This is a genomic window from Burkholderia sp. CpTa8-5 (assembly GCF_017815045.1).
Lineage (GTDB): Bacteria > Pseudomonadota > Gammaproteobacteria > Burkholderiales > Burkholderiaceae > Burkholderia > Burkholderia sola.
The window spans coordinates 306046-536731 of sequence record NZ_JAGIQD010000002.1 but is presented as its reverse complement, the minus strand read 5'-3'; the positions used below and the strand labels follow the sequence as shown (position 1 = coordinate 536731).

Here is a 230686-nt window from a genome sequence, read left to right as displayed (position 1 = left end):
CGGTCGTGCTGTGCGTGCCGCCCGTCACGTTCGTGCTGCATCGGCTGTGGACCTATCGGTGAGCCGCGCCGCACGCATCGCGCGCGCCGCTCATCCGACCCGCTGATGCCCCGCGTCGTCCGACGGCGCGCCGTCGTGCCCGCCGCTGTCGCCATTCCCGCCGTTGCCGCCGGTGTTGTCGTGATCGTTCAGCCCGTGCTCGATCATCATCCGGTAGAGCGTCACGCGTGAAATGCCGAGTTCGGCGGCGGCCTTGTTGATCCGGTGGTCGTTGCGCAGCAGCGCGTTCTCGATCGCGGTGCGCTCGGCCAGCGACCGCGCCTGTTCGAGCGTCACCGGTTCGGTTTCCCCGGGCGTCTCGAGCCCGAGATCGTGCGGCGTCAGCAGCCGGCTCTCGGCCATCACGATCGCGCGCCGCACGCGGTTGATCAGTTCGCGCACGTTGCCGGGCCATTCGTAGCGCCGCATCGCGTCGAGCGCGGCCGACGTGAAGCCGCTGATCTTGCGGCCGCTGTCGGCCTTGAATTTCTGCAGCACGTAGTGCGCGAGGATGTCGATGTCCTTGCCGCGCGCGCGCAGCGGCGGCTCGTGGATGCGCAGCACGCACAGCCGGTGATAGAGATCCGCGCGGAAGCGCCCGGCCTCGACCGCGCCGTCGAGATCGACGTGCGTGGCCGAGATGATCCGCACGTCGACCGCGATCGATTCCTGCCCGCCGAGCCGCTCGATCTTGCCTTCCTGCAGGAAGCGCAGCAGGCTCGCCTGGCTTTCGACCGGCATGTCGCCGATCTCGTCGAGAAACAGCGTGCCGCCGTTCGCCGATTCGATCCGGCCCGCGCGCCGCTGGTTCGCGCCGGTGAACGCGCCGCGTTCATAGCCGAACAGCTCCGACTGCAGCAGGTGATGCGGAATCGCGCCGCAATTGATCGCGACGAACGGCCCCTTGCCGCGGCCGGAGCGCTCGTGAATCGCGAGCGCCGTCAGTTCCTTGCCGGTGCCCGACTCGCCCGAGATGAACACGCTCGCGTCGGTCTTCGCGACCTTGCGGATCGTGCTGAACAACTGCTGCATCGCCTCGCAATTGCCGATCATCCCGTGTTCGCCGATCGACGCCGCATAGGCGGCGCCGTCGACGCGATCGAGCGCGGCCATCCCGCGCGCATGGCCGAGCACGTGCGAAATCCATTCGTACGGCAGCGGCAGCGTCACGTAGTCGAAACAATAGCTGCGGATCAGTTCGCGCACGGCGGGGCCGATCGTGATGCCAGCCTGCGCGATGGAAATCCAGCCGATTGCCGGCTGGCTCAGGCACATCTTCAGCGCGGGATAGTCGCGCGACGTGAACCCGGTGAAATCGACCAGCCCGGCGGCCACGCTCACGCCGGAGGTCATGTTCTGCGCGGCGCCGGCCGTCTTCGCGACCGCGATCTCCCAGCCGAGCCCGCGCAGTTGTGCGAGCAACGGCTCGTCGGGCGTGCGCATGATCACGAACAGCTTGCGTCCGGCCTCGGGAGCGGTGACGGACACGTCCGTCATCTCGGGCGCCGCCTGCCCGTTTGCGTCGGGTGACCTTGCAACCATCGTTGTTCCCCGCTTGGCGTTGGTATCGCGCGCCGGCTCACCGCCGCGTACGACGGACACGATCGAACCGACATATTGGCCGTATTTCCGTCCGAATAAAATCCCCCTGCGCATGAATCGCGCCCGAGGTCGACGTTGCCATGAACGGTATATCGATGCGGCCGGCCTGCGGCTGGATGGGTGTTATCCCGGAGGCGGGCACGGCGCGCGAGTGGAAAGGGCCGGCGCCGTGCGCGCACAGCCGCGCCGGCGCTGGCGCGCGGCGATTGCGCGCGACGCGGCGCACGTCTGATCGGCGTGCCGGCGCATGCGTGCGCAACCGCTCGGCCAGGCAGGCGGGCGCCCGGGCAACCGGTTCCGGTTGATTTGCGTCAATCGTCGGAAGCAGTCAGATGATGCACGCACGCAACATGCGCGGCGCCCCGCCGTGCGGCGGGTGGCCCGGTCAGCGGCCCGACGCGAGCGGCGCCGGCGCGTTCGCGCGGCCGCGGCCGGCCGGCGTGCCGCCGTGTTGGCCGTAGCGGGCGGCCAGCGCGTCGACCCGCGCGAGATGGTGGCGATTGTCGTGATCCCACGGGTGGAAGCCCGGCCGGAAAAAGCTCAGCCATTCGCCGGCGATGCGCGGGAACAGCCCGCGGCGCGGCCCGTACAGGAACGCGAGCACCCGCAGCAGGCCGCGCACGTGATGGCCGGCGCCGCGATCGCGCCACAGCAGCGTGACATGGATCAGGAACACGGTCGGCCAGAACGTCAGCGTCGTCAGCAGATACACGCCGATGCGGATCAGGTAACGGCGCAGCCCCGGCTTCATCGCGGCATTCCACACGTCGAACGACACGGCCTTGTGCTCGGTTTCCTCCAGCGCGTGCCACAGCCACATCTGCCGGTAGCCTTCGACCGAACCGGCCAGGCGCGTCGGGTCGCTCAGCAGCCAGTCGGCGAGCATCGCCGTATAGTGCTCGGCCGCCACCGTGTGCGCGAGCTGCATCGAATGCGGCAGCTTGCGCTTCAGGTAGCCGAGCACCGTCCACACGCGCTTGTCGAGCTTGCGCGCGGGCAGCCGGTTCGCCTGCATCAGCTCGTTGTATTCGACGTGCTCGCGCGTGTGCATCGCCTCCTGGCCGATGAAGCCGAGCACCTGCTGCCTCAGCACCGGATCGTCGATCCGGTCGCGATAGTGGCGCACCGAATCCATGAAGAAACGCTCGCCGGCCGGAAACAGCAGCGATAGCGCGTTGAAGAAATGGGTCACGTGGGACCCGAGGCCATGCCAGTCCTTCGCGCGGTCGACCGGCAGGTCGAAGCGCAGGTCGCGACGCACCGGCATGATGCCGGCTGCGGTGGCGGAAGCGGCTGACTTCATGTTCATCGTTCTCCTGTTGCGGAGCGGCCCGGCGCATCGTCCGACGCAGCCGGCGCAAGCCCGGGCGGCACATCGCGCGCCGCCAAATCCTGACATCGACAGATGTAAAGATAGGCCGCGCGCGCCGGCGCACGCAAGCCGCGCGGTAGATGCGCGCTTCCAAACAGGGCACGGTCGGAACGGCGTAAAAAACGGCGCGCGAGCGGCGCCCGGACAGGTCGCGATTCGAACGCGCGGGTTGGCGTACGGGTGACGCGCCGGAACCGGTTCGGCGCCGCGCCGCCCGCCCGCAAGCCTCGTGTGGCGGGCGTGCCGTGGAATCCGGCAACGGTCGTGCAGCCTGCGGCAACGCGTGCCGGTCGCATCGATTCATACACTCGGCGCCCTCGCGTGGTGCAACCTCGGCGCCGCGACGCGCGAAAAATTCAAACGCGCGTTCCAATGGCGTGTCGGGCGATCCCGCGCGCGGCGCTCCGCCACGCTGGGCGACACGCTTGCCGACACGCGTACGGCGGCGCGAAATCCGCACGCGCCGGCCCGCTGCGCGCTCGCCTACAATAGCGGTTTTACGTCACGCTCTTTCAGGAGAAATCATGTCCGTCATCACGACCGAATCGGGCCTCAAGTACGAAGACCTGACCGAAGGCACCGGCGCGGAAGCGCAAGCCGGCAAGACCGTCAGCGTCCACTACACGGGCTGGCTGACCGATGGTCAGAAATTCGATTCGAGCAAGGATCGTAACGACCCGTTCGCGTTCGTGCTGGGCGGCGGCATGGTCATCAAGGGCTGGGACGAAGGCGTGCAAGGGATGAAGGTCGGCGGCGTGCGTCGCCTGACGATTCCGCCGCAACTCGGCTACGGCCCGCGCGGCGCAGGCGGCGTGATTCCGCCGAACGCGACGCTCGTGTTCGAAGTCGAACTGCTCGACGTCTGACCCCGCATCCGGCCGCTTCCTTCGGATGGAACGCATCGCCTCCCCCGCCATCGCGCTGCGCCGCTACGCCACGTGCGAAGCGTCGGACGTGCACGACTTCCACCAGGTCGTGCTCGGCGTCGATGGCGCGATGGTGATGGCGGTGGACGGGGTCGGCCGGCGCATCGACCGGCACGCGGCCTGGCTGATTCCGGCCGGCGCGCGCCACGACTACGCGGGCCTCGGCGAAAATCGCCAGCTCGTGATCGACCTGCCCGCCGCATCGCTCGCGGTGCCGCAGCGGCTGTTCGACCATGCGCGCGCCGTGTCGATCGCCCCGGCGCTCACGTCGCTCGTCGCGCAGGTCGCGGCCGTCGCCGTGCAGCACGATGCGCCGGCCGGCGACGCACGGCAGGCGGCCGCGCACCGTTTCCAGTGGCAGGCCGCCGCACGCCTGTGCGATGCGCTGCTCGACGATGCCGGCATTGCCGCGCCCGCGTCGGGCCTCGATTTCGCGCGCATCGACCGCTGGCTGCGCGCGCGGCTCGCCGATCCGCTGCGCATCGCCGATCTCGCCGCGCACTGCGGCTACGGGATGCGCCGGTTTCATCAACTGTTCGTCGACGCGTTCGGTGAGACGCCGCATCGCTACCTGCAGCGGCTGCGGCTCGACGCAGCGGTCGTGCTGCTCGCCGACGGCCGGCATTCGCTCGTCGACATCGCGGGCAGCGTCGGTTTCGCCGATCAAAGCACGTTCACGCATGCGTTCACGAAGCGCTTCGGCGTCGCGCCGGGACGCTGGCGTGGCGGACGGCACTGAACGGCCCAGCGACGCCGGTTTTCCCGCGATAGCGGATGCGGCGCTCGCTCGCGCCGTGGCATTACGGCCGAATGAGCTTCGACCGCCGCTGTCCGTTCCGTGCGAGGCCGTACCGCGCATAAACGCGCCGCGCGTCCAGCCGATGGTCGCCGCGCACCGCGCTCACCGACGCGTCGTGCCCGCTTCGTCACCGATCTTCTTCACGATAGTCTCGGCCGCCTTCACCGGCCGGCCGTCGTCGTGCCGCAGCGCGAGCTTGCGGATCGCGCGCCCGGTGCCGCGGTCGACCAGCACCGAATGCGGCTCGCCGCGCGCGAACAGGTTGGCCTCGCCCCACTGCCGCAGCATCACGATGACCGGAAACAGCCCCTCGCCCTTTTTGGTCAGCACGTACTCCTGATACGCGGTGCCGTCGGACGCCGGCACGACGTCGAACACGCCGGCGTCCACCAGCCGCTTCAGCCGGTCGGACAGGATGTTGCTCGCGACGCCGAGGCTCGCGCGGAAATCGCCGAAGCGGCGCACGCCGTCGAACGCATCGCGCACGATCAGCAACGCCCAGCGATCGCCGACGATATCGGTCGCGCGCGCCACCGGGCACGCCGAATCCGCAAGACTTTTCTGCCTGGCCATGTTCCTCTCCACAATTGCGCCGGCGCCTTCGCAGGCATGCCGACCATCCGTGCGCGGGCCTTTGGCCCGTCACCCAACAAGTTGCATTTTAAAACCACTTTCCCTACACTCCAAACAAGTTTCAAATTGCAACTCCATTGCGTGAGGCAACCATGGAGTCATCCTGCCGTTCCGGCACCGTTGCATCGAACGCGCGAACCGACGCGGTCCATCCGGCCGACGGCGGCCGCCTGTCGTCGGCGCGCGTCGCGCTGCTGGCCGTCTGCTGCGCGGCGAGCGTCGCGAACGTCTACTACGCGCAGCCGCTGCTCGATTCGATCGCGCGGGATTTCGGCGTGTCGCAGGCCGCCGTCGGCGGCGTCGTCACCGCGACGCAGCTCGGCTGCGCGCTCGCGCTGCTGTTCGTCGTGCCGCTCGGCGACTTGCTGAACCGCAAGCGCCTGATCGCCGTGCAGCTTCTGCTGCTGACCGCGGCCTGCATCGGCGTGGCTGCCGCGTCGACACGCGTCGCGCTGCTGGCCGGGATGGTCGCGGTCGGATTGCTCGGCACCGCGATGACGCAAGGGCTGATCGCGTGCGCGGCCGCGCTCGCCGGCGCAGGCGAACGCGGCCGCGTAGTGGGTGCCGCGCAGGGCGGCGTCGTGGTCGGGCTGCTGGCCGCGCGCTCGGTGGCGGGCGTCGTCACCGACATCGCCGGGTGGCGGGCCGTCTATCTCGTATCGGGCGTGCTCGCGATCGCGATGCTCGTCGTGCTGTCGCGGCTGTTGCCGGATCGGCACGCACCGCGCGAACGCATCGGTTACGCGGCGCTGCTGCGCTCGATGGTGTCGCTGCTGCGCGAAGAACGCGTGCTGCGCGTGCGCGGCACGATCGCGCTGCTGATGTTCGCGGCGTTCAGCATCTTCTGGAGCGCGCTCGTGCTGCCGCTGAGCGCGCCGCCGCACGCGATGTCGCACACGCAGATCGGCGCGTTCGGCCTCGTCGGCGCGCTGGGTGCGGCGGCCGCCGCGCGCGCGGGCCGGCTCGCGGATCGCGGGCGCGGCGAAGCGACGACCGGCGCCGCACTCGCGCTGCTCGCGTGCGCGTGGCTGCCGCTCGCATTCGGCACTACGTCGATTGCGCTGCTGATCGTCGGCATCGTGCTGCTCGACGTCGGCGGACAGGCCGTGCACGTCGTCAACCAGAGCATGATTCTCGGCGCGCGGCCGGACGCGCATGCGCGTCTCGTCGGCTGCTACATGCTGTTTTATTCGGCCGGCAGCGGGCTCGGTGCGATCGCGGCGACGATGATGTATGCGCGCGCCGGATGGACAGGCGTGTGCGTGCTCGGCGCGGGGGTGAGCGTGGCCGCGCTCGGCGTATGGGCCGCGACGCTGCGGCGCGCATGATGCGCACCGGTCGTGCGGATGGAATGGGAAAAGCCGGCCCGCCCCAGACGGGCGGCCGGCATGCGAACCGGCCGCGCACGCGCGCCGGTCCGGCTTTCGGTCGCGCTGCGGCTCCGCTGCGCGCCGCGAGCGTTCAGCCTGCCGCCTGAATCGCCTCTTCGTACACGCCAGCCACGCGTCGCGCGATCACCGCGTTGTCGAAATGATCGCGCGCATAGCGCTTGCACGCGACCTCGTCGGGCAACGTGATCGCCCCTGACAGCGCACCGCCGAGCCCTTCGGCGATCGCATCGGCGCCCGTCGACGGCAGCACGAGATCGTTCGACAACCCGGCGACCGCCTCCGGCAGCCCGCCGACCGGCGTCACCAGCACCGGCGTGCCGGATGCCAGCGATTCGACGGTGATCAACCCGAAGCCCTCGAGCGCGACCGTCGGCACGACGCTGACCGTCGCCGCGCGGTACAGCGCCGCGAGATGATGATCGGGCACGAAGCCGAGCAGCTTCACGTTGTCCTGCAGCCCCGCTTCGTCGATGCGCTGCTGCAGTTCCTCGCCGATCTTGCCCTTGCCGGCGATGAGCAGCAGCACGTCCGGGTGACGGCGCTTGACGATGCCGATCGCGTCGATCAGGTCCTCCAGCCCCATGCGCCGCACGAGCCGGCGCACGGCGAGCACGATCGGCCGGTCCTGCGGCAGTTGCAGCTTGTGCCGCGCCTCGGCCGGCGTGAGCGGCGTGTCGAACTGCGCGGTATCGACGCAGCCGGGAATCACGCGCACCCGCGACGGATCGATCCCGTAGCGGTGCGTCAGGATCTGGCCGAACGCCTGCGACAGCACGATCAACCGCGACGAGCGCGTATAGACGGCCTGTTCGAGATAGCGCTTCGCGCGCTGCCCGAGCGACGCGGCGCCCTCGACCTGGCTTTCGTCGGCCCACGGCCCCTGGAAGTGCGACACCTGCGGAATCCCGCGCGTCACGTCGAGGCCCGGGAACGTGTACAGCGCGAAGTGCGACGAAATCACGTCCGGCCGTTCGCTGCGGATCTCGTCGCGCAGCGCACGCCGCGCGGCGAGCATCCGGCGCGCGAGCGGCTGCGACGCGGGCCCGAAGCCCTGGATCGCGCCGCCCGTGTCGTCGGCGACCTTCGGCGAGCCGGCGACGAGCCCGCGCACCTCGACGCCCGCGCCGGGCAGCGCGCCGACGAGCGAGTAGTACATCCGGTCGAGGCCGCCCGCGCGTTCGGGGAACCAGTGCATGCCGATCTGCAACGATTTGATCGGCCGGGAAGAGTGGGACATCACGGTTGCTCCTGCGTGATTGCATGCTCGACCCGCTCGAACGCGGACGGCTGCGTGGGTTGGCCGATGCGCCGGTAAAGCGCGACGTACTGGGCGCCCATGTGCGCCCAGCCGAAACGGGTCATCAGTTCGCGGGCCGCGTCGCCCATCGCGCGACAGGTGTCGCGCGATGCCGCGAGCGCGCCGATCGCCTGCGCGAGCGCGGCCGGATCGTCCGGATCCTCCAGCACGATCCCGCATTCGCGCGTGATGATTTCCGCGCCGCCCGCCGTGCGCGCGGTGACGACCGGCAGACCGGCCGCCATCGCCTCCAGCAGCGACAGGCTCATCGCTTCGTAGCGCGACGGAAAAACGTACGCGTCGACCGAGCGCATCAGCGTCGGCATGTTCTTCACGAGCCCGAGGAAATGCACGCGCGAATCGATGCCGAGCGCGCGCGCTTCTTCCGGATACGGGCTGCCGGGCAGATAGCCTGCCACCGCCAGATGCACGTTCGCCGGCAGCTTCGTCAGCGCCTTCAGCACGGTGCCGAGGTTCTTGCGCGGCGTGCGCAGGTCGCCGACGAACAGCAGCAGGAACGCGTCGGCCGGCAGCTTGAACGCCGCGCGATCGGCCTGCGCGCCCGCGAACGCGCTGCCGTCGACGCCGTTGTAGATCACGCTGATCTTGCCGCTGTCGATGCCGAGCCCGGCGATCTCGTCGGCCACCTTCTGCGACACCGCCGTGATCGCGCGCGAACGCTTGTACGCCCAGCGCTCGAGCACGGTATTCACACGCGTATAGACGTACTGGTAGGCCGACCACAGCCCCTTGGTGGGTCCGAACGGATAGTACGCACTCTTGAACCAGCCGCCGTGCACGAAGTGCGCGGTATTCACGTCGGCCTTGATCCACGAGATGAAGCCGTTCACGTGCAGCACGTCGTATTCGCCACGGTGCGCGCGCAGCCACGCCGCGCTTTTCAGCGCGAACACCTGCTGCTTGACGAGATTCGACGGCCAGAAGCCGCCGACCTTCACCGGCACCCAGCGCACGCGCGGATCGGCCAGCAACTCGGGCGCGACATGCGACGCGACCAGCGTGACCTCGTAGTGTTCGGCCAGCGCCGCGCGCGCGATTTCGTAATTGACGCGGCCCTGCCCGTCGTTATGTCGCACGACGTGCGTGACGATCGCGATTCTCAATGGTCGCCTCCCCGTGAACGCGCGGCGGCCAGCAGGCGTTGCGCCTTCTGCCAGTGCGCCGCGGCAAGTATCGAAAAAATGGCTGTGAACATCAGCAGGCCGCCGGTGCCGATCAGCGAGTTCGTGAATACGAGCATCGCGAAGGTCGACAGGCACAGGCTCAGGCACGCGCCGACGAACTTGTCCTGGCGCAGCTTGAACGCCGCGCGCAGCGTGCGGCCGAACAGCATCACGACGCCGGCGAGATACAGCAGCGTGCCGGGCCAGCCGAGCACGAACGGCACGTTCATCACGCCGCTGTCGAAGCTGCCGTACTTGCCGAGCTCGCCGCTGTCGCTCGACAGCTTCGTGGACGCGCCGGTCGCGCCCATCCCTTCGCCGGCGACGTCGGTGAACGCCGTCTGCGCGAAGGTCGCGTAGAACTTGTTGCGGTCGTCGTAGCTGCGGTCGTCCTTCAGGTTCGTGATCGACTGCAGGCGCGCGCCGAGCCGGTCGGCCACCGGGCCGACGGTCAAGAGCGGCACGCACAGCCCGACCAGCACGACGCCGCTGATCAGGATCCGCATCCGCACGCGGTTGCTCGATTGCACGAGCTGGATCGCGAGCGCGATCACCCAGCCGCCCCAGGTCGAGCGCACGAGACACAGCGCGAACGACACGAAACCGGCCGCGCCCGCGAACCAGCGGATCTTCTGCGGCGCGACCAGCACGAACACCAGCGCACCCATCATCGCGAACGCGAACGGCCCGGACGAATTCATCGTGCTGAACACGCGCACGCCGTACGGCACCGGCTCACCCTGCGAGCCCATCTGCGAGCCGACCATCCACAGCACGTCCCACTGCGGCATCACGAAGTACTGCACGACGCCGTACACGCCCATCACGAGCATGCCCCACATGAAGGAGGACAGCAGCACGTCGCGATACTCCGGATAGTTGCGCGCGTTCACCATGATGTGAAAGCCGATCAGGATCGGGTACAGCCAGTTCGCGAGGTCGTAGGTTGCGGCCATCACGCCGCTCGACACGATCCCGACCAGGTACGCATACACGAGCCCGAACAGGATCAGCAGCACCGGAATCCCGCGTCGCTGCGCGAGCACGCGGTAATGCCGGATGAGCCCCAGGCCGGCGATCATCGTCACCGCGAGCGGCGCGACCTGGATCAGGCTCGTCGGCGTGAACGCGCCCTTGGACCAGTCGGCCAGACGCCGCACTTCCGGGCTCAGGAACCACACCCACCACATGAAGCCGACATAGCGCGCCGGGCTCTTGAAATACAGCCAGATGCCGACCCCGATGGCCAGCACCGGGAACGCGAGCGTCAGCACCTTGCCCTGGTGGATCGCGATCAGCGCGGCGGTCAACGTCCACAGCCCGGCCTGCCCGGCCCAGTGCTTCGGTTCGGCGAACCAGCTGCGGGTGCGCGACGGCGCGCGTTCGGCGGCAATCGTACTCATCGATCCGCGCTCACTGCGACGAAGGGTGCGAATCGGCGAGCGGCATCGCGACGCCGGCCGCCGCGGGCGTGCGGCGCCGGCGCAGCATGTCGCGCGTGATCCGCACGTGCTGCTCGGCGAACGCCTGCGTGGTCAGGTCGCGCTCGCGCAGGCAGGCGGCGGCGGCCCGCGCGCAGTCGAGCGCCGCCGCCGGATCGGCGACGAAGCGGTCGGCGGCCTGGCGCATCGCCTGCGCGTCGAACGCCGGCACATAGGCGGCCGTATCGTGCGGGAAGTAGTCGCTCAGGCCGCCCACGTCGGACACGATCATCGGCTTGCCGACGGCCGCCGCCTCGAGCATCACGGTGATGCCGGACGCATGGAAATTCGGCCGCAGCGGCACGACGATCACGTCGGCCCACGCGTACAGTTCGTGCTGCTTCGCGAGCCCCGACGCCGGGCCGATCTTCACGTTCGGCGCATGCCATTCGCGCGGCACGCGGCGGCGCGTCGCGAGCCGCACGTCGTAGCGTTCGTCGCCGCCGAACGCGGCGAGGAACGTGCGCCAGTCGCGATCGCGGTCGTTGCCGATCGCGGCGATCCGCAGCGGCCGGTTCGGCTGCCATTGCCGCGGCTCGACCGGCGGGAAATCCTGCGTGTTCAGCCCGTAATAAACGAACTCGGCTTCGCGCCCGAGGATGCGGCGGCACAGGTCGGCGTTGTCGCGGGCGAGCGTGGTCAGCGCGTCGGCGCGCGCGAGCAGCTTGCGGTACAGCCAGCGGCGCGGGCCGCCGAAGCTGCCCCACTTGTCGAACAGCCACACGCTCTGCGCGAGCAGCAGCGGGCGCTTGCCCTGCGCGCCGGCGAGCTTGAGGATCAGCGCGGCGGCCAGATGCTCCTGCTCGGTATGCGTCCAGATCACGTCGGTCGCGAGCAACGTCGCGCGGTTGCGCCACGCATGCACGATATCGAAGCCGAGCGCCGCCTTCAGCGCGCGGCGCGCGAGGCTCACGACGCGGTTCTCGCGGCCGTCCTGCGAATAGGTCAGCCGGAATTCGTCGGATTCGGCGTGGTGATAGCCGTACAGGCAGCCGATGTCGTCGCCTTTCCGGTAGGTACGCGGATCGGCGCCGTAGAACAGATGGACGTGAACGTTCGTTGCAGCCTTCGTGGTCATGCGAGCCCTCCGGGCATGGCCGCGCGCGAGGCGCGCAGGCCGTTCAAGACGTCACCGGCGGCATCGCCGCACGATGGGGGGCAAGATCGGTGCGACGCGCATCGCGCGCGCCGCGGCGCACCGCGCGCCAGTGCGCGAGCACGCGGGCACGCCGCGCGGTCGGCAGCGCCAGCAGCACGTGCGCAAAGCCCGGATAGACGCGTGTGCCGACCAGCGTCCACCACCACCACGCGATCTCGCGCCGTACCGGCGGCAGATGCTCCCGCAGCGTCAGTTGCAGGTTGTACGCGCCGTTGCTGATCGCGTTCAGCGACGCCGCATCGCGCCGGTCGTCGTCGAAGCGCTCGGCCGGGAAATGGTCGACCGCGATCGCCGGGTCGTACAGCAGCGTCCAGCCCGCGCGCTGCACCTCCATGCTGAACGCCATGTCGTTGTGCACCTGCGCGCCGGCGCCGCGCAGCCGCGTGTCGAAGCGCAGCCGTTCGATCGCCGCGCGGCGGTAGCTCATGTTCGCGCCTTTGAGCATGTCGACGGCGCGCGCACCGCCGACGCCAAGGTGATGATTGCCGATGATCTTGCCCGACAGCGTGAGCTGGCCAACGAGCTCGCGCGATTCGTCGAGCAAGCGGCCCTTCTCGTGCACCCAGTCGCGCCCGCCGACCGCACCCACGCGCGGGTCGGACAGGAACGCGGCTTCGATGCGCGCGAGCCAGTCCGCGTGCGGCGCCGCATCGTCGTCGGTGATCGCGACGATGTCGCCGTTCACCGAGTCGAGCCCCTTGTTCAGCGCGGCGACCTGGCCGGCCACCTCGACCGGCACGATGCGTAGCGGCAGCGCGCCGCCGACCGCCGGATCGGCGAGCCGTTCGTGCGTGGCGTCGTCCTCCGGGCGCGCGACGACGATCACCTCGTCGGGCAGCCGCTGCTGCCGCTGCAGCGCCAGCAGGCAGCGCGCGAGGTCGGCGGGACGCCGATAGGTCGGAACGAGCACGGAAATTTTCATCAAGGATTCTCCAGTCGGCCGGGCAGGCACCGCTCGCGCCGGCCCGGTGTCGTGAAATGCGATCAAGCGCTCAGGTATTCGTGCACGGCCGCATAGCCGCGGCCGTAGCCGCGCGCCTTCGGCGGCACGCCGTTGAAGATCCCGCCTTCCAGGTCGACCCCCGCGGTGCGCAGGCGCTTGATCGCATCGGCGATCTCGCCTTCGGTATGCATGCCCGAGCGCAGCACGAGGAACGTCGAGCCGGCCATGCGGCCGATGATGGTTGCGTCGGTCACCGCCAGCACCGGCGGCGAATCGATCAGCACGACGTCGTAGCGCTTGCCGAGCCCTTCGAGGTATTGCGGCAGGCGCGTCGACATCAGCAGCTCCGACGGATTCGGCGGGCGCGTGCCGGCCGCGATGAACGACAGGCCCTGCACCGGCGTCTCGCGGATCGCTTCCTCGAGCGGCGACTGATCGCTCAGCAGCTCGGACAGGCCCGGCTGCACGGTCAGGCCGAAGTAGCGGTCGAGCATCCCGCGGCGCATGTCGGCGTCGATCAGCAGCACGCGCTTGCCCGAATGCGCGAGCAGCACCGCGAGGTTGACCGTCAGGAAGCTCTTGCCGATGCCCGGCGTCGGGCCGGTCAGCACGATCACGCGGTTCTTCGCGTCCATCATCGCGAACTGCATCGCGGTGCGCAGGCTGCGCATGCTTTCGACGCTCAGGTCCTTCGGACGCAGGCTCGCGAGGATCGGCCGCGCACGGCTGCCGCCCTTCTCCGCGGCCGCGTCGAGCTTCACCTGCTCGGCGCTTTGCGGCACCAGCCCGTACAGCGGCAGGTTGAACGTGCGCTCGATGCGGTCGGGATCCTCGATGCCCTGGAACAGGTTGCGACGCAGGAACACGACGCCCGTGCCGAGGATCAGCCCGAGGAACACGGCGGCCGACAGGATCAGCACCTTCTTCGGCTTGACCGGCGCGCCCGGACGCAGCGCCGAGTCGATCAGGTGGATGTTGCCGCCCGTGCCTGCCTTCTGCACCGACAGCTCCTGCACGCGGTTCAGCAGCAGCACGTAGATGTCCTCGGCGACCTTCGCGTCGCGCTGCAGCTGGACGGCCTTCACCTCGGTCGCCGGCAGGCTGCGGAAGCGGTTGCTGAACTTGTCCTTCTCGCCCTGCAGCTCCGCGAGCTGCTGCTTCGCGGCGATCACCATCGGGTGCGAATCGGTGAAGCGCTGCGCGAGCGACGCGAGCTGCAGGCGCTGCGCGGCGATCTGCTGTTCGTATTGCACGCTGCCCTGGAGGTAGACCTTCGCCTCGTCGCTCGCGTTGATCGAACCCGACGTGCGCTGGTATTGCGTGAGCGCGGCTTCCGCGCGTTCGAGGTCGGCCTTCAGGCGCGGCTCCTCGCCCTTCAGGAAGTCGAGCATCTTGGTCGCTTCCGCCTGCTTCGCGACCACGTGCTGGTTCAGGTACGACTGCGCGAGCGCGTTCGCGATCGCGGCGGTCTGGTCCGGATCCTTGCCTTCCAGCGAAATCTGCACGACGCCCGTCTGCTTGCCCTGCTCGCTCACCTGGATGCCGGCCTGGAAGCCGCTGATCGCGTCGAGATCGTTGTAGCGCACCACCGTGAATTGCGTGCCGGGGCGCGCGACGAGCTTCTGCACGAGCAGCGTCACGCCGCCGCCCTGCGCCGCTTCGCCGACGCGGCCGGCCAGCAGCCGCGTGCCGTTCTCGTCGACCAGCGAATAGGTGCCGTTCGGGCCGGCCGTCAGCGTCAGCTTCTTGCCTTCGAGCGCCGGCACGACGCTGATCGAGTCGACGTCGGCGAGCTCGCCGCCCCACGCGTACGATTTCAGGCCGAGCCACGGCCGCGACGGCTCGCCCGGCGTCGCGAGGCGCGCGGCGAGGCTGCCGAGCACCGGCAGCGTCTTCGGCGCGATCGAAAAGTTCAGCTTGAACTGCTCGACGACCGGCGTGACCACGCCGCGGCTCTTGATGATCTCGATTTCCGCGTCGGTCGGCGCCTGCTGCGGGCCGCTGTTGATCGACGCGCCCGTCTGCGTCTGCGTGAGCGCCTGCGACGTGTTGTCGTTGCCCTCGACCCGCACGTGCACGTCCGCCTGGTAGACCGGCTTCGCGATGAAGCAGTAGAGGCCGGCGAGCGCGATGACCGTCACCGCGATGCCGATCAGCAGCCAGATGTCGTCCATGATCACCTGGAGCAACTGGCCGAGAACGAAGTCCTCTTCCTCGGTCTTCGCGGTCAGGTCCGCGTAGGAGTGTTTCGCTTGCGTGTTCACCATTCGTTCCCGCTTGAGTGGTGCCGGGGGGGCGGACGCCGCCCCGGCGGGCTATCAGCGCGTGATTTGCCGCATGTAGAAGATCGTCTGGATCGTCGGCAGCACCTGCTGCAGCACACGGTTGAACTGCACCGAGCCGGCCGTGCTGACGTAGACGACGTCGAGCGGCTGAAGCGGGAAGCGGCTCGACAGCATCAGCGCATCGGGCTGCGTCATGTCGAGGCGGAACACTTCGGGCTTCGTCGGGTTGTCGCGCATGCCGCGCATCACGTAGATCTTGCGCGGGTTCGCATCGGTGTCGAGGATCCCGCCGCCCGCGGTCAGCGCGTCGGCGATGGTCAGCCTGCCCTTGAGCATCGGCACCGTGACCGGCGTCTTGACCTCGCCCATGATGAACACGCGGCTGTCGCTGCGATCCGGCACGTTGACGATGTCGCCCGGCTGCAGCATCACGTTCTGCTTCACCTCGCCGCGATCGAGCACGCCGTTCGCGTCGAGCGTGTACAGCTTGCCGTCGCGCGTCAGGCGCACGCGCTGCAGGTCGGCTTCGGCGGTCGAGCCGCCGGAGCGCGAGATCGCGTCGACGAGCGTGAGCGGCACGTCGCTCACCGCGAGCGGGCCCGGCTGCTTCACCTCGCCCGTCACCTGCACCTTCTGGCTGCGGAACGACAGCACGCGCACGTCGAGCTGCGGATTCTTCACGTAGCGCGACAGGCTGGACGCCATCTCGTCGCGGATCTGCGCGACCGTCTTGCCCGCCACGCGAATGCGGCCGACGAACGGGAAGAAGATCGTGCCGTCGGCGGCAACCGTCTGGCCGTACGGATCGGCCTGGCCCGGCAGCGCGGTCGTATACGGCTGCTGCAACGCGCCCGCGACCGATTGCGTCGTGTTGCCGCCGCTCGAGAACGACTGGCCCTGCGGCGTCGTCAGCTCCGGGTGGTCCCACACGGTGACGCCGAGGATGTCCTGCGGGCCGACGCGATACGTGTACTGCGACGGATCGGTATAGCGCCCGGGCGGCAGCGGATGATCGACCTGTGCTTTCTGCAGCTGGTCCATCACCACTTTGGCGTCGATGTAATGAACCGGATAGGTTTCGGCCGCTTCCTGCCGGCCTTCGTCCTTCAGGTTCGACGAGTCGAGGTAGTTGCCGGGCGCGGTTGCACAGGCTGACAGGAAAGTCGTCAGCGCGACGGCAAGCGCCACCGGGCGCATCGGGCGTTTCAGCATAGTTTCTGTAGCCATCCTTGAACCAGACGTTCGATCAGTGAGTAGCTCTCGCGGTAGTCGGCCTCGGGGCCGCCGTGCGGGTCCGCGATCTCGGCCCCTTCCCACTTGCCGAGCAGGTGGACCTTGCCGCGTGCGAACGGATCGACCGCTTCGACGGCCGCGATCTGTCGGCGCTCGCTGACGAGAATCAGGTCGGCGTCGCGCACGATCCGGCGCGACAGCCGCCGCGAGCGATGGGTCGTCGCATCGACGCCCCGCTCGGCCAGCAGTTGCCGCATCACCGGATCGATGCCGTCGCCGTCGTTCGCGTGGACGCCGGCCGAATGAAACGTCGGACGCGGGCCGCCGCGCGACGCGGCGTGCGACTTGAACAGCATTTCCGCCGCCGGGCTGCGGCAGACGTTCGCGTGGCAGACGATCAGGATGTTCCGGAACATGGCGTCTCGTAACGAGTGACGAAAAACGGGTTACGCGCTCGCGCGCGCGGCGCCCGGCACGCGCGCGGCGACGGCCTGGCGCGAGCCCGGCCGGCCGATCGGGTGGTACTCGATGCCCTGCTCGCTCATCGTCTCCGGCTCGTACAGGTTGCGGCCGTCGAAGATCACGGGCGCCTTCCACAGGCGGCCGAGCGCGACGAAGTCGGGGCTCTTGAACGCCTTCCATTCGGTGACGATCACGAGCGCGTCGGCGTCGCGCGCAGCCTGCGCCTCGTCGTCGACGAACGACAGGCGCTCGAGCCAGCTCGGGTGATCGGCGAGATCGAGCGCGAGCACGCGGCGCGCTTCCTGCTGCGCGACCGGGTCGTACGCGGCGACGCGCGCGCCGCGCGACAGCAGCTCGGCGATCAGCTCGCGGCTCGGCGCCTCGCGCATGTCGTCGGTGTTCGGCTTGAAGGCCAGGCCCCACAGCGCGAACGTGCGGCCGCTCAGGTCCTCGCCGAAACGCGCGACGATCTTGTCGGCGAGCACGCGCTTTTGCGTCGCGTTGACCGACGACACGGCCTTCAGGATCTGCAGCGACTGGCCGTGCTCGTCGGCCGTGCGGATCAGCGCCTCGACGTCCTTCGGGAAGCACGAGCCGCCGTAGCCGCAGCCGGCGTACAGGAAGTGGTAGCCGATGCGCGGATCGGAGCCGATCCCGCGGCGCACGGCCTCGATGTCCGCGCCGAAGCGGTCGGCGAGGTTCGCCAGCTCGTTCATGAACGAGATGCGCGTCGCGAGCATCGCGTTCGCCGCGTATTTCGTGAACTCGGCCGAGCGCACGTCCATGTACAGCGTGCGCTCGTGATTGCGGTTGAACGGCGCGTAGAGCTTCTTCATCAGCTCGCGCGCGCGCTCGCCCGGCACGTCGTCGTCGCAGCCGATCACGATGCGGTCCGGCCGCGTGAAATCGTCGACAGCCGCGCCTTCCTTCAGGAATTCCGGATTCGACACGACCGAGAACATCTGGTCGCCGCCGCGCTTCGCGAGCTCCTCGGCAACCGCCGCGCGCACGCGCTCGGCCGTGCCGACCGGCACCGTCGACTTGTCGACGATCACCTTGAAGCCGGTCATGTAGCGGCCGATGTTGCGCGCCGCCGCGAGCACGTATTGCAGGTCGGCCGAGCCGTCCTCGTCGGGCGGCGTGCCGACCGCGATGAACTGCACGTCGCCGTGCGCGACCGCGGCCTCGATGTCGGTCGAGAAGCGCAGGCGGCCGGCCGAGCGGTTGCGCGCGATCACTTCCTTCAGGCCCGGCTCGTGGATCGGCACGCCGCCGTTGTTCAGGATGTCGATCTTTGCCTGGTCGACGTCGAGACAGAACACGTCGTGCCCGATGTCGGCGAGACAGGCGCCGGTGACAAGCCCTACGTAACCGCTGCCGATGATAGTCAGATTCATGATGTGTCGGACCCCTTGACCAATGATTCGAAATTCGGAAAACCCGAATGCCTGTGCGACGCAGCGCGTCGGTGTCAGTACGCGTTGCTGCCGGTGAAGCCTTTCCACAGCGTCAGCACGACGATCTTGATGTCGAGCCAGAACGACCAGTTCTGCATGTAGTACAGGTCGAGCTTCACGCGGCCCATCATCTTCTCGATCTGGTCGGTCTCGCCGCGATAGCCGTTGATCTGCGCCCACCCGGTGATGCCGGGCTTGATCCGGTAGCGGAACATGTAGCCCTTGACCAGATCCTTGTAGATGTCGTCGTGCGCGAGCGCATGCGGGCGCGGGCCGACCACCGACATCTCGCCCTTCAGCACGTTGATGAACTGCGGCAGCTCGTCGAGGCTCGTGCGCCGCAGGAACCGGCCGACCGGCGTCACGCGCGAGTCGTTCTTGGTCGCCTGCGTGACCTGCCCGGCCACTTCCTGGTGCACCTTCATCGAGCGAAACTTGTAGATCTCGAACTCGTGCCCGTCGATGCCCTTGCGCTTCTGCCGAAAGAACACCGGCCCGCGCGAGGTCAGCTTGATCAGCGCCGCGATCAGCACCATCACCGGCGCGAGCGCGGCGAGCGCCGCCAGCGCGAACAGCCGGTCGAACACGAACTTCGGCAGGATCCGCACGTCGGTGATCGGCGACGCCGCGAGGTTGATCGCCGGCACGCCGAGCACCTCGACCACTTCCTGGTTGAAGAACGACAGCGTGCGCACGTCCGGGATGAAGCGGATGTTCACGAAGTCGTGGCGGAACACCGTCACGATCTGGTGAATCCGGCGCTCCTCCGTGATCGGCAGCGTGAGCCACAGCTCGCTGATCGCGCGGCTGCGCACCAGCCACACCAGCGATTCGAACTGCCGCTCGATGCGCACGTCGTCGAGCGCGACTTCGCCCGGCGCCTCGCTTTCGTCGTACACGCACACAGGGTTGAAGCCGGCTTCCGGCCGCGCCCGCATCTGCGCGATCAGCCGCCGCGCCGCCGGCGTGCCGCCGACGATCGCGACCGCCTTCAGGTTGTAGCCGCCGCGGCGCAACTGCCGCAGCACGACGTGCACGCAGGTCTTCGAGCCGGCGAGCAGCGCCATCGTCACGAGCGCCCAGTAGCCGAGCCACAGCCGCGACAGGTCGCCCGACTGGTGAAAACTGAAACTCATCAGGATGCCCGCGAGCTCGACCGCGAGCCACGCGAACGCCACGCGCACCACCAGCCCGACGAGACGCTTGCCGCGCCACGACTGGTAGATGCCGATGGCCGGAAAGAACACGACGACCAGCAGGCAGTCGAACAGCACCGTCGTGCGCTGCAGGTCGCTGAGCCCGATGCTGCCGTCGTGCAACGCAGCCGCGATCAGCGCGCCCGTCACGACCATCGCGATATCGATGACTCTCGCCAGCACGCTCAACATGTCTGTTTCCTCTTCTTTGAACAGGCGTTTGCCGAACAGCGCCTTGCGCGACCCGTGCCGCACATTCGATTCAAACGTTGCATGACGCTATTGAAGCGACAAGAAAATTCATCCTCAAGCGCACAAGTATTTCGAAAAATAATCGGAAATTCTTGCCGCGATCTTTTTTAATTAAATCGGCAGGATTTCCCGAATCGGGCTCGATCGGGGATTTTTTCTGAATCTTTACGCTTTCCGCTCGCCCTTTGCGGGCGGGCGCGGCAGGCTGGCGCCGGGAATTATTTTTTATTTTTTTATTTGCGGCCGGTGCTACCGCGGAAAGTTCTTCCAGATGACGGCGCGGCGGATATCCGGCATTGGGTCTGGTTTTATTGTCGATTTACTTCATGCTACAACGACAGGCACTGACTTCAACCGTGGAGAGTGTCATCATGAATGCTCCGGCAGTGGTCGCCGAAACGCGCCATTCTTCTTCCGCCGCCCCCATCGTCGGCACGCCCGCCGTCGGTACCCGCCTCGCCGTGCAGCCCGTGATTCTCGCCGGCGGTTCCGGCACGCGCCTGTGGCCAATGTCGCGCGAGCGCTTTCCGAAACAGCTGATCGGCCTGCTCGGCGATCATTCGCTGCTGCAGTCCACCGCACTGCGCCTCGACGGCTTGATCGCCGATCACCCGCTGAACGACGACGTGCTGATCGTGTGCGGCGAGGATCACCGCTTCACGACCGCCGAACAGCTGCGCCTGACGGCCAAGCACGCGACCATCATGCTCGAGCCGCTCGGCCGCGACACCGCGCCCGCGCTGACGCTCGCCGCGTTGCGGCTCGTCGCCGGCGGCAACGACGCGGTGATGACCGTGATGCCCGCCGACCATGCGGTCGCGGACGTGCCGCGCTTTCACGCGGCCGTCGCGGCCGGCGTGCACTGCGCGGCGCAAGGCAAGATCGCGACGATGGGCATCGTGCCGAAGCACGCGGAAACCGGCTACGGCTATATCCGCGTCGGCGCGCCGCTCGGCGACGCCGGCACGGGCGGCCTCGACGTACGCCGCCTCGACCGTTTCGTCGAGAAGCCGCATCTCGAACTCGCGCAGCAGTACGTCGCGTCGGGCGAATACTGGTGGAACAGCGGGATCTTCATCGTGCGCGCGTCGGTCTGGCTCAAGGCGATCCGGCAGCTCGAACCCGAGATCTACGCGGCCTGCGAACAGGCGGTCGCACAGGGCAAGGAAGACGGCGATTTCTTCCGCGTCGATCGCGATGCGTTCGCCGCGTCGCCGTCGAACTCGATCGACTACGCGGTGATGGAACCGCTCGCGAGCCTGCCGCAACTGTGCGAAAGCGTCGTCGTGCCGCTCGACGCGGGCTGGTCGGACGTCGGCTCGTGGGACGCGATCTGGCAGATCTCGCCGAAGGACGACGCCGGGAACGTCGGCCGCGGGCACGTGTTGTTCGAAGGCGCCGACTCGACGTTCGCGCATTCGGAAAGCCGGCTCGTCGCGTGCGTCGGCACGCAAAACCTGGTCGTCGTCGAAACGCCCGACGCCGTGCTCGTCGCGGATAAATCGCGCGTGCAGGACGTGAAGAAGATCGTCGGGCACATCAAGGCGCGACAAGGCACCGAAGCGACCGATCACCGCAAGGTGCATCGTCCGTGGGGCCACTACGACTCGGTCGACACGGGCGAGCGCTTCCAGGTGAAACGCATCGTCGTGAAGCCGGGCGCGCAACTGTCGCTGCAGATGCACCACCACCGCGCCGAACACTGGATCGTCGTGCGCGGCACCGCGCGCATCACGCGCGGCGACGAAACGTTCCTGCTGTCCGAAAACGAATCGACGTACATTCCGCTCGGCGTGTCGCACCGCCTGGAAAACCCGGGCAAGATGCCGCTCGAGCTGATCGAGGTGCAATCAGGGGCGTATCTCGGCGAGGACGACATCGTCCGCTTCGACGATACCTACGGCCGGCAGTAACGCGTCATGCAACACAGGGCGCCGCTTCGCGCGGCGCCCTAAGCAGACATGGAGACACGGGACTTCCGCGCGGGCGTCGTGGCACACGACGGGCCGCGCGTGACACGGCAACGGCGATCAGCCCACGCGGTACGCGTACTCGCGACGCTCCGCCTGCACGGGATCGTTGCGGCTTTCCGACAACGCGCCCGCGCGACGCTCGGCGATGAAGCGCTTGATGTCCGATTCCGCGCGCGCCAGCGCCGACAAGCCGGCCAGCACTTCGCCCTGCGGCTCGCGCGCCGGTGCGTCGCTCGCACCGTGGCGATCGATCCACTGGCGCGCCCAGTCGAGCGCGTACTGCTCGGCCGCCTCGGCGTCGGTGAAGCGCGGGCCGATCAGGCCCGAGCGTTCGACCCGACGGTCGTCCTGCGAGATCTCGGCCCACGCGCGATACATCAGGTTCTGCACGGGCTGCGCGATGCCGCTGATCGTATAGCCGCGATACTCGTCGACCTGCGGCTCGGCCGCGGCGAAGCTCGCGGCCGACGCCCGCGCATGCCGCAACTCCGCGGCCGGCGCACCGGGCACGGTAAACGACACGTCGGCGCGGCCGTCCATCGGGTCGTCCGCCATCGCGCTCAGCGACGCACCCTCGCCCTGCCAAACGTTTGCCTGCGCGCCTGGCAATTGCCACGACTCGGGGTTCTGCCAGAACACGCCGCGCAGACGGTCGTTGTCGGGCGCGGGCTCCGCGCGGCGGGCCGGCACGACGGCCTCCGGCGGCGGCGGAATATACGCGAACGTGCGCCCGCTGAACTGGGTCAGCACGTCGATCATCTTCAGCAGCGTGCCGTTCGCGAGCCACTCCTCGTAGCGACGGCGGCACGTCGGCCCGGACGGATAGCGGCCGGGCAGCTTGGACCAGGCTTCGCCGGTCGTCAGGATCCAGAGCACCGCGTTCGCGACGACGCGCGGTTCGGCACGTGGACGCCCACGACGGTTCAGCCTGATGGGTTCATCGGCGATCAGCGCTGAAAGGCGAAACCACTCTTCATCGTTAAGCTCATCGAAGAACATAGTCAATCTCTCCACGCAGCCAGGCCGGGGCTGCGATTGGCGGCGCCGTCACGACACATCGCGTCGCGGGGCGGCCAGGTTGCACATTATGGTTATCCGGCGTTGTGCATACCGGGCGACACCGCACTTTCACGGTGCCGCGATTCCCGGCAATGGCGCACAAATCGCGGTCTCACTCCAATGTGGGAATTTTTGTGCACGAAGCATACCATCCTCAGGGTTTATCTCAATATGACAATGACTTAATGTTACGCACTGAAACAACCTGCCATCGGCGAGCAATCCATTTACGCTTGAATTTTTTGCGGGATCTTTATGCCGATGGCTGCAAAGGCCCGTCTGGCGGGGCTCCGCAGCGTCTGAAGAATGCGCTGAAACGGCAGTTTCCGCCTGCTCCGACCCTAGCCGGCAAGCTCTTCCGGAAGGGTTACGGGGAATCGGTAAATCAGGGAAAAATTCGTAACAAGTTATTCACGAATCGGTAAATCATTCAATTTGACCTGAATCAAATTATCTCGATGCACAATCTTTTTATTGTTTCGCTGCGAGGAATGAAAATACGCTGACGCGGCGCGCCCACTCTGTCCCCGCATGCAAATCCGTCACGCTTGTTACATTTTCGCCGCAACCGGCAAGCGGCCGCGCCGCAGGGCTGCGACGCGGCTGTTTCGGGTCCGAACGGAAAGGGGGAAGCCGGCTTGCGCGGCTCGCGACGACGGCGGCGCTAGCGCAGATCGCCTGCCAGCGACGCGGTCACGTCCGCGTCGATGCGCTGCGCGGGCATCGTGTAGGCCGGATGATCGCAGCCGATCGACAGCGCCGCCCCGCCCTTGAGCGCCGCGCGCATCGGCGCATCGAACTCGAAGCGGACGAAGTGCACGGCCGACGTCTTCTCCGCGTTGTCGCGCTCGAGATCCTCGTCGGCGATCGCGTAGACGCTCGCGTGCCCGTCGACCCGCAGGTACACGCGATCCTCGACACCGATCAGCCGCGCGAGCGCCGCGCGCCGTTCGATCTCGTGCTCGTACTCGATCTGCATCGTCGCCTTCAGGTTGGTGCCGTCGGGCACCAGCGGCAGATACGCTTCCAGTTCCCCTTCGATGCCGGCTTCGTCGAAGATCTTCTCGATATGCAGCATCTCGTGGATCTGATAACGGATCGTCGTCTCGTCCTCGAACAGAAAACGCAGGTGGTTGCCGAGCGCCACCGCGCGGCGGCGCTTGTACGCGACGAGTCGCGCGTGTTCGGCCTTGCGGATCTTCGCGTACGCTTCGAGCGTCAGCAGGGAGTCGCGGGTCAGCGTCATGGAAGTCCTCGTGATGGCCGGCCGCCGCTCAGATGCCGTACGCGCGCCGCAGCAGCGTCAGCGGATGCGCGAGCGGCGCCGGCGGCAGCCCGTTCTCGTCGATGCCCTGCACGATGTGATGGCCGGCGAGCGCGCAGTCGGACGACACGACGTCCGGCCGCGGCTCGGCCATCGCCTTGAACACCGGCGTGCCGATCCGCATCGCGTCCGCATGAAATTCCTTCTTCACGCCGAACGTGCCCGCGTGGCCCGAGCAACGCTCGACGACGGTCACGCGCGTATCGGGCACGAGCGACAGCGCATCGGCCGTCTTGCGACCGATGTTCTGCACGCGCGCATGGCACGGCACGTGATACGACACACTGCCGAGGCCGGTCTTGAAATCGGTCTTCAGCAGCCCGTCGCGATGGCGCGCGATCACGTATTCGAACGGGTCCCAGAACGCGTCGGCCACCGCGCGCACGGCCGGGTCGGCGGGAAACATCAGCGGCAGCTCGCTCTTGTACATCAGCACGCAGCTCGGGATCGCGCCGATCAGCGCATAGCCTTCACGTGCGTAGCGTTCGAGCACCGGGATGTTCACCGCCTGCTTCGCGGCGACGCCGGCGAGGTTGCCTTGCTCCAGCAGCGGCATCCCGCAGCACGCTTCGCGCGTGACGAGTTCGTACGGGATCTCGTTGTGCGCGAGGATCGCGAGCAGGTCGTGGCCGATCCCCGGCTCGTTGAAATTCACGTAGCACGTCGCGTAGATCGCGACCTTGCCGGGCGTGCGTTCGCCGTCGCGCACGGGCGGGTTCGCCGAGCGCTCGGCTGCGCGCCGGAACGTGCGCGGCGCGAACTCCGGCAGCCACGCATGGCGATCGACGCCGAGCGCCGCTTCGAGCGCGTGGCGCGCGGGCGGCGTGCGGTTCACCGCGTTGATCGTCTGCGTGACGACCGGAATGCCGGCGAAATGGCCGAGCGCATCGGTATTCGACAGCACCTTGTCGCGCAGCGTCGCTTCGCCGCGCTTGTAACGCGCGGCCTTGCCGCGCAACATCAGGTGCGGGAAGTCGACGTTCCATGCATGCGGCGGCACGTACGGGCATTTCGTCATGTAGCAGAGGTCGCACAGATAGCACTGGTCGACGACCTTGCCGAACGCTTCCTTCGGCACATCTTCGACGTCGCCCATCGGCGTGTCGTCGACCAGGTCGAACAGCGCCGGAAACGCGCCGCACAGCGACACGCAGCGCCGGCAGCCGGCGCAGATGTCGAATACGCGGGTCATTTCCGCATCGATCTCGGCCTGGTCGTAGAACGCTTCGGACTGCCAGTCGAGCGGATGCCGGGTCGGCGCTTCGAGACTGCCTTCCTTGTGGGGCATGGGGCGCTCCCGCATGACGCGCATGTGCGCAAGCGCACCGCCCGCACGATGCGGGCGGCGATGAACGAACAGCCGGCCGCGTGCCGGTCGCACCGCGATGCCGTACGGCCCGCGGCGGCCCGTCAGTCGACGAGACTGTCGAGCGCCTTCGTGTAGCGGTTCGCGTGGCTGCGTTCGGCCTTCGCGAGCGTCTCGAACCAGTTCGCGATTTCGTCGAACCCCTCGTCGCGCGCGGTTTTCGCCATGCCCGGATACATGTCGGTGTATTCGTGCGTTTCGCCGGCGATCGCCGATTCGAGATTCAGCCGCGACGAACCGAACGGCAGGCCCGTGGCCGGATCGCCGACGGTTTCCAGGTATTCGAGATGGCCGTGCGCATGGCCGGTTTCGCCTTCGGCGGTCGAGCGGAACAGCGCGGCGACGTCGTTCTGCCCCTCGACGTCGGCCTTCGACGCGAAATACAGATAGCGCCGATTCGCCTGCGATTCGCCCGCGAATGCGGCCTTCAGGTTCTCTTCGGTCTTGCTGCCCTTGAGTTGAGCCATTTGCGCCTCCGTTCGAGTCGGCGCGGCCGCGTGCGACGCCGGGCCGATCAGATATGTGGGGAACGATGCGTGCGCCGGGCGCGCGTCGTGCTCTTCAATCTAGGCGCTCGCGTTCGCATCCCCCAATAGGCTTTTTCAATGCGGGCGATAGTGTCGGGGGGCGGTGTGCGGCGGATGGCGGGAAGACGGGCGCCATGCGGTGCGCGGGAGCGGACGGGACGGCGGGTATCGTGCGGTGCGCGGCGGCGCCGCGCGCGTCACGCGTCACGCATCCATCGCGCGCTTCAGCAGCAATTCGCGCTCACGCTCGTTGCGCGTCAGTTCCGCCGCGCGGCGGAATTCCAGCTTCGCCTCGTCGGCGCGGCCGAGCTTCGCGAGCAGATCGCCGCGCACGCTCGGCAGCCAGTGATAGCGCGCGAGCGCCGGATCGTCGCGCAGCACGTCGACGAGTTCGAGCGCGGCGGCCGGCCCGAACGCCATCCCCACCGCGACCGCGCGATTCAGCTCGACGACCGGCGACGGCGCGACTTCGGCGAGCGCGTCATACAGCGCGACGATCTGCGCCCAATCCGTGTCCGCCGCGTGCCGCGCCCGCGCGTGGCACGCGGCAAGCGCGGCCTGCAGCGCATACGGCCCGCGCACGCCGCCGAGCTTCGTCGCCCGCTCCAGCGCCGCGAGGCCGCGCCGGATCAGCAACGGATCCCAGCGGCTGCGGTCCTGGTCGAGCAGCAGCACGGGCCGGCCCTGCGCGTCGACGCGGGCATGCATGCGCGACGCCTGCAACTCCATCAGCGCGACGAGCCCGAGCACTTCGCTTTCGTCCGGCGCGAGGCCGGCCAGCACGCGGCCGAGCCGCAACGCCTCGTCGCACAGCGCCGGGCGCATCCAGTCGTCGCCCGCCGTCGCCGCATGGCCTTCGTTGAACACGAGATAGATCACTTCGAGCACCGACGCGAGCCGCGCGGGCCGCGCATCGGCGGCCGGCACCTCGAACGGCACGTGCGCGGCCGCGAGCGTGCGCTTCGCGCGCACGATCCGCTGCGCGATCGTCGGCTCCGGCGTCAGGAATGCGCGCGCGATCTCGCCCGTCGTCAGCCCGCCGAGCAGCCGCAGCGTCAGCGCGACGCGCGCGTCGGTCGACAGCACCGGGTGGCACGACGTGAAGATCAGCCGCAGCAGATCGTCGCCGATGTCGTCGTCGCGCGCGTCGGCGAGCGCATCGGCGATGTCGGGGACGACGTGCGCTTCGAGCGCGTCCATCTCGTGGCCAAGCTGGTCGCGCTTGGCCGAATGAAGCGACTCCTGCCGGACCCGGTCGAGCGCGCGACGCTTCACGGCCGTCATCAGCCAGGCGGCCGGGTTGTCGGGCACGCCGTCGATGGGCCAGTGCTCGAGCGCCGCGACGAGCGTGTCCTGCGCCAGTTCCTCGGCCACGCCGACGTCGCGCACCACGCGCGCGGCGCGCGCGATGATCTTCGGCGCCTCGATTCGCCAGACCGCTTCGATCGCACGATGCGTCGCCTCATGCGTCACGACGCCTGCCCCTGGGCGGACGCCTCCAGCGGCATGGCCATCAGTTCCCACGTGTGGCCGTCCGGATCGGTGAACCCGTGGCCGTACATGTTCGGGTACTCGCGCGGCGCCTGCGGCGCGGCCCCGCCGGCCGCCAGCGCCTTCGCGACGAGCGTGTCGACTTCGGCGCGGCTATCGCACGACAGGCACGACAGCACCTGGATGTGCGTCGCCGGATCGATGATGGTCTTGTCGGTGAAGGTCTGGAAAAACGGCCGCACGAGCAGCATCGCGAAGATCGCATCGCTGATCTTGATGCAGGCGGCCTGCTCGTTGGTATAGGCCGGCACGACCTCGAAGCCGAGCGCCTGGTAGAACGTCTTCGCGCGCGGCAGGTCGGCTACCGGCAGGTTGATGAAAACCATCTTGTGCATGACGGGTGCTCCCGGTGAGATTGGATTCAGGCGTGGCTGCGGCCGACGTGGAGATCGCGGAACCGCTCGACCGCGTCGCTCGGCGTCAGGTCGTCGAGCTCGAACAGCGGCCGCACCTCGATCTCGCAATCGAGCTCGGCGCCGAACGGCGCGGGGAACCGGCGCGTCCATTCGAGCGCCTCGTCGCGCGAGCGCACCTGAATCAGCGTGTAGCCGGCGATCAGTTCCTTCGTTTCGGCGAACGGGCCGTCGATCACCGTGCCCTTGCCGCCCGTGTAGCGCACGCGCCAGCCGTGGGCGCTCGGCCTCAGGCCGTTGGCGTCGAGCAGCACGCCGGCCTTCGCCAGTTCCTCGTGATAGACCGTCATCGCCTCGACCAGCCGGTTGTCCGGCAACGCGTCGGATTCGCTGACGGCATTCGCCCGGATCATGATCATGAATCGCATCGTTCACTCCTTGTCGTCGGTGGAAAGCGGCGCCCGTTCCGTGGCGCCTTACCCGGACGACGGGCGGAAGACGGCCGGATCGACACGCGCCACGACAAATCAGGGTAAATACCGAGTCGCGACGCTCACAGAAAGCACGGGCCGACCGCGCGCACCTCGACCGTGCACCATTGCGCGGCCGGGCACTGGCGCGCGATTTCGATCGCTTCCTCGCGCGTGTCGACGTCGACGAGGAAGAAGCCGCCGACCATCTCCTTCGCCTCCGCGAACGGCCCGTCGAGCAGACGCGTCTCGCCGTCGCGCACCTGCACGCGCGTGCCGCGCTCGGACCGTTCCAGCGACTCGACGCCGCGCAGCACGCCGCGCGCCTTCAGCGACTCGGCGAAATCGACCATCCGCGCATAGAGCGCCTGGCCTTCGTCGAGCGTGCGCTCGGCGCGCTGCTCGGTCGGTTCGACAATCAACAGCATGTAAGACATGGATTTCTCCTGTGGGAACGGGGTGCGGCGACATGCAGCGGCCGAGCGGCACACGACGCCCGGTGCGAAAGCGTAACAGCCGCGGGGCGGCTTGCCGCATCGTTGGCCAACCGGCAATGGCCGAACGGCCATTTCGGCCGCAGCCTGACATTTTGCCTTCAAGATGCGGTCCCGAACTGTCGGATTTTCATCCTGTGGACCGTCCCATGTCACGCCCGCTCCCCCTGCTTGCCGTCGCGCTGTTCCTCGTGTTGTCCGCCGTGCTGTCCGTGGCCTTCTGCGCGCGGTCGACCCCCGCCGCGCTGCCGGTCGGCAGCGGTTGCGGCGGCCCCGCCACGGCGATCGCCGAGATCCGCCGCACCGGCGGTCCGTCGCGGCTCGCCGGGCAAACGACGTCGATCGAAGCGGTCGTCACCGCGGCGTTCGGCGGCGCCGACGGCCTCGGCGGCTTCTTCGTCCAGCAGGCCGACGCGCAACGGCAACACCGGCCGGGCGTTCCGGAAGGCCTGTTCGTCTACGCACCGAATGCGCGCGCAGAACCCGGCGATCTCGTGCGTCTGACCGGCAAGGTCGACGAGAAATACGGCCGGACGCAGCTCACGCTGTCGGGCCGCGTGACCGTCTGCGCACGCGGGCAGACGGTCACGCCGGCCGCGCTCGCGCTGCCGGTTGCGTCGCCCGCCGTCCTCGCCGCGCACGAAGCCATGCGCGTACGCCTGCCGCAAACGCTGACGGTCAGCGATACCTACGAACTCGGCCGCTACGGCAGCATCGTGCTGAGCAACGGCCGGCTGCGCGTGCCGACCCAGGTCGCGCCGCCGGCCGACGCTGCCGCGCAGGCAGCGGCCAACGCATTGAATCGCCTCGTGCTCGACGACGGTTCGAACCGCCGCGACCCGGCGACCGTCCGCTATCCGCCGCCCGCGCTGAACGCCGCCAACACGCTGCGCGCGGGCTACACGGTACGCGGCGTCGAAGGCGTGCTCGAGTTGCGCTACGGTACATGGCGGCTGCAACCGGTGGCCGGCGCGGCGCCCGTATTCAATGCCGCCGCGAACCCGCGCACCGCGGCGCCGGCCCGGCATCCCGATGCCGACGTGCGCATCGTGTCGTTCAACGTCTTCAACTATTTCAACGGCGACGGCCGTGGCGGCGGATTCGACGCGCCGGCCAACCGCGGCGCGAAAACGCCCGCCGCGTTCGCGCGGCAGGAAGCGAAGATCGTCGCGGCGTTGCGCGCGCTGCGCGCCGACGTGATCGGGCTGATGGAAATCGCGAACAACGGCCACGGCGACGCGAGCGCCATCCGTCGGCTCGCCGCGCAACTCGGCGACGGCTGGCGCGCGGTCGATCCCGGCACCGCGCGCCTGGGCCGCGACGCGATCGCGGTCGCGCTGCTGTACGACAGCCGCACGATCGAGCCGGTCGGGCGCGCCGCCACCGTCTCGCTCGGCGGCCGGCACCGCCCGCCGCTCGCGCAGACATTCCGGCGCATCGGCGGCACGCGTGCGTTCACGGTCGCGGTCAATCACCTGAAGTCGAAGAACTGCCCGCACGCGAGCGGCGCCGATCTCGACCAGTCGGACGGCCAGGGCTGCTGGAATGCGGCGCGCACGCGGGCGGCCGCACGCGTCGCCGACTGGCTCGCCACGTCGCCGACGGGCGTCGCGGCCGACGGCGTGCTGCTGATCGGCGATCTGAACAGTTATGCAAAGGAAGACCCGGTCCGCACGCTCGAAGCGCGCGGCTACGCGAACCTGGTTGCGCACTTCGTCGGCGATGCTGCGTACAGCTACGTATTTCGCGGCGAAGCCGGCAATCTCGACCACGCGCTCGCCACGCCGCCGCTCGCCGCGCGCGTGAAGGCCGTGCGGTTCTGGCACATCAATGCGGACGAACCGGTCGCGCTGCAATCCGTGCCCGATTACAAAACGCGCACGCGACGGTCGGCTTATTACGCACCGGACGCCTACCGCTCGTCGGACCACGATCCCGTCGTCATCGACGTCGCACTGAACGATACCGGCCCGCAGCCGGCATCAGGCACGAATCGTGCGCCTCGACCGGGCGTCGAGTAGTGCATTTGCATCAGCGCTCAACCTGCAACGGCACTATTTACCTGATGCCGGTGGCGGCGCCATATTTACCGCACCTTCACTGCGATCCGCTGCTCGACACGCTGTATCGCCCCGACGCGCGAAATTTTTTCAACCGCAGCGCCGCCCCGCGCGACGGGGTTCCCCGGCGATCCTGCCGACGAATTGAAAATTTGTCTCGAAACTCAATCGGATCAAGTGAATCACATCAGTTGCAGCGATTCGTCTTATCTTCAAATTGCCTGGAATCAAAGGAGGATAAACACCATGGCGCTTACCGACTCGATCGAACACAAGCTGGACCGCGGGCTGTCCGATATCCGTCGCACCGGCCGACGCGTGGGCCGCACGACGCGCGCGGCTGCCCGCGATCTGCATGCCGACGTGACCGACGATCTGCGCGGGCTAGTCGACGAACTGGAAGATCTGCTGAAAAACGATGGCGATGGCGATATCGCCGCACTGCGCAAGCGCGTGCAATCCCGCCTCGATGAAGCACGCGGCGCGCTCGACTATGCGTCGGGCAGCGCGGCCGCCCGGCTGCGCGATTCGGCCGAACGCGTGTCGCAAGTCGTGCACGAGAACCCGTGGCAAACCGCCGGCGTCGTCGCGGGCCTTGCGTTCGTTGCGGGCCTGCTCCTTTCCCGCCGTTGAACGGGGCGGCGTGTACCGCCGCCCGCCTCGCCCGTCACCCATCAGACAACGAAGGAGAAACGCCATGCAGAAATCCCTCGCCATGAAAGCCGCCGCCGCCGTGATGCTCGGCAGCCTCGCCCTCGCCGGTTGCACGACCACGTCCGGCAAACCCGATAGCGCCGCGGCCAGCGCGTCGAAGCGCGAGTCGATCGACGCCAGCGTGAATGCGACGCTGTCGCGCCTGTATTCGACGGTGCCCGGCTCGCGCGACCTGGTCTCGAAAGCACGCGGCGTCCTCGTGTTCCCGAATGTGCTGCAAGCCGGCTTCATCGTCGGCGCCCAGTCCGGCAACGGCGCGCTGCGCGTCGGCGGCAGCACCGTCGGCTACTACAACACGTCGTCGCTGTCGGTCGGCCTGCAGGCCGGCGCGCAATCGAAGGCGGTCGTGTTCCTGTTCATGACGCAGGATGCGCTCGACTCGTTCCGCAAGTCGGACGGCTGGTCGGCCGGCGCCGACGCGTCGGTCGCGGTCGTGAAGGTCGGCGCGAACGGCACGGTCGACTCCAACACGGCTACCGCACCGGTGGAAGTGCTGGTCCTGACCAACGCGGGCCTGATGGGCGACCTGTCGGTGAACGGCACGAAGGTCACCAAGCTCAACATCTGACGATCCGGCACGCGGCCTCGCGCCGCGTTCGCTTCCCGGCAGCGCCGCGGCCCCGGCCGCGGCGTTTTCGCATGTGTCTCACGCAGCGGCTATGATGGCGGCACCTTTGCGGGCATACTCCGCATGGGCCGCCCGGCCGCGCATTGCGCCGCGAACCTGACGTTCGCGAACCGATCGCGCGCGGGGCAACGAGATTCAATCAAACCACGCATCAATCTGCGCGAATGTACCCATGGATAGCGGACACGATCACCAAAAATTCTTCTACTTCCTGCTGTTCGCGGTCACCGTCGGACTCTGCTGGATCCTCGCGCCATTCTCCGGCGCCGTCTTCTGGGGCACCATTCTCGCGATCCTGTTCCAGCCCGTGCAGCGCTGGCTCGCCGCACGCTTCGGCAAGCGGCGCAATCTGGCCGCGCTCGTCACGATGTCGCTGATCATCCTGATCGTGATCCTGCCGCTCGTGTTCGTCACGGCGACGCTCGTACAGGAAATCGCGTACGTGTACCAGGAACTCAAGGATGCGCAGCCGAATTATTCGCAGTACTTCCATGACATCATCCACGCGCTGCCGACGTCGATCCAGAACCTGCTGCAGAAATACGGGCTGACCAACATCCCGGGCATCCAGAAGAAGCTGACCGACGGCGCCGCGCAGATCAGCCAGTTCGCGGCCACCCAGGCGCTCAGCATCGGCCAGAACACGTTCCAGTTCGTCGTGAGCTTCGGCGTGATGCTGTACATGGTGTTCTTCCTGCTGCGCGACGGCGGCGAGATCGGCCGCCGCGTGCGCCGCGCGCTGCCGCTCGACGAAGAGCACAAGAACCTGCTGCTCGCGAAATTCACGACGGTCGTGCGCGCGACCGTGAAGGGCAACATCGCGGTCGCGCTCGTCCAGGGCGCGCTCGGCGGGCTGATCTTCTGGATCCTCGGGATCGAGGGCGTCGTGCTGTGGGGCGCGCTGATGGCGTTCCTGTCGCTGTTGCCCGCGATCGGCGCGAGCCTCGTGTGGGTGCCGGCCGCGCTCTACTTCCTGATGATCGGCGCGGTATGGAAGTGCGTGATCCTCGTCGCGTTCTGCGTCGGCGTGATCGGCCTCGTCGACAACCTGCTGCGCCCGATCCTCGTCGGCAAGGACACGAAGATGCCCGACTGGGTCGTGCTGATCTCGACGCTCGGCGGGATGGCGCTGTTCGGCATCAACGGCTTCGTGATCGGGCCGCTCGTCGCCGCGCTGTTCATGGCGAGCTGGGACATCTACGCGCGCGCCGAACAGGGCGAATGACGCGCGGCCGGCCGGCGATCCGCATGCGTGCGGACCTCGCCGGTCAAGGATGACGGATAGGGATCACGACGGGCGCCACGGCGCCCGTTGCTTCATCCGCCGCATCCGTCATCACGCCGCCATACGGGCCGACGCGATGCGCGCGGCCCGGCGTCAGCCATGTGCAACTGCGGCCGGATTGATCGAACTCGGCTCGCTCGATACGCGCCCGCGGCCCGATCCGACAGGCGGGACACGCCCGTCACGCGTCCGGATCGACGCGCAGCACCAGCTTGCCGCGATGGTCGCCGTCGAACAGGCGATTCAGCACGTCGGGCGCGTTTTCGAGACCGTCGGCCACGGTTTCCTCGGCCTTGAGCCGGCCGTCGCGCAGCCAGCCCGCGAGCGTCTGCACGGCTTCGCGGCTCTTGCGGTAGTCGAGGATCAGGAAGCCGCGCATCGTCAGCCGCTTCGAGATCAGCACGCCGACGTCGTCGGCCGCGCGGCCGCTGTTGTAGTTCGAGATCACGCCGCACAGCGCGACGCGCCCGCCGATCACCATCCGCGACAACACCGCGCGCATCACCTCGCCGCCGACGTTCTCGAAGTTCACGTGCACGCCGTCCGGCGTCGCCGCCTTCAGTTGCTGGCGGAAATCGTCGGCCTTGTAGTCGACGGCCGCGTCGAAGCCGAGCGTCTCGGTCAGGTAGCGGCACTTGTCCGCGCCGCCCGCGATGCCGACCACCCGTGCGCCGTGGATCTTGCCGATCTGCCCGGCGATCGAGCCGACCGAGCCGGCCGCCGCCGACACGACCAGCGTTTCGCCCGGCTGCACCGGCGCGATGTCGGTCAGCCCGTAGTACGCGGTCAACCCGCTCATCCCGCACGCGCCGAGCAGCGTCGGCAGCGGCAGGCCCGACTGCGCGGGCAGCTTCACGAGCTGCGCGGCCTGCTCGGCCGGCACGACCGCGTAGTCCTGCCAGCCGACGAGCCCCTGCACGAGGTCACCCTCCGCGAACCCCGCGTTACGCGACGCGATCACGCGGCCGATCCCGAGCGCGCGCATCACCTCGCCGATCGCGACGGGCGGCAGGTACTGCGGCACGTCGCTCATCCATACGCGGTTGGTCGGGTCCATCGACAGATACAGCACGCGCACGAGCACCTCGCCGTCGGCGAGCGCCGGCACCGGCGTCTCGACGAGCGAAAAATGTTCGCGGCCGACCCGCCCTTCCGGGCGCGTCTTCAATAGCAGCTGGCGGTTCACGGGTGTCGACATGCTGTTCTCCTCCAATCGTTGTGGTTCGGGATGCGCGTCAGACCGCGCACATGCCGCCGTCGATCACGAGTTCGGCGGCCGTCACGAAGCGGCTCTCGTCGGACGCGAGATACACGGCCGCATGCGCGACGTCGTCCGGCTCGCCGAGCCGGCGCAGCGGAATGCCGCGCGCGAGCTTGCGCGTCGCGTCGCGTTCGCCGAGCGACTGGAACAGCGGCTCGACGATCCCCGTGCGGATGAACGCCGGGTGAATCGAATTGCAGCGCACGTCGATCTCGCGGCGCGCGCAATCGATCGCGACCGACTTCGTCAGCGACGCGACCGCCGCCTTCGATGCGTTGTACGCGGTGAAATCCGGTTCGACCTTGAACGCGGCGACCGACGAAATGTTGATGATCGATGCGGGATGGCTCTCGGCCAGATACGACAGCGCATGCTTGCAGCCGAGCACGATGCTCTCGACGTTGATCGCCATCACGCGGCGCCATTCGTCCAGCTCGATTTGCGCGGGCGAGCCGATCGAGCCGACGCCCGCATTGTTGACGAGCACCGACAGGCCGCCCATCGCATCGGTCGCCTGCACGAGCAGCGCCTGCCAGCGCGCTTCGTCGCGCACGTCCTGGGTCGCGGCGAACGCGACCGGCGTCGCGTGGCCCGCGTTGAGCTCCTGCGCGAACGCGTCGAGCACCGCCGCTTCCGCGATATCGGTCACGAACACGCGCGCGCCCTGCTCGACCATCCGGCGCGCGATCGCCCGGCCGAGGCCGCCCGCGGCGCCCGTGATGTATGCGCACTTGCCGGCGAGGCGCGGAGAAACGATTGTCATGTGTCTGCTCCTGTCTTGAATCGTCGTCGCGGAACGCTGCTGCGACGGGGTGTGCGTGCTTTCCGCGCCTTCAGTGCCGCTGCCGGCCGACGTGCGCCGATGGCCGGTGCGCCGACATGACGACGCGCCACACGGTTTCCGCGAGTATATCGAGACGAACGCGACGCACGCGTGCCCGGCCGGGCAGGCTGTCCGCGGTTGAACGACGGCCAGCGTACGCGAATGCACCCGATCGATGAGCCGGACGAACCCCAGCGGCAGAAAGGCGGCGCCGGCGCACCCGCCATCGGCACCGGTCAGAACCGGTCGCCCGACGGCGCGCGCACGAACGCGCAGAGCTGCGGCGAATGCGTGTCGATCATCTGCTGGAACGGCGCGCGGTGCCCGTACGCGATGCCCGACACCAGCAGCAGGCAGGCCGCCGCGACGCGCGGCGAGAACGCGCGCTGCCGCGCGCCGTCGTAGCCGCGCAGGAACACCAGCGCGACCAGCGCGCCGAGCATCCAGCCGGCGACGACTTCCGGCACGGTGTGCGAATGATCGAACACGCGCGCCACGGCCGTGATCGCGCCGACGGCCAGCCCGGCCGCGATGCCGGGCGCCCTGCCCGGCCGGAACGCCTGCCACAGCATCGACAGCGCGACCGTCCACACGGACGTCGACAGCATCGTATGGCCGCTGATCACGCGGAAATCGAATTGCGGAAGCTCGATCCCGCATCCGGCATAGAGAATCTTCGTCGCGCCGACGACGCCCATGCCGGCGGCCAGCAGCACGCCCCAGCGAACGGCGAGGCGCCAGTCGGTCAGCACGAGCCATGCCGCGCAGGTCAGCGCGATCGGCAAGGTCAGCGCGGCATCGCCGATATTGCTGATTTCACTCCACATAACGGACTTCGGGGTCGATCGAAAGGCCGCAGTTTACCGCATGCTCGCCGCACGCCTGTGTCAGCCTGTGACAGGCTGTATCAGCCCGCGACACCGGTAATCAGCAGCAGGTTCGTGCCGGTGATTACGGCGAACAGCGCCCATGCGGCCGCCTGCATCCCGCGGCCGATCGCGTGGTCGCCCATCGTGTTGCGGTCGCTGACCGAGCGGATCAGCGGCCACATCGCGAACGGCAACTGCAGGCTCAGCAGCACCTGGCTCCAGACGAGCAGTTGCCCGACCGAGCCGTCGCCGAGCCACAGCACGCCGATCAGCGCCGGCACGAGCGCGAGCCCGCGCGTGATCAGCCGGCGCTGGTAGCACGGGATCTTCGTATGCAGGAAGCCGTCCATGATGACCTGACCGGCGATCGTGCCGGTCAGCGTCGAGCTCTGCCCCGATGCGAGCAGCGCGATGCCGAACAACAGCGCGGCCGCGCCGCCGGCGATCGGCGTGATCAGCCGGTACGCCTGTTCGATGTCGGTCACGTTGTGCTGGCCCGTCGCATGAAACGCGGCGCCCGCGACGACGAGGATCGCCGCGTTGACCAGCATCGCGACGAACAGCGACACGCAGGTATCGATGCGCACGAGGCCCAGCGTGTCGCGGATCACGCCGCGCGCGCCGCCGACCACATGCCGCGTCTGCACGACCGACGAATGCAGATACAGGTTGTGCGGCATGATCGTCGCGCCGACGATGCCGAGCGCGAGCACGATCGCGTCCTTGCGATCGCGGCCCGGGTCGCCCGGCACGAGCCCGCCGATCACCGCGTGCCAGTCGGGCGGCGTGATCGCCACCTGCGCGACGAAGCAGAACGCCATCGTCGCGATCAGCCCGAGCACGATCGCCTCGATCTGCCGGAACCCCTTGCCCTGCAGGCCGAGCACGATCACCGTGTCGAGCGCGGTGAGCACGACGCCCCACGCGAGCGGCACGCCGAGCAGCAGCTTGAACGCGAGCGCGCAGCCGAGCACTTCCGCGATGTCGCACGCGATGATCGACACTTCGGCGGTGATCCACTGCACGACGCGGCCGACCCGGCCGTAGCGCTCGTAGCTGGCCTGCGCGAGATCCTTGCCCGCGACGAGGCCGAGCCGCGCCGCGAGCATCTGCAGGAAGATCGCCGCGAGGCTCGAGAACGCGACGACCCACAGCAGCGAATAGCCGAACTGCGAGCCCGCCTGGATATCGGTCGCCCAGTTGCCGGGATCCATGTAGCCGATCGCGACCAGCAGGCCGGGGCCGAAGAAACGCTTGAGCTTCTGCCAGCGCGGCGCGGCCGCGTCGATCGTGATGCTGCCCTTTACTTCCGACGGGCAGAAAGGGGCGGTGGCGGTAGAGGGGAGGAAGGGCATGGAAACCGGGAATCGAGGTCGCGACACGACGATTCTACGGGTATCCGTCCCGTTTTCCCGCGCGCGGTCGCGCACGCGTCGCATTCCGCCCCCTCGCCGACGCAGCACGCAGCGGCCGGCCCGTCATCCGGGTCGGGCGACGCCGCGTCGTGCGCGAGGATTTTTTCCCGCTCGGCGACGCGAAATTCGGTCGGCGACATCAGCAGGCGCTGGCGAAACAGCTTCGCGAGCCGCTCGCCGCTGCCGAACCCGGTGCGCCGCGCGACCTTGTCGGCCGGCAGCGTCGTATGGATCAGCATGTGGCACGCCCGTTCGAGCCGCACGTGCTGGACGAACTCGGTCGGCGTCACGCCGATTTCCTTCTTGAAGCGCCGCAGGAAATTGCGCTCGCTCATCGCGGCCGCCTGCGCGGCGTTCGCGATCGAGATGCGGTTCACGCTCTGCGCGCGCAGCCGCTGCGCGGACATCCGGATCGACGGGCTCGCGCTCAGTTCGCGGAACGCCCACATCGACTGAACATAGCGCTGCTCGACCGGCCGCGCCATGTTGCTGGCGATCTCCCGCGCGGCGCCATCGCCGAGGTCCGCACGGAACATGTCGAGCGCGGCGGCAAACACGTCGGTCTCGCCGGCCCGCGATTCGATGGTCGTGGCGGCGCGGCGCCGGGCGCTGCCCGGCCGCGCGTCGATCGACGACGGCCGCTGCGTGGCGGCGAGCGCGGGCAGGTCCATCGCGTCGACGATCCAGCGCGCATGCTGGCGAATGTCGGCCAGGCGCCGTTGCAATGCGTCGTCCCAGTTGACGGCCGCGCGGTCGCCATGAAGATGAAAGAACGCGAGCGCGCGGCGGCTGTGTTCGTCGCCGAGCGGATCGGCCGCGATTCTCACGCCGGACGACGACTGCAACAGTCCTCCGCTTTCGGATACGTACTTGAGCTGGTAATCCACGCCGTACCCATGCAGGCGATTCGCCAGGTTGAAGGCCTCGCCGAGACGCGCGGCCTGGGCCAACGAAAACCCCGTACTCAAATAGATAATGACCCACCGCTGATCTGCTGCATTCACTGGCCAAGCCCCCGACTTGTTCGACTTCTTCTAATACCGTCGAACTGTCAGGCTTATATTTGGTTTGAATGCGTGCGACAGGACGGCTATCCCGAAATATGAAGCGACGGCATCTTAGCCGAACGGGTCGTGCCTTTGGCGCGAAATGGCCGACGGGGACAGCATGATGGCGGATTACTACAGGCTGCCGCATGCCGCTGGTATGCCGATACAGAATCGCGTATGCGATGCGGCCGATTATTGCAGCCGTCATGCTTAATGACGTGCGTGTTTGATTGCGTTACATCGACAAAGCGAACGCTCGCGTATCGGCGCGAACGGCATCGACGTGCATCGAACGCGTGCGAACGCATCGCCGCGCGCGTGCGCAGCAGCGCCGGCATCGCCGACGCGTAGCGCGTAGCGCGCGCCCGCGCGGCCGGAACGGTATGCTGACGGCTGCACGCCGCCACGCGGCGCCCGCTTTCCTTTATTTGCTTCCCGGAGCCCTGCCATGTCCCTGATCCACGCCGCCGCCGTCCTCGATGCCGACGCGCCCGACTACGTCGTCCAGTTGCAGGCCGGCACGCATGCGCTGACCGGCGACGAAGCGCCGCGCGAAGGCGGCCAGGATCGCGGGCCGGCGCCGTACGAATTCGTGCTGGCCGGGCTCGCGCAATGCACGGCCGCGACGCTGCGTATGTACATGCAGCGCAAGACGTGGCCGGCCGCGCGCATCGTGGTGCGCACCGAGCTGCATGCCGATCGCGAAGGCGTGCAATACGTGCGCCGCGTCGTGACGCTCGACGGCCCGCTCGACGACGCGCAACGCCAGCGTCTCGCGGAAATCTGCGAGAAAACCCCGGTGACGCAGTTCATCAAGCGCGGCACGCGGATCGACACGACGCTGAACTGACGCACGCGGCAGTCCGCACGCACTGCCGCTTGAAAGCTTGAAAAACGAAACGGGCGGGCCGCGCATTCCGGCGCGACCCGCCCGTTCGTCGATCCCGCCCGGCGCTTACAGTCCGAGCGCGGCGAGGTCCAGCTTGCCGTCCTTCATAGGCGGGCACCAGAAATACGCGCCCGTCAGCGGCCGCGTGAAGCGGAACAGGCCGTCGACGATCCCGTCTTCCTCGCCGCTCATCCGGCGCATCTGCACGTCGAATGCGCGGAACGAGCAGCCGAACGCGACGAAGTACAGGCCCGCCCGGCGCGCGTCCGACCACGGCGACGAACGGCGCAGCATGAACGCCTCGGGCGCGAAGCTTTCCTGCGCGGTGCGCTTCACGTGCGCGAATTCGGGCGCGTCGTCGAGTTCCTCGTTGTCCGAACGGCGACGCCCGATGATGTGGTCCATGTCGCCCGACGGAATGCGCTCCATCTGGTCGAAGTCGTGCACCCACTGCTGCACCGCGACGAAACTCGAGCCGTCGAGCCCCGCGCCCTGCCCCGTGACGATCGCCGCGGCCACCGCGTCGTCGCCTTCCGGGTTCTCGGTGCCGTCCTCGTAGCCGGACAGGTCGCGATCGTTCGAATAACGGAAGCCGTCGACGGCCTCCTGCAGCGCGAACGCCGGCGCGAGCGCGCGTTCGATCGCCCGCGCGCGCAGCACGATTTCGCCGCGGTCGTCCGAGCGCAGCCAGACCCACACGTCGGCCGGCGTCATCGGCAGCGTACGGTCGTTCACCGAGAACGCCGGATAGTCGGTCAGGCCCGGCACCGGGTGCCCGAGCCAGGCGGCCAGCGCGTGGCCGAAACCGACCACCGTGTCGCGTCCGTCGACGATCTCGCGCAGCGCGGCCAGCGCCGCGGCGATATTGCCGTCGTTCGACATCGTGAAAGTGAGGTATCGGGCTACCGTATCGATCGGAGCCAGGATGCCTTGCTGAACGTCGCTCATCGTATCCTCGGGAATGGTTCGGAGTGAATCCGGGCGGCCGCGCGTCGTCGCGCGCCGCGGACGCGGAAGTGTAATCGATGCGCGCGCCGGCTCCGCACCCGCCATCGCGCAACGTACGCGAAAAGGGGCCAAAACCCGGAATACTCACCGTATCGACGCAGCAACGCCGCATTCGTCAGACGTTGCGGCGCGCGCGACTGTCCTGATAAAATCCGTGCACGTCTTTTCGGCGTCCTTTCATTCAACCGTTCACTTCAGGGAGGTGCAGATGTTCCGAATGCCAGCAACCTTCCCGAACGTGGTCTCGCGGCGCAGCTGATCCAGCCCGCCGTCCGCGCCGGCTCCCGAGTTTTCCGCTAACCCGTCAGCCGCGCTTTTCCCGACAGCCCGTTTCGTTCCGCCCCGCGTGTGTCGCGCGGCCCGGCTGTTGCGTTTTCGACGTTCTCCGAACCGGAAAGTCCCGTCGCGCGATGCGCCGGGCAACAATACATGACCAGAAAAAGCTCCCATCTGGGCGGCCACGCATTCCAGGCCGTCTTCGGCTTCACCATCCGTTACTGGCGCAAGCAGCCGGCGCGCATCGCCACGGTCGCGAGCCTCGCGCTGCTCGCCGCGCTCGCCGACGTCCTCACGCCGCTGTTCGCCGGCCGCCTCGTCGACGCGCTGTCGACCGGCCTCACCGACCGCGCCGCGGCGTGGCATTCGGCCCTCGTCGCGTTCGGCACGCTCGCCGCGCTCGGCATCGGCGCGACGGTGCTGCGCCAGGGCGTCTACCTGAACATCATCACGCTCACGCTGAAGATGATGAGCGAGATCGCCGCCGCGTCGTTCCACCGCGTGCAGCGCTTCTCGACCGACTGGCACGCGAACAGCTTCGCGGGCTCGACCGTGCGCAAGATCACGCGCGGGATCTGGGCGCTCGACCTGCTCAACGACACCGTGCTGATCGCGCTGCTGCCGTCGGTCGCGATGCTGGTCGGCGCGACCGTGCTGCTCGGCACGCACTGGCCGGTGATGGGGCTCGTCGTCGGCGCGGGTTCGCTGCTGTACATCGCGGTGACGGTCGCGGTGTCGCTCGGCATCGTCGCGCCGGCCGCCCGGCTCGGCAACCTGTGGGACACGCGCATGGGCGGCGCGCTGGCCGACGCCGTGAGTTGCAACGCGGTCGTCAAGGCGTTCGGCGCGGAAACGCGCGAGGAAGCGCGGCTCGCGCGCGTGATCGGCAAATGGCGGCAGCGCACGCGCCGCACGTGGGTGCGCGGCACGTTCAACGGCGGGCTGCAAGGCGCGATGCTCGTCGCGATGCAGGCCGCGATGATCGGCGTCGCGTTGCGGCTGTGGATGAACGACGAGGCGAGCGTCGGCGACATCGCGTTCGCGCTGACGATGTTCTTCATGCTGCAGGGTTACCTGCGCGACGTCGGCATGCACATCCGCAACCTGCAGCGCTCGGTGAACGACATGGAAGAGCTCGTCGCGCTCGAACGGCAGCCGCTTGGCATCGACGATCGCCCCGGCGCGCCGGCGATCCGGATCGGGCAAGGCGAGATCCGCTTCGAGCACGTGACGTTCCGCTACGGCAACCATCCGGTGCCGCTGTACGACGATTTCTCGATGCGGATCGCGCCCGGCGAACGCGTGGGCCTCGTCGGTCATTCGGGGTCGGGCAAGACGACGTTCATCAAGCTGATCCAGCGCCTGTACGACGTGTCGGGCGGCCGCATCACGATCGACGGCCAGGACATCGCGCAGGTGCGGCAGGATTCGCTGCGCAGCCAGATCGCGATCGTCCAGCAGGAGCCCGTGCTGTTCCACCGCACGCTCGCGGAGAACATCGCGTATGCGCGCCCCGATGCGAGCCGCGCCGACATCGAGCGCGCCGCGCGTCTGGCGAGTGCGCACGACTTCATCGCCGCGCTGCCGGACGGCTATGACACGCTCGTCGGCGAACGCGGGATCAAGCTGTCGGGCGGCGAGCGCCAGCGCGTCGCGATCGCGCGCGCGTTCCTCGCCGATGCGCCGATCCTGATCCTCGACGAAGCGACGTCGAGCCTCGACAGCGAAAGCGAGCTGCTGATCCAGCAGGCGATGGAGCGGCTGATGGTCGGCCGCACGACGCTCGTCGTCGCGCACCGGCTGTCGACCGTGCGCGCGCTCGACCGGCTGCTGGTGCTCGATCGCGGCAAGGTGATCGAGGAAGGCAACCACGACGCGCTGATCCGCATCGACGGCGGCATCTATCGCCGGCTGTTCGAACGGCAAGCGCTGGAGCTCGCGAAGGGGCTCGCCGATTCGCCTCGGCGCGTGGCGGATCGCGATGCCGGGGCGCTGGGGGAGCCGGCTGAGGTTTGATGCAAGCACGGCGCGATGCAGCCTGGCGGCGCGGTCATCGCCGCCGGGCCGTGTCGGCGAGCCAGCGGATCCGGATCGAGGCCGTGCCACGTGCACGGCCTTTTTTGTATCTGCGGCACGGGCTCGCCGGCGCCGGCCCGCGCGCCGCGGCATGTCCGGCAGCGGGATCACTTATCATGTCGGCCAGGAAATTTGCGACGAGGGATCGATCATGTTTACAGGCATTGTTCAGGGTGTTGCCGTCATCAACGCCATCAAGGATCACGGCGAACTGAGGACGTTCAGCATCGAGTTCCCCGAACGGTTCACCGACGAGATCGAGATCGGTGCGAGCGTGTCGGTCGACGGCGTGTGCCTGACGGTGACGACCATCCATTCGCCGGCGCTGATCGACTTCGACGTGATGCTGCCGAGCCTGCGGATCACGACGCTCGCCGACCTCGCGACCGGCGCGCGCGTCAACGTCGAGCGGGCCGCGAAGGACGGCGCGGAGATCGGCGGTCATCCGCTGTCCGGTCATGTCGATTTCACGGGGACCATCGCGCACATCGCGTCGTCCGAGCACAACCGGATGATCCGCATCGGCGTGCCGGCCGCGTTCAAGCGCTATGTGTTCGCGAAGGGCTACATCGCGATCAACGGCTGCAGCCTCACCGTGTCGGACGTCAATCGCGACGAAGGCTGGTTCGACGTCTGGCTGATTCCCGAAACGCGCCGCGCGACCACGTTCGACGCGAAGGGCGTCAACGACAAGGTCAACATCGAGATCGAGCGCAGCACGCAGGTGGTCGTCGATACGATCCGGGAAGCGGTCAAGGAAACGCTCGGCGAACTGAACGGCGTCGTCACCGCGTTGCTGGCGGAAAAAGGCATCGATATCGAGGAACTGCTGGCGCGGAACGTCGCGCGGCTGCCGAAGCAGTAAAGGCTGATTAAGCGCGTGCTAGGTGATCCGCTGGATCACCGAGTAACGGCTGCCGTCCGAAAACACCTCGACCCACGGTTCCGATTCCTCGAACGTCCAGAGGACGAGTTCGAGGTCGATCAGTTCATTCCAGTCGTCGTCGGGCCATGGCATGTGCCATCCGCCCGCGACGGCCACCACGCCGCCCGTGTAGAGCGGGCATCGCGCCATCCACTCGCGCTCGTAGTCGTGCGCGGCCGCGCCCTTGAAGTTGCCGTTGAATCCCCAGTCGCGCTGCCATCCGTGTGCGTCGAGGTACGCGCCGATCGCGGCGGAACCGAAGCGGAACACCGCGTCGACCGGCGGAAGCGACAGCGCGTCGGATCGGCACAGCGGGCGGGCGGAACGGACAGGTTGCGTGGAAGTCTCCACGCGGCCTGACGTGCCGCTATCGTCGAGATGGACGTTCAGCCAGACGCCGTCGCGTTCGGTGGAAATGCACAACTCGCCGGCATCGACCCCATGCCAGTAGCCGGTGACGGGTTCGCCGTCAGCCGCGAAGCGGTACTGACGGCACGGCCTCGCAAGCCGCCTGGCTTCGGTCAGGAAATCGTCCGACGTCATTGGATGCCTCTCTTTTTAGCGTCCCGGGTATCGCATCGCGCCGCCGCGATCGAACGACATCGACCGCGCCCCCCCACCTCACTCCGCCTCCACCCGCGCCCCCTTCCCCACCGCCACGCGCTGCGCGCGATAAATCCCCGCGTGCCCGGAAAACAGATACGCGACGACACAGGCGACGATCGCATACACGCCGATATCCGCGCCGAACAGTTCGATCGCCATGATCGTCGACGCGATCGGCGTGTTCGCCGCGCCCGCGAACACCGCGACGAAGCCGAGCCCCGCGAGCACGGGCACCGGCAGCGCCAGGACCTGGCCGAGCGCATTGCCGAGCGTCGCGCCGATGTAGAACAGCGGCGTCACTTCGCCGCCCTTGAACCCCGACGCGAGCGTGACGACGGTGAACGCGAACTTGCCCGCGAAATCGTAAAGCGGCAGCGGGCCGTGAAACGCGGCCTCGATCGTCGGGATGCCGAGGCCGAGATACTGCGGCACGTTCAGCACGGTCGCGGCCACCGCAACCAGCAGGCCGCCGAGCACCGGCTGCAGCGGCGCATAGCGGATCACGCGGCGAAACCACGCGGTCAGCGCATGCGTCGCGAACGCGAACAGCCGCCCGACCACGCCGAACGCGATGCCCGCGACGACCGTCACGGCCAGCCCGGTCGCCGATACGGCCGGCACGAACGGAATCGCATAGGCCGTGTGATGGACGCCCCACGCGCGGCACACGACGTCCGCGACGATCGCCGACGCGACGCAGGTCAGCAGCGCGTCGTACCGCACGCGCCCGATCGCGAGCACCTCGAGCCCGAACACGGCGCCCGCGAGCGGCGTGCCGAACACCGACGCGAAGCCGGCCGCGATGCCGCCCATCAGCAGCACGCGGCGGTGCTCGCGATCAAGCCGAAACAGGTGCGTGACGCGATCGGCGAGCGCGCCGCCCATCTGCACGGCCGTGCCCTCGCGGCCGGCCGACCCGCCGAACAGGTGCGTGACGACGGTCGCGACGAGCACGAGCGGCGCCATCCGCTTCGGCACGAGCGCCTTCGGGTCGTGAATCTCGTCGATCAGCAGGTTGTTGCCGCGCGCGACCGACTGGCCGAAGCGATGGTAGACCCAGCCGGTCGCGAAACCGGCGGCCGGCAGCCCCCACAGCAGCCACGGATGCGCAACGCGCGTACCGGTCGCCCAGTCGAGCGCGATCAGGAACAGCGCGGAAGCCGTGCCGGCGAGCGCGCCGAGCAGCGCGGAAAGCGCGAGCCAGCGCCACACGTAGCGCACGGTCGCGAAAAGATCGGCAGAAGTGGTGAAGAACATGATTTCCAGATTCGACGGAACATCAAAACCTGGGCGGCAGAATACCGGATGGACGGCCTGCGACCTCCTGACGACCCAGGAACACGCAGGCATCATCAGCCGGGCAAACCGGCGGTTGAGGGCCGCACCGCGCGCCACGCGCCGGGAACGACCGCAGGGAGGCATGCCATCTCCGCAGGCCGCAATTGTACGCGACGCCGCGCCACGCATGCAATGCAGCGCCGGCGCGCCACGCAACGACGGCGCCTGCCCGATGCGCGGTCAGTCGCGCGGCGCGAGCGCGATCCGCGCGATCAACTGCGGCGCGATCTGTTCGAGCGGCAGGATCGCCGACGCCGCGCCGACCGCCGCGGCCGCCTTCGGCATCCCGTACACGGCGCTGGTCGCCTCGTCCTGCGCGATCGTGTAGCAGCCCTTCGCCCGCATCGCCTTCAGGCCGAGCGCGCCGTCGCGTCCCATGCCCGTCAGCAGCACGCCGAGCGCGTCACCCTGCCAGCCGTCCGCGACGCTGTTGAAGAACACGTCGATCGACGGCCGGTACGGCGTTTCGACCGGATGCCGCGTATAGCCGAGCACGCCGCGCGGCGACAGCATCAGATGGTCGTTGGTCGCCGCGAGCAGCACCGTGCCGGCTTCCGGCATGCTGCCCTGCCGCGCGACGCGCACCGGCAGCCGCGTATAGCCGTCGAGCCATTCGGCCATCCCGTACGCGAAGGCCTGGTCGACGTGCTGGACGATCACGATCGCGGCCGGAAAATCCGCCGGCAGCGCGCGCAGCAGCGCAGTGAGCGCGGTCGGCCCGCCCGCCGACGCGCCGATCGCGACGAGCGTCGGCTGTCCGCGCGCGGGCGTCGGCCCCGGCGGCACGAGTGCCGCGCTGCGGCTTTCGAGCAGCCGGCCGATCTGGTCGATCTTCGCGAGCAGCGCCTGCGGCGACGCGTCGGTCGACAGCCCGAGCGCGAGCGTCGGCGTATCGACCGCGTCGAGCGCGCCGGCGCCCATCGCCTCGTACACCGACGACGTGTTCGCGCTGACGCTCGCCGTCACGATCAGGATCGCGCACGGCGCGCGCGCCATGATCCGGCGCGTCGCGGCGACGCCGTCGACCTTCGGCATCACGAGATCCATCAGCACGACGTCGGGCGGATGCGCGACGCAGAAATCCACCGCCTCGTCGCCGTCGGTCGCGACCCACAGCACGCGATGGTCCGCGCGCAGCGCGATCACGCGGCGCAGCGCCTCGACGGCCAGCGGCAGGTCGTTGACGATGCCGATGTTCATGCGCGTGCGTCCCCGATCAGGTCGTGCACGGCATCGAGCAGCGCTTCGTCGTGGAAGCTGCTCTTCGCGAGGTAGTAGTCGGCGCCGGCATCGAGCCCGCGGCGGCGATCCTCGTCGCGATCCTTGTACGACACGATCATCACCGGCACGCGCTTGAGCATCGGGTCGCCCTTGATCAGCGTGACGAGTTCGATCCCGTCCATGCGCGGCATGTCGACGTCGGTCACGACGAGATCGAACGCATCGCTGCGCACCGCGTTCCATCCTTCCATCCCGTCGACCGCGACCGTCACGTCGTAGCCGCGCTTTTCCAGCAGCTTGCGTTCGAGCTCGCGCACCGTCAGCGAATCGTCGACGACGAGCACGCGGCGGCGCCGGTCGGCCAGCGCGAGCTGCGGATCGCGCGTGACCCGCGCGAGCTGGCCGCCGCGCACGAGCTTGTCGACCGAGCGGATCAGGTCCTCGACGTCGACGATCAGCACCGGGTCGCCGTTCTCGAGCAACGCGCCGGCCGCGATGTTCTGGATCTTGTGCAGGCGGCTGTCGAGCGGCTGCACGACGAGCATCCGTTCGCCGAGGAAGCGGTCGACCGCGACGCCGTACAGCTCGGGTTCGGCGCCGACGACCACGACCGCCGTGCTGGCACGGGTCACGTCGGGTTCGCCCGCGTCGAGCAGCTGGTGCGCGGCGACGAGGCCCGCGCGCCGGCCGTCGAACGGAAAATGCGGCTGCCCTTCGAGCACGTCGATGTCGTCGTGCGAAAGCTCGAGCGTGCGGCGCACGTGGGCGAGCGGGAACGCATACGGCTCGCCGCCGACCTCGACGAGCAGGCTGCGGATCACCGACAGCGTGAGCGGCAACTGCAGCACGAAGCGCATGCCGGCGCCCGGCTCGTTGAAGATCCGCACCGCGCCGCGCACGCCGCGCACCATCTCCTGCACCGCGTCGAGGCCGACGCCGCGCCCCGATACGTCGGTCACCGCATCGCGCATCGAGAAGCCCGGCAGCAGCAGGAATTCGAGCAGTTCGGGGTCGGACAGCCGCGCGGCCGTCTCGTCGTCGGTCAGGCGCTGGCGCACGACGGCCGCGCGCAGCGCGTCCATGTCGACGCCCGGCCCGTCGTCGATCACGCTGACGAGCAGCGAGCCGGCGCTGTGGCGCGCCTCGAGCGTGACGCTCGCCTCGGCCGGCTTGCCGCGCGCGCGCCGCGCGTCGGGCGAATCGACGCCATGGTCGATCGCGTTGCGCAGCAGGTGGCCGAGCGGCGCGTCGAGCAGGTCGAGGATGTCGCGATCGACCTGCGTGCCTTCGCCGACGATCGAGAAACGCACCTGCTTGCCGAGCGAGCGCGCGAGATCGCGGACGATACGCGGATACGCGCGCGTCGCGTCGCCGAACGGCCGCATCCGGCACTGCAGCGCCTCGTCGTACAGCTGCTCGGCGATATGCGTGCTGCGCCGCTCGAAGCGGTCGAATTCGTCCATGCGCTCGGCGAGCGAGCGCTGCAGGTCGTTGAGCATGTGCCGCACTTCGTTCATCGACGCGAGCATGCCGGCGTCGAGCTCGTCGGCGAACTGCTCGACCATCAGGTCGAGCGAACGGGCCGCGTCGCGCTGCGCGCGCTTCACGCGCAGCATCGATTCGGCGAACGGCTTGAGCCAGCGCGATTCGACCAGCGATTCGCCGGACAGGCTCAGCAGCCGGTTCAGCGTATCGGCGCGCACGCGGCGCATCGCGCCGGCGCCCGCCACGCGGCCCGCCTGGACCGGATCGGGCACCGGGCTGGACACGGCGAGCGGCGGCACCGCGGCGCTCGCGCCGACCGGCTCGTTCGCGGCGCCGTCGTGATCGCGATACGGCACGAACGACGGCGGCATCGGCACCGGCGGCGGCACGGCGGCCGGCGCCTGCATCGTCTGCGCGCCGTCGGCGCCCGTCAGCGCCGCCGCGAACACGTCGATCTCGGCCTGCGACACGGGTTGCCCCTGCGGATCGCCGACGCGCACCAGCAAATCGACGCCGGCCAGCAGTACGTCGACGTGCGTGGCCGTCAGCGCGATCGTGCCGGCCTGCGCGGCGACGAAGCATTCCTCCATCCGCCCGGCGATCTCGACGCCGAGCGGCACGCCGACGATGCGCGCGGCGCCCTTCAGCGAATGCGCGGCGCGCATGCACGCCTCGAGCGCGACGGAATCGGGCTCGCCCGATTCGAGCGCGAGCAGCCGCTCCGACAACGCCTGGGTCTGCGTGCGCGTCTCCTCGCGATACAGCTCGAGCAGCGACAGGTGGCTCAGGTCGTCATCGCCGCTCATCGCATGCTCCGTGTCACGGCATCGAACAGACGATCGTCGTCGAGCAGCCCCACCGACTTGCCGCGCCACGACAGCACGCCGCGCGACAGGCCGGCGCTCGCGCGCCCGACCGTCGCAGGCACCGGCACCCAGTCGGACGCGCCGAAGCGCAGCACGCCCTCGACTTCGTCGACCGGAAACACGACCGGTTCGCCCTGATGCGCGGCCACCAGCAGCCGCGTGAAACGGCCGTCGCCTCCGCCCCCGCCGTTGCCGGCCTTGCCGGCATCGAGGCCGAGCAGCGCGCCGATCGAGATCGCAATGCGCAGCGTGCCGCGGATGTTGACCACGCCGCGCACGGCCGAATGGCGGCGATACGGCAGCGAGTGGATCGGGCGCGTGCCGGCGATCTCGCGCAGCACGCCGATCGGCAGCGCGAGCCATTCGTCGGCCACCCGGAACGCGAGCGCCGCATGGCGCGTATCGCCGTCGTCGTCGCCCGCGCGCGCCGTGCCGAGCGCACTCATCCGGCGCGTGACGTCCGCCATCTCGGCCACGTCGAGCGGACGCTCGAGCAGCTTCGCCGCGTGCGACGCGTAGACCGGGCAGTTCAGGCAGCGCAGGCAGTCGTTCAGCCGCTCGCACGAGCGGTCGCCGCGCGTGCCGATCCGGTTCCAGCAATCGTCGACGTCGAGCGTCGCGTCGTCAGTGGCAGCGGCGCGGTTCATGCGTTCCTCTGGTCATCGCGGTGTCGGTCCCATTTCCCGTCGTCGTGTCAGCCGGCCGAACGCCGGGCGCGTTCGAGCAGCCATTGCGCGCCCGCGCGATCGCCGCCGACGTCGAGCAGCGTCGCGAGATGCGTCAGCGCCTCGTGATGCGTGGGGCGCAGGTACAGCGCCTTCCGGTAGAAGTCGCTCGCTTCCGCGGCGCGGCCGCGCGCATCCGCGATCAGTCCGTTCAGGTAGAACGCATCGGCATGCGGGCCGACGCGCGCCGAGAACTGCGCGAGCACGCGCTCGGCCTCGTCGAACGCGCCCGCGTTCGCCAGGGCCTGCGCATCCTCCAGCGTCGGCGCATCGTCGATCGTCGGCGCGATCCCGTCGTAGGCCGGGGCGGCCGCCATGGCGGTCGCCGCCGCCAGAGAGGCCCGCGCGTCGACTGCGGCGGCCTGTAAGGCCGGCGCCGCCGCGAACGGCTGGCGCACGTCGCCGAGCCAGCCCGGCGGCGCGACGGCCACCACCGGGCGCGGCGCGGCGAGCGGTGCGACCGTGAAGCGCTCCGCGCGCCGGTCCGGCGCCGCCGCGGACAGCGGCGCAACCGGCCGGGCCGCGCCTGCATCGGCCGCCGCACCGGCCGGCTCGCGATGAAACGCGAACGCGAGCGGCACGCGCGCCGAGCGCATCCCGTGCCGCATCGCGACGCCCGTCTCCGCCGGCCCGACGAACAGCATGCCGTCGTCGGCAAGACGCGCGTCGAGCGAGCGGATCGCGCGATCCTGCGCATCGCGGTCGAAATAGATCAGCACGTTGCGGCAGAACACGAAGTCGTAGCGAATGCCGTTGTCGGCCACCGGTTCGACGAGGTTCGCGTGACTGAACTGCACGCACGCGCGCACGCGCTCGTCGAGCAGCCAGCCGTCGCGGGTCGGCGTGAAATACCGCGTACGGAACTCCGTCGCCGTCCCGCGGAACGCATTGCGCCCGTAACAGCCGAGCCGCGCCTGTTCGATCGCGCGTGCGCTGAGGTCGATCGCGTCGATCGCGAAGTTCGCCGGCTCGAGCCCCGCATCCAGCAACGCCATCGCCGCCGAATACGGCTCCTCGCCCGTCGAGCACGGCGCGCTCAGCACGCGGATCACGCGGCCGGGCATCGCGGCGACCCGTTCGGCGGCCTGCCGCGCGAGCGTCGCGAACGCTTCGCGGTCGCGGAAGAACCACGTTTCCGGGACGACGAACAGCTCGATCAGCGCGCGCCGTTCGTCGGCCGACGCGTTGAGCTGCTGCCAGTACGCGTCGAGCGCTTCCGGCGTGACGGGCGGGCGCGCGGCCGACGGCACGCGCTCGCCGTCCGCCTGCAACGCATGCACGCGATCCGTCAGCGCCCGCATCAGGAAATCGTTGCCGAGCGAATCGGCGTCGATGCCGGTCTCGCGCAGCAACCAGCCGCGAAAGCGCGATTCGGACGCGTTCATGCGAATTCCTCTCCGTGGCCCGACGGGCCGTCGAACAGATACAGGCGCGCCACGTCGTCGATCAGGTCGGACACCGACAGCTGCTGCACGACGCCGTCGGGCGTGTTCGCGACCCGCCCGAGCCAGCGCGTGCGCGCGGTCGAGACGCCGCTGGCGCGGAATGCCGCGCGGTCGATCCGCATCGTCTGCGTCGCACGCTCGACGATCAGGCCGATCGTGCGCTCGCCATCGGCGTGACCGGAGCGATGACGGACCATCACGAGCCGCGTCGAGCGCAGCGCCTGCGCGCGCCGCCCGAGCGCCAGCATCGGCACGTCGATCACCGGCACCGGCTGGCCGCCGCGCATCAGCAGCCCGGCGATCCAGTCGGGCGCACCGGGCACCGCCTTCATGATGGCGAGCGGCAGCACCTCGTCGATGCCGGCCGCGTCGAGCGCATAACGCTCGCCGTCGAGCTCGAACATCAGGAACAGCGCGTGCGCGCCGTTCTGCGGATCGGCGCGCGTCACGCGTCGACCTTGAAGCGCGACACGCTGGTGCGCAACTGGTTCGCGACGAGCGTCAGGTCGTCGATCGCCTGCGACGACTGGCGCAGCGACTCGGCCGTCTGCTGCGCGGCTTCCGACAGTTGCGACAGCGCCTGCGTGATCTGCTCGGCGCCGTTCGCCTGCGTCTGCATCCCTTCGTTGACCATCTGGAAGCGCGGCGCGAGCGTCTGCACCTCGGCGATGATCTGCGACAGCTGGCCGCCCACCTGCTGCACGTCGAGCATCCCGCGGCGCACTTCCTCGGAGAACTTGTCCATCCCCATCACACCCGCCGACACGGCCGACTGGATTTCCTTCACCGTCTGCTCGATGTCGTAGGTCGCCACCGCCGTCTGGTCCGCCAGGCGGCGGATCTCGGTCGCGACGACCGCGAAGCCGCGGCCGTACTCGCCGGCCTTCTCGGCCTCGATCGCCGCGTTCAGCGACAGCAGGTTGGTCTGGTCGGCCACCTTGGTGATGGTCGCGACCACCTGGTTGATGTTCAGCGCCTTCTCGTTGAGGATCGCGAGCTTCGCGTTCACCGAGCCGGCCGCGTCCATCACGCTGCGCATCGTCTCGCCCATCCGCGTGAGCCCGCTCTGGCTCACGCCCGCGAGCGTCGCCGACTGCTCGGCCACGCCGGCCACCTCGTTCATCGTGCGCAGCAGGTCGCGCGACGTCGCGAAGATCTCGCGCGAGGTCGCGCCGATCTCGGTCGTCGTCGCCGCGGTCTCGTTCGCGGTCGCCTGCTGCTCGCGCGACGTCGCGGCAATCTCGGCCACCGACGTCGTCACCTGCAGCGACGACTGCTGCGCGCGCGACACCAGCTCGGTCAGCTCGTCGGCCATCCGGTTGAAGCCGGTCTCGAGCGTGCCGAATTCGTCGCGGCGGCGCAGATCGAGGCGATGGGTCAGGTTGCCGGTGCGCATCACGTCGTGCACCTCGACGAGCCGCGCCATCGGCACCGTCACCGAGCGGTACAGCATGTAGCCGAGCCCGAGCGCGGACAGCAGCATGAACGCCAGCGCGGTCGCGAGCACGATCTCGGTGTCCTGCACGGATTCGCGGATCAGCTTCGCGGACTGCTCCGCGAACTTGCGGTTCTCCTGCACCAGCACGTTCGCGTTGCGCACGACCTCGGTCCATGCAGGCAACGCTTTCGCGTACGCGGCGACCGCCTCGGCGTGCGATGCGCGGCTGTTCTGCACTGCTTCGTTCAGCAACGGCACGTAGTGATCGTAGGCGCCGCGGAACGCCATGAAGCGCTGCCGGTCGTCGTCGCGGAACGTCGTGTTCTGGTAGTCCACCGACATCGACTCGATTTCCTTCAGCGCGTCGGCGATCTTCGCGAGATCGCGCTGCGCGGCGTCGGGCTCGGTGTCGACGAAGATGCCGCGCTGCAGCAGCGTGAACGACTCGTTGACCGCGCCGCGCAGCGACGATGCAAGGTAGACGCCGGGCAGCGAGTCGCGCTCGATGCTGACGGCTTCGGCGTTGATCGCGCGCAGTCGCTCGTACGACACGCCGGCGGTCACCAGCATCAGCACGAACAGCACGCCGAAGCTGAGCAGGATGCGATTGCCGAGCGTCAGCCGGGCGGCGCCGATCGTCGGATGCAGGCTTTCATTGGTCGCGCGGGGCGTCAAGGTGGCCATGTTCGTTATGGGCTTTCTAAATTCAGCGTTGAAAAATCCGCGCCCGCCTGGCGCGCCGGTCGGCGCGCCACGAGCGCATCGGGGTCCCGCGGGCGGCGCGGCGCCGGCAGGCCGCGCCGCGACATCATCGCTCCGCTTGCGCCGGCAGCCGAAGCGCGACCATGAAGCCGCGCGCCGTATTGCGCATCAGGATCTGGCCGCGATGCCGCGCCGCCGTCGCGCGGACGAATGCGAGACCGAGGCCGAAACCGCTGCGCGCCGCGCCGTGCGCGGATTCGAGCTGCACGAACGACTCGGTCGCGGCCGTGCGCTGCTCCGGCGCGATGCCGGCGCCGGCATCCTCGACGCCGATCAGCCAGACGCCGTCCTCGCCGCTCAGCGTGCAATGTACGTCCATCCCGGCCGGCCCATACTTCAGCCCGTTGTCGATCAGGTTCGCGACCGCGCGCGTCAGCATCATGCGGTCGCCCATCGTCACGCATTCGGTATCGGGCACGCACGCGCTCACCCGGCAGCCGAGCCCGGCCGCCTTCTCCCACAGCTGGTCGACGGCGTCGAGCACGATCTCGTTGAGACTCACGACCTCGTGCGCGCGGCGCTCGGACTGCGCGCGGGTCAGGTGGATGAAGCCGTCGGCGAGCGCGAGCGCGCGCCGTGCATGGCCGGCGATGCGCTCCATGATCGCCGGCATGTCGCCGTGCTCGGCCCGGTAGACGTCGAGCAGCGCAAGGATCGACGTCTGCGGCGAACGCATGTCGTGCGACAGGAAATCGAGCGCCTCGTCGCGCTGCCGCGACATCAGGTACGAATTCGAGTGATAGCGGATGCGCGCGGTCAGCTCCATCGCGTCGGGGAGCTTCACCAGATAGTCGTTCGCGCCGGCGATGAACGCCTCGCGCTTGACGATCGGCTCCTCCTTCGCGGACAGCACGATGATCGGCACGCGCGCGGTGCGGGGGTCCGCGCGCCACGCGCGCACGAGATCGAGGCCGTCGATCTCCGGCATCACGAGATCCTGCAGGATGACCGTCGGTTTCACGTCGCGCGCGACCGCCATCGCCCGGTGCGCGTCGGTGCACACGTGCAGATCGATGTCGTGCTCGCTGCGCAGCGCGCGGCGGATCACCTCGCCGACGAACGGCTGGTCGTCGACCAGGAGGACCGATAAGCCCGATTCGAGGCAATCCGAGGCATTATCACTGCTCGATTCTTTCATAAATACAGTTTCAAACGCCGAATCTCCAATCGATTCTTTCACAGGAGTTGTTTATCCGACTTGGACGCTATCTTATATTGGCAGTTGGAAAAACCCGCCTGATTCCGCCGATTTGGCCTGTCGGCACTTCCTTGCGGGGCCTTGGACGCCGCCTGTTTCCCCGTCGACGGCCCGCATTACCTCCGCATTCTTTCTCTCAATAAACATAACCGGCTGATTCTAAATGAAATTAGAACACAGCATCTATCTCCTTCCGGTTTAGTTTTGCCAAATATGCAGAAAGAGACGGAATCAGATAAATCAGATCATTTCCGGATTCGAAAGACGATAACGTTTGCGAGACCGGCGCCATGAGGTTTGCATGCGCTGCAAGGCTGGTGGCGGGCCGTATCAGGGTGTGTATTGGGGCCGGATTAAAAGAGTCGCAAACGGCAGGCGGAAGAAGAAAAAATCGCGCGACGCGCGCGCTCGACCCCGCCGTTTGAGGGCCGACAGGACGCCGGCCCGTGCGCCCGCCTACCCGCGCGCGTGCTGCGCGGACACTTCCTGCAGGTCGAGGTCGCGTTCGAGCGTGTGCAGCATCTCGTCGTGGATGCGCCCCGACCGATGCAGGCGCAACAGTTCGGCGCGCCCGGCCCGGATCGCGGCCAGCACCACGTCGTAGTGCGCGGTGCGCACTTCCGCCGGATACGCGGGCTCGTTCTTCGACCGTTCGGTCAGCTCGGCGCGATACGTGTACTGCTCGAGCAGACGCGGATGGATCACGACGCCGTGCGCGTCGCGCACGAGCGGCTGGATCGCCGCGAGCTGCGCGGCCTCGACGTACGCCCACGTCTGCGGCTCGGTCAGGTGGTGCGCGGCGCGCTCGTCGCGCGGCGGCAGGCGCAGCAGCCGGATCAGCGGCCCGATCGTCGTGCCCTGCAGCAGCACGGTCACGAGGATCACCGCGAACGATGCGACCAGGATCACGTCGCGGCCGGGTAGCGCCTCGGGCAGCGACAGCGCGATCGCCAGCGTCACCACGCCGCGCATCCCGGCCCAGCTCATGATCGTCGCGGCCTTCCAGTCGGGCGCGTCGCCGCGCCGCACGAGGCCACGCACCGGCCACTTCAGCGCCTCGACCGCGTAGATCCACACGAAGCGCGACAGGATCACCGCCGCCAGCACCGCGAGCACGGGCGGCACCATCGTCGCGAGCACCTGCTCGAAGCCGCCGAGCCGGTGGATCGCGCCGCGCAGCGACAGCCCGATCAGCACGAACACCATCGCCTCGAGCAGGAACACGATGACCTGCCAGAACGCGGTGCCGCGCGTACGCACGGCCGCCGAGAACACCTCGTGCTGATGCCAGCCGACGATCATGCCGGCCGTGACGGTCGAGATCACGCCCGACACCTCGACCATTTCGCCCGCGATGTACGCGATCCAGCCGGCGATCACCGCGACAGTGATCACGAGATAGTCGTCGTCGAGCAGCTTCAGGAACCAAACCACAAGCTTGCCGACCACGAAGCCGACCACCACGCCGCCGAGCCCGAGTTCCGCGAAACGCACGACCGCATGCTCGAGGCTGAACGCGCCGGTGAGCGCGGCCGCGACCGCGAAGCGGAACAGCACGAGGCCGGCCGCGTCGTTCAGCAGGCTCTCGCCTTCGAGCAGGACCATCAGCCGGCGCGGCAGCGCGACCCGTTCGAGCACGGCCTTCGCGGCGACCGCATCGGGCGGCGACACGATCGCGCCGAGCGCGAAGCACGCGGCCCACGGCAGCGCCGGCACCACCCAGTGCACGGCGAAGCCGACCGCGAACGTCGTGAACACGACCGCGCCGATCGCCAGCATCAGGATGCCGCCGACGTTGCGCTTGAACTCTTCCCACACGGAGAAGTACGCGCCGTCCATCAGCAGCGGCGGCAGGAACACCAGCAACACCAGCTCGGGATCGAGGTTGATCGGCGGCAGGCCGGGGATGAACGCGATGCCGATGCCGCCGATCAGCAGCGCGGCGGCGGGCGGCAGCCTCAACCGCTTGGCGATGCATTCGAGCGCGACGATCGCGAGGAATGACAATAGAACCAGCTTGAATGCCGAGACGGGGGACATGAATCGACCTCGTGAAGAATGAATTTGCGCGTTCCGGCGTCGTACCCCGGTCGGCAGTTTCGCGCGATTACATCACGAGGGAAGGCCCGTAGTCGAGCCTGTTGCGAGCGGCCGCCGCGCGGGACACGCGCGGCGCCGTGCCGCTGCGCGCGCCGCCATGAAAACGGCACGCGGGCGGCCCGATCGCCCGCCCGCCCGCGTGCCGCCGCGGCGCCGCGCTGCCTGCCGCGCGTTACCGGCGCCGCACGACCATCAGCCGCGGCTCGGTCATGTCCTCGATCGCATAGCGAATGCCTTCGCGGCCGAGACCGGAATCCTTCACGCCGCCGTACGGCATGTTGTCGACGCGGAACGACGGCACGTCGTTGATCACGACACCGCCGACCTCCAGCTCGTCCCATGCGCGGTGCGCATGCGTGAGCGAATCGGTGAACACGCCGGCCTGCAGCCCGAAGTCGCTGTCGTTCACGCGCGCGAGCGCGTCGTCGAAGCGGTCGAACTTCTCGAGGATCGCGACCGGGCCGAACGCCTCCTTCCGGTACAGGTCCTGCTCGCGCCCGACGTTTTCCAGCAGCGTCGCCTCGAACATCGCGCCGTCGACCTTGCCGCCCGCGACGATCTTCGCGCCCGCCGCGACGGCCGCGTCCATCCAGCCCGACAGCCGGTGCGATTCGGATTCGGAGATCATCGGGCCGACGAACGTCGACGGATCCTTCGGATCGCCCATCTTCAGCGAACGCGTCTTCGCGATCAGCTTCTCGCGCAGCGCGTCGTACAGGTCGGCATGCACGAGAATCCGCTGCACGCCGATGCAGCTCTGGCCCGACTGGTAGTACGCGCCGAACGCGAGCCGCTCGACCACGTAGTCGAGCCGGTCGCGCTGGTCCGCATCGACGATCGCCGCCGCGTTGCCGCCCAGTTCCAGCACGACTTTCTTCTTGCCGGCCTTCTCCTTCAGCGCCCAGCCGACGGCCGGCGAACCGGTGAACGACAGCAGCTTGAAGCGCTCGTCGGTCGTAAACAGGTCGGCGCCGTCGCGATGCGCGGGCAGCACCGAGAACGCGCCCTTCGGCAGGTCGGTTTCCGCGAGCACCTCGCCGATGATCAGCGCGCCGATCGGCGTGCGGCTCGCGGGCTTCAGCACGAACGGGCAGCCGGCCGCGAGCGCGGGCGCGACCTTGTGCGCGGCGAGGTTCAGCGGGAAGTTGAACGGCGAGATGAACGAGCACGGGCCGACCGGCACGCGCTTCGTGTAGCCCGTATAGCCCTGCGCACGCGCGGAGATCTCGAGGTTGACGATCTCGCCGTCGATGCGCACCGATTCCTCGGACGCGACGCGAAACGTATCGATCAGCCGCGTGACTTCGCCCTTCGAATCGTTGATCGGCTTGCCGGCCTCGATGCACAGCGCCTCGGCCAGCTCGTCGAAACGTTCGCGAAAGCGCGCGACGCAATGATCGAGCACGGCCTGCCGCTTGTAGGCCGGCATCTCGCGCATCGGCTTCGTCGCGTCGACGGCCGCGGCGATCGCAGCATCGATCGCCTTCGCGTCGGCCAGCGCGACGCGCGTGGCGACCTTGCCGCTGAACTTGTCGGTCACCTCCAGATCGGTGTTCGCGTAGACGGCTTCGTTGGCGAGGTAGTACGGATAGGTTTCCTTCAACATGGAACGACTCCTTCCTGTGAACGGGAATTCAAAGTTGCGCCGACAGACGCTTGATCTCGCGGTTCAACACGCGCTCGTTGTCCGAATAGTCGATCGGCACGTCGATCACGTGCACGCCCGGCGACGAGAAGCACTCGCGCAGCAGCGGCTCGAGATCGTCGGCCGACTCGACGCGGTGCCCGTGCGCGCCGTAGCTTTGCGCGTACGACACGAAATCGGGGTTTTGCAGCGTCATCGCGAAATCGGGGAAATTCATGTTCTCCTGCTTCCAGCGGATCATCCCGAACGCGTCGTCGCGCAGGATCATCACGACGATGTCGAGCTTCAGCCGCACGGCCGTTTCGAGCTCCTGCGAATTCATCATGAAGCCGCCGTCGCCGCACACGGCGATCACCTTGCGCTGCGGATGCACGATCTTCGTCGCGATCGCCGACGGCAGGCCGGCGCCCATCGACGCGAGCGCGTTGTCGAGCAGCAGCGAGTTAGGCTCGTGCGCACGCCAGTAGCGCGCGAACCAGATCTTGTACATCCCGTTGTCGAGGCAGACGATGCCGTCCACCGGCAACGCGTTGTACAGGTCGTTGACGATCCGCACCGGATACATCGGAAAGCGCGGGTCGTGCTGCCCTTTCTGCAGATGCGCGTCGAAATGCGCCTTGATCATCCTGAAGCGCTCGAAATCCCAGTGCGATTGCGGCGTCACCGCTTCCTTCATCTGCCACACCGCGTTCGCGATGTCGCCGACCACCTCGATCTGCGGAAAATAGACGGGATCGACCTGCGCGCCGAGGAAGTTCACGTGGATCACGGTCTTGTCGTCGGTGCGCATGAAGAACGGCGGCTTCTCGATCACGTCGTGGCCGACGTTGATGATGCAATCCGCGTGCTCGATCGCGCGGTGCACGAAGTCGCCGTCGGACAGCGTCGCGTTGCCGAGCCACAGCGGGTGCGTCTCGTCGATCACGCCCTTGCCCATCTGCGTCGTGAAGAACGGGATGCCCGTCCTGTCGACGAATTCGAGCAGCATCTTGCAGGTGGTCTTGCGGTTGCCGCCCGCGCCGATCATCAACAGCGGATGACGCGCGGCCTGGATCGCGTCGACCGCATGCGCGACCGCCTTCTCCTCAGCCACCGGCCGCCGGCTGTAGCTGCGCGGGATCGGCTTGCCGTCGCCCTCCTCGTGCGCGATGTCTTCCGGCAGTTCGAGGTGCGCGGCGCCCGGGCGCTCTTCCTCTGCGCGGCGGAACGCCTCGCGCACGGCCGACGGGATGTTGCCGATCGACACGATCTGCCGCGTGAACTTCGTGAGCGGCTGCATCATGTCGACCACGTCGACGATCTGGAAGTGGCCCTGCTTGCTGGACTTGATCGGCTTCTGCCCGGTGATCATCAGCATCGGCATCCCGCCGAGCTGCGCATACGCGGCGGCCGTCACGAAGTTCGTCGCGCCCGGGCCGAGTGTGGCAAGACACACGCCGGTGCGGCCCGTGAGGCGGCCGTAGGTGGCGGCCATGAACCCGGCCGCCTGCTCGTGCCGGGTCAGCACGAGCTTGATCTTCGATCGCCGCAGCGATTCGAGCAGATCGAGGTTTTCCTCGCCGGGAATGCCGAACACGTACTCGACGCCTTCGGCTTCCAGCGCCTTCACGAACAGATCCGATGCTTTCATGGGACTCTCGGTTATGCCGCCTGCCCGGCCTACGGACACGCGGCGTTCAGGACGCGCGCCGGCCTACGGCACGCGGACGCCTTACCTACTGGACACAGACCACGGCACTGCTCGCCGCGCAACACACGATGCTCGATGGTCGATGCGTGACGCGCGGCGGCGCCTCCGGATGCCGGAGGACGAACGGACTCGCCCGCACGCGGCGGGCGCGCACGGGCGGCAAAGACGCTTTTGATTGTAGACGGATTCGCGGAATTCCGGCTTCGGCCGGATGGCCGGCTGCGGCCTCGCGACGGGATCGGCCTGACGGCCAATTCGACCTCAAACGACGCGCGCGGCGCTACGGTAGGCGCAACCGATTCCATTCATCGAACATGTGAACCATGGTTGACATCCTGCAATCCGTGCCCTACAGTGCGCCTACGTACAGCATCCGGACCACCGACGTCTTCGACGCCTGGTTTGCCGGACTGCCCGATCGCCTTGCCCGGCGCCGCATCCAGGCGCGCATCGACCGCCTGTCGATGGGCAATCCGGGCGACTGGAAATCCGCGGGCTCCCCCGTCGTCGAAATGCGTATCGACCACGGCCCCGGCTATCGCATCTATTACGCGAGGCGCGGAACGATATGGGTGATCCTGCTCTGCGGCGGCGATAAATCGACGCAACGGGCCGACATACGCGCCGCGCACGCAATGCTCGCGCACCTCGACATGGAGTGAACGATGGACAAGATCAACACGCGGCCGTGGGATTCGGCCGAACACCTGAAAACCGAAGACGACATGGCCGAGTACTTCGACGCATGCCTGCAGGAGGGCGGCGACGATCCGGCCTTCATCGCGCATGCGCTCGGCGTGATCGCCCGCGCACGCGGCATGTCGCAAGTCGCGCGCGATGCGGGCCTGTCGCGCGAAGGGCTGTACAAGGCGCTGTCGCACGACGGCAATCCGAGCTTCGGCACGATCCTGAAAGTCATCAAGGCGCTCGGCCTGCAATTGCACGGCGCGAAGGCGGCCGCGTAACCCGGCCACGCACCGCAGCGCATCGCGGCGCGGGCGCAACGCGCGTGCCCGCGTCAGTGCAGCCACCCGGCCGCCCAGCGCGGCGCGAGCGACACCAGGTACAACCCGAGCCCGATCAGCCCGCCGACCAGCGTGCCGTTGATGCGGATGTATTGCAGATCCTTGCCGATGTTCAGCTCGATCTGTCGTGACATCTCGCGCGCATCCCAGTTGCGCACCGTGTCGCGAATGTGACGCATCAGGAAATCGGCGAAATCGGGCGCCATCTCGTGCACGGCCTTCTCGACGTGCTCGTTCAGCGACGCGCGCAGCGCCGGGCTCTCGGCGAGCCGTGCGCCGAGCCAGCCGCCGAGCGTCGCGGCCTGCCGGTGCAGCGCCGAATCGGGGCGCGCGAGATCGGCCTTCAGCCACGCGCGCAACTGGTCCCACAAATCGCGCACGTAGTCGTTGAACGCATCGCCGTCGCGAATATAGCGCTTGATCTCCTCACCCTTCTCGATGAACGCGGGGTCGTGCTTCAGCCGCTCGGTCAGCCGCACGACCGTCCGGTCGAAGCGTTGCCGCAGCTCGTGCTCGGGGTCGGCCGCGACGCCCTCGAGCACGCGGCTCACCGCGCTCGCGAGCATCCGCGCGCCGTTTTCGCCGAACCACTGCGTCGGCATGATCTTCTCGACCTTCGGATATTGCGTCTTCAGCCATTCGACGATGAAACCCGCGATCACCTCGCGGTTTTCTTCCTTGTCGAGCACGTCGACCACCTGTTCGATCGCGTCGTCGAGCAGCGCCTGGTGGCGGCCGTCCTTCGTCAGCGTGTCGAGGATCGCGCCGGCCGATTGCGACAGGTCGACCCGGTCGATCACCGCGCGGAACGCATCGTGGACGAACGACTGGATCCGCGCGTCGTCGGTCATGTCGAGCGCGAAGCTCATCAGCTTCGTCACGTAGCCGCCGAGCGCGTCGGTGTTCGCCGGCTCGCCGAGCCATGCACCGAGCTTCTGCGCGGGATCGTGCTGGCGGATCTGCGCGGCGAGCGCGTCGGGGCCGAGGAATTTCTCGCGCACGAACACCGCGAGGTTGTCGGCGATCTTGTCCTTGTTCTTCGGGATGATCTCGGTATGGCGCGACACGAACGGGATCGGCACGCGGCGGAACAGCGCGACGACCGCGAACCAGTCGGCGAGCGCGCCGACCATCGCGGCTTCGGCGACCGCCTTGAAGCCGTCGACCCACGGGCCGCGCGGCAGCAGGATGGTCGTGACGAACACCGCGACGGCGGCCAGCAGCAGCCATAGCGCGCGGCGCTTGCTGCGTTTCAGTTCGAGGGCTTTGTCTGGCGTCATGGAGGACGGGCGGATCGGCGATGCCGTTAATATCCCCGATTTCGACGCCACCGACAAACCCGTAGCCGGCGCGGGCGTGCACGATGCATGCGTGCCGCCCGCGCCGCGCGGCTACATGAACGTCTTCAGATTGACCGCCGGGTCGGCCAGCTTCACCGGATCGGGCACCGCGCCTGCGGCGATCAGCCGTCGCGACGCGCCGATGTCGCGCCCGAGGTTCGCCGCGGCCGCCGCGACGATCTTCCCGTCGTCGCCGAGCCCGAACACCGTGAACGGCCCGCTCGCCGGATCGCCGCGCACGACGATCGTGCGTTCGTTGCCGAACAGCCCGAGCATCTGCAGGTTGCAGTCGTACTGATCGGACCACAGCCACGGCAGCTCGGCATAGCGCTCGTCGGCGCCGAGCAGGTTCGCGGCCGCGACGGCCGGCTGGTTTTCGGCCACCTGCCACGATTCGATCCGCACATGCCGCCCGAGCAGCGGATTGAAGTGCATCGTCACCTCGCCCGCCGCAAAGATCGCGGGATCGGCCGTGCGGCAGCCCGCGTCGACGCGAATCCCGTTATCGACGTCGAGCCCGGCCGCCTGCGCGAGCTCGACGTTGGGCACCACGCCGATGCCGACCACGACGATGTCGGCCGGCACGTCGCCGCGATCGGTCTCGACGATCGCGCCACCGCCCGGCGCGCGACGAATTGCACGCGGCAGCGTCGCCATCTGAAAGTTCACGCCACGCGCGTCATGCAACCGACGCGCATAAGCACCGACCACTTCCGGCAACGCGCGCTGCAGCAAGCGCGCGGCCGGGTCGATCACCGTCACGTCGCAGCCGAGCTGACGCGCCGCCGCCGCGACTTCGAGGCCGATGAAGCCGCCGCCGAGCACCGCCATGCGACGCCCGGGCGCCAGTTGCGCACGCAACGCACGCGCATCGTCGACCGTGCGGACGTAGTGCACGGCGACACCTTCGTCGATCGCCCCGCCGAACGTGCGCACGCGCGAACCCGTCGCGAGCACGAGCTTGCCGTACGGTAACGACGCACCGTCGTCGAGCCGCACGCGCCGTGCATCGCGCTCGATCGCATCGACGCGCGTGCCGAGCCGCAACTCGATGCGCTGCGCGTCGTACCACGCGGCATCGCGGATGAACGCGCGCTGTTCGCCGCCGTCCGTCAGCAGCGCATCCTTCGACAACGCCGGCCGGTCGTACGGCAGCTCGCGCTCCGCGCCGATCATCACGATACGCGCCGCCGCATCGCGTTCGCGCAGCGCTTCGGCCGTACGCCGCGCCGCGTGGCCGGCGCCGACGATCACGAACGGGTCAGCCGACATTGACTTCCACCTGCCCGTCGACGATCCGGATCGGATAGGTCCGCACCGGTTCGGTGATCGGCGCGCATTTCGGCGCGCCGGTGCGAATGTCGATCAGCCCCTGGTGCAGCGGGCATTCGACGCAGCCGTCCTCCACGTAGCCCTCGGACAAGCGCGCGTGACCATGCGAACACAGGTCGTGCATCGCGAACAGTTCGTCGCCGATCCGGAACACGGCGATCGGCTTCTGGCCGGCGACGCGCGCCGCCGGTTCGTCTTCGGAGAATTCGTCGAAAGCGCCGAGCGGATGCCACTCGGCCAGCGTTGCTTCAATCATGTCGATTCCTTGCTTCGTCAGATCGGCGTCGCGAGCAGCGTCTGCACGCGCGACGTGTCGTAGATCACGCGCTTGGTCTTGTAGCGCAGCCCGTCCGGCGTACGCACGACCGTGTCGTAGTACTTGCCGGCCTGGTACACGTTCGATTCGCCGTTGCTGCGCGTCTGCACGACCACGTAGTTGCTCTCGGTATCGAACTCGCCGTCGCGTTCGGCGACGATCGTCAGGCCCGACGTCATGTGCCGGTACGTGTGCTCTTCATAGATGTTCGCGTGCCGCAGCGACACCACGCGGTCGCGCAGCATCCGCTGGTTCGTGCAATGGACGATCCCGACCGGCAGCCCGAGATCGGCGTTCTCCTTCGGCACGATTTCGTACGTACAGTCCTCGGTGAACATCTCCGGCCAGTGTTCGAGCCGATCGTTGTCGAGGTGCCCGATATAGCGGTTCTGGAGCATATAAATCTCGAACCACGTCTTCATGTCTTCCGTCATTTTTTGCTCCCGCGTCAATAGCCCATCAGCTTCTGGTAGCCGACCCAGAACTTGCGGATCAGGCTCTCGGTGATCACCGTGTCCTGCTGGTCCGGATTGCCGCGCGACATCTCGATCACCGACGTCGCATCGGCGTCGCGCACCGTGCCGCGCTGCACGAGCTCGGTCGCTTCGGTGTCCTCCATCGAGATGTAGCCGGCCGGCCCGACGAGATTCGCCTGCTTGATGCGCAGCGCGCGCAGCTCGGGCGTGTCGTCCGCATAACCGAAGAAATGGAAGATCAGCTCGAAGTTGTCCGGCCCCTTCGGCAAAATCTGCCGCGCGACCAGCGTGTTGTGGATCTGCTGGATCACGAGCTGCGGGAAGATCGGCTGGATATGGTTCGTGCAGTCCTCGTCGTATTCCGACACGAGATCGAGGATCGATTCGTCCTCCAGATGAAAGCCCTCGTCGAACGAACGGATGTTCTGCTGCTTGTACGCGGCCGACGTATCGTCGCCCGTCTTCGTCACCGTGATGATGCTGTGCAGCCCGTGGGTCGCATCCGGAATCGAGCGCGCCTTCATCCCGACGCGGAAGATGTTGAAGGTCGTATGGAACAGATGCAGCATGCTCGCGTGATACGGGTCCTTCACGTTCTCCATGTACAGCTTCCAGTTCGATTTCGAATACTGGCGCGTGCAGCCGAGATACTCGATCGGCTTGTGGAAGATCCGGTCGATCCACGGGCGCATCTGCTCGCCGAGATACTCGGGCAGCGGCGCGACTTCATCGCTGAAAGTCGCGAACACGAGCCCGCGATAGCTGTCGACGCGCAGCTTGCGCAGCCCGTGCTGCTTCGGATCGAAATCGGCCGGCATCCCGGTCATTCCCTTCTGGCCGCGCCGGAACGGCACGCCGAGCAGGTTGCCCTGGTTGTCGAAGCTCCACTGGTGATACACGCACGTGTGCGAGCTCGCGTTGCCGCGCGACTTGCGGCACACCTGCGCGCCGCGGTGCGCGCAGCGGTTCACCCACGCGGACAGCGCGCCGTCCTCGGTGCGCGTGACGACCACCGGCGTGTCGCCGACGAACGTGCTCTTGAAGTCGCCGGCGTTCGGGATTTCGGCTTCGAGCGCGACGAAATTCCACGTCGGCCCGCGGAAGATGCGTTCCTGCTCGCGATCGTAGACGGCCCGCGAGCTGAACACCTTGTACGGCACGCGCGAGCCGTCGTCGTGCGGGAAGCTCACGTCGGATGCGTCGCCGCGTGAGGCGAAAACGACGGGCGATTCTGTCTGCTCCATGTCGGACTCCTTGTCGATCCGTTGCGTTGAATGCATGGAGCCGATTTTTGAAAAGCTAATATTCGGCGTCTATCCGGAAAGTGCGATTGCGGCGGCGCAATATCCACTTTCGGCGGATTTCTGCGCTAGCATGACGGCACACGCGACCCGGCGCACGATCGCGACCCATTCGTCGGATCGAAGCGCGCGTCGTCCATACCAAGGCTGAGGCCCATGTCCCCAACGTCGTTCGAGCCGCTCGCGCTGCGCGCGCACCGGCTGTTCGAATCCCGCGATCTCGACGAGACGCGCGAGCGGATCTCGCGCGTGATGCAGCCGCACGCGCTGCTGCCGAGCGGCCGCGTACGGGGCGCGTCGCACATGGATTTCGTCCGGCTGGGCGGGCTCGGGATCGGCACGATCGCGTTCGGCGACGCGATGCGCGTGCAGGTCGACGCCGTCGACGGCTATTACCTGCTGATGTTCTGCCTGTCCGGCCAGGCCGAAGTGCGCGCGATGGGGCGGCAGCTCGGCGTCGACGGGCAGACCGGCGTGCTGTGCGCGCCCGGCGAACGCTTCGACGCGGTGCTGTCGGCCGATTGCGAGCAGTTCGTGCTGCGCATCGACGCGGCGACCGTCGGCGCGCTGACCGGCGACCCGCGCACGACGCTCGACCCGGTGCTGCACGTCAGCGACGCCGCGCTCGCCGCGTGGCGCCAGCAGTTGATGCTCGTCGCGCGGTCGCCCGAGCTGCTCGAACGCGCGAACGCGAACCCGCGTGTCGCGACGCAGCTCGAGCATCTGCTGATCGACCTGCTGATCGAAGGCCATCCGCCGTCCGTGCTGCAGGCGTCGCACCGCGACCCGGCGCCGGGCTTCGTGCGGCGCGCGCAGGAATTCGTCGATGCGCACTATGCGCAGCCGCTGCAGCTTGCCGATATCGTCCAGGCCGCCAACGTGCCCGAACGGACGCTGCGCGACGCGTTCCTGCAATTCCGCGGGATGAGCCCGATGCAATACCTGCGTGCGACGCGGCTCGCGCACGCGCGCGAACTGCTGCGCGGCGCGGCAGCCGACCGGCGGATCGCCGATATCGCGCTCGATTGCGGGTTTACCCATCTCGGGCGGTTCGCGATCGCATATCGGGAAAGGTTCGGCGAATCGCCGTCGGAAACGCTCGACGCGCAGCGTCAGGCGTGACGGTCGTCCCGCTGCGCTTGCGCACCACCCTCACCACGCGGCGGCTTACTCGCCGGCTTTGACCGTGCCGGAACGGCTCTCGTCGCACCGCCCTGTCGGAATTCGGCTGCGCGTCCGGGATCGACCGTTAGTTGCAGTTCATGACGTCACGCCGCCGGCACGATCATCTCCCGCGCGATCGCGCAGAACGCGGCCGTCGCCGCGCTTTCGCCATGCAGCCGGCGGCTCATGATGATCGGCGACGTCGCGCCCGGCTCCGGCAAGCGCCGATAGACGACGCCCTTCACGCGCACGCCCTCCACGCTCTCCGGTACCAGCGACACGCCCACCTGCGCGGCGACGAGCCCGAGCGCCGTCTGCAGCTCGCGCACCTCGTGCACGGCCGCCGGCACGACCGCGCCGTCGCGCAACGCCGACAACTGCTGATCGGCGAAGCTCGGCCGCGGCGTGCTCGGGTAGACGATCATCGTCTCGTTCGCGAGATCCGCGAGCGTCAGCGGCCGGGCCGGATCGGCGAGCCGGTGCCCGACCGGCAGCGCCGCGATCAGCTTTTCCTCGATCAGCGCCTCGCGCACCAGTTGGTCGTCGTCGAAGCGCAGGCGGCCGAACCCCACGTCGATCCGCCCGCCCTTCAGCGCGCCGAGCTGTTCGAGCGTGAACATCTCGATCAGCGACAGCTCGACGTCCGGCTGCGCCTCGCGAAACGCACGGATCACGTCCGGCAGCGCGCCGTACAGCGCCGACGGCACGAAGCCGATCACGATCCGCTCCGACGACTGCGCGAGCCGCCGTGTCAGCGGCCCCAGTTCGTCGGCCTGGTCGACCAGACGTTTCGCCTGCGCATAGAACACACGCCCGGCATCGGTCAGTTTCAGCGGCCGCGCGCCGCGCTCGAACAGCGGCAATCCGATCTCTTCCTCGATCGCCTGGAGCTGGCGGCTCAGCGGCGGCTGCGTCATGTGCAGGCGCTCCGCGGCCCGCGTGATGTTCATTTCCTCGGCGACGGCGATGAAGTAACGGAGCTGGCGCAATTCCATTTCATGCCTCGAAGGTATGGAAGTAGTCGGAAAGAGTGTTGGACGACGCGGGGCGGGAATTCCTACCATGTGCACCAACAGGAGGAATCGCATGATAGCAACTGCCGCCACCATCGAACGCATCGAGACGTTGCTCGTCGACGTGCCGACGATCCGGCCCCACAAATTGTCGGTCGCGACGATGAATTGCCAGACGCTCGTACTGATCCGAATTCGATGCACGGACGGTATCGAAGGCGTCGGCGAGGCGACGACCATCGGCGGCCTCGCGTACGGCGAGGAGAGCCCCGAAAGCATCAAGGTCAATATCGATACCTACTTCGCGCCGCTGCTGCAAGGCATGGACGCGACGCGTCCGGGCGCCGCGATGGCACGGGCACGCAAGCTGTTCCAGGGCAACCGCTTCGCGAAGTGCGCGATCGAGACCGCGCTGTTCGACGCGCACGCGCAGCGTCTCGGCGTGCCGCTGTCCGAACTGTTCGGCGGACGCCGGACCGACGCGGTCGATGTCGCATGGACGCTCGCGAGCGGCGACACGCAGCGCGACATCGCGGAAGCCGAAGCGATGCTCGATGCCCGCCGCCATCGCGCGTTCAAGCTGAAGATCGGCTCGAACGCGGTCGCCGACGACGTCGCGCATGTGGTCGCGATCAAGCGCGCGCTCGGCGAGCGCGGCGACGTGCGGGTCGACGTGAATCAGGCCTGGAGCGAGACCGATGCGATCTGGGCCTGCGCGCGGTTGGCGGAAGCCGGCGTGAGCCTGGTCGAGCAGCCGATCGCCGCGACCAACCGCGCGGGGCTCAAACGCCTCACGCGACTCGCACAGGTGCCGATCATGGCCGACGAGGCGCTGCACGGCCCCGTCGATGCATTCGCGCTCGCGCAGGATCGCGCGGCCGACGTGTTCGCGGTGAAGATCGCGCAATCGGGCGGCCTGCAGGGCGCGGCGAGCGTCGCGTCGATCGCGGCGGCGGCCGGCATCGACCTGTACGGCGGCACGATGCTCGAAGGCGCGGCCGGCACGATGGCGTCCGCGCAACTGTTCAGCACGTTCGACTCGCTGAAATGGGGCACCGAACTGTTCGGCCCGCTGCTGCTCACCGAGGAGATCCTCGTCGAGCCGCTGCGCTACCAGGATTTCAAGCTGCATCTGCCGGCGACGCCCGGCCTCGGCATCACCTTCGACTGGGCCCGCATCGAACGGATGCGACGCGACGCCCACTGATCCCCACACGACAACCGAAACCGGAGACACAGATGAACAAGCAAGCCATCGACGCCCTGCTGAAGACCTTCGACGACGCCGCCGAGAAGCCCGGCAACCCGCGCGTGCGCGCGATCGTCAACCGGATCGTGAAGGACCTCTGCTACACGATCGAGGACTTCGACGTGCAGCCGAGCGAGTTCTGGACCGCGCTCAACTTCCTGAACGAAGCCGGCCGCGAATTCGGGTTGATCGCCGCGGGCCTCGGCCTCGAGCGCTTCCTCGACGTGCGGATGGACGAAGCCGAGGCGAAGGCCGGCATCCAGGGCGGCACGCCGCGTACGATCGAAGGGCCGCTGTATGTCGCCGGTGCGCCGGAATCGGTCGGCCACGCGCGTCTCGACGACGGCACCGATCCGGGCCAGACGCTGATCATGCGCGGCCGGGTGCTCGGCCAGGACGGCGCGCCGCTCGCGAACGCGCTGGTCGAGGTGTGGCATGCAAACCATCTGGGCAATTACTCGTACTTCGACGCGTCGCAGCCCGCGTTCAACCTGCGCCGCTCGATCCGCACCGATGCCGAAGGCCGCTACAGCTTCCGCAGCGTGCTGCCGGTCGGCTACAGCGTGCCGCCGGGCAGCAAGACCGAGCAGTTGCTCGACCAGCTCGGCCGCCACGGCCATCGTCCGGCGCACGTCCACTTCTTCGTTTCCGCGGACGGTTATCGTAAGCTGACGACGCAGATCAACATCGATGGCGATCCGCATCTGTGGGACGACTTCGCGTTCGCGACGCGCGACGGGCTGATCCCGCCGGTCAAGCAGGCTGAGGGCGCGGAAGGCAAGCCGTACGGCGTCGACGGGCAGTTCGCGCTGATCGACTTCGACTTCTCGCTGCTCAAGGACAAGCAGGACGTGCCGGGCAGCGAAGTCGAGCGGGCCCGCGCGCAGGCGTGAGCGCCCTTCCCGTTCGACGAATCGACAACGCAAGGAGTGCAGGATGCTGTTTCATGTGGAAATGACCGTTCGCCTGCCGGCGGACATGGATCCGGTCAAGGCGGCCACGCTGAAGGCGGAAGAGAAGGCGATGTGCCAGCGGCTGATGAACGAAGGGACGTGGCGTCATCTGTGGCGAATCGCCGGGCAGTATGCGAACGTCAGTATTTTCGACGTCGAGAGCGTGCAGCAACTGCATGACCTGCTGAGCCAGCTGCCGCTGTTCCCGTATATGGAGATGGAAGTGCGGGCGCTGTGCCGGCATCCTTCTTCGGTGCGGGAAGATGACCGGTGATCCCAGTGCAGCCCATGCCGCCGGTTGTCCGGCGCATGGGTCGGAGAACATGGCGTCGTGATGACGCCATGCACGCCAGCATCGACGACTATTCGATGCTCGGCAGCGACCGGGAAAACTCGAAGCCGTCGCCAATCTGCTCCAGTGTCCAGCGACGCTGCGTATGCAGCTTTACCCAGCGTGTACGTTCGCGGTCGTCGGACACATTTCCGATCGATATCTTGGCCTTGCCTGTCGAGTAGTTCACACTGAGGTTTCGTACGACGCCCGTATTGCGCATCGTCGAGAAGTTGTCATAGCCGATCAGCATGAAATTTCGGTCCTGCCACCGGAACGTATGGGTGGTGGATCCCATTTCCCAACTCCCAGCACTGGCAAAGCGACTCAGCGTGACCCGCAACGCGCCCCGGTCGACAATCACGTTCCCCTCTTCCAGAGCATCCGCGAGACAGGGAGATTCCCGGACCGGTATGAGCGTATCGTTTCGCAACGCGACAGCGTACCGGCCATCCGGCTGCGCAAAGGCAACGACAAGAATGCGCGGATTCGCGTCGAACGGGTTCTCGCACATGCCGTCATGCGATATCACGTTCGCAGGATCATTGTCACGTAAGACCAGCACAAGATCGTCGCGGCCATCGCCGTTCAGGTCGCCCTTCGTCTGAAATTCCAGCTTCCAGCCTTTGGGAACGAAGCCGTCCGGCTTTCCAGCGAGCGGCGCAATGGATGGAGACGGCACATCACGAGCCACCGCGTGAGCGGACACGATCACGCCAAGCAAAACTGCCAGCCTGAGTCGTTTAGACAGCGTGAATGGGTTGTTCCCGCTCCGAATGGGTTGCACGACTTTCATTTCGACCTATCCCCCGTCATTTGCAATCCATTCGACGTCAAGCCGAGACGTAGAGGCTTATCCGGATCAAGCTTCTTTTTCTCGATGACCCGCTTCCAGTCTGCCGCAGCTCCGGGGACGCGGTACAACGCGACGAACGCCACATACTCCGTCTCGCGTTGCATCGGTTGAGACAAGCTCGACGAGGCGCCGGGGTTCACAACAGCCGACATATCCGCTTGCAGATCCTGAGCCAGCACAGTCCGATCGTTCTTCAGCAGATCGTCATACGACGCCCCATCGAACGCCTTGCGATCCTTCAGTTGATAGACGCGCACGGCAACCGACGTGGGCCGTCCTACGTCGTCCGGATTCAATGCGGCACGCGCAGTCAGATCGACATCAAGCACCTTCACCTGCTTGAAAAACACTGCGCGGTAGGCATTCGACGACGCGTCCGATACCGACTGCCACGCACCACAGCCCGACAGAAGCAATACGGCGGCAGCCGTAGCCGCACTCATTCGATAGAACATGAAGACTCCGGAATCAGATCGTGCACGGCACGAGATGCGGGTTGGGTTGCGGCGCGGGCAATGCCTCGTAGGCGCCCAGCGCAATATCGATCAGCCGTTCGTCGGCAGATGGCAACACCGTCGTCCAGCCGAGACGCGGCGCCGGGCCGGTACGCTCGATCCCGACGGACGGATGCGGAACGAACCGTGACGACACCTCCATCCGCAAGTACACATCGGCCTTGATGCCCACATATAGCTGGATGAATGCCATCACCTCTCGATGCAGCCATGCGCCCGGCAGCAGATCCTGAGCCTGCCGCGCATCGGCTGGCCGCAACGTCACGCGCACTGCCCGGCTGCGATACGCGAGACGCCTGCCGAGCACGTAACCGCCACCGAGCCCGTTGCGCTTGCCGTCCGACAGCCCGCCCGCAGCCGGCTTCGTCGACGTCAACGGCTTCGGCCGACCGGTACTCGTCGTCACCGCCCAGAACTCGTCGACGCGAACCTCCGCCCCCGCCGCGGCCAGCGCCACCACGCCGGCCAGCCCTTCCGACGTCCGCGTGCGCTGAATCAGCAGCCCCGACAACGCGAGCAGCCGCGAATCCGGCAGGCCCGCCCGCAAAGGCTTGTCGCCCCATCCGAACCCCAGCAGACACAACAGGCTCTGCGAATAATCGTCGACACCACCGGCCCGAAAACGCTCAGGATACCGATACTTCTTCCATGCGCGATACAGCAACGTCGCGATGCGGTGATTGAACGGATCGAGAAAGGCCTCGACCGCCTCATGCCCCTCTTCGCGCAACGCGATCTCGTCGATCGTATGCGACGGCATCGCGGCATCGACGCCGTAAAGCCCCATGAAGGTAGTACGTACAGTCGGCGGCGCAGCGGGATGCTCATCGTCGAATTCGACCGCGGCCATCTCGCCTGCGGGAAAGCCCAACCGAGGGCGCGGCCGGAACCTCACCGGCTCGTGCTCCGGCGTGTCGCGTGTGCCGAATCCGGGACGTTCGGGCGCACATGCCTCCAAAAGACGACAGAACTGCATGAAAGTCATCTTCGGCGCCCGTTCGAACAGCCTGGCCGCCACGGCCGACAGGCCCTTCGATTCAGCGGCTTCGGCACTCATCCGGTCGATCGATGCACTCATAGCGGTGCCCGCCCCGCCTTGCTGCGCGGCCATTCCGTCCGCGACCGCAATGGCAGGCTGACGATCGCCAGCCTCGTGAACAGATTGATCTCCGCGTAGGCTCCGAAGAACCGGTGCAGCAACTCGCCGAACAGCATCACGTCGCCTTCGCCCGAGAACGCATGCGCATCGAGCGTGACCTCGATCAGCACGCCGCGCTCGACCGCCCCGCCCGACACCTCCTCGATCATTTCCTGCGACACATGCAGGATGCCGGCGAGCCGCCGCCGGTTCAGTTCGTCGTTCGTCCAGTCGTACAGCGCCAAAGCGCCGCGCAACACCTCCGCGTTCATCATCGACAGGAAGTTGGGCGCGAGATGCGACAGCACACGCCACTGGAAACGATCTCCGGTCGGCGGATGGAGTGGCAACGTCGGCGACACGAGATTGCGCACGCTCGCGACGTTCGGCGTGCTGGCCGCGAGCTCGTCGAGACTGGCTTCCCGCAGCCCCTTGCGCGGCAGCAGCCCGTTCGTGCCCGTTACGCGCAGCGACAGACTTTCCTCCGGCAGCGTATCCATCGTTTCCCACGCATGCCCGCCGAGAATCACCCACATTTCGTGCAGCCCCGATACGCCGGAACGCACGCGTGTATGGAAATAGCGCTCCGGCGCCTCATGCCGCAGCATGCCGCCGCGATGCCGGAACGTCGTGAACGGCACGTATTCGTATCGCTCGGCCGTATCGTGATCGAACGTCGCGATCGCATCGACCGAATACGTTTCGACATGCTCGCCCTGATGACCGGCCGGCACGACGCGATACTCGGTTTCGTGATGGTCGATCTCGATCGGCTCGGCATCCAGTTCGAACAGGTTGATCACCGGTGAACAGAACAATCGCACGTTGTCCGCGCTGAATCGCTGATCCGACGGATAGGCTTCCTTCAGAACGATCTCCAGTTCACAGCGGGTCGATTTTTCAGGCAGCTTCGTGATGTCGAGTCCGCACAGATCGACGAACAGGAATTTCTCGCGAAACGTGAAGTATTCAAGCAGCAACTGATATCCGGAGAACGCCGCGTCGGCCTTGGGCCACAGCCGTTCCTCCGTCGAAAATCCCGCCGGCTCGATCGTGACGCCCGGCAGCGGCACGGATTCGCCATCGCGTATTTCCGGAACGCGCCAGTGAATCGCGTCGACCTGACGCGTCAGCGCAAGATGCATTGCGAATGCAGTCGGCAAATCGGCGTTCAAATGCAACCGCAGCCGCGACAGATCCGTCTCCTTGCGCAGCGCCGACGCTTGCAACGCGAAGCCGAAGCGGATCACCGATCGCCCGTCGTGTCGCACGGCCGGGCCGGCATGCGTGAGCGACACCGGCTGCAGCGCGACATCCTGCGTGGTCCGGTACAGACATCGCACGGTCGGCGGCGCCGCGCCCTCCGCGCGGCCCGCGGCCGGCACGTTGATCGGCGCGGAACGCACCGGCACGCCGGCCGGCACGACTACCGTTTTCTGCAGTTTCTCCGCGAACGGCGTCAGCTCGACGATCGACAGCGAAGGAATCATCCGCAGATAGTGCGGCCACAACAAACTGACGAGCCCTTCGGTCAGTTCGGGCAGTTCGTCGTCGAGTTTTTGCTGGAGCCGGCCCGTCAGAAACGCAAAACCTTCGAACAGGCGTTCGACATACGGATCGCGATCGCCGACGCGGTCGAGATTGAGCAGGCGCGCACGGTCGGGATGCGCCTTCGCGAATTCCTTGCCGGATTCGCGCAAATAGCGCATTTCCGCTTCGTAGTAGCGCAGGATGGGATCGTTGTTGTCCATGGGAATCCGTTACGAAAGGGTCAACGCGCGGGCGGGATCGAGTACCGTGAGTTCCGCCTGCAGCTCGCCGATGCGGCGTGCGAACGCCTGCTTGTCGGCGTCCTTGCGGCTGCTCATCGCTTTCAGTGCTTTGACCAGTTGCTGCTTGACCTCGAACGTCAGCGCCGGCTCCCAGCGCATCAACGGCAGCGAACGGGACATTCCGTCGAGTTCTGCAAGGAGTGCGAGCGCCGCATCGTGACGGCCGGCATGGTCGGCCAGGCGGGCCATCACGAGCCGCTGCAAATAGCGATGTCGATCGGTTTTCATGCCGGGCAGCGCTTCGAGCCACGCAAAGGCCGTTTCGATGCCGTCACGGGCAGCGAGCTCGCGAGCCTGGGTTTCGATCTCCGGCCAGTCGCCCGCCGCGTCGCTCGCGCTATCCGCGGAAACTGGCAGCGGCGCAACCGTCTCGCCGGCCTCCAGATCACGTACGACCGCATGCCGGGCAATCCATTCGAGTGTGGTGTCGTCGGCGAACGGTGTGCCGTCGCTGAATGCCAGCCGTTCGATGCCGGGCAGTCGTTCGAGAAACAGCGCGAAGTCGGTGCGCAGCAATTCACCCCATGCGCTGTACGGTGTGCCGACGTGGTCGAGCCCGACGTGCTGGAAATACTGCAGGTCGAACCACAGGTGATTCACGCCTTCCATGAACGCACCCTCGACACGCTCCAGCAACTCGTGCCAGTGCTTTTGCAGAACGAGGCGTTTCATCTGCTGTCGCAACTCGGCGCGTGGCGCCACCAGACGCGTATGCGACGCGGCATCCGACGGCGGCACGTCGTGCACGGTGTCCCAGCGAATGCTTCGCACGAGCCGCACCGACGGCAAATAGCCGTTTTCCTGATCCCTGAGCCACGCCGAAATCGCCCGCGCCTGATCGAGCAGATCGCGAGCTGACGCGATCAGTCCGGCTGAAGTCTTTCCCGTGGCCGTCACACGCGGCATCGTGACGCCGGCATCGACACCGCGTGCCGGCCCTTCCTTTTTCTCGAAGCGGGAAACGAGTGACTGCAGGTTCGGGCGAGCCGCCTCGGGCCACGCCGCCGTATGCGTGACGAGCACATCGAGCGCGGCCAACGCGCGTTCGAGATCGACCGGCGCAAAGTCGCCACGACTATCCAGCGTCTCGATCACGCGCGCAGTCGCGAGCATTTCGAGCGCTGCCTTCTTCGCTTCGTGACGGGCAGGCAAAAGAGCTTCGCCAAACCGGTCGACAAGCGCGGCAGCCAGTTCGAGCCCGTCGGCGAATCCGGCCGGGCCGTCCTGCCGCAGGCGTGCGAACGCGTAGTAGCCGGCGACGCGCAAATCCTTGCCGGTCTCCTTGAGCAGGTGTTCGCACACGCGGACGATCATGCCGTCATCGATACCCGACAGCTTGCCGGCTTCATCCTTCAGTTCGAAGAACGCGTCTTCGTAGCCGGGGTCGCGCCCGCATGCGTGCTCGCCCGGTATCGGCGCGACCCATGCGGCCCAGGTATCCGTCCGTGCCCGCTGGAGCGAATCGATACGGGGACCGCCGACGAGTGTCTTCACAAAATTGGCAAGCGTCATGGCAGACCTCAAAAAACGAATGCGTCGCCGAGCAGCCTGAGGGCATGCCCGAACGGACCGGAGGGGGAATCGGCAAGTCCCGACGTGGTCGCCAATGGCGAAATCGCAGCCTTCGGCGCGGCCGTCTGTTTCGCCGACCCAGGTTCAGCGGTTCGCGTTTTCGCCTGAGCAAGTTCGAGCGTGGCGCGTTGACCGGATGCCTGCGCTGTCGTCGCCGGCATGACCTCGTCCGGAAAGGTGCGCCCGCCCGGAAGCCCCGGCGGCAACGGCACAGCCGCATGCTTCGCGGCCGCGATCGCCGATGCAGGCAATGGCGGCGGGCTGATCGCCGAAACCCGCGGCCCCGTGTTCTGCGATCCCGTCACGAAGACGCGTGTCGGCAACGTGAAATTCCGCAACTGGAGAACATCGAGCGGACCGCCGCCGGCCTCGCTGCGCAATTGCACCTTGAGCGGAATGCCCTGGCTCGTGTCGGGCGTCCAGGTCAGCAGATAGCGGGCGTTGTCCTGCTGGGTGATCTTCGCGCGCTCCAGCAATCGAACGAGGCCGAACCGCCCCTGCGAATCGAGCGCGGTACGCAAGCCGCCCTGTTCCGTTTGCCATTCGATATGCGACAGGTTCTCGAGCGACTGCCCCGGCCATTCGAACGGCGTCCATTCCTGCTTCTGGTTGAAGTAATGCAGTTCGCGGCCGGACAGCACGAATCTCATGTCGGTGACACCCGGCGTCGGCTCGGCCCGCAGTTCGTAACGCACGCGTGCGTCACCGGACGGGAACAGGACCGTCGACGTGCGCGTGAGCTTGTTCAACCCGTTGAGAAACGCCGGATCGATCGTCAACGCGCCGGAATCACTTCCCTGCGAAGCGACCCATCGGTCGCCCTGCCGTTCGACGACACCGGCCAGTTGCGATGTCACGAACTGCGCGATCACGCCGCTGTCCGGACGCATGAAGCGCGCCATCTCGGGCAGCGACGCGTCGTTGTCGGAATCCGCGAACGGATAGCGGCCGCCGAAGGTCTTGTTCCAGTCGGCCACGATCGCGGTGCGCCACATCTCGTTCAGACTCGATGCTGCCGGCTGCACGATGACCTGCCACGACTGATCGAACGGCGCGCGGAACAATGCGCCGAATCCGGACCACTGCTCACCGAGGCTCGCGGCGACACGGCTCGCGTAATCGCGGCTGTCGGCGATATCGGAAGTCTTGCCTTGCAGCACGGCTTGCGCGGCCAGACGTGCGATCGCGTCCGGATCCGGGCTGGAAACGATCTGCGATGTCTTCAGGCGCATCGCCGTGACCCGCTCCAGATAGCGGGCCAGGCTCAGGTCGCCGGTCGCTGCCATTTGCGTGGTGGCCACCTTGCCGTTCGTCGGCATTCCCGACGCGAGGTCGCTGCCGGTCAGGCGCAGGATCGGGCCGAACGCGGCCGCCAGCGGTGCGAGTTGCGGCTTGGCCTGCTTGGACGGATCCTTCTCGTCCGCGCCGACCAGTTGCTGTGCCTTGCTGATCAGCGTGTCGGACAGCGATTGGGCGTTGGCGCCCGTTCCCGCCTGATACACGATCGCATTCATCAACGCGACGAGCGGCGAGCGTTGAGGATCGCCCAGTAGCGTGAGTTGGTCGGCCGTGGCTGATAGCGTTGGTGCGGGTTGCCAACGCAGACTGTTGAGGAATAGCGCCCATGCCCGCGCGTAATCGTCGAAATAGCGCTGACGCAGTTCGACTTTCAGCGTTGAAGACGCCTGCTTGCCGGCTTTCGCGTCGGAAAGCACCCAATCGCCCGCCACGCTGTGCTGCCCGCTTGCGTCATCGATCGCCTTGGAGATGCGGTCATCCCACGCCGCGCGCGTAAAGACACCCGGAATCGTAGCTGCCGTATTGAACACGCCTCGACCGCTCGTATCGCCCAACAGCGTAGCGAGGGACACCGGTGGATATTTCGGCGTCGCGTCGTCGAGGATTTGTTGATAAACCGCGTCCGACGAACTCTGGATACCCCGTACACCGACGATCGTCTGGCGCGTCGACGCAACGAGCCCGAGATCAGGAGCAATTGCCAGCGGCCTTTCCTGGGTCAAGTGGTTTGCGAAGAATGCAATCGTACGCCGACGAAGGTCTTCCCAGGCGCCCGCTGAAAATGACGAGTCGGTCGGGCGCGCGGGTACGGCCGTTGCCACCAGCTGAGGCGCCAGGAAGGTCGCCACCGCGCGTTCAGGCCTCGCAAGCATCATGTACGCCCTGAGCGTATCGTAGGCGGCCTGTACCTGTGCATCTCCACCACTGGCGATTTCCGCGTCCGACAGCGATGCGAGCTGATGCAGGCGGCGTTCAAGTCTTTCCCGGATCGGCGTAACGAGGATGCGACTCGCGGCCTGCGCGTAGCTCGGCCAAAGCGCATCAAGCAGCGCGGCGTCGCGATTCAGACCGAAACGTGTCCTCAACGGTGCGCCATCGCGTTGACGGAATTCGAGAGTATCGATCTGCTTGCCGAAGCCATCCAGCGAAATCATGGCCTGGGTGCGGTCCTGCACGCTCGCCAATTTCGCGACTGTATCCGCGGCAGTCTGAATCACGACACGATTCGAAAAGCCCGACACCATCGTGCCGATGATCCACGAGCCGATCAGAATGCCGGTCAGCCATGCAGCCGCCGCCGAAAACGACAGGCCCACACGACGTCCGCGAATATTGCGGCTGTGCGCCGCGACCGTCTGCCAGACAGATCGATACCGCGGCTCCGGCAGGAATTGCTCGTCGCCCGGCTCGCCCGGAGCCGACGGTACCAGTTCCTGCTCCGTGAAGAGTGGTGCGAACAGCAGGCCATGAACCGCATGCCGCCAGACACTCGATTGGGTCGTTTGCAGCACCAGTTCCGACAGTGCACTGCGCACATGCGCAAGATGCTGCGAAAGCTCAGCCGGATACCGGTCCCGAACGTTCTCGTTGAGCGCCACGACGCCCGCGTCCGCGAGGTTGTGCGACAGCATCCTCAAGCGCCCGTCGATTTCAGCCGCGTTGATCCGCGCATTTGACCATGTCAAGCCGATGGTCCCGTCCGGTGCAGACGACTCGCTACCGAAATCGGTGACGTTGGCCAGATACACCGGCGCGGCCCAGCGCAGCGCCCGCGCCTGGCGCGCCAGTCGTTGAGAAAGCTCGTCGGCGTCGAACGGTCTGCGGGACGACGCACGGTTGCGCGTCAATGCAACGACGGCGTCGACGGGCCGAGATCTGCGCATGCGCCGGATCTGGTCGAGCCATCCGGTATCGAGCGCGTTGCCGGCTTGCCGGGCATAAATCAGAATCGTGTCGCCACAAACCACATACCCGGCATCCGCGAGCCCCGGAGCCAATCGATTGACGATCGGCTCGTCCCCTGTCACGAGCACCCAGTGATTACGATAGCGCCACCGCCATCCGTGTCGGGAGCGCAACGTTTCTCGAAGGCCCCGGGCGCGATACGAACCGAGATCCACCTGCGCTTCGGCACGCGTGCCGATCCGGGCGGACGGATCGCGATCGTACTGGCTCGCCGATCGAGCGGAAGCATGTCGTGCAGCCCATCGCCATGCGCCAACCAATAGAGGGTGGAACGCCAGAACAGCCAGACCGGCCATGATGACGACCCCGACGCGAAACGCCGGCGACGGATGAAGGTCGGCCCCCATGAAGTACGCCAGCAGCGCTACAACCGCGGTGACCGCCGGTACTAGAACCCAATACCCCAGGATCGTGCGAATGAACATGCAATAGGTACCGTTGCTTTTATGCGCGTGGTGTACGAGCGACCGCGAATCGCAGCGACCCTTCGTGCCATGCCATGAGTTGAGGGGCGCCGGTTTGCGCCGCGTGCTCGATTCCGAGCGCGATACTTAGCCAACCCGCGCAGACGCCGGGATGGCCGATTGCCAGATCGACGTCGTGGACGCCCGACAGTCCGGCAGTTTGCGAAACACCCAGCTTCGTATCCGAGGCGGCCTGAAGCAATGCGCGCTTGTCCTGCCCGGCCATGCCAGCCTGCCAGAGATCGCTGATTTCGGCCGCGGTCGCATCACCCCACAGCAGTACCCTGGACAGTGCCGTATCCAGCCCAGGCCCACCGGCGTCCACCGGTCGATGAAGCAGCGCCCGCGTCGTCAAACCATGCCGCTCGGCGAGCGGCGCCCACGCGAGCAGCACACCGACGGCCGCTTCGGCACTCGACTGCGGAGGGTGGTCGTACAGTTGCGCGGAAACGAACAATGTGGCCCGTTCAAGGGCGGGACCGCCCCGAATGTCCAGCCACTCATCGAGCGCCATCACGCCCTGATCGACTGAAAGCTGTTTCGTCTTTGCAGATCGAAGGTTTTTTGCGCTCCAGCACGACTCCCATGTCTTGAGGGGATCGTCCTGATCAACATCAGCTGGCGCGAGCAAACGGATATCGAGCGGGACCTTGGCTGGGACAGTCATCACGGCATCGGAAATTTGCTCCAGCAATGCGTTGAAACACGCCCGGTAACGCGCGGGCATTTCCTTGCTCTCGTTCAGTCTCAGTGCGGTGTGACGAATCGCGTCAATGCCCGCACCCGATGTCTGCGCACTCAACGCATGCTCACCCCTCGCCAGCTTGACCGCGGCGCCCGTGCTGCCCAATGCGGTCAAATACGTGTAGCCCAGGACGGCGAGCGGTTCACGCGCGAACTGCAGCGCCTTCTCCCGATCTTCAGCACGCACGCCGCGTTCGGCCTGAAGTCGCTGCATCTGCTCATCGTAGTAGTGCCGGCGCAGGCCGAACATCACGCACCACGTCAACGCAGGAAAAGCAAGCAGGCGCACCCAGAACCATGCGGTATCGGTCGCTTCGTCTTTGGACCGTGTCAACAGTGCCACCGACACGCCGGCGACCATGACGACGACGAACAGCACCGTCCACACGATTGCACGCGGCGGCCTCGGCGCGGCGCCGGGCAGGTCGAGCTGAGGAAGTTCTACCGGCATGATCGGTCGTTCACACCAGACTGGAAATCAGACGGCACCCGCACATGGCGCGATAGCCATGCCGTGCAATCGGTACGCCGTCGTCCAACATGGTTTCATCGCCTTCGATGATGAGATTGGGTCGGATATCGTGCTTCGGGCAAGTCACTTCATCGCCTTTTCGGGCGACGCGTTTGCCTTCGAAGTTCATCGAGTTCGACGCGGTGATGACTGTTCCGCCGTGATCCGTCGCGTCGCCGAGGCGAATGAGATCGATCATTGTTATAGCTCTCCATCTTAATAGGAATGCAAATTAGTTAAGCATGAGTTTCGTTGATGCTGTGTCTCGACGTCTCACGCGCGCGAAACCGCTAAGTCAGTACGATCGGCTCGTGTAAGTCGTGTATGGGCGGCACGTCGCGCTTGCTGAATTTCCGTGTCGTCTCGGCTTGCAAGCCCCGGCGGATCCGCGCACACCGCATACCGCCTTCGGGATGGCGCGCTCCAGTTCTCGCCGCCGTGCCGAGCGGCAGTCGTGCGACTACATCAGCCGGAGATGCCGTCTGCGACGGCTGCGCATCAGGCGAAAGAGGCAAACCAGTCGCCGGGTCCAGGTTCTTTTCCTTCGCCAGTCGGTTGATCAGTTCATCCGACGGCTTGGGTGGTACTTGGGCTCGCTGCTTTTCCCATTCGAACGTGCCGTCCCACCGCGGGAGCTTCGCAGGCGGCAGCGGAACGATCTTGTCAATGTCCGGCACCTTTCGCCAGTTTGTTATCCCGCAGGAATCGGCCGATTAGCTGATAGCGCCGCGAGCGTTCGGGGTCTTCAGGTAAATCAAGATAGAATCCTCTGTCAGTCGATGGGGGCCCTAAAAATGATTTCTCGAGAACCATAGCCGACATGCCATTTCCTGAAATCACACTTTTTTGGAAGGCTATAGTAGCACCGGGAAAATATTGATTGTATTTAAGATAAATTCCCAGATCAAAAGCCGAACGCCCATGCCCCTGATTAGTCGCACATTTCAGCATTTTCAATGAAATATCCGGAGATTTGTCGTGAGGGGCGAGCAATTCAGAAACATGGTATTGAGCATCGGCATTACCAAGATCGGCCGCCCTCCGAATGTATCTCAGTGCGAGTTCCTTGTTCTGCTTTAAGCCATACCCTGAGTTCAGGTAGTAGCCAATATCGTAGTAGCCCATCGGAATACCCTGATTGACCAACCGGCTCGCCCATTCCACTGCCTCGTGCGCCGCATTCGGAGAGCTTGCCATACCCTGTGACACCAGTTGCTGAACGTTGTGGTTGGCCTTGTAATGGCCATGCGCGGCAGCGATCCGGTAGTAGCGCGCCACCTCGTCGAAGTCCTTCGGACCATCACGCGTTTGCAGATACCGGCCGTAGCGGAACAACGTGTCCGCGTCCAGATCGATGGTAGGGAGTCGATCCGCTTCGTGGACGCAGGTGAACGCCAGATTGGCGCGAACGCTGGCAAGATCAGACGATCCAGGCAAGTCATTTGCCTTCAAACACGCACTCACGCTAGCGAGCACGAGAAACCCGACTAGCGTCTTTACCAGAACGTATCCAAATCGCATCTGCGTCATCACGCCTTGACCTCATAGGCGACAAGCTTCCACATGACTTCTGTAGTAAGCCGCCGCTCGCCCAACACGCGGTCGAGCAACGCCAACGAACGCGGTTCGTAGTAGTCCAGCATCGGCAGCACCTCGCCCTTCTTGAACGCCCGTGTCGTATCGGCCCGAAGGCCCGGACGAAGCTGTGCGCACCAGACACCGCTTTCAGGACAGCGTGTCCCGGTTCTTGCCACCGTGCCGAGCGGGACTCGCGCGACTACATCGGCCGGGGATGCCGTCTGCGACGACTGCGCATCAGGCGAAAGAGGCAAACCAGTCGCCGGGTCCAGGTTCTTTTCCTTCGCCAGTCGGTTGATCAGTTCATCCGACGGCTTGGGTGGTACTTGGGCTCGCTGCTTTTCCCATTCGAACGTACCGTCCCACGGCGGGAGCTTTGCCGGCGGCAACGGAACGATTTTGTCAATGTCCGGAACCTTCGGGTTGGCCAGTTCGTTGTCATCGAGAAATTTACCAATCAACTGATAGCGCCGAGAGCGTTCGGGGTCTTTTGGAAAATCAAGATAGAATCCCCTATCGGTCGACGGGGGGGCTGAAAATGATCTCTCAAGAACCAAAGCGGACATGCTATTTCCGGCGACCACACTTTTTTGGAAAGCTACAGCAGAACCGCGAAAATCTTGATTGTATTTAAGATCAATTCCTAGCTCAAAAGCCGCACGTCCGTGCCCCTGATTGGCCGCACATTGAAGCATTTTCGATGCGACATCCGGCGATTTGTCGTGGGGGGCGAGCAATTCAGAAACATGGTATTGAGCATCGGCATTTCCAAGGTCAGCCGCCTTGCGAATGTACTTCAGTGCCAGTTCCCTGTTCTGCTTCAAGCCATACCCTGAATTCAGGTAGTAGCCGATATCGTAGTAGCCCATCGGAATGCCCTGATTGACCAACCGACTCGCCCATTCCACCGCCTCGTGCGCTGCATTCGGGGAACTGGCCATACCCTGCGATACCAATTGCTGCACGTTGTGATTGGCTTTGTAATGACCATGCGCCGCTGCGATCCGATAGTGGCGAGCCACCTCGTCGAAGTTTTTCGGGCCGTCGCGCGTCTGTAGATACCGACCATAGCGGAACAACGTTTCCGCGTCTGGGTCCAGGGCTGGAAGACGATCTGCTTCGTGCGTACAGGTGAACGCCAAATTGACGCGTATGCTGGCAAGATCAGACGATCCGGGCAAGTTGTTCTCCTTCGAGCAGGCTGATAAACTGGCAATCGCCACGCAAATTGGAATGATGATGCGCATAGGTTAATCCAGATAGGAACGGTTTGGATTATCTCTATAAAATTCAACCAGCGATGCATACGGTCTGTCACCCGAAGAGTTTTTCCTTCTCTTATTTTCAGACAAAATAATTCCCCAAGCCTTGAATGCACTTCTCGCATCCAATCTTCCATTCTTATCTTTCACCCCCACCCCATCTTCACCGGCATGAATTCTCCACAATTTCTCGCGCAGCGGCTGAGTAACACGCATGGACTCGTGAAAAATATTCAATTCGCTATCCACCTCCATACTCCGCAAATTGACGTTCGCCGAACCATGCGTGACGAACACGTCATCGATGATCATCAGCTTGGAGTGGATATACACCTCGTCCCATGGCCGCCCTTTCGGCGTGTCCGGCGGCACAAGGGTACAGATATGGACCTTGAGCCCCGGGATATTGAGCTTCTGCGGGTTCTCCGTCTTGGCCTTTTCCAGTTGGACTTTCAAGTCGTTCGCCCGCTGGGCCGCCTCGATAGCATCCAGGTGCGCCGCAGCGAGATTGTTCACGGCATACTGCGCCGAACTCGAGAATGGATTGACAGGAACGTGCTGTGCACGTTCATATGCCTGGTCGGCCTCTTTCTTCGCCTTGAGTGCTTCCTTGTATTGCTTCTCCAATTCGTCGGCACGCTCCAATTTCGACACGCCAGGCAAAACGTCCGCGCGCCCGAGTGCATTGAGCATGTGATAGGTACTCACCGTCCCAAGCCCGATCCCGTCGTCACTCGAGTTGGTCACGACGAACAAATAGAACGGCGTCTTGCGTCCGCCAGCCTGATACGCTTTTACCAGTTCCGTCAGTTTTTCGGCAAATGGCGGAAACCGAAAATATTGATTTTCGATATAAATGAAATTGGTCGTATTGTTAACGGCCTGCAGGTACAGTCGCTCGATGTCTTTAACGCCATCTTTCCCGACTTGCGGCTGGGTGCGCAGGATCTGTGCCCTCACGGCGATGTCATCTTTGCTGCAACGGAGCAGGGGCTCTTTTGCTGACTCTCGCTGCTTTTCCAGTTGCTGTCCCGTCGTTGCATCCCATGCCTGACAGAAGTTTTTATTCAAATCGGTCAGAATCGGCCCCGTGACGCGGGCGGAGATATCCTGTCGCGGCGAAAATCCGTTGCGCCCCATTTGTGGATGCATGCGCACGTGGCCATGGCTACTGATATCCCAGTACTCGTCAAGCGTGTTATGCCCCATCACAAAGCCAGTCGCGATCTCCGGATGCGCGTAGTCGACCAGCACCATTTTTTGATGATGCGAGGGTGCCAGGCCCATTGCTGCGGCATTCTGAATTTTCGCATTTTTGGTGCGATCGCCGTACTTGCTGTCCGTCGCGGTACGCCACGCTATCTCGGCACGTTCGATCATGCCGAAATCACGCGTAGCAAAATCGATATTCCGGAATGCCGGATCACGCTTGCTGCGTAAAATACGTCGAACGGCTTTATGCGTCAGCACGGGGATGGGTGCGATACTGACGCCTGTCCATTCGGTGCCCGCTTGATTCTTCTTGTCCATCTTCACCATCTCGTACCACCAAGCATCGAACTCCCGTTGAGCCGAGTTTCGATTATCTGGCAGGTGCGAGAAACGACCACCGGGCATCATATTTTCCAAAAACTGCGCAACATGGAATTTATCGCCCCACACCAGCAATCGGACCTTCACATTGTGTTTCGCCCTTTCGAGCAATAATTCCCCGATCGACAGCGAACCCTGTCCCGACGATCCGCGCTTGAAATACATCGAAGGCTGAAACCCCCAGCAGACGATATCGACGCTGTGCTGCGCGCTGGCAATCGCATCGTATACAGCGCCGAACGCCTCCTCGCCATTCACCAGCGGGCAGTGCGTCGCATTCCTTGGCTTGTATTCCGCCCCTTGTACAAAGTGCGGCAACGTCAACGTCGCCGTATTGCCGCATGATTGCGCAATCGGTACCGTGATGGCTGCGGGTTGACTCATGACTGCGCCTCCGTGTTCTGGGTGTCGGTATCGGGATTCAGCAGGCGGTAGTAGTGCTGGCGATGGGCGGCACGATCTTCCCCGTCGCCATCGGCACCTTGCTCGTAGAAATGAAACCCCTGGTTGGCCAATTGGCCGTTGGCCGGGTCACCGCGAAATTCCTCGCTGACCGGAATCTCGTAGGAAACGCCATTGGCTAGTTCAAGCCGATACGATTTCGTGCCGTGGCGATGGTCGACAGCGATTCGCCCCGTCGAATCGGTTACCCCTTGCGTGACCAATGCACCCTGCGCATACAACTTGTACGGAACGTCCTGCGGGATCGCCGCCATGGCCGAAGGAGACGCTGCCAGGCTCAACATCAGGCGCTCCGCCGGCAAGCTATTCGGCAGCGCAGTATTGATCTGCGCCGAAGCGGGCCCAGGTTTGTTCCACGATGCGCACTTCTCGAGGATGTCTCCCGGCGTACCGTTTTCGATGCGATTGGCGTCGATCCTGATATACGAGCCGCCGGCACCAATCCACACCTCCTTGGCCGCCGAAAGCACGAGCTTGCCGTCGGAGCTCGTGATAGTGACGTCCTTCAATGCCGCCAACGTCAACTCGTCGGTTTGCGCCTGAATGGCGACCTTGCCTTTCGCGGCGAACAGCTTGATGCCGAGTTTCGCCGCGAACATCGATACGGTTTCGCCAGCCGCTACCGTAAATCGCTTGACAACACCGATGTCGGCGCTCCCCCCCGCAGTTGCAATCAGGTTTTTGCGCGCCGTAAGCTGCAAATGATCCCCCGACGCCACGCCGATACCGGCCGGCGCACTGATCAGGACACCGGCCTTTTTCAGTTCGGCCAGCGTTTCCTCCAGCAGGACCTTCTGATTGGCGCAATCCGCGGCAACGGCTTCCGCTGCTTTCGCCGCATCGGCAAGGGATTGCATCTGCTGCAAGCCAAGCTCGAGCAGTTCCCGCGCCGGTCGCATTTCGAGCTGCCGGCCATTGGATGCCGATTGCATGTCGGCCGAGATGAAAACACCTTTCCCTCCCCGTACCGCCACGTGTTCGTCCGTGCGAAGCTCTGCACCTTGGCCACGCTCTTTGCGACTTTCGTCGACCATGTGTCCGAGATTGAGTTCGCTGGTCTGGTACGGCGTGGTCAAATGAATATGCTCACTCCCCTCCTTATCCTCCATCCGCAGCTCATTGCGCGCAGCCGTCCGAATAAGGTTCCGCGTATGGTTCAGGTTGTTCACCAGATCCGGATGCACGCTGTCATGCATCGCCCCGATGATCACCGGCCGGTTCGGATCGCCGTCCGTATGGACGATCGCCACCTCCGCCCCATCGATCAACGGAAAGTGATGCCCATAGTTGTCGCCGCTGTATGGCTTCGCAAACCGCACCGGCCGGCTCGTCCCACCCGGGCTCCATTCGTCCAGATCGAACGGCAGCTTGATCACGTACCAGCCCTGCTCGGTCAGATACGCATACTTGTAGTTGCCCGGCGATGTAATCCGCGCCGGCAGGATCCCCTCCACCACCGGCCGGGAAACCGAAGCAACCGGCGTGCGCCACACGCGATCCGACGGAATGCCCTCGAACGCCACCCAGAACGACTCATTCCGCCCGCCGTGCGACTCGACCGACGTAACGAACACCCCGTGCTTCGCGTCCGCCGGTTTCGGCTCGACCCGCATCACCTCGCCGGCTTCGAGCCAGAACGGATTGCCCGTCCCCTTGAACGTGATCTGCGTCGCCAGATAGGCCTCGTGCCGCAACCGCGCAACCCGCTTGCCCTCTTCCGGCGTCTCGTAATGCTCGCCCCAGCGATAATCGACCGCATTCGTCGTCTTGTCGTCGCGCGCCGCGTTTTCCTCGACCAGCAGCGATACCTCGGCTTGTCGATGGTTGTAGTCGTGCAGCCGCACCGCCTCCGGCACACGCTTCATCTCGCGCCCGAGCGACTTGATCGCGTCCGCACCGACGCTCTCCAGTCCCGAGTCACGCCGATACGGCACCGTGCGCTGCTTGCGCGCATAGGCATCCAGATCGTCGCCGAATACAACAACTGCGCGATCCTTCTTTTGCTCCCAGCGAAACCAGATCCCTTCTTCCGCGCAAAGGCGCTGAATGAAGGAAAACGTCGTCTCGTGATACTGCGTCACGTACTCGCGACGCTTGTACTGTCCACGCAGCTGAAACTGGAAATCGACACCCGCGCGGTAACCGTAATGCCGCAGCGTATCGGTCACGATCTCCTCGACCGACTGCTTCTGAAACAATCGGCTTGTCACGCCACGATCGAGATCGGCCAGTGTCGGCTCCAGTACGACCCGGTAGCGCGTTTCGTCCGCCGACGTCTCCAACTCGTCGAACTGCGTAATCACGCCATGAACCATGTACGCCGCCGGCTTTGCGCTGAACTGCGCGGCGTTCTCCCCGAACATCTTCCGCAGGTAATCCATGTCCGGATCGACCGGATCCGCGCTGAACTTGGCCGGTCGCCCCAGCACCTGATCCATCGGAATCCCCGCCACCGGGCTCGTGAATTCGATCTCGTATCGATAGAGCTGGCTCACGCGGTCCAGCCCGCTGAACTTCAGGATCGAGAACGGCGCCGGATGCGGCGCGAGCTTCAATTCATAAGCCTGCGAAGGCAGAATCATCGACATGGAATCTCTCGGTTGCGCGACTGCACGGCACGCCGGGGTGCCCCTGTCCACCCCGGCGCCACTGCGACTAACGTCAGATCAGTTCTTGGACTTCGGCATCTGCGACACGAGCGACAGCCCGATATCCATCCCTTCGACCTGGAAGTGCGGGACGATGAACAGCTTGATCCGGAAGAAGCCCGGGTTATCCTCGATGTCCTCGACCGTGACCTGCGCCTCGCGCAGCGGATGCGACGCCTGCAGCTCGTCACCCGGATCCTTCATCTCGGTCACGAGCCCCTTGATCCAGTTGTTCAGCTCGAGCTCGAGCAGACGACGATCCTTGGTCGTGCCGATGTTCTCCCGCTGGATCAGCTTCAGGTAGTGCGCGATGCGCGACAGCAGGAAGATGTACGGCAGCCGTGCGTTGATGCGGCTGTTCGCGGTCGCTTCCCGGGTCTCGTACAGCGCGGGCTTCTGCGCCGAGTTCGCGGAGAAGAAGCACGCGAAGTCGTGGTTCTTGTAGAACGACAGCGGGATGAAGCCGAGATTCGCGAACTCGAATTCGCGCGTTTCGGGGATCAGCACCTCGGTCGGGATCTTCGGCTGGTGACCGGTGCCGAGGTCGTACAGGTGAACCGGCAGATCCTCGACCTTGCCGCCCGCCTGCGGCCCGCGGATCTGCACGCACCAGCCGTTGCTCACGAAGCTGCGCACCATGTTCGCCGCGAACGCGAACGACGCATTCATCCACAGGTACTTGTCGTGGTCGGGGCCCTTGACGGCCTCCTCGTAGTTGAACGCGCGCACCGGCGCCGTATCCTTGCCGTATGGCAAGCGGCCGAGCACGCGCGGCATCGTCAGGCCGACGTAACGCGCATCGTCGGTATCGCGGAAGCTCTTCCACTTGATGTACTCGGCGCGATCGAAATAGTTGCCGATATCCTGGATCGCGGCGACTTCCTCCATCGACTGCTTGCCGAAGAACGCCGGCCCGACCGAGCCGATGAACGGCATGTGCGCGGCGGCCGCCACCTTCGAGATGTTGCGCAGCAGTGCGACGTCCATCGGCGAATTCGCGAACTCGAAGTCGCTGATCATCGCGCTGATCGGTTGACCGCCCGGCGTGTCGTATTCCTCGATGTACGTGAGGCGGTACAGGCCGCTCTGGATCAGTTCCGGCGTATCCTCGAAGTCGCGCTGCAGCGCGTCCTTCGACACGTCGAGCACTTCGATGCGGGCGTTCTTGCGGAAATCGGTGCGGCTCACGAGCATCTTCAGGCCGCGCCAGCGTGCCTCGAGCGCCTGGAATTCCTGCGTATGCATCACGGCGTCGAGCTGGCGGCTGATCTGCCGGTCGATCTGGCCGATATGGAAATCGAGCAGCGACTTGTCGAGGCGGTCCACCGGCTGGCTCGCGTTCGCGACGAGTTCGAGGAATGCGCCCATCCCGCGCGCGATGCGCTCGTCGGCCGACGCCTCGGACAGCATGTCGTTGTCGCGGAACGCCTCGAGCGGGCGCGCTTCGCTGACGGGCTTCAGGTTGATCTTGCTGCACAGCGACGCATAGACGCTGTCGATATCCCCGTGCGGGGCGTCCAGCACGACGGTCTCGCTCGCGCCGGCGTGCTGCGTTTCAGTGGATTTCATGGCGTGTCCTGTCTGCGATCGAATCGCTACGATGTTGCGGAATGCGCTGAACGCGCGTTTTGCCCAGCGGCGTTCACGCATGCCCTTCCGGCTGCGTCGCGGCGGTCGCGATCTGCGCGAGTTCGCCGCGCAGCTTCGCGGACAGGCGATCGTCCTTCAGCACCTTCTCGAACTCGCGACGGAACGTGCCGTTGTCGAGCAGGTTGGATTTCAGGTCGCGCAGCAGATTGCGCATCGCGAGGAGCGCCTGCAGCTCGGGAATCTGGCGCGCGACCTGCTCGGGCGCGAAATCCTTGATCGAGCGGAACGACAGGTTGACGGGCAGTTCCGAACCGTCGCCGGCCAGTGTGTTGTCCGCGGCGATCCTGAGATCCGGCGCATAGTCGGCCAGCACGGCATCAAAGTTGTTCTTGTCGATGTTCACCTTCTTGCGCTCGGCAAGCGGCGCCTGCTCACGGCCGGCACTGAAGTCGCCGGCGACCAGCAGCTTCAGTGGCAACTCGACCTTCTTCTGCGCTCCACCCGTATGCAGGTCGAGCGTGATCGACACCCGGCTCTTCGGGATCTCTCGCTGAAAGCTATCCAATTCGTTCTCCTTATCTCAGGAAGCTTGAAAACTCCGCGATACGCACCCGCAAGTCATGGGTGCATCGCCGTCCGTACCGCCCATGCCAACCCCGCAACGTGCATCGACGAACGGCCTATCCGGATATTCGCGGCCCGATATCCGACTCAGGCGGCAGAAAATATCACGCTCTTTGTCAGCGAGTAAACCCGAAACACGGAAAATTGAAAATTAACGACATGAGGTCTTTTACAAATAAGACTAGTCCGATTCTCTGACGCATTCCGCACACATTGTCCGAATTTCACACTCCGCCCACAAATGGCTATCAAACAAATTCACAACAATCTCACAACAACTTGATTTTCATGAAATTTCCACAAAAAACAAGGAGCACAAAATCTCAATAAAAACTCCACTCGACACCGCCGACACCGAAGAAACACCCCATGCCCAATAAATCTCAAAATAAACACCCCACTTATCTCAATTTATTCGAGACACTTCACAACAAATTCGAATAAAACGGGGTATACGAAATCAGAAAACGATGTATAGAATCGGCGCCTCATAATTCCTACATCGGTATTGACCACACCATGCGGATCGACAAACCGCTCTGGCATGAAGGGCTGATTCTTACGCAGCAGCATTTCCAGCAGCAGGAGCGCTGGAACGCGTTCGCGCTGCAACAACTGGCGTCGGCCGTCGCCGTATCGCCATGGGGAACGCTGAACGTCGACATCGACGAGGAGGCCCTGTCCTCCGGCCGCCTGAAGCTCGCACGGCTGCAACTGCGATTCCCTGACGGCACGCCGGTCGATACGACCGTCGCCGACGCGTTGCCGCCGGCGCGCGACCTCGTCGGCGAAATTCCCGCCGATACGCAGACCGTCGACGTACTCGCCGCGCTCGCGCTACCCGACGCGAACGGCAGCAACTGCCGTTTCGACGAAACGGCGCTGGCCCGCCCGCGTCGCGCGTATCGCGAGTTCGTCAAGGTGACGGACCTGAACGGCTCGGCCGAAACCGAAATTGCCGCCGAGCGTCACGCCGTCCGGTTGCTGTTCGGCTTCGAATCGCATGCCGACGACACGGCATGCGCGATCGCACGCCTGACGCGCACGACGAGCGGACAGTTCCAGGTCGATCGCCGATACGTGCCGCCCTGTCTGGCGCTATCCGGTCACACGCTGCATATCGAGCGCATTCGGCGGATCGCCGACATCCTCGCCGCCAAAAGCGCGCTCCTCGGTGCGCGCCGCAGCGAGCGCATCGAGCAGGTGGCCGAGTACGGTGTCGCGGACGTCCAGCTGTTCTGGCTCCTGCATTGCATTCACCAGGCGTGGCCGCAACTGCGCTTCCTCGCGTCGCATCCGGCGCAGCCGACCGATCGCCTGTACCAGGTGCTCGCCCAGCTGGCCGGCTCGCTGATCACGTTCTCGACGCACGTGTCGCTGACCGACATTCCGCCCTACGACCACGCGAGCGCCCATGACGTGTTCGCGGCGCTCGAATCGCTGATCCGCGATCTGCTCGACGCGATCATTCCGTCACGCGTCGTCTCGATCGGGCTTTCGCATACGACGCCGACGACCTGGGTCGGTCAGTTCCGCGACGAACGCATCGTCGAAGACGCCGCGGACTGGTATCTGTCCGTCAATGCCGCGTTGCCGGCGTTCGAGCTGGTCGAACAGTTTCCGCGCCTCTGCAAGATCGGCGCTCCGGACGACGTCGAGCACATCGTCAATTCCGCGGTGGCAGGCATTCCGCTCAAGGCCGTGCAGCGCGTGCCGGGCGCGATTCCGGTCCGGCTGGACAACCACTATTTCGCGCTCGACGCGCACGACGCCGCGCATGCGCGGATGCTCGCCGCGCGCGCTTGCCAGATCTATCTGCCCGCGTCGATTCCCGACGCGTCGCTCGAACTTTATGCGGTGCTGCGCTGATGAATGCCGTCGCCTCCATGCGTCACGAAACCGCGCTGCTTGCGCGCGATCCGTCATCCGGTCATGCACATCGAGCCTCGATGCGCGCGCTGTTGCGCGATACCGCATTGCTCGTCACTCAACTGTCGAACGGCGGTCAGGTCGACAATGCCGCAAGCCTGCGTGAGCAGTGCCGCCTGCTGGTCGCGCAGTTCGCGGCCGCACTCGATGCGCAAGGCATCGCCGCGGACGTACGGGACGACGCGATCGTCGCCCAGTGCGGGCTGATCGACGAAGCCGCACTGCGGCACCTGCCGGCTTCGGCCAAGGCGAAGTGGGAATCCACGCCGCTGCAGGTCGAGCGCTTCGGCACGCACGATGCAGGCACGCGCATCTACGAGCGACTCGACTACCGGATGCGCGAACCCGCGCCGAACGTCGACCTGCTCGAGTGCTATGCGGCCGTTCTCGGCCTGGGATTCCGTGGCCGGTATGCCGCTCGCTCGGGGCCGTCCGCGGGCGCCCATGACGGGGAGGCGAAACGTCGGGCACTGATCGCCGCGCTGGTGGCGCAGATCGATCAATTGCGGCCGGCGGTCCGCCCGGGATTCGTCACCGATCGCTCCAACACGCGACTGCTCGACCGGCTCAGGCATGTGTCGCCTTGGGTGGTCGCGGGCGCGGCATGCGTCATCGCGGTACTCGTCTGGTTCGCGTGGGATCGGATCCTCGATGCCGAACTGGCCCAACTCGTCCAGCAAGCGAAACGGCCGTGAGTTCGGGCACCACGCTCCCCACGGCGGCAACCCGCGCCGATTCCAATGCGGCACGCGCGGCGTTGTCGGGCCTGGGCTATCCGCTCCGCACGATCGTGACGCTGTCCGCGGCACTGGCACTGGCCGTCGTCGGGTGGGTTGTACCTGTCGAGCGCGGCGTCATGTGGGGATGCGTAGTGATCGTCGTCGCGCTTTCCGCGCTGGTTGTCTGGCTGCATTCGCGCGGATTGACACGCGCCCGCGAACAAAACGTTCAGGTGATTGCACAACTGGGCGCGGCGACCGCCGACCTGCCCGTCACGCTGCGCACGAGAATGCCGCTCGCGCTCGTCACCGGCGACGGTCTGTCCGCCATGTTCGATCGCGATACGGCCATGTCGCGTTTCGTGCATGTCGGCGACGGCGCGATCTGGTTGCGAGCCGACCGCCCTCAGGATCTTCCACGGCTTGCGGTCGCGGTCCGCCAGTGGCGGGACGGTCATGCGCCGGATTGTGTCGTGCTGGCGGTCGCGCCGGGCCTTCATGCGAACGCCGACACGCTGTCGCAGTCGCTGCGCGTGATCCGGCAAGCCGTGGCCGATGCGTCCCGCATGCTCGGCACGTCGCTGCCGGGCTATGTCGCCGTCTATCAGCGGCTCTCGAACGCAAATCCCGCGACGACGTTGCCCGCCGTCGAATCGGCTGCCCGGTGGTATGGCATGTCGACCGGATCGGCAATCGTCGACACGCATCGCTTCGACGCCGCGATCGACGCAGCCGAGTCGGATGCGCTCCATGCCGACGGAAGTCCGGCGGTCGCGGCGCGCGCCGCCGGCGTCGCATCGATGATCGGATGGACCCGACGCGTCGTGTTCGACACGCTGACCGATCGACGCCAGCCCGCATCGCCCTGGCCGTTGTTCGGCGCTGGCTGGATCGACCATGGCCCCGCGAGCGGCCCCGGCAAACCGTGGGAACGTGAAGTCCGCAGCCTGACAGGTATCGCCCCGGCCGCACTGCCTGCGTCACCGACGCCGTGGCCATTGCCGCAACCGTTGATCGACGCGATGCCGCGCCACACGTGGCGGTCGCCGCGCATCACCGCCGCCGCGCACGTCATCGCGATCGTCGCCTGCGCCGCAATCGCCGCCATCTGCGCAGCCGCAAAGAACAACGATGCGTTGATGACCCGCATCGGCGATCACCTTCAACACTACAACCGAATCCCCGCCACGCACGACGCGGCCAAACGCGACGCGCTCGGTGTCCTTGCGTCGGATCGCGATCAGCTCGACCGGTACGCACGGGTCGGCGTGCCGCTCCGGCTGTCGTTCGGCACCTATCACGCTGCACCGCTGCTGCCCGTCCTCAACGACGCAATCGCGTCGTACGAACCGCCCCCACCGCCGCCCGCCGTCGTCACGCTGGACAGCATGTCGCTGTTCGACAGCGGCAAGGCAACGCTCCGAACGGGCACCACGCGCGCGATGGTCGATGCGCTCGAACTGATCAAGGCCCATCCGGGCAAACGCGTGCTCGTCGCCGGCTACGCGGACGATCAGGGTCGGCCCGATCGCAATCTGAAGCTGTCGATCGATCGCGCGTCGGCCGTGCGCGACTGGCTCGTCGAAGCATCGGGCATCCCGCCGACACGGTTCGCGATCCAGGGCTACGGCGATACGCGGCCGGTCGCGGACAACGCCACGCCGGAAGGGCGGGCGAAGAATCGTCGGGTCGAGATCACGCTCGTGCCCGATACACCGGTGCCTGCCGTCCCGACCGGCGCCGCGAGGTAACACGCGTTTGGGTTCCCGGGGCAGTCGCCCCGGGGTTATCAGCGCCGGAATCCGGTTCCGGCGATTCGCAGTACGAAGAAAAAGGAGTGAACAAATGGCAATTCCGGCCTACATGTGGCTCAAGGACGACGGTGGCGCGGACATCAAGGGTTCGGTAACCGTCCAGGATCGCGAGGGTAGCGTCGAACTGGTCGCGTTCGATCATGGCGTGCACATCCCGACCGACGGCAATACGGGCAAGCTGACCGGCACGCGCGTGCACAAGCCGATCACGCTGACGAAGGAGACCGACGCGTCGACGCCGTACCTGTACAAGGCCGTGACGAGCGGCCAGACGCTGAAGTCGGTCGAGATCAAGTGGTATCGAATCGACGACGCGGGCAAGGAAAAGGAATACTTCAACACCAAGCTCGACAACGTGAAGATCGTCGCGGTGAAGCCGAAGATGCTCGACATCAAGAACCCCGACTACGAGAAGCACAACCATCTCGAAGATGTGGAACTGCGTTACGAGACGATCACGTGGTCGTACAAGGACGGCAACATCATCCACAAGGACACCTGGAACGAACGTTCCTGATGGACTGACCGGCTGGCGGAATCCGTCGCGCTTGCGCGGCGGGATTCCGCTCCTCAGGGCGCCCGCCCTCTTCCCTTCCTGATCAGATACCGACATGACGCCGCCGCTCCGGGACGCTTCCCATCTCATTCGCCGCCTCAATCCTCACTGCACGCGCGCACTCGAAGCCGCGGCGAATCTGTGCCAGACCCGGCTCGCGGACGAAATCGCGGTCGAGCACTGGGTGCTGAAGCTGATCGAAGCCGACGACGGCGACATTCCCGCGCTGCTGCGCCACTACGACCTCGACATCGACGCCGTGTGGGATGCGATGATCGACGTGATCGAGCGCATGCCACGCACGTTGCGCGGCATGCCGGCGCTGTCGCGGCAACTCGCCACAGTGCTGGAGGATGCGTGGGCGCATGCGACCGCCGACGATCCCGACGATTCGATTCGTTCCGGGCATCTGCTGCAAGCGATCGTCGACGCCCCTCATGTGCTGCGCACCCAGCGTGCGTGGCCGCTGCTGTCCGTCTCCAGCGCGCAGATTCGTCGCGTGCTGCCCCGGCTCGGGCGGCGCTCGTGCGAAAACGCGGTTGACGAACCCGTATCGGTACCCGAAGCCGACTCGTCCGGCGACCTGCGCGCAACCGGAATGCCGACGTCGGCGTCCGCGGCGCAACGCGCCCCCACGCGCGCGATCGAGCACGACGCACTCGCGCGCTTCACCCTCGACATCACCGAAAAGGCGCGTCGCGGCGAGATCGACCCCGTGTTCGGACGCGACCGCGAAATCCGGCAGATGATCGACGTGCTCGCGCGCCGCCGCAAGAACAATCCGATCCTGGTTGGCGAGCCGGGCGTCGGCAAGACCGCGCTTGTCGAAGGGCTCGCCTTGCGCGTGATCGACGGCGGCGTGCCGGAAACGATCCGCGGCACGCGCATCCTGACGTTCGATCTCGGCTTGCTGCAGGCCGGCGCCGGTGTAAAGGGCGAATTCGAACAACGGCTGAAGAACGTGATCGACGAGGTGCGCGCTTCGACGACACCGATCCTGCTGTTCATCGACGAGGCGCACACGTTGATCGGTGCCGGTAACGCGGCAGGCGGCGCCGATGCCGCCAACCTGCTCAAGCCGGCGCTCGCACGCGGCGAGTTGCGCACGATCGCGGCCACCACGTGGGCCGAATACAAGCAATACTTCGAACGCGATGCGGCGCTCGAACGGCGCTTCCAGGTCGTCAAGGTCGACGAGCCGGACGACGAAGCCGCGTGCCTGATGCTGCGCGGGCTCGCCGGCCGCTATGCGGCCCATCACGAGGTTCACATCCGCGACGAGGCGATCGTCGCGGCCGTCCGCCTGTCGCGCCGCTACATTCCGGCGCGCCAGTTGCCGGACAAGGCCGTGGATCTGATCGATACGGCAGCCGCGCGCGTGCGGATGGCACTCGACGTACCGCCGCCGGAACTGCAACACGCGCATGCCGCGCTGGCGGCGCTCGAGCTGGAACGCGCGGCGCTCGATGCGGACGCCCGCGCGGGCATCGCCGGCATCACGGAGCGACGTGCCGCGATCGATACGGAGCACGACGCGATGCGCGACACCGCCGACACGCTGCTCGGTCAGTACGCACGCGAGCGCGAACTCGCCGATGCAGTGCGCACGCTTCGTGGTGCGGCCGACCCCGCGCCTGATCCTGCTGACGTGATCAAGGCGATCGACGCGCTGGCGAACGCTCAAGGAAAGTCGCCGATGATCTCCCCCGACGTCGATGCGCAATCGATCGCGCGCGTCGTCGCCGAATGGACGGGCGTGCCGGTCGGCAATCTCGTCGAGGACGAACTGCGAAGCCTGCTGGCGCTCGAGTCGACGCTCGCGACGCGCGTGGTCGGACAGGACGATGCGATCGGCGCATTGGCTGAGAGCCTGCGCACCGCCAAGGCCGGCCTGAAAAGCGAGCACGCGCCGCTCGGCGTATTCCTGCTCGCCGGGCCGTCCGGTGTCGGCAAGACCGAGACGGCGCTCGCGCTCGCCGACGTGCTCTTCGGTGGCACCGCGGCGCTGACGACGATCAATCTGTCGGAGTACCAGGAAGCGCACACGGTATCGCAGCTCAAGGGTTCGCCACCCGGCTATGTCGGTTACGGACGCGGCGGCGTGCTGACCGAAGCCGTGCGCCAGCGTCCGTACAGCGTCGTGCTGCTGGACGAAGTGGAGAAGGCGCATCGCGACGTGCTCGATATTTTCTATCAGGTGTTCGACCGCGGCACGATGCGCGACGGCGAAGGGCGCGAGATCGATTTCCGCAACTGCGTGATCGTGATGACGTCCAATCTCGGCAGTACGCAGATCGATGACGCGACGGCCGAAAACGCGTCGATCACGCAGGTCGCTTTGCGCGAAGCCATTCATCCGCAGCTGGTCGCGCATTTTCAGCCGGCGCTGCTCGCACGCTTCCAGACGCTCGTCTATCGGCCGCTCGATGCCGCGGCGCTTGCATCGATCGTGCGGATCAAACTGGACAAGATTGCCGAACGCCTGCATCGGCAACACGCCGTCACGCTCACATGCGACGACGATCTGATCGAATCGATCGCGCAGCACTGCGTGTCGCGGGAATCCGGCGCACGCGGCGTCGATGCGTTCCTGAACCAGCGCGTGCTGCCCGTCGTGTCCCGCGAACTGCTTGCCCGGATGGCAACGGGTGTCACGCCGCGACACATCGTGCTGTCGACCGGCGTTGAAGGTGCGTTGACGATCGATTTCGTCGATGCGCCGGCCACGATCGATGCGCGCATCGAGCAACCGAAGCCGAACCCCCGATGACCGCCGGCCCCTCCCTCTACGACATGCTGCTCGGTCAGATCGGCGGCGAGCCGATCGGCGCCTACGACGACCGGACGCTCGAATGCCTGAGCGTGCAGCAGAACGTGCGCCGCATCCTCAATACGCGGGCCGGCGCGCTCAAGCACCTGCCCGACTACGGGTTGCCCGACCTCACGAACATCTACAAGGCATTGCCCGCGTCGGCGCACTTGCTCAAGCAGCAAATGGAGGCGACGCTGTTGAAGTACGAGCCGCGCATTCGCGCGATCGACGTTGCGATCATCGACAACCGCGATCCCGGCATCCTCGTCAGCTTCGAAATGACCTGCCACCTGAAGAATGCCGGGCTCGTGCGCTTCGGCACCTACTTCGAGCCGCCGGGCCGCCTGCACGTCGAGCGCCGCGTCGAGCGACCGTGAGCGCACACGATCAACCCTCGTGCGCGAGATGCGCGCCGAACCCCACCTTCCCCGGCGCGATCTCATCCTTCAACGTCAGCGCCGGAATCTCGTAATCGCCCGCGTTCTGCCGGCGGAACGGAATAGGCGGCGTGGTCCACAGATCGTCGAGACGCTGGCCCAGTGCTGAACACGTTTCGTCGAAGCGCGCGCCGTTCATCTTGCCCGTCCGGTAGATCACGAACGGCGGCAGCACGTCGAACCCCGGGTAATACAGCACCCCGTGCTGAATCGGAAACAGCAAGTCGTCGATCGGCCCGTTGATGCCGCGCGGGCTGTAGTGCGGCTCCCACCCGCCCGTCGTGACGACGATCATCGCCCGCTTGCCGGCCAACATCCCTTCGCCGTAGCGGTCGCCCCAGTGCGTATCGGAATGCTCGCCGACACCGTACGCAAAGCCGTATGCATACACGCGCTCGAACCAGCCCTTCATGATCGCCGGCATCGAGAACCACCACAGCGGAAACTGCAGGATCACCGCATCGGCCCACTTCAGCTTGTCCTGTTCGCGCGCGATGTCGTCGCGCTGCGTGCCCGCCTCGAACGCGCGCTTCGAATCGAGCGCCGGATCGAAGCGATCGTCGGGCGCGCGATCGGTCATGTCGTTCTCATCCAGCACCGCCTTCCAGTTCATCGCATACAGGTCGCTCACCTGCACCGCATGGCCGGCCGCTTCGAGATGCGCGACCGCGAAGTCGCGCAGCGCGCCGTTCAGCGAACGCGGTTCCGGATGGGCATACACGATCAGCACATTCATGTTCGTCACTCCGTGGATTGAATGACTGCAGGATGCCGCCTTCGACGGTATATTTGAAATGAATTCCTGATATTCCAGCTATAGCCATGAATAATCTCAGAAGGCTCGATCTGAACCTGCTCGTCACGCTGGATGTGCTGCTCGCCGAGCACAACGTCACGCGCGCGGCCGAGAAGCTGAACATGTCGCAGCCGTCGGTCAGCGTTCAGTTGCAGAAACTGCGCGACGTATTCGGCGATCCGCTGCTGCTGCCGGGGCCGCGCGGGATGCGTCCGACCGCGCGCGCGGAAGCGCTGCGCGAGCCGTTGCGCGAAGCGCTCGAAGCCGTCGAGCGCGCGGTGATCCCGGCCACGCCGTTCGATCCCGCGACCGCGACGAACACGTGGCGCGTGGCCGCGACCGACTACGGCGAATCGACGATCGTGCTGCCCGCGCTGCGCACGCTGCGTTCGACCGCGCCCGGCACGCGGCTGGCCGTCCTCGAGCTCGTGCCGCCGCGTATCGAGCAGGATACCGAACGAAATGGCATCGACCTGGCCTTCCACATGACCGAAGCGTCGCCGCCCGGCATGCGGCGCCTGCCGCTGTTCGTCGAGCGTTACGTGCTGATCGGCCGCGCCGACCACCCGAAGCTGAAGCGGCGCCCCACGCTCGCGCAATTCGGCACGCTCGAGCACGTGATCGTGTCGCCCGACGGCGGCGGCTTCTTCGGCGTGACGGACGAAGTACTCGCGAAGATGGGGGCCACGCGGCGCGTCGTGCTGTCGGTGCCGCACTTCCTGTTCGTGATGTCGGCCGTCGCGAGCACCGATCTCGTCGCGATGCTGCCCGAGCGGCTGGTGCGCGACGTGCCCGCGCTGCGCGTGGTGGATGCGCCGGTCGAGGTGCCCGGCTATGAAATGTCGATGCTATGGCACGAGCGCGTGCATCGCGATCCGGCGCATCGATGGCTGCGGGAGACGATCGCGGCGGCGGTCTGACACGCCGGTCGCGACACGGCTGACATTTACTGTCATCGGGGGCTTGAAAGTCCACCAATCACTGTATATATTTACAGTGTTTCTGCGTCATTTGACCCGAATTCCGTCATCCCGAGACGGTCTTTAGTGAGGCGACCATGTTCCAGTCATCCGCATTCGATCCCGAGCAACCCGGCTTCAATCCCGTCCACTTCGAGCGCGCCGCGCAGCGTGCGGTCGTCGATCTGCAGCGTGTCGTCGGCGGCCCCGCGCAGCGAGCGCTCGGCCTGCGCCGCCGCACGCATCCGGCGGCAGTCCGCACGATGAGCTGGCAGGCGCTGCTGAACGTCGAAGAGCTGGCGTTCTCGAATCCCGGGTTCCTGAACCGCAACGATCCGACCGTCGTCGACGCGTTCATCCGGCTGCGCGACAGCCGGCTGGTCGCCGCGGACGTCGAGGAGCCGGTCGACTGGCGCCGCGACGACGACGACCTGCCGGCCGTCTACCTGATCGTCAAGGCGATGCTCGAAGCGGAAGAGGAAGAACGGGCCGAGGCAGCCTAACGCTCGCTGGCCGATCGCCGCGGGCACGGCCTGCGGGGCTCGCGTCGCCACGTTGGGTGGTGGCGCGGTCGGCCCTGCGGCTCGTCATGATTTTGCGCCGCGGATCGGCGCATCCTGCGGCAAGCCGCGAACCGTCGCTTCAGCCGATCATCGCGACGCGACGACCGTCCGAACGACCATCGCAGCGCCCGCCGGTTACAACCGCGCCGCGAGCCGCGCGCCCTGAGCGATCGCGCGCTTCGCATCGAGTTCGGCGGCCAGTTCCGCGCCGCCGATCAGGTGCACCGAGCGCCCGGCGGCCTGCAGCGGCGCGAGCAACGCGCGCTGCGGCTCCTGCCCCGTGCAGAGCACGATCGTATCGACTTCGATCAGTTCGTGATCGGTGCGCTGCTCGCCGTACGACACATGCAGCCCGCGCGCATCGATCCGCTCGTAGTTCACGCCGCCGACCATCTTCACCTGCTTCATCTTCAGCGTCGCACGGTGAATCCAGCCGGTCGTCTTGCCGAGCCCCTTGCCGAGCGGCGCGGCCTTGCGCTGCAACAGCGTCACTTCCCGCGCCGGCGCCGACACCTGCGCACGCGTCACGCCGCCGCGCGTCGCGGCAGGGTCGGTCACACCCCACTCGGCCTTCCATTCGTCCAGGTCGAGCGCCGGCGATTCACCGTCCTGCACCAGATACTCGGCGACATCGAAGCCGATCCCGCCCGCGCCCACCACCGCGACCCGCCGCCCGACCGGCTGTTTGCCCGCGAGCACGTCGATATAGCTGAGTACGTTCGGCCCGTCCTGCCCCGGAATCTTCGGGTCGCGCGGCGCGACGCCGGTTGCGAGCACGATCTCGTCGTAGCCGCCCGCGATCAGGTCGCTCGCGTCGACGCGACGGTTCAGGTGCAGCTTCACGCCGGTCAACTCGACCTGCCGGCCGAAGTAGCTCAACGCTTCGTGAAACTCCTCCTTGCCCGGAATCCGCTTCGCCATGTTGAACTGGCCGCCGATCTCGGCCGCGCCGTCGAACAGGTCGACCTGATGGCCGCGCTGCGCGAGCACCGTCGAGCATGCGAGGCCGGCCGGCCCCGCGCCGACCACCGCGATCCGCTTCGGCTGCGGCGCGGGCGTGTATTTCAGCTCCGTCTCGTGGCACGCACGCGGATTCAGCAGGCACGACGCAATCTTGTTCTTGAACGCGTGATCGAGGCACGCCTGGTTGCAGCCGATGCAGGTGTTGATCTCGTCGGCCCGCCCCTGCGCGGCCTTGACGACGAACTCGGCATCCGCGAGCAGCGGGCGCGCCATCGACACCATGTCCGCGCAACCGTCCGCGAGAATCTGCTCGGCCACTTCGGGCCGGTTGATCCGGTTGGTCGTCACGAGCGGGATGTCGACCTCGCCCTTCATCTTCTTCGTCACCCACGCGAACGCGCCGCGCGGCACCGACGTCGCGATCGTCGGCACGCGCGCCTCGTGCCAGCCGATCCCCGTGTTGATGATCGTCGCGCCCGCGCGCTCGACCGCCTTCGCGAGCTGCACGGTTTCGCTCCAGTCGCTGCCGTCCGGAATCAGGTCGAGCATCGACAGCCGGTAGATCAGGATGAAGTCGCGGCCGACCGCTTCGCGCGTGCGCTCGATGATCTCGATCGGCAAGCGGATGCGGTTCTCGTACGCCCCGCCCCACTGGTCGCTGCGCTTGTTCGTATGCATCGAGATGAACTGGTTGATCAGGTAGCCCTCGGAGCCCATGATCTCGACGCCGTCGTAACCGGCTTCGCGGGCGAGCGTCGCGCAGCGCACGAACGCACGGATCTGTCGCTCCACGCCGCGCGCGCTCAGCTCATGCGGCGCGAACGGCGAAATCGGCGACTTGATCTTCGACGGCGCGACCGCGAACGGGTGGTAACCGTAGCGGCCCGTATGCAGGATCTGCAGCGCGATCTTGCCGTCCTCCGCATGCACGGCGCCGGTGATCTCGCGATGCCGGCGCGCGGCGGCCGACGTCATCAGCGTGCCGCCGAACGGCTTGGTCCAGCCGGCCACGTTCGGCGCGAAGCCGCCCGTCACGATCAGGCCGACCCCGCCGCGCGCGCGCTCGGCGAAATATTCGGCGAGGCGCGGCAGCGTCTTGCGGCTGTCCTCGAGGCCGGTGTGCATCGAGCCCATCAGCACACGATTCCTCAGCGTCGTGAAACCGAGATCGAGCGGTGCGAGCAGGTGGGGAAAGGGTGTCGTCATGATGATTCGGGCAAGAAGCGATGCCTGCCATCGTAGGCGTGCGCCGCCTTGAACGTGAGGGGGCAAACAGCCATAATGCTTGTCATTTCTGGCCAAATCGACATGACTTCCCCGTCTCGCAAGGATCGCCTCGGGCTGCGCCGGCCAACGATTCCGGTCGCCTATACGCGCCTGCTGCTGCAGGCGCTGGCCGCTCGCGGCGTCGATCTCGCCGCCGTGCGCGCCGGCACCGGCCTGCGCGACGCGGTGCTGGCCGAACCGGACGCGCGCGTCGCGCCGTCGCAATGGGGGCGGCTCGTGCTCAACGCGATCGAAATCGGCGGCGATCCGGGCATCGGGCTCGCGTTCGGGCTGCTGCTGAAACCGACCGTGCACGGCTTTCTCGGCTACGCGACGCTGACCGCGCGGGACATCCGCGACGCGCTGTTCGTCACGCAGCGCTACTTCCGGATGCGCAATCGCCAGTACCGGCTGACCTATGCGGAAGACGAGCGTGGCGCGACGCTCGAACTGCACGGCGTGCAGGCAAACCCCGTGCTGCAGCATCACGTGATGTTCGAATTCGTGCTGACGGGGCTCGCGCAGAACATCTCGCAATGGTCCGGGCGCACGTCACCGCCGATCAGGCTGCAATTCGCGTGGCCGGAGCCCGCGTATTTCGCGCGCTATCGCGATACGTTGCCACCGGTCGAATTCGGCTGTGCGGCCAATGCGCTATGGATCGCGCACGACGTGCTCGACTGGCCGCTGCCGCTCGCCGACGAAGTCGCGCACCGGCAGGCGCTCGTGCAGGTCGAGCGCGAATATGCACAGGTGCGGCAGGAGGAAGGCGATCTGGTCGAGCGCGTTCGCGCGGAACTGGCGCGCGCCGCCGGCGATTATCCGGGGCCGGATACGCTCGCCGATGCGCTGCTCGTGTCGACGCGCACGCTGCGGCGCCGGCTGGAGGAAGCCGGGTCGAGCTATCGGCAGTTACTCGATGAAGCGCGGTTTCGCGATGCAAAGCAGTTGCTTACCGCGTCCGATCTCGACCTGAAAACGATCGCCGAGCGGCTGCAATTCACCGACCCGGCGAATTTCACGCGCGCGTTCCGGCGCTGGGCCGGGCAGACGCCGAGCGCGTTTCGGGAAGCGGCTGCGGGGGCGGGACGCGAATGACGTGCGCGACGTATCAGCGCCCGATATAAACCCGCGCGCCGCCGTCCCCCTCGCCCGCCTCGATCCGCACGTCGCCCGTTGCGGCGGCGATCGCGTCGTACACGTCATCGCTCACGCACACCACCGGCACCGCGATCGCATACAGCTCCGCTGCCACGATCGCGCCGATCGAGATGATCAGGTCGCGCTCCTTCAGCACGATCCCGACCGGCCCGGTGCCGTTGCGCACCGCTTCCGCGAGCACGCTGCTGCTCGAACTCGATCCCTTCGCGTGCGGCATCACCATCACCTTGCCGGCGAGGCTCGCGCCGGCCTGCGGATGCCCGCGATCGACGATCCTGCCCGCGCCCGAGTCGTAGCCGCCCCAGAAGCTGAGCGGCTTCTCGAGCACGAAAGGTCGCGCACACGCGCTGCCCGGCACGAGCGTGTCGCCCGTCAAGAATGTGCCCGTCGTTTCAGTCATCGAATCGCACCTTGCCTTCGTACGCGGAGCGCACGCATTCGCGCATGCTGCCGTACGCGACCGTCACGCCGATGTTCGCGGGCGCATACGACGCCCATTTCCCCGAGTTGGTCATCACCAGCCCCGACAACCGCTTCATCACCGGCGTGATGTACGTGCAGGTATCGACGACGATCTGCACGCCGCGCGCGGCGAATTTCTCCGCGAGGCCGGCTTGCTCCAGCTCCCACAGATTGAAGCGGCTCGTGTTCACGTAGAAATCGCAGGCCGGCTTGCCGTCGAACGCGTCGAGCAACGTGTCGAGCGTGCGGAATTCGGCCAGCGAGAAATGCGGTGTGCCGAGCGCGACCGCGACCAGCGCGTCGCCGGCCACGCCGTGATTCAGCGTGCGGCGAATCTCGTCGAGATCGGCCATCGTGATGTCGATCGTGCGAAGCGCTGCGCGCCCGTGCAACGCGGCGTCGAGCGTCGGCGCCTCGGGCGTCACGCCGACCGCATGGAACAGCGCGACGGCCCCGCTCGACGCGGCGGCCGCGCCGAGCGCCTTGAGTTCGTCCTCGGTGGTGTCGGCCGGCAGCCCGACGATCGCCGGCACGACCGCGCCCGCGATCTTGCCGACCGCCAGACCGAGCGCGGCGAAATAGATGTCGCGCGACGGCAGGCCGGTGAAATCCGGCGCGTTGAACACGATTCGCGCGGCGCGGTTCGCATCGACATGCAGCCCCGCATACGGCGCGCGCCCGGTGATCGCGGCGGCCAGGTCGAGAAAATCGCCGTAGCGGCTCGTGCGCGCGCCCAACACCGAATTCGCGAACACGATCGCATTCGATTCGGCCCACGCGATCTGCTCGCCCAGCGCGGGACGATGCTTCAGTTGATACGGCGCGCACGTGAAGCTCGATTCGCAGCCGAGCAGCAAGTGCGCGTCCATCAGGCGCTGCGCATCGCGCTGGATCGTGCGGTCGCCGTGGTACAGCTCGGGATGGATCAGGTCGAGCGAGCCGACGTTCAACGTGGTCGGCACCGCGACCTTCGCGCCCGTGTCGACGAAATAGTCGACGAAGTCGAGGCTCGTCTGGCCGTGATACAGACAGCCGTCGATATGGGCAGACGTAATGTCGATCAGGTGCGGCGCGGACATCACTTGCGCGGTGCGCGCGACGATCCGCATCGCGCGGGCGACGCCGTGCCCGAAATCCCCGCGCAACATTGCGTCGTCGCGGTCACTCAACTGCAGCATCGGTTGCTCCTCGTGACGCGTGCCAGCGGCCGCCGCCGGCTCTTGAATTCCGTCAGAGGACTCTACAACTGGAAACAAAAACTGTCCAGATTGGGACAAAACCGGGCATCATAAAAACCAATTTTCACAACAGGAAGCTTCGGCGGCGGCCAATGGCTTGCGTTCCGCACCAGTTGACCGCCACACCGACCCGCCCGCCCCTCGCCTAACGTTCCGCCGTCAGGCTGAACAGCTCCGCGCGCAACGCCTTCGCGCGGTCGCGGCCGAACTGGGTGTCGAATTCGTCCTGCGCGGCCTGCCACGCGACCAACGCCCGCGCGAACGTGCGCTCGCCGAGCTTCGTGAGATGGAGCGCATGCGCACGCGCATCGTGCTCGGATGCCGCCGTCGCGACGAAACCGTCGCGCTGCAACGGCTTCAGCGCACGCAGCAAGGTCGTGCGATCCATCACGAGCGCATCGGCGAGTTCGCTCATCAGCAGGCCGGGCCGGCGTTTGAGGTTCACCATGATCGAGAACTGGGCGGGCGTGACGCCAACCGGGGCCAGATGGCGCTCGTACAGTTGCGTGACGAAGCGCGCCGCCTGACGCAGCGCGAGGCAGTTGCACGCCTCGGAAATCGGAATGTCGTTCATGTCGTCGAATCTATATGTGCATATGCATAAAGTCAATGTACACTCCGCCGTAACATGGCCGGGGCCGGCCATCGCGTCAAGGAGACGGACATGGACTACATCGACAAGCTGCGCATCTTCCGGTCGGTGGTGGAGATGCGCAGCTTCACGCGCGCCGCCGACATGCACGGCCTCGCGCGGCCGGTCGTCTCGCGCGCGGTCGCGGATCTGGAGGCGCGTTTCGGCAGCCGGCTGCTGCACCGGACCACGCGCCAGGTGTCGCTGACCGAAACGGCCGAGCGCATCTATGAGCGGTGCGCGGCCGTGCTCGACGAACTCGACGCGCTCGAAGTGGAAGCGCAGACGCACACGCGCGAGCCCGAGGGCCTGCTGCGCCTCGTCGCGCATACGACGGCCGCGCTGAACCGGCTCGTGCCGCTGATCGCCGGCTTCAAGCGCGCGCATCCGAACGTGCGCCTCGACGTCACGCTGACCGAGCGCCCGGTCGATCTGGTCGGCGAAGGCTACGACATCGGCATCGTCGTGCCGTACATGCTGACGAGCGAATCGACCGTCGTGCGGCTGGTCGAGCGCATTCCGGTCGTGATCGTCGCGACGCCTGCATATCTGCAAGCGCATGCGCGCCCCGAGACGCCGGCCGACCTCGCCAATCATCCGTTCGTGCCGATCTCGCCGTCGCTGCGCCGGCCGGCGCTGTCGTTCCGTGTCGACGGCAACATGCTCACCGTGCCGTTCCGCTTCGACATCTCGTCGAACAGCCCCGTCTTCAACCGCGAAATGGTGATGCACGACTTCGGCATCGGCGTCGTCCCGAAAACGCTCGTCGAGGCCCAACTCGCGTCGGGCGCGCTCGTGCAGCTGCTGGAAGACGCCGATCTCGTCGATGCGTTCGTCGAAATCAAGCTCGCGTACGCGAACCGCGCGCTGCTGCCCGCGAAGGTGAAGGCGTTCATCGACTACACGGCCGCGTACTGCGACCGCGAAGGCTGGATCGTTCCCGCGGCGGCGTGACCGGGCGCGAGCGCGCCGTTCCGACGCCGATTGGTACAGCCACGACACCAATCTGATCCTGTCCCGCCGCTCGCTTCACGCCGTCCCGCCCCCTAACATGTGCACATGCACAAGACCACGCTCACCGATGACGATTGCTTCGCGGTCCGGCAAGCCGCCCGGCGGATCTCGCAGTTCTACGAGCGTTACCTGTCGCGAGCGGGCGTGACGCCGTCGCAATACAGCATCCTCGCGCTGCTGCGCGAGCGGCCCGGCCTGACGATGGCGACGCTGTCGAACGTGCTGGTGATCGAACGCACCGCGCTGCTGCGCGCGCTCAAGCCGCTCGTCGGCGCGGCGCTGGTGACGGGGCGGATCGAGCCGCCATGTCGCGGTCAGACGTTTGCACTGACCGCACACGGCGAAACGAAGGTCGCCGACGCGCACGTGCACTGGCTCGCCGCACAGGAAGCGTTCGAGCGGTGCTTCGGGTCGACGCAGGCGGCCCGCCTCAGAGACGAATTGTTCCGGATCACGCACAACCTGCCGGAACGCTAACCCTTTTCCCGATCGGCACGACGTCGTCGATCGCTTTGATTAGTGCATATACATAGGTGAATCGATGGATACGACCCAAGCCGCTGCCTCGTCACGCGAAGCAGCCACAACCGAGCGGCCCGCGAAGCAACGACGCCGCGTGCCGTGGATGCGCATCGCGGTGGGCGCCGTCGTCGTCGTGGTCGCGGCCGCCGCGCTCGACTGGCTGTTCGTGCTGCGCTTTCAGGAAAGCACCGACGACGCGTATGTCGGCGGCGACGTGACGGTGCTCGCGCCGAAGGTCAACGGCTTCGTCGACAAGATTCTCGTGACCGACAACCAGCGCGTGAAGGCCGGCGACGTGCTCGTGCAGCTCGATGCGCGCGACTACGACGCGAAGCTCGCGCAGGCCAGCGCCGAAGTCGACAGCGCGCGCTCCGCCGTGACCGAACTCGAAGCGAAGCAGCAACTGCAATTCGCGGTGATCGGCCAGCACGCGGCGGACAAGAACGCGTCGTCCGCCGAACTGACGCGCGCCGCATCGGACCGCGTGCGCTACCGCGAGCTCGTGAAGTCGGACGCCGTATCGAACCAGATCGTCGAGCGCGCGGACGCCGATTATTCGAAGGCCGGCGCGGCCGTCGAACGCAGCGACGCCGCGCTGCTCGCGTCGAAGCGCCAGCTCGACGTGCTCGGCGCGCAGCTCGCCGATGCGCGGGCCCGCGTGAACACCGCGCTCGCCGCGCAGCGCGTCGCGGCGCTCAACGTCGAATACACGACGATCCGCTCGCCGGTCGACGGCTACGTCGGCAACCGCACGGGCCGCGTCGGGATGCTCGCGAACGTCGGCGTGCCGCTGCTGACCGTCGTGCCGGCCTCCGGCCTGTGGATCGACGCGAACTTCAAGGAAGACCAGCTTCGCAAGATGCGCGCGGGCGACCGCGTCGACGTCGCGCTCGATGCGTCGAGCACGCGCCTGCATGGCCGCGTCGACAGCCTCGCCCCCGCGACCGGCGCGACCTTCAGCGTGCTGCCGCCCGAGAACGCGACCGGCAACTTCACGAAGATCGTCCAGCGCGTGCCCGTGCGCGTGCATCTCGATCCGCAGCCGGGCATCGAGCACGTGCTGCGCCCCGGGCTCTCCGCGGTCGTGACCGTGCATACCGACCACCAGCACTGAACGGGAGCCGACGATGACCACCGCGTTTTCCGGCGACCCCGCGTCGCAACCGACCAGGCAGCGCGTGTTCGCGTTCGCGCTGATGTGCGTCGGCTTCTTCATGGCGACGCTCGACATCCAGATTGTCGCGTCGTCGCTGCGCGACATCGGCGGCGGGCTGTCCGCGAGCCAGGACGAATTGTCGTGGGTGCAGACCGCGTACCTGATCGCCGAGATCATCGTGATCCCGATGTCGGGCTGGCTGTCGAAGGTGATGTCGACGCGCTGGCTGTTCGTCGCATCCGCCGTCGGTTTCACGATCACCAGCATGCTGTGCGGGCTCGCGTGGGACATCAACTCGATGATCCTGTTTCGCGGCCTGCAGGGCGCGCTCGGCGCCGCGATGATCCCGACCGTGTTCACCACCGCGTTCGTGCTGTTCCCCGGCAAGCAGCGGCTGATCGCGTCGACGACCATCGGCGCGCTCGCGTCGCTCGCACCGGCGATCGGCCCCGTGATCGGCGGCTGGATCACCGACCAATGGTCGTGGCACTGGCTGTTCTACCTGAACCTCGTGCCGGGCATCGCGGTGGCTGCGCTCGTGCCGCGCTACGTGCACATCGACGCGCCCGATCTCAGCCTCATCAAACGCGGCGACTATCTCGGCATCGTGCTGATGTCGGGCTTCCTCGGCTGCCTCGAATACGTGCTGGAAGAAGGCCCGCGCAAGAACTGGTTCGGCGACGATGCGATCGTGATCTGCGCGTGGATCTCCGGCATCTGCGGCTTCCTGTTCATCGTGCACGCGCTGACCGCGAAAGATCCGATCGTCGACCTGCGCGCGCTCGCCGTGCGCAATTTCGGGATCGGCAGCCTGCTGTCGTTCGTGACCGGCATCGGGATTTTCGTGACCGTGTTCCTCACGCCGCTGTTTCTCGCGCAGGTGCGGGCGTTCAGCTCGCTGCAGATCGGCATCGCGCTGCTGTCGGTCGGTGCGTTCCAGTTGATCGCGCTGTGCGCGTATGCGTTCGCCGCGCGCTACGTCAGCATGCGTGCGCTGCTCGTGTTCGGGCTGATCTGCTTCGGCCTCGGCTGCTACCTGTACACGCCGATCACGCACGACTGGGGCTGGCAGGAACTGCTGCTGCCGCAGGCGCTGCGCGGTATCGGCCAGCAGTTCAGCGTGCCGCCGATCGTGACGATGGCGCTCGGCTCGCTGCCGCAGTCGCGGCTGAAATCGGCGAGCGGGCTGTTCAACCTGATGCGCAACCTCGGCGGGGCGATCGGTATCGCGGTAAGCGCGACGATGCTCAACGACCGGCTGAATTTTCATTACCTGCGGCTGAACGAGCACGTGAGCGCCGGCGAACCGCAGGTCGCGTCGCTGCTCGATCGCCAGGCCGCGTACTGGGGCTCGGTGGCCGGCAATACGCTGAATACCGCGCAGGCCGGGCTCGCGAACCTGCATCGTCTGATCTATCGCGAAGCGCTGACGCTGACCTATGCGGATGCGTACTACGCGCTGTCGCTGTGCTTCGTCGTCGCGTTGCTTGCCGTCGTGTTTTCCAAACCCATTACGTTGAACGCGCCGCCGCCGGACGCGCACTGAGGCCCACGGATCATCATCTTGACGTCCTCCTCCGCCTAAGCGCGGAGGATTCCCACATCTGGCGATGCACGTCCGCATCGGAGAATGTTCAGCGCAGCGTTGGTATCTCGATCATGCTCGACACCACAGTCACTGCAGGCCCACTCTCTTATTCGCAGTCCCGCGATACCTTTCGGCCGCGTCGTGCTGTCTTTCGACCCGCACGCCGAACAGGACTGGGTCGAACCGCTTTCGTCCACTTCCTCGAACGTGGCCCCGTGCGCGATCGCTTTGTAGCGGAGCTTGTTTCGGAAGGACGACCAGGATGCGTCGTAGACGCTCTTCGCCATCCTGGTTCTGGCGAGTTTTGCGGCCGACACGTTGCCAACCGCGATGTAATCGAAACGCCGCACCAGATCGAGCGCGAGCTTGTGTTGGAAATCGGCACGGGCGTTCGCCACCTTGGCGTGCAGCTTCGCGATATGCCGCTTGTGCTTTCGCGCTCGCTGCGCTTTCGCCAGCTTTTCCGCCGCTCGTCGACCGAACCGGTCATTGGGCAGCTTCTCGCCGGTCGAAAGTGTGGCGAAGTCTTTCAGGCCGAGATCGATGCCCACACCGGAACGGATCGGGCGAGCCTGAACATCCGGCATCTCGATCGCTATGTTCAAGAACCAGTTGCCGCGTGCATCCTGCGCAAAGTTGGTCCCGTCCTTGATCTTGCCTTCGGGAAGCGGTCGACTGTTGAACACCCGAAAAGTATTTCCGGCAAAGCGAAACGCGCCGCCCTCGCGCTTCAGGTCACGCCCCTTCAGCGGCACCCAGCCCAGCGATTTCCTGCCGCGATAGCGCAGGTAGGGCCGACGGCGCTGGCTGCGCGACTTCGCGTATTGCTCGCACGTCGCGTTGACCGTACCGGAGTGAATACCGAGTTCCTTGCTGCTCCCCGTCGTCAGCACGTTCAGATCGAATCCAGTCGGCCACTTCTTGCCCCACTTGAGCGCGTGCTTCTGTGTGTCGTTGCAGAAATTCCAGACGTAGTTCACCGCACGGCTCTGCTTGTTGAGCAGTCCGTTGAGCGACTTCACGCGGTAGCGGTAGACAAGGATCATGCCGGTGATCCTAACCCGTGGAAGAAGCAGCCTGTCAACAGCAATTCTTTCCTTCCCGCCATCAATGGCGGGGTTTCTCGGAGCAAATTCTGATGAAGAAGCTACTCGTCGCGCTGGCCGTCAGCGCATTCGCCGCCGGGTGTGCGGTGCAGCCCGCGCGGCATCCGGCGCTGAACGAATCCGTTCAGACGCTTGCGCCCACCGCGTGGGATACCGACGTGCCGCGCGCGGACATCGACGCCGCCGCCTGGTGGGCGCAATTCCACGACCCCGTGCTCGACCGGCTGATCGCGACCGTGCTCGACGGCAACCTCGACCTGCAGGCTGCCGCCGAACGCGTGAAGCAGGCGCAGGCGCTGACCGTGCAGAAGCGCGCGGTGCTGCTGCCCGAACTCGACGCGACCGCGCATGCGGCCGACGCGCGGCAGAACACGCCGCCGCCGCTCGGTTATGTGCGGCAGGCGGGTGCGGGGCTCGCGCTGAGCTGGTCGCCCGATGTGTTCGGCGGCGAACGGCTCGATTTGCTGGCCGCTCAAGCGGAGTTGGTCGGGCAGAAGCATGCAGAGGATGCGATGCGCCTCGCGCTCGCGGCCGATGCGGCATCCGCGTATGTCGATCTGCGCTGGGCGCAGCAGGAATTGAAGATCCTGCAGGACAACGCGAAGATCCGGCAGCGTGCGCTCGAACTCACGCGCAAGCGGCAGGCGTTCGGGCTGTCGACGGAACTCGACGTGACCCGCGCGCAGAACCAGCTCGATGCGCTCGAAGCCAGGATTCCGCCGACGCAGGCGCAGATTTCGCATCAGTTGAATCTGATCGCCGTGTATTCGGGGCGGACACCGGAATCGGTCGATCGACTCGTGTTGGCGCAAGCCGGCGAGATTCCGGCACCGCCGGTCGGCGCGCCGGGGACGTTGCCTTCGCAAGCATTGTTGCGGCGGCCCGATGTGCTGACTGCCTACGCTCAAGTCGAGCGGCGTGCGGCGCAAGTCGGCGTAGCGAAGGCCGAGCGGTATCCAAAGTTTTCGTTGAACCTGACGGACGGAATTCTGGCGGCCTCGTATCTCGGGTTGCCGACGTTGACCGACAACCTGTTCAGCGCGGCGCTGAGTGCGACGAGCCCGATCTTCAATGCGGGGCGGATTACCGCCGATATCTCGCAGAGCGAAAGCCGGATGCACGAGTCGGAACTCGGGTTGCGGCAGACGATGCTGCAAGCGCTGCGGGAAGTCGAGGATGCGCGCGCGAATCTCGTCAGCTCCGATGAGGCGACGCGGCGGCTCGATAGTGCATTGGCGGCTTCAGGTAAAGCGCTCGGGCTGGCGAATCAGCTTTATAAGGGCGGCGCGACCGACTTTCTGGACGTGCTGTCGGCGCAGGAGGTGTATCTGCGCGATTCGGATTCGCTCAATCAGGTCAAGCGCGAGCATGCGCTGGCAGCAGTGGCGTTGTATCGGTCGCTCGGGGGTGGGTGGAGCCGGAACGACGCGGCCGGCGGGCCGCCGACGGAAACCGAGGCCGTGGCGAAAAACTAGGCGCCGCACGCGATGCGAAGTCAGCCGCCCGGACACGCACACCACTGCGGCTCCTCCGACACGCATCCAGCCGCAGCCCCGTCAGTACTGGATCGGCCCGCCGCGCGGCCCGCTCCGGCGCAGCAAGCCGCCCCGACGGGGGACTGGGACAACTTCTAGGCGGCCGCCCGTGCCGCGAGTAAACTGACAGGTGGAGCAAACCGCGAGGGTCGGCGCCGACCCGGAAGGGCCGCGCGCATCTTCGTGAACGTTGAAGAAGCCGGCGAGGGCGTCAGTCATCGGCACAACGAACTCCCCGGATGCGACGGATGCCCGCCTGGCATCCGCGAGACCTCAACTCAAAGGGAACGTTCAAGATTGAATACGAGCGCACCGTCGCCCCGCCCCGCCGACGATCAACCGGAGTCGGGCGGCAGAGCCGCCGCACCGGAATACGTCTACCTCGGGCGGCAACCGATTCTGGACCGCAGCGGAGCGTTGATCGCATTCGAACTATTGTTCCGCTCGGGGACAGCCAATCGCGCCCACATCACGGATGACGCTGCCGCCACCGCGCAGGTCATCGGAAGACTCATCGGGGATATCGGCCTCACCGCCGCACTGGGCGATCGCACGGGCTATGTGAACATCGATCGAACGGTGCTGATGTCCGACATCGTCTGGTTGTTGCCACATGAACGCTTCATACTCGAAATCCTCGAAACGGTGACGTTCGACGACGCGCTCTGCAAGCGCTGTAGCGAACTGCGGCGCGCGGGCTACCGGCTCGCGCTGGACGATGTTTCCGAGGTTTCCCCCCGCCTGTTCGAATTTCTCCCTTACGTCGATATCGTCAAGATCGATTTTCTCGAATGTCCGCGCGAGCACCTTGCCGAACTGATCGGCACCGTCAAGCAGCACGGGAAGATGTCGGTCGCCGAGAAAATCGAAACGCCGGAGGACCATGGCGCCGCGATGCAAGCGGGCTTCGAACTGTTTCAAGGCTACTACTTCGCGAAACCGCAGGTGCTGACATCGCGGCGCGTCACGCCATCGCGCGACGCGCTGCTGCGCCTGCTCGTGCTTCTGGGCGGCGAACCGGAGATCGTTGAACTCGAAGCCGAACTCAAACGCATTCCGAACCTCGTCATTCCCCTTCTGATGCTGCTCAATTCAAGCGCGGTGGGGCTCAGCCAGCCCGTTTCGTCACTGCGCGAGGCGATCATGCTGGTCGGCACGCGGCAAATTACGCGCTGGACCCAGTTGCTCCTGTTTGCCGATGAGCGCCTGGACGCGTTGCGCTCCGATCCGCTGGCGCAGCTATGCGGCGCGCGGGCGCGATTCATGGAACTGGCCGCGGGCCGGCTGCGGCCCGACGATGACCGGTTCGCCGCTACCGCGTTCATTGCGGGCGTGTTCTCACTCGTTCATGTGCTGTTCGGCAGCACGATCGAGGACGTCGTCACGACGACGCCGATTCACGCCGATATCCGGCGGGCACTGCTCGAACGGCATGGCGAGCTGGGTTGGCTCTTGAACGCCAGCGAGGCAGCGGAATCGGGGGACTTCGACGTCATCCGCGCAGCGTGCGATACATTGCCGATCTTCACCCCGAACGACCTGACCACGCTCTGGCTCGCTGCCGCCACGTGGTACGACGATCAGGTGCGCGGGCTACCCGCATACCGCCCTCAGTAAGCCTTGCAATGGGCGGCGCGACGGCCGCGCCGTCAATCTCGCCCAGCCCGCAGCCGCTCGACTTGCCGACGTACGGCCCGAATGGGGTCATCGCACTCAACTCTTGCCCGAATCTGCCGTTAACTCATGGCGGCGGCCCGTGCGAGGGCGATGCGCCGGCGTGCGGTTTCGCCGGACAACCGGGCATCGATTCCGCGTGAGCGAGTTCGATGCGTGCGCAACCCGTCGAGGCGAGCAAGATCATGCCTTGCCGGCCGGCGCGGGCGCGCCCGAAGGTTGCCGGATCGAAGCGCGCCGGCAAGGATTTTTCGTCTTGGTCAGAGAATGTACCCGAACAGCTACGATGTTCCGATCGCGCGCCTCGTCGCGCGCCAGATTCTGTCCTGCGCGCCCGCCACGCCGGTGCGGGAGGCCGCGCGACGCATGTTCGCCGAACGGTGCAGCTCGATCGTCGTGATGAAGGAGGAACAGGTCGTCGGGATCTGGACCGAGCATGATGCGCTGTCGGCCGGCGACAATCCGGGCGAGCTCGATCGGCCGGTCAGCGAGGTGATGAGCCATCCGGTGCTGACGCTCGAGGCCGACACGCCGCTCGGTGAAGCCGCGATGAAGTTCAAGCAGTCGGGCGTGCGGCACTTCGTGGTGGTGCGGGATGGCGCCGCGATCGGCGTGCTGACGCAAACCGACGTCGTCGTGAACCAGGGCCCGGAATTTTTCCTGCACCTGAAGCCGATCGAGTCGATCCGCGTCCATCCGCCCGTCGTGGTGCCCGAGCAGGCCGGACTGCACGACGTCATCGCACAGATGCGCGCGCAACGGCTCGATGCGATTCTCGTCGGCTACGACGACGGCGAGCACGGCATCCTGACCGAACGCGACATCGTCCGGCTGCTGGCCGACGGCGGCGCCCAAGGCGCGGTCGGCGACCATGCAAGCAAGCCGCTGCAGATGCTGACCGCCAGGCAAAGCCTGTATGCGGCGCAGCGCTTCATGACCGAACACAACATGCGGCATGTCGGCATCCGGGACGACGATGGCAGGCTGACCGGCCTGCTCTGCTTCGCGGACGTGCTGCAGAGCATCGAGCACGAATACGCGAACGAGCTGCGCAGCGCGCTGCGCGAGCGCGACGAAGCGCTGGGGCTCGCGCGCTTCAACCTGCGCATGGCGGATCGCGTGTTCGAATCGGCGCTCGAAGGCATCATGGTGACCGACCGGCGTGCGCGGATCGAGCGCGTCAACCAGGCGTTCACGCGCCTGACCGGGTACAGCGAGGATGAAGTGATCGGGCGCAACCCGGGCTTGCTGAGTTCCGGGCGCCAGACGCCCGATTTCTACAAGCAGTTGTGGCATTCGCTCACGACCGATGGTCACTGGCAAGGCGAAATCTGGAATCGCCGCAAGACCGGCGAATTGTTTCTCGAATACCTGACGATCACCAGCATTCGCGACAGCGCAGGCGAGATCTCTCACTACGCGGCGATCTTTTCCGACATCACGCAGCGGCGCCAGGCAGAGGAGCGGCTGGGCTATCTCGCCACGCACGACGTGCTCACCAATCTCGCGAACCGGATGTTGTTCGAGGAGCGGCTCGCGCACGCGATCAGCCATGCGAAGCGATTCGGCCGCAAGGTCGCGGTGATGTACCTCGATCTCGACCGCTTCAAGCTGATCAACGATACGCTCGGCCACAACGCCGGCGACGAGGTGCTGAAGATGGTCGCCGAGCGCATCGTCGCCAATGTGCGCGCGAACGACACGGTGGCGCGCATGGGCGGCGACGAATTCGCGCTCGTGCTCGAGGAGATCGACGACGTCCGCGACGTGGGACGCGTCGCGCGCAAGCTGCTGGACGAAGTGGGACGGGCGATCGATATCGGCGATCGCGAGATCTTCGTGACGCCCAGCATCGGCATCAGCATCTATCCGGACGACGGCACTGCGGCGGAGGACTTGATCCTGCTCGCGGACCAGGCCATGTACGGCGCGAAGAGCCGCGGCAGGAACGTGTTCCAGTTCTTCGAAAGCAAGATGACGTCGTCGGCGATCGAGCAACTGGAGACGCTCGGCGAATTGCATCGCGCGCTCGAGCAGAACGAATTCCGCCTGTTCTACCAGCCGCAATACGATCTGGCGAGCGGCCGGATCGTCGGCGTGGAAGCGCTGCTGCGCTGGCTGCATCCGCACCGCGGCCTGGTGCCGCCGGGCGACTTCATCGGGCTGGCGGAGCGATCCGCGCTGATCGTCCCGATCGGCAAATGGGTGCTGCACGAAGCCTGCCGACAGGCGCGCCGCTGGCTCGACGAGGGCTTCGAGTTCGGACGGGTGTCGGTGAACGTATCGGCACGGCAGTGCTTTACCGACCACTTCCTCAGCGACCTGACGACCATTCTCAGCGAAACCGCGTTGCCGGCCGAATACCTGCAGCTCGAGTTGCTTGAAAGCATGGCGATGAACACCCGCGAGGAAATCGGCATCCTGCTGCGCGAACTGGCGACGCGGGGAATCAGCCTGGCGATCGACGATTTCGGCACGGGCTATTCGTCGCTGGTGTATCTGAAGGATCTGCCCGTCGATACGCTGAAGATCGATCGGTCGTTCCTCGCGGACTGCGGCTCGGGCAGCACGGACGACGCGATCGTGCGCGCGATCGTGGCGATGGGGCGCGCGCTGGGGCTCGATGTCGTGATGGAGGGCGTCGAGACGGCCAAGCAGTTGGCCTTCCTGCAGGAGATCGGCTGCCACCAGGGGCAGGGTTTCCTGTTCGCGCGGCCGCAGCCCGCCGAGCAGTTGGTCGGCATCTCGTCGCGCCGCGGCGCTGAACTGCTGACGGAGTGAGGTGGTCGCGGGGCGCTGTGTGCCGCTTTGCGCGTGCCGTCGCACGCTCACTCGGTGGACGGCCAGCGGTATCCGATCACTTCGTTCAACGGATACGCGAGTTCGCGCACTTCTTCCAGTTGATTACCGCCGAACAGGTGAACGTGTTCGGCATCGTGACGCAGGTAGAACCCGACGTGCCCTTTCCAGCTCGTCGGATCGTCGCGCGTCAGGATCGCGATGCAGCCGTAGACCGGACGCTCCAGCGGTTTGCCCCATTCGAGCCACGAGCGTGCGAGCGCGGAGCCGGTGCCGCGGAATCCGGCGTGCGCCATGCACCAGTTCACGAACGACGAGCACCAGGAAATCTTGTCGTCGTAGCCGATCAGGTTCGTCTGGTTGTTGTATTCGACGATGCGCGGGTTGATGCTGCCCGGCGGGTGGCGGCGGATGCCGAGTTCGGCCAGCGCGACGGGCATCCAGGGTGGGTGGACGGCTTTCACTTTGCTCTCAGGGTTTGATAGGGTCACGTCGTTCTCGGGTACGTGTCGGTGTTGTTTCGCTCAATCTTCGCACGATTGAATATGGCGAATCCACAGCGCCCTTCACGAATCGGGATTTTCGTCGGGCCCACCCGTATCATGGAGGCAGCGCCCCCGACTCCCTGCCCGCCATGCGCATCACGCCCCTGCCGCCTCTTCAGTGCCTCATCGCGTTCGAAGCCGCCGTGCGGCATGCGAGTTTCACGAAAGCCGCCGCCGAACTGCATCTGACCCAAAGCGCGATCAGCCGCCAGATCCAGCAGCTCGAGGAATTCCTCGGCCGCTCGCTGTTCGTGCGCGAACACCGTTCGCTGCGGCTGACGATCGCCGGCGAGCAATACGCGGCCCAAGTCCACCATCTGCTCACGCAATGCGCGCAAGCCACGCACGACGTGATGAAACCGTACGGCGATCTCGAACTGACGATCGCGTGCTCGTCCGGCGTCGCGCTGCTGTGGCTCACGCCGCGGCTGCCGAACTTTCGCGCTGCGTATCCGAACATCAAGCTGCGCCTGATCGTGCGCGACGGCCTGGCATCGATGTCGCCCGCGGAATTCGACGTCGGCGTCTACTACGTGCGCCAGCAGGCGCCGGCCGAATACACCGCACGCCGCCTGTTCGACGAAGAAGTGTTCCCCGTCTGCGCGCCAGGCTATCTGGCCGGCCGCACGCTCGATGCGGCCGATCTCGCGAACGAAACGCTGCTGCGCCTCGAAGACGGCCAGCGCCAATGGATGTCGTGGTCCGAATGGTTCGACATGAACGACGTCGACCGGCAGAAGGCGCAGCCGCAGGACATCACGATCAACTCGTATCCGCAGATCGTGCAGATGACGATTCTCGGCCAGGGCGTGTCGCTCGGCTGGCGCTACATGATCGACGCATGCCTCGAAGCCGGCCTGCTCGTGCGCGTGACGGAAGCGTCCGCGAGCCACGGCGGCGGCTATTACGTGATCTCGCCGAACGACCGCGCGCAGAACCAGGCCGCCCGCCTGTTCACGCGCTGGCTGTTCGACCAGGCGGAGCAGCAGACCGCGCCCTGAATGCCGCGGGCGCGACGCATGCGTGCAGCGCATGCAGGCATGCGAATCTTTCGTTTCAGAAAAAAATGCGGCTCTCCTTAGCATGGGATTCATGCGGGGCAGCCGTCCCGTCTTCTGACCAAGGAAGAGACCATGCAAGGAACGCTTTCCCCGCGCGCCGCGCCTTCCGTCGATGCGGCAGTGCAACAGCGCCGCCGCGCCATCGTCGCGACCGTGATCGGCAACGGTCTCGAATGGTTCGACTTCACCGTCTACAGCTTCTTCGCGGTGATCATCGCGAAGCTGTTCTTCCCGACCGGCAACGAATTGACGTCCGTGCTGCTCACCGTCGCGACGTTCGGCGTGGGCTTCTTCATGCGGCCGGTGGGCGGCATCGTGCTCGGCGTCTATGCCGACAAGGTCGGACGCAAGGCCGCGCTGTCGCTCACGATCCTGCTGATGGCGGCCGGCACCGCGCTGATCGGCATCGCGCCGACCTACGAACAGGCCGGCATCGCCGCGCCGCTCCTGATCGTCGTCGCGCGGCTGCTACAGGGCTTCTCGGCCGGCGGCGAGATGGGCGGCGCCACCGCGTTCCTCACCGAATACGCGCCGCCGGAGAAGCGCGCGTATTACTCGAGCTGGATCCAGTCGAGCATCGGCTTCGCGGTGCTGCTCGGTGCGGCGACCGGCACGTTCGTCACGACGTCGCTCGACACGCAGGCGCTGCATAGCTGGGGCTGGCGGCTGCCGTTCCTGCTCGGGATCATCGTCGGGCCGGTCGGCTACTTCATTCGCAGCCATATCGACGAGACGCCCGCGTTCAGCGCCGTCGAATCGCAGGCGAAGGAAAGCTCGCCGCTGAAGGAAGTGCTGCACACGTATCCGCGCGAGACGTTCGCGAGTTTCTCGATGGTCATCCTGTGGACCGTCTGCACCTACGTGCTGCTGTTCTACATGCCGACCTATTCCGTGCGCACGCTGCATCTGCCGCAATCGACCGGCTTCACGGCCGGCATGGTCGGCGGGCTGATGATCATGTGCTGCTCGCCGATCGTCGGGCGACTCGCCGACGCGTGGGGACGACGCGTGTTCCTGTCCGGCTCGGCGCTTGGGATCCTCGTGCTCGCGTGGCCGATGTTCTCGTGGATCAACCATGCGCCCGGGTTCGCGTCGCTGATCGTGTTCCAGGCCGTGTTCGGCGTGCTGATCGCCACTTACACCGGGCCGATCCTCGCGGCGTTCGCGGAGCTGTTTCCGACCAAGGTGCTGTCGACCGGGTTATCCGTTGCGTACAACTTCGCGGTGACGATCTTCGGCGGGTTCGCGCCGTTCCTGATTACATGGCTCATCGCCCGCACCGGCAGCAACATGGCGCCCGCGTTCTACGTGATGCTCGCGGCGGCCGTCAGTTTCGTCGGCACGCGCTTCGTGAAGGATGCGAAGCGTGCGGCCGCAACGACTCGATAAGGATTTTTCTCTCATGACCATTACCGTGCTTCAAGGCGGCAACGTGCTCGACCTCGAAAGAGGCGTGTTGCTCGAACATCATCATGTCGTGATCGAAGGCGAGCGGATCGTCGAGGTTACCGATCGGCCGGTGGATTTGCCGAATGCGCAGGTGATCGACGTGCGCGGCAAGACCGTGATGCCGGGGTTCATCGATTGCCATGTGCATGTGCTGGCGTCGAATGCAAACCTGGGCGCGAATGCGACGCAGCCGAATATTCTCGCGGCGATTCGGTCGCTGCCGATTCTCGATGCGATGTTGGCGCGGGGGTTTACCAGTGTGCGGGATGCGGGGGGCGCGGATTGGAGTTTGATGCAGGCCGTTGAGACAGGGCTGATTCCGGGGCCGCGGATTTTTCCGTCGGGGAAGGCGCTGTCGCAGACTGGTGGGCATGGGGATTTCCGGCCGCGCGGTGATGTGCTGGAGCCCTGCTCCTGCTGTTTTAGGACGGGGGCGATTGCGCGAGTGGTCGATGGCGTCGAAGGCGTGCGGCTCGCCGTGCGTGAGGAGATTCAGAAAGGCGCGACGCAGATCAAGATCATGGCGTCAGGCGGCGTGGCTTCGCCGACCGATCCGATTGCGAACACGCAGTATTCGGAGGACGAGATTCGGGCGATTGTTGACGAGGCCGAGGCTGCGAATACTTATGTGATGGCGCACGCGTATACGGGGCGCGCGATTGCGCGGGCTGTGAGGTGCGGCGTGCGGACGATCGAGCATGGGAATCTTGTGGATGAAGCGGCTGCGGTGCTGATGCATGAGCGGGGGGCGTTCGTGGTGCCGACGCTGGTGACTTATGACGCGTTGGCTAAACATGGGGCGGAGTTTGGGATGCCGGCCGACTCCATCGCGAAGGTTGCTTCCGTGCAGCAGAAAGGACGCGAGTCGCTTGAGATTTATGCGAAGGCCGGCGTGAAGATGGGGTTCGGGTCGGACCTGCTCGGCGAGATGCACGCGTTTCAGTCCGGGGAGTTTCGGATTCGGGCGGAGGTGCTTGGGAATTTGGAAGCGCTTAGGTCGGCGACGACGGTGGCGGCGGAGATTGTGAATATGACGGGGGAGCTTGGGGTCGTTGCGGTGGGGGCGATCGCCGATCTCGTCGTGCTGGATGGGAATCCGCTTGAGGATATCGGGGTCGTGGCCGATGAAGGCGCGAAAGTCGAGTATGTGCTGCAGCGGGGGGCGGTTGTGAAGCGGTGGGCCGGCGGGCGGTGATTTGACGCCGTCTGGCTATTTTTGCAGGCGCGATGCGGCCTCACGGGCCTTGCGGTCGTGACAGTTGTTGAAGGTCGCTAGAGGTGTGAATCACGGCGTTCGCGGCCATGGCCGGGGCGGTGTCGCCCCGGCGGCCAGTCGTGTTCATGCAACGCCTGCGTTCCACTCGCTAGAGCCGCATCAAGCGGCCCTTGCAGGTGTTAGAGCGGCGACGGTCCCCGGTCAGGATCGTGGTACGGCTGCTCTCGCAGCGCCAATTGGCTGTAGTCCGGCGTGATCGTGATCGATCGGTCGACGTCGCTGACCCTCAGGTACACGCGGTCGCCCGGCTTGAAACCGAAGATCTTGAAATTGATATCGATCGCCTTCATCCACGGCAGGTACGGCCAGCCTCGCTTGGGTAGGTCCGGGTAGTTGCGAAGGACCAGCTCAAACGTCTTCTGCATGTTGACGGGTTTGTTCTTTCTACGACGTGGCTTAGTATTGGCGTCAGCCATTTCCGACTCCTGTGATGAGTTGGTGGTGGTCAGCGGGTCGTATGGGTTGCCGCCCATGCGGCCCGCGCTTCTTTGTTGCCTCGGGTTTCCCCTTCTTTCTCCCCTCTTCGCTGGGTCTTGTTGGGCAAGACGGCTTTATTTCGACCATCGGGACGGAGGGGACTGCGGTCAACTTCCGATGGTGAGAAGCGAAGCTTCATGACCAGTGTAGTCGGGTTGGCATCTCAGAAATGGGGAAATGAGGGGAATTGGCCGTTAGGTATAGGGTTACGCCGGTCGCAGGCTTGGATCTACGAGCAATCATTTGGCATTTCTTTGCGAGCGAATCACATAAGCTCTGCTGCATCTTGGTCTCAGCCCCACTTACCACCCATGTACATCTTCATGGCGTTCTTCGAACAATCAAGTTTTCTACTACTCTCCCTCACATATCCTCATTGACGACCCCTCGTGTTTAGATGCATCGTTGTCTCCTCGGCGGGCTCGGGGAAACAGGTATCGCCGCGCTAACAAGTAGTAAACTTGTGGGGCTAACGATGAAATCACATCAGCGCAAAGAGCGACTCAGCATCTATCTAATAAAAGATGCAAAGCTACGCGACGAACAATTAATCAAAATCGAGCACGCAAAGGCACCGGTGAAAATCTCGATCAATTCAAACGAGGCCACACTGTACGTCAAGGATTCGAGGCCCAAAATCCCTGATTGGGTAAGCTTCCTATTTCCAGATCAAGACGTGCCGGATAATTATTTCCTCGGGAATCGCTCCGAAGGAGCCGTTTTAATTATTCGAACAGCCAACGCAGCCTTTGCCCTTGCGTTTGGCATGGGATATCACCTAATCGATCTTGAGCTCGTCGAACGGGATTTCGGACTACGAGTAACGCTCAATTCCGTCGATCCGGAAAAACTCCGAAGTCTCGACAAAGCGAGTTATGAAGCGAATCCATTGAACACACGTAGCCAAAGCCCAAAAGACGCCGACATTTTCGATCTGCGTATCGATACTGAAAATGATATGGTTTACGCACTCACTGGGGCGTCTAGCGAACCGCTTTTTGGTGACCACGTAACGGGGCGTGACGCGTTAACTATCATGTCGGAGGCAATACTTACCGATCTACCAAAAATCTTGACGGAAGCACTTAATCGCTACAACCAAAAATCTCCTGAGCGTTTTGCGTGGGTAGACGACGTTAACCGTGTACGTGACACAAACGACATAGAACTCTTGGACCTGCTGTTGAATGATCTGCTTGCGGCGAATTCACCTGGTACCAATATTTGGCTCGGTGAGCCCGAAATTGTAGATTGGGAGGCGCAAACCGGCTACTCGTTTGATAGACGCGAGAGAACATCTATCCATCCAACCCTGCAGCTTGAGCAACTGCTTGACTACATGGTTCGAAAAAACATTACGCCCACGAGCGAATCTTTTCATGCTCAACATATTTACGTAAATGACACTAACTACCATCCCATCAAACAGTGGTCAGCCTATCGATGCCTCTATGCAGAGATCTCGGACAAAGGGAAAATATATATCCTTCGAAATGGTGTCTGGCACGTAGTTCGCGACGATTTCGTCGATCGGGTAAACAGAGAACTCAAGGACGTCGAAATCGATACTATCGCGATGCCAACCTATGCGCATGATGACGAGGGGCAATACAACATTAGCTGTGCGCGACCGAACAGCGGATATGAATTACTGGACCGTCAGAATATTTTCGTCGGAGGACCCTACGACAAGATTGAGTTCTGCGATCTTATTCGCAACGACCATGATTTAATTCATGTGAAAGTCTATCGAAGCTCTGCGACCCTAAGCCATTTATTCTCCCAAGGAAGCGTATCGGCAGAAACCTTTATTAAGCATCGAGATTTTAGAATTAAACTCAATAGCACGCTACCCATATCAATAAAATTACGCGACCCATCGGAAATCCCAAACGCAAACAACTATCGCGTCATATATGCAATCGCAACAACCAAGAATCTCCCCACCGACCTTCCATTTTTTTCAAAAGTTTCGTTGAAAAATGCAATTTTAAACCTTCGCGCACTGGGATTTCGCGTAGCCCTCTCGAAAATCACGATCGATTCCGATTTTCTTAAAACCAAAAAACAAAAACCTATGGGAAAGGCCGCCGCGACGCGTAAGCAAGCGGCCCAATCCGTTGCCCGCGCAACACCAACCTCTCGGGCACCACTAGCACTAGGCGCAAGTGAAAGCTCTTCTGCGTAACAATACGACGAGCAGGGTATCTATGTGCATCAGGCTAAACTAGAGCAAGCAGATAGCGTCAGCTCATCGCGCTCGATTCGGCGAGTATGAGCATTCACTTGATCTGTCCGCAATCAGTCGAGCCATCGGCCGTATTCAACTGCAGACACTCATGCCGCCTTAGCACACGATCGCGGAGGGCATTGACTCCATAGTGGGTTATATGGAATTCCCATCGAATTATCCGGGATTCGCACACCTCGCTTTAGTAATCAAAAACCCTCCCAAATAGCGCGCCAAACAATGGGTTGCTTGACAGAGAGTGGCGTGGCGACATCTGGCAGATGTCGCCACGCCAATTGAAATCGCGCTAGATAATTACAAGTAGGCGCCGAAGTGCCTGAAGTGAACGAGCCGCAGCGATCGGATCACGAGTATTCAACCATTTCTCCGCCGCTTCGCGCAGAGTCGCGTCATCTACAATTACTGCCTCCCACCCAAACTTGCGCAACTTTCTGTTCAAGTTACAAGCCCCGATCGTGAATACACCCTTGTCGCTAAGATCCAAATAGAGGGCACCGAACTTAATAAGATGAAGATCCCAATCGTCGAAATGCGGATGAACGATCAGAAATGCACCCGATGACCGAGGGTATTGTTTTACATGTTTGCCGCGCGACAGCGGGTCTGGCTCTGTCGCCTCCGTTTCTTTTGAACGCTTGATTTCGTTGCAATCAGCACAGATCGCGCAAAAATTTTTTGGTTCAAAAATGAACTCGCGTCTCAGAGATTTTGGCACAATATGCTCAACGTGACAATTGAGAGCAGATTGCGAAGACAAGGGCCCCTTGCAAAAAGCGCACGTGTCAACTTGCACGGTTCGATAGTAATCGCGGACAAGCTTCCGAAAGTCAGCCAAATCGTCGTCGCCCCAGTTCGTGTGGTTGAACGTAGGGTCCGCTAATTTTGCGTCCACCATCTTTCTGATCTCAGGCGAATACGCTATGGGATTTTTAATGTCTGCCATAGGCGCCCCGCATTTCTCTCAATGATTCAATCAGCTCCCTCAATGGGTCGTCCGACCGGAGGTGTTCGTGCATAGCGTTGAGTAGCCGTAGATTAACTTCGCTTTCCTCGTCGAATGCCCGAAGCTTGCCGATCTTAGCGAAGGTGTTTATGGCTATACGGCTTAAATATTCATTCTTAAAGCCCGGCGCTTTAAAAACCAGCGCAAGCTGATAATCCACGGAGCGACTCGTAAAATCACCCGCTGGATGCGCAACCCCGTCCTCCATCTGCATGACAAAACAATTTTTATCAGGAAGCTGCGCAATAATCTGCGGCGAATGCGTTGCAACTATAAAATGACACTCTCGAAAACTGGAGAATATGCGACTCAACAACTGGATGTAACGCTCCTGCCATTCCGGGTGCAGGCATATTTCCGGCTCGTCTATGCAAATGAGTGCGCCGTCTTCGATCTGACTACCAATTCCCAGTAGCCCCATAATTACCGACTGTTCGCCCGAACTCAACTCTGATATCCTAAACGGTTGCTCGGATTCCTTCTTGTGCAAAACAACTTCACGTAGCTTAAGAAGTCCATATCGCCCGAGCAACGCGATATCTTGTGGATCGATCTCGCCGGGGTGATTCACCGCGGCACCAAAATCGCCGAGGTGAACCTCAATTTTTGAGCGCCTCCCACCTCCTGAAAGACGAATCGCAGATTTCACGACTTGCCGAAACTCGGCCGTACTTACTGACAAGAGCGTGGTTAACTGCGTTTGCAGATCGGGATTGAATGTGGTGGCGCTCCCCCCTATATATTCCTCGATGATATGGCGCGCCTTGATTGGATTGTCAATCTGCTCTAACAACCTAAGCGATGTCACAGAAAATGTTACGCGAATGGCGCCTTCATAGCCTAAATAATCGAGTACATCAGTAATGGCTGCTGCCTGACCAGCGTTCTTGAATGCTGCCTCAATTAGTGTGTAGATAATTCTCGACATGTACGCTGGCCCCAAATTCATACTTGGTAGTCCACGTAAACCGAGGTAGCTATAGTACGGAATACTACTTCGTCGACGAAGATAAGGAAATTTGTCAAACGGGCTCGTCGAGACACAGATAATCTTCGTTGGAGGACGCGTTATTTTGACTGTGCCTATTGGCTCACTGCGAGTAGGTTGCGAATTGTCTTTGTCGAAATTTGACGGTTCAACATGTTCGCGCAAAATGCTTGTGACCACCGAACGTAACATTCGGCTTTTTCCCGTGCCATTTTTTCCAACGATTATCGTAAACAGATTTGATCGAACACCATTTTTCCCTCCTTTTTTTTGGAAGTTATAAGTCCGGCCATTCCATTCAAATTGATTAATCATTTTTCCCCGCGCGCAAGCTGAAATTTTTAGAGTTAATGGCGGTATTATTCTACCGATAAATGAGTAGATAAGGGACAGCACAAGGCCAGATGCTCGCCGTCGAAACTGTGCGTATTGGGAGTGGCGCATTTGCTCCGTAACCGGACATTTATGCAGGATCCTATAAAGGCCGCGTTGGGTCAATCACGCCCTTGCCCGGATGGTATCGAAGCAATCTCAGATCTGATTCGACGCCGGCTGAGGGATCTGGACTAGACGTAAGCGCCTTATAAGTTCGTCGGCGAGGCAACCACAACCTTCGCCCACGCCGCCGCAATGACGGCGACGAGTATCGCCGTGCCCGCTGCACTCTTCTATTTCGAGATGCGTTTCATTTCCGTAAACTTCCTCGAATCCCGCGCCAACAAGCAAAAACGGCCACCGTAAACCCACGGTAGCCGCAATCAGAAGCACCTCCACCTCCCCCCAATCAACCCTCACTCATCCACCTTAAAAGCCGAAACCAACTTCGTCAATTCCGCCGCCTGCTGCTTCAAGCTCTCCGCCGCAGCCGCGCTTTCCTCGACCAAAGCCGCATTCTGCTGCGTCATCTGATCGAGCGACTGCACCGCATCGCCAATCTGATCGATCCCGGCACTCTGCTCCAGACTAGCCTCCGCAATCTCGCTCATCATCGCGCTAACGCCCTGAACCTGCGACACCACATCACTCATCACCTTCCCCGCCTCACTCACCAGCCGCGACCCGGCACCCACCGTCCCCGCGCTGTGCTCGATCAGCGATTTAATCTCCTTCGCCGCCTGCGCACTACGCTGCGCCAGATTCCGCACCTCCGAAGCAACAACAGCAAACCCGCGCCCCTGCTCCCCCGCCCTTGCCGCCTCCACCGCAGCATTCAACGCCAGGATATTCGTCTGAAACGAGATACTGTCGATCATCACGATGATCTCGGAGATCCGTTGCGAAGCGTCACTGATCTGCTCCATCGTCGTCACGACCTCGCCCACCACCTGCCCGCCCCGCGCCGCCGTATCCGCCGCACCATTGATCAATTTCGCCGCGGTCGTCGCCGTCTCGGTGTTGTTGCGCACCACAGCCGTGATCTCTTCCATCGACGAAGCCGTCCGCTCCAGGTTGCTCGACTGCCCTTCGGTGCGTTCGCTGAGATCCGCATTCCCCGAAGCAATCTGCGCCGACCCGGTCGCGATCGAAGCCGAAGCCGCACGAATCCGATGAACGAGCGTCGACAGCGACGACACGAATCGATTGAACGCATCCGACAACTGCCCGATCTCGTCCTCGCTCTCCACCGTCATCCGGCGCGTCAAATCGCCCTGACCGCTGGCGATCTCCGACAGCAGCGTAGCCGCCCGACGAATCGGCGCGGCAATCGCGCGCCCCACCAGCCAGATCACGAGCAGCGCAACCCCAAGCCCCACCACCGCCGCCACCAGCGCCGCGCTACGAATCGCACGCGTCACCGGCCCGAGCAGTTCGGCCTGCGGCACCTGGACGACCACATACGCATTCAGCTCCGGAATGAACGACGTCGCGATAAACCGCGCGCCGCCATCCCCCTCATAGCTCAGGTACGCATACGGCTTGCCCGCAAGCAGCGTCGACGACGCCTCGCCCGGCAGCCCCGGTTCATCCTTCAGAAAATGCTTGCCATCGATCAGCGACGTATCGCGATGCATCATGATCGCGCCGTCGGGGCGCACGAGATACGCAAACCCGGTGTCGCCGATCCGGTAAGCCGAGATGCCCTTCGCGAGCGCATCGACAGACAGGCTCATGCTCGCCGCGCCGATCGGCACGCCGTCGAGTTCCACGCGGCTGTTGATGAACATCATGTAGCCGCCGACGGTCACCTCGCGATCCATGTTCACGTCGTACGCCTTGCCCGACGACAGGAAGCTGGTCAGCCACTGATCCTTGTCGGTCACCTTCCGCTGCAAGCCCGCTTCGTTGTAGTAGTTGCCGCTCTTCACCGACACCCACTGCACGGACGCGGCCTTCTGCTCGTCCTTCACGTTCTTCGCGAGCTGAATCCAGTTGCGTGTGCCGGCGTCGGGTTCGCCGTCGGCTTCCCATTGCAGCAGGAACGCATCGCGCGCCAGAATCCTCGACGCGGCGATCGGGCCGGCCATCTGGCGCTGCACGTCGGCGCGAATACCGTTCACGGCGGTCGGCAGTTCTTCGCGGACGACGCGATCGCGCACCGCGTTGCCGATCAGACGAACGCTGAGCCCGCTCGAAATCGCGACGAACACGAGCAGGCAACTCGTCATGCTGAGAATCAGCTTGTTCTGAATGGAAAGCTTGCGCCAGAAATGCATGGGGAACCCTCGATAACCGCTCGGTCTGAGCCAGATTGGGTTATCGGCAGGCGGGCGCAGAATCGCATCGCTGATTTCAGATAGCGATCATTCGAGATTCGTTATGTTGTTAAAGAGCGGGCATATGCGGCCACCTATATGCACGAGAAGCAACGCAAATACGAGGCGCTGATCAGTAAGCAACGAAGATCGTGACGCGCCGGTTCCTCGCCCTTGAACCAGCATCGTCCCCCGCAACAAGCGGCTGCGTATCCGCCCGCCCGATCGCCGCCAGCCGATGCGGCGCGACACCGCGCTCGGTCAGGTAGCGCACCACACTCCCCGCGCGCGCCGACGAAAGCTCCCAGTTCGATTCGTATTTCGCGTTCGCGATCGGCACGCTGTCCGTGTGGCCTTCGACGAGGATGTCGCCGGTCGCATGCTCGCTCAATGCCTGCGCAATCTGGTTCAGCACCGGCGACGAATCGGGCAGCAAACGCGCATCGCCGACGTTGAACAGGATCTTCGCGTCGATGCCGATCTCGACGCCGTGCGGCGCCTTCACCAACGAAATGCGTCCATTCGACTTCAACGAATCGAGCAACGCGAGCCATGGCGGCGCTGGCTCGGACTTGGCAGCATCGACGGAAGCAGTCGCAGCATCCCCAGCCTGCCGCGCCAGCGTCTGATATCGCGCATCGAGCGCGTTGTATTTCGCGAGCTGCAGCACATACAGCGCGAGAAACAGCACCATCAACGTCGTGATCAGATCCGCGTACGAAATCAGCCAGCGCCCGGAGTGCGCGCCTTCGAGTTCGTGATCGTCGCGATCGGCAGCGGATGCGCCATCAGTTCGAGCAGTCATGCTGTCGGGAATCCGGGTTCGTCAAACGGTACAGATACAGGCCCAGGCGTAAGCACAAAGCACACGAACATCACGCCAGCGTTTCCACCGCCCGCCCGCGCACGTCGCCGGTCAACCGCGTCTCGATCGTATGCGGCGATTCCTTGCGCGAGATCGCAAGCAAACCGTCGAGATACAGCTTGCGAAACCGCATCTCGCTGTCGATCTGCGCGCGCAGCTTGCCGTACAGCGGCAGGAACACGAGGTTCGCGAACGCGAGCCCGTACAGCGTCGCGACGAACGCCATCGCGATGCCCGGCCCGAGTTGCGCCGGCTCCAGAATATGGCTCGTCACCTGCACGAGCCCGAGCACCGAGCCGAGAATGCCGAAGGTCGGCGCATAGCCGCCGGCCTGCTGCCACACGCGCACGGCGGCGAGTCGGCTGCGCTCGTACGCATCGAGTTCGCGCTGCAACGCATCTTCGAGCACCGCGGTCGACACGCCGTTCGCCAGCAGTTCGAGCCCGCGTCGCGCGAACGGATGAATGCCGCTCACGTCCATCGACTCAAACGCGAGCAGCCCGTCGAGCTTCGCGCGGTCGCCCCATTCGAGCAGGTCGGACAGGTTCTTGCGATCGACTTCGCGTGCCCGCACGAACGCGAGCCGCAACTGCTTCACCGCGTCGAAGAAGCGCGCCCACGTGTTCTGGATCATCACCGCGCCGAGCGTGCCGCCGAGCACGATCACGAGCGCCTCGAACTGAAACAGCATCGAGAAATGCCCGCCTTCCAGCGCGAACCCAAACACGATCGCCGCGCCGCCCAGCACCACACCGACCAGGGTCAACAGATCCATATGCGCCTCCGTATCACGCGTCAGACGACAATGTCGACGCGACGGACATCGCACCCGCCGCAGGCGCCTTCGCCGCGCGTACGGCCTCCAGCACGCGCTGCTCGATGTCCTCGATCTCGACCGGATCGAGCTTGAGTTCGCGGCGCATCACCCACGACACCTCGTTGCGCCGCGCCTCGGTCATCACGGAAAACAGTTTGTCGGCCACCGCGCGATCGTCGAGATTCGCGATCAGTTTCGCGAGGTCGTACGTATCGAACGCGCTGATCACGTCGAACAGCGTGCGCTGGTCGATCCACACGAGATCCTCGAGCGCGCGCACGTCGCCGCCGCGGCGCCCGTTGCGGCGGGAGAAGTACGCAACGCCTTTCTGTTCGACGTAGTTGAGCACCTTCGATTTGCGAAACGCGAACACTTCTTCCGCGATCTCGCCATTCGACAGCTTGTTGAGCAGCAGCGTCTTGTCGACGCCGATCAGCGATTCGAGATCGGCCAGTTCGATGAGTTCGAGTTCGCTGTTGATCGACACGTCGAGATCGTGATCGGCGACCTGCTGCGCGCGGTCGATCACGCGTGCGGCGTCGAAGGTGACGACCTGGCGCGCATCCGACGACGTCGCGTGATCAGTCGCGCCACCAGCGTCGCCCTGCGCCGCTTCGATCGTGACGAGGTTGAGCTTCTCCATGCGTCGCAGCATCGCGAGCACATGCGGCCGCGAGTGGCCGGCAATCGCGCGGCATTTGCGGATCACTTCGGCGAGCGGCACGGAGGTTTCGGCCGCATGCGCCTGCATCGGCCGGCGCGCCCATGTGTCGCCCGATTCGCGCGCATCGGCGCCGGCCATCAGTGACAACACGTGCGCATACGACAGCACGCCCGGCATGAAGTCGGCATGCGTATAGGTCGCGAGTTGGTCATCCTTGCGTTTCACGCGGCGGATCATCGTTCGCACGATATGACGCAGCAGTGCGGACACGCGCTCGATTTCTTCATCGAGGATGCCGGCCGGCACGACCGTGAGCTGACAGAACGACAGCGCCTTCGCGGTATGCGCTCGCGGTTCGGCGGCGAGCAGCGCCGATTCGCCGAAGAACTCGCCGCGGCCGAGCGTCGCGACGATCACGCGCTTGTCGTCGCAGCGCGTGGACAGCTCGACCTTGCCGTCGGTAATGAGGAAGATGACGGGCTCGCCCGCGAAGCCCTCCGAGTAAATGATTTCCCCGGGCGCGGCGGTACGCGTCCACGATTGCTGACGATTCACGAGTCGATCCCCCTGCTGCGCTGGTTATTGCGGACTGCGCGTCGCACGTCTGAAGCATGCGATCGCGAGTCATCCCCGTGACTTGTTTACGTCATCGGGCGCAACGCCCTTTAGGACATTCGTGCTCGTTTTGAACCGAAATCAAGGTGAAACGTTTGCGAGTTGCGCACGTCCATCGATCGTTCGTTTCGTCGCTTGCGCCTGTAGTGAAATTGAAAGCGCGCCGCGATCGCGCGCGTCAGAACTCCATGTCGAGTTCGTCGATGTCTTCGTGCTCGGCCTTCGCCGCGTCGATCCACTCGCCAACGAACGGATGCGCAAGCACGCGCATGCAGTACTCGGCGACATCCGGTTCGAGCTTCACGTCGTAGGTCAAAAAGCGCGTGACGACCGGCGCGTACATCGCATCGGCGATGCCGATCTCCGCGCCGAACAGCCAGGGGCCGCCGTACTCGGCCAGACACTCGCGCCAGATCGTCACGATCCGCTCGATGTCGTGCTGCGCGCGCGACCAGATCCGGAAGCCGGGGAAATGCCCGCGCAGGTTCATCGGCAGCGCGGATCGCAATGCGCTGAAGCCGGAATGCATCTCGCCGCAGATCGACCGGCAATGCGCGCGTGCGTGGCGCTCGTCGGGCAGCAGCCGCGCCTGCGGGCGGATCTCGTTCAGGTATTCGGCAATCGCGAGCGTGTCCCACACCGCGTTGCCGTCGTGCGTCAGGCACGGCACGAGAATCGATGGCGACAGCAGCAGCAGCTCGGCGCGCGACGTGGCATCGATCGGCACGCTGATCGTCTCGAACGCGAGGCCGCTCAGCTTCGCGAGCAACCAGCCGCGCATCGACCACGACGAGTAATTGCGACTGCTGATGGTCAGCGTCGTTCGTGCGTTGGATTCCATATCACTCCCCTGCAGAATGTCGTTCGTGCCCCTGCACCGTAAACGGACGCGCCGTCGGACCGCGCACCACGCCTGTGCGGTCCGTACGCCGAACTGGCGCAACGTCGCACGGCATCGCCGCACGTGTCGCGCGCCCGACCAGCAAGGCAACGCATCGCCTTCGCCCTGCTCACTACGTACCGCGCGCATCGCCACGCTCCCGAACCGCTGCAACGCGCGTGCCAGCCGCATGCTGGCATACGGCTTGCCTCGTTCATTGCAATGCGGCGTCACGAGCGAAGGTCATGAATCTGCTTGCCTATCCGTTTTATCAATGGTCTGCGGAATGTCTGCGTCCGGCGCGTGCATGGGCGGCCGCGACGCGCGCAACGATGTCGCTGTGGCCACCGGCGACATCGACGCCGACAGGCCGCATGGTCGATGCGCTGTGCGAACTGCTCGAATGCTGCGCGTTCTCGCACCGGCGGCCGCCGTTCGGGATCGCGTCGGTCGTCGTCGACGGCGAAGCGGTGCCGATCGTCGAGGAAGCGGCCACGGCCACGCCGTTCGCGACGCTACTGCATTTCCGCAAGGCGCGGCCGGTCCCGCGCCAGCCGCGCGTGCTGATCGTCGCGCCGATGTCCGGGCACTTCGCGACGCTGCTGCGCGGCACGGTGCGCACGATGCTGGCTGATCACGACGTGTACATCACCGACTGGCACAACCCGCGCGACATCCCGCTGACGGCCGGACGTTTCGGTTTCGACGAATACGTCACGCACGTGATCGACTTCATTCGCCACATCGGCCCGGACGCGCACGTGCTCGCGATCTGCCAGCCGACCGTCGCGTCGCTCGCGGCAGTCTCGCTGATGGCGGCCGGCGGCGATCCCGCTCAGCCGGCGAGCCTCACGCTGATGGCCGGCCCGATCGACTGCCGCGTGAATCCGACGAAGGTCAACGAACTCGCAACGAGCCAGCCGATCGAGTGGTTCGCGCACAACCTGATCAGCGTGGTGCCGACGGGCTTCGTCGGCGCGCAGCGGTGCGTGTATCCGGGCTTCGTGCAGGTGGGCGCGTTCATGTCGATGAACCCGGACCGGCATGCGGCGTCGTTCGCCGATTTGTACTACGAACGCGCGAAAGGCGACCCCGCGAAAGCCGATACGTTGCGGCATTTCTACGACGAATATTTCGCAACGGCCGATCTCACCGCGGAGTTCTATCTGGAAACGGTCGAGAAGGTGTTCCAGCAGTACGCGCTCGCGCGCGGCGAGCTGACGGTGGGCGACAGGCTCGTCGAACCGGCGGCGATTCATCGCACCGCGCTGTTGACGGTCGAAGGCGAGAAGGACGATATCTGCGCGGTGGGCCAGACTGTGGCCGCGCAGGAACTGTGTTCGGGATTACCGTCGTACCTGAAGACGCACCATGTCCAGACGGGCGTGGGGCACTACGGCGTGTTCAACGGCAGCCGCTGGGAAACGCAGATCTATCCGATCGTGCGGGCGACGATCCACGACAACGAGCCGTACGATCGCACCGCGGATGCGGAAGGTGACACGAGCGGCACCCATTACGTCACGCTGCGCGCGCTGCTCGATGCGCGCACGGCCGGGATCGTTGCGGCGACCGAAGCGCAATCGGATCATGCGCACTGAACGCGGGTAGCGACACAGTGAATCGCCACGCCGGAGAGGCGCGGCGACGTTTGCCGCAACATCCGGACGACGCGTGAGCGAACCACTCGCGCGCCGGGCCGGCTAGGCGGAAGCGGAAGGCAAGTCGCGGATGTCGGCGCACCAATAAAAAACCGCCTGAATGCAGGCGGTTCGTCGAAAGCGCACACCCAACTGGCACGCTACGCACCGACCTCGCCCCACGGCGTCGGCTCCGGCACTGCACACGGGCCGTCGACGTCGATCGATTTGAAGTCGGCTGGCCCGACGATCTCCAGATACTCCATGTCCGGCGAGTAGTCGAACAGGTAGTGGACGATCCCCGGCGCCTGGTGCACGCAGTCACCGGCCGCCACCAGCGTTTCCTGTTCGCCGTACATGAAGCGCGCCCAGCCCTTCAGCATGATCACGATATGGAATTCGGCCTCGTGACGGTGCCAGCCGGTGCCCGCCGCCGGTGCATGATTGGCCCTGACGAGTTGCGCGACGACCTTGCCGTTCGTCGCGGCGGCGATACCGAGATCGCGGTACAGGAAGAAGTCGCGCAGGCCCTCGCCTTGATAGGCGGTGTCCTGCGGCTTCACGTGGGAAAAAGCGGTGGTGGTCGGCGTGCTCATCGCGATGCTCCTTCATCGAAAGGATCACGCGAGACAAGCATTAAGCGTTCCAGTTTGCGACGGCGCGAAACCGTGCGCTTACTTACTTCAACCGCCCCGACAGAAACTGCCCGAGCCGCTCGCTCTTCGGATTCACGAGAATCTGCTGCGGATCGCCCTCTTCCTCGATCTTCCCCTGATGGAGGAAGATCACGTGGTTCGACACGTTGCGCGCGAAGCCCATCTCGTGCGTGACGACGACCATCGTCCGGCCTTCTTCGGCGAGCTTCTGCATCACCTTCAGCACTTCGCCCACCAGTTCCGGGTCGAGCGCCGACGTCGGCTCGTCGAACAGCATCACTTCCGGCTCCATCGCCAGCGCGCGCGCGATCGCGACGCGCTGCTGCTGGCCGCCCGACAGGTGTGACGGATACATGCCCTCGACGCGCGGCGCGAGCCCGACCTTCTCCAGATACTGGCGCGCCCGCGCGATCGCCTCGTCCTTGCCGACGCCGAGCACGGCCATCGGCGCCTCGATCACGTTCTCGAGCACCGTCATGTGCGCCCACAGGTTGAAGTGCTGGAACACCATCGACAGCTTCGTGCGCATGCGCTGCAGCTGCTTCTGGTCGGCCACGCGCAGCGAGCCGTTGCGATCGCGCAGGATCTGGATCGGCTCGCTGCCGATCGTGATCTGCCCCGAGCACGGCTGTTCGAGGAAGTTGATGCAGCGCAGGAACGTGCTCTTGCCGGAGCCGCTCGAGCCGATGATGCTGATCACGTCGCCGGCCTTCGCCTTCATCGACACGCCCTTCAACACCTCGTTGTCGCCGAATTTCTTGTGCAGGTTGTCAACGGTAAGCTTGTACATGCGGGGTCCTTCGTTGCGGATCTTGCGAATGCGTTAATGGCCGCGCGGCGCGAGGTATGCGAGCCAGCGCGTCTCCAGCTTGCGGAACGCCCAGATGAGCGCGAACACGACGACCGCGTACAACACGGCCGCGATGCCGTAGGCCTGGAACGACATGTACGTCGCCGAATTGACGTCGCGCGTGACCTTCAGGATGTCGGGCACGGTCGCGGTGAACGCGAGCGTCGTCGCGTGCAGCATCAGGATCACTTCGTTGCTGTAGCTCGGCAGCGAGCGGCGCAGCGCGGACGGCAGGATGATGCGCGTATAGAGCTTGAAGCGCGACATTCCGTACGCCATCCCGGCCTCGATCTCGCCGGCCGACGTCGCCTTGATCGCGCCCGCGAAGATCTCGGTCGCATACGCGCATTCGTTCAGCACGAACGCGAGCAGCGTGCAGTTCATCGCGTTGCGGAAGAATGTGTCGAGCAGCACGTGGTCATGCACGACCTGCAGGCTGTAGATGCCCGTGTAGCACATCAGCAGTTGCACGTAGAGCGGCGTGCCGCGGAACACGTACGTATAGAGCCACACGGGGCCGGAGATCCAGCGGTTCGACGACGCACGCGCGATCGCGAGCGGCACGGCGAGCGCGAAACCGAGCGCGATCGACACGACCAGCAGCCACAGCGTGATCGCGAGGCCGCTGAAGCGGTAGCCGTCGGAATAGAGATAGCTTTGCCAGTACTGGCCGACGAGTTCGATCACAGTGCAAGCCTCCGGACACCGACGGAATAACGCTTCTCGAGGTGGTGCAGCGCGACGTTGGACACCGTCGTGATCGCGAGGTAGATCGCGCCTGCCGCGAGCGTGAAAAAGAAGAAATCGAGCGTGCTCTTGCCCGCGTCCTGCGACGCCTTCACGACGTCGGCGAGGCCGATGATCGACACGAGCGCGGTGGCTTTCACGAGCACCTGCCAGTTGTTGCCGATGCCCGGCAGCGCGAAGCGCATCATCTGCGGGAACAGGATGCGGTAAAACACGCGCCAGCCGCTCATCCCGTACGCGAAGCCCGCTTCGAGCTGGCCGCGCGGCACCGCGAGGAACGCACCGCGGAACGTCTCGGTGAAGTACGCGCCGTAGATGAAGCCGAGCGTCACGACGCCGGCCACGAACGGGTCGATGTCGATCTGGTCCCAGCCGAGCACGTCGGTCACGTCGTTCAGCAGGATCTGGATCCCGTAGAACAGCAGCAGCATCAGCACGAGGTCGGGCACCGCGCGGATCAGCGTCGTGTAGAACGTGCCGACCGACTTGAGCGCGCGGTTGGCCGACAGTTTCGCGGCCGCGCCGGCGAGGCCCAGTATCAGCGACGCGGCGAGCGACAGCACCGCGAGCTTCACGGTCTCGACCGTGCCGGCCCACAGCAGCGGGCCAAATCCTTGGAAGATCATATTAGGGATCCAGAACGATGTGGCTGGATTGTCAATAGCCATTAAGCGCGTATCAAACGAGTTCTGCGCACGACGTGATGCGGCCTGCTCATCAAGCCGGACGCGTCACGCGAAGGGCGTGGCGAGGGCAATACCGAGCGCGAGTTTCTTCATGGCGTTCCTATCAGAGGCGAACTGGTGCGGGTTCCGGTCAAGCTGAGCGCCGTGAACCCTTCCAACCGGGGAAATCGCGCGTTCCGGCGACGCCCCAAGTTGTACAGACAACTTTGCCGTTTCAGGGCGGGGCCAGCAATCCGTGTTTATCTCTAATTGTCGGCTGATTAGGAGCACTAGGCCGTATTTTCCTTAATTTTCAATTGATTATGGATTACACGAAGCGGAATGATGGCGCTCTCGCGGCGTACGGGCGGGCCGCGGCAGCTGTCTAGACTTTCGTCGGCTGAACCGCTCATCCAACGATAACTCGGCCAGCGCGCGCTCATCATGCCTTGGGCCGTTGGCCGGCGCGGCACGGCGCGTTTACGCATCCTTTGCACGCGCGCGGCGAGTCTATACACCGTCTCGCCACGGCGATTTCTAGAATGGGGGCCATGTCCATCACGAGATCTCCGCGATGCGGAGCCCGCTGTGACCGGGGATGAGCCCATGAAACCGACCACAACCGATTCCGCTGCTTCACGCCCTCTGCCGCCCGATCGTTCGCGGCGTCGCTCTCCCACGGACGCACTCGTGCTGCTGTCAGTTCGCGTCGAATCGGACAACCTCGCGATCGTGCGGCGCCAGTTGCATCAGGCCGTCGGCGCCGCGCTCAACTCCTACACGGCCACGATCGACAGCCGCACCGGGCGCGCGTGCATCGAACTCGAAGTCGCGCGGTCGCAGGCGTCGCCCGCGATCCTGTCGATCCTGCGCGCGCTGCCGGCCGCCGAGTTCGGCACGATCCGCCTGCTGCACTAGCCGGCGTTCGCCGCCGCCGCGCGTGAACACGCGTCACGCGCTCCCCTTTCATCGATTCGCACACGCGTGTCCGCACGGGCACGCGTGACGGATCGCCGTTCCCGTCGCAACGGGCCTTTCCAGGAACTACATGCAATGAAAAAAGCAGTCGTCGGTACCCTGTCGTTCGCATTCATCGGCGCCGCCGCGCATGCGCAAAGCAGCGTCACGCTCTACGGGATGCTGGATGCCGGTATCGCCTATACGAACAACCAGTCGGGCAAAAGCGCGTGGCAGCAAGGCAGCGGGCTGCTGTCGAACACGGTCTTCGGGCTGAGCGGCAACGAGGATCTCGGCGGCGGCCTGCATGCGCTGTTTCGACTCGAAAGCGGCTTCAACCTGAATAACGGCACGCAGTCCTATCGAAATACGATATTCGGCCGCCGTGCGTACGTCGGCCTGCAGAGCGACCGGTACGGCACGCTGACGCTCGGTCGCCAGTACGACGCCGTGGTCGACTATCTCGGCCCGCTCGCGATGGCGAACAACGGCGACGGCAACAACCTCGCATCGCATCCGTTCGACAACGACAACCTCGACGATTCGTTCTACATCGACAACGCGGTGAAATACACGAGCCCGACGCTCGCCGGCTGGCAGTTCGGCGGCCTGTACGGGTTCGGCAACGCGGCCGGCGGCTTCGCGAACAACCGCGCGTACAGCGCGGGCGTGGCGTATGCGAACGGGCCCGTTAACCTCGGCGCCGCGTACCTGCAACTCAACCGCGGCGGCCTGACGGCCGGCGGCGCACTGTCGACGAACGACGCGCCGAACTTCCCGGCCGTCCGGCAGCGCGTGATGGGCGCCGGCGGCAGCTACGCGTTCGACCGGCTGACGATCGGCGCGTTGTGGACGCATACGATGTTCGACGAGACGGCCGCGTCATCGCTGCCCGGCGCGCTGAATGCGCTGCGCTTCGACAACTACGAACTCAACGCGCGCTATGCGCTGACGCCGGCCGTCTCGTTCGCGGGCGCCTATACGTTCACCGACGGCCGCTACGACGACGCCACCGGCAGCCACCAGCCGAAGTGGCACCAGGTGACGCTGATGGCCGACTACGCGCTGAGCAAGCGCACCGACGTGTATGCGGAAACCGTGTACCAGCACCAGTTCGGCGTGCCGTCGGACGCGACGCTCGGGTTCGCGAACGTCACGGGGGTCGCGGCTTCGTCGACCCGCACGCAGGTAGTCGCAACGATCGGCATCCGGCATCGGTTCTGACCGCGCGCGGGCCGTCGACTGGTCGGCCGCTCTGTGCAATCCCGCATGGACGCGCGCCGGCCGAACAGGGATCATTCGGGGAATCCGGGCCGGCGCGCTCGCGAAACCGGTACACTCGGCGCCGGGCGCGCGCCGGACCGGCATTCGGCGGCGGCCCGCCGCCGACTCTGAATCGTGATCCCATGACCACACCGATCTATCAGGAAATCAAGGACTTCATCCTCGCGCGCATTCATGCCGGCGAATGGGCGGAAGGCGACCAGGTGCCGTCGGAGAACGAGCTCGCGCGCGAATTCAACGTCGCTCGGATGACCGTCAACCGCGCGCTGCGCGAGCTGACCGCCGAACAGGTGCTCACGCGCACGCGCGGCTCCGGCACGTACGTCGCGTCGCCGAAATACGAATCGACGCTCGTCGCGATCCGCAGCATTTCCGACGAAGTCGCCGCGCGCGGCCACGGCTATCGCGCGCAGGTGCTGCTGGTCGGCGCGGCCGTCGCCGATGCGAAGCTCGCCGACGAACTGCAACTCGACACCGGCAGCCCGATCTTCCATTCGCGCGTGCTGCACTTCGAGAACGACACGCCCGTGCAACTCGAGGAACGCTGGGTCAATCCGGCCTGCGCACCCGAATACGCGTTGCAGGACTTCACGGCGACGACGCCGAACCAGTACCTGACGCGCGTCGCGCCGCTGCAGCGCGTCGAATACCGGATCGAGGCCGCGATGCCCGATGCCGACACGCGCCGCCACCTGACGATGGACGATCGCGAGCCGTGCCTGCTGCTGCATCGGCGCACGTGGTCGCAGGGGCTGGTCGCGTCGGTCGCCAATCTGTGGCACCCGGGCAGCCGCTATCGGTTCACCGGGCATTTCTGATGCCGACGCGCGGGCTTACCGCGCGCGCGGTTGCGCCCATCGTTCGATCGCACTGACCGCCCGCTTCAAGCCGTCTTCTTGCGCGACGAGCGTACCGAGTTCCGTCGCACGCGCCTTCGTCTCATCCCGTTCGGCAAACACGATGGCCCGCGCCAGCGCCGCAGCCTCCATGCGCCGGCCCGGCACCGGCGCATCCGCGACGCCGAGCCGTTGCAGCCGATTCGCCCAGAAGAACTGATCGCCCGCGAACGGCACGACCACCGACGGAATACCGGCCCGTGCGGCCGAATGCGTGGTGCCCGAGCCGCCGTGATGGATCGCCATCGCGACGCGCGGGAACAGCCAGTCGTGCGGCGTGTCGCCGATCACGCGAACGTGCGCCGGCAGCAGCGACGCATCGATGCCGCTCCAGCCCGGATAAAGCAGCGCGCGCCGGCCGGCCAGCGCATGCGTCAGCGCCGCGGCCAGCGCCGCGCGATCGAAGCCGGCCATGCTGCCGAAACCGACGTACACGGGCGGCTCGCCCGCGTCGAGAAACGCCGCGAGTTCGGGCGGCGGCGCCCACGCACGCGCATCGATTCGCCACTGGCCACAGGCTTGCACGTTCGCCGGCCAGTCGGCCGGACCGGACAGCAGCGCGGGCGACACGCCATACAGCATCGGATGATCGGTCCACACGCGCTTGCGCGGCGGCAATCCGCCTACGCTGGCGCGCGCGGCGTTGGTCGACTTCCTGAACGCCTGCCACAGCAGCGCATTCACGAACCGATGGGTCGCGCGATTCAGCCCGCGCGGCAACTTGCCCGGCGGCAGGAACGGCGACGCGAATTCGGCGGTCGGCGTGATCGGGATCATGCCCGTGCCGATCGCCGGGATGCGGCGATATTCGGCGACCGACAACCCGACGAACGACGCGAGCCCCGACACGAGCAGCGCGTCGCAGCCGGCCGATGCGTCCGCCACTTCGCGCATCCACGCGGCCGTGTTCGCATTCGCGATCGCCGCGAGCGCCTTGGACGTATCGGCGAAGCCGCCGCGCCCGCGCACCGCACCGGCCAACGCGCCTTCCGGCGCGATCGCGCGACGGATGTCGCCGGACAGCGGCGCCGACGGCACGCCGAGCGCGGCGGCCGACCCGAGCGTCGCCGCGTCGGCGAGCAACCGGACGTCATGGCCGGCATCCATCAATGCGCGACCGAGCGCCGCGAGCGGGCGCGTGTCGCCTTCGGTGCCGTAGGTGGCGATGACGAGTTTCATGCGGGGCTCCCCGTGCATGGCGGAAAAGGTTGGATTCACAAAATGCACGTCGTATACTAATGCAATCCGTACACTTTCAGTCAACCCCTGCCATGACGATTCCGACCGACGATCCGGGCCGCCGCGCGCGCAAACGCATCCAGATGCTCGCGCATCTCGCCGCGACCGGCGCGCGCCTGTTCGACGCGCACGGCTACGATGCCGTCACGATGGAGCAGATCGCCGCGCAGGCCGATGTCGCGAAGCGCACGCTGTACAACCACTTTCCGACGAAGGAAGCCGTGCTCGCGCACTGGCTCGAAGGCGAACTCGCGCGCGATCTCGCGCATTTGCAACACGACGTCGCGCGGCGCAAGACCTTTGCGTCACGCATCGGCTGCGTGCTCGACGCGTCGGCCGCGTGGTGCGAACAACATCCGGTGTATCTGCTCGCGTACCTGCGGCACCGCTTCCTGAGTATCGGCGCAGCCGAACCGGAGCGCGCGGGAGAGAACGGCAGCGACATCGCACTGGTGTGGCAGCAACTGATCGCAGCCGGCCAGCAGGCCGGCGAACTGAACCGCACGGTGCAGGCAGATCAGCTCGCGACCTGGTTCCATCATCTGTATCTCGCGGCGATGCTGCGCTGGCTGACCGTGCCGGGGCTGTCGCTGAAACGGGAGTTTCAGTCGGTCGCGAAGCTGTTTATCGAAGGCGCGGAAGCGAAGCGGTGACGCACGCACAAACGCCCGGAAGGACGTCGCGGCGCCATGCAACGCAGCGCAACGGCCAGCGGGAGGCCGCCAACGCGTCGCGCATCGCGCACACATTGTTACAACGAACGCACACTTCGCATGCCAAATTTCCCGCGCAGCAGTATGCTGATGCGGTACGGCTGCGCACTGTGCATCGGGCAATCCCCTAGTTTGCACGCGACACGCGCCGCCGTCGCGACCGCAATCATGCGTTGCAAGGAGGGTTGTGATGGCCACCACGCATCAGCACTTCCACCTCGAACTACGGCACGCCACCGCGCCGACCTACTTCATCAGTTACCTGTTCCCCGCGTTGCTGTTCGTCTACGAACTGCTGCGCGTCGGCCAGTGGATCCGCGATCACGGGATGCAGTTCGTCGCGTTCAAGCAGATGGGCTACGAGTATCTGCTGATGCTGCTGTTCGTCGGGCTGCAGATCGTCGTCGAGGCGATCTTCCTGCTCGGCGCGGCGATGCGCAAGGATCATCGCGATTTCGAGCACCGCTTGCCGAACGTGATTCTCGGCATCGGCCTGTCGATCGTGCTGCTGGCGATCGATCTCGGGATCCAGCTTTCGTTCTGACGGCCAGCGGGCGGACGCCCGCTGGCGATGGCGAGCGCGCTCAGGGGCCCGCGTCGCGCAGCAACGTCGCGACGGCGGCCAGCACGTCGTCCGTCCGCTCGCGGTGCGGCATGTGTCCGCAGCGGGCGAGCAACAGGAACGACGACGGCCCCGCGACGCGCGCGGCGATCCGCTTCGGATGCACGTCGGACCCGTATTCGTCGTCCTCGCCGTGAATCGCGAGCGTCGCGCACTGCACGCGCGGCAGGTCGTCGTCGAGAGTCCAGTCGCGAAACGCCGGCGACAGCCACGTGTCGACCCACGCGCGCAGCACCCATTCGGCCTTGTCGCCGTGATAGCGCGCGAGCCGGTCGAGCTGCCCCGGCTCGTCGAACTGCCGCCCGGCGTCGCGAATGCCGGCCAGCGTGCGATCCTCGACGAACGCCTGCGCGGCGACCGTCACGAGCGCGCGGCAACGCGCCGGCTGCGCGGCAGCACAGCCGACCGCCATCCCGCCGCCGACGCTGTGTCCGAACGCGACGAACGTATCGACGCCGAGTTGATCCAGCACCGCGACGAACGCATGATCGGCCTCGTCGCGCACGAACGTCGTGGCGAGTACCCCGGGATGACGGTCCGAACGGCCGAAACCAAGACGGTCGTATGCGATCACGTCGCGTTGCGTCGCGCTGGCGAGTTGCGCGGGGAAATCGCGCCACAGATCGACGCAGCCGAGCGAATCGTGCAGCAGCACGATCGGTGCGGCCTGCAAAGGTGCGGCCGGCCCAGGCGCGGCCGCGTGCCGCGCCGGCCCCGCACCCCAGCGTTTCGCAAAGAGACGCCCTTGCGGCGTCTCGACGGTCATCTCCTCGGTCACGATATCGGTCATGTGTCGGTCGTCTGCATGAAAGCGGCCGCCCGTCGGCGGCCGCATCGAATCCGGACATGGTGGCCCGTCGGCGCGCGCAGCGTCAAGCAAGCCCCTATCGGCCACGCGTTCATTCGGGCTGCGGCGGCAGATACTCCATCTGCGCTTCGTCGTACAGCCGGTAGATCAGCGCCTGCATCGCGCGAATGTCCTCCGACTCGTCCAGCATCCGCATGCTCATGATGATCGGCGACACGAGGTTCGGATCGTCGAGCGGCTTGTAGCTGATGTCGTCGCGCTTGAGCCCGTACACGCTGTGCGGCACGACCGACACGCCCTCGCCCATCGCGACGAGGCCGAGCGCGATCTGCAGTTCACGCGTCTCGTAGATCCTGCGCGGTTGCAGCGCGCGATCGTGGAAGGCCGCGAGCACCTGGTCCGCGTAGCTCGGGCGCGGCGCCTTCGGAAAGATGATCAGCGTGTCGTTGACGAGATCGTGCAGCGACAGCACGGGCTTCGCGCTGTCGAGCACGTGGCCGACCGGCAGCGCGACGATCATCCGCTCCTCGCGCAGCACGACGCGCCGCACGCTCGGATCCTCGTGGCGGATGCGCCCGAACCCGACGTCGATGCGCCCTTCCTTCAGCGCCTTGATCTGGTCCATCGTCGACATCTCGTGCAGGCTCAATTCGACGGCCGGATATTCGCTGCGAAAGCGCCGGATGATCTTCGGCAGCATCCCGTACAGCGTCGAGCCGACGAAACCGACCGACATGCTGCGCTCGATCTTGCCGACCCGCTTCGTCATCGATTCGAGTTCGGTGGTCTGCGCGAGCAACTGCACCGCGTGCGAATAGAAGAAGCGTCCGGCATCGGTCAGCTTCAGCGGCCGCGCGGTGCGCTCGAACAGCGGCACGCCGAGCGCTTCCTCGAGCTGCTGGATCTGCCGGCTCAGCGGCGGCTGCGCGATATGCAGCCGTTCCGCCGCCCGCGTGAAATTCCGCTCTTCGGCCACCGCGACGAAGTAGCGGAGGTGTCTCAACTCCATGTTCGAATCCTCCCGGGACAGGCGACGGACGCTCATCCGGCACCGCGCGGGCAGCGCCCGCACCGCTCACCCTTGCCGGCTATCCGTACCGGCCTCCTCGATCGCCTGCTAGCCGATCCCGTCACGATACCTCAGCCGGCGCCGATCCCGGCTCGAGCAGCGTCGTGCTGGCGGCGACGTCCGGGGCCGCGCAAAGCAAAACGGGAAGCCGCGAGGCTTCCCGTTCGTTCACCGACGCCGCGCCGCGGCATCGTGCGCACCGCATCACACCTCGGTCGCATACAGCGCGTCGCGCTGCTCGTTACTCAGCGTGTCGAGCGGCACGTCGGGCAACTGATAGCAGATCATCGTGCCGTACAGCTCGGCCAGGCAGTTGCTGCCGGCGTCGAGCGCGTAGCCGTCCTCGCCGTCCGGCGCCGGCGGATACACTTCGCGCCACGCGTTGATCGCGGCTTCGATTCGCACGATGGAAACGGGTCCGGCCTTCCGCTCGGCGGGTGATGCGCTCATGAATTCCTCTGGGTTGCGCGCTCCGCGGGCCATGCCGGCCCGGCTGGAGCGATGAAAACGCCGGGCATCTCGCCGGCCGCCGCGCGCCGCGCGCGCCGGATGCCGATCCGCGCCGCGCCTGTCGCGCCGGCCGGGCCGCGGCCCGGTAGGGTCGGGCAATATAACCGGCTTTGACCCCGCGCAGGCAAAAGCCGGGCAAAAAAAACGGGAAGGCGCGCGGCTTCCCGTTTCGTCGCCATCGCGCGGCTGCCTGCCGCGCCGGCGTCAGCCCGCGGTTTCGCGGTTCGCCACCGGCTGCCGCTGCGCGCCGCGATTCGCGGCGATCCACGGCGCGATCTCCATGTCCTCGTAGCGCACGAACCGGCTCTTCTTCAGGAGCCGGAAGCCGAGCCACACGACCACGAACAGCGGAATGCCGACATAGGTCGCGGTCACGCCAGCCCAGTCGATCCGGTTCGCGAGGAACGCCTGGTAATCCTGGCCGAGCGCGATCACGAGGCACAGCACGAATGCGAACAGCGGGCCGAACGGGAACCACTTCGACTGGTACGGCAACTGGTCGAGCGAATAACCCTGCTTCACGTACCCCTTGCGGAACCGGTAGTGGCTGACCGCGATGCCGAGCCACGCGATGAAGCCCGTCATCCCCGACGTGTTCAGCAGCCACAGGTACACGGTCTTGTCACCGTACAGCGACGTGAAGAAGCACAGCGCGCCGACGGCGGTGGTCGCGTACAGTGCGTTGCGCGGCACGCCGCCCGGCGACAGCTTCGCGAACACCTTCGGTGCGCGGCCTTCGGTGGCGAGGTTGTAGAGCATCCGCGTGGACGCGTACATGCCCGAGTTCCCGGCCGACAGCACGGCCGTCAGGATCACCGCGTTCATCACGCCGGCCGCGAACGCGAGGCCGGCGTGGCGGAACACGAGCGTGAACGGGCTCACGCCGATGTCGGTTACGTCCGTCTTCAGCAGGTTCGGGTCGGTATACGGAATCAGCACGCCGATCACGAAGATCGCGAACACGTAGAACAGCAGGATCCGCCAGAACACCTGGCGCACCGCGCGCGGAATCGTCGTGCGCGGGTGCTCCGATTCGCCGGCCGCGACGCCGATCAGCTCGGTGCCCTGGAACGAGAAGCCCGCGATCATCGCGACGCCCATCAGCGCCGGCAGGCCGCCCGCGAACGGCGCGTCGCCGATCGTCAGGTTGCCCCAGCCGTTCGCCGGCGCGCCCTTCAGAATGCCGAAGATCATCAGCAGGCCAACACCGATGAACGCGACCACGGTGACGACCTTGATCAGCGCGAACCAGTATTCGGCCTCGCCGAAGCCGCGCACGGTGAGCGCATTGAGCAGGAACATCACGGCGAGGAACGCCGCGCTCCACCACACGCCCGGCACGTCCGGAAACCAGTAGTGCATCACGAGCTGCGCGGCGACGAGCTCCACCGCGATCGTCACCGCCCAGTTGTACCAGTAGTTCCAGCCGAGCGCGAAGCCGAAGCCTTCGTCGACGTATTTCGCGCCGTAGGTCGCGAACGAACCCGACACCGGCATGAACGCGGCCATCTCGCCGAGGCTCGTCATCAGGAAGTAGACCATCAGGCCGATCAGCATGTACGCGACCATCGCGCCGCCGGGGCCGGCCTGGGAGATCGATGCGCCGGACGCGACGAACAGGCCCGTGCCGATCGAGCCGCCGATGGCGATCATCGTCAGGTGGCGCGCCTTCAGCGCGCGATGAAGCTTGGGTGGGTTCGCGGACGAACCGGGTGGGTCGGAATTCGGAATGGCGGACATAAACGAGACGAACGTTGAGCGGGCCGGCATCCGTAGCCGGCGCATGCGGAATCGGAGCGCGGTGCGCGTCCTGCGATGCATTCGATGCGGCCCCGATACGCGTTGCGCGGCGGGCGCCTGCGGCGAAGCGCGGATTCTACCTGATTCGATAGGGGGACAGCTGAGGTCGCGCCGCCCACCGCCATGCCGGAGACTTTGCGGAATCAACGGGTTGGCCGCGCCGGCCGTCGCCCTTTCGCCACACGTCGAAAAAACCACGGCTGCGATCGGGTCATTCGATTTTCGATTTTTCGGAGACCCTGTAATCCTGTCCCGATCCGCCAAATGCCGCGGCAATAGGCAAAATCGACTGATGATTATGCGATTAATCAGACAAAAAGGCCGACACTGCCAATTGATTCAAATCAAGTCGCCCGCACGCCATGAGGTAATGATGCGTAACCGTTTCGAATCGCCGTCGCCGCATGCATGTTTTGCATGTGCGGGCGAAATGCACGAATTCGCGGGATAATGACGCTTAATTCGAAATAATCCGCGCGCGGAACCGCCAACGACGCGAGTAGCCGCCGCCCGTGCCCCCCGAGGATGAAGTCATTCCCGCTGCCCGCCACGCTGCGCCGCCATACCGCGTCGATCGTGGCACGCATTCTGTCGCCCCGCGGCGTACTCGTGGCGGGCATCGTCCTGCTGATGTTCAGTTGGGGACTTTCCACGTCGCTATTAATCGAGGCACGGCGCGACGCGTATGGCCATGCGGTCGAAAATGCGCGCAACCTGATGCTGCTGATCGAACGCGATATCGCGCGCAATATCGAACTCTACGATTTGTCGCTGCAAAACGTCGTCGACGGCCTGGCCGATCCGGAACTGATGACCTTGCCGCCGCGCCAGCGCCACCGGCTGCTGTTCGACCGCGCGGCCACCGGCGCCTATCTCGGCTCGATTTTCGTGATGGATGCGCATGGCAATATCGCGATCGATTCGAGCGTGTCGCCCGCGCGGCAAGGCAATTTCGCCGACCGCGACTATTTCGCCGTGCATCGCGACCGGCTCGCCCCCGGCCTCTACATCAGCCGGCCGTACGCGTCGCGGCTGCGCGGCGGCGCGCTGACGATCGCGCTGAGCCGCCGGATCAACCGGCCCGACGGCACGTTCGGCGGGATCGTCGTCGGCACGCTCAGCATCGACTACTTCCGCGCGCTGCTCGACGGTCTCGCGGTCGGCCGGCACGGCAGCGCGGCGATCGTCGAGGACAACGGCACGCTCGTGTCGCGCCTGCCCTACGACACGCGGGTGGTCGGCCTCGACCTGCACGATTCGCCGCTGTTCATCGACGCGCAGCGCGGCCGCGCCGGCGAGCTGACCGGTGTCGGCGCCATCGACGGCGTGCGGCGCATCTATGTTTACAAGCATCTCGCCGGGCTGCCGCTGATCGTCGACGTCGCGCCCGCCGAGATCGACGTCTACGCGGCGTGGCGCCATCGCGCGATCTGGACCGTCGTGCTGATGAGCCTGTTCACGGCGTTCATCGCGTGGGGCTCGCTCGCGCTGTCGCGCGAGCTGAAGCGCCGGCAGGACGCCGAATCGAAGCTGTACCGGCTCGCGCACACCGATTCGCTGACGGGCCTCGACAACCGCGGCACGTTCGACACGGTGCTCGCGAAAGAGGCCCAGCGCGCGTCGCGCAACGGCCGCCCGTTGTCCGTGCTGTTCGTCGACGTCGACCACTTCAAGGCGTTCAACGACTACTACGGCCACCCGGCCGGCGACGACGTGCTGCGCCAGGTCGCGCAATCGCTGACGCGCAGCCTGCGCCGCGACAGCGACCACGTCGCGCGCTACGGCGGCGAGGAGTTCGTCGTCACGCTGCCCGACACCGACGCGCCGGGCGCGGCGACCGTCGCCGAGGGCATCCGGCGCGCGATCGCGGGGCTCGACATCGAACACGTAAAGAGCCCGTACGGGCGCGTCACGGCCAGCATCGGCACCGCAACCGCCGCCGACGGCCGGACGAACGCCGCGGCGCTGCTGCGGCGCGCCGACGAAGCGCTGTACCGCGCGAAATCCGGCGGCCGCAACCGCGTGCTGGACGCGCAATCGAGCGCGGCCGACGCTTGACGCGATGTGATCCGGCGGGCCGCGTGACACGAAGCGGCCGCCTGCCGCCCAGCCACGGCCCGACGGCCTCGCCGTGGACAGCCCGCGCGCGTTCGGCTAGCGTTACGTCAGCTGCGCATGCGGCGCGGCGCCGGCCCGCGCACGCCGCCGTGCGCGTTCCCGCCACTCCCGCTCCGTCATGACCGCCCCGCTCCCGACCCGACTGCCGCCGCTCGTGCGCCACGCGCTCCGCCCGCTGCTCGACCCGTACCGCCGCTACCGGCACGCCAAGCTGATCCATGCGGCGCGCGTCGCGCTCGCGATTCTCGTGTCGATCGCGCTGTCCACGGGGCTGAACGTGCCGCATGGCGAATGGTCGACGATCACCGTGCTGATCGTCGTCGGCGGGCTGCAGCATCACGGCAACATCCGCAAGAAGGCGGCCGAGCGCGCGCTCGGCACGTCGATCGGCGCGCTGGCGGGGCTCGGGCTGATCCTCCTCTACTCGTTCCTGCACGCGCCGTTCGCGATCTACCTGCTGATGGCCGTCGGGTGCGGTATCTGCGCGTATCACGCGATCGGCAAGGCCGGCTACATCGCGCTGCTGTCGGCGATCACGATGGTGATCGTCGCCGGGCACGGCGACAACGAGATCGTCGACGGCCTGTGGCGCGCTGTGAACGTGCTGGTCGGCATCGTGATCGCGCTGGCGTTCTCGTTCGCGTTGCCGCTGTACGCGACCTATTCGTGGCGCTACAAGCTCGCCGACGCGCTGCGTGCGTGCGCGGCCGTGCATGCGCGGCTCGCGGGCGACCGCCACGTGAGCGACGATGCGCACCTGAAGGAAATGGCCGCGCTGAGCGCACTGCTCGTGCAGTTGCGTTCGCTGATGCCGTCGGTGTCGAAGGAATGCGATATCCCGGTCATGCAGCTCGAGGCGATCCAGCGCAGCCTGCGCCTGTGCATCGGTTATCTGGAGATCCTGTCGAGCGCGCTGCCGGCCGCCGACGACGCGGCGGCCCGCGAATACGTGCGCGTCGAGATGAAGGGCGTGAACCGGCGCATCCGCGACACGCTGGTCGGCGCGAGCCGCGCGCTGAAGTTCGGCACGCCGAGCCGGCTCGCCCCGCGCCGCCGGCCGGTCGACCCGCCGCACGACGCGCCGCCGCCGCAGTTGTCCGGCTATGTATCGATCACGGCCAAGCTGGCCGGCGAAGTCGACCAGTTGCGCGAGCGGCTGCTCGATACCGCGCAGGCGTGGAATATCTGAGGTTCCGGTTTCGTGCGCCAGTCTTTCATATGCCTTTCTGTGTGGAGGGGTGCGCACTGACGACGGCGCCCCCTGCCTGACCGCCGATCCGGCCCTGAAATTCGGCCGCAGCCCGACCCTTCAGCACGCGTTTCGGCAGCGATGCAACGCCGTCCAGCCTTGCGTTCTCCAGCCGGTTAACCGCCCGTCAGGCCCGCCGCGACAGGCGCGACGACGGTTCCGCAGCAAAATCAGCCCTTGCCCCAACTTCCCGGACAGCCGATACTCGCATATTCCGCGAAATACGATCCCACCGGCTTCAATCCACGGTAATTCCTATGAGCACGATTCTCGAAAGCCTCCCGACCGGCCAGAAGGTCGGTATCGCCTTCTCCGGCGGCCTGGACACCAGCGCCGCGCTGCACTGGATGAAACTGAAGGGCGCCGTCCCGTACGCATACACGGCGAACCTCGGCCAGCCCGACGAAGACGATTACGACGCGATCCCGAAACGCGCGATCGAATACGGCGCAGCCGGCGCCCGCCTGATCGACTGCCGCGCGCAGCTCGTCGCCGAAGGCATCGCGGCGCTGCAAAGCGGCGCGTTCCACATCACGACCGCCGGCGTCACGTACTTCAACACCACGCCGATCGGCCGCGCCGTGACGGGCACGATGCTCGTCGCCGCGATGAAGGAAGACGGCGTCAACATCTGGGGCGACGGCAGCACGTACAAGGGCAACGACATCGAGCGCTTCTACCGCTACGGCCTGCTCGTGAACCCGGATCTGAAGATCTACAAGCCGTGGCTCGACCAGACGTTCATCGACGAGCTCGGCGGCCGCGCCGAAATGTCCGAATTCATGAACCAGGCCGGCTTCGCGTACAAGATGTCGGCCGAGAAGGCGTATTCGACCGACTCGAACCTGCTCGGCGCGACGCACGAAGCGAAGGATCTGGAAAGCCTCGAAAGCGGCATCAAGATCGTGAACCCGATCATGGGCGTCGCGTTCTGGCGCGACGACGTGAAGATCGCCGCCGAAGAAGTGACGGTGCGCTTCGAAGCCGGCCAGCCGGTCGCGCTGAACGGCGTTGAGTTCAAGGATCAGGTCGAGCTGCTGCTGGAAGCGAACCGCATCGGCGGCCGCCACGGCCTGGGCATGAGCGACCAGATCGAGAACCGCATCATCGAGGCGAAGAGCCGCGGCATCTACGAAGCCCCGGGCCTCGCGCTGCTGTACATCGCGTACGAGCGTCTCGTCACCGGCATCCACAACGAAGACACGATCGAGCAGTACCGCGAGAACGGTCGCCGCCTCGGCCGCCTGCTGTATCAGGGCCGCTGGTTCGACCCGCAGGCGATCATGCTGCGCGAAACGGCACAACGCTGGGTCGCACGCGCGATCACCGGCGAAGTGAAGATCGAACTGCGCCGCGGCAACGACTACTCGATCCTGAGCACGAAGTCGCCGAACCTCACGTATCAGCCGGAACGCCTGTCGATGGAGAAGGTGGCGTCGACGTTCTCGCCGCGCGATCGTATCGGCCAACTGACGATGCGCAATCTCGACATCACCGATACGCGCGACAAGCTGCGCGTGTATTCGCAAGTCGGGCTGCTGACGCCGGGTGAAGCGTCGGCGCTGCCGCAGATCAAGGGCGATAGCGACAAGTAAGCCCGTCGCTTTCGCGAGCGGCCGGGCGGTGTGACAACCGCCCGGCTGCATGCAGTCCTTCCCTTCCCGCTTTTTCTTCAAGCACTGCCGGATTCGCCACGCGTATCGCGACGGTCCTGCAGGCGCGTCAACGTTATTTCGATGCCGTGGCCGTCGCGGTGGCCGCAGTCGTCGTCAATGCCGTCGAAGCAGCAGCAGTGGCCGGCGCCGGCGTACGTGCCAGATCCCGACCGATCAGGTCCGCGACCAACTTCTCGCACGACTTGATCCCTTCCACCGACTTGTCGAAATTCTTCTCGAGATCGCTGAAGCTGCCGTACTTGTAGGCAAAATCGCTGTCGACGTGGACGCTGTTCGCCTTGATGTCGTAGCCGCACGCGAACGTCTTGTAATAGAGGTCCTGCTTCGTCTTCGCGTCGAGAATGCGCGCGCGGATGACGACCCACGGGACGTAGTCGAGCTGGTTGGGCGGCGAGATATAACCGAACGACGTGAACCACACGTTCATGATCGCGTCCGCGTCGGTCTGGATCGCCGAGTAGTCGTCCGACTTGCCGTCATCGGCGAGCTTCATCTTCTGACCGTCCAGCTTCACGACCTGATAGCCGTTGCCGGTGAGGCGGCCCGCCACGCCTTCTGCAATGTCCGGCGCGAACACGATCTTGCCGGCCGCGACGTGATCCGTATAGGTGCTCGTATGGCTTGCGTTGACGGCGCCTTGCGCGAGCGCGCCGATCAGCCCGAACCCGCCCGCCGCGCCGCCGAAATTGACGACCGCGACACGCTTCGGCTCGATGACGTCGAGCATCGCGATCGAATGCAGGTTCTGACGCGCTTCGGGTTTCATGTCGGTATTCGGCACCGTGGCGCAGCCGGACAGCAGCGTCACGAGTAGGCCGCAACCGAACAAGGTGGCTTTGGATGAGTTCTTCATTGGATCAGTGGCTTTCGTTGTTGACGGAACGTATTGATCGGGCCGTCGCACGCGGCGCGTCGACACGCCGCGTGCGGTTCGGCCGTGCGTTTATTGTTTGATCACCTGACCGTATGCGATGAAGCTGTAATCAGCCGCGCGCAGCACGTAGAGGATCGAGCGCTTGAAGCCGTTGGTTCCCGTGATCGGCACGAACATGATCGCGGCGCTGCCCGACAGCGGAACGCCGGCCGGCAGCTTGCAGCCCGTCGATGCGGAGGCCGTCACCGTCATGTCGTACATGTTCTGGCTCGAGCCGGGCGTGGAAAGCAGCAGCGTGCCGCTCAGGTTGCAACCGCTCAGCGTGCCGGTCAGCGTACCGCCCGATGCAATCGCGAACGACGCGTTGGTCGTCGCCCAGGTGCCCACCACGCTGTCCTGCGTGACGGCAAGTGCGTTCGCGGCGTTGTAGGTCCACGTGAAATTCGACGCCGTACCGTTGCGGGTGATCGTGCCGGACAACGTCTGCTGCGGGCTGTATGCGCCGGAGCCCGAATCGATCTTCGTGACGATGCCGCTCGTTCCTGCGAAGTTGATACCCGGCGCGAGCGACCACGTCGAACCGTTGACGGTCAGGGTCGAGAAATCGTCGGACATCACGAACGATCCGAGCAGGTTGAGCGTGCTCAGGTTGTTGTGCGGGTCGACCAGGGCGATCGTCGAGTAGCCGAGGTTGCCGGACGCCGACCAGATCCCGACCGGGCCGGTTGCCGTTGCGGCCGTCGAACCGGTTTGCGGGGTCGTCAGACTGGGCAGTGCCTCGCCGACCGTCACCGGCTGCGACGATGCGACGGGGGCGCTTGCGGGGGGAGCTGCGAGCGGTGTGGACGCGACGGACGGTGCGCTGGCTGCGTTATTGGCGCCGCCGGTGTTCGCGGGTGTGCCGCTGCTTGCGTTCGACGAGCCGTCGCCGCCGCCGCAACCGGCGACGACGAATACCGAGATTGCGGCTGCAGTCAGCAGGCAAAGGGAATGCTTGTTCAATTCAATCCTCGATTTTTTTGATGCGTTTTTTTTAGTGGTCTAGATTCGAATCGCGTTACTTTTCAGGTGGGTTGTATGGGCCTCCTCGAGCGATGTTGGATGCTTGGGGTGATGTGTTGGGGAAGCGCGATGAGGGGGCGTCGGTTGCCGAATATTCGGTGCGACGGGTACGAGCGTGGAGGTGTGGTCGTGCGGGAACGCGCACGCAGCGGTGAGAACCGCGTGCAGCAGCAGGCATGCCGCGGCAAGGCAAAGGCGCAGCGCACGCCAGCCCCCCGGTGCCTGCGCGCCCAATCGAATCGGTGCATCCCATCTTCTATACTGCGCACGGCTTCGCCGGCCGCGCGCCCCCTCGGTTATCTGGTCGTGTGGTTTGGTTCTACGGCTCTAGTAATACTTTTTTGAGCTACCGAGGAAGGTAACGGCGGTGGTGGGGATTTCTTTAGGGCGCTTTGTCGAGGGAATTTTCTAGGGGCTTTGTTCCTGGGCCTGTCAGGAACTTCAAAGCCTATCCGAACCTTTGCGTGTGAGGCATAAAATGCTCTCAAAGAGAGCTTATGCTTCGCAAATCGAAAGCCAATCCAGTGGACCTGCCAGCGATTCCGGCCGAACTGCTTGAGCAGTTTGGAAACGGTCCGATGACCGCCGAAGCCAGTAATGCCGAGACGCTGGCGCTCAAGAAAGCGCTGATCGAGTGAGCGCTGGGCGGCGAGAAGAGTCATCATCTCGGCTACGCCACTGTGCAGCCAAGCCGGCCAATGCCACGAATCAGCGCAACGGGCGGGACGCCGAGATCAATTTCTCGCGCGATCTAATCACGTCCGAAGTTCTTCGCCACCAGTGCCGCGCAGACCATGCAGACATTGCATCACTGAACCAACCGTGAATACCATGGATGGCTCGTCATCTCTGCAGGTTCCAAATATCGTAGAAACGTATGCTGATTTCGTGTTGCCAATGATGCATCGCTTGATTCAATAGGACTGCTCCATTCTGACTCGCAGTCTTCGCAAACCACGAAGAGCGAGTGACCATCTTTCTCGACCGCAACCAAAATTCGCCCCTGGCCACACACGGGGCAGGATTCGTTTACGACAGCGTAGTGCACGTATTTCATTGTCATGGAGCCTTCGGTAAGGGTAAGCCATTCCCAGGATACGCGGTTATAACTTGATTAGTTCCATGCACGGTAATAATTGTCACTGAATTCAAATTTTGTCGCTGGCCCGAGTATCGGGCCTGTCAGGAATTTCGTGTTTAAGGCATAACATGCTCTCAAGGAGAGTGTATGCCTCGCAAATCGAAAGCCCAGCCGGTGGACCTGCCGGCGATTCCGGTCGAACTGCTTGAGCAGTTTGGCAACGGTCCGATGACCGCCGAAGCCATCAATGCCGCGACGCTGGCGCTCAAGAAGGCGCTGATCGAGCGAGCGCTGAGCGGCGAGATGAGTCATCATCTCGGCTACCCTGCCGGTGCGGCCAAGCCGGCCAACGCCACAAATCAGCGCAACGGCCGAGGTGCCAAGACTGTCCTGACCGAAGACAGCCCGATTCGCATCGAGGTGCCTCGCGACCGCGACGGCAGCTTCGAACCCATCCTGATACCCAAGCACGAACGGCGCTTCACCGGCTTCGACGACAAGATCGTTGCCATGTATGCCCGGGGCATGACCGTGCGCGAGATTCAGGGCTTCCTGCTGGAGCAATACGGCACGGAGGTCTCGCCCGACTTCATCAGTTCCGTGACCGACGAGGTCATGGCCGAAGTGACTGCCTGGCAGGGCCGACCGCTTGAGCCGATGTATCCGGTCGTGTTCTTCGACGCCCTTCGGGTCAAGATTCGCGAAGACGCCGTCGTGCGCAACAAGGCGGTGTACCTGGCGCTGGGCGTGCTGCCCGACGGCACCCGTGACATTCTGGGCCTCTGGATCGAGAACACCGAGGGGGCCAAGTTCTGGATGAAGGTGTTCAATGACCTGAAGACGCGCGGCGTTCACGACATCCTGATCGCTGTCACTGACGGTCTCAAGGGTATGCCCGAGGCCTTGGCGGTGGTGTTTCCGGCGACCACACTGCAAACTTGTATCGTCCATCTGATCCGCAACAGCCTCGATTACGCCAGTTGGAAAGACCGCCGAGGGTTGGCCGCCGCGATCAAACCGATCTACGCCGCGCCCAGCGCGGAAGCGGCCCAGGCCGAACTCGATGCGTTTGCCGATGGTCCGTGGGGTCAGAAATTCCCAACCGTCAGTAGCGCGTGGCGCAACGCCTGGGATCGCGTGATCCCGTTCTTTGCCTTTCCGCCGGGCGTGCGCAAGATCATCTACACGACGGATGAAATACACAAGCCCCCACGCCGTACTTCGCTCGTTCGCTATGTCCGCGCTTCCGGCCATCGTATCGGCGCGCTGTCTGGTTTGGGGCGCGACTGCTTCCACCGGTTAAACAGTCTTTGATAGGTTCGCTCAGACTGCTCAGCCACGGCTCGCTCTTGCTGACGGACACTCTTCAGACTGTAGGCGGCAGCCGAACCTTTGCGCGAGCCATGCTGCGCCGGCATTCCCGCCTGCAGTTCCAGCGCACGTAACTTGTGTGCGGTCAACGCGGGACGATCCCACGCGAACGGCTCGTCGCGTGTCAGCACATACCATACGATTACTGCGAGTTTGCGAGCGGTCGCGACGACAGCAATTTGCTGGCCGCGGCGATCGCGCACGCGCAGGAAGAAGGCGCGCAGCGGCCCAGGCGCCTGCGTGGCGCCCCAGGCAGCCTCGACCAGCATTGCCCGTGCGTAAGAGCGCCCGCACTTGGTGATGTGGCCGTGCCTGGCCGGTGTCGGGCCGGACTGATAGACCGACGGATTGAGCCCGAAGTAGCTCACCAGCTTCTCAGGATTCGGAAACCGCTCGATGTCGCCAATGGCAGATAGCAGCCCGATCGCCACCGTGGTGTTGACGCCGGTGATCGTCAGCATCACGCGCAATCGCGCGTCGTCGATGGTCGCTTGCGCGAGTGCTTGCTCCACCTCGCGCAGATCCTCGCCGAGGCGGTCCAGTTCGCGCAGCCGCTGCTCAACACCGAGTCGCTCGTCCAACGGAAGCGGTTGAACGCCGAGCCAGGCACGCCCCTTCTTGCCAAACAGATCGGTGGCGGGGCATCGCTCGATCAGATGCGCGGTCAGAACCGCATGAATCTCGTTCTTCAGCCGCGTGCGCTGCCGCACTAGCTGAGAACGACGCGAGATCTGTCGACGCAACGCCAGCGTGCGCTCGTCCGGCATCCATACTTCCGGCAGAAAGCCGCTTGCATACAGCTGCGCCAGCACGGCTGCATCGATCTTGTCCGTCTTGACGCGAGCCTCCGCGATCAGCCGAACTTGCAGCGGATTGGCAATCGCCACGCGCGCGACGTGCCGACGAAGCACGTTGACGATGGCGGCAGTGTTGCCGGTTGCTTCGAGCACCACATGATCGGTGGCGCGCAGCTTCTCGGCAAAACGCTCCAGTTCGTCGCGTCGCAACCCGGTGCGACCACCTGCATGCAGCGTGCCATCCTCCAGGTACGCGATCTCGGCCACAGAGCGCGAGACATCAAACCCCACGATTCGCATAACCGTCTCCCGTATCAGATCATTGCTGGGAGCCGGTGGGACAGCACGACAACTACGGATTCGCGCTCACAGCGCAACCGGGCGGGTCGCAGGGGCGGCCAACTACAAACACGAGCTCGCGGCTCATCGTGTAACAACGGCCTGCCCACCCGAAGTGCTCCCCAGTGCCCCTGTCCCGGATGGTCACACCATACGCTCAATCCACTCGGCGCGGGAACGCGAGGCACCGGCTATATCATGCCGGTTACGAACGCGATTGAAAATATCAACTCGCAGTTGCGCAAGATCATCAAGACCCGTGGTCACTTCCCGACCGACGAAGCCGCCACCAAGCTCATCTGGCTGGCCTTGCGCAACATCACCGCGAATTGGGAAGTGCCGCGCATGACTGGAAGACGGCCATGAACCAATTCGCTATCCTTTATGCAGATCGGTTCGTTCGACCTTCCGTGTAATTGTTCCACCCGCCTTGAACACGGAAATTCTGACACCCCCACTTATGCCGATTCTCCGTGACACCCGAGGGACATGATGATCGAACATCGTGGCGAGGCACGATGAGCCGCCTATTCGGCGCTATCGCCTCGTTCCGAGTTCTTCACTAGCCCGTGACAAAATCCGGTCGCTTTACGTTCGGCATGTCATCGTATGCCTTCAGGATCGTTTGCAACGGTGTCAGCGATGGGGTGGGATCGCGGTCGACGATGAACCGGACGAAACCGAACAACGTTCACCGACGCAATCAAGCACAAACCCGGCACGTGGCCGGGTTCGTTTCACTACTGTTTCGGTAGAAACACTAGCATACCAAGCATGAACGCGATTCGAACAGGCACGAACCAAGTTATTTGATAACCGGAGGAAACCGTTTCAACGGTGAGAAATCAACCTTCCAAATATCAAGTTCATATAGCTCGCCGTGATCATCCAAGTTAACTGCGACCATGACCGGTACGCCATCGATATCGACAAATTCTTTTTCGACCAATTTCTTCCCTAGACGACGCGGCCTGTCGTCTGGTCGATAGAAGAGCAGACCACCCATCCCTCCGTCCTCCATCTCTTCAACGATTGCATCCCCCAGGGAAGCAAGAAGATCGTTTGCTTTGGGCTCGCCAGCAATCAACGCAACCAACAACCCTCGCTCATCCTGTTTCAATCTTCTTAACATACCCATGGTCACCTCGGAGGCGTAATGCGCCCAACGTTAATCGTCCCGTCGGGGAGCTTGAAGGCAGCGTAGTTGAAGGTTGTTCCGTTCACAACGACGGTGCCATTGTATAGCCCCTGGGGTAACGACGGTCCAATGCTGTTAAGGTTGCCGGTTACCGCATTTTGCACTGCTGTCGCATCATAGCCACCACTGATAACGTGGCGGAACGTGTGATAACTCTGGTTGTCATTAGCTCCAAACTGAATGCCGGGAGTATTTTTTGCTCCGCCAAACGCCATCGGATTCGGGCTAAGGACGCTGACGCCGTCCCCTTCATCGACGATCGAACTTTCGCCGAGTTGGGCTTTCTCCTTACTCTGTTGCTTATGTAGTTCATCTTGCTCGCGCTGGGCCTCACTCTTGTTTTGGCCCCAGTGGTCCGCGCTATTGTTCAGCGCCTCGTTGTGCGCAGCCGTCGCACCCGCCATTGCATTCTGACCAGCAAGGCCGGCAAGACCACCACCTGCAAACGTCGCAGCTGCTGCGAGCAACGCCACTTGTCCTTGATCGAGCGGTGCGTGCGCCGGGTCGATCGCACCGAGCACCAGCGGCGACAGCACGGCACTGGTCGCCCCGCCAATCGCCCCGCCTGCACACCCCGTTCCTTTGGCCGCCGACAATGCACATCCCAATCCGGCATGGGCCAATACGTACCCAGGACTCCCGACTGCGAGCATTGACGTGTTGTCGGAAGCGACACCGATCGCACCTGCGCCGACCATACCGAGATCGCTGATCATACTGTTCGCAAGCGCACTGCCGAAGCTGCCTCCGGATACGGCCGTATTGATTGCGGCCGACACGACGCCCCGCTCAACAATCTTCTCCAACACCTGGCCGAGTTGCCCCATCGAGACCGCTCCACCGGTTCCGATTGTTCGACCGAGATCCTGCAAACCCTGAAGATTGGCAAGACCCGTCCCGGCCATGACACCGGCAGTCAATGCACCAAGCGCGCCCGCCTGCAGGATCTTTCCGAAATTCAGCCCGTTCCCTGAGAATGCTTGGCTGGTAATGCTTCCAACCATGCCGCCAAGTGCGCCGATCATTACCGAACCGACCGACAGCTCCGTCATCACAACGCCCGCGGCGGCAGCGGCGGCACCCGCCGTCACGATCGACGCTGCAATCGCGATGGCCGCGATGGCAAACGTCGGCAGCCCGCCGCCCTCCTGCACGAAGTCCGAATGCAGGTGATCACTGACTGACGTCTGCGTAAAGTTCACGCCGAGTTGCTGCTGCAGGTTTGCGAGTGCCTGCTGCGTACCAGCCTGATCGACCGTGCCGTCTGCATTCAACTTCTGCAGCGCCCCACCAATCTGATCGAGGGTCTGCACGTTCAGGTCCATGTTCGCCGCACTCATGAACCCACCGGGCTGCACCACCGTCCCGGTCGTCTTCAGATAGCCGCCATCAACCTTCTGCCAGATCTCGCCGACGTTGACCTGATTCGCCTGGTTCGTCAGCGTGTGCGTGTCGACGCTCAGCGTCCCCGACGCGGTGATGCTCCCCGTATTGAGGATGCTGCCGTTACCGTCCTGATTAAACTTGAGCGTGACATCCTGACCGGAGATGTTGCCGCCCGCCGACAGCGCCTGCGTGTCCTGCGGCAGATACACCTGCGGCATCAGCGCGGCAATCGTCGGGCACGACGCCGCTCCCGTCGCATGACACGTCGGGTCCGGCACCGTCTGCTCGACGTACCACAGCATCGGCTTGTCGAGCGTGTTGATCTGCTCCTGCGTCAGCGCGGCGCCCAGTTGCAGGTCGTGCGCCTTCGAGTAATCGATTGCGTTCTGGTACAGGTACATCTTTTCCTGCGCCGTCACCGACAGGTTTTTCTCGTTGTCGTACGTCAGCCCGTCGACGAAGCTCGACTTGCCGGTCTGCTTCAGCGCCGCCTGCTGCAACAGCAGGTCCTCTTCCTGCGGGTTGTAATAGAACAGCGTCGACGACGGCTGCAACGCCGACGGCAGATTGTTCAGCAAGTCCTGCGGCCCGAGCGAGCCGAGCACGGAACCGCCGAGCGACGCGTCGACGTACGACGCCGCGCCCGCGACCGGTGTCGGCAGCTTGCCGGTACCGACGGCACGAGGCACCGACAGGTTCAGCCCCGGCAAGTCCACCGGGCTCAGCGAAATGACCTGCGACGGCGCATTGACACGCGGCGTGTAGGTGTTCGCGGTCGTGATCCCGTTGATGAGCTTCTGGCCCGTCAACGACACATACGTGCCGATCACGTTGCCCACGTTCTGGATCTGCCCGCTCGACGAGATCGACAAGTTCGGCGCCTGGATCGTCGCGGCGATGTTGCCGACCGGCGTCGGCGGATCGATGGTGCCGCCCGTGCTCGTGTATGCGCTCCCGTACAACGCCTTGCATTGCTCCGGCGTGCCGCACGCCCAGATGTCGTGACGCTTGTCGCTGCTGAACATGCCGGTTTCTTGCACCCAATGCGAGTGCCAGTAGGCGTTCAGCACCTGCGCCTCGTTCACGACGGGGCCTGCGACGGCGATCGTCGCGTTGTTGCCGGCCGCGATCAGGCTGCCGATGTTCGTCAGGCTGCCCGCGTTGATCTGCAGGTTGTTGCCCGCGCTGATCACCGACGAGCTGCCCGACTGCTGGTCGACATAGCCCTCGCAGTAGCTTTCCTTGTAGCCGCCGGCTGTCATGCAGCCCGAGTATTGCTCGTGCTTGCCGTAGTTCTCGTGTACCGGCACGGGCGGCGGCAGATTGTTGGTGATCGCGCCCGATACGTTGAGCTTGATGTCGTTGCCCGCGACGATGTTGCCGGACGTGTTGTTCAGGCTCTGTGCGGGCGTGGTCGAGCTCGCGGTCGTGCCGACACCGCCGATGACGATGTCGTGGCCCGCGAGCAGGTTGCCGTACGTATTGTTGATCTGGCCGGCTGCGATCACGAGATCGTGGCCCGCATAGATCGTCGCGTCGTTCTGGCTGTAACCGAACGTCGTCGTGGTCGGGTTGTTGCCGCGCGGTTGGCCTGCGTTGCCGCAAGCGGAGTTCGGCACGCCGGATGCGCAGCCGACCTGGCTCGCGTAGTTCTGCTGGTTGCCACCCTGATTGGTCAGCGAGCCGGACGTGATGGCGACGTTGTTGCCGGCATACAGCAGCCCCTCGTTGGTCAGATCGCCGCCGCCGACCGTCAGGTTGCTGCCCGCCGCGATCATGCCGGTCGGCGTCGTGAAGGTCACCGTGCCGGTAGTGGCAGGCGCAGCCGCGCCCTTGTCGATCTGGAACGCGGTCGGCAGATAAGACGGACCCACCTGGCAATAGTTGCCCCCGTCGCAATTGAACGCGCCGGTCGGGTTGCCCGTGCCCTGGACCCCGATCGTTCCGAGCGCCGCCAGCTGCGCCAGAAAATTCGCGTACTGGGCCTGATCGACATAGGTGGAGCTGTTGACCGTCATGGTCGGCGCAACCGCGCCGTTGCTCAGCGACTGGACGTTGAGCGCGATGTTGCCTTGCGCCGCGATCTGCCCGCCTTTATTCGACAAGGTGCCGGCTGTCAGCGAGATTGAGCCGCCGGCGGAAATCACACCCGATGTTCCGGCTTGCTGGTTCGTCGCCGTCTGATAGACCGTCGGCAATGTGAACGTCGCCGATTTGAGTGCGCCGGCCTCGGGCCCCGTTCCGACGAACCAGTAGTTCGAATACTGCGAAACGCCGTGGTCGTTGATCCCGGTCAGGACGCTGTACTGATTGAACGTCACCGTGCCGGATGTCGCGACCGGGTTGGACGCCGACAACAACCCGCTGTTCGTGGTCGAGCCAGTCGGCGCCAGCAGGCCACCCAGCGTCGCGGGCGACGTCTCGTAAGCTGCGGATACCGTGTGCTCATGGCCAGAGGTCTTTTCGTAGCCGGCCGTCACCCAGCCCACCGCCCCTGACATCAGCAGCGCCGGATCGCTGACCTGCGTGGTCGTCGTGACGGCCCCCTGCGGAGCAGTCTGATCGTTGATCACCTGCGCGGCGGAGATGCCAATGTTCCGGCCGGCGAATATCGAGCCACCCGTATTGAGCAGCGAACCGCCGAGATTGAAATTCGCATCCCCCTTCGACTGCGTCGTCGCACCCTGGTTGTCGTAATTCCCCCCGTTCACGGTCAGCACACTGCCGGCCTCAACCGTCCCGCGGTTCGTCGTATCGCCGTTCAGCGTCAACGCGTTATCCGCATGCACCACGGCCCCGGCCGCATTATTCAGCGTGCCGTTGAACGTCACATCCGATCCGGTAACCTGCCCGTGATTCTCGAAACTGCCGCCGGCAGTCAGCGTCAACGGCGACGTCCCGGTGATCGTGCCGTCGTTCGCGATCCCGTTCAGCCCCGTCAGCGAAACGCTCTGCCCGCCGTAATTCCACGTGCCGCCGACATTCACGTACCCGGCCGTGATCGACAGGTTGCCGCCCTGGCTGATCGTCCCCTGCGACGGATCGAACGCCATGTTGACCGCGCTGATCCCCATGTCCCGTTGCGCAAGCAACTGTCCGCCCGCGTTGTAGAACGCGCCATTGCCGCCATTGATCGTCAGCGACACGTCGCCGGTCGCACCGGTCGCGGCCTTCGGGTTGCCGGCAAAAACGATCCCGTTCTGGTTGTTCAGCGTACCGGTATTGACGTTCAGCGCGTTCACCGCCATCAGCGAACCACCAACGTTCGTCAGCGCGCCCCCGACGGTGACGTTGGTCGTCGTCCCGTTCACCAGCCCGGCGTTCGCGAAGCTCGACGCATTGACCGTCGTCGTGCCGATCGATGCGAGCGACGCACCGGCCGCATTCGTCAGGTTCGGCGCCGAGACGCTGAGCGATCCGGCCAGCACGTTCGCGGCGTTGTACAGCCCGTTCTGCGAAGCCAGCGTCGCGTTGCCGACGACGTTCACCGCCTTGCCGCCCGCCAGCGTGAGCTGGTTCGACGCCTGCGCGGTGAGCGCGCCGCCGACCGTCGCATTGCCGAGCGTCACGTTCGAGCCGTTCACCTGCAGGTTCTGCGATGCGACGAGCGATGCATTGCCGGCATCGACTGTTCCCTGCGCGGAAACGGTCACGTTCTTCGATCCGACGGCCGAACCGCTCAGCGTGACGTTGCCGCCCGACACACCCAGTTGCCCGGCCACGATGCTGTTGCCGGTCAACGCGACGGTTTGCCCCGCATGCAGCGTCGCGTCGCCGTTCGCCGACACGCCCGCGACCGACACGTTGCCGCCGATACCGTTGACGTCGACGGTCCCCATCGAACCCACGCCGCCCGCGAGCGACACGTTGTTCGCGGCCTGAACCGCGACATTGCCGCCCGACTGCAACAAGCCGCCGAACGACACGCTGCCGGCTGTCGACTTCGCCGACACGTCGCCGACCGCGGTGGTCGCACCGAGCGACATGTCGCCGCCGGACACCGCCGTCAGCTTGCCGGCACCCTGAATCGCGCCGAGCGTGATGCTGTTTCCGGCATTGACGGCGATGTCCTTGCCGTACGTCAGTGCCGCGCCGCCGCCGAGCGCACCGCCCGCGTTGATACTGGCGGCCCCGAGACCGAACAGCGCGCCGCCGAGCGTCATCGCACCACCCGACGTCAACGTCGTATCGCCGTTCACGAGCCCGCCGGAAAGCAGCGCGAGTCCGCCGCCAGCATTGGCCCGCAAACTCCCGGTCGACACGACCGCGCCGCCGACGCCGAGATTGCCCGCCGTCGCAGTCAGCGTCGCGTCGCCGGTCGCATTGATCGCGCCCGCGACACCGAGGCTGCGTCCGGCCGTCACGTTCAGCGCACCGCCGCTGGACGCCGCACCGATACCCGCATCGCGCGCGGCCGCGATCGTCGTCGCGTTGCCCGACGTCACCACGCCGTTCACCATCACGTCGCCGACGCCGTTGTGGCCCTGCGCCCGCAATCCGATCGCGCCGCCCGCCTGCACCGAGCCGGCCGACAAATCGTTGCCGGCGGTCATCGCGAGATCGCCGTTGGTCGCGACGTTGCCTGTCACCGCGATATTGCCGCCCGCGGTGACGCTCGCCTGGTGCGCGAACGCGATCGCGTCGGCCGTCACCGAGCCACCCGCCGTCAACGTGCCGTTTTGCTGTGCGCCGACGCCTGCGAGCGTCATGTCGCGGCCCGCGTTCAGCGAAGCATTGCCGCCCGCGACACTCTGCCCCGTCACGGCGATGTCCTGTGCGGCGCCGACGTTCAGGTTGCCCTGCGTCGTCAGGCTCGTCGCACTTGCGTTGCCGCCCGAAGCGGTTACGGCGAGATCGCCCGCCGAATTGACCGCCGACAGCGCGACACTGCGCGCCGCATTGATCGTCGTCGTGCCGCCGGTATTGATTGCGCCCGCAACGGAAACGTCTCGTGCGGCTTGCAGTTGCATCGCGCCGAATGCGGTGGCCGCTCCGCCGAGCGTCACATCGCCGCCGCCGGCACCGCCCTTCGCCGTGACGTCGAGATTGCCGTTGACGGCCTGAACCGTGCCGAGCCCCGCATTGTTGCCGCCCGTCACGTTGACGGCCGCAGCTTGCAGCGCACCCGTCAGCGCGACGTCGTGCGCGGCATCGAGCGTCGCCGCCTGAGCGAATGCCGCGGAGCCCGCACCGTTGATGTCGCGGCCCGCGCTCAGCGTGCCGTCGCGTTGACCCGCCAGTGTCCCCGTCAACGCGATATCGCGGCCGGCCTGCACGTTCGTCGACTTCGCCACCGCAATCTGGCCGCCGAGTTGCGTATCGAGCCCGGACAGGCTGCTGAACGCACCCGCGGTCGTGGTCGCCCCCGTGAGCATGACGCTACCGTTCGTGGCGGTTGCCTTCAGATCGCCGTTCGACTCCACGCCGCCGTTGACCGTCACGTTACGTTGCGCGGTCAATGCGAGCGCATCGCCGCTGCCGAGTGTGCCGCCGATCGACACATCCCGCGCCCCCGTCACGTTCGCCGCCCCCTGTGCGGACGCCGCACCCGTGATGCCCGCATCGCCTTCGCCGGCGTTGCCGTTCGCCGTCAGCGTCAACGTGGTCGACGACGACGCATCGTGCAACGTCGCGTTGTTCCCGCCCGTCACCGCGATCGCGGCCGCCTGCATGCCGCCGGTCAGCGCGACGTCATGCTGCGCCGCATAGTTCGCGGTCGCGGCAAACGCCTGCTTGCCGCCGCCGTTGATGTCGTGTGCGGCCGTGACCGTGCCGTTCGCCTGTCCGACCATCGTGCCGTTCAGCGTGGCATCGCGGCCGGCCGTCAGCGTCGCGTCGCCGATCGCGCTGGTGCTCGCGCCGAGCGACAGGTCGAGGCCGGTCGCGATAGCGAGCTTGCCGCCGCTGTTGATGCCGCCGGTCGCGTTGAGGCTGCCTTGCCGCGCAGCCAGCGCCGTGTCGCCGACCGACTCGATCGCGCCGCTCACGGCGATGTCCCGCTGCGCGGTCACGCCGACCGTCGAACCGCTCGCAACCTTGCCGCCGATCGCAACGTCGTTCTGCGCGAACGCCGTGATCGCGCCCGCGGCGGCGACCGAACCGTCGATGCGCAGATCGCCCGCACCCGTTGCGGTGTTCGTACCGTTCGCGCGCAGCGCGATCGTGCCGGTCGACTCGACGTTGTTCACGGCCGCATTGCCGGCCGCCGTCACGCTGACCGACTGTCCCTGGATCAGCCCTCGCTGCGCGACGTCGCGCCCGGCTTCGAGCGTCGCCTGCTGACCGAACGTCAACGTGCCTGCGCCGACGATGTCGCGCGCCGCATTGACGATGCCTTGTCCCTGCCCGGCCAGCGACCCGCTCACGTTGACGTCGCGTCCGGCCGCGAGCGTCGTGTCGTGCGACACGGTCGTGTTGCCGCCAAGATTGATGTCGCTGCCTGCCTGCGCGTCGAACGCACCATTGCTCGCGATCGCACCGGTCGATCCGATACTGCCGGTCGCCCGCAGCGACGTGTTGCCGGCCGACTGCAACGAACCGCTGATGCCGATATCGCGCGCGGCGGCCAGCACTACGTCCGCGCCGCCCGTCACCGCACCGGTCACGCTCAGGTCGTTCGCCGCGCCGAGCGCGAGCGTCGACGCAGCCTGCACGTCGTGCAGCGTGGCCGATCCGCCGGCCGTCGTCCGCACGCTGCCGCCGCGCAGCGAGCCGGTGAGATTCGTATCGCCGCCGGAACCGAGGTTCGCCGCAAGCCCGAACGCAACGGCGGCCGCACCGTCGATCGCGCCGCCGGCGTTCAGCGTGCCGTTGCCCTGCGCGACGACGGAGCCGTTCATCGTCAGATCGCGTCCCGCGTTCACGGTCAGGTCACCGAGCGACGACGTCGAGTGCGTGCCCAGATCCACGGACTGCGCGGCGTTCACCGACAGGTTGCCGCCCGACTGAATATTGCCGGTGCTCGTCAGCGAGCCGGCCGCATTCGTCAGCGCGACGTCGCCGTTCGACTGGACCGTCCCGCCGATCGACGTATTGCGGCCGCCGCCGACGATCAGGCTGCTTGCCGTGCGCAGCGTGCCGTTGACGATCACGTCGCGCGCCGCGTCGATCGTCCCGTTCGTCAGCGAGTTCACGTTGCCGCCGATCGAAACGTCGCCCGTGCGCGTCGCAAGCCGAAGCCCCGCGTTGGCCTGCACGTCGTTCAGCGCGATCGAACCGGCTGCCGTCATCGACACGGCGCGCCCCTGGAACGCACCCGTCACGCCGATATCGCGCCCCGCGCTCAACGTCGTGTCCTGCGCGAAGCCGCTGGTGCCGCCGGCGACGATGTCGCGCGCGGCCGTGAGCGTCGCGACGCCCTGCCCGGCCAACGCACCGCCGATCACGAGATCCCGGCCAGCCGTGGCGGTCACGTCGCCCGTTACGGTCGTCGCGCCGGTCAGCGCGACATCCTGCGCACCTTGCACCGTCAGCGCACCCGCGCCGTTCAACGTGCCGGCCGACGCGACGCTGCCGCTGGCCGCCGTCATCGCCAGATCGCCGACGGCCTGCACGGTGCCGCTGCCGCCGACGATCACGTTGCGCTGCGCGGCAAGCGCGACCTGCGCGCCACCGGCCAGCGTGCCGTTCACGACGACGTCGCGTGACGCGCGCACGTCGGCGGCGCCGAGTGCCGCCGCGTTGCCGTTGAATACGACGTCGCCGCCGCCGGCGTTACCGTTTGCCGTCACACCGAATGCGCCGCCCGCCTGGACCGTCGCGAGATTCGCGCTGTTGCCGGCGTCGACCTGCAGACCATTGGCGAGCAGCTTGCCGGTCAGCGCGACGTCATGCGCGGCATTCAACGCGCCGTTCTGGCCGAACGCGATCGAACCGCTTCCCGTGATGTCGTTGCGTGCGCTCAGTACCCCGTTGCGCTGGACGATCACGACACCGGACGTATCGACGTTGCGCCCCGCGTCCACACGCGCGTCGGTCCCGACCATCAGCGAGCCGCCGACCGACGCGTCGCGCGCGATATCGGCGGCGAACGTCGTTCCGCTCGCAAGCGACCCGCTCACGCTCAGGTCGCGCCCCGCCTGCACGCTGACCGCGTTCTGCGCGGTCGCCTGCGACGCGACGACGGTGTCCTGTCCGGACGTCAGCGCGAGATCGCCGCCGCTCTTCACCGTCGCGTGCGTGACGACGTTGCCCTGCGTCGCCGTCAACGCCAGCGCGCCGGAGGTCTGCAGCGCCGCGTTGACCGTCGCATCGCGTTGCGCGGTCGCGCGCAGCGTGTCGCTGTTGGTCTGCCCGTTCACGTTGACGTCGCGGGCCGCCTGCACGGTCGTCGCGCCGGTCACGACCGACGTACCGTTCAGGTTCACGTCGCCCGTGCCGTCGGCGCCGCGCGCGGTAACCGACAACGCACCGCCGCCCTGTACGTCGCCGAGCGTGACGTTCGTGCCGCCCGCGACCGTCATGTCGCCGTGCGCCTGTGCATTCGCGACGTTCACGTTACCGCCTGCCGCCACGGCGAGCTTACCGCCGGACTGGATCGAGCCGGTCGACGTCACGTCGCCATTCGCGTCGATCGCGTAACCGCCGACCCCGATGTGCGTACCGGTCATCGACACGTTGCCGGCGCTATGAACCGTCGCCTGCTGCTGCGCGGCCGAGCCCGCGACCGATACGTCGCCGTTCGCCGACAGCAGCAAGTCGCCTGCGTTCGCGGCAAGCTGCGCGTCGGATCGCACCCCCATCCCCGCGGCGGTGCTGACCACCTGGATCTGGCCGGCCGTCATCGCGCCGAACGCGGTCGCGTCGATCGCGAGCGAACGATTCGCGCCGCCGTTCGCGGCATTGATCGCCGCGGCGGAGTTGTCCGAGCCGTTCGACGCGGTGCCGTACGTGGTGCCGTAGGTATCGACGGCGGCCGGCGTCACGAACTGACGCCCGGCGATCACGTTGATGCGTGTGCCGGCATAGAGCGGCGCGTTGATGCCGATCGTCTCGCCGATCAGGTCGATCGTGCCGACGGTCCCCTCGATCCCCGCGCCGGGCCCGTTGACGCCGGCATTGCCTTCGATCTGCAGGTGACCGCCGGTCACGTTGTAGCCGAGCGCCTTCGCGTTCGCGAAGTCGGTCGCGCTACCGCCCACGCCACTGAGGAACTGCGGCGCGCCGGTCGACAACGTCACGCCGATCGTGTTGGTGAAGCCGGTGCCGCGTGTCGTGATCCCGTTCGGATTCGCGATCACGACGGCCGCGGGTGCGCCGAATACTTCGAGCGGACCGTTCAGCAAGCTCGCGTAGGCATTGCCGGTCGACGTGACCTGGTTGACGATCACGCTCGCCGTACGGCCGTTCAGGTTCGGGTTGGCCTGCACGTTGCCGCCCGTCAGCGACGTGCCCGACATCAGGCTGTTGTTCAGAATCAGCCCGACCGGATCGATGTTGAATTGCTGATACTGGTTCAGCGAAATACCGGCCGCGTTCGGCGCGGTGATATTGACGACCGGCACGCCGCCGCCTGCGCCGGTCGACTGCGTGATGGCAGGCTGAAACGAGATCGGCGCCGTGGGATCGACGATGGGCGCGGCAGCCGCGAGCTGCATCGAGAATCGGACGCGCAGCGACGCGAGATCGAGCAGCCGCTGCCATGCGTCGTCGTCGATTCGACGATTGCCCGCGCCGAGCACGCCGGCTGCATCGCGGCCCTGCTCGACGGTGACCGTGATCGGTCCGATGAACATCGCCAGCGCGAGAAGCGCGCTCGTCGCACGCTGCCACCAGCGATACGATCCCGCGACCTGCTCGACCGCGAAGAACCGCGGCGCACTTGCCGCCGACCGCGCACGTGCACCGATTCGCGCCGCACCGGCGGCGGCAAGCTGCTGCAAGGTCTTACGCTTGGACGTGTTCATCTTCTGTTGTTCGCTTCGTTTCATGGCCCCGCGCCGTACGCCATCGGCCGGCGGACCGTGGCGCCGAGCGATGCCGGGTTTCCCCGCCCGGCATCGCCTGCGTGTTCGCCGGGCGGCTGCCCGACGCTGCTACTGGCGGCTTGCTGCTTGCCGCTTACTGCTGGATCCGCGCGTTGCGGATCAGATCCGCCACGACCTGCGCGGTCGCCTTCTCTATCGCGACCTGCTCGAGTTGTTGCCGCAGCGTGTCTTTCGCCTGGTCGAACGGCGGCACCTGCGTCGGGCGCTTGTCGTCGGCACGCACGATCCAGTACGTATCGCCGACCTGCACGGGCTCGCGCGTCAGTCCGCCCTGCGGAAGCTTCACGAGCGCTTCGGCGAGCGGTTGCGGCCAGTTCTGCGTGTGGCCTGCTTCGATCGGCGTCTTGAACGAGATCCAGTTCAGCGCGCCGCCTTGCGCCGCGGCCGGCCCCTTGCTGAACTGCCGCGCGAGCCCGCCGAAGTCCTCGCCTTTCTTGAGCCGCGAAAGGATCTGCTTGGCGGTGTCCGCGTCGTTGACCGCGATCACGCTCGGCTTGTATTCGTTCTCGCCGAGCGTTGCGACAACCGCGTCGTAGCGCGCCTTGACGTCCGCATCCGTGACGGGCGCCGGCTTGACCTGATCACGCAGGTACGCCTGCGTCATCGCGAGCGCCTTCGCCTGCTCGGCGGCGGCAACGACCTGCGGCTTCGTGTCGTAGTGCTGCTTGAGCGCCGCCTGTCGAAACAGCTCGCGCGCGATCAGCTGGTTCTTCAGCGCCGCGCGCAGCGCCGGCGTATCGGGCGCCTTCGACGCGCGCACGGCTTCGTCGACCTGCGCTTGCAGGATCGGCACGCCGTTCACGCTCGCGATCGCATCGGCCGGCATCGCGGCGGTTGCATCGGCCGGTTTCTTCGCCGCCTTGGGAACCGCGTACGCGTGCGGGACGACAGCGCCGCACAGCATCGCCGCGACGAGCGCGACGCCGATCTTGCGAATCCGCGCCGACAGGTTGGGTTGCATCGCGATCTCGCGACCGTTCGACAGGCGATCCATGAAGTTCTCCATCAGTCCGTCCAGTTGAGTGTTGCCAGCAACACGCTGGCCTTCTTGCCGAGTGCGGCCGGTTGCACGAGCGCCTGCCCGACCAGCACTTCGGTCGACAGCGTCCCGCCTTTCAAACGCCATTGCGCACGCGTGCCGACACCCGTGCCGACGAGCGACGGCCAGCCGCCCTGCGCGTTCAGGTGCGTCTTGCCGCCGTCCAGAAACACGTACGGTTCGATGCGCGCGTCGTGCCACGCCGGCACGTTCTGCCAGGCCAGCTCGTTGCGCACGAATGCGCCGCTGTCGCCCGCGATCCCGCCTTCGGTAAACCCGCGGACCGAACCCATGCCGCCCAGAAAGATCTGCTCGTTGCCGAACAGCGCGACGCGGCTGTACTGCGCGCGAAGCGTGCCGCGATACGCCCAGATGGAACCGGCGAAATCGCCGAGCGTGAACTGCAGCGTGCCGGTGGCATCGAGCTTCGTGAACTGGCTGTGTGCGTCGTCGATACCGATGTCCGACGCATCGTGGTTGGCTGCCAGCCAGGGCAAACCCTGCGACACGCCGACATCCCAGGTCGCGGCTGCGCCCTGATCGCGCATGACGAAGCGGGACAGCCCGTTCAGCGCGACACGCAACACCGTCAGGTTCTGCGGCGACAACGGAATACCGTTGAGATCGCGCTCGGTGCGCAGCTTGTTGAGCGTCACGTCGACGCTCATGCGCCCGCGCGGCGAACGCATCAGCACGTCGTTCCAGCCGAGCATCTGGCTGAACGTGCGCCCCGCGAGCAGCGCGACGTCGCCAATCGCCTGCTGGTACTCGGACATCGACGCCGTGTAGCTGAAAGTCTGATAGCCGTACGGCACCGCCGCCGACAACACGACCGCGTTCGTGTCGGTCGTCCCGACGTAGCTGAACGACAGCGATTCCTGCAGTCCGATCACGTTGTCGGCTTCGACACCGGCGCGATAGCGCGTCTTGCCGGTCTGCGAGCTGCCGTAGTTGTCGATGCCGAAATCGTAATGAAGACGGTCGCCGTAGCGGTTCGAGATCGCGACGATCGAATCGCCCGGCGCTTCGCCGGGGAGAATGCGGATTTCGGCCTGATTGCGCCGCAACCGGTTGATCTGATCGACGCCCTGCTCCAGATCGGGCAGACGCAGCACGTCGCCCGGCGTGCTCGCGAACGCCCATGCGGTGCCGGCTTCGGTCAGCAACCCGCCGCCGCGCACTTCGTACCACTTCTCGTCGGGATCGCGCGGTCTCAGCGGCTTGCCGTTCAGCGTCAACGCGGCCACGCGGCCGGGAACGAGATTGATCTTCAGCGTGCCGGACGCGAGATTCTGCGGCCCGAGGTACGCACGCGTCGTGATGTAGCCGCGCGAGATGAACGCTTCCGTCAGCCGGCGCAGCAGCAGGTTGATCCGGTTGCGCCCGAGTTGCTTGCCGATGAACGGCGCCGCGATACGGTCCAGTTCGCGCTGCCCGAGGATCGCGTCGCCGGTGAATTCGATCCGCTCGATCAGGAACGTCGGCGCGACGTCCGGCAGCGTGTCGACGTCGGCGCCCGGCGGCAGGTCCGGCATCGCCGGCTGCTCGGGCACCGCGATCTGCGCCGGCGGTTGCGCGATCTCGTCGCGGCGCTGCCGGTCGCGCTGCTCCTGCAGCAGACGCTGCGCGGGATCCTGTTCCGCACGCGGCACCGCGAGCCCGGCCGGCAGCGCGCCGAGGCCCGGCAGCGCGCCGAGGCCCGGAAGCGCGCCGGCCGGCGGCGCGCCCGCGAGCTGTGCATGCGCGCACGGCGACATTGCGCCGATCGTCAATGCGAGCGCGGCGGCGATGCGGTGATCCTTGTGCGACATCACAGGCCGAACCACGACACGAGACCCATGTGATTGCGGTTGCCGATCGTCACGAGATCGCGATGAGGCGGCCGGATCGTCACGACGCCGCCCGCAGCGAGCACACCTTCGGGCGCGCTGTACGCGCCGCCTTCGATGTCGGCCTCGCCGGTCAGGCGCACCTTGCCGGTTCCGCCGGTAAACACGCCACCGGTATCGGCCGCATAGATCGCCGCCCAACGATTGCCGAACCACGCTTTCAGGTCGTGGTCGCGGTTGATCACCGTGTAGCCCGGCACGCCCTGCGCGAGCGTCTTCGGCGCGTCGAGCGTCAATGCGCCGAGCGCGAGCACGGTTCCGCCCGTGTTCGTGATCTGCGTACCGGCTTTCAGCTGGATGTCGGCGTTGGCCTCGATCACGCCGCCGAACGCCTGCACGTTCGACGACGCGCTCGCGCGGCAGAACACGAAACACGAGCGCCGATACGCTGCCTGCCCGGTGAAAACGGCCTGCGTGAGGATGTTTTCGCGCGCGGCGATGTCGATCGCGCCGCCATTCGACAGGATCGATCCGCCGATATTCGTCACGTTCGCGGCGCGCACGGTCACGTTGCCCGCATCGGCCGTGATGTACGCGAGTTTCGATGCGTCGGCCAGCGCGCCATAGTCGACGGTGAAGCCGTCGCTACGATGCTTGAAGAACAGGAAGCGGCCGCCCTGCTCGGAGAAGCCGACCACCGCACCGTTCTGCACGCCGGTGCTGTGGTCGACGATGTTCTGCAGATCTCCGCCCGCGTCGATCGACACGCTCCGGTTCGACAGGATCCGTGCATTCCGGTTGACGATATCGGCGCCCGCGGTCAGCGACACATCGCCCTTCACGCCGAACAGGATGCCGATTCCCGTTTGCGGCAGCGACTGGTTCAGGATGCGGCCCGCCGCGTTCAGCGTTACCGCGCCCGCCGAATCCGGATCCGCGTCGATCGCGGTCTGCCCTTGCACCAGTGAGCCGACGTTCACGATGTCCGCCGCGCTCTTGAGCACCACGCCGCTTTGCGACGATGCCACGGTGGCGCCCTTCATCGCGTCGTCGGGATTCAGCGCGATGCCCGCGCCGTTCAGCTTGACGCTGCCCGACGCCATCAGGCTGCTGCCCGTCAACGCGATCGCATCGGCTGCCGACACGTTCGCGTGGCCGCCGCGCGACTTCAGGTCGGTGTCGGTCAGCGTCATGCCGCCCTGAACGGTGACGTCGAGGTCTCGCGCGACGTCGATCTTCGCGTTGGACATCTCGACGTTGCCGTTCGACGTCAACGTGAAATCCCCCAGCGACGCATTCATCGCGCCGGCGCTGCGCACGCCGGGGCCGCGGTCCGTGACGATCAACTGCACGCGCCCGCTCGTCACGCTGCCTGCGGCCGTGATGTCGATCGCGTAGGACGATGCGGTGTCCGGCTGGGTCGTCGCGGTACGCGAGAGCCAGTCGTTGGCGTTGTCGTTCGGCGACAGCCCCGTGTTCAGCTCGACACGGCTGCGTCCGGCCAGCAGGCGCACGCCGGCCGTCGCCGACGAAAACGTGTTGTCGATCGCGCCGTCGACGACGATGTTCTTCGCGATCAGATCCAGCCCGATCAACGCGCCGGCCAGGCCGCCCGGACCGACGACGATCGTGCCGGTCGACGTATCGAGCACGATGTTGCGCTGGATCACGCCGGGGGCGATCTGCAGGTCGTTGAAGCTCACGTTGCCGGTCGACAGCGCGACGTGCCCGGTATTGACGAACGATCCGCCGTTGACGGTGATGCCATTCGGGTTCGCAAGCACGACGTTCGCGCGCGGCCCCGCCACGGCGATCTCGCCTTCGATCAGGCTGCGGTTCGTGCTCGTCACCTGGTTGACGATCGTGCGCGCGTTGATGCCGACGTTGTTCAGCGTCGCGCCGGCGGTCGTCACGTTGAACGACGAATACGTGTTGCTCGATACGCCGGCGACCGCTGGCGCAAGATTGACGAGCTGCCGGCCATTCGGCCCGACCGACACGCTGGTGGGCGTGCCGCCGTCCGCGACGATCCCCGCGGCGGCGGCGCAATGCGGCAGCAATCCCGTTACGGCAAGGCAAAGGCACAGCGCGCGCCAGCCCCCGGTGCCTGCGCGCCCCATTGAATCGGTGCATCCCATTCTGATCCCGCGCACGGCTTCGCCGGCCGTGCGCCCTCGGTTTTTTGGTCGTGTGGTCGTACTGCTTTCGTCATACTTTTTTGAGATACCGAGGAAGAGTAACGGCGGGGGCACGCCTTTCTTTAGGGTGCTTTATCGAATAATTTCTCTAATCGCTTCGGAGTCGACATTACAAATCGATTTCACGTCGAGGCACAATGAAGGTGTCCGATTCATCCCGCTCCTCATGTCCTCTACATCGACGAACACACCGCTCACCGTCATCCATCTGAACGGACCGATCAACAGCGGCAAGACGACGATCGGCCGCGCACTCGCACGCGTGCTGCCTGATGCGCACTTCATCGACGGCGACGATCACGACGCGCCTGAAGATGCGCCGTTCGACGTGCAATGGGCCATAGCGCTGGAGCGACTGGTCACGCAGATCGCGCAAGCGCGCGAACGCCACGTCGTAATCGCTTATCCAATCGGCGGGGCGGAATTCGAGCGGCTGCGCGCGGCGTGCGATGTACGCGATGCACGATTGTTCGTCGTCACGCTGGCACCGCCCGAAGCGGTCGCGGCATCGAATCGCGGCACACGTGCACTGACGGACTGGGAGCGGCAACGGATCGCGCAGATGTATCGCGAAGGATATGCATCGCGCGCGTTCAGCGATTGCGTGATCGATACGTCGAACGCGTCGGCCGACGCGTGCGCGACGGAGATCGCTCGCCGCGTGGCACTTCCCGTGCGTTGACGCGGCTGCTTCGGCCGTGCGCCATCGTCAGCGCACCGTATGCACGTCCGGATGCATGCCCGCGGACGCGCACCGCTCTCAACGATGCTGATGTACACCCGACACGACCTGCTCCCGCGCCCCCTTCCGGCTCAACATCAACGTCACCACCGCCGACACCGCGAGCGTCCCCGCGACCACATACAACCCCGCCGCATACCCGCCCGTCACGTGCTTCAACCAGCCGATCGCGAACGGCCCGACGAACCCGCCGAGATTGCCGATCGAATTGATCATCGCGATCCCCGCCGCCGCCCCGGCGCCTGACAGGAACGCGCTCGGCATCGCCCACAGCGGCGCCTTCGCGGCACTGATCCCGATGTTGACGACGACCAGCGCCAGCACGGTCAGCAACGCCGTGCTCGCCTGCCCCGCGAACACGAAGCCGACGCAGGCCAGCACGCACGGAATCACGACGTGCCACGTGCGCTCGGCGGTGCGATCCGAATGCCGCGCCCACCCGATCATCGCGACCACGGCGGCGATGCTCGGAATGCCGGTCAGCAGGCCCGTCTGCAACGCGGTGAAGCCGAACTGCTTGACCATCAGCGGCGCCCACAGGCCGAGCGTATAGAGCCCCGCCGACGTGCCGAAGTAGATCAGCGCGAGCGCCAGCACGCGCGGGTCGCGCAGCGCCTGCCACGCGCCGGCCGTATGCCCGGCATGCGTGTGGCGCGCATCCGCTTCCGCCTTCAGCTTCGCGATCAGCCAGTCGCGTTCGTCGGCGCGCAGCCACGCGGCCTGCGACGGCGCATCGGTCAGGCGCTTCAGCACGACGAAGCCGAGCACGACCGCCGGCAGCGCTTCGACGATGTACAGCATCTGCCAGTCGGCCAGCCCGAACATCGGCGGCATCTGCATGATCGCGCCCGACAGCGGCGAACCGATCGCGGTCGAGATCGGCGCGGCCGCCATGAACCACGCGGCGGCCACCGCACGCTGCTTCGCGGGAAACCACAGGCTCAGGTACAGGATGATGCCGGGGAAGAAGCCGGCTTCCGCGATGCCGAGCAGAAAGCGCAGCACGTAGAAGCTCGTCGGTCCGGCCGCGAACGCGGACACCGCCGACACGATTCCCCACGTGATCATCACGCGTGCGATCCAGATGCGCGCGCCGACGCGATGGAGAATCAGGTTGCTTGGCACTTCGAACAGAAAGTAGCCGATGAAGAACAGGCCGCCGCCGAACCCGAATGCGGTCGGCGACAGGCCGATCGCCTTGTTCATCGTCATCGCCGCGAAGCCGACGTTGACGCGATCGAGAAAGCTGACGAAGTAAAGCAGCATCACGAACGGAATGATGCGCCACATCAGTTTCCGCGCGACGCGGGTTTCCAGATCCGCTTGCATGTGTCTCCTCCTTCGAGGTCGGGCCGTGCGCCGTCGGTCGATGGACCTCGAGCGCCGGCCGGCGCCCGGCTCGCGTCGCATGCGCGAGTCGCGGGCTGAAAATGCGTGAGTGGAGCGAGCGGGCGGCGCTCGGCTGCGCGCACGCGCGGCCGTCACCGCGTCGCTGCCGTCAGGCCGCGACCGCCGCGTTCGCGACGCGCTCGCAGACGGCCGCCGTTACCTGCGCGGTCGTCGCGCTGCCGCCGAGGTCGCGCGTGTGCAGCGACGGGTCGGCCGTCACGGCCTCGATCGCGTGCATCACGCGCGCGGCGGCATCCGCCTCGCCGAGATGTTCGAGCAGCATCACGACCGACCAGAACGTGCCGACCGGATTCGCGAGCCCCTTGCCCATGATGTCGAACGCGGAGCCGTGGATCGGCTCGAACATCGACGGATAGCGGCGCTCGGGATCGATGTTGCCGGTGGGCGCGATGCCGAGGCTGCCCGCGAGCGCGGCGGCGAGATCGCTGAGGATGTCCGCGTGCAGGTTGGTCGCGACGATCGTGTCGAGCGACGCCGGGCGGTTGACCATGCGCGCGGTCGCCGCGTCGACGAGTTCCTTGTCCCACGTCACGTCGGGGAATTCCTGTGCGATCTGCTTCGCGATCTCGTCCCACATCACCATCGCATGCCGCTGCGCGTTGCTCTTCGTGATCACGGTCAGCAGCTTGCGCGGCCGCGACTGCGCGAGCCGGAACGCGAAACGCATGATGCGTTCGACGCCGGCGCGCGTGAGGATCGACACGTCGGTCGCGGCCTCGATCGGATGGCCCTGGTGCACGCGGCCGCCAACGCCCGCGTATTCGCCTTCGGAGTTCTCGCGGACGATCACCCAGTTCAGGTCGTCCGGCCCGCAGCGTTTCAGCGGCGCGTCGATGCCCGGCAGGATGCGCGTCGGGCGCACGTTCGCGTACTGGTCGAAGCCCTGGCAGATCTTCAGGCGCAGGCCCCACAACGTCACGTGGTCGGGCACGTCCGGGTCGCCCGCGGAGCCGAACAGGATCGCGTCCTTGCCGCGCAGCGCGTCGAGGCCGTCGGCCGGCATCATCGCGCCGTGCCGGCGGTAGTAGTCGGCGCCCCAGTCGAAATCCTCGAACGCGAACGCAAAGCGGTCGCTGCCGCGGGCCAGCGCTTCCAGCAACTGCTTGCCGGCAGGCACCACTTCCTTGCCGATGCCGTCGCCGGGAATCGTTGCGATACGGTAGGTCTTCACGCGGACATCCTCCATTGATCGTGAGCGTGAACGCACTTTATCGAACTGGAAGTACGGAAAACGTGGCTATACTCAAAGCATCTTTAACTTCAATTCACGAATCCCGTCATGGCGGATACCGTCCAGCCGGCCGATCTCGGCTTCTTTTCGACGCTGGCTGCGTCGGGCAGCCTGAGCGCGGCCGCGCGCGAACTCGGGCTGACCGCGGCGGCCGTCAGCAAGCGGCTCACGCAGATGGAGCGGCGCGCGGGCGTGACGCTCGTCAATCGCACGACGCGGCGGATGATGCTGACGCCGGAAGGCGACGTGTACCTCGACTATGCGCGCCGGATCCTCGATCAGATGGACGAGCTCGGCGAACTGCTCGGCAGCGCGAAGCAGCGGCCGAAAGGCCTGCTGCGCGTGAACGCGACGCTGGGTTTCGGGCGCAGCCACGTCGGCCCGGCGATCTCGCGCTTCGTCGCGCGCTATCCGGAGGTATCGGTGCAGTTGCAGTTGTCGGTGATGCCGCCGCCGCTCACGGACGACGCGTTCGACGTGTGCATCCGCTTCGGCGAACCGCCCGATACGCGCGTCGTCGCGCGGCGGCTCGCGCCGAACCGCCGGCTGCTGTGCGCGGCGCCCGCGTATCTCGCGCGGCACGGGACGCCCGGCACGCCGCACGACCTGACGCGGCACAACTGCATCGGCATCCGGCAGGGCGACGAGGGCTACGGCGTGTGGCGCCTGACGAGCGGACGCGGCGCGGCCCGCCACACGGAAGCCGTGCGGATCAACGGCAACCTGACGACGAACGACGGCGAGATCGCGGTGAAATGGGCGCTCGACGGGCACGGAATCCTGATGCGCGCGGAATGGGATCTGCGCGACTATCTCGCCGACGGCAGGCTGGTCGTCGTGCTGCCCGAGCACGAAACGCCGAGCGCCGACATCTACGCGGTGTATGCGCAGCGTCACCAGATGTCCACGCGGATTCGCGCGTTCGTCGATTTCGTGGCGGAGGATTTGGGGCGGTTTAGGGCGGTGTAAGGCGGGTATTCCGCACCCCATGCGGGTCGACTGTCGGTGCTGCGGGCATGCGCGCGCCTGCGCCTCTCCATATGCCGCTGCACTGCTGGCCCCGCAGCATACGATGTAAATATTCCGGCGAATTTCGTGCTAAATCGCCAAAATATTTACATCCTCCGATACGGATCAAAGGCCAGCGCCTGCCACCTCGCAACCGCTTGAGGACCTTCCGTCCGCATACCGCCGTCAAGCCACCGCTACGAGCCCGCTGTAGCGATCGCCGGCAGCGACTGCACCCGGCAGCGCCGGCCGCCACCCCACCGCCCCCGCCGCCGCCAGTCCCGCCTGCTCATACCCGGCCTGCACGAAGCGTTCCGCGATCCAGTCGACGAACGCCCGCACGCCGGGCGACACATGCGGGCGCTTCACATAGACGGCCGACACCGCGAGCGCATCGGGTTGCCAGCGCGGCAGCACTTCCCGCAACCGCCCCGCGTCGATCAGCGGCTGCGCGGCGACGCGCGTCGGCTGGATCAGCCCGAGGCCGTGCACGCCGCAGGCGAGATACGCCTGCTCGTCGTCCACGCTGACGATGCCGTCGAGTTGCACCTTGCGCACCGCGTCGTCCATCACGAATTCGAGCTCGACCGGACGCTGGCCGAACACGTGCGACCCGGCTACCGCGCGATGCGCGTCCAGATCGTCGGGCGTGCGCGGCACGCCGAAGCGCTCGAGATACGCGGGGCTCGCGCACGTCACGCGCTCGAGCGAGCCGAGCCGGCGTGCAACGAGCGACGAATCGGGCAGCGCACCGAGCCGGACGCTGCAGTCGATCGCGTCGCCGATGCGATCGCCCGCGCGCCCGGCCATGGCGAGCATCAGTTCGAGATCGGGATGTCGTGCATGAAATTCGCCGAGCGCGGCCAATACGATCGCGCCCGCCACCGACGCCGGCAATTCGACGCGCAACGGCCCGCTCGGATGCAGCGCGGCGCCGCGGATGCTCGCTTCGAGCTCGTCGACGTCCGCGGTGATGCTGACGCAGCGCCGGTAATACGCATCACCTTCGGGCGTCGCCCGCAACGCGCGCGTCGTGCGCACCAGCAGCGGCATGCCGAGCGCCGCTTCGAGTTCCTGCACGGTGCGCGTCGCGGTGGCGCGCGAAATGCCGAGCGCCTGCGCCGCGCGCGTGAAGCTGTTCATTTCGACGATGCGCGTGAAGATGCGCATCGCGCGGATCGGATTGTCCACCCAACACCTCTGCGTGGTTGCGATATGCCGCGGCGCGCGTTCGCGCACCGTGCGTGCGTGTCAATATCGACGTCGATGTCGACGCAAGCCGCGCGACCCGCGCGGCCGTCGGGTCAGGCGTTCGCCGCCGCGACGCCGGGCGCCGGTTCGGCGAGCAGCCGTTGCGCGAGCGCCAGTGCGTCGTCGCGGCTCGCCGCCGCGTTCAGCGGATAGCCCCAGACCTTCTCGAAGGCGCCCGAAAAGGCGTTGAGCGCCACGCGCCGCGCCGCGTTGGGCTCGATCGCGATCATCCCGGGGATCCGTTCGCGCGACAGCGCACGGTTGGCCTTGCTCCACTTCGCGAGCTGTTTGCGCATCTCGTGATCGTTGTCCGCGCGATCGTCGCCGGACGGGGCATCGTCGGTCAGCAAGACGAAGCGTTCGCGCCGCGCGAGCAGCGCGTCGAGTTCGGCAATCAGGCGGGCGGGATCGGTGTGGGTCGAGCCGCTGTAACGCAGCCAGACAAACGGGAATTCAGTCGTGACGATTTGCATGTCGACCTCCAGATGAGAACGATTCTCATCTTATGGATCGAGACCCGATGCGTCATTTCTCATCCCGGCCAACTGCTTTTTCAATCCGGCCAAACGTGTGCGAGCGCGCAGCGTAGGCGTTCAGCGTTGCCGGTCGGTCAGGTATTGCGTCGGCGACTTGCCGGTCGCCTTGCGGAACATCGTGACGAAACTGCTCGCGCTCTCGTAGCCGAGATCGATTGCGATCTGATGCACGCGGCGGCCGGTCGTCAGCATCCGCAGCGACAGCGCGACGTGCAGCCGACGGCGCCAGTCGCCCAGGCTCATGCCGAGTTCCTTCGTCGCGAGCCGCGTGAGGCTGCGCTCGCTGATGCCCGCGCGCCGCGCGAGTTCGGCCAGCGGCGACTTGTCGGCCGGATCGTCGAGCAGATGGTCGATCAGCTTGCGCAGCCGGCGGTCGGCCGGCATCGGCAGGTACAGATCCTCGACCGGCGCCGCGACGAGTTCGTCGAGCAGCGTCGCCACCAGCCGCCCCTGCGGCCCGTCGACGTCGTACAGGTTCGGGAAGCTGGCCGCCTTCAGCAGCAGTTCGCGCAACAGCGGCGACATGGCCAGCGTGCAGCAGCGCGTGGGCAGCTCGAGCGCCGCGTCGGGTTCGACCAGTACCGCGTAGAAAGTCGCGCCGGCCGAGCCGCGCGCCGCATGCGGGACATCGCCCGGAATCCAGACCGTGCATTGCGGCGGCGCAGTCCACACGCCGCCGTCGATCTCGCAATAGACGACGCCGCTCAACGTGTAGAGCAGTTGCGCCTGACGATGGCTGTGCCGCTCGAGCCGCCATTCGGGCTCGACGACCGAGCCGCCGAACACGACGAGCGGACGCGGCACGTGATAGACGTCGGCGTCCGCGGCGGGATCGGTGATCGGTGGAAGGTCGCGCATGGAACGACGGGCTGTAAAGAAGGCCGGACGCCGGCGCGCCCTGTCGTGCTTATACCAGAAAGGCGCCGGCGCGGCCGCGCCGTTTGAAAACGGCCGTCTGCGGCCGCGCGCCGAACCGAATACAATGCGCCGATCCCCTGCCGCTGCGCCAACCTGCCGGAGCCGCCATGTTCGACCTGACCACGCTGACCACCTTCACGGCCGTCGTTCTGGGCCTGTTCCTGATTCCCGGCCCCGCCGTGCTGCTCGTGCTGAGCCGCACCGTGCAGGGCGGCCGCAAGACCGGCATCCTGACCGGCCTCGGCGTCGCGAGCGGCGACTTCGTGCATACGCTGTTCGCGGCCGTGGGGCTGTCCGCGCTGCTGATGACATCGGCACTCGCGTTCAACGTCGTGAAGCTGGCCGGCGCCGCGTACCTGATCTATCTCGGCGTGCGCGCGCTGCTCGAGAAGGCGGCCGACCCGTCGCTGCCGCAGGTGTCGCCCGTCACGCCGCTCAGGGCGTACTTGCAGGCGATTCCCGCCGAAGTGCTGAATCCGAAAACCGCGCTGTTCTTTCTCGCGTTCATGCCGCAGTTCGTGCATCCGGAGCGCGGTTCGACGTTCGTGCAGTTCGCGGTGCTCGGGCTGATCTTCGTCGTGCTCAGCTCGCTCTACACGACACTGATCGCGTGCTCGATCCGCCCGCTCGGCCGCATCGTGACGCGGCTCACGTGGCTCACGCGCTGGCAGGGCAAGATCATCGGCTCGATCTTCATCGCGCTCGGGCTGCGCGTGGCCGTGCAGCAGCGCTGATGTGCGCGGCCGCATGACGCGCGCCGACGCCGACCTGCTCTACACCGACCCGCGCCTCGTCGCGGTGTACGACGTGTTCAACGCGGGCGATCGGGACTTCGCGTTCTACGCGGCCGCGATCGGCGCCGCCGGGCAACGCATCCTCGATCTCGGCTGCGGCACCGGCACGTTCGCGCGACGGCTCGCGGCAGCCGGGCATGACGTCGTCGCGATCGATCCCGCACCGGCGATGATCGATTACGCGCGGCGCCAGCCGGGTGCCGACGCGGTACGCTGGCTCGCGTGCGCACTCGACGGCCTGCCGCCCGGCGCGCCGTTCGATGCGGTCGCGATGACCGGGCACGCGTTCCAGTGCCTGCTGACCGACGACGACATCGATGCGACGCTGCGCGGCGTGCGACGCGTGCTCGCCGACGGCGGCCGCTTCCTGTTCGACACCCGCAACCCGCGTATCGAACCGTGGCGAACATGGACACCCGCGCAGTCGGCACGCAGCGTCGAGTCGCACGCATTCGGCATCGTCGAGCTCCATCACGCGGTGCGGGCGATCGACGGCGCGATCGTGACGTTCGACACGCACTACCGCTTCCGTCGCGACGATACAGTGCTGACGAATACGAGCCGGCTGCGTTTCATCGCTCGATCCGAATTGCAGGCCCGCGTGACGGCGGCCGGCTTCGCGTCGGCCGACTGGTGCGGCGATTGGGACCGTGCCCCGTTCGACGAGGCGACCAGCGCGGAGATCATCGCGATCTGCCGCGCGTAACGGGCGCAGCGCAGACATCACGCGCCCCTCTCGTCATCACACGCCGTCGAGCGCGCGCCGCACCCCGTCCCAATCGAGCCCGAACCGCGCGAGATACTTGCGCAATCGGTCCGCATCGTTCGGCTGCTTCTTGCTCTGCCGCGACACCGCGAACAGCGTGCGCCCGGCTTCCGACAGGCTCGCGGACGTGCGGCACACGTCGAGCACGCGTTCGAGCTGCGCGCGGTCGAACAGGTCGAGCTCCGCCGCCCGCGCACCGAATACCGCGTCGACGCATGCATCGGACGCCCCCGCACCACCCGGCGACGACCACGTGCGCGTCAGCCGCTCGACTTCCTGCTCGGCGAGCGCCTCGGTAATCCGCCCCGCATCGGCCAGCGTCGCCATCCGCGTGACCGAGGCCGACAGCTCGCGGAAGTTGCCGGCCCACGTCGCGCGCGGCGACGCCGCGAACGCGAGATAGCGCCGCTTCGCCTCCACGTTGAACCGCACCTGCTCGCCTTGCTCGCGGCCGAAACGGTCGAGCTCGAATTCGAGGTTCGGCTCGATGTCCTCGCGGCGCTCGGCGAGTCCCGGCAGTTCGTAGGTCCACAGATTGATCCGCGCATACAGATCCTCGCGGAACGTACCGGCAGCCACCATCTGCCGCAGGTCGCGATGCGTGCCCGCGATCAGCTCGAAATCGCTGCTCGCCTCGACGTCCGCGCCCACCGGCAGGAAGCGCTTTTCCTCGATCGCCTTCAGCAGCATCGCCTGTTCGTCGAGCCCGAGTTCGCCGATTTCGTCGAGAAACAGCAGCCCGCCGTCCGCTGCGCGCAGCAGCCCCGCGCGCGCCGACTGCGCGCCCGTGAACGCGCCTTTCACGTGACCGAACAGCGTCGACATCGCCGCGTCGCCGCGCAGCGTCGCGCAGTTGACCTCGATGAACGGCCCCGCGAGCCGGTGCCGTCCACGCTTCAGTTCGTACACGCGCTTCGCGAGAAACGACTTGCCGGCACCCGTCGGCCCGACCAGCAGCATCGGCGCGCGCGACCGCACGGCCACGCGCTCCAGTTGCTCGATCAGCGCGTTGAAACGCGCGTTGCGCGTCGCGATGCCGGCCTTCAGGAACGACACCGTTTCGTCGCGCTCGCGCGTGAAGCGCTGCGCGATCCGGTTGTAGCGCGACAGGTCGAGATCGATCACCGAGATCGTGCCCGGCCCGCTCGGCCCTTCGTCCGTCCGCTGCGGCGGCCCCGTCTGCACGAGACGCGCGGGCAGGTAGCGCGCTTCCGCCAGCAGGAACCAGCAGATCTGCGCGACGTGCGTGCCGGTCGTGATGTGGATCAGGTAATCCTCGTGCTCGAGGTCGAACGGATACGCGCGTGCGTAATCGTGCAGCGTCGCATAGACCTCCTCGAAATCCCACGGATCGTGGATCGTGACCGGCGTGAGCCGCACGTCGGTGTGCGGCGACACGCGCGCGAGATCGTCCCGCACCTGGTTGGCGAGACGCGTGTAGTCCAGCGAATGCAGCAGTTCGAGCCGGTCGATCGGCAGGCCGGGCTGCTCGCACAGCGAAATCGTCGGCCGCCATTTGCGGTAACGGCGCGGCGCGCGGCCGCCCTGGTCGAGCACGGTGCCGAGAAAACCGATCGCGACGGTTTTGCGCATGTTTATCTCATGGGATAAGAGGCGATCCGATTGTATCGGATATTCATGGCGGCGCGGTGCAACGAGCGTTGCCACCAGGCCGCGCCAAATAAAAAATTCCCTTTATTTTCAATCGCCTGGGAAATTTCACGAAAGCCCACGCCCGCACTGGCACGCTCCTCGCTAAATAGAAGACGCCGGATGTCCCGCTGGCCCACGAGCCAGGGTTCAACAAGCCCTGCTGGTGCGCTGCCGCCGAACCTCGTTCGTCGCGGCAGCGCATGCCGCCATGGACAGACGAAGGCAAAGGGGCGCGCGCCAGGATGCTTCGCCCGGGTTCGAATCCCGGGGCGCCCCATTTGTTCGGAAGCTCAGTCAGGTGGAGCAGCCGGCGAAAGCCGGCCGGTGGCGGGTTCGAATCCCGCTCGAACGCTGTCCGCAAGGACGGTCTCGTATGAAAAGTAGTACCCGCCGGTGCGGGCCGAGAGGCCCGCCGCGCGTCGGACCGGTTGCGGTTCCGCGCGATCGGCCGGGCGGCCGCACGGCCCGCGCGAATGCGCACGACGACGCGATGCAGGACGCGTCGCCATGCGCTTCGACGCCGGCCAGCGTGCCGCCCGCCCGATTGCGTCGCACCGCGATCCGCCCGATGCGCGTCACCCGGCGGCCATTGAAGAAAAGGACAAGAATATGTGGATGCGACATGTCGTAAAAAAGAACGAACGCGCGCTGCTGATGAGCGAAGGCGATTTCGTGAAGGTGCTCGAACCGGGTGTGTTCAAGGCCTTCGATCCGTTCAAGCGCCTGTCGGTGCAGACCGCGCGTCTCGATGCGCCGCTCGCCGACGAAGCGCTGGCCGATTACCTGCGTCACGACGCACAGGATGTGCTCGCGCAGCATTTCGTCGCGATGGATCTCGCCGACGACGAAGCCGGCCTGCGCTACGAAGACGACGTGCTCGTCGAGATCCTGGCGCCCGGCACGCGCCGGCTGTACTGGCGTGGCCTGACCGCGCATCGGCTGGAGCGCATCGATCTCGCGCAGGACAGCATGCTGCCCGCCGCGCTCGTGAAGCGCATCGCGCAACCGTCGCTGCGTGCGCGCGGCGTGGCGGGGCTCACGGGCGTGCTGCTGGCTCAGGTGCCGGCGTACCACGTCGGTGTACTGAAGATCGACGGCAAGATCGAGCGGGTGCTGGACGCAGGTACGTCGGCGTTCTGGCGCTTCAACCGCGACGTCGCGGTCGAACTCGTCGATCTGCGCTTGCAGGCGATCGAAGTCGGCGGGCAGGAAATCCTGACGCGCGACAAGGTCGCGCTGCGGCTGAACCTGTCGGCGACGTGGTGCTATGCGGACGTGCTGCACGCGTTCGGCCAGTTGCAGAAGCCGGTCGAACACCTGTATCGCGAACTGCAGTTCGCGCTACGTTCGGCGGTCGGCACGCGCTCGCTCGACGCGCTACTGGAGGACAAGCAGTCGCTCGACGACGTCGTGATTGCGCAAGTACGCGCCCGTCTCGACGATTCAGGCGTGGACGTGCGCAGCGTCGGCGTGAAGGATATCGTGCTGCCGGGCGACATGAAGACGATCCTCGCGCAGGTGGTCGAAGCGGAGAAGTCCGCGCAGGCGAACGTGATTCGCCGCCGCGAGGAAACGGCGGCCACGCGTTCGCTGCTGAACACCGCGAAGGTGATGGAAGAGAACCCGACCGCGCTGCGACTCAAGGAGCTGGAAACGCTCGAGCGCGTCGCGGAACGGATCGACCGCATCTCGGTGTTCGGCGGTCTCGACCAGGTGCTGAACGGACTCGTCAGCATCAAGGGCGCGTAATGCAGGACCGACGCCGCGCGGATGTGCGCCGTCGGATCCGAAATGAATCAGGTGAAGCAATTGACGTCCTCGTCCACCTAAAGGCGGAGGATTCCCACACCTGGCGATGCACGTCCGCATCGGAGAATGTTCAGCGCAGCGTTGATATCACGATCATGCACGAGACCACAGTCACTGCAGGCCCATTCTCTTATTCTCAGTCCCGCGATACCTTTCGGCCGCGTCGTGCTGTCTTTCGATCCGCACGACGAACAGGACTGGGTCGAACCGCTTTCGTCCACTTCCTCGAACGTGGCCCCGTGCGCGATCGCTTTGTAGCGGAGCTTGTTTCGGAAGGACGACCAGGATGCGTCGTAGACGCTCTTCGCCATCCTGGTTCTGGCGAGTTTTGCGGCCGACACGTTGCCGACCGCGATGTAATCAAAACGCCGCACCAGATCGAGCGCGAGCTTATGCTGGAAATCGGCGCGGGCATTCGCGACCTTGGCGTGCAGCTTCGCGATATGCCGCTTGTGCTTTCGCGCCCGTTGCGCTTTCGCGAGTTTCTCGGCCGCGCATCGACCGAACCGATCGTTAGGCAGCTTCTCGCGCGTATCGTTGCAAAAGTTCCAGACGTAGTTCACCGCGCGGCTCTGCTTGTTAAGCAGTCCGTTGAGCGACTTCACCCGGTAGCGGTAGACAAGAATCATGCCGGTGATCCTAACCCGTGGGAGAAGCCGCCTGTCAACAGCACCCCTTTCCTTCCCGCCATCAATGGCGGGGTTTCCCGGAGCAAATTCTGATGAATGACATCGAATATCAGGTGATGGAACTGGCGAACGGCAAGCCGGTGAAGATGTGGACGCAAGGCGTCGCCGTCGAAGAGGAAGCGCGCACGCAACTGCGCAACACCGCGCAGATGCCGTTCATCTTCGGCCACGTCGCGGTGATGCCGGACGTTCACCTCGGCAAGGGCTCGACGATCGGCAGCGTGATTCCGACGAAGGGCGCGATCATTCCGGCCGCGGTCGGCGTCGACATCGGCTGCGGGATGATGGCCGCGCGCACGACGCTGACCGCGTCCGATCTGCCGGATTCGCTGGGTGGGCTGCGCAGCGCGATCGAGCGCGCGGTCCCGCACGGCCGCGCGCCGGGCCGCCGCGATCCGGGCGCATGGGGCGATCGCACGCCGGCCGCCGTGACCGACGCGTGGAAGTCGCTGCAACCGGGTTTCCAGCGGATCGTCGACAAGTATCCGAAGCTGGAAAAGACGAACCACTACGCGCATCTCGGCACGCTCGGCACCGGCAACCACTTCATCGAAGTGTGCATCGACGAGGCGGACCGCGTGTGGTTCATGCTGCACAGCGGCTCGCGTGGCGTCGGCAATGCGATCGGCAGCCTGTTCATCGAACTCGCGCAGGCCGACATGCGCCAGCACATCGCGAACCTGCCGGATCGCAACCTCGCGTATTTCACCGAAGGCAGCCGGCACTTCGACGATTACGTCGAGGCGGTCGGCTGGGCGCAGGACTACGCGCGACGCAACCGGCAGGCAATGATGGACGCGGTGATCGGCGCGGCGCGCGGCGTGATCGGCACACCGTTTTCGGTCGACGAGCACGCGGTGAACTGCCACCACAACTACGTGCAGCGCGAACGCCACTTCGGTGAAGACGTGCTCGTCACGCGCAAGGGCGCGGTGTCCGCGCAGAAGGGGCAGCTCGGGATCATCCCGGGCTCGATGGGCGCGAAGAGCTTCATCGTGCGCGGGCTGGGCAATCCGGAAAGCTTCTGCTCGTGCAGCCACGGTGCGGGCCGGACGATGAGCCGCACCGAAGCGAAGCGCCGCTTCACGGCCGACGATCAGGCGAAGGCGACGCAGGGCGTCGAATGCCGGAAGGACGCGGGCGTCGTCGATGAAATCCCGATGGCCTACAAGGACATCGACGCGGTGATGGCGGCCCAGCGCAGCCTCGTCGAAGTGATGCATACGCTGCGCCAGGTGGTGTGCGTGAAGGGATAGTGCGGTATGCGGCCGATGGCCGGCGGCCGCGCACAACGAAAGGAAAACGACAACGATGAAAACCGACAAGACGATGACGACCGTACGCAGCGCGCATCCGGTCGACCCGGCGGTGCGGGCGCGCGTGATGGCGGAGCTCGCGGAAGTCGAGCGCCGCCACGATGTAAGCGTGCTGTTCGCGTGCGAATCGGGCAGCCGCGGCTGGGGATTCGCGTCGCCGGACAGCGATTACGACGTACGCTTCGTGTACGCACACCGGCGCGACTGGTACCTGAGCGTCGAACCGCAACGCGACGTGATCGAACGGCCGCTCGACGACGAGCTCGACGTCAGCGGCTGGGAATTGCGCAAGGCGCTGCAACTGCTGCGACGCTCGAATCCGACGCTGCTCGAATGGCTCGACTCGCCCGTCGTGTATCGCGAAGATGCGCGCTGGGCGCCGCGGCTCAGGTCGCTGGCATCGGCGTTCTTCTCGCCGGTACGAGGGCGTCATCACTACCTCGCGATGGCGAAGAAGAATTTTCGTGGCTATCTGCAAGGCGACACGGTGCGTTACAAGAAGTACCTGTACGTGCTGCGGCCGCTGCTCGCGGTGCGCTGGATCGACATGGGGCTCGGCATGCCGCCGATGCGTTTCGCGGATCTCGTCGCCGGGGCCGTGCACGAGCCGGCGGTGCGCGCGGAGCTCGACGCGTTGCTCGCGCTGAAGATAGGCGCGAACGAAAGCGAGTACGGGCCGCGCCGACCGGCGATCCACGCGCTGGTCGAGACCATGCTCGCCGATGCCGAACACGACCGCGAATACAAGCGGCCGTGGGGCGACGTGGCGATGCTCGACGCGTTCCTGCGCGACGTGGTCGACGGCCGATGAAACGTGAACGGCGCGATGCCCCCGGGGATCGCGCCGTTCTTGCATCGGCACTCGTCCGATCAATGCAGGCCAGGCAGCAACGTCCGTGCCCGCATACTACGTGTCGTCGTCACGATCGCAGCGCATGGCGGCGGTATACTCGATGCCGTTCGCCAATGCGCGCCGCTGCACGCGCCGCAGCCTTCGACCTGCCCCGCTTGCTGACGATGCGCTTGCAGTCCGACGTCTTCCGCCCGCCCATCCACAGTCGATACGAACCGTCATGTCGCACCGCCTTTCGCTCGCCATCGCCGCCCTCCTCGCCGTTTCCCCGTTCGTTGCCGAGGCTCGCCCGCTCGCGCGGCCACCGGTCGAACGCGACTTCAAGAACTGGTCGGTCGTCTGCGACAACGGCAATCGCTGTATCGCGGAAAGCCACGCCGACGATATCGACGACGCACGCACCGGCCTGATCCTCCGCGTGACGCGCGATGCCGGCCCGGACGCGCAAGCCTCGCTCGACCTCTACGCGTCGGCGCCGATCGACTTGCGCACCGCACGCGTGGATGGCCGGCCGTTCGATGCGATGCCGGCGCAATGGCATGCGTTCGGCGACAAGAGCGACGACGACGCCCGCCCGCTCCGGATCCGGACCAGCGATCCGGCAACGGTGGCCGCGTGGCTGGCCGCGGCGCGTAATGCGCAACTGCTGAGCTTCGGCGATCCGGCCACGACGTCCACCGCACGCACGCCGTTGTCGGGATTGAATGCCGCGCTGCTGCTGATCGACGACACGCAGGGCCGCGTCGGTACGGTCACGGCGCTGCTGCGCCCGGGCACCAAGCCTGCATCGTCGGTGCCGGCCGCGCCCGCGTTGCCACACGCCGTCACGCCCGCGCCGCCGGCCGCCTCGGCCCTGTCGGCCGCCGAACAGCGTCCGCTCGTCGATGCGGTGCTCGCGAAATTCGGTGCCGACGTGAAGCAATGTGCGGCCGATGTCGAAGACGAAATGTCGGCGAGCGACCGCAGGAAAGCATCGCGAGCCGTCGCGATGTCGTCCGACGAGGCGCTCGTCGCGATCCCGTGCCAGACCAGCAGCATGTATAACCACACCGATCTGTGGTATCGCGTGCGGCGAACTCCGCCGTATGCGCCGGCCGCGATGAACTTCGGCGAGAACGCGAACGCGGGCCTCGATTCAGCGTCGTTCGCAAACGAATTGACCGACGCCGGCTACGATCCCGCCAGCGCGACGCTGTCGAGCAAGGTGAGGCTGCGCAGTGCCGGCGATTGCGGCTCGACCGCATCGTGGATCTTCGACGGCCGGCGCTTCATGCTCGGCGATATCGCGACGCACGGCGCATGCAACGGCCTGTTCGACGATCAATGGCCGCGCCTGTATCGACGGGCCGATGCGGCCGGAAGCCGCTGACGCACGTATCGCACCGAAACACGCCTGCAGAGATAACCCATAACAAAACGAGGGGCCGAACCATGCATCACCCATTCATCGCCGCGTCGGGCCACACGGCCGCGCCGCGGGGCACGCGCGGCTGGCGCAGCGCGCTTGCGTTCGCGCTGATCGCCATCACCGCATTCGTGTCGACACCGGCGCGCGCGGCAGACGCCGACGAGTCGGTCGAGATCCCGTTCTGGTCGCGCGACTGGACCGGCACGATCGGCAATCGCCATGTCGAAGTGTCTTTGTCGCGCGTCGCCGATACGATATCCGGCTGGTACTGCTACGCGCCATGCGCGTCCGACAAGCGCTATCGGCTTGCGTTGAAGGGTTCGCTCGATCCGCACGGCACGACGCTGTCGGAACGCGACAGCGGCGCGAAGACGAATGCCGATCGCGTGACGGGCACGTGGCGCGCCGCTTCGTTCGACAATGCGGTCACCGGCACATGGACCGCCCCGGACGGCAAGCGCACATTCCCTGTCTCGCTCGCGCAGAAGCGCGTAGGCAGACCATTCCCCTACGACATCCGCCTCGTCGCCGACCATCTGCCGGACGATGGCGGTTCGTGCAACGACGCGCCGCAGGTCACCGCGATCCGCTTGTACGATCACGACCGTCTCGTGCAGACGCTCAAGACCGATTCGCGAGGCACCTGCAACCTGTTCACACCGGATTTCGCCGACGTGAACTTCGATGGCTGGCCCGACCTGATGCTCGCACAGTCGATGGGGGCCGGCCCGAACATTCCGTATCAGACGTGGATCTTCAACCCGAAGACGCGGCGCTTCGTCGATGCGCCGCAGGGACTGCAAGACATCACGTCGCCGGATTTCGATCCGGTTCACCGGATCATCTGGACGGGCTGGCGCGCGAGCTGCTGCGAGCATGGCGTGACGACCTACCGCTGGCAGGGCAACGACGTGAAGGAGGTCGATTCCGCCAGCAGCTACTTGCTGCCGGTGCTCGACGGGAACACGCGCCGCTATTGCTACGTCGTGCCCGGCTACGACAACGGCCATATCGAGTATCCGCAACGCATCGAGCAGGCCGATACCGGGCTGCGCTCGACGCTGGGTGCGCTGAAGGACTGCGAAGTGGGTGATTCGCCGCAGATGTCGCGCGTGTATATCGACATCTGGAAACCGGGTGCGCCGGGCAGCGCCCCGACGCTCGTGCGTACCGAAAAGGTCGCTTGGAAACGTACGTCAACGCGCGCCGGCACGAAGTTCTGCCCGGACGTGCCGTTCTACGACAATGGCCGCATCCGCCGCATCCTGTTGCGCGACGATCCCGACCAGTGCAGCGACTCGAATCCCGACAAGAGCTAGTGCGCGGTGCGCCCGCGAGGGCGTACCGGCGTCGCGTCACGGTGCCGACGATCGTCTGCGGAAAAACGCATTCTATGCGGCGCGTCCCCATAAGCAACCAACGATTCGTTCTAAGGGCAGCCGCACACGTGCTCCTATAATCGCCGGACGGCAGGCCCCCTCGACCTTCACAACAACAAACGGAGCAACCATGACCGATCAGGCCCATTCGAACTGGCGTCTCGAAACCATCGCCGTGCACGGCGGTTATCGTCCCGACCCGACCACGCGCGCGGTCGCCGTCCCGATCTACCAGACCGTTGCGTACGCATTCGACGACACGCAGCACGGCGCCGACCTGTTCGACCTGAAGGTCCAGGGCAACATCTACACGCGGATCATGAATCCGACGACGGACGTGCTCGAGCAGCGGATCGCCGCGCTCGAGGGCGGCATCGGCGCGCTCGCGCTCGCGTCGGGGCAATCCGCCGTCACTTACGCGATCCAGACGATCGCCGAAGCCGGCGACAACATCGTATCCGCGAGTTCGCTGTACGGCGGCACCTACAATCTGTTCGCGCACACGCTGCCGCAGTACGGGATCACCACGCGCTTCGCCGATCCGCGCGACCCCGCGTCGTTCGAGCCGCTGATCGATGCGCGCACGAAGGCGATCTTCGCGGAATCGGTCGGCAACCCGCTCGGCAACGTCACCGACATCGCCGCGCTCGCCGAGGTCGCGCATCGCCACGGCATCCCGCTGATCGTCGACAACACGGTGCCGTCGCCGTACCTGCTGCGCCCGTTCGAGCACGGCGCCGACATCGTCGTGCACTCGCTGACGAAGTATCTCGGCGGCCACGGCACGAGCCTCGGCGGCGCGATCGTCGATTCGGGCAAGTTTCCGTGGGCCGAACACGCGGACCGCTTCAAGCGACTGAACGAGCCGGACGTCAGCTATCACGGCGTCGTCTATACCGAAGCGTTCGGACCGGCCGCGTATATCGGCCGCGCCCGCGTGGTGCCGCTGCGCAACATGGGCGCGGCGATCTCGCCGTTCAATGCATTCCAGATCCTGCAGGGCATCGAGACGCTCGCGCTGCGGGTCGAGCGGATCAGCGACAACGCACTGAAGATCGCGCAGCACCTCGCGCGCCACGAAAACGTCGAATGGGTGAACTATGCGGGCCTGCCCGATCACCCCGACCATCCGCTCGTCGCGCGCTACCTGTCGGGCCGCGCGCCGGGCATCCTGACGTTCGGCGTGAAGGGCGGACGTGACGGCGGTGCGAAGTTCCAGGACGCGCTGAAGCTGTTCACGCGGCTCGTCAACATCGGCGACACGAAGTCGCTCGCGACGCACCCGGCATCGACGACGCACCGGCAACTGTCGCCGGCCGAACTCGCGAAGGCCGGCGTGAAGGAGGAAACGGTGCGGCTGTCGATCGGCATCGAGCATATCGACGACCTGCTCGCCGACCTCGACCAGGCGCTCGCGCAGCTTTGAGCGGAACGGGCGCACCGGCTTGCCGGTGCGCCCGCATCGAACCGCTTGACCCTGGAGCGGCTTCAAGGTGTTCAATCTCCGGTTGATGCCCGGGCGACGCCCGGCGCGTACGATCGTGCCACGCAGCGTCCGACTGCGACGCGCCAACCGCCGAGAGGACTCATGACACCGACCGCAAAGCTCGCGCTGCTCACGTTACCGCCCGTGCTGGCGGCCTGTTTCGGCGCGCTCGCGGCCGCGTGGCGTGCGCCCGGCCCGAAAACGTCGAGCGTGATCCAGCATTTCACCGGCGGCATCGTATTCGCGGCCGCCGCGCTCGAACTGCTGCCGCAGGACCGCGCGCATGCGTTGTTTCCGGTCGTCGTCGGCTTCGTGCTCGGCATCGCGCTGATGCTGGCGATCCGCGCGCTGTCCGGCGCGATCGAGACGCGCTTCGAGCAAGCGCGTTTGCCGGTGAGTCTGATCATCGTCACCGCGATCGACCTCGTCGTCGACGGCCTGGTGCTCGGCATCGCCTTTTCCGCGAGCGACGAAAGCGGCATCATCCTGACCGTCGCGCTGACGCTCGAGGTGCTGTTCCTCGCGCTGTCGGTCAGCGCGGCGCTGGCCGCGGCCGGCATCGGCCGCATGCTGTCGATCGTCGTGCCGGTCGCGCTCGCAGCGCTGCTGAGCGTCGCGGCCGTGGCCGGCAATGCGGCGTTCGCGGGGTTGCCCGCGAATGTCTATGCGGTGCTCCTGGGATTGGGCACCGTCGCGCTGTTGTACCTCGTCACCGAAGAATTGCTGGTCGAAGCGCACGAGGTGCCGGAAACGCCGTTCGCGACGGCAGCGTTCTTCATCGGCTTCATCGTGTTCTTCCTGATCGAAGGATCGGTGAAGGCCGGGTAGGCCGCGCGCAACGGCGTGGTGGCTACCATGTCGTCGCGCCGGTTGGATAAGTGTCGACGATACGCGTGCCGTTGACCGGCGTGACACCCGCGTTGCGCAGTGTGGTCCACAGGTCGATCGCATGTTCGCGCGATTTTCGGCTGCCATCGTCGGTCAATACGTTCAGCGCGATCACTTGATCGCGCGTCGTCAGCTGCAGTTGTTCCTTCAGCTTGCGCGACTGATGCGACGCAGTGCGGACGTCACCGAGCATGATCCGTTTCTCCGTGATGGTCGGCTCGTCACCGGGATCGGCCGGCACGAACGTCAGCCGGCCGTTGTCGATCTCGCATTGCCCGCGCGCGAACGTCGCGGTCCACGCGCCGGCCGGCACGGCCGCGAACTCGCAGCGCATTTTCTCGTTCGCGCGGATGCCGAGGTCGTGCGCCGGCACGTGCGACAGCGCACGTTCCGGCCAGCCAGCCGCCATCGCGGCCGTCGACGTCAGGCACGCCGCCAGCACGATTCCTTTCGCGATATTGCGCATCGCACGCTCCTTTTCCGTAAATGCGGCCGACGGGCGTCGTCCCGGTCGGCCGCGAATCAACGATCAAAGCACCGCGAAGCGGTTGTCGTGCGCGTCGACCATCGGCGTCTTCTCGCCGCGATGAACGGTCGAGCGATGAATTTCCCGATTGCGCGCGACGGCGGCCGGACTCGCCGGATAGTCGTGATTGGGGCTCGGGATCACGCCGTCGTGGCGCGCGCGCACCAGCTCCTGAATCACTTCCTGACGGCTTTTCGGCTGCGCGACCACGGCTTGCGAGAAGGCTGCTATCGACAGCGCGCCAGCGGCCATGGCGATCAGCGAGTGCGGAATGTTCATGTGGTTGGCTCCTTACTGGAATTCCGTGACAGAAGCCTTCACTTTGATCCCGAGGCGGTGCGGATTCGTGATCGCCTGATGACGGTTTCGTCACCGTTCCGACGATGTTTGATGTCCGCCGACCATGCGCTATCGACGCACACCCATCTTCATGCGGTCGGCGCGTGGCGGCGCGCGAACGGGGAACCGCGCACGCTGGCCGGCGGCACGCGGACGACGGGCATCGTCAATCCCTCGGCGGCTGCCCATGCGCACTGCGTGACGAAAATTTCATGTTCCGATCAGGTTCACGATGCGTCGCATCGCTACGATCGGAACGGTAGCGGGCCCTGCCCGTTCCCACCCACGCAGCGGGTCGCTGCCGCACGGCACGATCACGCATTAGGCCCGGACTCGTCGAGCGCCGGGCCATTTTTTTACGCGTGTCCGACCATCACCGCGGGGAATTGCGCTGCGGGTACACGCACGGATGCGTTTTCACATACAGGTTCGGATTGCCGCACCGGTGCCCGGCATAGTCGACCGGCTCGCCAGGCGTCAGGTCGGTCGGCGCGGGCTTGCGCGCGGCGGCAGAAGCGGTGGCCGTGGCGCCGGAACGTGTCGATGCGCAGCCCGCGAACAACGGGACGATCAGGACTGCGATCAAGGCAAGGCAAATAGCGGGACGATGCAATTTTCGATCCGGAAGAAGGTCTGAACGGCGCCGCCCGCTATCGATGCTGCTGCCGCGGTCGGCACGTATTCCGTCGGCACGCTCAGCCAACGGCAGACTGCATGTTCCGCTTCCCGCTCATCCCACCCATGACGCGAACATGACGGTTGCGTCATGTCGATCGAGTCCGCACGGCGCACCTCCACGCCGGCAATCTGACGCATTTTTCATCTCGCGATCACGATCACGCACGGCTGCTTTCGCATACTGGGTCCACGGTTCGCCACCCGGCGGCCCTGATCAAGGAGAGCACTCGATGAAAACGGCAAAACTCGCAGCACTGTTCGTCACCGCCACGCTGTCGCTCGGCATGGCCACGCAGGCCGCATTCGCGCAGACGCAAACGCAGGGCAAGACCCGCACGCAGGTCGTCAACGAACTGAAGCAGGCGCAGCACGACGGCGTCGTGCCGATCAGCAAGACGCAGTACCCGCCGACCGGCGAGCTGGTCGCGCGCAACAAGGAGCTGCACGGGGTTTCGGTGCATGGCGGCGAGAAGAAGCCGCAGACCGACAACCACGACAACCTGACCGCACAGAAATGACGCTCGGTCAACCGACCGCGGGCAGCGTGCCGCGCGCGGCCGCCTCATGGCGAACGCGCGGGCGTGCCCACCGGCGGTGTCAGGTAGGGATGGCCGCCGGCCGGTTCAGCTCGGCCGGCCGCCGCGGAAAGCGCAGCCAGAACGTCGTGCGCCTGCCCGGGTCGCTGTCGACGCCGCATTCGCCGCCGTGATTGTCCATGATCGACCGGACGATCGCGAGCCCCAGCCCCGTCCCTTGCGCGGAATTGTGCCGAGACGGATCGACGCGATAGAAGCGCTCGAAAATCCTTCCGACATGCTGGGCCTCGATGCCGGGCCCCGTGTCCGACACGGCGATCGTCGTCGCACCGCCCTGCTCCACGCAATCGATCGTCACGATGCTGCCGCGCGGCGCGTAGGCCAGCGCATTCGACAGCAGGTTGCTCAGCGCACGCTGGTACAGCGTCAGATCCGCATCGACCCACGCATGGCCGTCGACCTTCACCGTCACGCCGGCATCCTCCGCAAGCGGCTCGTAGTAGCCCGCGACGCGCCCCGCCTCTTCCGACGCATCCAGGCGCCGCACGCTGATCGACGTGCCGGCCTGTTCCGAACGCGCCAGGAACAGCATGTCCTCGATCATCCGCGACAACCGCTGGTATTCGTCGATGCTCGACTCGATCACGTTCCGGTATTCATCCGCGCTGCGCGGCTGCGACAGCACGACCTGCGCGGCCGCCTGCAGGTTCGTGAGCGGCGTGCGCATGTCGTGCGCGAGATTCGACGAGAACTGGCTGAGCCGCGTGAACGATTCGTTCAATCGCTCGAGCATGCCGTTGAACGCGTGCTCGAGCTCCTTCAGCTCGCCGGCCGTATCGAGCGCCGGCAGCGGATGGGCGAGCCGGCTCGTCGACATCTGTTCGGCACGCGCCGCGAACCGCCGCAGCGGGCTCAGCCCGAGCGCCGCGATGCCGTATGCGATCGCGGCCGCGAGCACCACGCCGAACACCTCGATCACGACGATCGTATAAGCGTGCGTGCGCAGCAGCAGCACGTCGGCGCTGCGGTCGTACTGCACGGCGACGCGCACCACGGGCGCACCCGCACCGGCGAGCGGCACGGTCGTCAACAGATACTGGTGCCGCGCGCCGGGCGGCGCGACGCCGAACGGCGCGCGTCCGACGTTCATTGACAGCAGCGGCGCGTATGGACGGAATCCGGGCGTGCCGACGAGGCGCGCGCCACCGGCATCGAAGATCGCGAGATCCATGTTCGGATGCCCGTGCAACTGGTCGATCCAGATGTCGATGTTGCGCGCGACGTCGGCCGTCGTGCGCGCCTCGGCCAGGTGCGTGCCCAATGCGGCGGAAATGCCGGCCATCTGCTCGGCTGCCGTCGTGTCGACGCGGTTGCTCAGCGCTTCGTACAGCGCGACGCCGCTCGACGCGAGGATCACCGACGTCGACAGGATGATCAGCGCGGTCAGCCGGCCGCGCAGCGTCCGCGGCAGCAGGCGCGCGATCATGCGGCCGCGCCGCCGCGCGCTTCGAGCACGTAGCCCATCCCGCGCACCGTGTGGATCAGCTTCGGTTCGTACGCATCGTCGATCTTCGAGCGCAGACGCCGGATCGCCGAATCGACGACGTTCGTGTCGCTGTTGAAGTTCATGTCCCACACCTGCGACGCGATCGTCGCGCGCGGCAGGATCTCGCCTTCGCGGCGCATCAGCAGCCACAGCAGCGCGAACTCCTTCGCGGTCAGCAGGATCGTGTCGCCCTGCCGCGTGGCCTTGCGGCGCGTCAGGTCGAGTTCGAGATCGGCCACACGAAGCGTGTTCGAATCGCGCGGCTGGCCGCGCCGCAGGATCGACTTGATGCGCGCGGTCAGCTCGACGAAGTCGAACGGCTTCGCGAGATAGTCGTCCGCGCCCAGTTCGAGCCCCTTCACGCGATCGCCGACGTCGTCGCGCGCGGTGAGGAACAGCACCGGCGTCGACTTGCTGCGCCGCAGGTTCTGCAGCAGCGTCCAGCCGTCCTGCCCGGGCAGCATCACGTCGAGCACGAGCAGGTCGTACTCCTCGGTTTCGGCCTGGTGCTGGCCCGTGATGCCGTCCTCGACCCAGTCGACGACGTAGCCGGCCTCGGTCAGCCCCTTGCGCAGATACGCGCCCGTCTTCGGTTCATCCTCGACAATCAGAATTCGCATCACGCATTACCCTTGAAGAAACCCAGCCGGCGCATCATGCCCGCGGCGAAACCGCCGCGCCACGCCGCGCGCCACGACACCGCATGGCTCACGCGGTACAGCACCGGCAGCACCAGCAACGTCAGCGCGGTGGACGACAGGATACCGCCGATCACGACCGTCGCAAGCGGACGCTGCACCTCGGCGCCGGTGCCGGTCGCGAACGCCATCGGCAGGAAGCCGAGCGACGCGACCAGCGCGGTCATCAGTACGGGCCGCAGCCGCGTGAGCGCGCCGTCGCGCACGGCCGCGTCGAGCGGCATGCCTTCGTCGCGCAGGTTGCGGATGAACGAGATCATCACGAGGCCGTTGAGCACGGCCACGCCGGACAGCGCGATGAAGCCGACCGCCGCCGTGATCGACAGCGGAATCCCGCGCAGCCACAGCGACACGACGCCGCCGCTCAGTGCGAACGGAATGCCGGTGAACACGAGCAGCCCATCCTTCACGTTGTTGAACATCACGAACAGCAGCACGAACACCATGAACAGCGCGAGCGGTACGACGAGCTTCAGACGCTCGCTCGCGCTTTGCAGCTGCTCGAACTGGCCACCCCACGACACCCAGTAGCCGGCCGGCACGCGCACGTCCTGCTGCAACTGCTCGCGCGCGTCCGCCACGAACGAGCCAACGTCGCGGCCGCGCACGTTCGCGCTGACGACCACCCGCCGCTTGCCGTCCTCGCGGCTGATCTGGTTCGGACCCGGCGCCACGTCGATCGTCGCGAGCTCGGCCAGCGGCACGTATGGCGCCGCCGCGAGCGGCGCACTGGCGCCGGCCGCGGGCGCCGGCAGCGCGATCGGCAGCCGCTTGATCGCCTCGATGTCGGTACGCAGTTCGTCGGGCAGCCGCACGACGATGTCGAAGCGGCGGTCGCCCTGGAACAGCGTGCCGGCCTTCTGCCCGCCGACGGCCGCAGCCACCGAGTCCTGCAGGTCGGCCACGCTCACGCCGTAGCGCGCGAGCTTGTCGCGGTCGAGATTGACGGTCAGCACCGGCAGGCCCGTGGTCTGCTCGACCTTCACCTCCGACGCGCCCGGCACTTTCTGCAACGCGGCCGCGATCTGCTCGCCGGTCTGGTTCAGCACGGCCATGTCGTCGCCGAAGATTTTCACGGCGACGTCGCTGCGCACGCCCGAGATCAGTTCGTTGAAGCGCAACTGGATCGGCTGCGAGAACTCGTACGCATTGCCCGGCAGTTCGGCGAGCGCGTCCTCGATCTCGCGCACGAGCTGCTCGCGCGGCTTGTTCGGGTCGGGCCACGTGTCGGCCGGCTTCAGCATGATGTAGCCATCCGACAGATTCGGCGGCATCGGGTCGGCCGCGATCTCGGCCGTGCCGGTGCGTGCGAACACGCGCTCGATTTCGGGGAAGCGCGCCTTCAGCGTCTTCTCGATCGACTTCTGCATCTCGACCGACTGCGACAGGCTCGTGCCGGGAATCCGCAGCGCGGCCACCGCCAGGTCGCCCTCGTTCAGGCTCGGGATGAACTCGCTGCCGAGCCGCGTCGCGAGCCCCAGCGTGACCAGCACGATCGCGGCCGCCCCGATCATCACGCGCATCGGGCGCGTCATGAACGCGGCGAGCACCGGTTCGTACGCGCGCCGCGCCCAGCCCATCAGCCGGTTCTCCTTCTCCTCGACCCGCTCGCCGATGAACAGCGCGACGGCCGCCGGAATGAACGTGACGGTCAGCACCATCGCCGCCGCGAGCGCCATCACGACGGTCGTCGCCATCGGGTGGAACATCTTGCCTTCGACGCCGGTCAGCGCAAAGATCGGCAGGTACACGACCATGATGATCAGTTGCCCGAAAATCAGCGCGCGGCGCGCCTCCTGCGATGCGCCGAACACTTCGGCGAAACGCTCGTCGCGCGTGAGCGGGCGCCCCGCCGCCGACTGTGCATGCGCGAGCCGCCGCACGCAGTTCTCGACGATCACCACCGCGCCGTCGACGATGATCCCGAAGTCGAGCGCGCCGAGGCTCATCAGGTTCGCGCTCACCTTCGCGTTGACCATCCCGGTGAAGGTCATCAGCATCGACAGCGGAATCACGAGCGCGGTGATCAGTGCCGCGCGGATGTTGCCGAGGAACAGGAACAGCACGGCGATCACGAGCACCGCGCCTTCGAGCAGGTTCTTCTTCACCGTCGCGACCGCCTTCTCGACGAGCACCGTGCGGTCGTACACGGGAATCGCCTTCACGCCGGCCGGCAGCGTGCGGTTCACGTCGTCCATCTTCGCGGCGACGGCCTTCGACACCGTCCGGCTGTTCTCGCCCATCAGCATGAACACCGTGCCGAGCACGACTTCCTCGCCGTTCGACGTCGCGGCGCCGGTGCGCAGTTCGCGGCCGATGTCGACCACGCCGACGTCCTTCATGCGCACCGGCACGCCGCCGACGTTGGTCAGCACGATGCTGGCGATATCGTCGACGGTGCGCGCCTGGCCCGGCACGCGCACGAGATACTGCTCGCCGCGCTTTTCGATGTAGCCGGCGCCGACGTTGTCGTTGTTGCGCTCGAGCGCCCGCACGACGTCGGCGAGCGTCAGCCCGTACGACATCAGCTTCGCCGGATTCGGCGCGACGCGGTATTCCTTCACGTAGCCGCCGATCGAGTTGACCTCGGTCACGCCGCGCACGTTGCGCAACTGCGGCCGCACGACCCAGTCCTGCAGCTCGCGCAGGTCGGCCGCCGTATAGCGCGTGCCGTCGGGCTTGCGCGCGTTGGCGTCGGCTTCGACGGTCCACAGGTAGATCTCGCCGAGGCCGGTCGACGTCGGCCCCATCGCGGGCGCAATGCCGGCCGGCAGCTTGTCCTTCGCCTCCTGGATGCGCTCGTTGACGAGTTGCCGCGCGAAGTAGATGTCGGTGCCGTCCTTGAAGATCACGGTGACCTGCGACAGCCCGTAGCGCGAGATCGAGCGCGTCTGTTCGAGCCCCGGCAGCCCGGCCATCACGGTCTCGACCGGATAGGTGATGCGCTGCTCGGCCTCGAGCGGCGAGTAGCCGGGCGCGGACGTGTTGATCTGCACCTGCACGTTGGTGATGTCGGGCACCGCGTCGATCGGCAGCCGCTGGTAGCTGAACACGCCCAGCGCGGCCACCGACGCGATCGCCAGCATCACGAGCCAGCGGTGCGCAATCGCAAAGCGGATCAGGCGCTCAAACATGTCGGGATTCCTTGAAGCGGGGAACGGTCGTCCGCACCGGGCGAGCCGCGCGGCCGGTCACCCGGCCGATTGGAAAGCGGGCCGCATGGCGGGCCGCCAGTCGCGCCACGGCGCACGCGTATTGCTGTTCATTCATGTTCCGCGCTCCCCTTGCCGAGTTCCGCCTTCAGCACGAAGCTGTTCGACGCCGCGTATTCCTGGCCCGGCTTGAGCCCCTTCAGCACTTCGGTCGCCCGTTCGTCGCGCCGGCCCGTTTCGACGGCCTGGGCGACGAAACCCTTCGACGAGCGTACGAAGACGGACGGTGCGCCGTCGACGTCCTGCAGCGCGTCGCTCGCGACCGCGAGCGGCACGCCCTGCTTGCCCGCGTCGACCGACACGTTCACGAACATCCCGGGCCGCCATACCCCGTCCGGGTTCGGCAGCACGACGCGCGCCGGCGCGGTGCGCGTCTGCTCGCCGAGCAGCGACCCCACGTACGCGATCGGGCCGCTCGAACGCGATTCGAACGCGGTCGCGATGACCGTTGCATCGCGACCGACCCGCACATCGTTCAACCGCTGCGCCGGCACGGCCATCTCGGCCCATACCGTCGACAGGTCGGAGATCACGAACATGCTGGCGTCGGCGGCGATCGCTTCGCCCGGCGTCGCGTGCTTCTCGACGATCGTGCCCGCGAACGGCGCGCGCAGTTCATAGCGATTCAGCGCGCCCCCGCCGACCGGCGCATTCAGCGCGGCGAGCTTCTGCCGCGCGTTCTGCACGGCGATCTCGGCTTCACGCAACTGCACCTGCGCCTGCTGGTAGTCCTGCTCGGCCGAGATGCGCTCCTGCCACAGCGTGCGTTCGCGCTCGTAGGTCGCGCGGGCGCCCGACAGCCGACGCTCGGCCGTCAGCAGCTCGCTGCGCCGGTCGGCGAGATCGGTGCTCGCGATCACGGCCAGCACCTGCCCCTTCGCGACGTTCTGCCCGAGCGACACCGACACCTGCTCGACGATGCCGGCCACGCGCGGCACCACGTGCGCGGTGCGATCCTCGTTGAACCTGATTTCGCCGGGAAGCTGGAACGGCGTCGCGATCTGCGCGGGGCCGGCCTTCGCCAGCGCGATCTTCGAGGTCGCCAGCTGCGCGTCGGTCAGCGCGATCGCGCCGTCGGCGCGGGCGAACGGGAACGACGCGGCTTCATTGCCCGCCTTCACGTCGATCGTCGCATCGAACACGTGCGGCTTCGCGATCGACTGCGCGGACACGAACTTCTGGCCGGCCGCGTCGAAACGCAATGGTTCGTGCGTGCGGTCGTAGCGAACCAGCGTGCCGGACACGGTGACGCCCTTGTCCACCGGCTTGCCGTCGATGGACGGATAGACGATGAGGCGCGCATCGCCGGGCTTCTCCGTCATCACGATTTCGACGGACAGCCTGCCGCGCTTGAGCACGACGCCGCCGCGCTCGCCGGCGGCTTCGGCGGACGAGGCGGCGGCAGCCGCCGATGCGGACGCGCCGTTGCCGCCGCCGTTGCGCGTGACGCCGAGTGCGCCGATGACGATCCCGGCACTGCCGAGCACGACCGCCGCGATGATCAGGATTCTGTTGCGTGACATGGTGATCCTTCAGGTAAAAGAGGCGTCCGTTGCGCTATTGCGCGACCGGTGCAAGCGATGCGAGCGGCGTGCCGACGAGCCGGCCGATGTCGGCGCGGGCCGCATGGGCGTCGGCAAGCGCACGCACGTATTGCGACTGACCCTGGAACAGCGTGCGCTGCGCGTCGAGCACGTCGAGGAAGCCGAACTTCCCGAGTTCGTAGCCGCGCGACATCGCATCGAGCGCGAGACGCGCGGCCGGCAGGATGTCGGACTTCAGCCGCTGCGCTTCCTGTTCGGCGGCCTCGAAATTCGCGTATGCCTGCGTCAGCTCCAGCCGCAAGCGCGTGCGTTCGCGATCGAGATCGGCGTTCGCGCGCGTGGCCTTGTGCGTCGCCTCGAGCAACGCACCCTTGTTCGTGTCGAACAGCGGGATCGGGATCGACACGCCGACCACCGCCTGGTTGTCAGGCACGCCGCCCGTGGTCACGCGCTTCACGCCCGCGCTGACCGTCACGTCCGGCATGCGCCGCGCGCGCTCCAGCGACACGGCCGCGTTCGAGCGCAGCATTTCGGCGCGCGCAACCCGCGCGAGCGGAGCATCGTCGAGCTGCGCGGTCAGCGCGGACAGCGGCTCGACCGGCGGCACGGTTTCCAGGTCGCCGCGCGCCGCGAGTCGGTCGTTGCGCGCTTCGCCCATCACCGCGTTCAGCTTTTCGCGCGCGACGTCGACACGGCCGCGCGCGGTCACGACCTCGATCTGCACGCCGGCCGCCGCCACGTGCGCCTTGGTCGCCTCGACGGGCGACACCTTGCCGGCCTGCGCGCGGCGCCGCGCGAGATCCGCGGAGCGCGCGGCGATCGCGGCCGACTCCTCGGTCACCTGAAGCTGACGCTGCGCGGCGAGCAGCCCGTAGAACGCGGCGATCACATCGGCGCGCACGGCCGCGCCCTGGTCGTCGAGCGATGCGTTGGCCGCCTCGCGGCCATACGATGCGACGTCGAGCCGCGCGCGGCGCTTGCCGCCCAGTTCGATGGTCTGGTTAATCAGCGCGGTCGACGTGCGTTCGGCGCGGCTGAAGCCTTCCTGCAGGAACGACACTTCGGGGTTGGGGCGCGCGCCGGCCTGCATCAGTGCGCCGGCCGATGCAGCGACGTCCGCGCGCGCGCCGCGCAGCGCCGGATTGTTTCGCGCCGCGACCGCGAGCGCATCGGATAGCGTCAGTGACGATGCTGGAAGTGCGTCGAATGGCGGTGCGCCGATCGGCGCGGCGGCGGCAGCCGGAGCCGGCGACAGCGAGGGCTGCGCATGAGCCGTCGCGGCCATCGCAAAGACGATGGCCGCGGCGAGGTTGAGCTTGAGCATGTTCGGTTCTGCGGTAACGGTTCGCGACCGATGCTACGGACCGGCCGCAGTGCGAACATGAGGCGAAGATGATATTTCCGTCATGTTGGGCGCGATGTACTCGCCGACCCAGCGTGCATATCTGACCGGATTCGAGCGCGTTGACCCGTGTACCTCCACCGCTCGCGTGCGACGGCACACCGAATCTATCCGGACGAGATTTCGATGTTCCGTTCGATTCGAGCGATACGTCAATCGCCGAGCCAAGGAAACTATCCGCGCATTCTCGAGAATCAAACGCGCCCTTGCTTCCCCCGCCGCCGCTGCACGAGCCAGTCGAGCAGTTGCCGCCCGTCGCGTTCGCCGAACCAGCGAGCATGCCCGATCAGGTAACTGTCGTACGCGATATCGACGATCGCCGGCGCATCGATGATGCAGCCGAAATACGCAACCTCCGACAGCGCGAACTCCGTATGCACGATCGGCAGCAGCGCGACCAGCGCCGCATACGCATCGTCGCTCAGCGGTTCGAGCGATTCGTAGCCGTCGAGCAGCGCGTCGATCTGGTCGTATTCCACGCGCCGCGCATCGGCCGGCGCCATCCAGTCGACCGTATTGCGCTCGATCGCGAGCGCGACGTCCATCACCGCGCAAGTGCGGTCCGACAAGCCGAAATCGAGCACCGTCCGCACCTGCGCACCAGGCCCCGCATCGGTCCACAGCAGGTTCGACGCATGCCAGTCGCCGTGCGTCCACAGCGGCGTCAACGTGGGCAGCAACGGCACGAGGCGCGCGTGATACGGCCCGATCGCGTCGGCCACATCGCCGCGCCAGTCACGCGAGCCGAGCGCGCGCACGAGCAACGGCTGCGCATCGACCCAGCGTTCGAGCGCACCCGCCAGATCGGCGGACGACAGCACGCGAAAACTCGACAGCAGCGTCCGCACCGGCCGCGCGGGCGCATCGTAGCCGGCCGCCGCGCGATGCAGTTCGGCCAGCGCGCGGCCGGCCGCGTACGCATGCGACGGATGCGTGAACGGCTGCCACGACATCACGCCGCGATACGGATCGACACCGGGCGCGAGCACATGCACCTCGTACGTCCACTCGCCGGATGCAAACGCGGTCGCACCGTGACGATCGGCCAGCACGTCCACCACCGGCATCCCGCGTTCGCGCAGATGCGCGATGAAACGATGCTCTTCCTCGAGCCCCTCGACATCGCGCAGGCTTGCGTGATGTCGCTTGACGAACAACCCGCGGCCGTCCGCCATCCGCACGAGCACCGCTGCCGCGAACTGCCGCGGGCTGTGCCACGTCAGCCGCACCGGCTCCCCCACGCCGTCGATCCGCGCGAGCACGGCCGCCACTTCGTCGTGCGTGATCAGCGGCCAGTCGCGTTCGGCTTGCTCGCCGTCCACGCCGAATTGCGGCGGCGCGACGTCGCGCGACAGGGGGCCGTCCGGCTCGAGGGGGAATGACATGAACGGCGTTGCTCCGTGGTTGAATCCGTGAATCAGCGTGTGCCGCCGCCCGACGCGAGCGGGCCGCCCGATGCTGCCCGCAACGCGGCGGCCGTCCGGCTCCAGTCGCGCCAGCCGACGACGGCCAGCCCGATGAACAGCGCATACAGGCCGGCCGTCAGATACAGTTCCTTGAACACGAACATCCCGACGTACACCACGTTCACGACGATCCACAGCCCCCACGACGCGATGTAACGCCGTGCGGTCCAGTATTGCGCGACGAGGCTGAACGCGGTCAGCGACGCATCGACGAACGGCAGCGCCGCATCGGTCCAGCGCGCCATCATCCCGCCGAGCAGCGCGCTGCCGATGACCGCCGCGATCAGGTCGGGCAGCATCGTGAGTGGCCGCACGCCGGTGACAGGCGCGACGTCGCCGGCCGGCGCCGCCTCGCCGCCGGCCTCGCTCGCGCGCTGCGCGAGCCAGCGCTGCCAGCCGTACACCTGCAGCACCGCGAACGCGCCCTGCAGCAGCATGTCCGAGTACAGCTTCGCATCGAAGAAGATCCAGCCGTACAGCGCGACCGACGCGAGGCCGACCGGCCAGCACAGCATGCGCCGCTTCGCGGTCAGCCAGATCGCGAGCGCGCTGACGATCACGCCGGCGATTTCGAGGGGGGACATCGTCTGTGCTCTCCTGGTGGGCTGCCGGGGCCGCGCGTCACGCGGCCGGTTCCGGTCGGTCAGAAATCATAGGTCAACGATACGCGCGCGGTGCGCGGCGCACCCGGGAACAGGTATGCATCGCCCTGCTGCTCGCCTGCGTCGCGCCAGTAGAACTTGTTGAACAGATTGTCCACCGACACGCGCAACACCGTACGATGGCCGCCGATCTTCGTCGTATAACGCGCGCCGAGATTGAACACGAACCACGACGGCACGCGCGCTGTGCCTTCCTCGTTCGCGTTGCGCGCCGCGCTGTATTCCACGCCGCCGAGCACGTTCAGGCCCGCGACGCCCGGCACCGCGTAGTCCGCATACAGCGACGCGCGCAGCGCGGGCACGTTGATGATCTGGTGCCCTTCGTAGGCGGACGACCCCGAATCGTAGGCCCGGGCGCGAATCGCCGCGACGCTGGCCGTGAGCCCCAATCGCTCGGTCGCGCGCCCGGCCGCGCCGAGTTCGATCCCCTGGTGCCGCTGCGTGCCGCGCTGCACGAACGTGTAGGACCTGCCCGACGCGTCAGGGTCGGCGAACTGGAACGGCTTGCTGATCGAGAACACCGCGGCCGTGAGGCTCAGCCGGTCGATCCAGTCGTATTTCGCGCCGACCTCGATCTGGTGCGATTCGACGGGCGGCAGGAACGCATACGCGTTGGTCGCGCGCACCGGCGCCTGGTCGCCGAGCGACAGCGCCTTGCTGTACGACGCATACAGCGACAGCATGTTCACCGGCTTGTAGACGAGCGCGACTTGCGGCAGGAACACCGAGCGGTCGGTATGCGTCGTCTCGCCGTCGAGGCTGCTCCAGCTGCGCTGGCGCAGCAGCACTTCCTTGCCGCCCGCGAGCACCTGCCAGTGTTCGCCGATACTGATGCGGTCGAGGCCGAACACGCCGTACTGCCATGCGTCGAGGCGCGGATACGATGGCCCCGGCGCATTCGGCGACGGCGGGAAAGTCAGGTCCGGCCCGTAGATATTCTCGCTGCCCACATAGTCGTACACGGCGTCGGCCATGTGCACGACGCGGCGCTGCACGCTCACGCCGAGCGTCAGTTCGTGCCGCAGCGGCCCCGTCGCGAACTTGCCGGTCGTGACCGCGCGCAGATCGTCGTTGCGCCGGTATTCGCCGGGGCTGCGGAAGTCGTACACGTCGTAGTCGCCGTTCGCGCCGAAGAAGAACGGCGACGTCGCGCCGGCCGCGCAGCTCGCCGCGTACGAGCAGCCGTACGCGAACGCGCTGTTGTCGTCGATCATCGTGCGGCTGCGACCCGCGGCGATGTATGCCTTCCAGTCGTCGTTGAATTGGTAGTCGAAACGCGCGTTCAGGTTCAGCGCATCTGTCGTCACCGGTTTCGCCCACGGCTGCGTGCCGAGCGCCTTCGACGTCGTCTTCACCGACGGCACGACGGTGCCGCCGAGCAACTGGTAGCCGGGTGCGGAACGCTGGATCCACTGCTGGAATTCGGCGTTCAGCTGCAGGCTCGCGCGGGGGCTGATGTCCCAGTCGGCGGCGATCGAGCCGAACGTGCGTCGTCCGTTCGTGCCGTCGATATACGAGTGCATGTTCTCCTTCGCCGCATTGATCCGGAACCCGAACTGATTGTCCGGGCCGAAGCGGCGGCCGAGATCGACGGCCGCCGACGTCGAGCCGCGGCTGTCGACGCCGCCCGTCACGCTCGCGACGTTCGCGGAGCGCTTGGTCACGAAGTTGATCACGCCGCCCGGCGCGACGACGCCGCTGTCGATGCCCGCGAGCCCCTTCAGGATCTCGACGCGCTCCTTGTTCTCGAGCGGCACGTTCTGCTCGCCGGACACCGTCAGCCCGTCGATCCGGATCGCGCTCGCGAGATCGACCGGAAAGCCGCGGATCGCGAAGCCCTCGAAATAGCCGACCGGCGCATAGTCGTTGACGACCGACGCATCGTTGCGCACCACGTCGCTCAGCCGCTTCCCCTGCTGATCGTCGATCAGCGCGCGCGTGATGACGTTCACCGACGCCGGCGTGTCGCGCAGCGGCGCGTCGTCGAGCCCCGCGACCGACGCTTCGCGCGCGCGCAACGCGTGGCCGCGCTCGCCGCTCACGGTGATCGCGGGCAGCGTCGCGCTGCCGGTTGCATCGGCGCCTGACGCAGGTGTGTCGCCCTGAGCCGCTGCGGCCTGCGCCGCGAAAAGCGTGACGCCGAGACCGACACCGAGCCCGACCTTCGCGCGCCGCCGACGTGCGCGTGCCGCTATTGTTCTATTCACCGTCATTGTTCTGGATGGAAAACTCGCCATTCGACCTGTCGAAACCCGAAACCCGTTAGGAAGCTGCGAAGCGCGCGTCAGCGAACGCCGCCGCGCCCGTCGCCGGACGCGTTCCGTCGACACGATATTCATCGGACGAACCCGACCCTGCGGCGTGCAAGCGGGCCGGCCGGTCGGGACAACGCAGGATGGGACATCGGATTCGGATGACGCGCCGCAAACCGATGCAGCGGCCGACGGGTTCGTCGGGTGCCTGTCGGGCGGCCGGCTGCGTCGCGCGGTCGTGTCATGCGGGGGACGCTTCGAACGCCCCGGTTCGGGCGGCGGGCAGTCGGGCCGGCCGTTCATCGGAACGGCGGCCTGTCCGTCGCGCGACATCGCGGCGTGGCGCGCATTTTACCCCGGGCGCGACGAAGGGCCGCGGAATCGGGCGGAACGGAGGACGGGGGAAAAGGGGAACGGGGACAGACGGCTTGGGCGGCGCGATAACGGCGGCGACGGCGGCGATTCGGTCGCGATGCGCGTCGTACGTGTCGGCCGCCGATACCAGCGTCATCCTCCGCCGGTCGGGCGACCTTGAACCGGAGCGGGCATGGCGACCCGCGACCGGTTCATCAGCCGTTCGCTCAGAACCCTTGCATCGTCACGGTCGGATCGACGACCAGATGCACGACGCCGTAAATGACCGCGCCGACCAGCAGCGCAAGCAGGATCGCGACGAACGGCAGCAGCGTGAAGTTGGCGTTCGCGAGATCGGTCGCGTGCGCCTTGCTGTTGCGCACGCCGAAGAAACTCCACAGGACCAGGCGGACCATGCCGAGCAGTTTCATGATGGGCTCCTTTATCGAATCGGTTGACGCTATCGTCGATCCGGACGGCATTCGAAAAAAGCAGCAGTTGCGTGCGCTTTTCGCGCAGCAGGCCATCTGCGGCGGCATGTCGCACGCACGTCAGCGGTCGAGTACGAGCGGCTCCGTCGCGCCTTGCGCGGGCCGCGCGACGCACAGCAGCGCGCAGCCGGGCTCGACCGCCGCATCGGGCGTTTGCTCGTATTCCACCGCGCCGGACAGCACGCGCGTCGCGCACGTGCCGCACGAACCGGCGCGGCATTCGGACGGCACGGCCACGCGCTGCCCTTCCGCGAATTCGAGCAGCGTGCCGTCGGCGGGCGTCCACGCGGCTTCGCGTGCCGTGCGCCGGAACACGACCGGCACGCTTTCCGTCGCAGGCTTGGCAGTTGCCCGGGTTGCACTGCGCGAAACGCTCGACGGCCCGAACGCCTCGAACCGGATGCGTTCGTCCGGCACGTTCAGCGCGCGCAGCCCGTCGTACAGGTCGCGCATGAATGCCGACGGCCCGCACAGATAGAAATCGTAATCGTCGAATGAAAGGGCCCGCTTCAATTGCCCGATGTCGATGCGACCGGCCCGCGCACCCGAGCCTTCTTGAGGATGACTGTCGAACCAGTGAAGCGACACGCGTGCATCGGTGGCCGCGATGCGCACCAGTTCCGCGGCGAACGGCCGGTCGGCCGCTTCGCGGGCGCCGTGCACGAACACGACACGACGCGACGGCGTGTCGTCGGCCAGTGCCCGGCGCAGCATCGCGACCATCGGCGTGATGCCGATGCCGGCCGACACGAGCACGGCCGGGCGCGGGCTTGCGAGATCGAACGTGAAGCGTCCGCGCGGCATCTGCGCGTCGAGCGTCATGCCGGCCTGCGCATGATCGTGCAGCCACGCCGATACGCGTCCTTCGCGCTTCACGGTGATCCGGTAGTGTGCGCCGCCCGGCGCGTCGGACAGCGTGTAGCTGCGCATCGTCGGCGCGTCGCTGCCCGGCAGCGCGATGCGCAACGTCAGGTGCTGACCGGCTTCGTACGCAGGCAATGTGCTGCCATCCGCCGGTTCGAAATGGAACGACCGGATCGCGCGCGCTTCGTCGACGATCTTCGCGATGCGCAGCGACCGCCATGCGGGCGCCGATGCGGATGCGGGCGCGGACGGCGCAGATCCGGCCGCTGCCGCCCCGCCACTCACCGCCGCCGCCATCGCCGCGAACTGCGGCGCCCGCTCGACGGCCGACCACCGGAACGGCAGCACCGCCCGCATGCGCCGCACTTCCCGCACGTGGAAACGCACGACGCGCTGCGCGCCGTCGAACGATGCGACGACCGGCCCGTCCCACACGATCTCCGCGTGCGCGGCGACATACAGCACATCGCCGGTGTCGAAATCGATGAACAGCAGCCCCGCGCGCGGATCGTGCTGCAGGTTGCCCAGCGTATTGAAGAACCGGTTGCCGCTGAAATCGGGCGTCGTCAGCGTGCGCGCATCGTCGACGCGCACGAAGCCAGGCATCCCGCCGCGATGCGACACGTCCGCGCCGCGCGCCGCGCCCGCCTCCGCCGACGTGTTCGCACTCGCGACGAAGAACGTATCGGCCTGCGCGAGCAGCGCGCGGTCCGCGTCGCTCAGCGCATCCGATACGTCCGGCGCGACGGACGCCCCGACGTCCCGCGCGACGAAAGTCGGCTTGCGGCCCTGAATGTACTTCGCACAATTGCCGAAGCTCTGCTCGACCGCGATCGTCAGCGCATCGCCGTCGACCGCACGCACGACGCCGTTCACGCGATTGCGCCGCCGCGTATCGAATTCGATCCCGAGCCCGCCGAGCGGTGCGCCCGCCTGCCACGCGCCGGCCAGCGGATCGCCCGGCAGCGCGCGCGCCGCGATGCGCAGCGTGCGAGCGTCCGGCGACGTGACGAAACCCGGCGCACCGGCCCGCAGCGTCGCCCACGGCTGGCCGCTTGCATCGACGCCGCCGAGCACGAAGAACGGCAGTTGCGCGAAAAACGTCCGGTGCTGGTCCGGCATGAAGCGCCGGATCCCGCGCCGGCCGGCCGCGCCCGCCGCGTCCGTCACGCCTGCGCGCTGCTGCACGGCAAGCTCGCCCGCGTGAAACGGCGCGGTATCGAGTTCCCAGCCCGGTACGACGGCGGTCGGCGCATTCATCACGTTCTCCTGAACAAGCGCGGCGGCAGTGAGCGTCAAGCGGCGAGCAGGCCCGCGCGCGTCGTCGGCATCGCGACGAAGCCCGGCAACGCCTCGATACGGGCCAGCCAAGCACGCACGTGCGGATACGGTTCGAGCGACACGCCGCCTTCCGGCGCGTGCGCGATGTACGTGTACGCGGCGATGTCCGCGATGGTCGGCTGCGCGCCGGCCGCGAACGGCTTGCCGGCCAGTTCGCGATCGATCACGTCGAGCACCTTCGCGGCCGTGCGCTTGGCCGCTTCCGGGTCGAGCTGCGCGCCGAACACGGTCACGAGCCGCGCGGCCGCGGGGCCCGATGCGATCGGGCCGGCCGCGTACGACAGCCAGCGCTGCACGACGGCCGCGCCGACCGGGTCGTCCGGCAGCCAGTGCGCATCGCCGTAGCGCTTCGCGAGGTACACGAGGATCGCGTTCGAATCGGCGATCACGGTGCCGCCGTCGTCGATCACCGGCACCTGCCCGAGCGGATTCAACGCGAGAAACGCCGGTTCGCGCTGCGCGCCGGCCGCGAGATCGACGTCGATGGTCTTCGACGGCAACCCGAGCAGCGACAGGAACAACCGGACACGGTGCGCGTGCCCGGACAGCACGAACGAATAGACGCGGATCGGCGAGGCGGGTTTGCTGGCGGCAGACATGAAAACACTCCGGAATCTCGCGCCGCCGGGGATCGGCGACGAACGGCTCCAGCGTAACGCTCGCCGTTCGTCGCCAGAAGATGGATAATCACTGAAACATTATCCGCTTCCATAGGACAATCGACGATGGCCGATCTGCGCGACGTGAACCTGAACCGGCTGGCGATCTTCGTCGCGGTGGTCGACGCCGGCTCGCTGACGGCCGCGGCCGAGCGGCTCGGCCTGGCGAAGACGGTCGTCAGCACGCACATGCAGCGCCTCGAATCCGAGGTCGGCGCGAACCTGCTGGTGCGCACGACGCGGCGGCTGAGCGTGACCGACGCCGGACGCGTGTTCTACGACGCGTGCCGCGACATCGTGCGCGCGACCGAAGCCGCGCTCGACGCTGTGTCGTCCGACGCGGGGCCGCTGCGCGGCACGCTGCGCGTGAGCGTGCCGATCGACTATGGCGCACTGATCGTCGCGCCGGCCGTCGTCGCGCTGCGCGACCGGCATCCGGCGCTCGCCGTCGAACTCGTCGCGAACGACCGCGTCGTCGATCTCGTCGCGGACAACCTCGACGTCGCGATCCGCATCGGCCGCCTCGCCGATTCCAACTATCGCGCGGTGCAGCTCGGCACGTACGAGAAATGGCTGGTCGCGAGCCCGGCGTTCGTCGCGCGACACGGGCTGCCGCGCGATCCCGATGCGCTCGCCGCGCTGCCGTTCGTGATGCTGTCGTCGCTGCCGCGCCCGCATACGCTCGAACTCGATAACGTGCGCGGCGGCCGCGCGTCGGTGCGCTGCGTCGCGCCGGTCGTGTCGAACACCGCGACCGCGTGCCGCGCGATCGTACTCGCGGGCGGCGGCTTCGGATTGCTGACGGATTTCTCGACCGCGGACGACGTCGCGGCCGGCCGGCTCGTGCGGCTGCTGCCGGGCTGGCATACGGCGCCGGCCGGGATCCATGCGGTGTATCCGTCGACGCGGCTGCCTTCGCCGAAGGTGCGGGCGTTCATCGAGGCGATGAAGGCGAGGATCGGGGTGACGGCGGCGGCACCGATTATCCGGCGCGCAAGTTCGAAACCACGGAGAGCGGGATCGTGAAACGAGGAAGAATGGCGATCGCGCTCAATGAGCGACCACAAGCCGCCTCATCAGCAAGGACTTCAGATCCCTGCGCGTATCGCAAACGATATGCACGTGAATGGTGTCGCCTCGCACGTCATAAATGATGCGGTTTATTCCGGCTATGACTTCGCGATACTGACCGAGGCTGATATTCGCGAGTTCATCAGGAATCCTGCCGTGATTCGGAAAAGCGCGAATCGATGCAATGGCGTCCTTGATCTGCCGGTAGCTCGTTTGCCAGGTAGCCGAACCGAAATTCGATACGAGATAGCGCTTCAACCTCTTCAGATCTTCTTCCGCCGAACGAAGAACGACAACCCGCAGTGTCATTGATCGTCGTCCTTGTCGAGGTCCGCAAAGACATCCTCGACTGGACGGAAGTGGCCCTGCGCGATCTCCCGATTGCCGAGTGCAAGCAGCCGAAGAAGCGCAAGCGTCTCTTCATGCTCCTCATACGACTTGACGTCCATGACAACGAGCTTCGCCTCTCCGTTCTGGGTAATCAGCATCGGCTCGCGGCTTTCCGAGATGTCCCTGACGATATCGGCGGCGTGGCTCTTGAGATAGCTGATGGGCTTGACCTGGGTAGAGAATTTCATGGAACACGTCCTGTGCCAGTCCATAACAAGACTGATTATAGTCCGAATTTGGTCTCATCCGGCCAATGAGCCCCGTTTTCCCGCGCGTCCCTAGTCGCGCGCCTGCAACGTCCCCAACAGCACCTTCCTGCAACTGGAAATCATCAGCGCCTCCGGATCGCGATAGTCGGTCAGCAGCCACGCCGCGCCGACGTTCGTCATCGCGCCCACCAGCGCGAGCCCGATCAGCCGCTGCTCGGTGCGCTCTGCCGGCGTCGCGGCCTCGCCCGGCGCGCCGATCGCCATGATCAGCTTGCCGAAGTCGATCAGCATGCGCTGATACGTCATGTCGGTATCCGCGCTCACGCCCATCACCTCGAGCAGCAGCACGCGCGCCGCGCACGGGTCGCGCAAAAACGCGAAGAACGCCGCGAGCCCCGCGTCGACGCGCTCCCGCAGATCGCCGCCGCGCGCGGCGACCGCCTGCGCGACCGCGTCATGCAATTGCTGCGCGTGATGCAGGTAGGTGCAGCGCAGCAAATCCTCGGTGCTGTCGAAGGCCGCATAGAAATAGCGATCGTTGAGCTTCGCTTCCTGGCAGATCGACCGCACGGTCGCCTTGCGAAAACCCACCGTGCCGAACACGCGCGTCGCCGCGCGGATCAACGCGTCGCGCCGCTCGGCGGCCCGCACCTCGGGTGCCACGCCGCCATACGACCGGCCCTTTTTTTCCGTTTCGAGTGCTTTCTCCATTCCGCTATTTGACATCAGGACACCCGAAAACTAAAGTGGTGACGATCAACACCACAATAGATGCGCCGCCGGTGCGGCGCAAGCGGAACGGGAGGACGACGAATGAAGGGGTTTTCCGGTAAGGTCGCCGCGATCACGGGCGCCGGTTCGGGCATGGGCCGCAGCCTCGCGGTCGAGCTTGCGCGGCGCGGCTGCGAGGTCGCGCTCGCCGACGTCAGCGAAACCGGGTTAGCCGGCACGGCGGCCGCCTGCGCGCAGCACGGCGTGCGTGTGAGCACGCGGCGGCTCGACGTCGCCGACCGCGACGCGGTGTTCGCGTGGGCCGATTTCGTTCGCGCCGAGCACGGCAAGGCCAACCTGATCTTCAACAATGCGGGCGTGTCGCTGGCCGCCAGCGCCGAAACCGCGCGTCTCGCCGATCTCGAATGGATCGTCGGCATCAACTTCTGGGGTGTCGTGCACGGCACGCAGGCGTTCCTGCCGCATCTGCGCGCGTCGGGCGACGGCCACGTGGTGAACACGTCGAGCCTGTTCGGGCTCGTCGCGATGCCGACGCAAAGCGCGTACAACGCGACCAAGTTCGCGGTGCGCGGCTTCACCGAGGCGCTGCGGATGGAACTCGAACTCGACGGCGCGCCGGTGAGCGCGACCTGCGTGCATCCGGGCGGCGTCGCGACGAACATCGTCGATGCGGGCCGCGTCGACACCAGCATCCACGCGCTGACGGGCCAGGACGAAGCGACCCATCGCCGCCAGGCCAACCGCCTGATCAACGCGACGACGGCCGACGAGGCCGCGCGGCAGATCCTCGCGGGCGTCGAGCGCAATGCGCGCCGCGTGCTGGTCGGCGCCGACGCGCGCCGGCTCGACCGGATCGCGCGGCTGCTCGGCGCCGGTTACCAGTGGCTGATGCTGCGCCACGTGCGCCGCGCCCGCGCACGCAACCTCGAACGCGCGCACGCGCCGGCCGCGCGCCCGACCACGCCGACCCAGGACCCCGCATGATCTCGACGACGACCGACCGGCGCGACGCGCCGCCCGCCTCCGACGCCCGCCGCGACAGTGGCGATAACCGCGACGATCGCGACCTTCGCGACCTCGACGTGCTGATCGTCGGCGCCGGCCTGTCCGGCATCGGCGCCGCGTATCACCTGAAGCAGCGCTGCCCGCATGCGAGCGTGGCGATCGTCGAGGCGCGCGACGCGATCGGCGGCACCTGGGACCTGTTCCGCTATCCGGGCGTTCGTTCGGATTCCGACATGTTCACGCTCGGCTACAGCTTCCGGCCGTGGCACAGCGACAAGGCGATCTCCGACGGCCAGACGATCCTCGACTACATCCGCGACACCGCGCGCACCTACGGCATCGACAAGACGATCCGCTACGGCCGGAAGGTCGTCGCGGCCGACTGGGATTCGAACCGCGCGCGCTGGACGGTTCGCGTCGAGCGCACGCGGGACGGCGCGACCGACACGCTGGTCTACACCTGCCGCTTCCTGTTCATGTGCAGCGGCTACTACGATTACGATGCCGGCTACCTGCCCGACTGGCGAGGCATGGACACGTTCGAGGGCAAGCTCGTGCATCCGCAGCACTGGCCGAAGGACCTGTCGTACGCGAACCGGCGCGTGGTCGTGATCGGCAGCGGCGCGACGGCCGTCACGCTGGTGCCGTCGATGGCGGCCGACGCGCGGCACGTGACGATGCTGCAGCGCTCGCCGACCTACATCGTGTCGCTGCCCGCGCGCGACAAGATCGCGAACGCGCTGCGCCGCGTGCTGCCGTCGCGGCTCGCGCACCGGCTCGTGCGCGTGAAGAACGTGCTGCTGACGATGTACCTGTACAACGTGTCGCGCCGCAAGCCCGACCGGACGAAGCAATTCATCATCCGCGCGGCCAGCCGGCAGCTCGGCCCCGACTTCGACGTCGCGAAGCACCTGACGCCGCGCTACATGCCATGGGACCAGCGCGTGTGCCTCGTGCCGAACGGCGACCTGTTCAAGGCGATCCGCGCGGGCCGCGCATCGATCGTCACCGACGAGATCGAACGCTTCACGCCGACCGGCCTCCAGCTGAAGAGCGGCCAGCAGCTCGACGCGGACGTGATCGTCACCGCGACCGGGCTGAAGGTGAAGATGCTCGGCGGCGCGCGCGTGACGGTCGACGGCCGCGCGGTCGATTTGCCGGAGACGGTGTCGTACAAGGGGATGATGTACAGCGACGTGCCGAACCTCGCGTCGTCGTTCGGCTACACGAATGCGTCGTGGACGCTGAAGGCCGAGCTGATCGCACGCTACGTGTGCCGGCTGCTCAACCACATGCGCGCGAACGGCTACGACACGTGCGTGCCGCGGCTCGGCGCGGGCGATCTCGGCGACGTGCCGGCCGTCAACCTGAGCTCGGGCTACATCCAGCGCGCGGCCGGCATCCTGCCGAAACAGGGGCACCGCAAGCCGTGGAAATTTCATCAGAACTACGTGCTCGATCTCGCGTCGCTGAAGTTCAGCGCGCTCGCCGATTCCGCGATGCATTTCGAACGCCGCGCAAAAACCGGCCCGGCCGCCGCCGCGCCGGCAGCCGAACCCGCACTCGACACCCGCTGAGGCCGACATGACTCCTACGCTCCACCTGATCCAGAACGTGCTGCTCGGCGTCGTCGCGGTACTCGCCGCGCTCGCGCTGTTTTCCGGCTACGTGGCCCGTCGCGTGACGCGCGCGTTTCCGCCCGAAGGCCGCTTCGTCGACATCGACGGCGATCGTATCCACTACGTCGAATACGGCAACGGCCCGCCGATCGTGTTCGTCCACGGGCTCGCGGGGCAATGGCGCAATTTCGCGTACCTGCCGCTCACGCGGCTCGCGCAGCAGCATCGCGTGATCCTGATCGACCGCCCGGGCGCCGGCCGCTCGCTGCGCGGCGCGGCCTCGCAGGCGAACGTGTTCGCGCAGGCCCGCACGGTCGCCGCGTTCATCGACGCGCTCCAGCTCGACAAGCCCGTGCTGGTCGGCCACTCGCTCGGCGGCGCGATCGCGCTCGCGGTCGGCCTCAACCATGCGGACCGCGTGAGCCGGCTCGCGCTGATCGCGCCGCTGTCGCACGAGCAGACCGAGCCGCCCGCGCCGTTCAAGCCGCTGATGCTGCCGTCGCCGCTCGTACGCCGTTTCGTGTCGTGGACCTTCGCGATCCCGCTGACGATCCTGACGGGCCGCCAGGCCGTGCGCCAGGTGTTCGCGCCGGAGGACGTGCCGCGCGACTTCCCGGTCAAGGGCGGCGGCCTGCTCGGGATGCGCCCGCACGTGTTCTACGCGACGGCGACGGACCTGCTGTCGGCGCCCGTCGACCTGCCTGCGATGGCGCGCCGCTACGCGGAGCTCGCGCTGCCGGTCGACGTGCTGTACGGCCACGCCGATCCGATCCTGAACTGGCGCGAGCACGGCGATGCGCTCGCGAAGAAATCGGCGCGCGTGCGGCTGAAGGTGGTCGAGGGCGGGCACATGCTGCCGGTCACGATGCCCGAGGCGACGGCCGACTGGCTCCTCGAAGTCGCCGCCGCGCCGGTCGACGTGGCGGCGCAGCCCGTGCGCATCGCGTAGATCGCGGCGGCGAAGCGCGGCCCGATTCCGTGGCGGGCAGCCGACGCCGCGACGGAATCAGGCTTCGTCGTCGGGTAGCGACAACCCGCGCTCCGACAGCACCTCGCGCGCGCTGCGAAACGCCTCGACCGCGGCCGGCGCGCCGGCGTACAGCGCGCTGTGCAGCAATACCTCGCGGATCTCGACGAGGCTCGCGCCGTTGTTGAGCGCGCCGCGAATGTGCCCCTTCAGTTCCGTGCTGCGGCCGAGCGCCGCCAGCATCGCGCACGTGCACAGGCTGCGCGTCTTCAGGTCGATCCCGCCCCGCTGCCACGTGCTGCCCCACGCATGCTCGTTCAGCCAGTCCTGCAGCGGACGCGAGAATCCGTCGAGATCGCTCATCGCGCGCTCGACGAACGCCTCGCCCATCACGTCGATGCGCCGCGCCTTGCCGTATTCCCTGTCCTGTTCGCTCATGTCGGTGTCCTCGTGGTCTGGAGTCGTGGCCGCTGCGCCGCCGCCGGCGGCCGGGGGGTTCGCGTCATGTTCGGCGGGACGACGCGTTTCGTCAAAGATGCGGGCCTCGGTTCGCGGCCGTGCGCGTCACGTGCGGTCGAACGCTACGTAACATCCCGTCGCGCGTTACGGCGCCTTACGGGAACATCGCAGCGGCGACGTTCGGGGATCACGCGCGCCTGTCGCGCGAAACCGCCATTCCTCCGTTTAAATCGCATCGATAGCCCCGATTCCCGCAACAAATCGCGACACCGTTTCGCGAAACACGCCGTGGCGCGGAATTTGCAGTGAAGGCTGGGACACACTTCCAATGTCGAGGCCAACATGCACATTCTCATCAAGAAGACGACGGTAACGATGGCCGTCTCGTCACTGCTCGCGCTGTACGGCTGCGGCTCGGTCGATGGGCCGACGACGCCGACCATCAAGCCGAGCACGTCCGGGACAAGCGGCACGTCGGGGACTTCCGGGACGTCGGGCGGCGGTTCGTCGGGGACGTCGGGCGGCGGTAGTTCGGGGTCGTCGGGTACTTCCGGTACGTCGGGTACTTCCGGCACCTCGGGCACCTCCGGTACGTCGGGTACTTCCGGCACCTCGGGCACCTCCGGTACGTCGGGTACTTCCGGTACCTCGGGTACCTCCGGTACGTCGGGTACTTCCGGCACCTCGGGTACTTCTGGCACCTCGGGTACTTCTGGCACCTCGGGTACTTCTGGCACCTCGGGTACTTCTGGCACGTCGGGTACCTCCGGTACGTCCGGCACGTCGGGCACCTCCGGCACCTCGGGCACTTCCGGTACGTCGGGTACTTCCGGCACCTCGGGTACTTCCGGTACGTCGGGTACCTCTGGCACCTCGGGTACTTCCGGCACCTCCGGCACGTCGGGCACCTCGGGCACCTCGGGCACTTCCGGTACCTCGGGCACTTCCGGCACGTCGGGCACTTCCGGCACGTCGGGCACTTCCGGCACCTCGGGTACGTCCGGCACCTCGGGTACGTCCGGCACTTCGGGCACTTCGGGCACCTCCGGCACCAGCGTCACCCCCCTCGGCAATGTCCTTCAGCAATCCGGCAACCTCGTGACGGCGCTGGGCACGACGGTCGTGAACGGCGGCAGTCAGATCGGCGGTGTGCAGATTCCCGGCACGAACGCGACGACGGTCAACAGCGTCGGCAACGCGGTCAGCAGCCTCGGCAACGGCGTGCAATCGCTCGGCAACGGCGTCGCGGCCGGCCTCGGTTCGATCGGCGTGTCGCCGAACCCGCTCGGGCCGACGCTCACGTCGACCACCGGCCTGCTGACCGGCGCCGGCGGCGCGGTCAACAGCCTCGGCAATGCCGTGACGAGCCTCGGCACCGGTCCGCTGTCGCCGCTCGCGCCGGCGACGACCCTCGTCGGCAGTCTCGTCAACACGGTCGGCACCGCGGTCAACTCGACCGCATCGGCGCTGAACACGGCGCTGAACAGCGCGCCGGTACAGCAACTCGAGACGCAGCTCGGCAGCGTGATCAACCCGATCACGAACACGCTGACCGGCGGCGTCACGACGCCGGGCGTCACGCAGACGCTCGGCAACGCGACCCTGCTCGGCGCCCCGCTCAGCGGCTTGTTGAGCACGCTCGGCAGCGGCCTCGGCCTCGCCGGTTCGCAGGTCGGCGGCGCAACCGGCAATCCGGTCGGCACGAGCGCCGGCAGCAGCGTGTCCCAGCTCGGCAACACGGTGACATCGGCCGGCGGCCTGCTATCCAGCGGCAGCTCCAGCAGCGGCACCAATCCGCTCGCGCCGATCACGGGCGTGCTCGGTTCGCTGACGGGCGCACTCGGCGGCGGCAGCAGCTCGAGCGGCTCAGGCGGCACGAGCGGTACCAGCGGCGGCCCCCTAGCGCCGATCACCGGCCTGCTCGGCACGGTGACGGGTGCGCTCGGCAGCATCGGCTCGAGCGGCACCGGCGGCACCAGCGGGACGAGTGGGACAAGCGGCGCAGGCGTCGGCGGCCTGCTCGCGCCGGTCACCAACCTCGTCAACTCCCTGACGCCGCTCGGCGCGAGCCTCACCGGCACCGTCACGACGCCGGGCGGCAACCTGTCCGGCACGCTCGGCGGCGTGCTGACGAGCGGCCCGGTCGGCACGCTCACGGGTGCGCTGGGCACGCCGGCCGGCTCGGCCGGCGCCATCGGCACGGTCAGCCCTGGCGGCGCAACGGGCACCGTGACGACGCCGGGCGGCAGCGGCTCCGTGGTGACCGGCCTGACCGGCGGCACGAGCGGCGGCACCGCAAGCGGCACCGGCAACCTGCTGTCGCCGGTGACGAACCTGCTCGGCGGTCTGCTGGGCGGCGTCACCAAGAAGTAAGCGTCAACGCAACACGTATCAGAACGACAGGCCAATGGCCGGGCGCGCATCCATAAACAGCCCGGCCGACGGCCGGCGTCACCCGCCAAGCGGGGGCGCCGGCCCTCATCCCTACGAGGATCCGATCATGAACTCCACGCTCGACGGCATCGTCGCTGCCCCGGACCGCCCACCCCGTTCCGCCACGCCGTTGCGCGCCGGCCTGCTCGGCATCGCGGCCGGACTCTTCGCGCTGTGGGTCACGCGCGACCACCCGGCCCTCGACGCGGCCACGCGCGCGGTCATCGCGAGCCTCGCGATCATCGGCACGATCGCGCTGCACGAACTCTTCATCTCGCACGTCTACCTGCGCCCGAGCGCGGGGCTGTCGCGGCAGGCCGTCCGGCCGCTCGGCATCGCGCGCGTGGCGACGCGGCTCGGCGCGCTGACGTCGATCTACGCAGGTATCGGCGCGATCTACTGGCTGCTGCCCGAATACCACGGCGCGTTCTACCTGCCGTTCTGGTCGCTGCTGCGCTCGCTCGCGCCGTACGTGATCGTCGCCGCGCCGTTCTACTTCGCGTGGATGGACCGCCACCAGCGCGAGACCGACGACGCGTATCTGCTGTGGGGCCGCTTCCTGTTCCGCCGCGAGCGGCCCGCGAGCTGGAAGCCGGTGCGCGAGATGCTGGCCGGCTGGGGCGTGAAGGCGTTCTTCCTGCCGCTGATGACCGTCTACCTGTCGAAGGACGCCGATCACCTGAGCGCGTCGCTCGCGAACGCGATGCATGCGCCGACGACGATCGCGGCTTTCGTGTTCATGTACGACCTGTCGTTCACGATGGACCTGATGTTCGGCACCGTCGGCTACCTGTGCACGTTCCGCATCCTCGACAGCCACGTGCGCACCGTCGAGCCGACGACGCTCGGCTGGGTCGCCGCGCTGATCTGCTACCAGCCGTTCTGGTCGCTGATCTCGAACAACTACATCCGCTACGAAGGCTCGATGTTCTGGGACAACTGGCTGCTGGCGGCGCCGACGCTGCGCGTGATCTGGGGCACGACGATCATCCTGCTGCTGCTGACCTACGCGCTGTGCACGATCTCGTTCGGGCTGCGGTTCTCGAACCTCACCAACCGCGGGATCATCACGTCGGGCCCGTACCGCTTCACGAAGCATCCGGCGTACATCACGAAGAACCTGTCGTACTGGATGGTGTCGGTGCCATTCGTCGAACCGCTCGGCTGGCAGATCGGGCTCATGCACTGCGCGGGGCTCGTCGCGGTCAACCTGATCTACTACACGCGCGCGAAGACGGAAGAGCGTCACCTGATGCGCGATCCCGACTATCGCGCGTATGCGGAGTGGATCGCGCAACACGGGTTGTTCGCGCGAATCCGGCGCGCGTTCGGGGGGCGGCTGGCGGTCTGACGCGTCAACCGGGGCGGTCGTCCACGCCGCTCCTGTCCCCGCGCGGATGTCGACCTGTCGCGGCGTTCGCCCCCGCAACGACACGTTTGCACGTACGCGCGCTGCCGGTTGACGATGCGCTTTCGCGTGGATCTCCGGACGTTTCAACGCGCCCCATGCGGCCAATTGTCGCGAAACACCGCGATTCGTCGCGTTTCATCGCTTTTCTCCGCCAGTCCGATTGCCCGCTCGTTGCCCGTCGCGTATGGTGCTGACCGTCCGCGTGCGCCTGCCGCCCGGACGCCGACCGTCGTCCCGCACGACGGCCGTGCGGGCCGTGCCCGCCGCTCACCGTCTCCGCAACGCCGCCCGCCGGCGCCGCGCATTCAAGAGGAAAGAGGCGTGATCCACAAAGTCCTGATCCTGTTCGCACTCTGCATCGCGGGCCTCGCCGCGATCGCCGCCGGTTTCCAGCACATTCCCAGCTGATTCGCGGCCCCGGCTCGCTTCGCCGAGCCCGGGGGCCGCTTCCATTTCTATTTCCCCATTGTCATGAACCCCTTTCTCGATGCGCCCGAGACGGGCGCCTTTTGCCATGCGTATCGACGTACAGCATTCCCAACACGACATCGACGACGAACTCGACACCCTTTATGACCGCCTGCATCAGCCGCGCCATCGCCTGTACGGACTGTCGGCCGTCGCGCTCGGCCGCTCGGGCCTGGTCGTCCGCCACCGCGAAGCGGACGGCGAATACTTCCTTTACGTCGAGGATCCGGCGGCCCGCCAGCTCGCCGGCTATACCGTGTTCAACCGGCTTCCCGAACTCCCGCGCCGCGCCGACCGCTACCTGCGCGCGCCGCATACGCGGCTGCGCGGGTCTGCCCAACGCAAGGGCCTTGCGACGACGCTGTATCGATGGGGGCTCGATGCGGGCCTGTGTCTGATCAGCGGCGCGCGCCAGTCGGTCGGCGCCGCGCAGTTGTGGACGGCGCTCGCGCGGGATTACGCGCATGGCTTCGTCGATGTCGAAGGTCGCGCGCTGCGTTATCTCGGCGAAACCGTCGCCGACGACGTGCACGGTGCGCTGCATACGCGGCGGCTGTTGCTCGGGAATGGGTGGGGAATCGGAGAATTCGCGCGTGCGGTCGGGATGACCGGCGTCGATGCCGCCGAATATGCGAACGCGAATGTGCGGCGCAGCGAACACGAACGACATCCCGTGCGGAGCGTCGGCCACGCGCGGCTCGTCGCTCACGCGGCTCACGTGACTCATGTGGCTCACGCACCGATGCGATAATTCGCCGGAGCCGCGCGCCGCCGCCGCGCGAGCCACCTACCCACGTTCCGCGATGGCCAACGAAACCCGAACCGCTTCCCAGCGCCGCATCGACATCGTCGCGCTATGCGGCAGCCTGCGCGCACAGTCGTACAACGCCGCATTGCTCGACGCAGCCGCGCGCGTCGCACCGCACGGCATGCGCATCACGCGCTTCGATCGTCTCGGCGAATTCCCGCTGTTCAATCCCGATGCCGAATACCCGACGCCCGCCGCGGTGCGCGATCTGATCGACCGCCTGAACGCGGCCGACGGCATCCTGATCGCGAGCCCCGAATACGCGCACGGTGTGACGGGCGTGATGAAAAACGCGCTGGACTGGGTCGTGGGATGCGAGGCCGTCGTGGACAAGCCGGTCGCGGTATTGAACGCGTCGCCGCGCGCGACGCATGCGGATGCGGCGCTGCGCGAAACGCTGTCGGTGATGTCGGCGCGCATCGTCGAAGACGCATCGATCGCGCTGCCGATCCTCGGCAGCCAGCTCGACGCGGCGGGCATCGCCGCACATCCGCCGTTCGCGTCGGCACTCGTCGAAGCATTGCACGCGCTGCGCACGGCGATCGACGCCCCGACTGCCGACCACTAAGCGATCCACACGCTGAACGCGTGCGCCGTGGCGTTATCGCGCCTTCGCGCGCGTCGTCTTTCTCGCCGGTTTGGCCGCCTTCGCGCGCGGCGCTTCCTTCTCGGGCTGCGCGCCGCCGCCCGCGAGATCCTCGAGCCAGGCGAGCGCATCGACGTACGACAGGAACTGCTGCAGGTATTCCGGCGACAGCTCGCGCATCGTCGCGAGCGAGCGGTGCACGAGGCTGTTCGAATTGAGCGGCCCCGCGTTGCGCGGCACCTGGTCGAGCGACTGGCGATACTGCTGCTCAGTGCGGACCTTCGACCACATCGCGCGGAAGTAGTCGACCAGTTCGGGATCGAGCCCGCGCCGGTCGGCCTGCGCATCGCGGCCGAGCCCTGCGACGAGCGCGGCAAGCGCGCCGCGCGCGGGCGCACCTGCCGACGTCTCACACGTGGCTGCGGCTTCACCGGCGCGCGCGACGATCTCCGCAAACCCTTCGATCAGCGTTGCAAGTCGCGCATCGAGCAACGCACGCGCGTCGCCATCGAGCACGGCCGCGCGCTTCTCGAGCGCGTCGATCCGGTGAAAGCGCACCGGATCGAGCCGGTCTGCGCCCTGCTCGCGCCATGCGTCGAGCGTCGCGCGCGCGTGCGTCGCTTCGCCCGTCACTTGGCCTTTCCTCCGTTCGACGCCGACTTGCGCGGCACCGGCGCGATCTCCACGCGGCGATTCTTCGCGCGGCCTTCATCGTCCGCATTCGAGCTGACCGGCTGTTCGGAACCGAACGCGGCCGCAAACACCGACGAGGCCGGCACGCCGGCATCGATCATCGCGCGCGTGACCGTCAACGCGCGCTTGGCCGACAGTTCCCAGTTGTCCGCGAACAGGCGGTTGCCCGCGTGCACCTGCTGGTCGTCCGCGAAGCCGCTGATCATCAGGATCTCGTCGCGCGTCTTCAGGTAGGTGGCGAGCGGTACCGCCAGCGTCTTCAGCAGGTCGCGGCCCGCGGGCTGCAACTGGTCGGAGTTCAGGGCGAACAGCACGTTGCCGCTGATGCCGATGCGCCCGTTCACGAGCGTCACGCGGCCGGCCGCGAGCGGCCCGGCGAGCGCCTGTTCGAGCGACTTGCGCTGCTGCGCCTCGAGCTGGCGCGCGCGCACCGCTTCCTCGAGCTTCGATGTGAGCTGGAGCTGCATGCCGATCACGCCGACGAGGATCAGCACGAACGCGCCGAGCAACACCGACATCAGGTCGGCGAACGCGGGCCACACCGGCGCCGATTGCGCGCCGCCGTCGATTTCGTCGTGCATGCGTTACGCTCCGACGGGCGCTCGCCGGCCGGCGAGCTGCTGCAGGTCGTCGACGATCTGCTTCTGCGACATCACGCTCAGGTCGATCACCTCACGCGCCTGCGCGACGTAGTACTCGAGCTGTTCGTCGCTGCGCGCGAGCGATTTCTCCAGCGCGGCCTCGATGCGCTGCAGATGCGTCAGCAGCTTGTCGTTCGATTCGCCGAACACCTGCACCGCCATCCCGAACGCATCGCCGAGGCTCGCCACTTCGACGGCGCCCGCCGTGACCTGCGCGGCCACCGAATCGAGCTTGCGGGTTTCGGCGTCGACGGTGTCGTTGAAGCGCGCGCCGACGCGGTCGAGCAGATCGGCCGACGTGCTGACGAGCGCGTCGATCGCGGTGCGTTGTTCGGTCGACGCGTGGTTGACCGCGCCGAGCAGCGTTTCGAGCGTCGCGAGCAGGCGGCTGCGTTCGTCGAGCATCGCGGTGTCGCGCACCATGCTGTCGGACAGGCGCTGGCGCAGCTCGGCGACGACGTCGGCCGCGGCCTTCGGCGCTTCCGACGCGGCCTGCACGAGGCGCGAGATTTCGTTGATCGTGTCGCTCGCATGCACCTGCGCCTGCGCGGTGATGGCGTTCGCGGTGCGGGTCAGCGTGTCGCAGATGTCCTGCTGGCGCGCGGCGGCTTGCGCGCTCGTCTGCGCCCATTCGTCGCGCAGCGCGGCGGCCATCGCGGTAAGCGAATCGTTCCATGCCGACAGACGTTCTTCGTCGCGTGCAGCCAGTTGCGATTGCAGGCCCGTATGCGAATCGCGAATCGTCGACAGCAAATCGTTCGAGCGT

The 230686-nt window shown here is 66.2% G+C and carries 188 protein-coding genes, 1 tRNA gene, 5 pseudogenes and 1 riboswitch (1 of these 195 cut by a window edge); of the genes and pseudogenes, 71 read left to right on the top strand and 123 right to left on the bottom strand.

The window, feature by feature from the left end:
- Window positions 1-62: the end of a GtrA family protein gene (locus J8I35_RS05770; RefSeq protein WP_089489124.1), read on the top strand. Its footprint begins 325 nt before the window's first position; the window shows 62 of its 387 coding nt (coding positions 326-387); its start codon lies off the left edge, out of view; the stop codon is at window positions 60-62.
- Window positions 63-90: 28 nt separating this feature from the next.
- On the opposite strand, the gene J8I35_RS05765 is transcribed toward J8I35_RS05770, so the two are convergent.
- Together J8I35_RS05765 and J8I35_RS05760 are read right to left on the bottom strand one after the other, a co-directional pair.
- Window positions 91-1581: a sigma-54 dependent transcriptional regulator gene (locus J8I35_RS05765; protein WP_050017964.1), complete on the bottom strand. Its 1491-nt coding sequence runs from the start codon at window positions 1579-1581 to the stop codon at window positions 91-93.
- Between the two features lie 445 nt (window positions 1582-2026).
- On the bottom strand, window positions 2027-2944 hold the full coding sequence (locus J8I35_RS05760; RefSeq protein WP_209924747.1) for a metal-dependent hydrolase: 918 nt from the start codon (window positions 2942-2944) through the stop codon (window positions 2027-2029).
- A 593-nt stretch (window positions 2945-3537) separates the two neighbouring features.
- Between J8I35_RS05760 and J8I35_RS05755 the strand changes: the two genes are divergently transcribed.
- Both J8I35_RS05755 and J8I35_RS05750 read left to right on the top strand, forming a co-directional pair.
- Window positions 3538-3879, top strand: coding sequence for an FKBP-type peptidyl-prolyl cis-trans isomerase (locus J8I35_RS05755; RefSeq protein WP_006479474.1), 342 nt, complete (start codon window positions 3538-3540; stop codon window positions 3877-3879).
- Window positions 3880-3904: 25 nt separating this feature from the next.
- Window positions 3905-4678 carry an AraC family transcriptional regulator gene (locus tag J8I35_RS05750; protein WP_209924746.1) on the top strand — a complete coding sequence of 258 codons (774 nt, stop codon included), beginning with the start codon at window positions 3905-3907 and terminating at the stop codon, window positions 4676-4678.
- Between the two features lie 162 nt (window positions 4679-4840).
- Here J8I35_RS05750 and J8I35_RS05745 read toward each other — a convergent pair whose 3' ends face one another.
- The gene (locus J8I35_RS05745) at window positions 4841-5311 is read right to left on the bottom strand and encodes a helix-turn-helix domain-containing protein (protein ID WP_209924745.1); all 471 of its coding nucleotides are present in this window, start codon (window positions 5309-5311) and stop codon (window positions 4841-4843) included.
- 152 nt (window positions 5312-5463) lie between these two features.
- Between J8I35_RS05745 and J8I35_RS05740 the strand changes: the two genes are divergently transcribed.
- Window positions 5464-6699, top strand: a complete 1236-nt coding sequence (locus tag J8I35_RS05740; RefSeq protein ID WP_209924744.1) for an MFS transporter — start codon at window positions 5464-5466, stop codon at window positions 6697-6699.
- 133 nt (window positions 6700-6832) lie between these two features.
- Here the strand turns inward: J8I35_RS05740 and J8I35_RS05735 are convergent, their stop codons facing one another.
- The 10 genes from J8I35_RS05735 to J8I35_RS05690 all read right to left on the bottom strand — a co-directional run bounded on the left by J8I35_RS05735 (window position 6833) and on the right by J8I35_RS05690 (window position 19651).
- Window positions 6833-7999 (bottom strand): glycosyltransferase family 4 protein, encoded by a 1167-nt coding sequence (locus J8I35_RS05735; protein WP_050017960.1) that lies wholly within the window; start codon window positions 7997-7999, stop codon window positions 6833-6835.
- Complete coding sequence (locus tag J8I35_RS05730) at window positions 7999-9183, bottom strand: glycosyltransferase family 4 protein (protein ID WP_209924743.1); 1185 nt, start codon at window positions 9181-9183, stop codon at window positions 7999-8001. The genes J8I35_RS05735 and J8I35_RS05730 overlap by 1 nt, the downstream gene beginning before the upstream one ends.
- Window positions 9180-10646 carry a glucose-6-phosphate isomerase gene (locus J8I35_RS05725; RefSeq protein WP_209924742.1) on the bottom strand — a complete coding sequence of 489 codons (1467 nt, stop codon included), beginning with the start codon at window positions 10644-10646 and terminating at the stop codon, window positions 9180-9182. Before J8I35_RS05725 ends, J8I35_RS05730 begins: the two co-directional genes overlap by 4 nt.
- 10 nt (window positions 10647-10656) lie before the next feature.
- Window positions 10657-11802 (bottom strand): glycosyltransferase family 4 protein, encoded by a 1146-nt coding sequence (locus J8I35_RS05720; protein ID WP_050017957.1) that lies wholly within the window; start codon window positions 11800-11802, stop codon window positions 10657-10659.
- Window positions 11803-11845: 43 nt separating this feature from the next.
- Window positions 11846-12805: a glycosyltransferase family 2 protein gene (locus J8I35_RS05715; RefSeq protein ID WP_089489122.1), complete on the bottom strand. Its 960-nt coding sequence runs from the start codon at window positions 12803-12805 to the stop codon at window positions 11846-11848.
- 62 nt (window positions 12806-12867) lie between these two features.
- Window positions 12868-15093 carry a polysaccharide biosynthesis tyrosine autokinase gene (locus tag J8I35_RS05710; protein ID WP_050017955.1) on the bottom strand — a complete coding sequence of 742 codons (2226 nt, stop codon included), beginning with the start codon at window positions 15091-15093 and terminating at the stop codon, window positions 12868-12870.
- A gap of 51 nt (window positions 15094-15144) precedes the next feature.
- Window positions 15145-16323 (bottom strand): polysaccharide biosynthesis/export family protein, encoded by a 1179-nt coding sequence (locus J8I35_RS05705; RefSeq protein ID WP_050017954.1) that lies wholly within the window; start codon window positions 16321-16323, stop codon window positions 15145-15147.
- Window positions 16317-16760, bottom strand: a complete 444-nt coding sequence (locus J8I35_RS05700; protein ID WP_006482944.1) for a low molecular weight protein-tyrosine-phosphatase — start codon at window positions 16758-16760, stop codon at window positions 16317-16319. The genes J8I35_RS05705 and J8I35_RS05700 overlap by 7 nt, the downstream gene beginning before the upstream one ends.
- Window positions 16761-16790: 30 nt before the next feature.
- Window positions 16791-18203, bottom strand: a complete 1413-nt coding sequence (locus tag J8I35_RS05695; protein WP_124553954.1) for a UDP-glucose/GDP-mannose dehydrogenase family protein — start codon at window positions 18201-18203, stop codon at window positions 16791-16793.
- Between the two features lie 74 nt (window positions 18204-18277).
- A complete protein-coding gene (locus J8I35_RS05690) occupies window positions 18278-19651 on the bottom strand; it encodes an undecaprenyl-phosphate glucose phosphotransferase (protein WP_050017977.1) in 1374 nt (457 codons plus the stop codon).
- 431 nt (window positions 19652-20082) lie between these two features.
- Between J8I35_RS05690 and J8I35_RS05685 the strand changes: the two genes are divergently transcribed.
- The gene (locus tag J8I35_RS05685; protein WP_050017952.1) at window positions 20083-21624 is read left to right on the top strand and encodes a mannose-1-phosphate guanylyltransferase/mannose-6-phosphate isomerase; all 1542 of its coding nucleotides are present in this window, start codon (window positions 20083-20085) and stop codon (window positions 21622-21624) included.
- A gap of 117 nt (window positions 21625-21741) precedes the next feature.
- Here the strand turns inward: J8I35_RS05685 and J8I35_RS05680 are convergent, their stop codons facing one another.
- The 8 genes from J8I35_RS05680 to J8I35_RS05645 form a co-directional block, all read right to left on the bottom strand.
- Window positions 21742-22683, bottom strand: coding sequence for a transposase (locus J8I35_RS05680; protein WP_050017951.1), 942 nt, complete (start codon window positions 22681-22683; stop codon window positions 21742-21744).
- 724 nt (window positions 22684-23407) lie between these two features.
- A complete protein-coding gene (locus J8I35_RS05675) occupies window positions 23408-23989 on the bottom strand; it encodes a DUF3501 family protein (protein WP_050017950.1) in 582 nt (193 codons plus the stop codon).
- Between the two features lie 28 nt (window positions 23990-24017).
- Complete coding sequence (locus J8I35_RS05670) at window positions 24018-25355, bottom strand: heterodisulfide reductase-related iron-sulfur binding cluster (RefSeq protein WP_050017361.1); 1338 nt, start codon at window positions 25353-25355, stop codon at window positions 24018-24020.
- A gap of 122 nt (window positions 25356-25477) precedes the next feature.
- On the bottom strand, window positions 25478-25900 hold the full coding sequence (locus J8I35_RS05665) for a rubrerythrin family protein (protein ID WP_006479492.1): 423 nt from the start codon (window positions 25898-25900) through the stop codon (window positions 25478-25480).
- A 264-nt stretch (window positions 25901-26164) separates the two neighbouring features.
- Window positions 26165-27433, bottom strand: coding sequence for an RNA polymerase sigma factor (locus J8I35_RS05660; protein ID WP_209924741.1), 1269 nt, complete (start codon window positions 27431-27433; stop codon window positions 26165-26167).
- Entirely contained in the window at window positions 27430-27846 is a 417-nt protein-coding gene (locus tag J8I35_RS05655; RefSeq protein WP_050017363.1) for a VOC family protein, read from the bottom strand. The genes J8I35_RS05660 and J8I35_RS05655 overlap by 4 nt, the downstream gene beginning before the upstream one ends.
- Before the next feature lie 26 nt (window positions 27847-27872).
- Complete coding sequence (locus tag J8I35_RS05650; protein WP_011548204.1) at window positions 27873-28292, bottom strand: YciI family protein; 420 nt, start codon at window positions 28290-28292, stop codon at window positions 27873-27875.
- Between the two features lie 125 nt (window positions 28293-28417).
- Window positions 28418-28771 (bottom strand): YciI family protein, encoded by a 354-nt coding sequence (locus J8I35_RS05645; protein ID WP_006482933.1) that lies wholly within the window; start codon window positions 28769-28771, stop codon window positions 28418-28420.
- A 206-nt stretch (window positions 28772-28977) separates the two neighbouring features.
- On the opposite strand from J8I35_RS05645, the gene J8I35_RS05640 reads away from it, so the two are divergent.
- From J8I35_RS05640 to J8I35_RS05625, 4 genes are all read left to right on the top strand, one after another.
- The gene (locus tag J8I35_RS05640; RefSeq protein WP_209924740.1) at window positions 28978-30849 is read left to right on the top strand and encodes an ExeM/NucH family extracellular endonuclease; all 1872 of its coding nucleotides are present in this window, start codon (window positions 28978-28980) and stop codon (window positions 30847-30849) included.
- Window positions 30850-31134: 285 nt separating this feature from the next.
- Window positions 31135-31521, top strand: a complete 387-nt coding sequence (locus J8I35_RS05635; RefSeq protein WP_011548207.1) for a DUF883 family protein — start codon at window positions 31135-31137, stop codon at window positions 31519-31521.
- Window positions 31522-31585: 64 nt separating this feature from the next.
- A complete protein-coding gene (locus tag J8I35_RS05630; protein ID WP_209924739.1) occupies window positions 31586-32170 on the top strand; it encodes a YSC84-related protein in 585 nt (194 codons plus the stop codon).
- Between the two features lie 232 nt (window positions 32171-32402).
- A complete protein-coding gene (locus J8I35_RS05625; protein ID WP_050017367.1) occupies window positions 32403-33455 on the top strand; it encodes an AI-2E family transporter in 1053 nt (350 codons plus the stop codon).
- Between the two features lie 43 nt (window positions 33456-33498).
- Here the strand turns inward: J8I35_RS05625 and J8I35_RS34545 are convergent.
- The 6 genes and pseudogenes from J8I35_RS34545 to J8I35_RS05600 form a co-directional block, all read right to left on the bottom strand.
- A pseudogene (locus tag J8I35_RS34545) lies at window positions 33499-33612 on the bottom strand (thioesterase); the annotation flags it as partial.
- Between the two features lie 84 nt (window positions 33613-33696).
- Complete coding sequence (locus J8I35_RS05620; RefSeq protein ID WP_124553944.1) at window positions 33697-34713, bottom strand: NADP-dependent oxidoreductase; 1017 nt, start codon at window positions 34711-34713, stop codon at window positions 33697-33699.
- 37 nt (window positions 34714-34750) lie between these two features.
- On the bottom strand, window positions 34751-35539 hold the full coding sequence (locus tag J8I35_RS05615) for an SDR family oxidoreductase (protein ID WP_050017369.1): 789 nt from the start codon (window positions 35537-35539) through the stop codon (window positions 34751-34753).
- 296 nt (window positions 35540-35835) lie between these two features.
- Window positions 35836-36426, bottom strand: coding sequence for a phosphatase PAP2 family protein (locus tag J8I35_RS05610; RefSeq protein WP_050017370.1), 591 nt, complete (start codon window positions 36424-36426; stop codon window positions 35836-35838).
- An 80-nt stretch (window positions 36427-36506) separates the two neighbouring features.
- Entirely contained in the window at window positions 36507-37823 is a 1317-nt protein-coding gene (locus J8I35_RS05605; RefSeq protein ID WP_209924738.1) for an Nramp family divalent metal transporter, read from the bottom strand.
- Window positions 37772-38833 carry a helix-turn-helix domain-containing protein gene (locus tag J8I35_RS05600; RefSeq protein ID WP_209924737.1) on the bottom strand — a complete coding sequence of 354 codons (1062 nt, stop codon included), beginning with the start codon at window positions 38831-38833 and terminating at the stop codon, window positions 37772-37774. The genes J8I35_RS05605 and J8I35_RS05600 overlap by 52 nt, the downstream gene beginning before the upstream one ends.
- A gap of 547 nt (window positions 38834-39380) precedes the next feature.
- Between J8I35_RS05600 and J8I35_RS05595 the strand changes: the two genes are divergently transcribed.
- Entirely contained in the window at window positions 39381-39782 is a 402-nt protein-coding gene (locus tag J8I35_RS05595) for an OsmC family protein (protein ID WP_124593270.1), read from the top strand.
- Window positions 39783-39887: 105 nt separating this feature from the next.
- Here the strand turns inward: J8I35_RS05595 and J8I35_RS05590 are convergent, their stop codons facing one another.
- Window positions 39888-40769 (bottom strand): Dyp-type peroxidase, encoded by an 882-nt coding sequence (locus tag J8I35_RS05590; RefSeq protein WP_209924736.1) that lies wholly within the window; start codon window positions 40767-40769, stop codon window positions 39888-39890.
- 489 nt (window positions 40770-41258) lie between these two features.
- On the opposite strand from J8I35_RS05590, the gene J8I35_RS05585 reads away from it, so the two are divergent.
- Together J8I35_RS05585 and J8I35_RS05580 are read left to right on the top strand one after the other, a co-directional pair.
- Entirely contained in the window at window positions 41259-43121 is a 1863-nt protein-coding gene (locus J8I35_RS05585; protein ID WP_124553940.1) for an ABC transporter ATP-binding protein, read from the top strand.
- Window positions 43122-43332: 211 nt separating this feature from the next.
- Entirely contained in the window at window positions 43333-44046 is a 714-nt protein-coding gene (locus J8I35_RS05580; protein WP_209924735.1) for a riboflavin synthase subunit alpha, read from the top strand.
- A gap of 18 nt (window positions 44047-44064) precedes the next feature.
- Here J8I35_RS05580 and J8I35_RS05575 read toward each other — a convergent pair whose 3' ends face one another.
- The 12 genes from J8I35_RS05575 to J8I35_RS05520 all read right to left on the bottom strand — a co-directional run bounded on the left by J8I35_RS05575 (window position 44065) and on the right by J8I35_RS05520 (window position 60565).
- Complete coding sequence (locus J8I35_RS05575) at window positions 44065-44649, bottom strand: hypothetical protein (protein WP_209924734.1); 585 nt, start codon at window positions 44647-44649, stop codon at window positions 44065-44067.
- A 78-nt stretch (window positions 44650-44727) separates the two neighbouring features.
- Entirely contained in the window at window positions 44728-45969 is a 1242-nt protein-coding gene (locus J8I35_RS05570; protein ID WP_050017377.1) for a voltage-gated chloride channel family protein, read from the bottom strand.
- Between the two features lie 79 nt (window positions 45970-46048).
- Window positions 46049-46152: riboswitch (Fluoride riboswitch) on the bottom strand.
- A gap of 78 nt (window positions 46153-46230) precedes the next feature.
- Window positions 46231-47250 carry a chemotaxis response regulator protein-glutamate methylesterase gene (locus J8I35_RS05565; protein ID WP_050017378.1) on the bottom strand — a complete coding sequence of 340 codons (1020 nt, stop codon included), beginning with the start codon at window positions 47248-47250 and terminating at the stop codon, window positions 46231-46233.
- Entirely contained in the window at window positions 47247-49562 is a 2316-nt protein-coding gene (locus J8I35_RS05560) for a hybrid sensor histidine kinase/response regulator (RefSeq protein WP_050017379.1), read from the bottom strand. Before J8I35_RS05560 ends, J8I35_RS05565 begins: the two co-directional genes overlap by 4 nt.
- Complete coding sequence (locus J8I35_RS05555; protein WP_050017380.1) at window positions 49559-50269, bottom strand: chemotaxis protein CheW; 711 nt, start codon at window positions 50267-50269, stop codon at window positions 49559-49561. Before J8I35_RS05555 ends, J8I35_RS05560 begins: the two co-directional genes overlap by 4 nt.
- Window positions 50270-50316: 47 nt before the next feature.
- Window positions 50317-51732, bottom strand: a complete 1416-nt coding sequence (locus J8I35_RS05550) for a CheR family methyltransferase (protein ID WP_209924733.1) — start codon at window positions 51730-51732, stop codon at window positions 50317-50319.
- Complete coding sequence (locus tag J8I35_RS05545; RefSeq protein WP_089489112.1) at window positions 51729-52241, bottom strand: chemotaxis protein CheW; 513 nt, start codon at window positions 52239-52241, stop codon at window positions 51729-51731. The genes J8I35_RS05550 and J8I35_RS05545 overlap by 4 nt, the downstream gene beginning before the upstream one ends.
- Window positions 52238-53914 carry a methyl-accepting chemotaxis protein gene (locus J8I35_RS05540; RefSeq protein ID WP_050017383.1) on the bottom strand — a complete coding sequence of 559 codons (1677 nt, stop codon included), beginning with the start codon at window positions 53912-53914 and terminating at the stop codon, window positions 52238-52240. Before J8I35_RS05540 ends, J8I35_RS05545 begins: the two co-directional genes overlap by 4 nt.
- 124 nt (window positions 53915-54038) lie before the next feature.
- Complete coding sequence (locus tag J8I35_RS05535) at window positions 54039-55172, bottom strand: hybrid sensor histidine kinase/response regulator (protein ID WP_089489111.1); 1134 nt, start codon at window positions 55170-55172, stop codon at window positions 54039-54041.
- A 474-nt stretch (window positions 55173-55646) separates the two neighbouring features.
- Window positions 55647-57230, bottom strand: a complete 1584-nt coding sequence (locus J8I35_RS05530) for a Na+/H+ antiporter (protein WP_209924732.1) — start codon at window positions 57228-57230, stop codon at window positions 55647-55649.
- A gap of 232 nt (window positions 57231-57462) precedes the next feature.
- Window positions 57463-58896, bottom strand: a complete 1434-nt coding sequence (locus tag J8I35_RS05525; protein WP_124681325.1) for an aldehyde dehydrogenase family protein — start codon at window positions 58894-58896, stop codon at window positions 57463-57465.
- Window positions 58897-58924: 28 nt separating this feature from the next.
- The gene (locus J8I35_RS05520) at window positions 58925-60565 is read right to left on the bottom strand and encodes an acetolactate synthase large subunit (RefSeq protein ID WP_089489109.1); all 1641 of its coding nucleotides are present in this window, start codon (window positions 60563-60565) and stop codon (window positions 58925-58927) included.
- Window positions 60566-60948: 383 nt separating this feature from the next.
- On the opposite strand from J8I35_RS05520, the gene J8I35_RS05515 reads away from it, so the two are divergent.
- Complete coding sequence (locus J8I35_RS05515) at window positions 60949-61287, top strand: type II toxin-antitoxin system RelE/ParE family toxin (protein ID WP_050017388.1); 339 nt, start codon at window positions 60949-60951, stop codon at window positions 61285-61287.
- Window positions 61288-61290: 3 nt separating this feature from the next.
- Complete coding sequence (locus J8I35_RS05510) at window positions 61291-61590, top strand: addiction module antidote protein (protein ID WP_050017389.1); 300 nt, start codon at window positions 61291-61293, stop codon at window positions 61588-61590.
- 53 nt (window positions 61591-61643) lie between these two features.
- Here the strand turns inward: J8I35_RS05510 and J8I35_RS05505 are convergent, their stop codons facing one another.
- The 5 genes from J8I35_RS05505 to andAc form a co-directional block, all read right to left on the bottom strand.
- Window positions 61644-62930: a DUF445 domain-containing protein gene (locus J8I35_RS05505; protein ID WP_069618588.1), complete on the bottom strand. Its 1287-nt coding sequence runs from the start codon at window positions 62928-62930 to the stop codon at window positions 61644-61646.
- A gap of 111 nt (window positions 62931-63041) precedes the next feature.
- Window positions 63042-64262 carry an anthranilate 1,2-dioxygenase system ferredoxin--NAD(+) reductase gene (andAa, locus tag J8I35_RS05500; RefSeq protein WP_209924731.1) on the bottom strand — a complete coding sequence of 407 codons (1221 nt, stop codon included), beginning with the start codon at window positions 64260-64262 and terminating at the stop codon, window positions 63042-63044.
- Window positions 64252-64578: an anthranilate 1,2-dioxygenase ferredoxin subunit AndAb gene (gene andAb, locus J8I35_RS05495; RefSeq protein WP_124553930.1), complete on the bottom strand. Its 327-nt coding sequence runs from the start codon at window positions 64576-64578 to the stop codon at window positions 64252-64254. The genes andAa and andAb overlap by 11 nt, the downstream gene beginning before the upstream one ends.
- 17 nt (window positions 64579-64595) lie before the next feature.
- Complete coding sequence (andAd, locus tag J8I35_RS05490) at window positions 64596-65072, bottom strand: anthranilate 1,2-dioxygenase small subunit AndAd (protein WP_006479528.1); 477 nt, start codon at window positions 65070-65072, stop codon at window positions 64596-64598.
- A 14-nt stretch (window positions 65073-65086) separates the two neighbouring features.
- Entirely contained in the window at window positions 65087-66358 is a 1272-nt protein-coding gene (gene andAc / locus J8I35_RS05485) for an anthranilate 1,2-dioxygenase large subunit AndAc (RefSeq protein ID WP_209924730.1), read from the bottom strand.
- A 213-nt stretch (window positions 66359-66571) separates the two neighbouring features.
- Between andAc and andR the strand changes: the two genes are divergently transcribed.
- Window positions 66572-67537 carry an anthranilate 1,2-dioxygenase regulatory protein AndR gene (gene andR / locus J8I35_RS05480; RefSeq protein WP_209924729.1) on the top strand — a complete coding sequence of 322 codons (966 nt, stop codon included), beginning with the start codon at window positions 66572-66574 and terminating at the stop codon, window positions 67535-67537.
- A gap of 146 nt (window positions 67538-67683) precedes the next feature.
- Here the strand turns inward: andR and J8I35_RS05475 are convergent, their stop codons facing one another.
- On the bottom strand, window positions 67684-68574 hold the full coding sequence (locus J8I35_RS05475; RefSeq protein ID WP_050017395.1) for a LysR family transcriptional regulator: 891 nt from the start codon (window positions 68572-68574) through the stop codon (window positions 67684-67686).
- Between the two features lie 91 nt (window positions 68575-68665).
- Between J8I35_RS05475 and J8I35_RS05470 the strand changes: the two genes are divergently transcribed.
- The 3 genes from J8I35_RS05470 to catC are packed head-to-tail and all read left to right on the top strand — an operon-like array spanning window position 68666 to window position 71068.
- Window positions 68666-69799: a muconate/chloromuconate family cycloisomerase gene (locus tag J8I35_RS05470; protein WP_209924728.1), complete on the top strand. Its 1134-nt coding sequence runs from the start codon at window positions 68666-68668 to the stop codon at window positions 69797-69799.
- Window positions 69800-69831: 32 nt separating this feature from the next.
- Window positions 69832-70734, top strand: a complete 903-nt coding sequence (catA, locus tag J8I35_RS05465; RefSeq protein ID WP_209924727.1) for a catechol 1,2-dioxygenase — start codon at window positions 69832-69834, stop codon at window positions 70732-70734.
- Between the two features lie 43 nt (window positions 70735-70777).
- Window positions 70778-71068 (top strand): muconolactone Delta-isomerase, encoded by a 291-nt coding sequence (gene catC / locus J8I35_RS05460; RefSeq protein WP_209924726.1) that lies wholly within the window; start codon window positions 70778-70780, stop codon window positions 71066-71068.
- Between the two features lie 88 nt (window positions 71069-71156).
- On the opposite strand, the gene J8I35_RS05455 is transcribed toward catC, so the two are convergent.
- From J8I35_RS05455 to tssB, 15 genes are all read right to left on the bottom strand, one after another.
- The gene (locus J8I35_RS05455; RefSeq protein WP_209924725.1) at window positions 71157-71921 is read right to left on the bottom strand and encodes a hypothetical protein; all 765 of its coding nucleotides are present in this window, start codon (window positions 71919-71921) and stop codon (window positions 71157-71159) included.
- Entirely contained in the window at window positions 71918-72436 is a 519-nt protein-coding gene (tssJ, locus tag J8I35_RS05450) for a type VI secretion system lipoprotein TssJ (RefSeq protein WP_209924724.1), read from the bottom strand. Before tssJ ends, J8I35_RS05455 begins: the two co-directional genes overlap by 4 nt.
- A 13-nt stretch (window positions 72437-72449) precedes the next feature.
- Window positions 72450-73607, bottom strand: coding sequence for a type VI secretion system baseplate subunit TssG (gene tssG / locus J8I35_RS05445; protein ID WP_209924723.1), 1158 nt, complete (start codon window positions 73605-73607; stop codon window positions 72450-72452).
- The gene (gene tssF, locus J8I35_RS05440; protein ID WP_209924722.1) at window positions 73571-75385 is read right to left on the bottom strand and encodes a type VI secretion system baseplate subunit TssF; all 1815 of its coding nucleotides are present in this window, start codon (window positions 75383-75385) and stop codon (window positions 73571-73573) included. The genes tssG and tssF overlap by 37 nt, the downstream gene beginning before the upstream one ends.
- A 9-nt stretch (window positions 75386-75394) precedes the next feature.
- Window positions 75395-76978 carry a type VI secretion system protein TssA gene (gene tssA, locus J8I35_RS05435; protein ID WP_209924721.1) on the bottom strand — a complete coding sequence of 528 codons (1584 nt, stop codon included), beginning with the start codon at window positions 76976-76978 and terminating at the stop codon, window positions 75395-75397.
- An 8-nt stretch (window positions 76979-76986) separates the two neighbouring features.
- Window positions 76987-80727, bottom strand: coding sequence for an ImcF-related family protein (locus tag J8I35_RS05430; protein WP_209924720.1), 3741 nt, complete (start codon window positions 80725-80727; stop codon window positions 76987-76989).
- Window positions 80728-80746: 19 nt separating this feature from the next.
- Window positions 80747-81961 (bottom strand): hypothetical protein, encoded by a 1215-nt coding sequence (locus J8I35_RS05425; protein ID WP_209924719.1) that lies wholly within the window; start codon window positions 81959-81961, stop codon window positions 80747-80749.
- 10 nt (window positions 81962-81971) lie between these two features.
- Window positions 81972-82220: a PAAR domain-containing protein gene (locus tag J8I35_RS05420; protein WP_209924718.1), complete on the bottom strand. Its 249-nt coding sequence runs from the start codon at window positions 82218-82220 to the stop codon at window positions 81972-81974.
- A 91-nt stretch (window positions 82221-82311) separates the two neighbouring features.
- Entirely contained in the window at window positions 82312-82698 is a 387-nt protein-coding gene (locus tag J8I35_RS34955) for a DUF6396 domain-containing protein (RefSeq protein ID WP_348522251.1), read from the bottom strand.
- On the bottom strand, window positions 82685-83551 hold the full coding sequence (locus tag J8I35_RS05415) for a DUF6396 domain-containing protein (RefSeq protein ID WP_348522252.1): 867 nt from the start codon (window positions 83549-83551) through the stop codon (window positions 82685-82687). The genes J8I35_RS34955 and J8I35_RS05415 overlap by 14 nt, the downstream gene beginning before the upstream one ends.
- Window positions 83551-84846 carry a sel1 repeat family protein gene (locus tag J8I35_RS05410; RefSeq protein WP_209924717.1) on the bottom strand — a complete coding sequence of 432 codons (1296 nt, stop codon included), beginning with the start codon at window positions 84844-84846 and terminating at the stop codon, window positions 83551-83553. Before J8I35_RS05410 ends, J8I35_RS05415 begins: the two co-directional genes overlap by 1 nt.
- Before the next feature lie 3 nt (window positions 84847-84849).
- The gene (locus tag J8I35_RS05405; protein ID WP_209924716.1) at window positions 84850-86838 is read right to left on the bottom strand and encodes a phospholipase D-like domain-containing protein; all 1989 of its coding nucleotides are present in this window, start codon (window positions 86836-86838) and stop codon (window positions 84850-84852) included.
- Entirely contained in the window at window positions 86835-89504 is a 2670-nt protein-coding gene (vgrG, locus tag J8I35_RS05400) for a type VI secretion system Vgr family protein (protein WP_209924715.1), read from the bottom strand. The genes J8I35_RS05405 and vgrG overlap by 4 nt, the downstream gene beginning before the upstream one ends.
- 78 nt (window positions 89505-89582) lie before the next feature.
- A complete protein-coding gene (tssC, locus tag J8I35_RS05395) occupies window positions 89583-91133 on the bottom strand; it encodes a type VI secretion system contractile sheath large subunit (RefSeq protein WP_209924714.1) in 1551 nt (516 codons plus the stop codon).
- Between the two features lie 73 nt (window positions 91134-91206).
- The gene (gene tssB / locus J8I35_RS05390; RefSeq protein ID WP_006750268.1) at window positions 91207-91719 is read right to left on the bottom strand and encodes a type VI secretion system contractile sheath small subunit; all 513 of its coding nucleotides are present in this window, start codon (window positions 91717-91719) and stop codon (window positions 91207-91209) included.
- A gap of 578 nt (window positions 91720-92297) precedes the next feature.
- On the opposite strand from tssB, the gene tssK reads away from it, so the two are divergent.
- The 6 genes from tssK (at window position 92298) to tssE (ending at window position 99985) form a co-directional block, all read left to right on the top strand.
- The gene (gene tssK / locus J8I35_RS05385) at window positions 92298-93647 is read left to right on the top strand and encodes a type VI secretion system baseplate subunit TssK (protein ID WP_209924713.1); all 1350 of its coding nucleotides are present in this window, start codon (window positions 92298-92300) and stop codon (window positions 93645-93647) included.
- An 80-nt stretch (window positions 93648-93727) separates the two neighbouring features.
- Complete coding sequence (locus J8I35_RS05380; protein WP_209924712.1) at window positions 93728-94402, top strand: DotU family type IV/VI secretion system protein; 675 nt, start codon at window positions 93728-93730, stop codon at window positions 94400-94402.
- Window positions 94399-96177, top strand: coding sequence for an OmpA family protein (locus J8I35_RS05375; RefSeq protein ID WP_209924711.1), 1779 nt, complete (start codon window positions 94399-94401; stop codon window positions 96175-96177). Before J8I35_RS05380 ends, J8I35_RS05375 begins: the two co-directional genes overlap by 4 nt.
- Window positions 96178-96271: 94 nt before the next feature.
- Window positions 96272-96757, top strand: coding sequence for an Hcp family type VI secretion system effector (locus J8I35_RS05370; RefSeq protein ID WP_006750272.1), 486 nt, complete (start codon window positions 96272-96274; stop codon window positions 96755-96757).
- A gap of 94 nt (window positions 96758-96851) precedes the next feature.
- A complete protein-coding gene (gene tssH, locus J8I35_RS05365; RefSeq protein WP_209924710.1) occupies window positions 96852-99566 on the top strand; it encodes a type VI secretion system ATPase TssH in 2715 nt (904 codons plus the stop codon).
- Entirely contained in the window at window positions 99563-99985 is a 423-nt protein-coding gene (gene tssE / locus J8I35_RS05360; RefSeq protein ID WP_209924709.1) for a type VI secretion system baseplate subunit TssE, read from the top strand. Before tssH ends, tssE begins: the two co-directional genes overlap by 4 nt.
- A 10-nt stretch (window positions 99986-99995) precedes the next feature.
- On the opposite strand, the gene J8I35_RS05355 is transcribed toward tssE, so the two are convergent.
- Window positions 99996-100781: an NAD(P)H-dependent oxidoreductase gene (locus J8I35_RS05355; RefSeq protein WP_209924708.1), complete on the bottom strand. Its 786-nt coding sequence runs from the start codon at window positions 100779-100781 to the stop codon at window positions 99996-99998.
- A gap of 86 nt (window positions 100782-100867) precedes the next feature.
- On the opposite strand from J8I35_RS05355, the gene J8I35_RS05350 reads away from it, so the two are divergent.
- Together J8I35_RS05350 and J8I35_RS05345 are read left to right on the top strand one after the other, a co-directional pair.
- Complete coding sequence (locus J8I35_RS05350; protein WP_209924707.1) at window positions 100868-101761, top strand: LysR family transcriptional regulator; 894 nt, start codon at window positions 100868-100870, stop codon at window positions 101759-101761.
- 137 nt (window positions 101762-101898) lie between these two features.
- Window positions 101899-102303 carry a DUF2471 family protein gene (locus J8I35_RS05345; protein WP_050017867.1) on the top strand — a complete coding sequence of 135 codons (405 nt, stop codon included), beginning with the start codon at window positions 101899-101901 and terminating at the stop codon, window positions 102301-102303.
- 195 nt (window positions 102304-102498) lie between these two features.
- Here J8I35_RS05345 and J8I35_RS05340 read toward each other — a convergent pair whose 3' ends face one another.
- Window positions 102499-104532: an NADPH-dependent 2,4-dienoyl-CoA reductase gene (locus J8I35_RS05340; protein WP_209924706.1), complete on the bottom strand. Its 2034-nt coding sequence runs from the start codon at window positions 104530-104532 to the stop codon at window positions 102499-102501.
- 75 nt (window positions 104533-104607) lie between these two features.
- Between J8I35_RS05340 and J8I35_RS05335 the strand changes: the two genes are divergently transcribed.
- Window positions 104608-105690, top strand: a complete 1083-nt coding sequence (locus J8I35_RS05335) for an AraC family transcriptional regulator (RefSeq protein WP_124681446.1) — start codon at window positions 104608-104610, stop codon at window positions 105688-105690.
- Between the two features lie 13 nt (window positions 105691-105703).
- Here the strand turns inward: J8I35_RS05335 and J8I35_RS05330 are convergent, their stop codons facing one another.
- From J8I35_RS05330 to J8I35_RS05320, 3 genes are all read right to left on the bottom strand, one after another.
- Complete coding sequence (locus tag J8I35_RS05330; protein WP_209924705.1) at window positions 105704-106153, bottom strand: DUF126 domain-containing protein; 450 nt, start codon at window positions 106151-106153, stop codon at window positions 105704-105706.
- Window positions 106146-107393, bottom strand: a complete 1248-nt coding sequence (locus tag J8I35_RS05325; protein WP_209924704.1) for an aconitase X — start codon at window positions 107391-107393, stop codon at window positions 106146-106148. The genes J8I35_RS05330 and J8I35_RS05325 overlap by 8 nt, the downstream gene beginning before the upstream one ends.
- 205 nt (window positions 107394-107598) lie before the next feature.
- Window positions 107599-108027 carry a MarR family winged helix-turn-helix transcriptional regulator gene (locus J8I35_RS05320; protein ID WP_050017862.1) on the bottom strand — a complete coding sequence of 143 codons (429 nt, stop codon included), beginning with the start codon at window positions 108025-108027 and terminating at the stop codon, window positions 107599-107601.
- 90 nt (window positions 108028-108117) lie between these two features.
- On the opposite strand from J8I35_RS05320, the gene J8I35_RS05315 reads away from it, so the two are divergent.
- The 4 genes from J8I35_RS05315 (at window position 108118) to J8I35_RS05300 (ending at window position 112322) form a co-directional block, all read left to right on the top strand.
- Window positions 108118-109038 carry a LysR family transcriptional regulator gene (locus J8I35_RS05315; RefSeq protein WP_050017861.1) on the top strand — a complete coding sequence of 307 codons (921 nt, stop codon included), beginning with the start codon at window positions 108118-108120 and terminating at the stop codon, window positions 109036-109038.
- 105 nt (window positions 109039-109143) lie between these two features.
- Complete coding sequence (locus tag J8I35_RS05310) at window positions 109144-109575, top strand: MarR family winged helix-turn-helix transcriptional regulator (protein WP_011548253.1); 432 nt, start codon at window positions 109144-109146, stop codon at window positions 109573-109575.
- Between the two features lie 64 nt (window positions 109576-109639).
- Window positions 109640-110734, top strand: a complete 1095-nt coding sequence (locus J8I35_RS05305; protein WP_050017860.1) for an HlyD family secretion protein — start codon at window positions 109640-109642, stop codon at window positions 110732-110734.
- Window positions 110735-110747: 13 nt separating this feature from the next.
- On the top strand, window positions 110748-112322 hold the full coding sequence (locus tag J8I35_RS05300) for a DHA2 family efflux MFS transporter permease subunit (RefSeq protein ID WP_209924703.1): 1575 nt from the start codon (window positions 110748-110750) through the stop codon (window positions 112320-112322).
- Window positions 112323-112357: 35 nt separating this feature from the next.
- On the opposite strand, the gene J8I35_RS05295 is transcribed toward J8I35_RS05300, so the two are convergent.
- Window positions 112358-113410 (bottom strand): RNA-guided endonuclease TnpB family protein, encoded by a 1053-nt coding sequence (locus tag J8I35_RS05295; RefSeq protein ID WP_209924702.1) that lies wholly within the window; start codon window positions 113408-113410, stop codon window positions 112358-112360.
- 92 nt (window positions 113411-113502) lie between these two features.
- Here J8I35_RS05295 and J8I35_RS05290 point away from each other — a divergent pair, with 92 nt between their 5' ends.
- From J8I35_RS05290 to J8I35_RS05280, 3 genes are all read left to right on the top strand, one after another.
- Window positions 113503-114945 (top strand): efflux transporter outer membrane subunit, encoded by a 1443-nt coding sequence (locus J8I35_RS05290; protein ID WP_209924701.1) that lies wholly within the window; start codon window positions 113503-113505, stop codon window positions 114943-114945.
- Window positions 114946-115302: 357 nt separating this feature from the next.
- Window positions 115303-116622 carry an EAL domain-containing protein gene (locus tag J8I35_RS05285; protein ID WP_209924700.1) on the top strand — a complete coding sequence of 440 codons (1320 nt, stop codon included), beginning with the start codon at window positions 115303-115305 and terminating at the stop codon, window positions 116620-116622.
- A gap of 324 nt (window positions 116623-116946) precedes the next feature.
- Window positions 116947-119460 (top strand): EAL domain-containing protein, encoded by a 2514-nt coding sequence (locus J8I35_RS05280; RefSeq protein WP_209924699.1) that lies wholly within the window; start codon window positions 116947-116949, stop codon window positions 119458-119460.
- Window positions 119461-119507: 47 nt separating this feature from the next.
- On the opposite strand, the gene J8I35_RS05275 is transcribed toward J8I35_RS05280, so the two are convergent.
- Window positions 119508-119918, bottom strand: coding sequence for a TIGR02594 family protein (locus J8I35_RS05275; protein WP_124640414.1), 411 nt, complete (start codon window positions 119916-119918; stop codon window positions 119508-119510).
- A gap of 194 nt (window positions 119919-120112) precedes the next feature.
- On the opposite strand from J8I35_RS05275, the gene J8I35_RS05270 reads away from it, so the two are divergent.
- The 3 genes from J8I35_RS05270 to J8I35_RS05260 all read left to right on the top strand — a co-directional run bounded on the left by J8I35_RS05270 (window position 120113) and on the right by J8I35_RS05260 (window position 123728).
- Entirely contained in the window at window positions 120113-121024 is a 912-nt protein-coding gene (locus J8I35_RS05270) for a LysR substrate-binding domain-containing protein (protein WP_209924698.1), read from the top strand.
- A 132-nt stretch (window positions 121025-121156) separates the two neighbouring features.
- The gene (locus tag J8I35_RS05265; RefSeq protein ID WP_209924697.1) at window positions 121157-122473 is read left to right on the top strand and encodes an MFS transporter; all 1317 of its coding nucleotides are present in this window, start codon (window positions 121157-121159) and stop codon (window positions 122471-122473) included.
- A 13-nt stretch (window positions 122474-122486) separates the two neighbouring features.
- Window positions 122487-123728, top strand: a complete 1242-nt coding sequence (locus J8I35_RS05260) for an amidohydrolase family protein (protein WP_209924696.1) — start codon at window positions 122487-122489, stop codon at window positions 123726-123728.
- 200 nt (window positions 123729-123928) lie between these two features.
- Here the strand turns inward: J8I35_RS05260 and J8I35_RS05255 are convergent, their stop codons facing one another.
- Window positions 123929-124225 (bottom strand): hypothetical protein, encoded by a 297-nt coding sequence (locus tag J8I35_RS05255; protein ID WP_050018303.1) that lies wholly within the window; start codon window positions 124223-124225, stop codon window positions 123929-123931.
- Window positions 124226-124761: 536 nt separating this feature from the next.
- Here J8I35_RS05255 and J8I35_RS05250 point away from each other — a divergent pair.
- A complete protein-coding gene (locus J8I35_RS05250) occupies window positions 124762-126474 on the top strand; it encodes a TIGR04141 family sporadically distributed protein (protein WP_209924695.1) in 1713 nt (570 codons plus the stop codon).
- A 349-nt stretch (window positions 126475-126823) separates the two neighbouring features.
- On the opposite strand, the gene J8I35_RS05245 is transcribed toward J8I35_RS05250, so the two are convergent.
- The 7 genes from J8I35_RS05245 to J8I35_RS05215 all read right to left on the bottom strand — a co-directional run bounded on the left by J8I35_RS05245 (window position 126824) and on the right by J8I35_RS05215 (window position 135023).
- Window positions 126824-127480: a hypothetical protein gene (locus tag J8I35_RS05245; protein WP_209924694.1), complete on the bottom strand. Its 657-nt coding sequence runs from the start codon at window positions 127478-127480 to the stop codon at window positions 126824-126826.
- Entirely contained in the window at window positions 127467-128972 is a 1506-nt protein-coding gene (locus J8I35_RS05240) for an ATP-binding protein (protein ID WP_209924693.1), read from the bottom strand. Before J8I35_RS05240 ends, J8I35_RS05245 begins: the two co-directional genes overlap by 14 nt.
- A gap of 347 nt (window positions 128973-129319) precedes the next feature.
- Window positions 129320-131182: a methyl-accepting chemotaxis protein gene (locus J8I35_RS05235; protein WP_209924692.1), complete on the bottom strand. Its 1863-nt coding sequence runs from the start codon at window positions 131180-131182 to the stop codon at window positions 129320-129322.
- Between the two features lie 172 nt (window positions 131183-131354).
- Complete coding sequence (locus J8I35_RS05230) at window positions 131355-132026, bottom strand: OmpA family protein (RefSeq protein ID WP_209924691.1); 672 nt, start codon at window positions 132024-132026, stop codon at window positions 131355-131357.
- A 70-nt stretch (window positions 132027-132096) separates the two neighbouring features.
- Window positions 132097-132861 carry a flagellar motor protein gene (locus tag J8I35_RS05225; protein ID WP_209924690.1) on the bottom strand — a complete coding sequence of 255 codons (765 nt, stop codon included), beginning with the start codon at window positions 132859-132861 and terminating at the stop codon, window positions 132097-132099.
- Between the two features lie 13 nt (window positions 132862-132874).
- Complete coding sequence (locus tag J8I35_RS05220; protein WP_089489083.1) at window positions 132875-134122, bottom strand: cyclic nucleotide-binding domain-containing protein; 1248 nt, start codon at window positions 134120-134122, stop codon at window positions 132875-132877.
- A 238-nt stretch (window positions 134123-134360) separates the two neighbouring features.
- A complete protein-coding gene (locus J8I35_RS05215) occupies window positions 134361-135023 on the bottom strand; it encodes a glutathione S-transferase family protein (RefSeq protein ID WP_204384103.1) in 663 nt (220 codons plus the stop codon).
- 284 nt (window positions 135024-135307) lie between these two features.
- Here J8I35_RS05215 and phaZ point away from each other — a divergent pair, with 284 nt between their 5' ends.
- A complete protein-coding gene (gene phaZ, locus J8I35_RS05210; protein WP_209924689.1) occupies window positions 135308-136663 on the top strand; it encodes a polyhydroxyalkanoate depolymerase in 1356 nt (451 codons plus the stop codon).
- Between the two features lie 200 nt (window positions 136664-136863).
- On the opposite strand, the gene J8I35_RS05205 is transcribed toward phaZ, so the two are convergent.
- From J8I35_RS05205 to J8I35_RS05190, 4 genes are all read right to left on the bottom strand, one after another.
- Window positions 136864-137298 carry a cupin domain-containing protein gene (locus J8I35_RS05205; protein ID WP_050018075.1) on the bottom strand — a complete coding sequence of 145 codons (435 nt, stop codon included), beginning with the start codon at window positions 137296-137298 and terminating at the stop codon, window positions 136864-136866.
- An 82-nt stretch (window positions 137299-137380) separates the two neighbouring features.
- A complete protein-coding gene (locus J8I35_RS05200) occupies window positions 137381-138148 on the bottom strand; it encodes an ATP-binding cassette domain-containing protein (RefSeq protein ID WP_209924688.1) in 768 nt (255 codons plus the stop codon).
- A 33-nt stretch (window positions 138149-138181) separates the two neighbouring features.
- Complete coding sequence (locus J8I35_RS05195; RefSeq protein WP_124554511.1) at window positions 138182-138895, bottom strand: ABC transporter permease; 714 nt, start codon at window positions 138893-138895, stop codon at window positions 138182-138184.
- Window positions 138892-139581 (bottom strand): ABC transporter permease, encoded by a 690-nt coding sequence (locus tag J8I35_RS05190; protein ID WP_209924687.1) that lies wholly within the window; start codon window positions 139579-139581, stop codon window positions 138892-138894. The genes J8I35_RS05195 and J8I35_RS05190 overlap by 4 nt, the downstream gene beginning before the upstream one ends.
- 729 nt (window positions 139582-140310) lie before the next feature.
- On the opposite strand from J8I35_RS05190, the gene J8I35_RS05185 reads away from it, so the two are divergent.
- From J8I35_RS05185 to hutC, 3 genes are all read left to right on the top strand, one after another.
- Window positions 140311-140538 carry a hypothetical protein gene (locus tag J8I35_RS05185; protein WP_185625054.1) on the top strand — a complete coding sequence of 76 codons (228 nt, stop codon included), beginning with the start codon at window positions 140311-140313 and terminating at the stop codon, window positions 140536-140538.
- A gap of 135 nt (window positions 140539-140673) precedes the next feature.
- The gene (locus J8I35_RS05180; RefSeq protein WP_209924686.1) at window positions 140674-141801 is read left to right on the top strand and encodes a porin; all 1128 of its coding nucleotides are present in this window, start codon (window positions 140674-140676) and stop codon (window positions 141799-141801) included.
- Window positions 141802-141983: 182 nt separating this feature from the next.
- On the top strand, window positions 141984-142679 hold the full coding sequence (hutC, locus tag J8I35_RS05175) for a histidine utilization repressor (protein WP_050018069.1): 696 nt from the start codon (window positions 141984-141986) through the stop codon (window positions 142677-142679).
- 15 nt (window positions 142680-142694) lie between these two features.
- Here the strand turns inward: hutC and J8I35_RS05170 are convergent, their stop codons facing one another.
- The gene (locus tag J8I35_RS05170; protein ID WP_209924685.1) at window positions 142695-143936 is read right to left on the bottom strand and encodes a glycosyltransferase; all 1242 of its coding nucleotides are present in this window, start codon (window positions 143934-143936) and stop codon (window positions 142695-142697) included.
- 92 nt (window positions 143937-144028) lie between these two features.
- On the opposite strand from J8I35_RS05170, the gene J8I35_RS05165 reads away from it, so the two are divergent.
- Both J8I35_RS05165 and J8I35_RS05160 read left to right on the top strand, forming a co-directional pair.
- Window positions 144029-144649, top strand: a complete 621-nt coding sequence (locus tag J8I35_RS05165; protein ID WP_209924684.1) for a TetR/AcrR family transcriptional regulator — start codon at window positions 144029-144031, stop codon at window positions 144647-144649.
- A gap of 250 nt (window positions 144650-144899) precedes the next feature.
- The gene (locus J8I35_RS05160) at window positions 144900-145253 is read left to right on the top strand and encodes a hypothetical protein (protein ID WP_124631237.1); all 354 of its coding nucleotides are present in this window, start codon (window positions 144900-144902) and stop codon (window positions 145251-145253) included.
- A gap of 40 nt (window positions 145254-145293) precedes the next feature.
- Here the strand turns inward: J8I35_RS05160 and J8I35_RS05155 are convergent, their stop codons facing one another.
- From J8I35_RS05155 to J8I35_RS05140, 4 genes are all read right to left on the bottom strand, one after another.
- Window positions 145294-146121: an alpha/beta hydrolase gene (locus tag J8I35_RS05155; RefSeq protein ID WP_209924683.1), complete on the bottom strand. Its 828-nt coding sequence runs from the start codon at window positions 146119-146121 to the stop codon at window positions 145294-145296.
- A gap of 109 nt (window positions 146122-146230) precedes the next feature.
- Window positions 146231-147148 (bottom strand): LysR family transcriptional regulator, encoded by a 918-nt coding sequence (locus tag J8I35_RS05150; RefSeq protein WP_050018064.1) that lies wholly within the window; start codon window positions 147146-147148, stop codon window positions 146231-146233.
- A gap of 264 nt (window positions 147149-147412) precedes the next feature.
- A complete protein-coding gene (locus J8I35_RS05145) occupies window positions 147413-147658 on the bottom strand; it encodes a DUF3717 domain-containing protein (RefSeq protein ID WP_047901546.1) in 246 nt (81 codons plus the stop codon).
- A gap of 264 nt (window positions 147659-147922) precedes the next feature.
- Window positions 147923-149458: an amino acid permease gene (locus tag J8I35_RS05140; RefSeq protein WP_050018063.1), complete on the bottom strand. Its 1536-nt coding sequence runs from the start codon at window positions 149456-149458 to the stop codon at window positions 147923-147925.
- A gap of 585 nt (window positions 149459-150043) precedes the next feature.
- On the opposite strand from J8I35_RS05140, the gene J8I35_RS05135 reads away from it, so the two are divergent.
- The 3 genes from J8I35_RS05135 to argG all read left to right on the top strand — a co-directional run bounded on the left by J8I35_RS05135 (window position 150044) and on the right by argG (window position 154480).
- Window positions 150044-151576 carry a sensor domain-containing diguanylate cyclase gene (locus tag J8I35_RS05135; RefSeq protein WP_089489076.1) on the top strand — a complete coding sequence of 511 codons (1533 nt, stop codon included), beginning with the start codon at window positions 150044-150046 and terminating at the stop codon, window positions 151574-151576.
- Window positions 151577-151754: 178 nt separating this feature from the next.
- Window positions 151755-152825, top strand: coding sequence for an FUSC family protein (locus J8I35_RS05130; protein WP_209924682.1), 1071 nt, complete (start codon window positions 151755-151757; stop codon window positions 152823-152825).
- Window positions 152826-153142: 317 nt separating this feature from the next.
- Entirely contained in the window at window positions 153143-154480 is a 1338-nt protein-coding gene (gene argG / locus J8I35_RS05125; RefSeq protein WP_050018060.1) for an argininosuccinate synthase, read from the top strand.
- Window positions 154481-154613: 133 nt separating this feature from the next.
- Here the strand turns inward: argG and J8I35_RS05120 are convergent, their stop codons facing one another.
- Complete coding sequence (locus J8I35_RS05120) at window positions 154614-155414, bottom strand: hypothetical protein (protein WP_209924681.1); 801 nt, start codon at window positions 155412-155414, stop codon at window positions 154614-154616.
- A 90-nt stretch (window positions 155415-155504) separates the two neighbouring features.
- A complete protein-coding gene (locus J8I35_RS05115) occupies window positions 155505-156437 on the bottom strand; it encodes a hypothetical protein (protein ID WP_245170105.1) in 933 nt (310 codons plus the stop codon).
- Window positions 156438-156994: 557 nt separating this feature from the next.
- Here J8I35_RS05115 and J8I35_RS05110 point away from each other — a divergent pair.
- Both J8I35_RS05110 and J8I35_RS05105 read left to right on the top strand, forming a co-directional pair.
- Window positions 156995-157230: pseudogene (locus J8I35_RS05110) on the top strand (IS256 family transposase); the annotation flags it as partial.
- A gap of 495 nt (window positions 157231-157725) precedes the next feature.
- A pseudogene (locus J8I35_RS05105) lies at window positions 157726-158778 on the top strand (IS256 family transposase); the annotation flags it as partial.
- A 32-nt stretch (window positions 158779-158810) separates the two neighbouring features.
- Here the strand turns inward: J8I35_RS05105 and J8I35_RS05100 are convergent.
- Window positions 158811-160046: an IS110 family transposase gene (locus J8I35_RS05100; protein WP_209924680.1), complete on the bottom strand. Its 1236-nt coding sequence runs from the start codon at window positions 160044-160046 to the stop codon at window positions 158811-158813.
- Window positions 160047-160292: 246 nt separating this feature from the next.
- Here J8I35_RS05100 and J8I35_RS05095 point away from each other — a divergent pair.
- Window positions 160293-160501 (top strand): annotated as a pseudogene (locus J8I35_RS05095) (transposase); the annotation flags it as partial.
- A gap of 389 nt (window positions 160502-160890) precedes the next feature.
- Here J8I35_RS05095 and J8I35_RS05090 read toward each other — a convergent pair.
- From J8I35_RS05090 to J8I35_RS05070, 5 genes are all read right to left on the bottom strand, one after another.
- Window positions 160891-161223 (bottom strand): hypothetical protein, encoded by a 333-nt coding sequence (locus J8I35_RS05090; RefSeq protein ID WP_209924679.1) that lies wholly within the window; start codon window positions 161221-161223, stop codon window positions 160891-160893.
- A gap of 2 nt (window positions 161224-161225) precedes the next feature.
- A complete protein-coding gene (locus J8I35_RS05085; RefSeq protein ID WP_245170126.1) occupies window positions 161226-172574 on the bottom strand; it encodes a filamentous hemagglutinin N-terminal domain-containing protein in 11349 nt (3782 codons plus the stop codon).
- 154 nt (window positions 172575-172728) lie between these two features.
- On the bottom strand, window positions 172729-173649 hold the full coding sequence (locus J8I35_RS05080) for a peptidyl-prolyl cis-trans isomerase (protein ID WP_124554501.1): 921 nt from the start codon (window positions 173647-173649) through the stop codon (window positions 172729-172731).
- Between the two features lie 11 nt (window positions 173650-173660).
- Window positions 173661-175505: a ShlB/FhaC/HecB family hemolysin secretion/activation protein gene (locus J8I35_RS05075; protein ID WP_209924678.1), complete on the bottom strand. Its 1845-nt coding sequence runs from the start codon at window positions 175503-175505 to the stop codon at window positions 173661-173663.
- Complete coding sequence (locus tag J8I35_RS05070) at window positions 175505-177643, bottom strand: filamentous hemagglutinin N-terminal domain-containing protein (RefSeq protein WP_245170104.1); 2139 nt, start codon at window positions 177641-177643, stop codon at window positions 175505-175507. Before J8I35_RS05070 ends, J8I35_RS05075 begins: the two co-directional genes overlap by 1 nt.
- Window positions 177644-177887: 244 nt before the next feature.
- Here J8I35_RS05070 and J8I35_RS05065 point away from each other — a divergent pair, with 244 nt between their 5' ends.
- On the top strand, window positions 177888-178403 hold the full coding sequence (locus J8I35_RS05065) for a shikimate kinase (protein ID WP_209924788.1): 516 nt from the start codon (window positions 177888-177890) through the stop codon (window positions 178401-178403).
- A 78-nt stretch (window positions 178404-178481) separates the two neighbouring features.
- On the opposite strand, the gene J8I35_RS05060 is transcribed toward J8I35_RS05065, so the two are convergent.
- Window positions 178482-179792, bottom strand: coding sequence for an MFS transporter (locus J8I35_RS05060; RefSeq protein ID WP_209924676.1), 1311 nt, complete (start codon window positions 179790-179792; stop codon window positions 178482-178484).
- 169 nt (window positions 179793-179961) lie between these two features.
- Window positions 179962-181044: a tartrate dehydrogenase gene (locus tag J8I35_RS05055; RefSeq protein ID WP_050018246.1), complete on the bottom strand. Its 1083-nt coding sequence runs from the start codon at window positions 181042-181044 to the stop codon at window positions 179962-179964.
- A 108-nt stretch (window positions 181045-181152) separates the two neighbouring features.
- Between J8I35_RS05055 and J8I35_RS05050 the strand changes: the two genes are divergently transcribed.
- Complete coding sequence (locus tag J8I35_RS05050; protein WP_209924675.1) at window positions 181153-182073, top strand: LysR substrate-binding domain-containing protein; 921 nt, start codon at window positions 181153-181155, stop codon at window positions 182071-182073.
- 225 nt (window positions 182074-182298) lie between these two features.
- Here the strand turns inward: J8I35_RS05050 and J8I35_RS05045 are convergent, their stop codons facing one another.
- The 3 genes from J8I35_RS05045 to J8I35_RS05035 form a co-directional block, all read right to left on the bottom strand.
- On the bottom strand, window positions 182299-183303 hold the full coding sequence (locus J8I35_RS05045) for a LysR family transcriptional regulator (RefSeq protein ID WP_209924674.1): 1005 nt from the start codon (window positions 183301-183303) through the stop codon (window positions 182299-182301).
- Window positions 183304-183416: 113 nt separating this feature from the next.
- Window positions 183417-183836, bottom strand: coding sequence for a hypothetical protein (locus J8I35_RS05040; protein WP_050014507.1), 420 nt, complete (start codon window positions 183834-183836; stop codon window positions 183417-183419).
- Window positions 183837-183956: 120 nt separating this feature from the next.
- Window positions 183957-184757 carry a helix-turn-helix transcriptional regulator gene (locus tag J8I35_RS05035; RefSeq protein WP_124595472.1) on the bottom strand — a complete coding sequence of 267 codons (801 nt, stop codon included), beginning with the start codon at window positions 184755-184757 and terminating at the stop codon, window positions 183957-183959.
- A 167-nt stretch (window positions 184758-184924) separates the two neighbouring features.
- Here J8I35_RS05035 and J8I35_RS05030 point away from each other — a divergent pair, with 167 nt between their 5' ends.
- Both J8I35_RS05030 and J8I35_RS05025 read left to right on the top strand, forming a co-directional pair.
- Window positions 184925-185551 (top strand): LysE family translocator, encoded by a 627-nt coding sequence (locus tag J8I35_RS05030; RefSeq protein ID WP_209924673.1) that lies wholly within the window; start codon window positions 184925-184927, stop codon window positions 185549-185551.
- 13 nt (window positions 185552-185564) lie between these two features.
- A complete protein-coding gene (locus J8I35_RS05025; RefSeq protein WP_209924672.1) occupies window positions 185565-186317 on the top strand; it encodes a class I SAM-dependent methyltransferase in 753 nt (250 codons plus the stop codon).
- A 36-nt stretch (window positions 186318-186353) separates the two neighbouring features.
- On the opposite strand, the gene rtcR is transcribed toward J8I35_RS05025, so the two are convergent.
- On the bottom strand, window positions 186354-187970 hold the full coding sequence (rtcR, locus tag J8I35_RS05020; protein WP_089489070.1) for an RNA repair transcriptional activator RtcR: 1617 nt from the start codon (window positions 187968-187970) through the stop codon (window positions 186354-186356).
- Between the two features lie 339 nt (window positions 187971-188309).
- Here rtcR and J8I35_RS05015 point away from each other — a divergent pair.
- Window positions 188310-188382 (top strand) — tRNA-Phe (locus J8I35_RS05015).
- A 257-nt stretch (window positions 188383-188639) separates the two neighbouring features.
- Entirely contained in the window at window positions 188640-189779 is a 1140-nt protein-coding gene (locus J8I35_RS05010; RefSeq protein WP_124595475.1) for a slipin family protein, read from the top strand.
- A 77-nt stretch (window positions 189780-189856) separates the two neighbouring features.
- Here the strand turns inward: J8I35_RS05010 and J8I35_RS05005 are convergent, their stop codons facing one another.
- A complete protein-coding gene (locus J8I35_RS05005) occupies window positions 189857-190468 on the bottom strand; it encodes an RNA-guided endonuclease TnpB family protein (protein ID WP_209924671.1) in 612 nt (203 codons plus the stop codon).
- Between the two features lie 92 nt (window positions 190469-190560).
- On the opposite strand from J8I35_RS05005, the gene J8I35_RS05000 reads away from it, so the two are divergent.
- The 6 genes from J8I35_RS05000 to J8I35_RS04975 all read left to right on the top strand — a co-directional run bounded on the left by J8I35_RS05000 (window position 190561) and on the right by J8I35_RS04975 (window position 197798).
- Window positions 190561-191784 carry an RtcB family protein gene (locus J8I35_RS05000; RefSeq protein ID WP_050014499.1) on the top strand — a complete coding sequence of 408 codons (1224 nt, stop codon included), beginning with the start codon at window positions 190561-190563 and terminating at the stop codon, window positions 191782-191784.
- A 55-nt stretch (window positions 191785-191839) separates the two neighbouring features.
- Window positions 191840-192655 (top strand): nucleotidyltransferase domain-containing protein, encoded by an 816-nt coding sequence (locus tag J8I35_RS04995; protein ID WP_209924670.1) that lies wholly within the window; start codon window positions 191840-191842, stop codon window positions 192653-192655.
- A 262-nt stretch (window positions 192656-192917) separates the two neighbouring features.
- On the top strand, window positions 192918-194066 hold the full coding sequence (locus tag J8I35_RS04990) for a DUF1176 domain-containing protein (protein WP_209924669.1): 1149 nt from the start codon (window positions 192918-192920) through the stop codon (window positions 194064-194066).
- A 62-nt stretch (window positions 194067-194128) separates the two neighbouring features.
- Window positions 194129-195424, top strand: a complete 1296-nt coding sequence (locus tag J8I35_RS04985; RefSeq protein WP_209924668.1) for a nitrite reductase — start codon at window positions 194129-194131, stop codon at window positions 195422-195424.
- A 190-nt stretch (window positions 195425-195614) separates the two neighbouring features.
- Window positions 195615-196910 (top strand): aminotransferase class I/II-fold pyridoxal phosphate-dependent enzyme, encoded by a 1296-nt coding sequence (locus tag J8I35_RS04980; RefSeq protein ID WP_209924667.1) that lies wholly within the window; start codon window positions 195615-195617, stop codon window positions 196908-196910.
- A 162-nt stretch (window positions 196911-197072) separates the two neighbouring features.
- A complete protein-coding gene (locus tag J8I35_RS04975) occupies window positions 197073-197798 on the top strand; it encodes a hypothetical protein (RefSeq protein WP_050014495.1) in 726 nt (241 codons plus the stop codon).
- 22 nt (window positions 197799-197820) lie between these two features.
- On the opposite strand, the gene J8I35_RS04970 is transcribed toward J8I35_RS04975, so the two are convergent.
- The 4 genes from J8I35_RS04970 to J8I35_RS04955 all read right to left on the bottom strand — a co-directional run bounded on the left by J8I35_RS04970 (window position 197821) and on the right by J8I35_RS04955 (window position 199539).
- Window positions 197821-198324, bottom strand: a complete 504-nt coding sequence (locus tag J8I35_RS04970) for a hypothetical protein (protein ID WP_209924666.1) — start codon at window positions 198322-198324, stop codon at window positions 197821-197823.
- A 63-nt stretch (window positions 198325-198387) separates the two neighbouring features.
- Window positions 198388-198663: a DUF4148 domain-containing protein gene (locus J8I35_RS04965; protein WP_050014493.1), complete on the bottom strand. Its 276-nt coding sequence runs from the start codon at window positions 198661-198663 to the stop codon at window positions 198388-198390.
- A gap of 433 nt (window positions 198664-199096) precedes the next feature.
- On the bottom strand, window positions 199097-199336 hold the full coding sequence (locus J8I35_RS04960; protein ID WP_245170102.1) for a hypothetical protein: 240 nt from the start codon (window positions 199334-199336) through the stop codon (window positions 199097-199099).
- Window positions 199306-199539 (bottom strand): hypothetical protein, encoded by a 234-nt coding sequence (locus tag J8I35_RS04955; protein ID WP_209924665.1) that lies wholly within the window; start codon window positions 199537-199539, stop codon window positions 199306-199308. The genes J8I35_RS04960 and J8I35_RS04955 overlap by 31 nt, the downstream gene beginning before the upstream one ends.
- A gap of 92 nt (window positions 199540-199631) precedes the next feature.
- Here J8I35_RS04955 and J8I35_RS04950 point away from each other — a divergent pair, with 92 nt between their 5' ends.
- Entirely contained in the window at window positions 199632-199919 is a 288-nt protein-coding gene (locus J8I35_RS04950; RefSeq protein ID WP_209924664.1) for a DUF4148 domain-containing protein, read from the top strand.
- Between the two features lie 79 nt (window positions 199920-199998).
- Here the strand turns inward: J8I35_RS04950 and J8I35_RS04945 are convergent, their stop codons facing one another.
- The 11 genes from J8I35_RS04945 to J8I35_RS04895 form a co-directional block, all read right to left on the bottom strand.
- Window positions 199999-201423 carry a heavy metal sensor histidine kinase gene (locus J8I35_RS04945; protein ID WP_209924663.1) on the bottom strand — a complete coding sequence of 475 codons (1425 nt, stop codon included), beginning with the start codon at window positions 201421-201423 and terminating at the stop codon, window positions 199999-200001.
- On the bottom strand, window positions 201420-202103 hold the full coding sequence (gene irlR / locus J8I35_RS04940; protein WP_006490455.1) for a heavy metal response regulator transcription factor IrlR: 684 nt from the start codon (window positions 202101-202103) through the stop codon (window positions 201420-201422). The genes J8I35_RS04945 and irlR overlap by 4 nt, the downstream gene beginning before the upstream one ends.
- Window positions 202103-205315, bottom strand: a complete 3213-nt coding sequence (locus J8I35_RS04935) for a CusA/CzcA family heavy metal efflux RND transporter (protein ID WP_209924662.1) — start codon at window positions 205313-205315, stop codon at window positions 202103-202105. Before J8I35_RS04935 ends, irlR begins: the two co-directional genes overlap by 1 nt.
- 128 nt (window positions 205316-205443) lie before the next feature.
- Window positions 205444-206916, bottom strand: a complete 1473-nt coding sequence (locus J8I35_RS04930) for an efflux RND transporter periplasmic adaptor subunit (protein ID WP_209924661.1) — start codon at window positions 206914-206916, stop codon at window positions 205444-205446.
- A gap of 34 nt (window positions 206917-206950) precedes the next feature.
- On the bottom strand, window positions 206951-208261 hold the full coding sequence (locus tag J8I35_RS04925; protein WP_209924660.1) for a TolC family protein: 1311 nt from the start codon (window positions 208259-208261) through the stop codon (window positions 206951-206953).
- Window positions 208262-208533: 272 nt separating this feature from the next.
- Window positions 208534-209724: a phosphotransferase gene (locus tag J8I35_RS04920; protein WP_124595485.1), complete on the bottom strand. Its 1191-nt coding sequence runs from the start codon at window positions 209722-209724 to the stop codon at window positions 208534-208536.
- Between the two features lie 32 nt (window positions 209725-209756).
- Entirely contained in the window at window positions 209757-210389 is a 633-nt protein-coding gene (gene pnuC, locus J8I35_RS04915) for a nicotinamide riboside transporter PnuC (protein ID WP_050014479.1), read from the bottom strand.
- A 59-nt stretch (window positions 210390-210448) separates the two neighbouring features.
- A complete protein-coding gene (locus tag J8I35_RS04910) occupies window positions 210449-212680 on the bottom strand; it encodes a TonB-dependent siderophore receptor (RefSeq protein ID WP_209924659.1) in 2232 nt (743 codons plus the stop codon).
- A gap of 620 nt (window positions 212681-213300) precedes the next feature.
- Window positions 213301-213504, bottom strand: a complete 204-nt coding sequence (locus tag J8I35_RS04905; protein ID WP_006486164.1) for a DUF2970 domain-containing protein — start codon at window positions 213502-213504, stop codon at window positions 213301-213303.
- 120 nt (window positions 213505-213624) lie between these two features.
- A complete protein-coding gene (locus J8I35_RS04900; RefSeq protein ID WP_209924658.1) occupies window positions 213625-215688 on the bottom strand; it encodes a pyridoxamine 5'-phosphate oxidase family protein in 2064 nt (687 codons plus the stop codon).
- Between the two features lie 35 nt (window positions 215689-215723).
- Complete coding sequence (locus J8I35_RS04895; protein ID WP_209924657.1) at window positions 215724-216368, bottom strand: glutathione S-transferase; 645 nt, start codon at window positions 216366-216368, stop codon at window positions 215724-215726.
- A gap of 126 nt (window positions 216369-216494) precedes the next feature.
- On the opposite strand from J8I35_RS04895, the gene J8I35_RS04890 reads away from it, so the two are divergent.
- Complete coding sequence (locus J8I35_RS04890) at window positions 216495-217454, top strand: LysR family transcriptional regulator (RefSeq protein WP_124639324.1); 960 nt, start codon at window positions 216495-216497, stop codon at window positions 217452-217454.
- Window positions 217455-217478: 24 nt separating this feature from the next.
- Here the strand turns inward: J8I35_RS04890 and J8I35_RS04885 are convergent, their stop codons facing one another.
- The 3 genes from J8I35_RS04885 to J8I35_RS04875 form a co-directional block, all read right to left on the bottom strand.
- On the bottom strand, window positions 217479-217808 hold the full coding sequence (locus tag J8I35_RS04885) for a type II toxin-antitoxin system RelE/ParE family toxin (RefSeq protein ID WP_124639326.1): 330 nt from the start codon (window positions 217806-217808) through the stop codon (window positions 217479-217481).
- On the bottom strand, window positions 217805-218077 hold the full coding sequence (locus J8I35_RS04880) for a type II toxin-antitoxin system Phd/YefM family antitoxin (RefSeq protein WP_209924656.1): 273 nt from the start codon (window positions 218075-218077) through the stop codon (window positions 217805-217807). The genes J8I35_RS04885 and J8I35_RS04880 overlap by 4 nt, the downstream gene beginning before the upstream one ends.
- Before the next feature lie 90 nt (window positions 218078-218167).
- Entirely contained in the window at window positions 218168-218824 is a 657-nt protein-coding gene (locus J8I35_RS04875) for a TetR/AcrR family transcriptional regulator (protein WP_209924655.1), read from the bottom strand.
- A gap of 87 nt (window positions 218825-218911) precedes the next feature.
- Here J8I35_RS04875 and J8I35_RS04870 point away from each other — a divergent pair, with 87 nt between their 5' ends.
- The 3 genes from J8I35_RS04870 to J8I35_RS04860 are packed head-to-tail and all read left to right on the top strand — an operon-like array spanning window position 218912 to window position 222403.
- Window positions 218912-219814, top strand: a complete 903-nt coding sequence (locus J8I35_RS04870; RefSeq protein WP_209924654.1) for an SDR family NAD(P)-dependent oxidoreductase — start codon at window positions 218912-218914, stop codon at window positions 219812-219814.
- A complete protein-coding gene (locus tag J8I35_RS04865) occupies window positions 219811-221412 on the top strand; it encodes an NAD(P)/FAD-dependent oxidoreductase (RefSeq protein WP_089489055.1) in 1602 nt (533 codons plus the stop codon). The genes J8I35_RS04870 and J8I35_RS04865 overlap by 4 nt, the downstream gene beginning before the upstream one ends.
- A gap of 7 nt (window positions 221413-221419) precedes the next feature.
- On the top strand, window positions 221420-222403 hold the full coding sequence (locus J8I35_RS04860; protein ID WP_124595489.1) for an alpha/beta fold hydrolase: 984 nt from the start codon (window positions 221420-221422) through the stop codon (window positions 222401-222403).
- A 57-nt stretch (window positions 222404-222460) separates the two neighbouring features.
- Here the strand turns inward: J8I35_RS04860 and J8I35_RS04855 are convergent, their stop codons facing one another.
- Window positions 222461-222859, bottom strand: coding sequence for a carboxymuconolactone decarboxylase family protein (locus J8I35_RS04855; RefSeq protein WP_050014467.1), 399 nt, complete (start codon window positions 222857-222859; stop codon window positions 222461-222463).
- 363 nt (window positions 222860-223222) lie between these two features.
- Here J8I35_RS04855 and J8I35_RS04850 point away from each other — a divergent pair, with 363 nt between their 5' ends.
- On the top strand, window positions 223223-225253 hold the full coding sequence (locus tag J8I35_RS04850) for a collagen-like triple helix repeat-containing protein (RefSeq protein ID WP_209924653.1): 2031 nt from the start codon (window positions 223223-223225) through the stop codon (window positions 225251-225253).
- A 127-nt stretch (window positions 225254-225380) separates the two neighbouring features.
- The gene (locus J8I35_RS04845; protein WP_209924652.1) at window positions 225381-226664 is read left to right on the top strand and encodes an isoprenylcysteine carboxylmethyltransferase family protein; all 1284 of its coding nucleotides are present in this window, start codon (window positions 225381-225383) and stop codon (window positions 226662-226664) included.
- 327 nt (window positions 226665-226991) lie between these two features.
- Here the strand turns inward: J8I35_RS04845 and J8I35_RS04840 are convergent, their stop codons facing one another.
- Entirely contained in the window at window positions 226992-227240 is a 249-nt protein-coding gene (locus J8I35_RS04840; RefSeq protein ID WP_209924651.1) for a hypothetical protein, read from the bottom strand.
- Here J8I35_RS04840 and J8I35_RS04835 point away from each other — a divergent pair.
- The gene (locus tag J8I35_RS04835) at window positions 227239-227943 is read left to right on the top strand and encodes a histone acetyltransferase (protein WP_209924650.1); all 705 of its coding nucleotides are present in this window, start codon (window positions 227239-227241) and stop codon (window positions 227941-227943) included. The genes J8I35_RS04840 and J8I35_RS04835 overlap by 2 nt on opposite strands.
- 52 nt (window positions 227944-227995) lie before the next feature.
- Complete coding sequence (locus tag J8I35_RS04830; protein ID WP_209924649.1) at window positions 227996-228568, top strand: NADPH-dependent FMN reductase; 573 nt, start codon at window positions 227996-227998, stop codon at window positions 228566-228568.
- A 33-nt stretch (window positions 228569-228601) separates the two neighbouring features.
- Here the strand turns inward: J8I35_RS04830 and J8I35_RS04825 are convergent, their stop codons facing one another.
- From J8I35_RS04825 to J8I35_RS04815, 3 genes and pseudogenes are all read right to left on the bottom strand, one after another.
- Window positions 228602-229219: a DUF2894 domain-containing protein gene (locus J8I35_RS04825; RefSeq protein WP_050014459.1), complete on the bottom strand. Its 618-nt coding sequence runs from the start codon at window positions 229217-229219 to the stop codon at window positions 228602-228604.
- Window positions 229216-229860 (bottom strand): OmpA family protein, encoded by a 645-nt coding sequence (locus J8I35_RS04820; protein ID WP_050014458.1) that lies wholly within the window; start codon window positions 229858-229860, stop codon window positions 229216-229218. Before J8I35_RS04820 ends, J8I35_RS04825 begins: the two co-directional genes overlap by 4 nt.
- A 3-nt stretch (window positions 229861-229863) precedes the next feature.
- Window positions 229864-230686, bottom strand: a pseudogene (locus J8I35_RS04815) (DUF802 domain-containing protein); the annotation flags it as partial.

Bases quoted from the DNA above. Each gene is read 5' to 3' on its own strand.
- J8I35_RS05765 (WP_050017964.1), bottom strand. From the start codon at position 1,581: ATGGTTGCAAGGTCACCCGACGCAAACGGGCAGGCGGCGCCCGAGATG.
- J8I35_RS05760 (WP_209924747.1), bottom strand. From the start codon at position 2,944: ATGAAGTCAGCCGCTTCCGCCACCGCAGCCGGCATCATGCCGGTGCGT.
- J8I35_RS05755 (WP_006479474.1), top strand. From the start codon at position 3,538: ATGTCCGTCATCACGACCGAATCGGGCCTCAAGTACGAAGACCTGACC.
- J8I35_RS05750 (WP_209924746.1), top strand. From the start codon at position 3,905: ATGGAACGCATCGCCTCCCCCGCCATCGCGCTGCGCCGCTACGCCACG.
- J8I35_RS05745 (WP_209924745.1), bottom strand. From the start codon at position 5,311: ATGGCCAGGCAGAAAAGTCTTGCGGATTCGGCGTGCCCGGTGGCGCGC.
- J8I35_RS05740 (WP_209924744.1), top strand. From the start codon at position 5,464: ATGGAGTCATCCTGCCGTTCCGGCACCGTTGCATCGAACGCGCGAACC.
- J8I35_RS05735 (WP_050017960.1), bottom strand. From the start codon at position 7,999: ATGTCCCACTCTTCCCGGCCGATCAAATCGTTGCAGATCGGCATGCAC.
- J8I35_RS05725 (WP_209924742.1), bottom strand. From the start codon at position 10,646: ATGAGTACGATTGCCGCCGAACGCGCGCCGTCGCGCACCCGCAGCTGG.
- J8I35_RS05720 (WP_050017957.1), bottom strand. From the start codon at position 11,802: ATGACCACGAAGGCTGCAACGAACGTTCACGTCCATCTGTTCTACGGC.
- J8I35_RS05715 (WP_089489122.1), bottom strand. From the start codon at position 12,805: ATGAAAATTTCCGTGCTCGTTCCGACCTATCGGCGTCCCGCCGACCTC.
- J8I35_RS05710 (WP_050017955.1), bottom strand. From the start codon at position 15,093: ATGGTGAACACGCAAGCGAAACACTCCTACGCGGACCTGACCGCGAAG.
- J8I35_RS05705 (WP_050017954.1), bottom strand. From the start codon at position 16,323: ATGCTGAAACGCCCGATGCGCCCGGTGGCGCTTGCCGTCGCGCTGACG.
- J8I35_RS05700 (WP_006482944.1), bottom strand. From the start codon at position 16,760: ATGTTCCGGAACATCCTGATCGTCTGCCACGCGAACGTCTGCCGCAGC.
- J8I35_RS05695 (WP_124553954.1), bottom strand. From the start codon at position 18,203: ATGAATCTGACTATCATCGGCAGCGGTTACGTAGGGCTTGTCACCGGC.
- J8I35_RS05690 (WP_050017977.1), bottom strand. From the start codon at position 19,651: ATGTTGAGCGTGCTGGCGAGAGTCATCGATATCGCGATGGTCGTGACG.
- J8I35_RS05685 (WP_050017952.1), top strand. From the start codon at position 20,083: ATGAATGCTCCGGCAGTGGTCGCCGAAACGCGCCATTCTTCTTCCGCC.
- J8I35_RS05680 (WP_050017951.1), bottom strand. From the start codon at position 22,683: ATGTTCTTCGATGAGCTTAACGATGAAGAGTGGTTTCGCCTTTCAGCG.
- J8I35_RS05675 (WP_050017950.1), bottom strand. From the start codon at position 23,989: ATGACGCTGACCCGCGACTCCCTGCTGACGCTCGAAGCGTACGCGAAG.
- J8I35_RS05670 (WP_050017361.1), bottom strand. From the start codon at position 25,355: ATGCCCCACAAGGAAGGCAGTCTCGAAGCGCCGACCCGGCATCCGCTC.
- J8I35_RS05665 (WP_006479492.1), bottom strand. From the start codon at position 25,900: ATGGCTCAACTCAAGGGCAGCAAGACCGAAGAGAACCTGAAGGCCGCA.
- J8I35_RS05655 (WP_050017363.1), bottom strand. From the start codon at position 27,846: ATGCACAAGATGGTTTTCATCAACCTGCCGGTAGCCGACCTGCCGCGC.
- J8I35_RS05650 (WP_011548204.1), bottom strand. From the start codon at position 28,292: ATGCGATTCATGATCATGATCCGGGCGAATGCCGTCAGCGAATCCGAC.
- J8I35_RS05645 (WP_006482933.1), bottom strand. From the start codon at position 28,771: ATGTCTTACATGCTGTTGATTGTCGAACCGACCGAGCAGCGCGCCGAG.
- J8I35_RS05640 (WP_209924740.1), top strand. From the start codon at position 28,978: ATGTCACGCCCGCTCCCCCTGCTTGCCGTCGCGCTGTTCCTCGTGTTG.
- J8I35_RS05635 (WP_011548207.1), top strand. From the start codon at position 31,135: ATGGCGCTTACCGACTCGATCGAACACAAGCTGGACCGCGGGCTGTCC.
- J8I35_RS05630 (WP_209924739.1), top strand. From the start codon at position 31,586: ATGCAGAAATCCCTCGCCATGAAAGCCGCCGCCGCCGTGATGCTCGGC.
- J8I35_RS05625 (WP_050017367.1), top strand. From the start codon at position 32,403: ATGGATAGCGGACACGATCACCAAAAATTCTTCTACTTCCTGCTGTTC.
- J8I35_RS05620 (WP_124553944.1), bottom strand. From the start codon at position 34,713: ATGTCGACACCCGTGAACCGCCAGCTGCTATTGAAGACGCGCCCGGAA.
- J8I35_RS05615 (WP_050017369.1), bottom strand. From the start codon at position 35,539: ATGACAATCGTTTCTCCGCGCCTCGCCGGCAAGTGCGCATACATCACG.
- J8I35_RS05610 (WP_050017370.1), bottom strand. From the start codon at position 36,426: ATGTGGAGTGAAATCAGCAATATCGGCGATGCCGCGCTGACCTTGCCG.
- J8I35_RS05605 (WP_209924738.1), bottom strand. From the start codon at position 37,823: ATGCCCTTCCTCCCCTCTACCGCCACCGCCCCTTTCTGCCCGTCGGAA.
- J8I35_RS05595 (WP_124593270.1), top strand. From the start codon at position 39,381: ATGTCCCTGATCCACGCCGCCGCCGTCCTCGATGCCGACGCGCCCGAC.
- J8I35_RS05590 (WP_209924736.1), bottom strand. From the start codon at position 40,769: ATGAGCGACGTTCAGCAAGGCATCCTGGCTCCGATCGATACGGTAGCC.
- J8I35_RS05585 (WP_124553940.1), top strand. From the start codon at position 41,259: ATGACCAGAAAAAGCTCCCATCTGGGCGGCCACGCATTCCAGGCCGTC.
- J8I35_RS05580 (WP_209924735.1), top strand. From the start codon at position 43,333: ATGTTTACAGGCATTGTTCAGGGTGTTGCCGTCATCAACGCCATCAAG.
- J8I35_RS05575 (WP_209924734.1), bottom strand. From the start codon at position 44,649: ATGACGTCGGACGATTTCCTGACCGAAGCCAGGCGGCTTGCGAGGCCG.
- J8I35_RS05570 (WP_050017377.1), bottom strand. From the start codon at position 45,969: ATGTTCTTCACCACTTCTGCCGATCTTTTCGCGACCGTGCGCTACGTG.
- J8I35_RS05565 (WP_050017378.1), bottom strand. From the start codon at position 47,250: ATGAACATCGGCATCGTCAACGACCTGCCGCTGGCCGTCGAGGCGCTG.
- J8I35_RS05560 (WP_050017379.1), bottom strand. From the start codon at position 49,562: ATGAGCGGCGATGACGACCTGAGCCACCTGTCGCTGCTCGAGCTGTAT.
- J8I35_RS05555 (WP_050017380.1), bottom strand. From the start codon at position 50,269: ATGAACCGCGCCGCTGCCACTGACGACGCGACGCTCGACGTCGACGAT.
- J8I35_RS05550 (WP_209924733.1), bottom strand. From the start codon at position 51,732: ATGAACGCGTCCGAATCGCGCTTTCGCGGCTGGTTGCTGCGCGAGACC.
- J8I35_RS05540 (WP_050017383.1), bottom strand. From the start codon at position 53,914: ATGGCCACCTTGACGCCCCGCGCGACCAATGAAAGCCTGCATCCGACG.
- J8I35_RS05530 (WP_209924732.1), bottom strand. From the start codon at position 57,230: ATGTCCCCCGTCTCGGCATTCAAGCTGGTTCTATTGTCATTCCTCGCG.
- J8I35_RS05525 (WP_124681325.1), bottom strand. From the start codon at position 58,896: ATGTTGAAGGAAACCTATCCGTACTACCTCGCCAACGAAGCCGTCTAC.
- J8I35_RS05520 (WP_089489109.1), bottom strand. From the start codon at position 60,565: ATGAAAGCATCGGATCTGTTCGTGAAGGCGCTGGAAGCCGAAGGCGTC.
- J8I35_RS05515 (WP_050017388.1), top strand. From the start codon at position 60,949: ATGGTTGACATCCTGCAATCCGTGCCCTACAGTGCGCCTACGTACAGC.
- J8I35_RS05510 (WP_050017389.1), top strand. From the start codon at position 61,291: ATGGACAAGATCAACACGCGGCCGTGGGATTCGGCCGAACACCTGAAA.
- J8I35_RS05505 (WP_069618588.1), bottom strand. From the start codon at position 62,930: ATGACGCCAGACAAAGCCCTCGAACTGAAACGCAGCAAGCGCCGCGCG.
- andAa (WP_209924731.1), bottom strand. From the start codon at position 64,262: ATGTCGGCTGACCCGTTCGTGATCGTCGGCGCCGGCCACGCGGCGCGG.
- andAb (WP_124553930.1), bottom strand. From the start codon at position 64,578: ATGATTGAAGCAACGCTGGCCGAGTGGCATCCGCTCGGCGCTTTCGAC.
- andAd (WP_006479528.1), bottom strand. From the start codon at position 65,072: ATGACGGAAGACATGAAGACGTGGTTCGAGATTTATATGCTCCAGAAC.
- andAc (WP_209924730.1), bottom strand. From the start codon at position 66,358: ATGGAGCAGACAGAATCGCCCGTCGTTTTCGCCTCACGCGGCGACGCA.
- andR (WP_209924729.1), top strand. From the start codon at position 66,572: ATGTCCCCAACGTCGTTCGAGCCGCTCGCGCTGCGCGCGCACCGGCTG.
- J8I35_RS05475 (WP_050017395.1), bottom strand. From the start codon at position 68,574: ATGGAATTGCGCCAGCTCCGTTACTTCATCGCCGTCGCCGAGGAAATG.
- J8I35_RS05470 (WP_209924728.1), top strand. From the start codon at position 68,666: ATGATAGCAACTGCCGCCACCATCGAACGCATCGAGACGTTGCTCGTC.
- catA (WP_209924727.1), top strand. From the start codon at position 69,832: ATGAACAAGCAAGCCATCGACGCCCTGCTGAAGACCTTCGACGACGCC.
- catC (WP_209924726.1), top strand. From the start codon at position 70,778: ATGCTGTTTCATGTGGAAATGACCGTTCGCCTGCCGGCGGACATGGAT.
- J8I35_RS05455 (WP_209924725.1), bottom strand. From the start codon at position 71,921: ATGAAAGTCGTGCAACCCATTCGGAGCGGGAACAACCCATTCACGCTG.
- tssJ (WP_209924724.1), bottom strand. From the start codon at position 72,436: ATGTTCTATCGAATGAGTGCGGCTACGGCTGCCGCCGTATTGCTTCTG.
- tssG (WP_209924723.1), bottom strand. From the start codon at position 73,607: ATGGCCGCGCAGCAAGGCGGGGCGGGCACCGCTATGAGTGCATCGATC.
- tssF (WP_209924722.1), bottom strand. From the start codon at position 75,385: ATGGACAACAACGATCCCATCCTGCGCTACTACGAAGCGGAAATGCGC.
- tssA (WP_209924721.1), bottom strand. From the start codon at position 76,978: ATGACGCTTGCCAATTTTGTGAAGACACTCGTCGGCGGTCCCCGTATC.
- J8I35_RS05430 (WP_209924720.1), bottom strand. From the start codon at position 80,727: ATGTTCATTCGCACGATCCTGGGGTATTGGGTTCTAGTACCGGCGGTC.
- J8I35_RS05425 (WP_209924719.1), bottom strand. From the start codon at position 81,961: ATGCCGGTAGAACTTCCTCAGCTCGACCTGCCCGGCGCCGCGCCGAGG.
- J8I35_RS05420 (WP_209924718.1), bottom strand. From the start codon at position 82,220: ATGATCGATCTCATTCGCCTCGGCGACGCGACGGATCACGGCGGAACA.
- J8I35_RS05415 (WP_348522252.1), bottom strand. From the start codon at position 83,551: ATGACGCAGATGCGATTTGGATACGTTCTGGTAAAGACGCTAGTCGGG.
- J8I35_RS05410 (WP_209924717.1), bottom strand. From the start codon at position 84,846: ATGCGCATCATCATTCCAATTTGCGTGGCGATTGCCAGTTTATCAGCC.
- J8I35_RS05405 (WP_209924716.1), bottom strand. From the start codon at position 86,838: ATGAGTCAACCCGCAGCCATCACGGTACCGATTGCGCAATCATGCGGC.
- vgrG (WP_209924715.1), bottom strand. From the start codon at position 89,504: ATGTCGATGATTCTGCCTTCGCAGGCTTATGAATTGAAGCTCGCGCCG.
- tssC (WP_209924714.1), bottom strand. From the start codon at position 91,133: ATGAAATCCACTGAAACGCAGCACGCCGGCGCGAGCGAGACCGTCGTG.
- tssK (WP_209924713.1), top strand. From the start codon at position 92,298: ATGCGGATCGACAAACCGCTCTGGCATGAAGGGCTGATTCTTACGCAG.
- J8I35_RS05380 (WP_209924712.1), top strand. From the start codon at position 93,728: ATGCGCGCGCTGTTGCGCGATACCGCATTGCTCGTCACTCAACTGTCG.
- J8I35_RS05370 (WP_006750272.1), top strand. From the start codon at position 96,272: ATGGCAATTCCGGCCTACATGTGGCTCAAGGACGACGGTGGCGCGGAC.
- tssH (WP_209924710.1), top strand. From the start codon at position 96,852: ATGACGCCGCCGCTCCGGGACGCTTCCCATCTCATTCGCCGCCTCAAT.
- tssE (WP_209924709.1), top strand. From the start codon at position 99,563: ATGACCGCCGGCCCCTCCCTCTACGACATGCTGCTCGGTCAGATCGGC.
- J8I35_RS05355 (WP_209924708.1), bottom strand. From the start codon at position 100,781: ATGAATGTGCTGATCGTGTATGCCCATCCGGAACCGCGTTCGCTGAAC.
- J8I35_RS05350 (WP_209924707.1), top strand. From the start codon at position 100,868: ATGAATAATCTCAGAAGGCTCGATCTGAACCTGCTCGTCACGCTGGAT.
- J8I35_RS05345 (WP_050017867.1), top strand. From the start codon at position 101,899: ATGTTCCAGTCATCCGCATTCGATCCCGAGCAACCCGGCTTCAATCCC.
- J8I35_RS05340 (WP_209924706.1), bottom strand. From the start codon at position 104,532: ATGACGACACCCTTTCCCCACCTGCTCGCACCGCTCGATCTCGGTTTC.
- J8I35_RS05335 (WP_124681446.1), top strand. From the start codon at position 104,608: ATGCTTGTCATTTCTGGCCAAATCGACATGACTTCCCCGTCTCGCAAG.
- J8I35_RS05330 (WP_209924705.1), bottom strand. From the start codon at position 106,153: ATGACTGAAACGACGGGCACATTCTTGACGGGCGACACGCTCGTGCCG.
- J8I35_RS05325 (WP_209924704.1), bottom strand. From the start codon at position 107,393: ATGCTGCAGTTGAGTGACCGCGACGACGCAATGTTGCGCGGGGATTTC.
- J8I35_RS05320 (WP_050017862.1), bottom strand. From the start codon at position 108,027: ATGAACGACATTCCGATTTCCGAGGCGTGCAACTGCCTCGCGCTGCGT.
- J8I35_RS05315 (WP_050017861.1), top strand. From the start codon at position 108,118: ATGGACTACATCGACAAGCTGCGCATCTTCCGGTCGGTGGTGGAGATG.
- J8I35_RS05310 (WP_011548253.1), top strand. From the start codon at position 109,144: ATGCACAAGACCACGCTCACCGATGACGATTGCTTCGCGGTCCGGCAA.
- J8I35_RS05305 (WP_050017860.1), top strand. From the start codon at position 109,640: ATGGATACGACCCAAGCCGCTGCCTCGTCACGCGAAGCAGCCACAACC.
- J8I35_RS05300 (WP_209924703.1), top strand. From the start codon at position 110,748: ATGACCACCGCGTTTTCCGGCGACCCCGCGTCGCAACCGACCAGGCAG.
- J8I35_RS05295 (WP_209924702.1), bottom strand. From the start codon at position 113,410: ATGATCCTTGTCTACCGCTACCGCGTGAAGTCGCTCAACGGACTGCTC.
- J8I35_RS05290 (WP_209924701.1), top strand. From the start codon at position 113,503: ATGAAGAAGCTACTCGTCGCGCTGGCCGTCAGCGCATTCGCCGCCGGG.
- J8I35_RS05280 (WP_209924699.1), top strand. From the start codon at position 116,947: ATGTACCCGAACAGCTACGATGTTCCGATCGCGCGCCTCGTCGCGCGC.
- J8I35_RS05275 (WP_124640414.1), bottom strand. From the start codon at position 119,918: ATGCCCGTCGCGCTGGCCGAACTCGGCATCCGCCGCCACCCGCCGGGC.
- J8I35_RS05270 (WP_209924698.1), top strand. From the start codon at position 120,113: ATGCGCATCACGCCCCTGCCGCCTCTTCAGTGCCTCATCGCGTTCGAA.
- J8I35_RS05265 (WP_209924697.1), top strand. From the start codon at position 121,157: ATGCAAGGAACGCTTTCCCCGCGCGCCGCGCCTTCCGTCGATGCGGCA.
- J8I35_RS05260 (WP_209924696.1), top strand. From the start codon at position 122,487: ATGACCATTACCGTGCTTCAAGGCGGCAACGTGCTCGACCTCGAAAGA.
- J8I35_RS05255 (WP_050018303.1), bottom strand. From the start codon at position 124,225: ATGGCTGACGCCAATACTAAGCCACGTCGTAGAAAGAACAAACCCGTC.
- J8I35_RS05250 (WP_209924695.1), top strand. From the start codon at position 124,762: ATGAAATCACATCAGCGCAAAGAGCGACTCAGCATCTATCTAATAAAA.
- J8I35_RS05245 (WP_209924694.1), bottom strand. From the start codon at position 127,480: ATGGCAGACATTAAAAATCCCATAGCGTATTCGCCTGAGATCAGAAAG.
- J8I35_RS05240 (WP_209924693.1), bottom strand. From the start codon at position 128,972: ATGCGCCACTCCCAATACGCACAGTTTCGACGGCGAGCATCTGGCCTT.
- J8I35_RS05235 (WP_209924692.1), bottom strand. From the start codon at position 131,182: ATGCATTTCTGGCGCAAGCTTTCCATTCAGAACAAGCTGATTCTCAGC.
- J8I35_RS05230 (WP_209924691.1), bottom strand. From the start codon at position 132,026: ATGACTGCTCGAACTGATGGCGCATCCGCTGCCGATCGCGACGATCAC.
- J8I35_RS05225 (WP_209924690.1), bottom strand. From the start codon at position 132,861: ATGGATCTGTTGACCCTGGTCGGTGTGGTGCTGGGCGGCGCGGCGATC.
- J8I35_RS05215 (WP_204384103.1), bottom strand. From the start codon at position 135,023: ATGGAATCCAACGCACGAACGACGCTGACCATCAGCAGTCGCAATTAC.
- phaZ (WP_209924689.1), top strand. From the start codon at position 135,308: ATGAATCTGCTTGCCTATCCGTTTTATCAATGGTCTGCGGAATGTCTG.
- J8I35_RS05205 (WP_050018075.1), bottom strand. From the start codon at position 137,298: ATGAGCACGCCGACCACCACCGCTTTTTCCCACGTGAAGCCGCAGGAC.
- J8I35_RS05200 (WP_209924688.1), bottom strand. From the start codon at position 138,148: ATGTACAAGCTTACCGTTGACAACCTGCACAAGAAATTCGGCGACAAC.
- J8I35_RS05190 (WP_209924687.1), bottom strand. From the start codon at position 139,581: ATGATCTTCCAAGGATTTGGCCCGCTGCTGTGGGCCGGCACGGTCGAG.
- J8I35_RS05180 (WP_209924686.1), top strand. From the start codon at position 140,674: ATGAAAAAAGCAGTCGTCGGTACCCTGTCGTTCGCATTCATCGGCGCC.
- hutC (WP_050018069.1), top strand. From the start codon at position 141,984: ATGACCACACCGATCTATCAGGAAATCAAGGACTTCATCCTCGCGCGC.
- J8I35_RS05170 (WP_209924685.1), bottom strand. From the start codon at position 143,936: ATGAAACTCGTCATCGCCACCTACGGCACCGAAGGCGACACGCGCCCG.
- J8I35_RS05165 (WP_209924684.1), top strand. From the start codon at position 144,029: ATGACGATTCCGACCGACGATCCGGGCCGCCGCGCGCGCAAACGCATC.
- J8I35_RS05160 (WP_124631237.1), top strand. From the start codon at position 144,900: ATGGCCACCACGCATCAGCACTTCCACCTCGAACTACGGCACGCCACC.
- J8I35_RS05155 (WP_209924683.1), bottom strand. From the start codon at position 146,121: ATGACCGATATCGTGACCGAGGAGATGACCGTCGAGACGCCGCAAGGG.
- J8I35_RS05150 (WP_050018064.1), bottom strand. From the start codon at position 147,148: ATGGAGTTGAGACACCTCCGCTACTTCGTCGCGGTGGCCGAAGAGCGG.
- J8I35_RS05145 (WP_047901546.1), bottom strand. From the start codon at position 147,658: ATGAGCGCATCACCCGCCGAGCGGAAGGCCGGACCCGTTTCCATCGTG.
- J8I35_RS05140 (WP_050018063.1), bottom strand. From the start codon at position 149,458: ATGTCCGCCATTCCGAATTCCGACCCACCCGGTTCGTCCGCGAACCCA.
- J8I35_RS05135 (WP_089489076.1), top strand. From the start codon at position 150,044: ATGAAGTCATTCCCGCTGCCCGCCACGCTGCGCCGCCATACCGCGTCG.
- J8I35_RS05130 (WP_209924682.1), top strand. From the start codon at position 151,755: ATGACCGCCCCGCTCCCGACCCGACTGCCGCCGCTCGTGCGCCACGCG.
- argG (WP_050018060.1), top strand. From the start codon at position 153,143: ATGAGCACGATTCTCGAAAGCCTCCCGACCGGCCAGAAGGTCGGTATC.
- J8I35_RS05120 (WP_209924681.1), bottom strand. From the start codon at position 155,414: ATGAAGAACTCATCCAAAGCCACCTTGTTCGGTTGCGGCCTACTCGTG.
- J8I35_RS05100 (WP_209924680.1), bottom strand. From the start codon at position 160,046: ATGCGAATCGTGGGGTTTGATGTCTCGCGCTCTGTGGCCGAGATCGCG.
- J8I35_RS05090 (WP_209924679.1), bottom strand. From the start codon at position 161,223: ATGGGTATGTTAAGAAGATTGAAACAGGATGAGCGAGGGTTGTTGGTT.
- J8I35_RS05085 (WP_245170126.1), bottom strand. From the start codon at position 172,574: ATGAACACGTCCAAGCGTAAGACCTTGCAGCAGCTTGCCGCCGCCGGT.
- J8I35_RS05080 (WP_124554501.1), bottom strand. From the start codon at position 173,649: ATGGATCGCCTGTCGAACGGTCGCGAGATCGCGATGCAACCCAACCTG.
- J8I35_RS05075 (WP_209924678.1), bottom strand. From the start codon at position 175,505: ATGTCGCACAAGGATCACCGCATCGCCGCCGCGCTCGCATTGACGATC.
- J8I35_RS05070 (WP_245170104.1), bottom strand. From the start codon at position 177,643: ATGGGGCGCGCAGGCACCGGGGGCTGGCGCGCGCTGTGCCTTTGCCTT.
- J8I35_RS05065 (WP_209924788.1), top strand. From the start codon at position 177,888: ATGTCCTCTACATCGACGAACACACCGCTCACCGTCATCCATCTGAAC.
- J8I35_RS05060 (WP_209924676.1), bottom strand. From the start codon at position 179,792: ATGCAAGCGGATCTGGAAACCCGCGTCGCGCGGAAACTGATGTGGCGC.
- J8I35_RS05050 (WP_209924675.1), top strand. From the start codon at position 181,153: ATGGCGGATACCGTCCAGCCGGCCGATCTCGGCTTCTTTTCGACGCTG.
- J8I35_RS05040 (WP_050014507.1), bottom strand. From the start codon at position 183,836: ATGCAAATCGTCACGACTGAATTCCCGTTTGTCTGGCTGCGTTACAGC.
- J8I35_RS05035 (WP_124595472.1), bottom strand. From the start codon at position 184,757: ATGCGCGACCTTCCACCGATCACCGATCCCGCCGCGGACGCCGACGTC.
- J8I35_RS05030 (WP_209924673.1), top strand. From the start codon at position 184,925: ATGTTCGACCTGACCACGCTGACCACCTTCACGGCCGTCGTTCTGGGC.
- J8I35_RS05025 (WP_209924672.1), top strand. From the start codon at position 185,565: ATGACGCGCGCCGACGCCGACCTGCTCTACACCGACCCGCGCCTCGTC.
- rtcR (WP_089489070.1), bottom strand. From the start codon at position 187,970: ATGCGCAAAACCGTCGCGATCGGTTTTCTCGGCACCGTGCTCGACCAG.
- J8I35_RS05010 (WP_124595475.1), top strand. From the start codon at position 188,640: ATGTGGATGCGACATGTCGTAAAAAAGAACGAACGCGCGCTGCTGATG.
- J8I35_RS05005 (WP_209924671.1), bottom strand. From the start codon at position 190,468: ATGATTCTTGTCTACCGCTACCGGGTGAAGTCGCTCAACGGACTGCTT.
- J8I35_RS05000 (WP_050014499.1), top strand. From the start codon at position 190,561: ATGAATGACATCGAATATCAGGTGATGGAACTGGCGAACGGCAAGCCG.
- J8I35_RS04995 (WP_209924670.1), top strand. From the start codon at position 191,840: ATGAAAACCGACAAGACGATGACGACCGTACGCAGCGCGCATCCGGTC.
- J8I35_RS04990 (WP_209924669.1), top strand. From the start codon at position 192,918: ATGTCGCACCGCCTTTCGCTCGCCATCGCCGCCCTCCTCGCCGTTTCC.
- J8I35_RS04985 (WP_209924668.1), top strand. From the start codon at position 194,129: ATGCATCACCCATTCATCGCCGCGTCGGGCCACACGGCCGCGCCGCGG.
- J8I35_RS04980 (WP_209924667.1), top strand. From the start codon at position 195,615: ATGACCGATCAGGCCCATTCGAACTGGCGTCTCGAAACCATCGCCGTG.
- J8I35_RS04975 (WP_050014495.1), top strand. From the start codon at position 197,073: ATGACACCGACCGCAAAGCTCGCGCTGCTCACGTTACCGCCCGTGCTG.
- J8I35_RS04970 (WP_209924666.1), bottom strand. From the start codon at position 198,324: ATGCGCAATATCGCGAAAGGAATCGTGCTGGCGGCGTGCCTGACGTCG.
- J8I35_RS04965 (WP_050014493.1), bottom strand. From the start codon at position 198,663: ATGAACATTCCGCACTCGCTGATCGCCATGGCCGCTGGCGCGCTGTCG.
- J8I35_RS04955 (WP_209924665.1), bottom strand. From the start codon at position 199,539: ATGCGTCAGATTGCCGGCGTGGAGGTGCGCCGTGCGGACTCGATCGAC.
- J8I35_RS04950 (WP_209924664.1), top strand. From the start codon at position 199,632: ATGAAAACGGCAAAACTCGCAGCACTGTTCGTCACCGCCACGCTGTCG.
- J8I35_RS04945 (WP_209924663.1), bottom strand. From the start codon at position 201,423: ATGATCGCGCGCCTGCTGCCGCGGACGCTGCGCGGCCGGCTGACCGCG.
- irlR (WP_006490455.1), bottom strand. From the start codon at position 202,103: ATGCGAATTCTGATTGTCGAGGATGAACCGAAGACGGGCGCGTATCTG.
- J8I35_RS04935 (WP_209924662.1), bottom strand. From the start codon at position 205,315: ATGTTTGAGCGCCTGATCCGCTTTGCGATTGCGCACCGCTGGCTCGTG.
- J8I35_RS04930 (WP_209924661.1), bottom strand. From the start codon at position 206,916: ATGTCACGCAACAGAATCCTGATCATCGCGGCGGTCGTGCTCGGCAGT.
- J8I35_RS04925 (WP_209924660.1), bottom strand. From the start codon at position 208,261: ATGCTCAAGCTCAACCTCGCCGCGGCCATCGTCTTTGCGATGGCCGCG.
- J8I35_RS04920 (WP_124595485.1), bottom strand. From the start codon at position 209,724: ATGTCATTCCCCCTCGAGCCGGACGGCCCCCTGTCGCGCGACGTCGCG.
- pnuC (WP_050014479.1), bottom strand. From the start codon at position 210,389: ATGTCCCCCCTCGAAATCGCCGGCGTGATCGTCAGCGCGCTCGCGATC.
- J8I35_RS04910 (WP_209924659.1), bottom strand. From the start codon at position 212,680: ATGACGGTGAATAGAACAATAGCGGCACGCGCACGTCGGCGGCGCGCG.
- J8I35_RS04905 (WP_006486164.1), bottom strand. From the start codon at position 213,504: ATGAAACTGCTCGGCATGGTCCGCCTGGTCCTGTGGAGTTTCTTCGGC.
- J8I35_RS04900 (WP_209924658.1), bottom strand. From the start codon at position 215,688: ATGAATGCGCCGACCGCCGTCGTACCGGGCTGGGAACTCGATACCGCG.
- J8I35_RS04895 (WP_209924657.1), bottom strand. From the start codon at position 216,368: ATGTCTGCCGCCAGCAAACCCGCCTCGCCGATCCGCGTCTATTCGTTC.
- J8I35_RS04890 (WP_124639324.1), top strand. From the start codon at position 216,495: ATGGCCGATCTGCGCGACGTGAACCTGAACCGGCTGGCGATCTTCGTC.
- J8I35_RS04885 (WP_124639326.1), bottom strand. From the start codon at position 217,808: ATGACACTGCGGGTTGTCGTTCTTCGTTCGGCGGAAGAAGATCTGAAG.
- J8I35_RS04880 (WP_209924656.1), bottom strand. From the start codon at position 218,077: ATGAAATTCTCTACCCAGGTCAAGCCCATCAGCTATCTCAAGAGCCAC.
- J8I35_RS04875 (WP_209924655.1), bottom strand. From the start codon at position 218,824: ATGTCAAATAGCGGAATGGAGAAAGCACTCGAAACGGAAAAAAAGGGC.
- J8I35_RS04870 (WP_209924654.1), top strand. From the start codon at position 218,912: ATGAAGGGGTTTTCCGGTAAGGTCGCCGCGATCACGGGCGCCGGTTCG.
- J8I35_RS04865 (WP_089489055.1), top strand. From the start codon at position 219,811: ATGATCTCGACGACGACCGACCGGCGCGACGCGCCGCCCGCCTCCGAC.
- J8I35_RS04860 (WP_124595489.1), top strand. From the start codon at position 221,420: ATGACTCCTACGCTCCACCTGATCCAGAACGTGCTGCTCGGCGTCGTC.
- J8I35_RS04855 (WP_050014467.1), bottom strand. From the start codon at position 222,859: ATGAGCGAACAGGACAGGGAATACGGCAAGGCGCGGCGCATCGACGTG.
- J8I35_RS04850 (WP_209924653.1), top strand. From the start codon at position 223,223: ATGCACATTCTCATCAAGAAGACGACGGTAACGATGGCCGTCTCGTCA.
- J8I35_RS04845 (WP_209924652.1), top strand. From the start codon at position 225,381: ATGAACTCCACGCTCGACGGCATCGTCGCTGCCCCGGACCGCCCACCC.
- J8I35_RS04835 (WP_209924650.1), top strand. From the start codon at position 227,239: ATGCGTATCGACGTACAGCATTCCCAACACGACATCGACGACGAACTC.
- J8I35_RS04840 (WP_209924651.1), bottom strand. From the start codon at position 227,240: ATGGCAAAAGGCGCCCGTCTCGGGCGCATCGAGAAAGGGGTTCATGAC.
- J8I35_RS04830 (WP_209924649.1), top strand. From the start codon at position 227,996: ATGGCCAACGAAACCCGAACCGCTTCCCAGCGCCGCATCGACATCGTC.
- J8I35_RS04820 (WP_050014458.1), bottom strand. From the start codon at position 229,860: ATGCACGACGAAATCGACGGCGGCGCGCAATCGGCGCCGGTGTGGCCC.